Raw genomic sequence first — 230,686 nt, 5'->3', positions numbered from 1 at the left:
AGAATTTATTGCTAAATTAATAAACCTAGATTTAAATCGTTCTCTATAATCTCCAATATCCAATATAACCCTATTAAAAGTACCATTTTCACCAATAAGCTTAGAGGCATAAACATTTGTTAAAAGCTGTAAAGAATCTAAATTTTTACCCTCTCGTCCAATCAAAATATTTGGACTATCTGTTTCAATAGAAATCTTAACATATCCACCTTCTTTGGGCTCTATTGTCAAATGTACAGAATATCCCATTTTAATTAGCATTTCTTTTACAAATTCTAAAATTTTATCACAAATTTTATCACCAATTTTAATTTCAAAACCGCCTTTTTTAACCTCCTTTACATGAGGAGAAACCCTTATTTTAATCATTTCTTTCTTAAATAAAAATCCAACTCTTTCTTTATCTAAAATTTCTACATCAAACTCACCTTCTTTTAATTCTAGATCTCTCATTGCTTTCTTTATTGCTTCTTGTTCGGTTTTTCCGTAAAATTCATAGCTCATATTATTCCCCCTTAAGACAAATGCATCTTTATATAGTATTGCTGCAAAATAGTAAAAATATTTGTTGTAATCCAATATATCAAAAGCCCTGATGGCATATTGTAAAGTATGAAAAAAAACATAATAGGCATTCCAAAATATAAAAATTTCTGCTGTGATCCAAGATTTTTTAAATCCATATTAGAACTAACAATTGTAGATCCCAATTGAGTAAACATCATAATAAAAGGCAAAATTCTAATATCGGTCCAAGAAACAAAATAAAGCTTATATCCAAAATGATATACACTGTCACCGATAGATAAATCATCAATCCATCCTGGAATAAAACTGGCTCCCCTTAATAAAAATAAATTATTTACAAGTGAATAAAGAGCAAAAAATATAGGAAGCTGCAAAATTACAGGAAAACACCCTCCTAAAGGATTAACTCCTTCTTCTTTATAAAGCCTTCCCATCTCTTCATTCAACTTTTTAGGATCATGCTTAAACCTTAATTGAAGCTCTTTCATTTTAGGTTGAAGCTTGGAAAGCTCCGCAGTAGCTCTAAATCCCTTAAACGTCAAAGGAAATATAAGTATTCTAACAACAATTGTCAAAAAAATAATTGAAAGTCCCCAATTAGGAATAACATCATAAAAAACTTGCATTACCATTTGCATAGGAACTTGAATTAAATACCACAAACTCTTTTCCACCGACATTCCAAAAGAAATATCAGACAAACCAAAGGTATTATCACCACTCTTGTCAAAAACATCTAGATATCTATTATCCTTAGGTCCAGCATAAATAAAAAACTCATCGCTAATATTTTTTTTATTTCTAACATCATTAATAATAAATGACTTAAGGATTCCTCTTTCCTTCTTAAACTCAACTTCCATATTTTCTTTAGAAACCAACACCCCAAAATACTTAGTACTAGAACCAAGCCATCTAGGATTGCTAATCCTTAGACCATCTTTGCCATATTTAAGCTTATTATCATAATAAATTATTTGAGATAAATAATTATTATATTGTAGCTTTGCTTTATCACTCAACCTTTCAATCTCAGAACTAAAAATAACTTTATAAGAATCAATATCAAATAAGTTATAATCTTCAAAACCGTTTACAGTAACTTTAAATTTAATCAAATACTCTTTTTTTTTCGAAAATGTATACTTCTTTACATATTCATAAGTTTTACCATTATTTTTAAAATAAGCTTTAAATTCATGATTAAAATCATCTATCTTTTTATACAAAAACAAATCTTCTACTAAATAGTCAAAACTAACATCAAAAAAAGTTTCATTTTTGTAATCAATATTAATTAAATCTGTAGGACCTTTTTCCAAATTTAAATGATTTTTAAGCTTTAATGAAACCAAATTTCCTCTAAATGTAGAAAAAGTAGCAACATATATATCCGTTTCTACAACAATATCTTGAGACTTATTAATCAAATTAAAGTTATTGCCCTTACTTGAAAACATCTCATTATCATCAAAGCTTTTATTTAAATCAAACTGCACTTCTTTGTCAGAAGACTTAGAACTTAAAATGTTTGAAGAAAAAATATCATTAATGAGCATGAAAAGACCTATTAAAAATAAAGACAAATAAACTGTCCTTAAAATTTTTCTACTTTGATTCACTTGTGCCCCTTCCACACCGTTAAAACCAAACTTTTCATAAGAGATTCAATATTAAAATAAGTCAAAGTTAACCCGTTGTGAGAAACTACAAAAATAATATCCAAAGCAATCCCTTCTAACAATTCTAATCTTTTTCTAAAAGCTTCTTTAAAAAGCCTTCTAATGCGATTCCTTTTAACAGATCCCCTAAAACCTTTAGAAAAGGTAACAAGAATTCTAGAATAAACCAAATGATTTGATTTATAAAACATTTTAAGATTAAGATTGCTAAATCTAATCAGATTGCCTTCTTTGAAAATTTTTTGAATTTCTATTTTTGATTTTAGACTAATATTTCTTTTTCTCATCAGAAACAGTTAATTTTATTCTTCCTTTTGCTCTTCGTCTTGAAAGAATAAGTCTTCCACCTTTAGTTTTCATTCTAGCTCTAAACCCAAATTTTCTATTTCTTTTTACACGACTGGGCTGGTAAGTCCTTTTCAAAACACTCCTCCATTAAAAACAATTTTATGCCACTAAGCTGAAAGTTGAACACTACCATGGTATAGCATATAAATGTGATTGTCAATAATAATTACTTTACCAAAACTTTTATATCTATTATTTTAATCCCCGTTAATTCTTTTATTGAATTTATTATCTTTGACTTATTGATTGATATGCTATATAAAATACTTGAATTGCTTACCTTAATAAAAAGTATCTGATCATTTTTAAAATCTAAAAATTTTACATCATCTGATAAAGCTTCAAATATCTGATTCCATTTATCAGCAATCAATAATTTTGAACTTATTTTTTTATTAACAAGCAAATTGGATTCTAAATAATCTTTAAGAACATTACCTATTTTTTTAAAAGCAGAATCACTCATAGCATTTTTTATACCACACTGCAAAAAACAATATAAAATAAACTTAGAAAAGCTTATTTTAATATTCAAAATGACATTAATAATTAACTTTAACCTAAAGACATCGGCATTATCAAGTGCGTAAAATTGAAATTTTCAGGTTCACTCAATTTTAATACATTGCCCGAATTAAATTGTATTTCTACCTTTGAAGTTTCAAAAACATTAATAGCTTCAACAAAATATGAAATATTAATAGCCATAACCTCATCTGCTCCGTCATACAGATAGTTGGGGTCTTTAATAAAAAATTCACCTTTTCTTCCAGTAATCAAATCTTCTCCAAGAAGTTTTAATTGAAGCTCAGAAAAAGTTAAAACCAACTTTCTTGATTTATCAACATACAAATTGACTCTTGCAAGTCTATCTTTTAAAATGCTTAGCGAAACCAAAGATTTATTCTTTTGTTCCTTAGGTATAATGCTCTTATAATCCGGATAATTCCCGTTAATCAAGCTACAAGCTATTTTATAATTATCGAATTCAACATAAAATTTTTTATCCGAAGACTTTATTTTAACCATACCTTCTCCTGACATAAGATGTTTCAAAAAATTAAATATTTTTACAGGAACTATAAAGTTCACATCTTCATAAATCATGACTTCTGTTTTACAGATAGACATTCTGTGTCCATTTGTAGAAACCAGTAGTAAATTAGAATCTTCATTTTTTGTAAAATACACACCATTTAATACATTCTTGGATTCATCAAGATGTGCTGAAAAAGCTATTCTATTTATTACTTTTTTAAAAGATTTTTGTTTTATTTCAATTTCAAAAGTGTAATCTTCATTAACCATATCATAATTGTAGTTTTCAATTTCTTCGTATGAAAAAGTGGGCTCTTTTAAATGATCCTCGTATTCTTCTTTCCCATCTTTTAACTCTTCCATAATTTCTAATTTACTATTATTTTCATTAAAAACTATTTTGATTTTCTTATAAAAACTAAATGCTTTTACTGCGTCATAAAAATTTGAAGCATTAATTAATACCTTAAAATCTGTTTCTGAAACAATTGAAATTGTGCTTTCAAAAAAAATATTTCTGTCTGTTGATTTAATTATGAGATTAGACTTTTTTACCTCTATTAACAATGCACTCCAAATATCGTTCATGTTCCTGTTCAATATTATTCCTTTTGCTTTTTCTATTTCGTTTATAATTTGATTTGTTTCGCAAATAAAAAATGTGTTATTTAGCATAATTCCTCCTTGTATATTTTATTACATTTTATCCTTGTAAGATTTCACAGATTTTTTATTTTTAGTTTTTATGAATATATAGTAGTAATAGTAGTAAGTCTCTGTTTGATTGTCTAATTGTATATAATGCTAAGTAAAATAAGGAAATACCTTGTTAAATTATAGGTTATTTTTTGTTGTATTTTTGATAAATTATTTGTTTCAATTGTTTAAAAGAATTCTTAATTTGTCAATTAGGTTTAATTTTTTTTTATTTTGTTCATAAGCTCTGTGATTAAATTGTTAATTTCTTTGTCATTATTTCTGTCTCTATCTATTTTATTTATTGAATAAAGCACTGTTGAATGGGTTTTCCCTCCAATAATTTTTCCAATTTCAATTGTTGATAGCCCTGTAAAATTCCTCAAGAGGTATGCATAAATATGTCTAGCTTTTGTTATCTCTGGTTTTTTGCTATGCCCTTCAATATCCTTGTGTGTAATTTTTAACTCTCTTAAGAGTATTTTTTTTATATTTTCAATATTAATTTTATTGCTTGATTCATTGGTTGTTTCTTTTTCGTAAATTATTATTTCTTTGATTATTTTTTCAACAATGTCAATGTCAATTTCTATATTGTCTAAATCTATATATGCTTTTAGTTTTGTTACGGCAGCTTCGAGGTCTCTTACATTTGTTGTAACTTTTTGAGCAACTAGATTTAGTATATTTTTAGGGACCTTTATGCCATCTTCTTCTGCTTTTTTTTCGACAATAGCTACTCTGAGTTCGAAATTGGGCTTTGATATATCAACATTTAATCCTCTTGTGAATCTACTTTTTAGTCGATCTGTAAAATTTGTAAGTTCGGAAGGAGGTCTGTCACATGTAAATACTAATTGTTTGTTATCTTCATAAAGTGCATTAAATGTGTGAAAAAGCTCTTCTTGTATTCCTTCTTTTTTTTGTAAGTCGTGGATATCGTCTATAAGCAGCATGTCTAAGTATCGGTACTTTTTTTTAAATTTTTTTGTTTCGTGTGTCTTTATGCTTTCTACAAATTCATTTAAAAAATTTTCAGCTGTAACATATAATATCTTAAGGTTATGATGCAATTCTTCTGTTTTGTTTCCTATGCTTTGAAGCAAATGTGTTTTCCCAAGCCCAACTCCACCATAAATTAAACATGGATTATATTTTTTCCCAGGATTTTTTGAAATTGCTAAGCTAGCATTGTATGCAAGTTTATTATTTGGCCCTATGATAAAATTTTCAAATGTATATCTTTTTTTAAGAAAGGGGTTTTTAAAATTTGTGGGCTCTTCTTCTTTAATGTACATTTTTATACGATCTTGAATGCTTTGAATTGGTTCTTTAAGGATTGTTTTTTCTTTAAGTTTGTCGAACTTTGGAAAAGTTTCGCTAAAAGCCATTTTTTTGATTTCTTGTTTGTCAGAATGGGTTTTGGGTTGTTGATTTGTAAATTCAATGACTACGGTATTGTAGCCATTTTTTGTGAGGATTTCTTTAATTTTTTTTGTAAATCTTTTTTCTATTTGATTTTTATGAAATAAATTTGGAGTAGATATTTTTATATTGTCACCTATTGATTCTAAAAAGCACAAATTTTCGAACCAAACATAAAACTCTTCTTCTGATAGTTCTTTTTTTATTTCTGTTAAAATTAAACTCCATATATTTTTTGATTTTTCCATTTTTTTGTCCTTATTGGTTTTAGCACTATACTTTCAACATTATATAGTATAAAGTTAGATTAAGATTCTATCTAAATTGTTTGTGAATTTTTAAAAGTTTTTGGTACTTTCTAATGTAATAGATATTATTTTTTTTTTAATGTAGAATTTATCTGTGTCTAGATTTTTATTGAATGAATGGAAGGTTTATGAATTATGTTGCTAGTAACATTCAGGTCTTAAAAGGACTTGAGGCTGTTAGGAAAAGGCCTGGCATGTATATAGGCTCTATTTCTGTTAATGGGTTGCACCATTTGGTTTATGAAGTAGTTGACAATAGTATTGATGAGGCTTTAGCTGGGTTTTGTGATAGAATAGATGTCATTATTAATTTAGATAATACTATAACTGTAATTGATAATGGGAGAGGTATTCCTACCGATATTCATGAAGAGGAGGGTATTAGCGCCCTTGAACTTGTTTTAACAAAGCTACATTCTGGTGGTAAATTTAATAAAGGCACTTATAAAGTTTCTGGAGGACTCCATGGTGTTGGAATTTCGGTTGTAAATGCTCTATCTTCGTTTTTAGAGGTTTATGTTAATAGGGATGGAAAAATTTTTAGACAAACTTTTTCAAAAGGTATTCCAACTTCTAAAGTAGAAGTTGTGGGGGAATCTTCTATTACGGGTACAAAGGTTACTTTTTTAGCGGATTCTGAAATTTTTGAAACTTTAGATTATAATTTCGATATTCTTGAAAAAAGGCTTAAAGAGCTTGCTTTTTTAAACGATAAAATATACATTTCAATAGAAGATAAAAGAATTGGTAAAGAAAGATCTTCAAAATTTTATTTTGAAGGTGGGATAAAATCTTTTGTAGATTATTTAACTAATGGCAGTAAAGCTTTTCAATCAGAACCTTATTATATTGATGGTTTTATTAATGATGTTATTGTTAATGTGGGGCTTAAATGGACTGAAAGCTATTCTGACAACATTCTTTCTTTTGTTAATAACATTAATACAAGAGAAGGGGGAACCCATGTTATGGGATTTAGAAGTGGACTTACTAAGGCTATGAATGAAGCTTTTAAAAATTCAAAAATAAGTAAAAAAGATATTCCAAATCTTACAGGAGATGATTTTAAAGAGGGGCTTACAGCTGTTATTTCTGTTAAAGTTCCAGAACCTCAATTTGAAGGTCAAACAAAGAGTAAGCTTGGTAATTCGGAGATAAGAAAAATAGTTGAAGTTGTTGTATATGAACATTTATTGGAAATTATTAATTTAAATTCTTTAGAGATAGACACTATTCTTGAAAAAGCAATAAAAGCTGCTCGTGCTCGTGAAGCTGCAAGAAAAGCAAGAGAATCAGAAAGAAAAAAAAATGCATTTGAAAGCTTGGCATTGCCTGGAAAATTGGCTGATTGTGCTTCTAAAAATCCTTTGGAAAGAGAAATCTATATTGTAGAAGGTGATTCTGCTGGAGGAAGTGCTAAAATGGGTAGAAATAGATTTTTTCAGGCCATTTTGCCACTGTGGGGGAAAATGCTTAATGTTGAAAAAACGAGAGAAGACAAGGTAATTACCAATGATAAGCTTATTCCCATAATTGCATCTCTTGGTGCAGGAGTTGGTAAAACTTTTGATATTACAAAACTTCGTTATCACAAGATCATTATTATGGCAGATGCTGATGTTGATGGATCTCATATTAGAACTTTGCTTTTAGCTTTTTTCTTTAGATATATGAGAGATTTAATTGAAAATGGTTATATATATATAGCCATGCCTCCTCTTTATAAAATAAAGTATGACAATCGTATTTATTATTTTTATGAAGAAAAAGAAAAAGAAAAATTTTTAGATTCTATTGAAACTAAAAATCGCAATAGTATTTCTCTTCAGAGATATAAAGGGCTTGGAGAGATGAATCCAACGCAGCTTTGGGAAACGACTATGGATCCTGCTAGAAGAAAAATGAGATTGATGAATATAGATGATGCTATTGAAGCTGAAAAAATTTTTGTTACTCTTATGGGAGATTTAGTTGAACCTAGAAAAGAATTTATTGAACAGAATGCACTTAATGTAATTAATCTTGATGTGTAATTGGAGCGTTAATGGCAGTTGGAGAAAATAAAGAACAAATATTAAATGTTAAGATAGAAGATGAAATAAAGACGTCTTATTTAAATTATGCAATGTCAGTTATTGTTTCCAGAGCTCTTCCGGATGTAAGAGATGGTCTTAAGCCAGTTCACAGGAGAATACTTTATTCTATGTATGAGATGGGACTTCGTTCTGATAAAGCTTTTAAAAAAGCTGGTAGAATAGTGGGGGATGTTCTTGGGAAATATCATCCTCATGGAGATCAATCAATCTATGATGCTCTTGTAAGACTTGCTCAAGATTTTTCACTTAGATATCCGGTAATACGGGGGCAGGGCAATTTTGGATCTATTGATGGAGATCCTCCTGCTGCTATGCGATATACTGAAGCCAAAATGGAAAAAATAACGGAATATATTGTTAAGGATATAGACAAAGAGACTGTTAATTTTAAGTCTAATTATGACGATTCTTTAAGTGAGCCTGAAATTATGCCCTCATCATTTCCATTTCTTTTGGTTAATGGCTCTAGTGGAATTGCTGTTGGAATGGCTACTAATATGGCGCCTCATAACTTAAGGGAAATTTGTGATGCTATTGTTTATATGTTGGATAATGAGAATGCTTCTATATTTGATTTGCTTAAGATAGTTAAAGGTCCTGATTTTCCAACTTTTGGAGAGATTGTTTATAATGATAATTTAATTAAAGCATACAAAACTGGCAAGGGAAGTGTTGTTATTAGAGCAAGATATCATATTGAAGAAAGAACAGAAGATAGAAATGCTATAATTGTTACAGAAATACCTTATACGGTAAATAAATCTGCACTTCTTATGAAAGTTGCATTTTTGGCAAAAGAAGAAAAACTGGAAGGACTTTTAGATATAAGAGATGAATCTGATCGAGAAGGCATTAGAATAGTTCTTGAAGTTAAAAGAGGATTTGATCCCCATGTTATTATGAACTTGCTTTATGAATATACTGAATTTAAAAAGCATTTTAGTATAAATAATTTAGCTCTTGTTAATGGTATTCCCAAACAGTTGAATTTAGAAGAATTATTATTTGAATTTATTGCGCATAGAAAAAATATTATCGAAAGACGTATTGAATTTGATTTGAGAAAGGCAAAAGAGAAAGCGCATGTTCTTGAGGGATTAAATATTGCTTTAAATAGTATAGATGAGGTTATTAAGATTGTTAAATCGTCTAAATTAGCAAAAGATGCAAAAGAGAGGCTTGTTTCAAATTTTGGTCTTTCAGAGATTCAGGCCAATTCAGTTCTTGATATGAAGTTGCAAAAACTTACAGCCCTTGAGATTTTTAAACTTGAAGAGGAGCTTAATGTGCTGTTAAGCTTAATAAAAGATTATGAAGATATTCTCTTGAATCCAGTAAGGATTATTAATATTATAAGAGAAGAAACTATTAATTTAGGTTTGAAATTTGGCGATGAACGTCGAACTAAAATAATTTATGATGAGGAGGTTTTAAAAACTAGTATGTCGGATTTAGTGCAAAAAGAAAATATTGTTGTTATGCTTACAAAGAAGGGTTTCCTTAAAAGACTTTCACAAAATGAGTATAAATTGCAAGGTACGGGAGGAAAAGGTCTCAGTTCGTTTGATTTAAATGATGGAGATGAGATTGTTATTGCTTTGTGTGTTAATACTCATGATCATTTATTTATGATTTCAAATGAAGGAAAGCTTTATTTAATCAATGCTTATGAAATAAAAGATTCTTCAAGAGCTTCAAAAGGTCAAAATATTAGTGAGCTTATTAATTTGGGAGATCAAGAAGAAATATTAACTATTAAGAATAGTAAGGATTTTACTGATGATGCTTATTTGTTGCTTGCAACTGCAAGTGGAAAGATAGCCAGATTCGAATCTACAGATTTTAAAGCAGTAAAGTCACGAGGTGTTATTGTTATTAAACTTAATGATAAAGATTTTGTTACAAGTGCAGAGATTGTTTTTAAGGATGAAAAAATAATTTGTCTTTCTAAGAAGGGTAGTGCGTTTATATTTAATTCAAGAGATGTTAGGCTTACCAATAGGGGTACCCAAGGTGTTTGTGGAATGAAATTAAAAGAGGGTGATTTTTTTGTTAAAGTTTTGGCGGTTAGAGAAAATCCTTATCTTTTGATTATTTCTGAAAATGGGTATGGAAAAAGATTAAGCATGTCTAAAATATCTGAGCTTAAAAGAGGAGCCACTGGTTATACTAGTTATAAAAAATCTGATAAAAAAGCGGGTAGTGTTGTTGATGCTATAGCAGTTTCAGAGGATGATGAAGTTTTGCTTGTAAGTAAACGTTCAAAAGCTTTAAGAACAGTAGCTGGAAAAGTATCTGAACAAGGCAAAGATGCTAGAGGAATTCAAGTATTGTCCCTTGATAATGATAGCTTGATTTCTGTTTCAAAATTTATTAAATAAAGAATTGGTTTTTCTTATTTAAGAATGTTCCACGTGGAACATTCTTTTTTTATTCTTAAATTGTAATTCAATATTATAACCTGGTAAAATTTTGTGTTGTAGGGGGTTATGACAATATGGATGGAGTTTTTAAAATGATAGATATTCATCTTTTAGATATTGATAATGATCAGCCAAGAAAATCTGTTAGTCTTGTTGAATTAGAAGAACTAAGTATTTCTATAAAAGAAAATGGTATTTTGCAACCTTTAATTGTTTGTAAAGCAAATGATAGATATAAAATAATAGTAGGAGAAAGAAGGTTTAGAGCTGCTAAACTTATTCAGATGACAAATATTCCTGTTATCGAGGTTAGCATAAAAGAATCCTGTAGAGATTTTATGCCTTTGGTTGAAAATATTCAAAGAGAAAATTTTACGCCTGTTGAGGAGGCTTATGCCTATAAAAATTTAATGAATAAATATTCTTTAACTCAAAAGGAGTTGTCTGAGAAAATTGGCAAAAGTAGGACCTATATTTCAAATTTAGTGAGAATTTTAGATCTTGAACAAGAAATATTAAATGCAGTACATAGGAAAGAAATTTCTTTTGGGCATGCTAAAGTTATTTTATCCTTAAAAGATAAGCAGGATAGGTATAATCTTTATTTAATGATATTGAAAAAAAAAATTTCTGTAAGAGATGCAGAAAAATATGTTAAAAATTTATACAAATCCATAGTAAAAAAAAGAGAACTAGAACAAGATCCTTTTTTAAACAACATAAAAGAATTTTTATTTGATAAAATCCAAACAAAAATAGATATTAAAGGGAATCAAAATAAAGGTAAAATAGAGATAGAGTATTTTACTTCTGGTGATTTAAGAAGGATTGTTTCTTTTTTTGGTCATATTAGCTAAATGTTTGTATAATTTAAAGATTGTAAAATATCTTTTCTTAATTTTATGAGAGTTTTTATTTTTAGGTATTTGGCACAACACATAAATTTTTTAAGTTTGTTTTAAAATTGTTTAGTTTCTATAAAAAATATTAAGCTTTAAATGAAGGGCAAAGTTTATATTTAGTTATACATAACAAAATATAAAAGTAAAAAATAATTTAATATTTGAAAAATGAATAGTAAGAATATATTTTATATATTCTTGTTGGTACAGCTCTAAAGTTAGATAAAATTATTTTTAATATATTTTATTTTTTTCTTTATTTCTAAAATAGAATGAAAAAATAATTTTAAGTTTTCTTGCTTTAATTTTTTAAATTCTATATTTTTAAATTCTTTTATATTTTTTAATATGAAATCCAGCCCTTCTTTTATGTCGGTTTCATATTTTTCGTTTTTTTTAATTAATGATTTGTTTGTATCCCTTAAATCAAAATTTTTTTTATAAACAATTTTAAATTCTTTTAAAGAATTTATTTTGCCGTTTAGAACTTCGGCTTTTAAAATAGAGGGACAAGATTTTTTGGATATTTCATATGATAATGATAAAGGTAATTTTTCTATAGTAAGTTGCTTGTCGGAATTTTCGATAAGCAGATTGTATCTTGATATTAAAGCGTAAACCTTGTCTTTTTTGAATCCCATGCTTTTGAACCACTGATAAAAAAGTCCATTATATTGATTATTTCCTTTTAATTTGTCTTGAGCGTCTTTAAGTATCTTTCCAATTTTTGTATAAGTGTTGTTGAAAATATTGAAAATTTCATATTGCTTTTTTTTTAAAAAATCAGAAATATCTTTGTCTAGCTTATTGTAGTCAAAGCTTTTTCTTTCAATTGAAATAATTTCTTTTTTTTCAATATTTTCTGAATTGTTCGAAGATGTTTCTAATTTTTTACCCATTAGAAACATTAAAGTTTCTAAATTGTCAGACATGGTTATTCCTTAATTTTGTTTATTATCTCTTTTGAGAGTTCTAAAAAATCTTTTGCAGCATTGCTTTCTTTATCATATTCATATACAGGCATTTTTGCTTCTTGCGATTTTGAAATGCTTATATTTTTCCTTATTTTTGTATTTAAAAGTTTTTCTTTAAAAACTTTTTTTAATAAGCTTATATATTTTTCTTTACTTTTATTCCTTATGTCGTATTTATTTATAAAAACACCCGTAATTTCTAAATTTTTATTTATTTGTTTTACAGTATTTATTGTATCTATTAGTTGATTTATGCCCTCAAATGCAAAAAATTCCGTTTCAATTGGTATTAACAAATAATTGCTTGCAATAAGGGCATTTATAGTTAATATTGAAAGTGTAGGAGGGCAATCGATGATAATAAAATCATATTTATCTTTTTCATACAGCGTTAATGCATTTTTTAAAAAATTTTCTCTTGAAAGTTCATTTATTAATTCTTTTTCTAGCAAAGCTAATTTGATACTAGAAGGAATTATGTCTAATTTAAAATGATTTAAAGGCTTGACCTTTATTTTTTTATTAATTAGTTCATAACTTGAGTTTTCGGCTATATTCTCCGAGGTGTTTGTGCCGCTAGTGGAGTTTCCTTGTGAATCAATATCTATTAGAAGAATTTTTTTATCAAGCAGGGTCATTGAATAAGAAATATTAATGGCGCTTGTGGTTTTTCCTACGCCCCCTTTTTGATTGATTACAGATATTATTTTCATATAAATTTTCTCTTTTTATTTGGTTTTGTTTTTATATTTTAAAACATAAATGATAAAAATAATAATACTTTAAATTAGTTTTTAAATATTTGATTATTTGGCATGCATATTATTCTTTATGAAACTTTGAAATTTCTTGAATTAAGCCATTTTCTATAAAAAATTCTGATATTTTTTGCTTATTGTTTGTTTTGAATTTAATTGAAGTGTTTATTTTGTTTGAAAAGCTTGAATCTATTATTTCTATTTCAAGTTTATTTTTCATTTTTAATAGTGAGTTGTATTGGTTGTAAGTTAAATTTAAGTTTAAAATTTCTAATTCTTCTTTTTCTATCATAGATGTATTATTAATAACCTCTTTGGCAGACTTGTAATATGCTTTGATTAATCCCCCTCTGCCAAGCAAAGTGCCTCCAAAATATCGCAATGTGATTATTAAAGTATCAGTTAAATTATTATGTATTATGGCATCTAGTGTTGGTTTTCCAGCCGTTAAATTAGGCTCTTTGTCATCGCTCATTCCATTTAAGAACGAGTTCTTATTTCCTATTCTAAATCCATAAACCACATGCGTAGCATTTTTAAATTTTATTTTGTATTTTTTAATAGTTTTATTTATATCGTCTTTTTTTTCAATGTTAAAAATATATGAAACAAAGATGGATTTCTTTATTTCAATTTTAGAATTACTATTACTTTTTGGCACTAATATCATATAGCATAAGTATACTATCTTTTTAGATATTGCAGTATTTATTGTTTATGTATATTATTAATAGTGTTTGTTTTTATTATTGATTGTTATAAATATCCAGAAAAGAGGTAAAAATGATATCAGGCTTGAATCCAACATTAAGGTTATTCAAAGATCATAAAATACTTTATTCTAACATGGAAAGGGGATTAAAGCCCCTTTTAGAAGTAGATAATTTTATCAATAAATATATCCAGAATAAAGAAGGACTTGAAATTTATGATAAAGTTGTAGGCAAGGCAGCAGCCGTTATTATTTATAATATAGGGCTTCAAAACGTTCAAGCCGGGGTTGTTTCTCAACCCGCAAAGGATTTTTTAGAAAGCAGAGGAATAAAAGTGGCTTATAAAAAATTGGTAGAAAAAATAAATGACAGGGTAGAAAGTTTGATTGAAAGCTTGGAAAATCCCGAAGAGGTTTATAAGTATATGATTAAAAGAGGCATTATAGTCAATAATTTATAAATTATGAAAATAATTGAGCTATGTTTGAGCTAGCTACGTGATTTTGAGTATACAGTGATAATTAGGGCTATATTGTATATTAATATTATTAAATTCCCCCAATTTAGGTAAAAATTGCTTTTGTTATAGTTAAAAATCCAAATTCCAGCGTAAATACCTAAAAATCCTCCTATAGAAGATGTAAACATGATTAAATTAGGTTCTATTGTATGTTGATTAATTTTGTTTTGATTTTCTTTAGCATCAGGCTGTTCGGTAAATTTGCTGTCAATAAAAATCATGGCAAAGCCTGCAAGAGTGATACATAGAAAATAGATCATAAATATTTTTCTAATTAATGCAAACATAAATTTTCCCTTTCTTTTAACTTTTAATCATTAATACTTAATGATATAACTAAATGTAATACAAAAGCAAGTATTTTTATAGACATATAAAATTTAGCTTGTCTCTTATTCTTTTATTTAGTGAATGAAGGGTTTTAGATTTTTATCATTAAGAAAAATGCTTTTAATATATTTATTTATGTTTTTTGGAGGAATTAAAAGGAGTCGTGTTATATATTGTTGGTACGCCAATAGGCAATTTAGAAGATATTACTTATAGAGCAATTGATGTTTTAAAATCGGTAAATGTTATCTTTGCAGAAGATACGAGAGTCACTAGTAAACTTTTGTCGAGATATAAAATTAACAAAAAAATGATTTCTTGCAATGCTGTAACAGAAAACAAGAAGATAGGTTTATTATTGGATTATTTGGCAAAAGGAGATTCTATTGCTTTTGTTAGTGACGCCGGTACTCCGGGGCTTAGTGATCCTGGTAGTTTATTGGTTGCTGCTGCTTTTAGAGAAGGATATAAAGTTTGTCCGATTCCCGGAGTAAGTTCTTTTAATACAATTGTAAGTGTTAATCCTTTTAGAGATAAGTCGGTGTTTTTTGAGGGATTTTTACCTAACAAAGGTCTTAAAAGATTTAAAAGAATTGCTGAGCTATATAAAAGGGGAGATGCTTTTGTTCTGCTTGAATCTGGCCATAGAATTTTGAAATTGCTTGTTGAAATTTCTTCTGTTAGTTTAGACGCAAAGGTTCTTATTGGTCGCGAGATGACAAAAGTTTATGAAGAATATCAAATTGGCAAACCTTTAGAATTAAAAAAATATTTTGAATTGAGCAAGGATAAGGTTAAAGGAGAGTTTACTATTTTAGTCAGCAGAAGCCGTTCATAATAAATGTTTTCTACTTAGATTTCAAGAATTTATTTATTGTTGATTTTATCTGATTAATTTATTATGCTATACTTGAATTTTGATAGGGGTTTTTATGAAGATTTATTTAGCTTCTCCATTTTTTACCGAAGAGGAAATTAAACTAAGGGATGAGGTTTTGAAATTTCTTGAAGAGTTTAATTTAGATGTGTTTTCTCCAGAGCATCATGCTGTTAAAAAGATGGGATTGCTTGAGAAGGTTGATGATAACTTTGCAAATAGAGATATAAGAGAGAAGATAAGAGAAATAGATTTAAAAGAGCTAGTTAGTAGCGATATTGTTTTGGCTTTGGTGAATTATGTTGATGCGGGTACGGCCTATGAGAGAGGTTTTGCCTTTGCTAAAAAAATACCAAGTATAGATTTTTTTAAAGATAAAAAAGATTCTGATTTTTATAATTTAATGTATAGCGACTGTGCTGCTGCTTTTTCTAATTATAAAGATCTTAGGGAAGGAATTTTGACTTTTAAAGAATTGTGGATTAAGTTTAAAGGAGATAATGAAAATTTCAGAACCTTTTTTGATTATTTAAAAGCTAAATTGGGAAATAAATTAAAAAAAATTTTTACAACTTTGCCTGTTAATGAAAAATGTGGTTGTTAATGCTTTTAGCACGGTTTATTAATAAAATTTATTTTTTTATATTTTATATTAATAAAATAATGAAAAGGTATTGACAATATATTTCTTCTTTTGTTAAAGTATTAAAGGTTGAAATGATTATTGGAAGATGAGAGAAGGGAAGAGTTAAGTAAGGTTAAAAGCCAAAAGAATAAACAAAACCTGTTAATTTTTTTAAATAAAAAAATAAGAATAACGAAGAGTTTGATCCTGGCTTAGAACTAACGCTGGCAGTGCGTCTTAAGCATGCAAGTCAAACGGGATGTAGCAATACATTCAGTGGCGAACGGGTGAGTAACGCGTGGATGATCTACCTATGAGATGGGGATAACTATTAGAAATAGTAGCTAATACCGAATAAAGTCAATTAATTTGTTAATTGATGAAAGGAAGCCTTTAAAGCTTCGCTTGTAGATGAGTCTGCGTCTTATTAGCTAGTTGGTAGGGTAAATGCCTACCAAGGCGATGATAAGTAACCGGCCTGAGAGGGTGAACGGTCACACTGGAACTGAGATACGGTCCAGACTCCTACGGGAGGCAGCAGCTAAGAATCTTCCGCAATGGGCGAAAGCCTGACGGAGCGACACTGCGTGAATGAAGAAGGTCGAAAGATTGTAAAATTCTTTTATAAATGAGGAATAAGCTTTGTAGGAAATGACAAAGTGATGACGTTAATTTATGAATAAGCCCCGGCTAATTACGTGCCAGCAGCCGCGGTAATACGTAAGGGGCGAGCGTTGTTCGGGATTATTGGGCGTAAAGGGTGAGTAGGCGGATATATAAGTCTATGCATAAAATACCACAGCTCAACTGTGGACCTATGTTGGAAACTATATGTCTAGAGTCTGATAGAGGAAGTTAGAATTTCTGGTGTAAGGGTGGAATCTGTTGATATCAGAAAGAATACCGGAGGCGAAGGCGAACTTCTGGGTCAAGACTGACGCTGAGTCACGAAAGCGTAGGGAGCAAACAGGATTAGATACCCTGGTAGTCTACGCTGTAAACGATGCACACTTGGTGTTAACTAAAAGTTAGTACCGAAGCTAACGTGTTAAGTGTGCCGCCTGGGGAGTATGCTCGCAAGAGTGAAACTCAAAGGAATTGACGGGGGCCCGCACAAGCGGTGGAGCATGTGGTTTAATTCGATGATACGCGAGGAACCTTACCAGGGCTTGACATATATAGGATATAGTTAGAGATAATTATTCCCCGTTTGGGGTCTATATACAGGTGCTGCATGGTTGTCGTCAGCTCGTGCTGTGAGGTGTTGGGTTAAGTCCCGCAACGAGCGCAACCCTTGTTATCTGTTACCAGCATGTAATGGTGGGGACTCAGATAAGACTGCCGGTGATAAGTCGGAGGAAGGTGAGGATGACGTCAAATCATCATGGCCCTTATGTCCTGGGCTACACACGTGCTACAATGGCCTGTACAAAGCGAGGCGAAACAGTGATGTGAAGCAAAACGCATAAAGCAGGTCTCAGTCCGGATTGAAGTCTGAAACTCGACTTCATGAAGTTGGAATCGCTAGTAATCGTATATCAGAATGATACGGTGAATACGTTCTCGGGCCTTGTACACACCGCCCGTCACACCACCCGAGTTGAGGATACCCGAAGCTATTATTCTAACCCGTAAGGGAGGAAGGTATTTAAGGTATGTTTAGTGAGGGGGGTGAAGTCGTAACAAGGTAGCCGTACTGGAAAGTGCGGCTGGATCACCTCCTTTCTAAGAGAAAGATAAACTAAGGCTAATTCCATTAACTCTTCCCTACTCTTTTCTTTTGATAAAAGGGTTTTTAAAACCAGTGTTATTTTTTAAGTTTAATATTAATTTATGTATTAAACTTTTTATTAATGATATTAAAGTGCTCTATTAAGTTTAGATCATTTTGGGGGTTTAGCTCAGTTGGCTAGAGCATCGGCTTTGCAAGCCGAGGGTCAAGGGTTCGAGTCCCTTAACCTCCATTTGGCATGTGCCCTGGATTGTGATTAAGCATGTTTTCAAGAACTTTGTTAAAGTAATTATTTGAAGATGAAATAGAATAAGTTAGAATTTCTAGGTTAAAGTTGGAATCTTTTAATACTAAGGAGAATGCCTAGGAGCAAAAGCAAACCCCTTATAAAAACTTGCGTTGTGACGCTCAATCATAAGGATTAAATAAGATTGCATTTTTAAGCAGTTTATTTTATAAACACCCCACATTCATTACTAACTTTTAATTGGAAATTAATGTGGGGCGTTTGGCGTGATGTTTGGGGGGCAAGTCTTGTAGCTAGCCACAACTCTTGTTATCGTTACCACTATGTAATGATAGGGATTTGTATAAGATTTTGGCTATAAAGCGGAGGGTAAGGCTTGTGTTTAAGTTATTGCTCTTATGTCCTACGCACATGTTTACAATGTCCTGTACAAATCGAAGAGAAACGGTGATTTGAAGCAAAAGCTTAAAGCGGGTTTCAGCATGGACTGCATTTTGAAACTCGACTTCATGAAGTTGTAATCGCTAGTAATCGTATATTGGGATGATACGATGAGTACGTTCTCAGGCACTTGTACACCGCTTGCCCGTTACATCGTCCGAGTATGGGGATGGTTCTCCGAAGTATTATCCTAACCCGTAAGGGAGAAGGTATTTAAGGTCCGTTTGGGGAGAGAAATGAGGTCGTAACAAGAAGCTCGTACTTTCCAGTATGGCTTGGATTAGCCTCTTTTAAATAGAAAGATAAATTAAGGCTAATTTTATTGATTATTCTTTTTGCTTTTATTTTTATGAAAAAGTTTTTGAAGTTGAGGTAAATTTTTAGTTTAAAATTTAGAAAAAATAAATCTTTAACAAGTGTTTGGTAGTATTCAGCTTAATATTTAATTAAGATTTGTTTAATAGTAAGTACAATTTTAGATTTTAGGGTTTTTACATTACTAACTATAGCTTAAAGTAATATTGCCGCACTTAAAACAATGAAATACATTGGGACCAGGATGAGTTGAACATCCGACCTCAGGTTTATCAGACCTGCGCTCTAACCACCTGAGCTATGATCCCTTAAACATACAATTCTTTTACAAATTTTATTTAAATCTTATGACTTTGTCAATATCTCTTATACCTTTAAAAGACATAAGAGATATTGTGTATAGTTTATAATTTTTTACATATTTATCAATGTCCTCTATTTTATATTTTAGATTAGCATTTTCATATAAGATGATTTAAGTTGAATCAGTTTAGCTCTTTAAGTTTTTTGGATTAAAAATCTAAAAAACTTATTGAACTATGTATTTATTGGATGATTAAATTATTTTAGTTTTTATTTTTATTATGGGCAATATGCTTGTATGTTTTGCAGGTATGTTTTGGCAATAATTTTTTTTATTATTATCTTGTTTTAAAATTGGGTTTATGGATCGATGTTTTTTTTTGCAAGATGCTGCTATCGTTGCAAAGTTATTGCTTGGTAATTTGTTGATCAGAAAGATCAACAAAGAGGAAGTGGTTACCAGAATTGTTGAAACAGAAGCTTATATGGGGATAACAGATAGTGCCTGTCATTCTTATGGTGGCAAGATAACAAATCGCACAAGTGCTATGTATAGCATTGGGGGATATTCTTATGTGTATATAATATATGGCATGCATTACATGTTTAACATTGTGACTGCAGATAAAAATAATCCCCAAGCTGTTTTAATCAGAAGCGTAGAGCCCATTTCTCCATTATTGGGGGAGAAAAGTATTCTTACCAATGGTCCTGGAAAACTTACAAAATTTTTAAACATTGATTTAACTTTCAATAAAGTTGATCTTATTGGGAATAATGAGCTTTTTTTACAAAGGGGCATGAATCTAGATTTTAATATAGTTTGTTCAAAAAGAATCAATATTGATTATGCAAAAGAGAGTGATATAAACAAGCCTTGGAGATTTTATATCGAAGATAACAAATTTGTTTCAAGGCGTTGATTTTCATTTAAATGTATTTTTAAAAAATTTTAAAAATTTAATATTATTAAATTTGATTATTTTATTCTTTAAAAGTAATTTATTGAGAATAAATTATTTGTGATAGTATACTTTACAAGAGAGATTTATATATGAATTCTAATTATAAAAGATATAAAATGCTGGTTTTTGACCTTGATGGCACTTTATTGAACAACAATCATGAGATTACTTTTTTAACCCTTGAAGTTCTTTTGGCTTTGGAAAAAGATTTTAAAATAATTATTGCAACCGGTAGAAGATTAAGTGAAGTTAAAAATATTAGGAATCAATTAAAAAAAATTAGTGTTAATGAAAATTATCTTGTAACGGCGAATGGGGCTGAAGTGTTTTTGCAAGAAAATTTAATTTTTAGACATGCAATGAGTTATGGCTTAGCAAAAGAAATTCTCAAGATACATAAAGACAATGTTGATGTTAATCTTTATACTTTTGATACTTGGTATTCTAATGCATATGTTAAAAGTCCTATTATGAAACATTTTATTAGGGATTTGGGCTTAAATGTTACTATTGGAGATCTGGCTAAACTAAACGTTGACTCTGTTTCTAAGATTGTTTATTATTGTGATGATTTGGCAATTCTTAATAAACTTGACAATGAGATTAGGGGTAAGGATTTCAAGGACATAAGGGTGTTTTTTTCTTCTAAAGATTTATTAGAGGTTACCAATATTAATGCTAATAAGTATAATGCTATTGAAAATATTGCTTTTCTTGAAAGTATTCCATTGTATGATGTTTTAGCTTTTGGAGATAATAATAATGATTATGAGATGCTCAAAAATCTTGGCAAAGGGGTTTTAATGAAAAATGCCAATGAATTTCTTAAAATTAATTTAGCAAATAACGAAATGACAAAATTTAGTAATGATGAGGATGGTGTTGCTAAGTTTTTAATTGATTTTTTTGAGCTTAATATTAAGTATTAATTTGTATTCGAGTGTTTAATGTATTTGTGTTATTTTTAGCAGAATTTTCTATTTAAAATATAAATTTTTTATTTATAATGTATTTTTGTAAATTTATTTATTAAAATATTAGAATAAGTATTGACATGGATTAAACAAAGATATATATTATTTTATGTTGTATAAACAAATTGGCAAAATAGAGATGGAAGATAAAAATATGGTCAAAGTAATAAGAGTCTATGGTGAATGCCTAGGAGCTTTAAGGCGAAGAAGGTCGTGGTAAGCTGCGAAAAGCTTGGGGGAGAAGCAAACATTTATTGATCCCAAGATTACCGAATGGAGTAATCCAGCTAGCAAGATGCTAGTTATCTATTATTTAAATAATAGAGGCGATACCAGGGGAAGTGAACCATCTAAGTACCCTGAGGAAAAGAAATCAAAGAGATTCCCTTAGTAGTGGCGAGCGAAAAGGGAGTAGCCCAAACTTTAAATGTGTCAAGCTGCAGAGCGTTGCATTTATGGGGTTGTAGGACGTTTAAGCTTAGTCTGTGATAAGCAAAAAAGTTACAAAATATTTATATAGAAGAATAATCTGGAAAGATTAACCAAAGAAGGTGATAGTCCTGTAATTTAAATGTAAATATCTTTTTAAAATGTTCCTGAGTAGGACGAGGCACGAGAAACCTTGTTTGAAGCTGGGGAGACCACTCTCCAAGGCTAAATACTAAAAAGCTACCGATAGAGAAGAGTACCGTGAGGGAAAGGTGAAAAGAACCCCGGGAGGGGAGTGAAATAGAACTGAAACCGTAGACTTACAAGCAGTCAAAGCCGCAATTAATTGCGGTGATGGCGTGCCTTTTGCATAATGAACCTGCGAGTTATCATGTCTAGCAAGATTAAAGCATAGAAGTGCTGGAGTCGAAGCGAAAGCGAGTCTTAAAAGGGCGATTTAGTTAGATGTGGTAGACCCGAAGCCGAGTGATCTATTTATGGCCAGGCTGAAGCTTGGGTAAAACCAAGTGGAGGGCCGAACTCTAGTCTGTTTAAAAAGGCAGGGATGAGCTGTGAATAGGAGTGAAAGGCTAAACAAACTCGGAGATAGCTGGTTCTCCCCGAAATGGATTTAAGTTCAGCCTTATTTTAGTTTAATAGAGGTAGAGCACTAATTGAGCTAGGGCCTGTCAAAGGGTACCAAACTCAGTTAAACTCCGAATGCTATTAAATGATGAATAGGAGTGAGACTATGGGCGATAAGGTTCATAGTCGAGAGGGAAACAACCCAGACCAACAGCTAAGGTCTCAAAAATGTGTTAAGTGGAAAAGGAGGTTTAGGTACGTAAACAGCCAGGAGGTTGGCTTAGAAGCAGCCATACCTTTAAAGAGTGCGTAATAGCTCACTGGTCGAGTACTTAAGCGCCGATAATGTAACGGGGCTAAGCACATTACCGAAGCTTTGGATCTTAACGAAAGTTAGGGTGGTAGGGGAGCGTTCTGTAAGCCAGAGAAGTTAAACTGGAAAGTTTGATGGAGGTATCAGAAGTGAGAATGCAGGTATGAGTAACGAAAAAATGGGTGAGATCCCCATTCGCCGAAAACCTAAGGTTTCCTGGGTAAAGGTCGTCTTCCCAGGGTTAGTCGGCCCCTAAGGCAAAGCTGAAAAGCGTAGTCGATGGGAAACGGGTTAATATTCCCGTACCTCTTATAGTTTCGATGGAGTGACGCATGAGGTTAACTACTGCTAGGCGATGGTTGTCCTAGTTTAAGCATTAAGGTGATGATCTTAATAGGAAAATCCGTTAAGAGAGCTAAGATGTGATGATGAGTGCTATTTAGGTAGCATGAAATGTAGGTAGTCAAGGTGCCAAGAAATAACTTCTAAGGTTAGGCTATAAGGGACCGTACCGCAAACCGACACAGGTAGGTGGGATGAAAATTCTAAGGCGCGCGAGAGAATCCACGTTAAGGAACTCTGCAAAATACGTACGTAACTTCGGAATAAGTACGACCTAAGCAATTAGGTAGCATAAAAATGGTCCAAACGACTGTTTACCAAAAACACAGGTCTCTGCAAATCTGCAAAGAGAAGTATAGGGACTGACACCTGCCCGGTGCTGGAAGGTTAAGAGGAGATGTTAGTTTATTCGAAGCATTGAATTTAAGCCCCAGTAAACGGCGGCCGTAACTATAACGGTCCTAAGGTAGCGAAATTCCTTGTCGGGTAAGTTCCGACCCGCACGAATGGTGTAACGATTTGGACGCTGTCTCAACGTGGAGCTCGGTGAAATTGAAGTATCGGTGAAGATGCCGATTACTTGTGGTTAGACGGAAAGACCCCGTGAACCTTTACTATAGCCTGGTATTGAGATTTGATTAAATATGTGTAGGATAGGTGGGAGACTTTGAAGCTATCTCGTTAGGGGTAGTGGAGTCAATCTTGAAATACCACCCTTGTTTAATTAGGTTTCTAACTTATAGAAATATGAGGAGAGTGCCAGGTGGGTAGTTTGACTGGGGCGGTCGCCTCCTAAAGAGTAACGGAGGTGCGCAAAGGTTACCTTAGAGTGGTTGGAAATCACTTTGTAAGTGTAAAGGCATAAGGTAGCTTAACTGTAAGACTGACAAGTCGAACAGATACGAAAGTAGGTCTTAGTGATCTGGCGGTGGCAAGTGGAAGCGCCGTCACTTAACGAATAAAAGGTACTCCGGGGATAACAGGCTTATCCTTCCCAAGAGTTCACATCGACGGAAGGGTTTGGCACCTCGATGTCGGCTCATCGCATCCTAGGGCTGGAGCAGGTCCTAAGGGTATGGCTGTTCGCCATTTAAAGCGGTACGCGAGCTGGGTTCAGAACGTCGTGAGACAGTTTGGTCCCTATCTGCCACAAGCGTTGGATATTTGAGAGGAGCTATCTTTAGTACGAGAGGACCGAGATGGACGAACCTCTAGTGTGCCAGTTATCCTGCCAAGGGTAAGTGCTGGGTAGCTACGTTCGGAAAGGATAACCGCTGAAAGCATCTAAGTGGGAAGCCTTCCTCAAGATGAGATATCCTTTAAGGGTCCTGGAAGAATACCAGGTTGATAGGTTAGAAGTGTAAGTATAGTAATATATTAAGCTGACTAATACTAATTACCCGTATCTTTGGCCATATTTTTGTCTTCCTTGTAAAGACCCTGGTGGTTAAAGAAAAGAGGAAACACCTGTTATCATTCCGAACACAGAAGTTAAGCTCTTTTTCGCTGATGGTACTGCGAGTTCGCGGGAGAGTAGGTTATTGCCAGGGTTTTTATTTTTATATTTTAAATCTTGATTTTATTTTATGTTTTTTAAATGTTTGTTAGTTTTTTTGAATGTGTTATTTAAATAACATAAAAAATAAAATATATATTGACATGGATTAAACAAAGATATATATTATTTTATGTTGCGTAAACAAATTGGCAAAATAGAGATGGAAGATAAAAATATGGTCAAAGTAATAAGAGTCTATGGTGAATGCCTAGGAGCTTTAAGGCGAAGAAGGTCGTGGTAAGCTGCGAAAAGCTTGGGGGGAGAAGCAAACATTTATTGATCCCAAGATTACCGAATGGAGTAATCCAGCTAGTAGGATGCTAGTTATCTATTATTTAAATAATAGAGGCGATACCAGGGGAAGTGAACCATCTAAGTACCCTGAGGAAAAGAAATCAAAGAGATTCCCTTAGTAGTGGCGAGCGAAAAGGGAGTAGCCCAAACTTTAAATGTGTCAAGCTGCAGAGCGTTGCATTTATGGGGTTGTAGGACGTTTAAGCTTAGTCTGTGATAAGCAAAAAAGTTACAAAATATTTATATAGAAGAATAATCTGGAAAGATTAACCAAAGAAGGTGATAGTCCTGTAATTTAAATGTAAATATCTTTTTAAAATGTTCCTGAGTAGGACGAGGCACGAGAAACCTTGTTTGAAGCTGGGGAGACCACTCTCCAAGGCTAAATACTAAAAAGCTACCGATAGAGAAGAGTACCGTGAGGGAAAGGTGAAAAGAACCCCGGGAGGGGAGTGAAATAGAACTGAAACCGTAGACTTACAAGCAGTCAAAGCCGTAATTAATTGCGGTGATGGCGTGCCTTTTGCATAATGAACCTGCGAGTTATCATGTCTAGCAAGATTAAAGCATAGAAGTGCTGGAGTCGAAGCGAAAGCGAGTCTTAAAAGGGCGATTTAGTTAGATGTGGTAGACCCGAAGCCGAGTGATCTATTTATGGCCAGGCTGAAGCTTGGGTAAAACCAAGTGGAGGGCCGAACTCTAGTCTGTTTAAAAAGGCAGGGATGAGCTGTGAATAGGAGTGAAAGGCTAAACAAACTCGGAGATAGCTGGTTCTCCCCGAAATGGATTTAAGTTCAGCCTTATTTTAGTTTAATAGAGGTAGAGCACTAATTGAGCTAGGGCCTGTCAAAGGGTACCAAACTCAGTTAAACTCCGAATGCTATTAAATGATGAATAGGAGTGAGACTATGGGCGATAAGGTTCATAGTCGAGAGGGAAACAACCCAGACCAACAGCTAAGGTCTCAAAAATGTGTTAAGTGGAAAAGGAGGTTTAGGTACGTAAACAGCCAGGAGGTTGGCTTAGAAGCAGCCATACCTTTAAAGAGTGCGTAATAGCTCACTGGTCGAGTACTTAAGCGCCGATAATGTAACGGGGCTAAGCACATTACCGAAGCTTTGGATCTTAACGAAAGTTAAGATGGTAGGGGAGCGTTCTGTAAGCCAGAGAAGTTAAACTGAAAAGTTTGATGGAGGTATCAGAAGTGAGAATGCAGGTATGAGTAACGAAAAAATGGGTGAGATCCCCATTCGCCGAAAACCTAAGGTTTCCTGGGTAAAGGTCGTCTTCCCAGGGTTAGTCGGCCCCTAAGGCAAAGCTGAAAAGCGTAGTCGATGGGAAACGGGTTAATATTCCCGTACCTCTTATAGTTTCGATGGAGTGACGCATGAGGTTAACTACTGCTAGGCGATGGTTGTCCTAGTTTAAGCATTAAGGTGATGATCTTAATAGGAAAATCCGTTAAGAGAGCTAAGATGTGATGATGAGTGCTATTTAGGTAGCATGAAATGTAGGTAGTCAAGGTGCCAAGAAATAACTTCTAAGGTTAGGCTATAAGGGACCGTACCGCAAACCGACACAGGTAGGTGGGATGAAAATTCTAAGGCGCGCGAGAGAATCCACGTTAAGGAACTCTGCAAAATACGTACGTAACTTCGGAATAAGTACGACCTAAGCAATTAGGTAGCATAAAAATGGTCCAAACGACTGTTTACCAAAAACACAGGTCTCTGCAAATCTGCAAAGAGAAGTATAGGGACTGACACCTGCCCGGTGCTGGAAGGTTAAGAGGAGATGTTAGTTTATTCGAAGCATTGAATTTAAGCCCCAGTAAACGGCGGCCGTAACTATAACGGTCCTAAGGTAGCGAAATTCCTTGTCGGGTAAGTTCCGACCCGCACGAATGGTGTAACGATTTGGACGCTGTCTCAACGTGGAGCTCGGTGAAATTGAAGTATCGGTGAAGATGCCGATTACTTGTGGTTAGACGGAAAGACCCCGTGAACCTTTACTATAGCCTGGTATTGAGATTTGGTTAAATATGTGTAGGATAGGTGGGAGACTTTGAAGCTATCTCGTTAGGGGTAGTGGAGTCAATCTTGAAATACCACCCTTGTTTAATTAGGTTTCTAACTTATAGAAATATGAGGAGAGTGCCAGGTGGGTAGTTTGACTGGGGCGGTCGCCTCCTAAAGAGTAACGGAGGTGCGCAAAGGTTACCTTAGAGTGGTTGGAAATCACTTTGTAAGTGTAAAGGCATAAGGTAGCTTAACTGTAAGACTGACAAGTCGAACAGATACGAAAGTAGGTCTTAGTGATCTGGCGGTGGCAAGTGGAAGCGCCGTCACTTAACGAATAAAAGGTACTCCGGGGATAACAGGCTTATCCTTCCCAAGAGTTCACATCGACGGAAGGGTTTGGCACCTCGATGTCGGCTCATCGCATCCTAGGGCTGGAGCAGGTCCTAAGGGTATGGCTGTTCGCCATTTAAAGCGGTACGCGAGCTGGGTTCAGAACGTCGTGAGACAGTTTGGTCCCTATCTGCCACAAGCGTTGGATATTTGAGAGGAGCTATCTTTAGTACGAGAGGACCGAGATGGACGAACCTCTAGTGTGCCAGTTATCCTGCCAAGGGTAAGTGCTGGGTAGCTACGTTCGGAAAGGATAACCGCTGAAAGCATCTAAGTGGGAAGCCTTCCTCAAGATGAGATATCCTTTAAGGGTCCTGGAAGAATACCAGGTTGATAGGTTAGAAGTGTAAGTATAGTAATATATTAAGCTGACTAATACTAATTACCCGTATCTTTGGCCATGTTTTTGTCTTCCTTGTAAAAACCCTGGTGGTTAAAGAAAAGAGGAAACACCTGTTATCATTCCGAACACAGAAGTTAAGCTCTTTTTCGCTGATGGTACTGCGAGTTCGCGGGAGAGTAGGTTATTGCCAGGGTTTTTATTTTTATACTTTAAGCCTTAAATTTATTGTGTATATTTATTTTTATACAGGGATAAAACTATTGTATTTTAATAAGGAAATTTTAAAATAAAATGAAAAAAGCAAACTTTTTAAGTACTAATTTTTTAATTTTACTTTTGGTTTGCTTTGTCAATGCCAATTTATTTTCCAAGGATTTTTTCAAGTTTAAGCTTATAGATCAATTTTTTCCTTTTTACTATAGGAATAATAAAGGAGAATATGAAGGGCTTATTTTTTCTATTTTAGATAAATGGGCAAAAGATAATAATGTTGATATCAGAGTTGAGCATATTGATAATTTAAATGAAAGTGAAATTGAAGACGAAGCAATATATTTAGGATTGACTTATAACACAAAATTAAATGATTTTTTTTATTTTAAAAATGAGCTTGTTAGGAGCATTTCAATTTTATTTTCTAAAAGCTCTAATAAGAAATATAAAAATACCCATTCAACATTTTTATCCAATTTTAATATAGGAGTTATTAAAAATACAATATATGAAGATATCTTAAGACTAAAAAGTGCTAACACTATTTTTTTGGCTGATAGTTCTCAAGAGTTAGTATTGGCTTTAAAAAATGATAAGGTTGACTATATATATGGTGATTGTAAGACTTTACATTATATTGCAAAGCGGTTTTTAGGTGAAGACCTTGTGATTTTTCCCGGAGATGTTTTTTATAGTATCAAAAATAGAGTGGCTATTAGTAGAAATGCACCTGAAATAGTAAAGACTTTGAATTTAGATTTGTTTTCTTATTTGATGAAAATGCCCGAAGAACTTATTATTTCCTTTTTAGATAGTACTTCTAAGGGAAATTTTGTTGATGTTGGTTTATATAATGATTATCCCCCTTTGAGTTTTATTAATTCACAGGGAAAATTATCTGGCATTTTAGTGGATTTGTGGAATCTTCTCTCAAGGCAACATATCTTTAAGCCCATTTTTAAGGGATTTCCCAAAGAAGATATTAAGAAATCATTAGATGGAAAGTCAGTGGGCATTTTTGGAGGAATTATTAGCAATGATAGTGTATTTGAAAATGTTAATTATGTAGTAAGTAAACCAATATATCCTCTTAATTTTAAATTTTATTCTAAAGACCTAAATAGTAATGCTGGTCCAATAAACTCTCAGTTTATTGATTTTAATTTTAATAACATTCAATTAAATAAGAATAAAGATATTGTTAATAACTTTATAGATATTGTTAATAATTCATATGGATTTATAGAAAATTCAATAACAACAAAATATTTATTAAAATTAAATGGATATAACGGCAGATTAAAATCTTATGATTCAATTTTTAATAAAAATAGGTTTTTAGTATTAGCTATTGATAACAGGGTTTACAAGGTTATTAAATATATTCTTAATTCTATATTTGATGATATTTCATTTGAATCTTTGCTTCAAATAGATAAAAATTGGTTAGATAAAGAAGAGATTAATAGTTCTAGAATAAATAGTTATAAAATTATGAATAAGGTTAAATTTAATATAGAAGAAAAAATTTGGTTATCAAAAAATAATAAATTAAATCTTGCTGTTAAAAATTGGTATCCAATAGATTATGTTGAAGCAAATAATTATAAAGGAATAAATCAATTTTTGCTTGATAAGATTAGAATGTTTTCAGGTTTGGAATTTAACATAATTGAAGCGCAAAATAGTTTAGATCTTAAAAAATTAATCAAATCTGGAAAAATTGATATGCTAAATACTAATGCAACCGATTCAAATTTAGAGAATGTTTTCAATATAAAATTAAATTCTCGAATTCCACTTTATATTTTTTCAAATAAAAAAAGGGTGCTTCCATCTAGAACTTTAGAAAGGTTTGCTGTACTTGAATTTTTATATAGTAAGAATTTGACCTCTAATATTAAATCAAAGCTTATTCTGGTAAGTAGCTTTAAAGAGGCCCTTCTTCTTCTTTATAAGGGAAAGGTAGATGGGATTATTAGCGATGAGTATACAGCTGCTGCTGTTTTTGAAGAATTAAATATTGTTGATGTTGAGAAACTTCCTACTTTTAGAGACTTGGCTTTTGATTTGAGTCTTGCTATTTATAATCAGGATTATATCTTAAAAGAAATTATTCAAAAAGTTGTTATGCGTTCGAATGTTGGCAGTCAGATGTATTTAAATGATTGGAAATTTGATATTTATTATAAATCCAAGGGTAGCAGGGTTAATAATTTCAAATTTCTAGTGTCAACAGTCATTTTATTTTATTTTACTTTTTTAGGATTTGTAATAATATTTATGTTTAGATTATCATTTGAGCAGAAAAGAAGATATTCTTTTGTGATGAATGAAAAAAAGATTGCGGAAGCTGCCAATGCTGCTAAAACCATTTTTATAGCTAACGTCAGCCATGATATTCGTACCCCTATTAACGGAATAATGGCGGCTACTGAGCTTTTGGATACAACCATTCTTACAAATGCTCAAAAAGACTATGTTAGGATGATAAATTATTCATCTGATTCTTTGCTTTCTTTAATTGATGATATATTGTATTTGTCTAAAATAGATGTCAATGAATTATACGTTGAGAGTCAAGAGATTGATTTAGAGAGTGAAATGGAAATGGTTTTAAAAACTTTTCAATCTCAATGTGCAAAGAAAAATATTGATTTATTCTCTTATTCTAAATCTATTTTTAAAAATTATATAAAAGGCGATATTGTAAAAATTAAACAAGTTTTAATTAATTTAATAGGAAATGCTTTTAAGTTTACAGATGATGGTGTTGTTGTTTTAAACTATGAAGAAGTATGTAGAACAAGAGCCGATGGCAATAGGATTTTAGTTACAGTTGAATTTAAGGTAATAGATACAGGCAAGGGTATTGAAAAAGAGAATTTTTCTAAGATATTTGAAATATTCAAACAAGAGGACGATTCTTCTTCAAGGGTTCATGAGGGTGCAGGATTGGGATTGTCAATATCTAGAGAGCTTGTAAGGCTAATGGGTGGCCTTGGCATTGCTGTTGATAGTAGGGTGGGAGAGGGCACCACTTTTTCATTTATGTTGCCCTTTGTATTGGGCGGTGAGCTTAAAAATAAAAATTTGTCAATAAATAGATCTCAATCAATAAATGATGATAATAAAGTATTAAATGTGCTTTTAAGTCAAAAAGCTATTAAAATTTTTGAACACTGCTCGATTTTATTGGGATGCTCTTCTAATGTGCGCTACGTAGCGTCTTTTGAGGATGCTTATAAAGTTTTCAAGGAATATCCTTTTTATAGCTTTGTTTATGTAAATGTAAATAACTATAATATCCAAGAGAGTATTCGATTTGCCAATAATATTGAAAGACTAAGTTCTGATGTGCAAATTATTTTTTTATTTTATTATTTAGATAATAAAGCTTTGAAAAATTTAAAATATATGTATGTTAAAAAGCCTTTAATGGGGCTTAGTATATGCTCTATTTATAAAAAAGAGCGTAACCCAGAAATGGATTTTGAAGACTTGGTTCCAATAGATAGTGCTTTTAAGATAAAAGAACCCATTAATGTTTTAATAGCTGAAGATAATCAGGTAAATCAAAAAGTGTTGAGAGATATTCTTGTTGTAATAGGCATTAATGAAAATTTTATTGATGTTGTAGATGATGGAGTAAAGGCTTTAAAATCTTTAAAAGATAAAAAATATGCTATTTCTTTCATTGATATACGAATGCCAAGATATGATGGATTTTCAGTGGCTAAAGAAATTAGAAAATTTGAAAAGGATAAGAATTTAAAACCGTGTGTTTTGGTTGCTGTGACAGCACATGCTTTACAAGAGTATAAAGACAGGTGTCTTGCAAGTGGTATGAATGATTATATCTCAAAACCAATACACATAAGTTCAATTAAAACTATATTAAAAAAATACTTGCAATTTGAAGTTAATGATATTTGGAAGAATGAAGATTTCAATCAACTTGTTAGTTTTCCTAATCTAGATGTTAATAGAGCTTTAAAAGAGTTAAATCTTTCATATGCATCATATTCTGAATTATGTAGAGGGCTTGTTGATTTTATCTCTATTAATATTATTGATTTAGAAAAAGCTTTTGATGAGGAAAATTTGTCTTTAGTTAAGGATATATCTCATTCAATCTCTGGAGCTCTTTCTAATATGCGTAGTGAATTGTATAAAGATTTTCAAAAAATTGAAACAAGTAAAAATTCAATTGATGAGTTGAAAAAAATGTATTTTTTTGTAAAAGATGATTTATGTCAACTAATAAGCGACATAAAGGAAAATGTTTTAGTTGAGTCTAAGATTGTTAGTGAGAATAAGCTATACTTTAAAAATAATGATCAATTTTTAAGCCTTCTCAATAAACTTTTAATTGGTATTAAGACTAGAAAGCCAAGAGAATATAGAGAAATTCTTGAGAGCATTGACAAGTATGTTTTAGACGATAATATTAAGGTATTATTTAGTGATCTTCGCAGGAATTTAAGACTATATAGATTTGCTGAGAGCTCTAAGATTCTTGAAGAGATTATTGAAATGCTTAATAATAAGAGATATTAGCAGTGGAAATGATAATTAAAGATAAAGCTTTTGAAGCAGAGAGCCAGAAGCTTTTAATTGTGGATGATTCTCCTACCAATTTAGATTTATTGGTAAGTATATTGCAAGATGCTTATGAGATTGAGGTTGCAACAAATGGGTTTGATGCTTTAAAGCAGGTTGAAAAAGATAGTCCAGATCTTGTACTTCTTGACATAGGACTTCCAGATATTAGCGGCTATGAGGTATGTAGAAAGCTAAAAAGTGATCCTGATACTAAAGAGATTCCTGTAATTTTCATTACTTCAAAGAGTTCTACAGATGCTCAACTTGAAGGATTTAACGTTGGTGGAGTAGATTATATTTTAAAACCTTTTAATAGTCGAATAATTGATGCTAGAGTTAAAACGCATCTTGAATTAAAGAGGTTAAGAGATTATTTTAAAAGCTTGTCTAGAATTGATGGGCTTACTCAAATTCCAAATAGAAGATTTTTTATGGATAAATTTTCTAAGTCGTGGATGAAGGCTTTAGAAAGCAAAGAAATAATAATTGTTGGGATGTTGGATATTGATAATTTTAAAAATTACAATGATAATTATGGTCACACAAATGGTGATGAATGTCTTAAATTGATCGCTAAAGCTCTATATAAGGTTTCTTTAAAATATAAAATAGATGTTGCTCGATATGGAGGAGAAGAATTTATTTTTTTTTCTGTTAACAAGAGTTTGAATGAAATGATTGGCATTATTAAAACAATGATTAATGATATAAAGTGCTTAAGAATAGTTCATGAGCACAGTAGTGTTTCTAGCATTGTGACTGTTTCAATTGGCCTTGCTCAAGAAATTCCTATTGATAATAATTTTACCAATATCATAAAGCTTGCTGATCGCAAGCTTTATGAGGCTAAAGTTTCTGGAAGAAATCAGTTTAGATATTAAATTTATATTTATTAGACTTTAGTATTTATAAGTTATAGAAATTCCAATGGAATCATAATAAAAATAAGAATTGCCAGTTGCTATTCTTTTTGAAATATCAGCCAGTCCAGCTGTGTTACTTGTGTATGTAGGGTTTGTAGATAATTTAAATTGAAGGCCAAGTGTTAAAGGTTTGATAACTTCAAAATTAGCAACAATAGAAATATTGTGATAAAAAATGTCACTTCCCCAGCCCTTGTTTTTCCAAGAGCTTATGTTTCTTTCTTTGCCAATTTGTGTTTTTCCTTCGTAAAGTAGCCCTATAGTGTTAAGAGGTATTGGCATTTTGTAAGCTAAAAGAGCGTAAGGTTTTATTAACATGCCATTTATATTTTTACCATCATCTGCTTTATATTTCCAAAGTTGGCCGTTTTTTGCATGGGGATTGATTAAGTATGTAAAATCATTTCCAATAACTGTAATAATATGTGTCCATTCTCCTTTAAAAATAGCGTTTAAGTCAAATTGGAATCGTCCCCCGGCTGTTATTTCTGAATAAAATTCAACAGCATTTGAATATTTTCCATTTTCAATGTGTACACCAACTCCCTTAAATCCAAAAGCTTGCCAACCTATACCAAGTTCATTTGATGCATATAAATTTAAAAAAGCAATAGGAGTAAAGCTTACTTTACTTTTAAATGAGACACTTACAGGAGATAGTCCAATATTTAAATCTATGTCTATGCCATTATTTTTAAAAAATATAGAATTGGGATTGTGCAAAGCTTTAAAATTTTTATAGTAGCCTAAATATGATATTAGTTTTATTCCCCCCCAATAGTTGACTGGAATTGTTAAACTTGGTTTAATATTTTGGAAGCTAGGTTGTTTAAAGCTTCGCGAAAAGTTGCTTCCATTTGTTCCCAGCTCGTGGGGAGGATAATAAGCAGATTGAAAATTAAGGTAAAAATATTCATTATTGAATTCTAAGTTCTGTTGATCTTGAGCAAGAATTATTTTTGCTTGCAAAATTAACAAGCAAAAGCAAATTTTTTTTAACATTTTTATTTTGAATACCTTTTCCATTTAATTTTTTTTAACATTATTTTAATTATTTGTTTTCTCATTTCATCAATCTTAACTGATGCATCAATATTGTTAAGTCTAGAGCATTTTGAGTAAAATTCTATTAATGGTTTTGTTTGTAATTTATATTCTTTAAGCCTTGTTTTTAAGGATTCTTCTTTGTCATCTTCTCGTTGGTAAAGATCTCCTCCGCAAACATCGCAAATACCAATGTTTTTTGTGGCTAGGGTATATATATTGAAAATATTATTGCAAGATTTGCAAATTCTTCTTCCCGAGAGTCTTTTTATTACCAACTCTTCATCAATTAAAAAGTTTATTATTTTTACATTTGGCAAAAATTTGTCAAGAGCTTTGGCTTGACAAATATTGCGGGGAAATCCATCTAAAATAAAATCTTTGTTATTTTTAATAGATTTAATTTTATCTTCTACTATTTTGATTGTAATTAGGTCAGGAACCAGTTCTCCCCTTTCAACAATTTTTTTTATTTCTTCCCCAAGAGTCGTAGAATTTAAAATATTTTCTCTAAATAAATCTCCTGTTGAAATATGTTGGTATTTAAATTCATTAGAAATGATTTTTGAAATAGTCCCTTTTCCAGAACCTGGAGGACCTAAGAATACAAGCCCCATATATACTCCTGTGTAAATATTTATTATTTTAAGGGTTTATTTGAAAACATTTAATAAAAATTTAAGTCCTACAATTGTTCCAATTGTAGATCCAAGGTTTACAAAAAGCACTATTAATAGAATTCTTGTAACTTTGTTTTTGAAATATCCTTTTATTGTCGACAATTCTTCTTGTAGATTTTCAAAATCTTTGACCTTTGGTTTGTTTATATAAGCTTCAACAAGTCCTGCCACCATGCCTGTTCCTATGAATGGTATTAAGGAGAATATTGGAGAACCTACAACAGCTGTTAAAATTGTTAAAGGATTGGATTTTAATAAAATGGATGCGATGCCTGAAAAAAGAGAGTTAGATATTATCCAAAGCTTTAAATTTTTGTAAGCAAAATCAAATCCCTTAAAGTAAAAAGAGCTTACTATTAGTAAAATGATTGAAATTGCAATCAAGTAGGATAGCATCTTGCTGAATGAAAAATGTTTTTTAGGGACTCTATCGAGTTCTTCAACGTTTATTATTTTATTATTTTGACTTATTTCTTTTAAAGTTCTAATTATTCCGTTTACATGACCTGCGCCCACAACGGCAAGAATAATGCCTGTTCCTTCAAGTATTTTGTTTGTAATAAATTCATCTCTTTCATCAATTAAAACTTTTTTTACTTTGGGTATTTCTTTGGAAAGTTCTTCCATTATTTTTGAAAGAGCGTCTTGTTCTTTGAGTTTTTCAATTTCATCTTTTGTAATTTTTGCATCTGTTAGGGAAAAAAGGCTTGAGATTATTTTTGCTTTTTCAAATATTGGAATAGATATCCAAGCTCTTTTTAGAGTTGTCTCAATTTTTCTGTCAGCAAGAATTAGTGGAATATTGTGTTTTTTAGCTTTTAAAATAGCTGTTTTCATTTCTTCACCAGGCTTTATTCCCTGTTCTTTTGCTAATTTTTTTTGGAAGTTGCTAAGAATTATGTTTATTATGAGAAAGAAGGCCCTTCCTTGTTTTAAGGCTTTATCTATATCTAAGTTTCTCCATTTTTCATTTTCATTAGTGTTTAAGATCGAATGGTAGCGAGCCTCATCAAGTTCAACGGCAATATAGTCTGGCTTTAAGATTTCTATTAAATTTGCAGTATCTTCTGAGCTTTTTTTTGACACGTGAGCAGTTCCAAGTATATATATTGTTTTATTGTGTATATTAAATTTACTTACATGAGAAAAACAGTCTTCTGTTTTGGTGTTTTCTTGTTTATTGTCCAAAAAATATTCCTTGTTTAAAAAATTTAGCTATTAATTAGTATAGCTTTTAATAATTTTACCATATGGTTTAGTGGAACTATATAGTCTATATTGTTTTCCTTTATTGCTATTTTTGGCATTCCAAAAACCATGGAACTTTCTTGGTCTTGCGCAATAGTTAGTCCCCCAGCTTTTTTTATATCTCCAATTTCTCTTGATCCGTCATTTCCCATTCCAGTCATTATTAGCGCAATTGCCTTGTCTTTTGCAATCTCTGCTATAGATTGAAACAATACTCCAATAGATGGTTTGTGACCATTTATATGTTTGCCATCGAGGGTTTGTATTTGATAGTTACCGTAGATTTTTTTGATTTTTGTATGATATCCGCCTGAGCTAATGTATGCATGTCCTTGCTTTAATATTTCGTTATTCGTGGCTTCTTTTACGTTTATTTTGCAAAGATTGTTAAGATTTTTTGCAAATTCTTTTGTAAATCCTTTAGGCATGTGTTGAACAATTATTATTGGGGGAAAGCTTTCAGGTATTTCTGGTAATATTGATTTTAAGGCTGCGGGGCCTCCTGCTGATACTCCAATTGCTATTATGTCAAATTTTCGCAGTTTAAGTTTTTTTATTTCTTTTTCATTTAATATTTTTTCTTTTGCATGTTCTTCAAGTTGGGTTAATGAAGAAATATCATTTTTGTGATTTAAAAAAAAATTAGCTCTTTCATAGTTTTTTGTATTCACATCTTTATTGCAAACAATTTTGTTTTTTATAGATATCGATCCATAGGCCAAAAGCAAATTAATAATTTGTTCTTTTTTGATTTCATGTGATTTTTTATTTTTAGATACTAAAATAAGAGCATCGGCGCCCTTTAAAGCGGCAATATTTATTAGGTTTTGATTTGAAGAAGTGACGACAATTGGTATTGTTTTGGTTATATTGTTTTTTTTCTCCAAAAATAGAATATCTTTTATATTGTTTTCTTCTAAATTCATTAATATTACTTCAGGGTTATGTTTTTTAAGTTTATTTGTTGCAAATTTGCCATTAGAAGCAGTTGCAATGACTTGGAGTTTTGGAGACGAATTGATAAGGTCTGATATAAGTTTTCTCTTTACAGCAAAGTATTCTATGACAAGTACAGAAATTTTTGTTTCCACCGTTACTTTTTCCCTATTTTATTCTTGTTTAATTATAACTTATATTTATTTTGTGATTTAAATTTTTCTTTTTGGCCGCTAGTATCTTTTTTTTCATATATTATTGCCCAAGGTGTTTTTAAAAATTTAAAAGGAAGGTTGAGCCCAAAAAGTGATTCTGAGTGCCCTATAAATAAATAACTGTTTTTAGACATATTGTTGTAAAACTTTTTAAGTACTTTAATTTTTGATTTTTCATCAAAGTATATTAATACATTTCTGCAAAAAATAACATCAATTTGTGAAAAATTACTTTCAAAGTTTAGGTTATGATAGTCAAATCTTATATGATTTTTAATTTCATTTTTAATTTTATATCCGTTTGAATGAGGATATATATAGTGCCTGTATTCTTTAGGAATATTTTCACATTTATTTGATGAATAATATCCTTCTTTTGCTATCATTAAAGATTTTAAGCTTAAATCAGAGGCAATAATAACAAAATCTATTTCTTTTGGAAGCTTTGATTTGAGTACAAATGCTAATGAATAAGGTTCTTCTCCTGTTGAGCATCCTGCAGACCAGATAATAATCCTATTTTTTTCTTCTGTGTTTTTAATATTAATTAAATTGGGAATTACAAATTTTTCAAAAGTTTGAAAATGTAGTGAATTTCTAAAAAATCTTGTTAAATTAGTTGTGACTAAATCCAAGAAATATTCTTTTTTTAATTTTTCACTAATTATTAAATTATAAAGTTGTGATGGGCTTTCAAGAGCAAGATCTCGTACTGCGTCATTCACTCTGCTTTGAAGAACAAATTTATTTTTTTCATCAAAACGAATTCCACTGTTGTTATATATAAAGTCGCAAAATTTTAAAAATAGTTTATCTTCAATTTCTAGCATTTTTGGGAACCCGATTAATTCTTCTCTTTATAAATAAGTATTACCTATTTATAATAAATCTCTAGGTAAGAATATTTTTTTTGAAAAAAAATTGTAAAATTAATACAAGTAATTTTATTATAAGGCATAGTTTTATAAAAATGTTTTTGTTTATTTTAATTTATTTGCAATAATAAATGAGGAATTTAATGAGTGTTGGAAAAAATATTTGCAAATGTCGATTTAATATGCATTTAAAAAAATCAAACGATGTTTAATAGGATTAAAAGAACAATTCTTAGAGAAGATATTAAGTATGAAATTTTTAGAAAATTTTTTCATGTTTTTAGCGTAATAGTTTTGGTTTTTTATGGAATAAATTTTTGGATAGGACTTGTTTCTAATATACTTTTTATGATTTTATATTTAAGTTCTGAAATTTTTAGAATTACTAACAAAAAATTACTTTTTTTTGAAAATATTTCAAACATAATATTAAAATCAAGAAAAATATTGCCTAATAAAGTATCTTTTTCGCCCGTTTTTTTGTTTTTAGGCATATTGATGTCATATTGTTTGGCTATGCATCCTTTTAATTACATTGGAATATTTTCGGTATGTCTTGGTGATGGATTTGCAAGTCTTGTTGGAAAGTTAATTCCTTCTTTTAAGCTTGTAAATAATAAAACGATTTCTGGAAGTTTTGTTGTATTTTGTGTTACTTTTTTTTCATATTATTATTTTTTCCCTTATTTAACAGTAGCTTTAATTCTTGGAATTTTAGCAGTATTGGTAGAGCTTTTTGATTCTGCTAATTATGATAATTTATTTTTACCACTTGTTGTTTCAATTTCGTCCTATTTTTTAACTTCCTTTTTTTATAGCCAGTAAAAGAAAATTTTTCCTGATTTTTTTAAGTAGATTGGTATGCCAATTGAGATTGGGAGAAAGGCATAAGGTATTTTTAGTAAATTCAAGTAAATTCCGCTTAATATTAAGAGCATTGAAACAAAAAGTAAAAAATAATCAAAGCTTTTTTTTCTTAAAAAGGCTACTATAAAGTTTGTTAAAATAAGCAATAAGAATGCGTCTATGTAAAATTTTGTACTTTCGATTTTAAGAATGCCGTGGTTTTGACTATTTTCGTACGAATTAATAGGCATTGTGTAACTATATATGCAGGCAAAGATCAAAATAATATAAATTGTGTAATGTATTGATTTTATTTTGAAATCGCATATATATAAACTTAGAAAAAATAAATTTAATAATGAAAAAGTGTTTACAAAAAGGATAAATTTTGTAAATAAATAATAACTTGAATTTAGGTTATTTTTTAAAAAAAAATCTTCAGAGACCAAAATAGGTTCTAATGTATATGAACTAATAAAACAATAGAAAAATATAAATTGTATATTGTTGGTTCTTTTGTAGTTAATATATGACCACAGCGAGCCTATGATTCCAGCAATAAATATGGCTAATTTATTAACCAATATTATAAAATTATTATTGTAAATTTCTAGAATATAATTTTGATAATTTTCATTATATTTTATTTTATAAGAGAAAGTCAGTATAACTAGTGTTGCTAAAATAAAAATTATAAAAAGAAAGAGATTAATAGAAGAGTTTAACTTTGCAAATATTGATTTCATTTAAATTTCCAAGAATGCGTGTTTTGTATTTTTTTAATCTTTTTTTTGATTTTTGAATCAAGTTTTTCAAAAAAATCTATTTTTGTTTTTTTTTCAATTGAATCGACGCTAACAACATAATTTTTCAAATCCAAGTCTTTTGCTTTTTCATTTGGGATAATAAAAGAGATTATATCATAATAATTATTATTAATTGCCAATACTATTTTATAAAAATTTTTAGGTATCAAAATTTTGTTTTTGCCAATAAATCCTTTATTTTCTGTTAAAATTCCAGCGCTAATGATATATATATATCCTTTTGAGATTGCCCATTCCCTTACTAATTTTTCAAGTTTTAGCCAAATTCCAGAATTGAATTCGCTTTTTTGAGGTGACATATTTGATAAAAAATATGTATCTTTCATTGCATTTTCAGAAAAAGACATGTCTGCAGAACTTACTATGTGTCCTCTGTCGTAACCGCTTTTAAAGTAATCTTCAAGTTTTGGAAAAGTGCCCCTGATGTTGGTGTCTTCAAAGAATTTGGTGCTCCTTTTAATTTTTTTTGATTTTAACAAAGTTAATGCTAGTTCTACCATTTCTCTTTTAAGTGGATAAGCAGCCCATTCGGATTGTCTTGCGCTTTCAGCATACCCTAAGGTGTAGTGTTTTTTGCTTATTATTTGAGTAGTAAGATATCCTTTTGGTATTAATTGGGATTCTTTTATTGGAATAGATTTTGTAATGGTAATGTATTTATTTTCTATTATTTCTAAATAGTCAGAAATTTTGTGTTTAATTTGTTTTAAGGCTTTGGGATTTAAGGAAAAAAATAAAAATCCTGTTAGGCATAAAATATAGCAGTAAAGAAGAAATTTTGACCTTTTTTTCATGTTTCCAACTCGTTTTCGTCCTTAAAATTATATCTAATAGTGAAATCAAAAGAAATGTTAAATGTATCTAAAAATAAAAAATCAATTTTAAAGTCCACCCCCATTAAAGGAATTGCCTTTTTAGAAGAAATTTCAATAAACATATAAGGCTCTATCACATAAGGCAATTTTTCGTAAAATCGAATGTCTCCTATAAAATTTGTAGATAGGTAAAAACGACCACCTATGCCAATGGTAGCTGAAAAATATTTTGTTTTTTTAATTAAGTTTGCAATGTGCCAGTTTATTCCTCCCCCAATATAAGATTTAAAGTATTGCATTTTTTGGGGGATATTAAGGCTTTCTTTTGTTAATATCATAGCAACAATTAAAAAATCAAAAGTATTATTAGAAAATGTATAATAGGGTCTAAAAATAAGGTGTTTAATATTTGAATTTAGAAAAAATCCAATTCCAATTCCAATTCCTGTTGAGTATGTGAATCCTCTTTCTGGGCTAAAAAAATTAGAACTTTGTTTGAGTTGATTATTTTTTTCATTAGCATTGTCTTCTTCGTTTACAAGTGCATTTAAAGTGGGAATGATAAGCAATGTTAAGAAAATACAAATGTTTGGATTTTTTTTCATAAACAGATTATTTTAAATAATATAAAAATTGTTTTTCCTTTTCAATATTTTCAATATTATTACGTGTATTTGTAGAGAATTTCCCGGTTAGCTTAAAAAATATTTTTTATATTAGGTGGCTGTAGTATGCTATTTTATTGTATATTATACAATATGTTTAATTACTAGGAGACCACAATTATGTTTTTTAATTTTTTGAAAAAAGATCTTGTATTTATTTTGCCAGAAGTAAATTCAAAAGAAGATGTAATTGATTTTTTAGTTGAAAAAGTCAATGATAGGGGATATATAGACAATAAACAAGAGTTTCTTCAAGGAATTCTTGATAGAGAAAAGATAGGTGACACTTCTTGGGAAAATGGGGTTGCAATTCCTCATTTTATAGGAGATGTTGTTAAGACCAGTTTTATTTCGTTGCTTTGCATTAAGGGCGCTGGGGTTAAGTGGTCTGAAGAGAATCCTCCTGTTAATTTAATATTTTTGATTTGTATGTCAAAAAAGCAACAAGGTAATGAGCATCTTAAGGCGATTGCTTTTATAGCTAAACTTTTTGAAGATGATGCTTTTCAAAATGCTTTAAGCGGGTTTGTTACTACTGATGACATTTATTATTATATAGAAAATGTTCAAAGAAAAGCCAAAGAAGAGGTTTTTGGAGCTACAAAAGCAGAAAAAATAGTAGCCGTAACTGCTTGTCCTGTTGGAGTTGCCCATACATATATTGCAGCAAAGAAAATTGAAAATGAAGCTAAAAAGCAGGGTTACAGCATTAGAGTAGAAACTCAAGGATCTATTGGCATTGAAAATGCCCTAACTGAAGAGGAAATTAGGAATGCAGCGGTTGTAATACTTGCTGTTGATAAGGATATTGATGAAAAGAGATTTGAAGGTAAGAGAGTTTATAAAGTTTCAACTGTAAAAGCGATAAACAATACAGAAAATATTATTAATGAATCTTTTAATGCGCCAGTATTTAAAAGCAAAGATTCTGGTGCTAATAGTGCTTCTAAAGCTTCGATTGTAACCGGCAAGGGCAGTTTTTATAAATATTTAATGAGCGGAGTATCTCCAATGATTCCTGTTGTTGCAAGTGGGGGAATTTTAATTGCTCTTAGCATTGCTTTTGTTGGGATTGGTCCTGATGGGCCTAATTTTTCTGAGCATCCATTTTATAAGCAGATTGCAGATATTGGTTCTGTTGCTTTTGGGCTGATGCTGCCTGTGCTTGCTGGTTTTATTTCAATGTCAATTGCTGATAAGCCTGGTCTTGCGCCCGGTCTTGTTGGCGGAGTAATGTCTGGAAATGTAAAAGCAGGGTTTTTGGGTGCAATATTTGCAGGGTTTCTTGCAGGCTATGTTGCAAGGTTTTTAGCAAGAAGATCTGTTCCTGAATGGTTAAGGCCCGTTATGCCCATATTTGTAATTCCACTAATAAGCACTATTATTGTTGGTTTTTTTATGTTGTATGTTGGTGTTTATGTTGGAGAATTTATGGGGGTGCTTGAGAGTGGGCTTAAATCTTTACAGAGTAATTCAGAAACGTTTGGCGTGTTGGGCAAAATTTTCTTAGGCTTAGTATTAGGTTCAATGATTACTGTTGATATGGGCGGGCCTTTTAATAAAGTGGCATTTCTTTTTGGTGTAGGACTGATTCCTCAAGTGCCAGAAATAATGGGAATGGTAGCAGCAGCAATTCCTGTTCCTCCTATGGCTATGGGGCTTGCAACTTTTTTAGCGCCTAAATTATTTGAAAATGAAGAAAAAGAATCTGGCAAAATAGCCTTTTTAATTTCATTTATTGGTATTAGCGAGGGGGCTATTCCTTTTGCTGCTAGTGATCCTGGACGAGTAATTCCTTCAATAGTGATGGGGGGGGCTGTGGCAAGCATTATTGCTGCTTTTTTAGGTGTTGCTAATCATGCTCCACACGGAGGACCAATAGTGCTTCCTGTTATTGATAATAAATTTGAGTTTATTATTGCAATTGCTGTTGGAGTTGCAGTTGCAACAGCTTTGGTAATTTTTTTGAAATCTTTAAAATTAAAGGAATCTGAATGAATGAAGATAATATTTTTTTAATGAAAAATAATATTAAAGAATATGATTGGGGAGGAATTAATTTTATTCCCAATCTTTTGGGCGATAAGATTGATGGAAAGCCTAAAGCTGAAATGTGGCTTGGAGCACACAAGACATTTTCTAGCAAGATTTTATATAAAAATGAATATGTTCTTTTAAGTGATTTTTTAGAAGACCATAAAGAGCTTTTAGGCTGTGATGACGAATTTCCTTTTTTATTTAAGGTATTGTCTGCAAATAAACCTTTATCTATCCAAATCCATCCTTCTAAAGACATTGCCTTAAAGGGGTATGAATTAGAGAATAATAAAGGGATAGATATTAATGATCCTAAAAGGATATATAAAGATAAAAACCCCAAAATTGAACTTATATATGCCTTGAGTGATTTTTATGCACTTAAAGGCTTTTTACCTTTGGGTGAGATTAAAAAAATTTGTGAAATGTTGAGATTAGGTTTTGACTTTCAATCACATAAAGATTTTGTGAAGACCATTTTTGATTTGCAAGCGCATGAACTTGAGAAGATTATTGAAAAGGTTTTAAAAAATTTGGATCTCATTGATAATTTTAGGGGCTATTGGTTTAATGAAATTTACAATATTTATGGTATAGATGTAGGACTTTTAGTGTTTTTGGGCATGAATATTTTAAAGCTAAAGCCGGGAGAAGTTGTTTATACAAATAGTCAGGAGGTTCACGCATATCTTAAGGGAGAATGTATCGAGCTTATGACTAATTCCGACAATGTTATTAGGGCCGGTCTTACTACCAAGTATATTGATAAAGAAGAGATGCTAAGAGTTGGTCAATTTGAGGAAGGAGAGTTGTCATTTCTAAGTCCTGATTTTCAAGATAATTTTAGCGTGTTTAGACTCCCAAATACTAATTTGAAACTGATTCAAAAAAAAATGAATGAGAACATTTGTATGAATAGAAATAGCGCAATGATCTTGCTGGTTTTAGATGGGTGCGTGAGTATAAATAAATCCTTAAACCTTAAAAAAGGTGAGAGCATATTTATAGGCAAAAAAGCTGAAAACTTGTTTGTTGATGGGGATGGTCAAGCTTTTATTGCTGGTTTTAATTAAAATTAAGCTTGCTTATGAGCTTAATTTTAATTACCAATTAATTATTTGGTTAATTAAATGCAAATTTTATGAATCCAAATCCAAAAAAATTGAATTTAATTCCTTCAAATAAAATGCTTGGTTTTGTTAGCAATATTGTTGGCCCTAGTGCAGGATAAATTTTAAATCCTATGGATAAATTTTTTGCAAAGTTATATTCCATTACAAAAGGAATTCTTATAACTGCACCTATTCTCTCATAATCCGTTTCTTCTTCTTCATCAGGAGGTATAAGGGATGTTTTTGACCAATCTGCACCTATCCCAATGCCACCGCCGATTTTCATATATTGTCCAATTTGTTTTTTAAAAATAATATCTATTCCGCCGTTTAGATAATTTTCAAAATTGTTTGACTTAAGGCCAATAAAACCCCCATATCCAAAATCAATATTTACATAAGGAATTGTAATTATAATGTTTGCAATAGGATCTCCTATTCCGATACCCATTGAAAATAAGTCATAACTTTTTTTTTCTTTTATGTCTTTAAGCTTTGCGATGCAGGTAGTTGAATCTTCTTCCTTGCTGCATCTGACCATATAATTGTCAGATGCAAAAGAAAGGTGTACTACACCTAATATTAATGTTAAAATATGTATTTTTTTAAAATTTTTTATCATTTATTCTCCATTATATGTATATTTTTATAAAGCCCGTGCCTAAGAAATTAAATCTAGCTCCTTCAAATGACATTGGACTGCCAAGTAGCATGGTTGTTCCAATAGTAGCAACAGCTTTAAATCCAATCACAATATTTTTAAGAAAGCTGTACTCTATTACCAAAGGTAGCCTTACCACAATCCCTATTCTATTTTGAAGAGAAGCTACTTGTTGTGCTTCATTCTCTTCCTCTTCTTCAGTTTTTTCATTCGATTTTTCAGGACTTCCTTTTGACCAATCTGCACCTATTCCAATGCCCCCAGAAATCATAGTGTTTTTATGTATTTCATCTTTAAATAAAAGATCTACGCCCATCACAACATAGGGCAAGAAATTGTTGGGTTTAAGGCCTACGAATCCTCCGTAGCCAAGGTCTATGTCTACATATGGAACAGATATTGTAATGTTTGTAAGTGGATATCCAATTCCAAAACCTATGCCAAATAAACGGCGTACAGACTCTTCTTTTGCAAGAAGTTTGTCAAAATCAAAGTCATCTTCGGTTATACTTTTGCTTTTTGATTGGGCAGTTAATAAGCCCGTTGTTAATATAAGTATTATTGTTGCTAATAGCATTCTCATTGAAATTCTCCTTTTTTATTTTCAATTTTAGATATTATTTTTACAATATTTTTAATAAAGCATAAAAAATTAAAAATATCGATATTTATTTGCTTATTTTGATAGCAAAACTTTATTGTTAAATTTTTTATTGTTTTGTGTATCAAAGTTTTGGTTATCAAAAAATTTTTAATCACAAATACAGGTATTATTATACTACTTGACTGTATATTGATGTTAATCTTGTTTGTTTGTATAGGATTTTTGGAAATATATTTTTGTGGTGATTTTTTGGCCTTTGAAAAAAATATAAGTTTATTAATTTGCAATAAATAAGTTTTTTTGCAGTGTTTTATCTTAAAGCTCTTGAAAAAAAACTTTATTTGCCCCAAGGCTTTTGAAGTTAATTTTAGGCTATTAATTCTTTTTTTCAAAAATTTATCCCAAAAATTTGAATATTAAATTTTTAATCTATAAACAAATAGTATATCAAAGTTTTGAATTTGAAATGTTGTTTTGATATTATTTTAAGTAAGAGTAAATTAATTATAAATAAGATTTAGTACATAATTTATTGTTATTAAACTTATACGAAGCTTATGATTAAACTGTATATTGTTTTTTTTTATTTTTTTTCTTTTTTATTGGGGTTTCCAGAAAATATTTTTTTTAAAAATTTAGGATTTTCTAATAATGATAAATATTTTATGTTTGGCGAATATGGTTTTGAAAATGGATATTATTACTCTTCTGCATACTTTGTTGATGTTGTTAAAAATAATTTTGCAAACTCTGGAGTACATTCTAAAATTTTTAAGGAGCACATTGAGTATTCAGATAGTTATGATAAAAGTCTTTATGAGCTTTTAAAGATGATTAATTTTAAAGTTAAAGAATTTAAAATTAATCATTTAAGAAGAGGGCGCGAAATTTATTTTTATGTAAAGAGTGAAATTCCAGAAACAGATTTTTTAAATTTTGTTGATTTTAAAACAGGAAACGAATATCAAGTTTTTGTAAATAAAGATATTAATTCTCAAGAACTTTCCTCTTCTTTTAATATTTTTTTATCTGTCAGATATTGTAATTCAACTCTAGAAAAACATTTGACTGTTGGAAGAGGAAATTATTATAGAAAGAATGTTATTGATTACAGAATAAGAGAGATTGTTTTATTCCCAAATGAAGATGGAATTGTTTTTGTTTTGGAAAAAATCATGTTAAATTCTTATGGGAATAGGTATAAGCGCTTTACGGTTGAAGTTAAAAAATATTGAATATAATTGTTTAGTTTTTAAAATAAGTGCAATGTTTTATTAAGGATAATGTATGAGTGATTTTATAGCATCAAAAGAAGATGATTATTCTAAATGGTATTTAGATATAGTTCAGAAAGCAAAGCTTGCTGATTACAGTCCTGTAAAAGGATGTATGGTAATTATGCCTTATGGGTATTCTATTTGGAGCAAAATTCAGAGTGTACTTGATAAAAAATTTAAGGAGACAGGGCATGAGAATGCATATTTTCCCATGCTTATTCCTTATAGTTTTTTAGAAAAAGAAAAGAACCATATTGATGGATTTTCGCCCGAGTTTGCTATTATTAAGGATGCTGGTGGAGAGAGTTTGGTAGAGCCTTTAGTTATAAGGCCTACTTCTGAGACAATTATTTGGAATATGTATAGCAAGTGGATTAAGTCTTACAGAGATCTTCCTATTAAAATTAATCAATGGGCAAATGTTGTTCGCTGGGAAAAGAGAACAAGGCCTTTTTTGCGAACTACCGAATTTCTGTGGCAAGAGGGGCATACTGCTCATGCTACTGAAGAGGAGGCATTAGAAGAAACTTTACTTATTTTAGATGTATATAAAAGATTTATAGAAGACTATTTAGCTATTCCGGTTTTTTGTGGTAAAAAATCTGAAAAGGAAAAATTTGCGGGCGCTGTTTCTACTTATTCAATTGAGGCATTAATGCAGGATAAAAAAGCACTTCAGGCCGCTACATCCCATTATTTAGGTTTAAATTTTGCAAAAGCATTTGATGTGAAATTCCAAGACAAAGATGGTAAGATGCAGCATGTATTTGCTAGTAGCTGGGGTGTTTCTACTAGATTGATTGGTGCTTTGATTATGGCTCATTCTGATGAGAAAGGTTTGGTTTTGCCGCCTCGCATTGCTCCAATAGAAATTATTGTTATTCCTATTTTTAAAAAAGAAGATGAAATTAATAAAAAAATTTTGGATTATTCTGATTATGTTGTGAGTACTTTAAAAAAAGCAGAATTTAGGGTTGAAATTGATAAGGATATTAGAAGCACTCCAGGATTTAGATTTTCATCTGCTGAGTTTAAAGGAATTCCAATACGCCTTGAAGTAGGGATAAATGATGTTCTTTTAAATTCTGTTACTATTTCAAGAAGAGATAAAGACAAAAAATTTAAGTATCAAATATCACTTGATTCTCTTATAAACAAGGTCAAGGTAGAACTTGATTTAATGCAAAAAGATTTATTTGAAAAAGCATTGAATTTTAGGACCTTAAATACCAAGGAGATTTTTAGAAGCAACAAGGATAGTTATGAGGTATTCAAAGCTCATGTGAATGATTGTTCTGGATTTGTGCTTTCTTGTTGGTGTGGTGGTTTGAATTGTGAAAATATTATTAAAAATGAAACTAAAGCTACAATAAGATGTATTCCTGATGATTTTAAAGCCAGAGATTTAACGGGTATGACTTGTATTTATTGTTCTTCTAAGGCCAATTATTTTGTTTTATTTGCCAAATCTTATTAATTTGTTTAGCTTTAATTAATTTTTTCTTGATCCTTCAGCTCTTTGAAATTTATTATATGAATGATTGCAATGTTAAAAGCAAAGTCGATTAGTAAGGCTAAAGAGATTAATATCGGCAGCATTGGCGTTATGTTAGAAACATTCAGCTCTATTCCTTTTGTATAGGTAGAGCAAAGCATTGTAATTATATAAATTAGGCTATTTGGTATATGGGGAAATGCAAATACAAAAAAAAATGATAAAGCGCTCATATAGCTTATTTCATAGATAGAAATGGGCAAGCTAGAATATGATTTTAAAATTATGAAAAATGATATTACTGAAACAAAAATAGTGCCAAATTTAGATACAAAATTTATTAAAGGTATATTTATAATTATGGATTTTTTTATATTTATTCTTTCATTTTTAATATCTTCTATTAATATTACATAAGGGGAATAAGAATCTTTTGCAAGTCCTGAAAATATTATGTTTTCAAATGATACAAGTATTCCCTTATATATTATTTTAAAACTTTTTGTTAATCTATAACTAATTGTTGGCAATATTACGAATAAAATTATAATTGTCCATGCCAAAAAGAATGTTATGCTGTTTGTGTAATTTTGGTAATCTTTAAAGTTTTTTAAGTTTGCAGCATAATCTGCTGTTATAAAAATGATTCCTATATTTAATATATTTACAATAAACCCATTTGCATGGTAAAAAAGATTAGATGCGCTTAGCATTAGCTCTCTGGCTATTCTTCCTTTTTGTTTTGCATAGTAAAAGCTTGTACCTATTATTATTGAAATCATGTATATGCTTAGTAGATTTGGATTACTAGATGTAAATATCTTGAAAATATTTTTTGGAAAAAATGTTTCTAGTAAAGCTTCTTTTTCAAAAAAATGTGTATTTTGTATTGTTTTTTCTAGTATTGGAATTCTTTGCGGAAGATATATTGTTGCAGCTATTATTGATACAACAACTCCAAATATGTTAGTTAAAATTCCGTAATAAATTGTTTTGCCAAAAAGCTTTTTAAAGTTTTTATTTTCAATAATATTTTCAATTCCTAATGGAATTGAAAATATTAAAAAGGGAATAAGAGACAAATATGACAATCTTATAAAAGCATGTGATAAAGAGCTATAAATCCCAAGAGGGAAAAATAATCCTAAAAAGATTCCAATAGGCAGAGTGAAAAAAAAATTGATTTTTATATTCATACGACTTCCCCTTTCAGAGATTTAAGGTACACTGTGTATAATAAATAGTACTAAATTTTTTTGTAAATATAAACTTTAGAGTTACAATTGTACTTGTGTTGTTATATTGCTTGTGGGTGTTTTTGGGGGTTTTTTGTATAAATATCCTGATTCTGTAGATACAGATTTAGATTCAAGATTGCCTAATATTTCAACTTTAGAAGAGCATGATAAGAATTTTTTTACTAAAGATTTTTATAAAAATCTTATTTCAAGCAGTAAAGAAATTGGTTTTAAGCTTCATAAAGTTTTAGTAGATTATTTAAATCCACAGTCGGAAGAGGTTGATAGGGTTTTGAAATATAATCAAGTGATTAACATTTATTGGTCTTTTCTCAGGTCAATTGCAAAAAATATTTCACAATTGACTATGGAGCAGAAAATTTTATTTAGATTTGCTGCCCTTATTCCAAATGCACTTGGATCTGAAATTCAGCTATTGATTTCAAAAACCATTTGGGACAATCATTATAATGAGTCTTTTATTTATTTTGATGAATGGCTTTATGGGGTTAATAGTTTTAAGCTTAGTAGATTAGCAACCGATTTGCCAACGGATAATTTTAAAGAAGAAGATTTGGAAAAAATTTTACTTAATAAGAAAGAAAAACTTTTGGCAAATATTGATTTTGCAAAAAGCAGTCTTAAGAGAACTGATAAAATCAGAGAAGAGGCTCTTAATAAGTTAAGAAGTATGTTTGAATTTTTGTTTTTAAATAATAGTCAAAACGATTTAACCTATATGACTGAATACGGAGTTCAGAGTTCTTATCCCAATTCAATTTTAAAGCCTTTAAATTTTGCTAGTAATTATGTTGATGATCTTATTAAATCAAATCGAGATATTAATGTTTTTATTAATAAAATTGAAGACACTAACAGAGAGCTTTTAGAAATTCAAAATAAAATGAATAATATTGGGATGTCTGTTGAATCGGCTATTGCACATGATGAAGTTGAAGTTATCAGAAGCGCCAATAAACTTGCAATAGGGCCAAGAGGTAATCATTTCCCTATTCTTTTGAAAAATAATATAGTTGCTAACCCTCAATTTTTTGGAAGCAGAGAAAGAATTATGCAGCTTGTTTGGGAAATTGAAGATATTCAGCCCAGACTTTTTCAAAAAGCGTATAGAGGAGACTTGCTCAGAGTAGTTCCTTATTTTATATTAATACCTTCTTATGGTGATAAAGGAATTTGCTGGGAATCGATTGATGTTAAAAACAGAGCAAATGGCCGGGGTAAAGTATTAATCCCTATGTATGCTAAAAACTTAAGAAAAGCGGTTATTTTGGGTATTGGTGATTTTGTTTGGGAACTTGCAAAAGAACAAGCTTCTTTTAGATGGATGGAAACAGGAATTACAGGTCAATATTACGATTATTATGTTAAATTTATTAAAAAGGGAAATGTTAAAAATTTTTTTCTAGAAGATTATTTTCTTTGGATAGAAAAAGAAAGTAAAGGAATTCAAAAACTTGAGAAATTGGTGCGCGGCATAATGTGGAGAAATTTACCCTTTTCTAAAAATTTAAAAGAGTCACTTGCTAAAAAATCTTTTATATACAAAGACCTTATTGATAAAGATAAAAATATTCAAGTATCTGATGGGTATTAAATTTATTTTCTATTTTACTAAAATTCGAACTATTTCTTTGTTTTTAAGCGTTTTAAGTTCTTTTTTATAATTGTCGTCAATGTAAATTTTTTTCTTTTTCAGATATTTAATTAATTTTATATTTTCTGTTTCTATTGCGGCTTGCATTGGTGTTTTTCTATTTTTAAGTGTGGAACTTAAATCAGCTCCGCTTTCTTTTAAAAATTCAAATACTTTTTCGTTGTTAGTATATATTGACCAAAATATTGGAGAATAACCGGTATCATCTATTTGATTAAGGCTTATTCCGTAATCCACCAATATTTTTATGATTTCAAATTCATTGTTTATTATTGAAATTGAAATTGGAGATATTTTATATTTAAAGTTTATTTCTGCTCCAAGATTTAGTGCAAGTAAAACCCCCTTTTTATTGTTGAAAAAAACAGATATTAGAAAAAGTTCATTTTTAACTTTTTCTAAACTTTGTAAGATTTCTTTGTCGTTTATATTTATTGAATTTATAAATTCATTTAAAGTGTCTTTATCTTTTTGATATTCCTTACTATTGAAGACATATAAATTTTTTTGCAATTCTTTTACTATTGAAGTGCTTGTATTAATATTTATTGAATTTAAATTCATTATTATTTGTAATAATAGTAAAAGTATAATGAATTCTTTTTTCATGTTTTGCGAGTTTTATATTCCTTTAATAAAGCGTTTAATTTTAGACGATTGCTTTTTAAATAGGCATTAAATTAACATTTATTATAGGGCATTATAAGATTATTTTTCAACATTTTTGCGTTTACAATTGTAAGTTATGAAATGATTTTTATGATTTTTTAAATATTGAGTTTATACTAAATTTTAAATTTAGGCTTTAGGTTCGTTGTTTTGCTGTTTTTGTATTGATTTTAATATAAAATGTGGCCATGTTAAGTTGGTATTTATAAGAATTTTGACAATTTTTTAAATTGAGGTGTGCATTTTATTATGTACAATTTATATTGTAAAATACTCTTATGAATCTATTGGCCGAAATTGCTAAATTTATTTTGATTTTATTTTTGTATACTTCTTGTAACCAAAAACAAAGCGAAATTCAAAATCTTACTTATCTTTTAAAGTATTCTAATAAGAATAGATTAGATAAATTTCTTATTATTGATAGGGTGGTTAATATATATGTTGCAAATAAAAATTATGAGGACGCTTTAGAAATTGTAAATAGTGGAATTATTGATGATGAATCTAGAGAATATTACCCTTTGTATCTTTATTTAATGGGTAATATTTATAGTTCCATGGGAGAAGATTTTGTAGCTTTTAGTATTTACAAGCGTGTTGTTGATAATTTTGATGATTATGTTTATGAAAACTGTTCAGTGAAAACAAGGGCGGCTAAAAAGATTGTCAATTTAAATATTGATTCAATCGATAAAATCAATTATTACAAATTTATATTAAATACAGGGATTGATAATTTAAATAATGAGGAAAAGGGTAATTATTTTTATAATCTTGCATTAAGTTTGGAAGATGCTCAAGATTACGATGAATCTTATTTTTACTATAAAAAATTTCTTTCAATTCCAAGATCACATTTAAAAATAGATTCTAGAGACTATTTTAATGTTGTTACAAAAATTAATTACTTTAATAATCCAGAGTTTGTTGTTTATAGAAATTTAGGAGATTTAATCCACGATGTTAAAAATTTTATTCTTTCTGGGAATACTTTTAAATTGCTTAATATAAGAGATAAAAATAATTTTTTTATTCAAAGCTGGGATCAAAAGGGTGGAAAGAGCAATTCTATTAATACTAATAGCTTTTTAACTACGATGATTAGGCTTGGAGGGAGAAGGAAAAACGGAATACAATTTGCAAAGCATCTTGAGGCAGATTCTAGTGATGATATATCTTATCTTGAATCAAGCGGATGGGATCATATTCGGGAATGGTATTTTGTTTTTAAAAGAATTGTTTATCCTAAAGATCCAGAAATTAATAATGGTTGGACTTGGATAGGTGTATATTTAGGTAAAAAATAATAGGAAGGAGATAATGCATTTTATTAAGGTTCTTTTTAGTTATTTATTTCTACTTTATTCTAATGTTTCTATAATAAAAGATGAAGCCGCTGAGACAAGTGTGCATAGAATAATCGATTGGGATAGGAAGGTTATTTGTTTTGACATTGTTAAGGAAATTAATGAAAATGAATTTAGACCAGTAGGCTTAAATACGGCGTCTAAATTAATAGCAACCATTAATGATTTTAAAGACACTTTAATAAGAGAATCTCTTTTTAAGATAATTATGGATTCTGAAAATACTTTTAAGAATTATTTTGACTTGAATCCCAGCTTAATACTTAATTTTTCAGGTCCCAATAGTATTTTGAAAAGATCTTATATAAAATATTCAGAAGATTTAAGAAGTTTAACTGTTAGGTATGAGCTTAGTCTTTTCCCCGATTTTATAAATTTATTTTTTTCACATGAAAAGCCTTATAAAGCTTTTTATCCATTGGTAAATTCTGATGTTGATAAAACCGATTATACAGGAATTGTGATTTATGTAGGTGAAGTTTACAATAATGTTTCTGGTTCTAAAAAATTAGAAGACTCTTTTTTTATCAAAATTTATGATGAAAACATTAGACCATATTTTGATAAGAGAATGGTTTCTTCAGAGGCTTTGAAAAAATGGGGAATGCTTGAGTATAGCAATGATGTTCTTTATAATAATAAAAATAGGGTTGGACATCGTCCTTTAAAGTTAGTTGCCAAAAGTATTTATGGTAAAAATAATACAGATATTATACTTGATGAGCATTCTATTAATAAGTTGTTTTCAAATAGTAACAACATTAAACTTTTGCAAGATGGAAAACTTGTTGTAATAAAATAAGAAAATTAAATTTAGTACTTGTTTTTTTCCAAACAATCCACTAAGATAATAAAGAGTTTTATAGGGAATTAGTGCCCTTATAGCTCAGTTGGTAGAGCACCACCATGGTAAGGTGGGGGTCGTCGGTTCAAGTCCGATTGGGGGCTTTTGTTGGTAGTTAGGAGTTTTGTTGTATGGGTAAAAAGAAGGGCAAAGGAGCTGTTGAGCTTATATCTTTGATTTGTGAAGAGACAGGAATTAGAAATTATACCACTACTAAGAATAGACGCAATAAGCAGGAAAAGTTAGAGTTGATGAAATATTGTCCAAAATTGCGAAAACATACTCTTCACAAGGAAGGAAAAATAAAATAATAAATAATAGGTCAGTAGTTCCAACGGTAGAACGACAGTCTCCAAAACTGTATGCTGGGGGTTCGAATCCCTCCTGACCTGTTGTTAGAATTAAAGTGAGGCTTTAAAGTGTTTAGGTTTATCAAAGATAGTATCTTAGAGCTTAAGAAGGTGACGTGGCCTAAGTATAATGAAGTGGTTGGAAATGGAAAACAAGTTTTTTGGCTGGTATTATTTGTTTCAATTTTCTTGGGTATAGTCGATTATCTCATGTTTCTTGTTGTAACTTATGTATTTTAGTTTTATTGTAAGAAGGGTAAATTATGTCTAGAGCTTGGTATGTAGTTCAAACCTATTCTCAATATGAGAAAAAAATAGAGCAGGACATAAGACTTTTAATAAGCGAAGGTGTTTTTGGCGATGTAGTGTTAGATGTTAAGGCTCCTATTGAAAAAGTAGAAGAGATAAGAAATGGCAAGAAAAGAATAAGAGAGAGAAAAATTTGGCCAGGCTATATTCTTATTGAGCTAGATCTTCCGGAAGTAGGTTGGAAAGATGTTGTTGCTAATATTATCAAAGTTCAAGGTGTTATTAATTTTGTTGGTGTTAGTAAGGGGCAAAAGCCTATTCCCATTAATGATGAAGAAGTAAAAAGTGTTTTTATGCTTACTGGTGAGATTAAAGCAAATAAATCCATTTTTATGCTTTATGACTTTGAAGAAGGAGAAAGGGTTAGGATTAAGGGTGGACCTTTTGACTCTTTTGAGGGACTTATTAGTTCTATTGATTATGAAAGAAAGAAATTAAAAGTTGCAGTTCAAATTTTTGGAAGATCAACGCCTGTTGAAGTTGATTTTCAACATATAGAAAAGATTTAAAATTTAATACTAATGGGAGCTTTGAAGGCGTTATTACCATAAGGAGATGATATGGCAAAAAAAAAAGCAATTTCTTGGATTAAATTACAGGTTCCAGCTGCTCAGGCGGCTCCAGGAGCTAAAATAGGGCAAGCGCTTGGTCCTCATGGAGTTAGTGGTCCTCAGTTTGTAAAAGAATTTAATGAGAGAACCGCAAAGATGGATCCTGGCATTGTGGTTCCTGTTATTATTACTGTTTATAGCGACAAAAGTTTTTCTTTTATTATAAAGACTCCCCCAGCTTCGATTTTAATTAAAAAAGCTATTGGGATAGAATCGGGATCTAAAAAATCTAATACAGATAAAGTTGGAACTATATCAAGAGAAAAGTTGATGGAGATAGCAAGAATTAAAATGCCTGATTTAAATGCAAAGTCAGAGTCAGCAGCGTTTAAAATTATTGCAGGAAGTGCACGTTCAATGGGTGTTGAGGTGGAGAAATAATGTCAAAAAAGGGTAAAAAATATATTGAAGCTTTTTCCAAAGTAGATAAGAATAAATTTTATAACATTGAAGATGCAATTTCACTGTTGAAAGAAATTAAATTTGCCAAATTTGATGAAACTATAGATATATCTATTAACCTTAATTTAAAAAAGAATCATACTGTTAGAGACACTATAGTTTTGCCAAATCAGTTTATGAAGCCAAAAAGAATACTTGTTTTTGCAAAAGGTGATCGAGCAGATGAAGCTAGAGCTTTTGGTGCAACTTATGTTGGCGATGATGATCTTATAGATAAGATTAAAGGTGGTTGGGATGAATTTGATATTGTTGTTGCAACTCCTGATATGATGAAAGATGTTGGAAGACTTGGCCCTATTTTAGGGAAAAGGGGGTTAATGCCCAATCCAAAGACCCAAACAGTCACAAATAATCTTAAAGATGCAATCAACAGTCTTAAAAAAGGGCGAACAGAATTTAGAGCAAATAAAAATGGTGTAATAAGCTTTTCTTTTGGTAAATCTTCTATGGATAATGAAAAGATAAAAGAAAATTATGAGGAATTTATCAAGGAAGTTGTTAAAAAAAGACCGAGTGACTTAAAGGGAGCTTTTATAGATAGTATTTATATTTCATCTACTATGGGGCCTTCTATAAAAGTTAATTTTGTTTGGAGGTAACATTATGATTGCAAAGATAAATTCTAAAAAGTTGGAAATGTTTGATTTATTAAAACAATTTGTAGATAACAAACAAAATCTTTTTTTCTTAGATTATAGAGGCTTAAATGTAGCTCAGTTGACAGAACTTCGCAATAAAATAGAGAGCGAACATGGAGCATTAAAAGTTGTTAAAAACAATATAATGAAGATGGTTTTAAAAGAAAAGAATATTAATGTTGTTGATTCTTGTTTGGTTGGCCCTACGGTTGTTGTTACTGCATTAGAAGAGGCTAATGTAATAGCAAAAATTTTTTATGATTTTGTAAAAAGTAGTACTTTAAAAGTAAAGGGCGGTTTTGTATTAGGAGAGTTTTATGATGAGGCTAAAGTTCAAGCTTATAGCAAACTTCCTACCAAAAAAGAATCTATTTCTTTATTTGCTAGCGTGTTAAAAGCGCCAGTTTCTAAGCTTGCAAGAACATTGAAAGCTTTGGCTGATGTTAAAAATTAACATGGCAGTGTTAGTCTTAATTTTTGAGTGCATGCTATCACTGTAAAATGAAAATATATAAGGAGTTAATATGGCACTAAATAAAGAAGATATTTTAGCCTGGCTTGAAGGTGCAAAAACTATGGAAGTTGTTGACCTTGTAACAGCTATTGAGGAAAAGTTCGGAGTAACTGCAGCTGTTTCTGTTGGTGTGGGGGGAGCTGTTTCAGCAGGTTCAGCTGATTCTGAAGAACAAACCGAATTTGATGTAATTCTTATGTCTTTTGGGGATAGCAAAATAAATGTTATAAAAGAGGTTAGAGCTATTACGGGACTTGGTCTCGGAGAAGCTAAGGCGTTAGTTGAAGCTGCTCCTAAAGCTATTAAAGAAGGTCTTTCTAAGTCAGATGCTGAGGAATTAAAAAAGAAACTTGAGGCAGTTGGCGCAAAAGTTGAAGTTAAATAAAAAATTAAAAATATATCAAAGTTGTTATATCCCGCATGTCGTTATGATATGCGGCTTGTTATGTCTTAAAAAAGGAGTCTTTTAATGATAAAAAGAGTTCATCTGGGACAAGGAAGAGCTGATGAGATTTTAGACCTACCTAACCTGATAGAAATACAATTAAATTCTTATGAAAAATTTTTACAACTTGATAAATTAAAAAATAAAAAACCTTTACTTAATGAAGGCCTTGAATCTGTTTTTAGAAATATATTTCCCATCAAAAGTGGAAATGGCGATGTTGCTCTTGAGTATGAAAGATACTATATAGAAAATGATGCACTTAATTTTACAGAAAAAGAATGTAAAAGAAAGGGTCAAAGTTATGAGGCTGTTTTAAAAGTAAGATTGAATTTGCAATTTTTGACTACTGGGGAAATAAGGCAAAAAGACGTATACATGGGAACTATTCCTTTAATGACAGAAAGGGGCACTTTTATTATTAATGGGGCTGAGAGGGTTGTTGTTTCTCAGATTCACAGATCCCCAGGAGTTGTTTTTTATAAAGAAAAAGATTTGTATTCTGCTAGAATAATTCCTTATCGTGGTTCTTGGTTAGAATTTGAGGTTGATTCTAAAAAAGATTATCTTTATGTAAAAATAGATAGAAAAAAAAGAATACTCATAACTCTTTTTTTAAGAGCTTTGGGGTTTGATACGAGAGAAAAAATAATAGAAACTTTTTATAACATTAAAAAAATTAAAGTTGAAGACGATACAAAAAGAGATCTTCCAGGGCAATATTTAGCCAAGAGTATTAACATAAGAGAGAATATGTATTATCGAGCAGGAGATAAGATTACTCTGCAAGATGTTGAAGATTTTTTACAAAATGGAGTAAATGAAATAGAGCTTGTTGATTTTGATGGTTATGATGATATTCCTGGAAAATGCTTTGTAAGTTCGAATGTCATTTTAAATTGCCTTGAAAAAGAGGATGCGTTTTTTGCTTTAAAGGATGGATCTAAAGAGCTTTCAAAAGAATCAGTTATGCTGGCTGTATATGGCTCTCTTTTCCCCGGTGAGCCAATATCAATTGATAATGCTGAAAACGATTTAAAAACTATATTCTTTTCTGAGAGAAGATATGATCTTGGACGTGTAGGGCGCTATAAACTTTCTAAAAAATTTGGATTTGATGATTTAAGTACGTCAGTTTTAACTATGAATGATATTGTTAACACCATATCGCATCTTTTAAGAATATATGAAGGCCATGATGTTCTTGATGATATTGACCATTTGGGAAATAGAAGAGTTCGTTCTGTTGGGGAGCTTCTTACTAATATATATAAAGGTGCTATGTCAAGGGTTGAAAAAATTGCTAAAGATAGAATGTCTAACAAGGAAGTTTTTAATTTAAAGCCTCAAGAATTAATTAGTGTTAAACCTGTTGTATCTGCTGTTAAAGAATTTTTTGCAACCAGTCAGCTTTCACAGTTTATGGACCAGGTCAATCCTTTGGCTGAACTTACTCACAAAAGACGTCTTAATGCTCTTGGGCCGGGAGGACTTTCAAGGGATAGGGCAGGATTTGAAGTAAGAGATGTGCATTATACTCATTATGGCAGAATGTGTCCTATTGAAACTCCTGAAGGACCGAATATTGGGCTTATTGTTTCTTTGGCCACCTATTCCAGGGTTAATGATTATGGGTTTTTAGAAACCCCTTATAGGAAAGTTGTTAATGGAGAGGTGACTGATCAATTGGAATATTTGTCTGCTATTGATGAAGAGAAAAAGTGTATTGCTCAGGCTAATGCTGCTTTCAATTCTAATGGAAAGTATCTTGAAGATTTAGTTTCTGTTAGAATTTCTGGTGATTATACTACAACAAGCCCTACAAACATAGACTATATGGATGTTTCTCCTAGGCAGTTAATTTCAGTATCTTCAGCGTTAATTCCTTTTCTTGAGCACAATGATGCAAATCGAGCGCTTATGGGGTCTAATATGCAAAGACAAGCAGTGCCCCTGCTTTTCCCCAAACCTCCTATTGTTGGTACGGGCATGGAAAGTGTTGTTGCAAAGGATTCAGGAGTCGTGGTTAAGGCTAAAAGAAGTGGGGAAGTTATTCTTGCAACAAGTAGCAAGATAGTTGTTAAACCTTTTGAGGCAGAGAATTCTAAAGATTTAGATGAATATCATATTGTTAAGTATGAAAGGACAAATCAAGATACTTGCTTTAATCAATCTGTTTTAGTTAAAGAGGGTCAAAAGGTTGAAAGTGGCGAAATAATAGCTGATGGCCCTGCTACTAGATTTGGGGAGCTTGCTCTTGGCAATAATTTATTGCTAGGAGTTATTCCTTGGAATGGATTTAATTATGAGGATGCTATATTGATTTCTGATAGAATTGTAAAGGAAGATCTTTATACATCTATTCATATCAAAGAATTTAGCATAGAGGTAAGAGAAACTAAACTTGGTCCTGAGAAGGTTACAGGAGATATACCTAATGTTAGCGAAAAAATACTAAACAAATTGGATGAAAATGGGATTATACGGATAGGAACTTATGTAAAACCCGGTGATATTTTGGTTGGCAAAGTTACTCCAAAGTCAGAAGGAGACATTACTCCTGAATTTAGGCTTTTAACTTCCATTTTTGGAGAAAAAGCAAAAGATGTTAAAAATAATTCATTAAAAGTTCCTCATGGTACTGAAGGCACAGTTATTGATGTTCAAAGGATTACTAAAGAGGATGTTGGCAGTCTTTCTCCTGGAGTTGAGGAAATACTTAAAGTTTATGTTGCCAAAAAAAGGAAGCTTAAAGAGGGCGATAAAATGGCTGGACGACATGGCAATAAGGGCGTTGTTGCAAAAATTCTTCCTGTTGAAGATATGCCTTATCTTGCGGACGGAACCCCCCTTGATATATGCTTAAATCCTTTAGGAGTTCCATCTAGAATGAATATCGGACAGTTAATGGAATCTCAATTGGGTCTTGCTGGTAAATATCTTGGTGAATCTTATAATGTTCCTGTTTTTGAATCTGCTACAAATGAACAAATTCAGGAAAAATTAAAAAAAGCGGGATTTAATCCAACTTCTAAAGAAATTTTATATGATGGTTATACAGGAGAGCCGTTCGAAAATGAAGTAATGGTCGGGGTAATTTACATGCTTAAACTGCACCACCTTGTTGATGATAAAATGCACGCAAGATCAACAGGCCCGTATTCTCTTGTTTCTCAGCAACCTCTTGGGGGAAAAGCTCAATTTGGTGGGCAAAGACTTGGAGAAATGGAGGTTTGGGCTCTTGAAGCTTATGGTGCAGCGCACACTCTTCAAGAACTTTTAACAGTTAAATCTGATGATATGTCAGGCAGGGTTAAGATATATGAAAATATAGTAAAAGGTGTTCCTACTAATGTATCAGGGATTCCTGAGTCTTTTAATGTGCTAATGCAAGAGCTTAGAGGGCTTGGTCTTGATTTGTCAATTTATGATGATGCTGGGAATCAGGTTCCTTTGACAGAAAAAGAAGAAGAATTGATTAATAAAAGCTAAGTTTTTGGAGTTTTTATGAAAGAGATAAAAGATTTTGAAAGAATAAAGATTAAAATAGCATCTCCTGACCAAATTAGAAATTGGTCTTATGGGGAGGTTAAAAAATCCGAGACTATTAATTATAGAACTTTAAGACCCGAAAAGGATGGGCTTTTTTGTGAAAGGATTTTTGGCACTACAAAGGAATGGGAATGTTATTGTGGTAAATTTAAATCGGTTAGATACAAAGGTATTATTTGTGATCGTTGTAATGTAGAGGTTACCCATTTTAAGGTTAGACGTGAAAGAATGGGGCATATTGAGTTAGCAGCTCCAGTTGCTCATATTTGGTATTACAAATATATACCTTCTAGGATTGGGCTTTTGCTTGATATTACAGCATCTAGTTTGAATTCTATTCTTTATTATGAAAAATATGTAGTAATTGAACCGGGTGATACTGATCTTAAAAAAATGCAGCTTTTAAATGAAGATGAGTACATAGAGGCTAGAGAGCGATATGGTATGTCTTTTAATGCTTCAATGGGAGCCGAGGCTATTAAAACTCTTCTTGAAAATCTTGATCTTGATGAGCTTTCATCTAAGCTTAGGATTCAAATGATAGATAAAGATGATAAAACCGATAAGAAACTCTTAAGGCGTCTTGAAATTATTGAAAATTTTAAAATTTCTGGCAATAAGCCGGAATGGATGATTATGGAAGTTCTTCCTGTTATTCCCCCAGAGATTAGGCCAATGGTTCAGCTTGATGGAGGGCGTTTTGCAACATCTGATCTTAATGATCTTTATAGAAGAGTTATAAATAGGAATAATCGTTTAAGGAAGTTGCTTCTTCTTAATGCGCCAGAGATTATTGTAAGAAATGAAAAAAGAATGCTTCAAGAATCAGTAGATTCTCTTTTTGACAATTCTCATAAAAGAAAGGTTGTCAAAGGATCATCTAGTAGGCCCCTTAAATCACTTTCCGATGCATTAAAAGGTAAGCAGGGAAGGTTTAGACAAAATCTTCTTGGTAAAAGAGTAGATTATTCTGGTCGTTCTGTTATTGTTGTTGGGCCTGAGCTGAAGCTACATCAATGCGGATTGCCTGCAAAAATGGCTCTTGAGCTTTTTAAGCCTTTTGTGATAAGGAGACTGATTGAGAGTGAATCTGTTTTTAATATCAAAAGAGCAAAGAATTTAATAGAGCAAGAAGTTGACGAGGTATGGCAAATTTTAGATCTTGTTATCAAAGAGCATCCTATTCTTTTAAATAGGGCACCAACTCTTCATAGACTTGGAATTCAAGCTTTTGAGCCTGTGTTAGTTGAGGGCAAAGCAATAAAATTGCATCCCCTTGTTTGTCATGCATATAATGCTGATTTTGATGGTGATCAAATGGCGGTACACGTACCCCTTACTCCAGCAGCACAAGCTGAAAGTTGGGCTTTAATGCTTTCAACAAATAATCTTTTAAATCCTGCTAATGGGCATCCTATTGTTTTTCCATCCCAAGATATCGTTTTGGGCCTATATTATTTAACTATGGAAAAAAAGAATGTTGTTGGAGAAGGTAAAAAGTTTTTAAACTTTAGCAATGTTATTCTTGCCATAAATAATAGGAGCTTAGATTACAATGCTTCTATTTATGTAAAAATTGATGGTGAATACAAAAAAACTACAGCTGGTAGGGTTATATTTAATGAGGCTTTGCCCAATGGAATTGAATTTGTAAATAAAACTCTTAGTGATTTGGAGCTACAAATTTTAATATCAAAAGTTTATGTAGTTCATGGTTCTTCTACTGTAATTGAAATGCTTGACATTATCAAGGAGCTTGGCTTTAAGTATGCTACTAAGTTTGGGTGCACAATTAGTATGAGCGATATTATTGTTCCTGATGAAAAAAGAACTTATGTAGAAAGGGCAAATAAAGAGATTGCCAAAATTCAAAATGATTATGCCAAAGGTGTTATTACTGGTGAAGAGCGATATAATAATGTAGTTTCTGTTTGGTTAAAGACCAACGAAGAACTTACTAATAAGATGATGGAAATTTTAAAGAGAGACAGAGATGGATTTAATGTTATATATATGATGGCAGATTCTGGTGCTAGGGGCAGTAGGAATCAAATAAGACAGCTTGCTGGTATGAGAGGATTAATGGCTAAAACTTCCGGGGATATTATTGAGCTTCCAATTATTTCTAACTTTAAAGAAGGTCTTTCTGTGATAGAGTTTTTTATATCTACAAATGGAGCAAGAAAAGGCCTAGCAGATACTGCTCTTAAGACCGCTGATGCTGGATATTTAACTCGAAGATTAGTGGACATTGCCCAAGATGTTGTAGTTAGAATAGAAGATTGTGGAACTATAAATGGAATAAAAGTTGAGACTGTAAAAAATGGCGAAGAAATATTAGAATCTTTAAAAGAAAAAGCTGTTGGGAGTTATTCTATTGAAAGAATAAAAAATCCAATTACCGGTGAGATTGTTTTAGATGCAAATGAAGAAATCTCAGAAGCTAAAATAGAGTTATTAGAAAAAATTGGTATTGAAAAACTTGTGATTAGATCTGTTTTAACGTGTGAAGCTGAACATGGTGTTTGTCAAAAATGTTATGGTAGAGACTTTTCTAAGAACAAGCCTGTTAACATTGGTGAGGCTGTAGGAATAATTGCTGCTCAGTCCATAGGTCAACCCGGTACTCAATTAACCATGAGAACTTTTCATATTGGTGGAGTCGCTCAGGCTGGTAGTGAGGATGATAAAATATCTTTAAAGAATGCCTTTATACTTAATGGCATAGAAGGTTTTAATGTTAAAGTTGACAGCGGAATTCTTTTCACGAGAAAAGGAACTTTAAAAATAATCAATGTTTTTTATGAGGAAAAAATTAAGAACATAAAAGAGATTAAAGTTTTAGATTCTCAAAGAGTAATAAAAGGAATTCCTTTGTTTATTGATAAAAAGGGCACAGAGATTCTCTCTTCTTATATTGGTTATGTTAAATTAAGAGACGATAATTTTTTCATAGTATCAGAAGAGCAAGAAGTTGCCTTGAAAGCGGGCACAAAGCTTGAAATAGAGGTTGGTGATTATGTTGAATCAGGCAAAGTTATTGGCACATTTGACCCATTTGCAGAGCCTATTATTGCAGAGGTTAAGGGTAAAATTAAATTTAAGGATATTATTTTAGGAACTACTCTTAAAGAAGAAATAAATACTGAAACAGGCAATGTTGAAAAAAGAATTACAGATAATGTTTTTGAATCTCTTGATCCTAGAATTTTTATTATTGATAGTAGTGGCATGGAGGTTACATCTTATGTATTACCAGGGGATGCTTATCTTCAAGTTGAAGATGGTCAGAGTATTAATATAGGAGATACTATTGCAAAACTTTCTAAGGGTTCTGAAAAAACTCAAGATATTACAGGAGGATTGCCCCGTGTTAATGATCTTTTTGAAACAAGAATTCCTAAGAATTTAACTGAAATGGCTAAAGTAAGTGGAATTGTGCAATTTAAATCAATTCAAAAAGGTAAAAGACTTATTAATATTTTAGATGAGTATGGGGTTGAGCATAAACATTATATTCCAGCCGGCAAGCATCTTTTGGTTAGAGATGGGGATGTTGTTAAAGCAGGAGATATGCTTTGTGATGGTAGAATTAATCCTCATGATGTGCTTGAAATTTTAGGTGGGATTAGTTTGCAAGAGTTTCTGTTGGCAGAAATTCAGGATGTTTATCGAAAGCAGGGTGTAAGCATTAATGACAAACATATTGGTGTGATAATCAAGCAAATGATGAAAAAAGTGAAGATTGTAGCAGTTGGTGATACTAATTTTGTTTATGGGCAAAAGGTAGATAAGCACACTTTTTATGAGCAAAATAGAAAAGTAATCGAACAGGGCGGTGAGCCGGCAATAGCAAGTCCAATTCTTATAGGAGTAACTAAGACTTCTCTTAATATAGATTCTTTTATTTCCGCAGCGTCTTTCCAGGAAACAACAAAAGTATTAACAGATGCTTCAATTGCTGGAAAAATAGATGATCTTAGGGGATTGAAAGAAAATGTTGTAATTGGACATTTAATTCCCACTGGGACTGGTATGGGGCTTTATAAAAAAATTAAAGTCAGTGAAAATATCGATTATGAAGCTTAACTTGAAAATAAGTTATATATTTGCTACCATTTTATTAATAGTTTCAAGAAAAGGAGAGCGTTGATAAATGCCTACAATTAATCAGTTAATTAGAAAGCCTAGAAAAAGTCAAACGGAGAAGACCGCATCTCCTGCACTTCAAAATTGTCCTCAAAGAAGAGGAATTTGTACACGTGTAATGACCGTAACTCCCAAAAAGCCTAATTCGGCTTTAAGAAAAGTAGCACGTGTTAGACTTTCAAATGGATTTGAAGTAACAGCATATATTCCAGGAATTGGTCATAATTTACAAGAACACTCTGTGGTTCTAATTAGAGGTGGTCGAGTTAAAGATTTGCCTGGTGTAAGGTACCATATTGTTAGGGGTGCTAAAGATACCCTTGGTGTTAATAATAGGAAAAAGGGTAGATCTAAGTATGGAACAAAAAAGCCTAAAGCTTAACTGAAAGGTGGATTAATATTAAATATGTCAAGAAAAAATAAAAAAATCAAAAAGAAAATTTTTGTTGATACTAGGTACAATTCTAGAATTGTTGCAAAGTTTGCAAACAGAATGATGTATGATGGAAAAAAATCAATAAGCGAGAATATACTTTACAGTTCAATAGACTTACTCGCTGATAAACTTGAAGAAAGCGATAAGATGGCTGTTTTTTATAAAGCTTTAGATAATATTAAGCCGTTGGTAGAAGTAAGAAGTAGACGGGTGGGTGGTGCTACATATCAAGTTCCTGTTGAAGTTAGAGAAGAGAGAAGAGAAGCTTTGGCGATGAAGTGGATTATTTTTGCTGCTAGAAAGTCTAGTGGTAGGTCTATGAAGGAAAAGTTGTCAAATGAACTTTTAAATGCATATAATTCTACTGGAGCTGCTTTTAAGAAGAAAGAAGATACTCATAGAATGGCTGAGGCGAATAAGGCTTTTACTCATTATAGATGGTAAAAAGACACCTTTTAAAGGTGTCTTTTTTTGTTTATATGCTGTGTATTATTAAAACCATTTTTTGTATTTTTTTGTTAAAAGTAAGGAGGGTATTTTTGTGTTAAAAAAAGTTTATAATTTTATTATTTTTTTGCTTATTGTTGCTTGTTCTGGCTCTGATGATGGTAAATCTGGGGCAAAAACAGTTTCGCTTATAGTTGATGGTGCTTTTGATGATAAAGGATTTAATGAAAGTTCTTCTAAGGCGATAAGAAAATTAAAGGCTGATTTAAATATAAATATAATTGAAAAAGCATCTACAGGCAATTCTTATTTAGGAGATATTGCAAACTTAGAAGATGGTAATTCAAATTTGATTTAGGGGATTGGATTTAGATTGTCAGACATTCTTTTGCAAAGAGCTAACGAGAATGTTTCTGTTAGTTATGCAATCATAGAGGGGGTTTACGATGAAATTCAAATACCCAAAAATCTTCTTAATATTAATTTTAGATCTGAAGAGGTGGCTTTTTTAGCAGGATATTTTGCTTCAAAGGCTTCTAAAACGGGTAAGATCGGATTTATTGGAGGAGTGAGGGGAAAAGTTTTAGAATCTTTTATGTATGGATATGAGGCTGGTGCTAAGTATGCAAATTCTAATATTAAAGTTGTCTCTCAATACGTTGGTACATTTGGAGACTTTGGACTTGGCCGTTCAACAGCGTCTAATATGTATCGAGATGGGGTTGATATCATATTTGCAGCTGCAGGACTTTCTGGTATAGGAGTAATTGAGGCCGCAAAAGAATTGGGGCCCGATCATTATATTATTGGAGTCGATCAGGATCAATCATATCTTGCTCCTAATAATGTTATTGTTTCTGCTGTAAAGAAAGTTGATTCATTGATGTATAGTTTAACAAAAGAGTATTTAAAAACTGGAGTTTTGGATGGGGGCAAGACCATATTTTTTGGGCTTAAAGAAGATGGACTTGATTTGGTTTTAAATGAAAACTTAAAATCAAATTATTCTGAGATTTATGACAAATCATTGAAAATCGGTCAAAGTATAATGAATGGTATAATAAAAGCGCCTTATGACAAGGCATCTTATGATAAGTTTGTTTTGCAAATGGAAAATTAACTCGATTTTTATGAGTTAATTTGTGGAAAATCTTTTTAATTCTTTAACCTTTAACTATATTTTAGAGAGGTTTTTAGTTGTTGTAAGTTTTAATTTAAATTAATCTTGCAAAAGGGTTTAAATTTGGATATTGTGGTGATGTAGGGAAAATAATTTTTCCTACTACCGTGTTTTTATTAATGCTAGAAGTATCTTTTTAAGTATCTTATTGAATTTTTTATTTTATAAATAAAGAATACTACTTGTTAGTAAAATAAAGTTAATATTTTTATTTTAAAAAAAATATAAATTTTTTTAAAATAAATTTTGTAAGGAGAGGATTGATTTTGTTTAAAAGGTTTATTTTTATTGCTTTATCTTTATTAGTATTTGCTTGTTTTAAATCTAATAAAAAGTCTGTTAAATCTGACAAAGTTGTTGTAGGTGTTTTAGCTAATGGTAGCTTTTATGATAAGGGCTATAATCAAAGTGTTCATAGCGGCGTTGTAAAACTTAGAGATAATTTTGGAGTAAAACTTATAACTAAATCTTTAAGGCCTTACCCTATTGAGGGTAAAAGACTTCTTACTGCTAGTGAGGCAATGACAGAGGATGCTTATGAGGTTCAAAAAAATCCTTTAAATCTTTTTTGGATGGTTGGATACGAATTTTCCGACTTATCTGTTAAGCTTTCTTACGAACGTCCAGATATTTATTATGGCATTATAGATGCTTTTGATTATGGCGATATTCAAGTTCCTAAGAATTCCTTGGCCATTAAGTTTAGAAATGAAGAAGCTGCATTTTTGGCTGGGTATATTGCTGCTAAGATGAGTAGAAAAGAAAAGATTGGATTTTTAACAGGCCCCGTTAGCGAATATTTAAATGATTTTAAGTTTGGTTTTAAGGCGGGAATTTTTTATGCTAATCCTAAATTAAGATTAGTTTCAAAAAAAGCGCCCTCTCTTTTTGATAAAGAGAAAGGCAAGGCAATGGCTCTATTCATGTATAAAGAGGATAAAGTGGGCGTTATTTTCCCAATAGCCGGCATAGCTGGTCTTGGAGTTTATGATGCTGCCAAGGAGCTTGGACCTAAATATTATGTTATTGGCTTAAATCAAGATCAATCATATATTGCACCTCAAAATGTTATTACTTCAATACTTAAGGATATTGGCAAGGTTATTTATTCTATTTCATCAGAGTATATTAATAATGGAGTTTTTAAAGGCGGCATTGTTATTGATCGGGGCTTAAAGGAAGGAGTAATAGAGGTTGTTAAAGATCCTGATGTTTTAAATAATAGATTAGTTGATGAAGTTATTGATCTAGAAAATAAAATAATAAGTGGAGAAATTATTGTTCCTGATAGTGAATATGCATTTGATTTATTTAAATCAAAGTTATAAACTACTTAGGTATAGCTTTATTTGTAAAGGGGGAATAGTTTATGAATAGATTACTGTTGTTGATTTTGTTTGAAGGTATTATTTTTTTATCTTGTAGTGGTAAGGGTGGTCTTGAGAGTGAAACTTCTAAGGTATCTTTAATAATTGATAGAACTTTTGATGATAAATCTTTTAATGAGAGTGCTTTAAATGGTGCAAAAAAAGTTAAAGAGGAATTTAAGATTGAGCTTGTTTTAAAAGAATCTTCAGCTAATTCTTATTTATCTGATCTTGAAGGGCTTAAGGACGCGGGTTCAGATTTAATTTGGCTTATTGGGTATAGATTTAGCGATGTGGCAAAGGCTGTTTCTCTTCAAAATTCCGATATGAAATATGCAATTATTGATCCTGTTTATTCTACTAATGATTCTGTTCCTGCAAATTTAGTGGGTATGACCTTTAGAGCTCAAGAGGGTGCATTTTTAACAGGTTATATTGCTTCAAAGGTTTCTAAAACAGGTAAAATTGGATTTTTAGGGGGAATAGAGGGAGAGATAGTAAACGCTTTTAGGTATGGTTATGAGGCTGGTGCTAAGTATGCTAATCAAGATATAAAGATATTTACTCAGTATATTGGTAGTTTTGTTGACATTGAAGCTGGCAGAAGTATTGCAACTAAAATGTATTCCGATGAAATAGACATTATTCATCATGCTGCAGGCCTTGGAGGAATTGGGGCTATTGAGGTTGCAAAAGAACTTGGTTCTGGGCATTATATTATTGGAGTTGATGAGGATCAATCATATCTTGCTCCCAATAATGTTATAACATCTACAACCAAAGATGTTGGTAGATCTTTAAATATTTTTACATCTAACTATCTAAAAACCAATACTTTTGAAGGTGGCAAATTAATAAATTATGGCCTTAAAGAAGGAGTTGTGGGGTTTGTAAGAAATCCTAAGATGATTCCCTTTGAACTTGAAAAAGAAATTGATAGTCTTTCTAGCAAAATAATCAACAAAGAAATTATTGTTCCACATGATAAAGAAAGTTATGATAAATTTCTTAAAGAATTTATTTGAATAAAGAATCGATTTATATGTTTTATTTTTAGGCATAAAAAACACATTGGTTTTGTTCGAATGATTTAAATGGAGAAATTTTCTATATGAGGATTGCGATTTTTATATTAGGCATTTTATTGACTTCATGCTTTAGTAAGCATGAAGTAGAATCTGGTTCAAGAAAAATTAAGATATCCATGTTGGTAGATGGTGTTCTTGATGATAAATCTTTTAATTCTAGTGCTAATGAGGCTTTATTGTGCTTGAAAAAAGATTTTCCAGAAAGTATTGAAAAAATTTTTTCTAGTGCTGTTTCTGGAGTTTATTCTAGTTATGTTTCAGATCTTGATAATTTAAAAAGGAATGGTTCAGACCTGATTTGGCTTGTAGGGTATAGACTTACAGATGCATCTTTATTGGTTTCATCAGAGAATCCAGAAATTAGCTATGGAATAATAGATCCTATTTATGTCGATGATGTTCATATCCCTAAAAATTTGATTGCTGTTGTTTTCAGAGTAGAGCAGGGTGCTTTTTTGGCTGGCTATATTGCAGCTAAAAAAAGCTTTTCTGGCAAAATAGGTTTTATAGGGGGAGTAAAGGGTAGCATAGTAGATGCATTTCGCTATGGCTATGAAGCTGGCGCAAAATATGCTAATAAAAATATAGAGATTATGAGTGAATATTCCAATTCTTTTTCCGATGTTGATATTGGTAGAGTCATAGCTAATAAGATGTATTCTAAAGGAATAGACGTAATTCATTTTGCAGCTGGTTTAACGGGGCTTGGCGTTATCGAGGCGGCAAAAAAACTTGGCGATGGTTACTATGTTATTGGAGCCGATCAAGATCAATCACATCTTGCTCCTAAAAATTTTATTACTTCTGTTATAAAAAGCGTTGGGGATGCATTATATTTGATTACTAGCGAATATATTAAAAATAATAATGTTTGGGAAGGTGGAAAAGTTATTCAAATGGGATTAAGAGATGGTGTTGTTGGTTTATCTAATGCGAATGAATTTGAATACATAAGAGTTCTTGAAAGAAAAATAATCGATAAAGAGATTATTGTTCCTTGTAATCAGGAAAGATATGAAATTTTTATAAAACAAATATTAAAGTTATAGACTTTTTAGATAGAAAGATTTTAATTTTCCAGTTTTTAATTTTTTTAATTATGTTATATTTATTGTGTTATAATAAATATAACTACATTTCTATTGTTTTAGAGGATTTAGCATTGAATAAAAAAATGTTTCCCAAAATTTACTATTATGATCAAGACTTTATTGATATTTACAATAAAAGTTTATCTTGGATTCAAGATAAGGTTATTTTGCAAAAAGTTACAGATAAGGGTAAAAAAGATAAAAATTATTATTCGGAAAATTGCGATTATATAGATCAAATGCAAGCTTGTATGTCAAGCTTTTTTCTTGTCTATAGTAATGGGGAATATTCATCTACATTTGCAATTGATAAATTTTATCAATTGCAGGAAGAATCAGGTGCAATCAGAGCTAGATATGACAATAACAATGCTATTATTGATCTTGATGAGAATGAAGAGAACATTGGATTTCCTATTTTTGCGTGGGCTGAATATAACTTATATCATAAAACAGGAAATAAAAAGAGAATTTCTGAAGTTTTGCCAATTCTTGATAAGTATTATAAATGGATAGAGAGTAAATTTTTAAAGGAAAATGGTCTTTATTCAATTGATGTAAATAAAATTTTTTATAAAAACTCCCCAAGAGTAGATGCATATTACCCTGTAGATTTTAATTCATTACAAGTTCATAATGCATATTGTATTTCTAAATTAGCAGACATTTTAAATGATAAAAATTTATCGCTTGAATACAAAAAGCGATTTTTTTCCCTTAAGGTCAAAATTAATTCTTTAATGTGGAGCGAAAAAGATGGATTTTATTATGATCTTGATGTTAATGAAAATATTCTTGAAATTAAGACAATAGTGGGATTTTTGCCAATGCTTTCCGAGATTCCCAGTGAGGACAGAATAGAAAGAATGATTTTTTATTTAAAAAGTACTAAACATTTTGGGACTCCAAATCCTTTTCCAACACTTTCTGTTAGTGAGCCAGGTTTTAGTGAGGATGGTAATGGATATTATGGGTCAGTTTATACTTATATGAATTTTTTTGTGATCAAAGGCCTTGAATATTGTGGTCGTGCAAATATTGCAAGAGAATTTACTATAAGACATTTGTATTATATATTAGACACTTTGATGCCTTTTAATAAAATTAAAGGGCACATTTGGGAAGCTTATAAACCCATGCAAGAAGGACCTGCATATTTTGATTCTAATAAAAAAACTTATACTGAGAAAGGTCTTATTTGTTATCTTGCTCTTTTTAGTATTAGTTTGATGATAGAAAATATTATTGGGCTTACAATTAGTTTGCCTGATAAAACTGTATATTGGAACATACCCACTCTTGAGATTATGGGGATAGAAAGCTTATCTCTTAAAAAGAATCAAACTACAATAATTTGTAATAAAGGGAAAAGAGGTTGGGAAATAAAAATGGAATCTGAGAAACTTTATTATTTTACAATAAATATATTAAATAAAAAAGAAAAAACCCTTCCTATTCCTTCAGGAAGATGTTCTATGTTGTTGGATAAGCTTTGATGAATTAGATTCATTAAATGTCTTGTAAAATTTAAATTTTTGGGGGCCTTTTAATGATAGATATTGATGAATTGAGAATTTTTCTTAAAGAGAAGAGTTATTCTAAAATTAAAGAAAAATTTTTAAAGCATGACTCCTTTGATATTGCTGAGGCGCTTAAAAAACTTAATGGAACCGAATTGATTTTGCTCTACAGATTTTTGCCCAAAAAAATAGCAGTTGAAACTTTTTCTAATTTTGACCAATCTACAAAAAATAAATTAGCAAATTCTTTTACCAATAAAGAAATAAGTGAAATGATTGATGAGTTGAATCTTGATGATGTTATTGACCTTTTAGAAGAAGTTCCCGCAAATGTTGTTCAGAGATTTTTAGCAAGTTCTACAGAAGAGAATAGAGAAATTATTAATAAATTTTTGTCTTACAGTGATGACTCTGCAGGTTCGATTGTAACAATTGAATATGTTGAGCTTAAAGAAGATTTCACAGTTGGCAGAGCCCTTGATTATATTAGAAGGGTAGCTAAAACCAAAGAAGATATTTACACTTATTATATTACAGATGATGAAAAGCATTTAAAAGGAGTTATAAAGATTGAAGATTTAATATTGGCTAAAGATGATGTTATTCTATCGTCAATAATGAGAAGTAGTGGGTTTTATATTGTGGGAGTCAATGATGAGAAAGAAGATGTTGCACTTCTTTTCCAAAAACATGATATTACCAGTGTTCCTGTTGTTGATAATGAGGGAAGAATGATAGGGGTTATTATTATCGATGACATTTTAGAGGTTATTCAGTCTGTAAATACTGAAGATTTTCAAATGATTGCGGCTGTTAAACCTTTAGATACATCTTATCTTGATACTTCTATTTTAGTTATGACAAAAAATAGGATAATTTGGCTTTTAGTTCTTATGGTGTCTTCTACTTTTACAGCTACAATCATTTCAAATTATCAAAATTTAATGTTGTCTTTAGTGGTTTTGGCTAGTTTTATTCCCCTTTTAATGGATACTTCAGGCAATGCCGGCTCTCAGGCATCTGCTTTAATAATTCGTGAACTTGCTCTTGGTACTGTTAAGGTAAAAGATTTTTTTCAAGTGTTTTTAAAGGAAATATGTGTTAGTATTCTAGTGGGAGCAATTCTTGCTGGTGTTAATTTTTTAAGAATTGTATTTTTTGTAGCTCCAAACCATCCTGATAAGTTTAAAATAGCTTTTGTAGTTTCATCTTGCTTAATGGTAAGTTTGACAGTAGCAAAAATATTGGGAGGTCTTTTGCCCATTGTTGCTAAAATTTTGAAGTTGGATCCAGCACTTATGGCAGGCCCTTTAATCACTACGATTGCAGATGCTATTACTTTAATAGCTTATTTTAATATAGCAAAATGGGTTTTGGTTAGTTATGTTGCTTAAATTTCATTTAAATATGTTGATTGGTATTTTTTTATAATAGGACATTTTTAATGTATAATTGTATTTTTTGTAAAATAGTAAACAAAGAGCTTCCTAGTTATAAAGTTTATGAGGACGATTTGGTTTTAGCATTTTTAGACATTAATCCCTTAACTGTTGGGCATACTCTTGTTATTCCCAAAGAACATAGTGAGAATTTATTGAACATGGATGATAAATTTAGCGAGAGAATTTTAAAAGTATGTAAAAAAATTTCAAATGCTTTAAAGAAAATAAATTCAAGCATTTATGGTGGAATAAATATCTATTCTGCTTTGGGGGCTGGTGCGGGACAAGAAGTTTTTCATACTCATTTTCATATAATTCCAAGGTTTAAAAATGATGGTTTTGGTCTTAAGAGAGGTAATAAACTTAATCTTGAAGTTGAAAAATTTAAAGAGTTGTCTATGCAAATAAGTATGAATATTTAATTTTATTTTGCCAAAAAGGATTCTTTATGAGAAGAAACTTTTTATTCTTTTTTGTTTTTATGCTTAATACATTAGGAATTTATTCAGGAATTCCTGGTTATCTTAATGTGTACAGTGGAATTGGGGTTGGTGTTGATAATTTTACTCAAGATTTATTCTTCTATGAAAGACTTAAGTATCAATTTTTCAGTGGAGTTGGGGTTAATGTTTCTCAAAATTTAGCATTTGGTGGAGAATTTAATTTGGATATTAAATTTTTACCAAGCCATACTCCTTACACCGATGAGATTATATTTATGTTAAATGATAAAGCATATTTGAGGCATTCTATAAATTATTTCATAATAAAAGATGTTACATTCTCATTGAGAATGTATGGTAATTATTTCTTTTTATCTTATACCCCAATGTTTAGTTTAATCTTTTTCACAGGTTTACAATTTTCATACATTGGTGCAAAAATTTGTTTTATGGATTCAAGTGATTGGACATTGCTGGATAATTTTGTTTTGGGAGTAGACATTGGAGCTAGAATTAATATAAATTTTATTTTTTTGGAATATACAGTCTCTCCAATTTTTTACAACAAACCTTTACTTTTAAATCAAATGCATAAAGTAACATTAGGCTTTATTTTTCAGTATGATGTAGCAACAAGGAATGAAAGCGAAATACTTTCTATTTTATAAATTTTATGAGCTTAAGGATATTTTAAATTTTCTTCTTTGATATTGTTTAATATTTGCAAGTATTTAGAAGATTCATATTTAGCCATATCAAGGTTGTGTTCTTTGTAATTTCCGCATTCCTTATCGCTTGCGCCCGGAATAGGCTCTGAAAAATTTACGATTTCGGAAAAAAGCCATGATACTAGATCAATAAGATCTTTACTTTCATAGTCTCCAAAAATTATTAAGTAAAAACCAGTTCTGCATCCCATAGGACCAAAATATACTATTTTTTCGGTCCAAACTTTATTATTTCTAAGCAAAGTGGCTCCTATGTGTTCTATTGTGTGTATTGCTGCGTTTTCAATTATTGGTTCGATGTTGGGAGCTTTGATTCTAATATCTATTGTAGTAAATATTACATTTTCAAAAGTGTCTTTCCTTGAGACATATATGCCAGGGTTTAGTTTTGTGTGATCTATTGTAAAGCTTGTTATTTTTTTCATTTTTTTAGCACTGTTTGTATTTTTTTTACAAAATCTAATTTTTCCCATTCAAATTCATTTTTTCCAAAATGGCCATAAGTGCAAGTTTTAAGATATATGGGTTGTTTTAATTTTAATTTTTCAATTATGCCGCTGGGAGTTAAATCGAAGTTATTAACAATAAAATTTAATATTTTGTTTGCATATTTAGGATTAGTTATCCCCGCGGTTATTTGAATAGATATTGGATTTTCAATTCCAATTGCATATGCGAGCTGTAGTTCAAATTCTTTAGAAATTCCGGCTGCCACCATATTTTTTGCGATATATCTTGCCATATAGGCAGCCGATCTGTCTACTTTTGTGGCATCTTTTCCGCTGTATGCTCCTCCCCCGTGTCTTGCAAATCCCCCATAGCTATCGGCAATAATTTTTCTTCCTGTAAGACCAGTGTCTCCGGTAGGCCCCCCAATTACAAAATTTCCGGAAGGATTAATGCAATATGCAGTATTTTCATCAAGCATTGATTTGTCTTGAATGGTGGGTTTGATAATTTCTTCAATTATTGTTTGTCGTATTAGTTCTTGGGAGATGTTTGGATCGTGTTGATGAGAGACTATTATATTTTTTATTTTTATGGGGTTTCTGTTTTTATCGTATTCAATAGTAACTTGAGATTTTGAGTCAGGCCTTAACCATTTTATTGCTCCTGATTTTCTAAGACTGCTAGCTTTTTTTAGAATTGAATTGGCAAGTTCATAAGGAGCTGGTAAAAAATTTTTTGTTTCATCGCAGGCATATCCAAATATTATTCCCTGATCACCTGCTCCAAGGGTATTGGATCCCTTTTTTTCAATTGCGTTTACAATGTCACGCGATTGATTGCCAACAGCGTCTATTACTGTTATTGTTTTGTAATCAAGCCCATAATCAATATTTGTATAGCCTATATCTTTGATGATGTTCTTAGCAATTTCTTTTATATCTATGTGTTTTTTTACAGGACTATTTATTTCTCCTGCTATTACTACTAAGTTTTGTGCAATTATGACCTCGCAAGCTACTTTTGCATTTTTATCTTCTTTTAATATTTCATCAAGGATGGCATCAGAGATTTGATCTGCAATTTTATCTGGATGTCCTTCAGATACAGCCTCAGAAGTTAAAGTTTGGTTAGCTGCTATTATTTTATTCATATTAGCCTAATAAGTTCCTTTATCATTTTGCTTGAATTTATTGATGATGTTTTTAAAAATTTATTAAAGTCTATATGGTTATCTTTATTTTTTGGTAAATCAGAAATTGAACGAATGATTATGAATGGTATTTTAAATATGTGCGCTACTTGAGCTATTGCAGCTCCTTCCATATCTACAGCTAAAGCATCTTTGAAATTTTTTTTAATTGTTTCAAGATTTTTTTCATTGTCAACAAATTGATCTCCTGTTAGTATTAAGCCAATGTGGGTATCAATGTTTAAAAGTTTGTTGTCGATAATATTGACTGCTTTTTTCAGTAATTCTTCATCTGCTTTAAACTTTTGTGGCAAATTGGGGACTTGCCCTATTTTGTGTCCAAACTTGGTTAAGTCGAAGTCATAGTATGCTGTTTCTGAGGATACTATAATATCTGATATTTTAAGGTTAGAGTTTTCTTTTATTCCCCCAGAACTTCCAGAGTTTATTATATGAGTGATTTTATATTTAGAGATAATTTGACTGCTCCAAATTGCTGCGTTAACTTTGCCAATTCCTGTAGTTAAAGAGATTACATCTTTTCCTAAAATTTTTCCTTTATAAATTTTTTTATTTTCTAAGTAGTCATTTAGTACAATTTCTTCTTTGTTATCAAGTATTTTATTTATTTCTTCTGATTCTTCTTGCATAGCTGATATTATCAAAATCATATTTTTTCTCCTTTTAAATGTTTTATATAATATCTATTAAAGAATATTTATTTTTAATTAGCTCTATTTCATTTTGATTGAGTATTTTTTTTATTCCTGTGTTTGTGTTTGGTATAGATTGAACACTGTGTTGCTCATTTTTGTCTACAACTTTTCCATTTTTTATTATGTGGTTTATGTATGGGAGATTTGGGTTAGAATCATCTATATCTACTATTTTGGCTATAGAATTGTCATTAAGCTCTACAATAAAGTCTAAAGGACAAGAAGATATTGCATTGATTATTAACTTCAAAACCCTTTTGTCAAATTTTTTGTCAGCATCTTGAATTAATTCAATAATAGATGCTCCAGAATTAAAAGATTTTTTATATGCCTTGTCTAAAATGATGGCAGAATAGGCGCTAGCGGCGCCTATTATATTTGATTCTATGCTGATGTTTTCACTTGTTAATCCTTTAGGATAACCAGTTCCGTCTAGATTTTCTTTATGTGTTAGAAGTGTCAAACATATTGATCGAGACAAATTGCTCGTTGAAGCTATTTTATAGCTTATTATGGGATATTTTTTTATTATTTCTAGTTCTTCATCAGTTAATGCTTCTTTTTTTTCGCTAATTTTTGTTGGAATAAATAAAAATCCTATTTTGTGTAAAAGGGCAATACTACAAAGTTCTACTGTTTTATAGTTATTTAGTCCCATTTCATTGCCAAGGGCCACTGTTAAGATAGCTGTATTTACTGAATGAATAATGTGATAGTTTTCAGAAAGCTTGGGGATTCTAAAATATTTGATAAAAATTTTTTTCTGTTTTTTGTAAAATTCTATTACTTTTTTTACAGTAGGCATAATGTCTTGGTAATATATTTTTTTATTTCTTTTGCAATTTTCATAGATTTCTTCTAAATTGCTTATTATTACATGATAACTGGAAATAGCCTCTTCGTTGAATTTTTTATGTATTTCTTCATATTCTCTTTTAACAGAATCATTATTGAAAAAATTTTTTCTCTCTTTAATGTATGACTTTAAATTCCATTTTTCAATAAGCTCAATATTTTTGTCTCCAATAAATGCATTCTCAGGCCAAACTAAGAATTCTTTGTCTATTAAATATGATGAATTTTTTATATTTTTGATAATGCTTTCAAAATTTTGCATTTATTCCCTTGAAATTAAGCCTTATTAACCATGTATACCATATTATTTATTAATTGTCCATCTATTAGTATAATGTATTTATTATATCTCAATTTTTGAATTAAGCTTTTTTGAAGAGATTTTTATGGTAGAAAAAATACGCTTAGGTTTTAATATTATTTTTCTTGGATTATTTATTTATTTTCTGGCAATTTTAAGATTTCAAATGAAATTAAGCTTCATTTTGTTTAATTACCAATTTATTTTGATTTATTTTTTATTGGTGATTGTTTTTAATGTTATTTATTCCCAATATTTTTTTTCAAGATTGTATTTTATTTTAAATGGGACGGAAGATACATTTACTTTTTTAAAGCTTAAAATGGTTCGTAAAAAGCTTAAAAGTGTTTTTGAAATATCTATTCTTCTTAGGTTTATTTTAATAAAACAAGATAAAAAAAGTCTTGATGAGCTTTATTTTTATTTAAAAGACACCAGATTAAAGCATAAGACAATAATGGAGCTTTATTCCGTTCTTATTAGCTTTAGAGAAAAAGAAAAGGCTTCTAGTTTGATTTTAAATTACAAGTGCAGTAGAAATAAGTGGGTGAAATATTGCGAAGCTCTTAGTATGTTGTCATTTGAAGAGTACTCAAAGCTAAAAGAGTTGGTAAATTTTTTAGATAAGTTTTTTTTGAAAAATGATATTTTTACTATTTATTTCTATTATTTATTGCGCAAATCAAAAGCATCTTTTGATTTGCTTGAAAGCAAAAAAATTGAAATTAGAAATCGATATTATAAATTAAAAAACAGGATAGATTCTAAACATACAAAACTGCTTGGTTCAAATTTATTTTTTGTTGTTTTTTATTATATTTATGATTTTTCTAAAAAAGATGTTTTTTATTAAAGGAGTTGTGTTTTGAGTATAAGGGTTCGTTATGCACCCTCTCCAACGGGTTTGCAACATATTGGTGGGATTAGAACAGCTTTGTTTAATTATTTTTTTGCAAAGTCTTGTGGAGGTAAATTTTTACTTAGGATTGAGGATACAGATCAGAGCAGGTATTCTCCAGAAGCTGAAAATGATCTTTATTTAAGTCTTAAATGGCTTGGTATTTCTTTTGATGAAGGTCCTGTTGTAGGAGGTGATTATGCTCCTTATGTTCAGTCTCAAAGAAGTGAAATATATAAGCAATATGCTAAATATTTAATTGAATCTGGGCATGCTTATTATTGCTATTGCAGTTCTGAAAGGCTTGAAAGGATTAAGAAAATTCAAAATATTAATAAGATGCCCCCTGGATATGATAGGCATTGTAGAAATTTAAGTAGTGATGAAATTGAGAATGCGCTAATTAAAAAAATCAAACCCGTTGTTAGATTTAAAATTCCTTTAGAAGGAGATACGAGTTTTGATGATATTCTGCTTGGAAGAATTACATGGGCAAATAAAGACATTAATCCTGATCCTGTAATTCTCAAGTCAGATGGATTGCCGACTTATCATCTTGCTAATGTAGTTGATGATTATTTAATGAAAATTACCCATGTATTAAGGGCTCAAGAATGGGTTTCCTCAGGTCCGTTGCACGTGCTTCTTTATAAGGCTTTTAAATGGAAGCCGCCTATTTATTGTCATCTTCCAATGGTTATGGGAAATGATGGTCAAAAATTAAGCAAAAGACACGGATCAACAGCTTTAAGACAGTTTATTGAAGATGGGTATCTTCCAGAAGCTATTATTAATTATGTTACTTTGCTTGGCTGGTCTTATGATGATAAGAGAGAATTTTTTTCAAAAAATGATCTTGAGCAATTTTTTTCAATTGAGAAGATCAATAAATCTCCTGCGATTTTTGATTATCATAAGTTGGATTTTTTCAATAGCTACTATATTAGAGAAAAAAAAGATGAAGATTTGTTTAATCTTTTGCTCCCTTTTTTTCAAAAAAAAGGGTATGTTTCTAAGCCTAGTACTTTGGAAGATAATCAAAAATTAAAGTTATTAATTCCTCTTATAAAGAGTAGAATTAAAAAATTAAGCGATGCTTTAAATATGACTAAATTTTTTTATGAAGACATTAAATCTTGGAATTTAGATGAGTTTTTAAGCAGAAAAAAAACAGCCAAAGAGGTTTGTTCTATTTTAGAATTAATAAAGCCTATTTTAGAAGGATTTGAAAAAAGATCGTCAGAAGAAAATGATAAAATTTTTTATGATTTTGCCGAGAGCAATGGTTTTAAATTGGGAGAAATTCTTCTGCCTATTAGAATTGCAGCGCTTGGCAGCAAAGTCTCTCCGCCGCTTTTTGATTCTTTAAAGTTGATAGGCAGGGCTAAAGTTTTTGAAAGAATAAAATTAGCACAGGAATTTTTAAGAATAAATGAATAGCTATTAAGGATATTTTTATGGTTAGAATGGAAGATATTATTTCTCTTGCGAAAAGAAAAGGGTTTGTATTTCAGTCTTCAGAGGTTTATGGAGGCCTTTCAGGAGCTTGGGACTATGGTCCTTTGGGAGTTGAACTTAAAAAAAATATAAAGAGAGAGTGGTGGAAGAGCATGGTGTATTTGCATGAAAACATTGTAGGTTTAGATAGTGCTATTTTTATGCGCCCTGAAATTTGGAGAGCATCTGGGCATGTTGATGGTTTTTCGGATTCTATGGTTGATTGTAAGGATTGTAAAAGTAGATTTAGAGCCGATTTTATTGATTTGTCAAAAAATTGTCCGAATTGCAAAGTTGGGAATAATTTTACATCTCCAAGAAGTTTTAATTTAATGTTTAAGACTCATATTGGAGCAGTGGGGGATGGTTCTAATGAAGTTTATTTAAGACCTGAGACAGCGCAAGGAATTTTTGTTAATTTTAGAAATGTTTTGGATTCTTCAAGGCTTAAGATCCCTTTTGGAATTGCTCAGGTAGGTAAAGCGTTTAGAAATGAGATAGTTACTAAAAATTTTATATTTAGAACTTGTGAGTTTGAGCAAATGGAAATGCAGTTTTTTGTTCATCCCAATCAAATAGATGAGTGGTTTTGTTATTGGCAGCAAAATAGAATGAATTTTTTTATAGAAAATCTTAAAATTAGGCCTGATAGATTAAGATTTAAGGCTCATGATTCAACTCAGCTTGCTCATTATGCAAAAGCCGCATTTGATATTGAGTATGAATTTCCTTTTGGATTTCAGGAAGTGGAAGGTATTCACAATAGGGGTAATTATGATTTAACTCAGCACGCTAAATTTTCTAACAAGCCCAAAATATTTGAGTATCATGATTTGTTAACAAAAGAGAAATATGTGCCTTATGTTATTGAAACTTCTGCTGGTCTTACAAGGTCTGTTTTAATGACTCTTTGTGATGCTTATTCTGAGGAAGAGCTCTCAGATGGAGACAGGCGTATTGTTTTGCGCTTACACCCTAAGTTGGCTCCTTACAAGATTGCTATATTCCCTCTTGTTAAAAAAGTTGAGCTTATTGAAGTTGCTAGAAGAATTTATATGGAGCTTTGCGATGATTTTCATATATTTTACGATGATGGTGGAACAATAGGTAAAAGGTACAGACGTCAAGACGAAATAGGAACCCCTTATTGTGTAACAATAGATTATGATACCCTTGAGGATGAAACAGTTACTGTTAGAGAAAGAAATAGTATGACCCAGAAGAGAATTTTTATTAATGACTTATATTCATACATTAAGACAGAGATTTTAAATTATAAAGAGGATTTTAATAAATGAATCTTGCTTTAAGTCTTTTACATAAACGCGGATTTTTAAAGCAATGTACATCTTTAAAAGTTTTAAGTGATTTAATGGATAGAGAAAAAATAGTTTTTTATGTAGGAGTTGATGCAACAGCTAGTTCTCTTCATATTGGCCATTTGATTCCCTTTTTAGCAATGATGCATCTTAGACAACATGGGCACATACCAATTGTTTTAATTGGAGATTCTACAGCAAAAATAGGCGATCCTTCTGGAAAAAGTGAGATGAGAAAGATTTTATCTTCAGAAGAGATTAGCAATAATGCCTTATTTATAAAAAATCAACTTCAAAGAATAACTAAGTTTACTTCAGAATGCTTTATTCATAATTCAAATTGGCTAGATAATCTCAATTATATTGAATTTTTAAGAGATATTGGCATGCATTTTTCTGTTAATCGTATGTTAAGCTTTGAAACTTATAAAAGAAGGCTTGATTTTGGGCTTTCATTTATTGAGTTTAATTATCAACTTTTACAGTCTTATGATTATTATATGCTTAATAAAATTAAAAATTGTCGACTTCAAATTGGTGGGGATGATCAGTGGGGGAATATTATCTCAGGGGTTGACCTAATTAGAAAAAAAATTGGATCAGAAGCTTTTGGGCTTACGTTTCCATTAATTACAAGAAGTGATGGGAAAAAGATGGGCAAATCAGAAAAAGGTGCTATTTATCTTGATTCCAATCTTTACAGTATTTATGATTTTTATCAGTATTTTAGAAATACTTCAGATTCTGATGTAAAAACTTTTTTGTATCTTTTTACTTTTTTACAAGAAGATGAGATCGAATTAATTTCAAATTTTAAGGGGAATTCTTTAAATAAAGCCAAAGAGATTTTAGCTTTTGAGATAACTAAAATTGTTCACGGAGAAGCGGAAGCTTTGAAAGTTCAAGAGGCAGCTTTTGCTGCATTTAGGGGAAGTGGAGATAGAAGCAATATTCCATTTTTTAAATTTAGCTTTTCTAATTTGGAAGAAGTATTGTTGGTTGATTTAATGCTAGATTCAAAAATTGTGCCCAGCAAATCAGAAGGCAGAAGGTTGATTGACTCTGGAGGTGTTTATATTAATGGCAAAAGGGTAGAAAATCAGAACCATTTTCTTGCTAAAAAGGATTTTAATAACAATGAAGTTGAATTAAGAGTAGGTAAAAAAAATTTTTTACGAATTGTTTTATAGTTGATTTTGGATGTATGATAGAAGAGCTTTAAATTGTTTATTTTTTAACACTTTTTTGTTTTTCATGGAATCTAAGCATCTTGTGTTTACAGAAGAGCACATTTTTTATGGGCTTATTAAAAACGATAAAGTTAGAGAACTGCTTAGTTTATGTGCAATTGACTTTTATAAACTTAATAAACAACTAGAAGAATTTTTTAGTAAACTTCCCTTAAGAGTCAATTATATCCCAGACTATGTTTCTAGTATGGATTATTTGTATGAAGATATAATTAGTGTTCTTTTTTTTTATAAAAAACCTTATAAAATACAAGAAAAAGATTTATTGTGGGTGCTTGTCAAAAAAAGAAAGAATAGCATTTTAGATGCGCTGCTTAGCTCAGGGTTTAATTTAACTATTTTTGACAAACTTATTGAAGTTCATGACTATTTGGCTTTAAATACTAAATCTGCCTCAGGCGACAGTGAGTTAATTGCAGAATATATTCATAGTAATGTGCCAAAAAAGAAAGGAGGCTTTCATATTTTTGATGATAAGCGTGATAAGTTGGATCAAAATAATATTTTCTTAGAAAGTAAAGATTCTATTGGCAATTTTTTAACAAACGTTATTGATACTTTGGATTTAAAATACAAGCCTTTAATTGGCAGAAATCGAGAATTATCTCGGTTAATCCAGGTGATACTTAGAAAGCACAAAAGTAATCCCATTTTATTTGGAGAGCCTGGTGTTGGAAAAACAGCATTAATCCAAGGTCTTGCATATAAAATAAAAACAGGGAATGTTCCAAATGATTTAATAGGATATGAAATCTATTCTCTTGATATTGGCAGGCTTCTTTCAGGCACTAAATATAGGGGGGATCTTGAGAGTAGGGTGAATAGGGTTTTAGATTTTTTAAACTCAAGAAAAAAAGTTATGCTTTTTATTGATGAAATTCATATGATAGTAGGGGCAGGGGCTACTTCATTTGGTAGTATGGATATTTCCAATTTGTTGAAGCCCATTCTCACTTTAGGAAAAATTAAATTTATTGGGGCTACTACAGAATATGAATATAGAAAATTTTTTTTAAAAGATAAGGCTTTAATGAGAAGGTTTCAGAGCATAGAGCTTAAAGAGCCCAATTTTGAAGATGCTTATAATATTTTACAGGAGATTAAAAAAGATTATGAGAAATATCATAATGTGGAATATACAGATGAGGCAATACGGGCTTGCATTCTCATGTCTCAAAAATATATTAAAGATAGATTTCTTCCAGACAAAGCTTTTGATATTTTAGATGAACTGGGTTCTAAGTTTAAGCTTGAAAGCATAAAAAGGATTATAACAAAAGAAGATGTTTGTAATCTGATTAAATCTATTGTTGGTTCTAATATTTTTAATTTTGAAGAGTATGATAGCGAATTATTAATTAATTTAGAAAATAGAATAAAAAAGGAACTTATTATACATGATAACTTAGTATTTGATTTAATATTAAATATTAAATTATTAAAATTCAATTTGCTTGCCAACAGAAGTACTATTGGTATATTTGCCTTTATTGGTGCTTCTGGATCAGGAAAATGCAAATTGACGAATATTTTGTCACAAGAGTTTAAAATTCCAAAGTTTAGTCTTAACATGGGTGAATATAGTGATTTTAATTCTCTTGATAGATTGATTGGGCCTGTTTTAAGTAATGAAGGGTATTATGAATCTACTAGGTTTTTCAAATTTTTAAACAAATCTTCTAATTCTATTATTTTCTTATCAGATTTTGATAAATGCGATAAAAGGGTTTTTGATTTTTTTTTGGAGGGGTTTAAAACAGGCAAACTTTTTGATGGTCTTGGGAAAAAGGTAAGTTTATCAGAAAGTTTAATAGTAATAAGCCTCAATGTTGAGAGCAAGGAGCTTAATAGTATTGGCTTTAAAAATAAAATGATGGGGGAAAATGATTTTAACTTTATATTAGAGAAGAGATTTTCTAATAAGTTTTTAGAGTTAATAGATCATGTGTTTGTATTTAAATCTATTGATGAGTTAGATTTTGAAAAAATCATTTTTAATGAACTTGATTGTTTTGCAAGAATATTAAGAGGTAGAAAATTTGATGTTTTTTTTGAAAAAAGCGTTGTTGATTATATTCGAGAAAAGATCTATGGAAAGGGCTATAGCTTAAAAAGTGTTAGAAAATTTATATTCAAAGAGTTAGGAAAACTTTTAATAGATGAAATTCTTTTTAAGAAAATTGAAAATTCTGGTAAAATAAAAATCTATTTAGATGAAACAATAAAATATGAGTTTTTATAAGGTTATAGGGAGTATTTATGAAAATATCAGTAATAGGAGCAGGTGCTTGGGGAACAGCTATTGCAAAGTCTTTGTCAGATAAATTTGATTTTAATATTTTTTTATGGGCTTTTGAAGAAGATGTTAAGAATAGCATTAATAATGATAATATTAATGCCAAATATTTAAAGGGAATTAAATTGCCAAAAAATTTAGTTGCAAGTTCAGATTTGTTTGAAGTTGTAACAATGTCTGATTATATTTTCATTACAACGCCTTCTCTTTTTACTGTTGATATTTTAAAAAAATTGAATCAATTTTTACATTCTTTAGAGATAAAGCCAAAGCTAGCAATACTTACAAAAGGGTTTATTACTTTTGATGGTAAAACTCAGACTGTTATTGAAGCTGCCGAGAGAGTTATGAGAGGATATAAAGACGAAATTACTTATATTGTTGGCCCAAGTCATGCTGAGGAAGTTGGACTTGGCGTGATAACAGGTCTTGTTGCGGCTAGCAATAATAGAGAAAATGCATATTTGTTTATTAACTTATTTAGTAAAACTTCAATTTCTTTATTTTATAGTAATGATGTTTTTGGGGTGCAAATAGCAGCAGCTTTAAAAAATGTGTTTGCAATTGCATTTGGAATTTTGGATGCTTATAAATTGAATTATCCTAATTTAATAGGTAGTAATACAGAATCATTTTTATTTTCAATATCCTTGAATAATATAAAGGACATTGCAATTGAGCTTGGGGGAAGAAATATTGAAACTTTTTTATTTTTGTCTGGTTCTGGCGATTTAGATGTTACTTGTAGAAGCATGTTTGGGAGAAATAGACGATTTGGCAATGAAATTGTGAGCAAAAATATTTTAGAAAACTTTCTTGGTATAGATGATTTGATAAGCAATATTGAAAAAATTGGATATTTGCCAGAGGGAGTTTTGGCTGCGAAATCAATTTTTTCCTTTTTTAAACAATTAAATCGTGATCTTAATTCCAATAGTTTGTTAAGCGTTATATATAAAATTTTGAATAAAGAACTGGAGCCTAAATCTGTTATTGAGTATATGAGAGATGTTAGACAATAAGTTGAACAATAAAATAAAGCCTCTGCAGAGGCTTTATTGTTTTTGATCATTCATCATATATAAAATTTTATTATAAACATCTTCGATTATTTCAAAATTCATTACAACTTCTGTAAGTTCATTAGATTTGATAGTTCCTATTATGTTGTCATTTTTTGTTAAATCGTCTCTTTTGACTAAAGAACTGCTGTCTACTAAAATTTTTATTCTTGTTAGATCTTTTTGTATATTTTTAATATTTTTAATTCCTCCAAAGCATTCTACAATATGCTCTGCTACTTTGATTTTATTTGTTTTTTCTAAATCTACCATAGCAATTTTATTCCTTGTAGAAGGCTTTATATGCTAAGTAAGCATTGTATAAATCAAATTTAGAAGTTATTTCCATTGGAGAATGCATACTTATAACAGCAGGTCCCATGTCTATTGTTCTTATTCCATAGCTAGCTAAAAACTTGGCAACAGTTCCACCGCCGCCTTCTTCTACTTTTCCAAGAGTTGCTACTTGCCAGTCTATATTGTTTTTATTTAATAATTGCCTAATATAAGAGACAAGTTCAGCATCAGCATCGCTGGCCATACTTTTTCCACCATGTCCTGTGTATTTCATTATGGGTATTCCATAGCCAAGTTGGGGAGCATTTTGTTCGTCATGAACCGAGCTGAATAGTGGGTTTATTGCTGCGCAAACATCAGCAGAAATGCTTTTTGAATTCCACAAAGCTTTTTGTACGTGAAGATTGCTGTATTCTGATTTTTTAATTTTAAAGATCATATCAGAAACAAAATATTCAAGATATCTTGAGTCTAGTCCGGTTGAACCTGTTGAACCAATTTCTTCTTTATCTACAAGAAAGCAAATGGCTGTTTTGTTTGGAGTCTCTTCAAGATCAAATATGGATTCTAGCGAAGTGTAAACACATATTTTGTCGTCTTGTCCGTAAGCGCCAATTAAAGCTTTGTCAAATCCAACGTCTTTTGCTGTTCCTGCAGGCACTATTTCAATTTCTGATGATACGAAATCTTCTTCTTCTATTTTGTATTTTTCTTTTATTAGTTGCAAAGTTGCCATTTTGACTTTATCTTTTTCTTTTGTTTCGATTGGCAGGCTCCCAATTAAAATTTTTAGATTTTCACCCTCAACAATTTCATCTGATTTTTTATTTCTTTGTATTTTTCTATCAAGATGAGGCAAAATGTCGGGAATTATAAAGACAGGATCGTTTTCACTGTCTCCAATATTGATTTCAACCTTTTCTCCATTTTTTAAAAATACCACACCTCTTATTGAAAGGGGTGTAGATAACCATTGGTATTTTTTTATTCCCCCATAATAGTTGGTTTTAAGAAATGTAAGTTCGTTTTCTTCAGATATTGGTGAAGGTTTTGCATCAAGTCTTGGTGAATCTGTGTGAGAAACAATGAAATTCATTCCATTTTCAATAGGATTTTTGCCAATAATAGCAAAAGCAACAGATTTTTCTCTACAGGTGTAAAAAATTTTATCGCCTGGCATTAAATTTTTTTTCTCTTCAGCGTTTACAAACCCCAATTTTTTTGCTTTATCTAGGGCATAGGCTGTAACTTCTCTTTCTGTTTTAAATTTACTTATAAATTTTTTGTAACTTTCGGAAAAATTGAAAATTTGATTTTTTTCTTCTTCATTTAAAAGTATCCATGGATTTTGTTTTTTCATATTAATAAGACCTCCTGTTTCATTTTAACATTTTAATTGTTTTTAAAGTGTGTACAAAATAAATTATTTATTGTAAACTTACTTTTAATTTTAATATGATTAATAAATTATAAGGGAGAATTTTTATGTATAAAAATGGTTTTTTGAAAAACTATTTGCTATTGTTTTTATTTTTTTTAATAAGTGCCTGTGCTTCAAAAGACAGTTCAAATGAATATGTTGAAGAGCAAGAAACGGATAAATCTGCTAAGCTTGATGATTCTAAAATAGATGAACATACTATTGGGCACGTTTTTCATGCTATGGGAGTAGTTCATTCAAAAAAAGATCGAAAAAGTTTGGGAAAAAATATAAAGGTTTTTTATTTTTCTGAAGAAGATGGACACTTTCAAACAATACCTTCAAAAGAGGGCGCAAAGTTAATAGTTTATTTTTATGACAATATTTATGCAGGAGAAGCTCCAATTAATATCTCTGGAAAAGAAGCGTTTATTTTTGTTGGGATTACCTCTGACTTTAAAAAGATTATAAATAGTAATGTACATGGTGCTCGAAGTGATCTTGTTGGCACCTTTAAAGATCTTAATATTAAAGATTCAAAATTAGAAATTACAGTTGATGAGAATAATTCAGATGCCAAGACTTTCCTTGAATCTGTTAATTATATTATCGAAGGTGTTGAAAAAATCTCACCTATGTTAACGAATTAATTTATATTTTTGATTTTTTAGGCTTTAATTTAGATTAAAGCCTATTTTAAAATCAAGCTCTCAAGCTCTCAAGTCCTTTTATTAAAATTTCTGCTGTTTTTACGTTAGTTGCAAGGGGTATTTTATGTACATCGCAAAGCCTAATAAGAGCTGACACATCTGGTTCGTGAGGCTGGCTTGTTAGGGGATCTCTAAAGAAAAATATAGCCAAGATATTTCCTTCAGCTACTTCAGCTCCAATTTGCTGATCTCCTCCCATAGGTCCCGATTTATATTTAATAATCGTAAGATTAGTAGCTTGTTGGATTTTAGATCCTGTTGTTCCTGTTGCAATAAGCTTGAATTTGGATAAGAAGAGATAGTTTTGTTTGACAAAATTTACCAAATCTTCTTTTTTTTTATCATGTGCAATTAATGCTATTTTTTTTTCCATCACTTTTATTCCTTTTCCAATGTAAAATAATTTTTATTGAAATTTAATAAAATTTAGTCATAAGTATATTTTTAGATTTCAATTTTTTTAGAATTTATATTGGTTCTGGTTTGTGCCATAAAAATCCTTGCCCATAGTCTATTTCTAGTTCATTTATTTTTTTTAATATTTCCTCATTATACACAAATTCGGCAATAATTTTTATATTTTTTGTATCTGCTATTTTTTTAATAGATTCTATTATTACAAAATCTATTTCACTAGAGTTTATTGCTTTTATGAAAGATCCGTCTATTTTAAGTAAGTCTATTGGTAGTGTTTTAATATATGAGAGTGATGTATGTCCGCTTCCGAAGTCATCAAGTGCTAGTTTGATTCCAAAACTTTTTAATTCTTGAAAATATTTGTTTATTATTTCAAAATTTTCAAGAATTCCAGTTTCTGTTATTTCCAAGCATATATTTTGAAGTGGGATTTGGCTTTTCAATAAAGTATCTCTTAAAAAGATTCGAAAGTTTTGAGATTTTAGTGAATAAGGAGATATGTTAATTGAGAAAATGTGAATTCCATTTTTTGATACAAAGCTTTTGTATTCTCTTAAAGCCTTTTTAACCACCAATGTATCAACCTCAACAGTTAAATTATATTTGTCTATTAAGTTAAAAATTTGATTGTTTGGAATTGGTCTGCCCATGTGGTCAAAAAGTCTTGTCAAGATTTCTATTTTAGGCTTTAAGTTCTTTTTAAGTGGATTTATTTTTTGATAATAAAGAGTAAAAAAATCATTTTTTATTGCTTTGAGTATATATTGAAAGATTTTGTTTTGATTTTTTAAAATCACCGCTTCTGGCAGTTCTTCTTTGTATATAGTGGGATTAGAGTCTTTGTATTCCGACGATATTTTTGTAGCCATCATTAATTTGGGGATTTTTAATTCTAAGTTTTCTTTTAAATTTACCTCTATTATTCCAATATTGAATTTAAATATAATAATATCTTCTTTTTTAAATGCCAATGCAATTGTTTTTTTGATTTTTTGGGCAATTGAGATTATTTGCTTTTCACCACCACTTGTGCATATGATTACTATGAAATTGTTGTGTTTTAGTTTAAAAATATATTCAGAGTATAATGACATTATTTTTGAATACATTATTTTAAGTATTTTTATATTAAGCTTTTCTTGATCTTCTTTGTATTCATATTCTGCTGTTAGGGATACGTCTAAATTAAGCAAATATATTCTTTTTTTTTTATAAATATCCATATGGTTTACTAGTAATTTTTCAATTTCTTTGGCATTTTGAATCTCGTCTTGCGAATCAATAATTTCTAGGTATTTATAGTTTTCTATTTCGTTGGGGCTTGATATTTCTTTAATTGTTATTAATTTATCGATATTGTTTTGAGCGATTGTGCTAATAAATATATCTACATGTAGTTTTTTGTTATTTTTTAAAGTTAAAAGACAATCGGTTATTAATATATTTTTAAATTCAGGAATAGAGTTTGTGCGGTAACTTAAATCTATTCTTTCTAATTTTTCCCAATCTCTGATATCTATGTCGGTTACTTTTATTATATTTCCAGAGGTTTTCATTGGAAGATTAAGATTTTTACTACCTTTTTCATTGATATAAATAATTTCATTCTTGTTGTTTGTGATGATTACTATTTCTTTTATGAGCTCTGATAAATTTAAAAAGAAATCCAGAGTTGTGTTTTTATTGTCGCAAAATAGCTTTTTTTGATGTATTAAGCTTTGTTTATATTCTAATTCGCTTATATCTTTTATTATTTCAATATGATTAAGTTTTAAGTATTCATCATCAAATTTTTCATTGCTAATTATAATAGAATGTATTTTGTTTGCATTTTTTAATCCATTTGCAATGTTTATTGAAAAATCTATTGGTTTTTCATAATTATAAATAATAGCGAATTTAATATTATTTTGTTTTACATATTCGCTGTATAAAGCTTTTTCAGATTTTACGATTTGAATTAAGTTAAAAATGGATTTAAGCTTTATGAGATCTCTAACATCAATTTCTTTTTTAGAGATTATAACTGAATTTATATTTTGATAATTATTAACCCCGTTCATTTTATTGGCTTGCTCTTTTCTTAATTTTTGAATGCCAAATTGGTAGTATTTTTTATTTTTTTATCTGCAATTTTTTTAGTTACTATTATCCAGATTAAGCCCGAGAGCATTAGTGTTAGTGAGAGGATTTGTCCCATTGATATGTTTAAAAAGGAAAATTCAGACAAACTTTTAATTGGCTTATAGTTTATTATAAATCCAAGTTCTTTGTCTGGCTCTCTTAAATATTCAATAAAGAATCTGAAAAAAGCGTAAAGCATTACATATACACCAAAAATAAATCCATCATATTTTTTGATTTTTCTAAATAAAAACCACAGCAACAGAAAAGTTACAGGCCCTTCGAAAAATCCTTCAATAAGTTGAGAAGGTATTCTTGGGAGGTTGATTAGCAGATCATGAGGCGAAATTTCAAGCCCTACTGATGATGCAAATTCTTTTACACCCGGCATATTTGTGTTAAATGGTTCTGCATTGGGAAATATTATTCCCCCTTTCATTACTCTTCCATAAAGTTCTGCATTTGCGAAATTAGCAAGTCTTCCAAGTATGTATCCAGAAGAGAAAGCTATTGATCCATAGTCTGTTAGTTTTAGAAAATATTTTTGAACATTTGTATTTTTAAGCTTTGTATTTATTATGATTAAAGGAGCAATTATTGCCCCTAAAAAACCACCATGGATGGCCATACCTCTAAAGCCTGTAAAATTCCAATTTTGATCGAATGGCAAAAGGATTAACCAAGGATTAGAATAATAAATTCCCGATTTATCGTAAACCAAGGTAGATGCCAATCTGCCTCCTAAAATTGCTCCAAGTACAAGTGAGAACATGAATGTTTCATAATCTTCTTTTTTGATATCAATGTTGTCTGATTGTATTTGATACCAAATAAACTTGTAAGAGATTAGTATGATTAAAATATAAGATAGGCTATACCATGTAATTGGTATGCCTTGAATCACTTCAGGATGTAACCAACTTGGGTAGTTTATGTAATTTGGCATTAGACCTCCTTAGCCTTTTCAAGCTTTTCAAAAAGCTTTTTTTTAAATAACATATTTTGTTTTCTTAAGGTTTCGATTTCTCTTTTCTGAGATTTTATTATATCAATAATTTCGCTACTTTCTATTGTTTTGTTTTTTATTAACGATTCAAGGTATTCAATTTTTTCAATGTATTCTTCTTGAGCTTCTTTTAGTACAAAATCATAACTTTCATTTAAATCTTCTTCGTTTAAAAACTCAGCATCATTTGTTAAATCTTCAATTTCGATTAATTTTTTTGCAATTTTTTTTATGCTTTTAGAGGTTGGGCTTGTGGGCTTGTATATAGTGATGGGGATTTTGCTGTTTAAAGCTTGATCAACCATTTCATCTTTATAGATTGCTCCAATACTTTGTAAATTTATGCTTAAATAGTTTTTTGCCGATTTTATTATTTTTTCGGTTTTTTCAATGTCTTTGGGAGCTTTTAGCATATTAAATATCATAAAAGGACTAATTGTCTTAAACAATTTGTTAAATTTAAAATAATTTTCAGGATCTTCGCTTTCAAGCTTTAACAGCAAATTAGGTATATAAACCCTTTGAAGATCGATTGAATTTTGTTTTATTGTTATGAGAATTTCATTTCCTTTTGTTCCCCTTTTAAACACGCTTGATAACAGTCTAAATATTATATTTTTAAGAAATAAATATGCATTCATTGTGGCTGTTACTGTTGGTGTTGTTACTATTACTCCTCTTTTTGACATTAAAAAAAAGTCTATGATATTAAAAGCTGTTCCTGCTCCAAGATCAATCACTAAGTAGTCATATTTTAAAGATTTTAAATTTTTTATTATGGTTTTTTTTTGAGAAGCAGCTATATTAGCAAGTTCTGGAATGTCAGAATCTCCTGCAATGAAGTTTAGATTTTTAATTCCAGATTGAATAATAATGTCTGAGAAATTAATCTTTGTTTTTAAAAACGTCCCTATGCTTTTTTTGGGTATAATGTTTAACATTGAATGCAAATTTGATGCTCCAAGGTCAAGATCAACAAGTAATACGCTTTTTCCTTCGTTTGCCAGGCAAATTGCTATGTTTGTTGAGAAAAGGGATTTGCCAACTCCCCCCTTACCACTGGCTACAGGAATAATAATCAAACTTTACTCCGGGTTTTTTATTTTTGCTTTAATTAGTACTAATATTGTTGCATTAAATGCTAGGTAAATTACCGTAATTCCTAAAAGTATGGCCAGAGAGGTTTGGTAGACGTATACTTTAAAAGTAAATCCTAGGATAAATAATAATAATGTTAATATTATTTGGAATACTTTAGTTATTACTATGGTGCTGTGAAGAATTTTAAATTTTTCGTAGATAAAGTAATAAATTGTTAAATTGGCCATGAAAAATTCAGGTGAATATAAGATAAATGTTAACATAAACTTTATGGAGTAATTATTAATGAAAATTAATTTATTAATGGCTTGGTATAATAATGCTAAAATTAAAAGGCTTTCAAGAATTTGTAAAACAACAAGTCCTGCTCTGTAAAGGCTTTGTCTTTTTTTAGGATGTGAGTTTAACATAGTTTTAAAATATTATATTATGGAAATAAAATCAAGTTTTAATTTTTGCATTAGGAATGAATAAATGAAAAATAAATTTTTAATATGTGTATATTTTTTATTGACTTTAGGTATAAGCTCTTTAGTAATTGTTGAATCTATTTTTGCTTTTGATGAGTCTAATAATAAATTATCAAGATCAAATTATGAGCAGATGATGATTCAAGCTTTTGAATTTGTAAAAGAAAATTATGTTGATCCTGTAAGCGATGAAGTAATTTTTGAAGGTGCTTTAAAAGGAATATTTCAAGCCTTAGATGATCCTTATTCTCAATATTTGACAAAAAAGGATTTAGAAGAAATTTCAAAAACAACAGTAGGAGATTATGTTGGCATTGGAATTTCTATAATAAAAAAAATGCATTCTCAAGATAAGGACGAGGCAAAAAATCTTGATCCTAATAGCGCTTGTGTTTCTATTGTTACACCCTTTGAAGGGGGCCCGGCTTATAAGGCTGGAATTAAATCTGGAGATTGTATTACCGCTGTTGATGGCAAGAGTGTTTATTCTATGGAAGTAGATAAAGTTGTTGATCTTTTAAAAGGCAAAGAGGGCACAAAAGTGAAAGTATCTATTCTTAGGGGAAAAAATTTAACATTGAATTTTGAACTTACAAGAGAAAAGATAGAAATACAAACAATCAAGTATGATGTTATTAATTCAGATATTGGTTATATAAGAATAGTAAGCTTTAATCCACACACCTCTGTAGATTTTAGAAAAGCTTTAGATAATCTTAAGAATAAAAATATTAAATCTTTGATTTTAGATTTAAGGCTTAATACTGGGGGATATTTTCAGGCAGCTATAAAAATGGCGGATGATATTTTATCTAAAGGAATTATTGTTTCCACAAAATCAAGAAATTCTAGCAAGCCTATTGATTATAAGGCAAGTTCAAAACAAGTTTTGCCCGCAAATATAAAAATTGTTGCTTTAATAGATAGATCATCAGCCTCAGCATCAGAGGTTTTTGTAGGAGCCTTAAAAGATAATAATAGAGCCTATATTATAGGGGAAAAGTCTTATGGCAAGGGGCTTATTCAGCATGTGGTTCCTTTTTATACTGGTGGATTTAAAATTACAAGCTCAAAATATTATACTCCATCTGGAAAGAGTATTCATAAGGTTGGAATTGCGCCTGATTTGGAAATAAAATCCCCAGATTTTTCTGAGGAAGAAGCATTAATATATAAAGAAATTTTTGATAAAAAGCTAATAGAAGGCTTTTTGAAGGGTAAAAAATCCATTACAGAACAAGAGATTGATGTTTTTGTTGAAAATCTTGTCAAAGAAAATCCAAAATATAAAATTGATAAAGAATTTTTAGGCAAGTATGTGTTTTTTAATTACTATCAAGACAATAATAAAGAATTGCCAATTTATAATTTACATTATGACAAAGCTTTAAAAACAGCTTGTGAGTATTTGTCTAAATTGGGTAATTAAATTGTGAAGCAAATTGTTTTGGATGAGAGTGAGAGTTGTTTAGCAGGCGATTTTATTATTGTTAAAGATGCAAGAATATATCATCATCTTGTTAATGTAAGACGACTTAAAAAGGGCGATAAGCTTAACATTCTTTTAAAAGATAAGGAATTAAGGGTTTCAGAAATAGTAAAGATTGGTAGTAATTTTATTAAATTTACTACCAATAAAATAGATAAAATTGAAAAAAATAATTTTGAGATAGGTATTTTTATTTCTAGTTTAAAGGGTAAGAAAATAGACTTGGTGTTAAGACAGGTTGTTGAGATTGGAGTTTCAGAAATTAATATTATTAATGCAGATCGTTCTGTATCTAAAATAGATATAGGCAATGCATCTGCCAAAATTTTAAGATTTTCAAAAATAATAGATGAAGCTTTAAAGCAAAGTGGTAATAAAATTGTTCCTAAAATTAATTTTTATAATAATTTTTTTCATTTACCTTATTCTTGCACTACTAGATATTATGTTGCTCATCCAAGCGGAATGATTTTAAGCAAGAATGAAAGTTTTGACAATTTTGGCAAAATTGGAATTATAATAGGTCCTGAAGGATGCTTTTCGGAGTCAGAAATTGTCTTTTTTAAGGAGAAAGGTTTTAATTTTGTAAGGTTTAATACTCCAATTTTACGAGCAGATACGGCCATTGTTTATTCACTTGCTTATTTTAAGGCATTGTTAGGGGATTATAATGGCTAATTTAAAAGATATATATTCAAAACCAGACAGATTTTATTTTTTAGGTGTGCCTATAGATGTTTTTGATAGTCGCAGCAAGCTTATAAGCAGATTTGCCTACCTTTCGGGGCACCCTTATCATTCAATAGTAATTTTTATTGGGCTTAAAGCTTTTCTAAAGGCTTTAATTTTTAAAAAGTTTAGAAATCACATTAAAAATTCTTCTCTTGTTTTTTTAAATTCCAAGATTGTAAGATTTTTTTGTAGGATTTTTAAAAGAGTCAATATTGACTGTTATGATTCAAATACAGTTCTTCTCATTTTAATGGAAATACTAGAAAATGCCCATAAAACATGTTATATTATTGACAAGGATAAAGTGATTTCAAAGAAAAAGTTTTTAAGACTGAAAGAATCTCATAAAGAAATTAGTTTTATTGGGTATTATGATTTAAAAGCTGTAAAGAGAAATAAAGAGATGTTTTTTGCAAATATTAATAAACTTACTCCTAGTGTGATAATAAGCTTTTGTAATGATAGATATCTTGAAGATTTATTTTATGAAAATAAATTTAATATCAGAACCAATTTAAGCGTTTTTTTATGAGCTTTTAAATTATAATTATCTATATTTTATGAGGTAAGTATGGCATTTTTGCTAAATCAATCAGTAGTTTATCCAATGCACGGAGTAGGTACGATTAAGGATATTAGGACTAAAGAGTTTAATGGTGAGATTATTGATTACTATGAAATATATTTTCCATTTAATGATATGATTTTTATGGTTCCTGTTGCTAAAGTTGACGATTTTGGAATTAGAGCTTTGGTTAGCAGGGAAAAGGTAGAAGAAGTTTTTGATGTTATTAAAGAGTTTGAAGGTCAAATAGATTCAAAAAAAATAAAAGATGGTGGTCATGAATTTTATAAAAAAAGCGATATTTTAGATACAGCAAAGTTATATAAATTTTTATATAAAAAATCTACTCAAAAGGAACTGCCCTTTTACGAAAAAAGGATTTTGAATGATTTTGAGTTAATATTGGAACACGAGATTAGCTTAGCTTTGCAAATTAGCTTTGAAGAGGCTAAGAAGAAGATTAAAAATATTTTGGTCGATAACAAAAAGGCTTAAAATTTTTCAATTTTCGAGGGGGAGGATTTGCTGTGTTTGATTCGTTAAGATTGATCTTTTTAATGATTTGTAGATTTATCTTAATATTTTGCCTTTTTTCTTTAATGTTTATATGTACATTTTATTTAAAATATAAGTTTTTGTATTTTAATTTTTCTATTTTTAGCTATAGCCTTTATTACAATGCCTATATTTATTCTTTCCCTTTATCTCTTGTTGTTACTTTTATGAGAATATCTTGTTCCTTTTATGGGATAGTTTTAAAATCAGCTAGAGAGACTTCCTATTTTTATTTTATTATCTTTGTTCTTATTTTATTGTTTTCTTATTTAGGATTTTTGGTTAGTCATAGTTTTCATTCTTACTATATTAATAGTAATAGAAATGATACTTTTGTCCTTAAAGATGAGGTTGTTCATTTTTTAAATGATAAAATAATATTTTCTAGTAATAAGCCTGGATTTTATGGTTTTAATGGGGTTTTAATTGTCTCAGAGAATGATAAAGGAGATAAAGGTTTTTCTTACCAATCAAATCTTTCTGATTCTAGTAAGATTGATTTTGTTGAGAATAATTTTTTAGAGCAAAAGATTTATAATAATTTTGTTGATTTTCTTTTTGGGGATTTAAAAATTTTGAATAATTTTCTACTCTCACTCAATTATTTAAATTTAATTTTCAATATATTGGGAATTTCTTTATTGTTATTTGCATTTTCTTATGTTTTTAATCTTATTTTTTCAAATAGTTTTGCAATGTTTCTTTATCCCATTTTTATTATACTTTTTTTAAAAATTTATAATGTCTATTCGATTGAGTTTCCCAAGATTTACAATGTAATAATAGGAAAGAGCATAATCTCGGATTTTATTCCTTTTGTTTTTTGTGTTTTAACTTTCTTTTCTACCTATTTATTTGGCTTTGTTTCAGAATATATTAAAATCAGCAAAGATTTAGACAATAATTTATATAAGGGTAGTTAATTCTTAAGGCTTATGAAAAGAGAAATATATGCATTTTTGAGCAATTTTATTATTTTTCTGTGTTTTTTCCTAGGGTTGCTCTTTAGTTATTCATATTTTTTTGGAGAAAATTTTTTAGAAAAGCATAGATTAATAGCAACTTTTTTTGATTCTATGTTGCTTTTTTATAAGTATTTTTATGGATTTTTTATTTTTATTGTTTGCATTTATTTTGCTTTTTTTGCTCAGCAAGAAATAAAGATTTATTTAAAATCGTATAATGGATATTTATTTTCTAGGCTTTCTACATTTTTAATATTGTTTTTTATTATAGGCCTCTTTTTTGCTTTTATATTTAATTTAATTTTGCCACATATAATTGCTCAGAGAAATGAGTATAAGTTTAGTTACGACAGATATAATCTTCTTGAAAGTGAAGCAAATGAAATATCTCTTAAAATTAAAAATATAGATATAAGCTTGTCTGCAAATAGATTTTTTTTATCTTCTGATTTGACAGATTCAATGAAGCAAAAAAGAAAGCATCTTGAAAATTTGATTAGAATATATGATAAAATGCGAATTATTTATGTAAATAATGAAGAGCTTTTAACAAATTATTATTTAGTGAAATCTGAATATAGTAAAATTCCAAGTTATGACGTTGATTTAGAAAAGGTTAAAAAAACTTTTTCTAAATATCCTTTGCAAAGCCTTAAAAAGCAAGATTTTTTCAATATTGTCAATGAATTTATTTCTCAAAATGATTATTATACGGCGAATTACTTTGCTTATATTGCTTATGTTGCAACAAAAGATGATAATTTTGTTGCGCTTTTAAATTTGACTTTAAAGTTTATTAATGAAAACAGGAATTTCGAAAAAGAAAAAATGCAGTTGATTTCTGAAGAAAAACAAAAAAACTTTTTATATCTTAATACTGAAAAATTTAAATTAGCTTATTATGGGTTTTCAAATCTTCATAAGCTATTGCCCAATGATAATGAAATTTTGAATTATAAAAATAAATCTCTTGAAAAGCTTAGGAAAAGATATCTTTTTTTTGATGAGATTGAAAAATATTTTGAATATTACGGAATAAACGATGTATTTTTATTGCAACCAGATTCTAAGAGAGGTTTTTATGATTATATTTATATGCAAAAAGTTGTTGCCTTTAATAATCATTCTAAAATAATAAAAAATTTTGAACTTATTAGATTTAATAAGACAGGAAATGTTATATTGCATATTAAAATTCCATTTGCTACTTTGAAGGGTAATTTTGTGTATCAAAATGTTTTAGATAAAGACAATGAGCAGAGTGAAATTACTCTCACCAAAGTCCTTATGTCTACTAATAGTTTTGATACAAATGTTTTAGAGGTTGTCAGAATTAATGAAAATGTAGAAAATTTGGCTTTATTTTCAAATTTTACTGAGTTAGGATTTTTTTTAAAAATTCAAAATTTGTCAAGCGCTTTTGATAGGGTTGCTATATTAAATTTGAAATTAATTAATATTTTTTCCTTAAGTTTGCTTTTGCTGATTTCTCCTATTTTGCTAGTTTTAATGGGAGCGGTTTTTATCTCTTTGTTTTCTAAAATAGAATTTAATTTCAATTCCAAAATTATGATTTTTCTAGTTTCATTAATGATAGCTATTTTCTCAGGGATTGTTTGTCTTTTTGTAAATTATTTTCTAATTGTTTTTATCTCGCTTCTTATATATGTTTTTAATAGCGTGTACGCATCGTTAGCTATTCTTTCTGTGCTATTGTTTTTTCTTATTTTTAAAATAATTGTTGTAAATTACAAGGAAAAACATATTTAATTTTTATTTTTTTTTAGATTAAATTTAGAGAAAAACCAGTCATTTATTAGTAAGTTTTCTTTTTCAATTGTTTTTTTGCTTAATACATAAGAATGGCTATTGATTTGAGTTTCGTCAATAATAAAAGGAGATATTCCATCAATTAAATGTTTTATTTTTAAATTTAATTCTTTATAAAGAGTAAAACCATTGGCAAATCCAAAACACATATTTGATTGGGAATGATTTTTAAGTCCAATTAGGCTTATTTGGGTTTTTTTATTCAAGATCCAGTTTATAAATTTGTTAGTTAAAATAGATGTTTCTAAAATGCCAATAAAATTTGGGTTTGAGATAACAATTTCATTGTTATTGTTAATTAAATATGAAAATTTTATTTGTGATTTCTCTTGTTCGCTTAGACTATTGTAGGAGGCTATATCGCTCAATCCGGCTATTAAAAGGGATTTTTTATTAAGCAATATTTTGTTTAGCTTTAAGTAACCGTATTTATTAAAGAAATCTTTTTGCAAATCCATTTGTTTTGTATTTAAAAATGATGAGAAGTATTCTAGCATTTTTAAAATTTGATTCTCATTATAATTTAATTGATTCTTTTCAAAAGAAAATCTCACATTATTTATTTGAGAAATCACATAAAATAAATTGTCAGAAACATAAGGAGATATAAAAAATTTTCCGTCTTTAATGAAATTTTCGTATTCTTCTTTTAAATATTTAGTGTTTATGTATTTTTTAATTTGATGTGTATTTTTATAGATTAAAATAGGAATGTCAAAGCTTAATGGAATAATTTTTTGGTTAAATTGCTTGAAAATATGTTTTAAGATAGGATAATCTGGATTATAATTGATTTTTATAGATTTAAAATGGTTGGCAATATTTGTGTTGCCAATGTTTTTAGAAATAATTATTTGTGCATTTTCTTTTTCTATTGTTTGCAGATCAATGTTATTTCTAAATTTAATTATAAAATTTAGTTTATTTTCTATATTAAATTGATTTATATAAAATGGTATTGTTTTGTTGTCAGTTAGTACAACTATATTCTTATTTGTTGAACAGCTAGAGCTAATTAATAAAATTGCTGTTAGTATTGGATTTTTTATTCTCATAAAATTATTCAAATTTTTTCTTTTATTTTACAATAAATTATGTATAATTTTTATAGTTATATTAATTTTCATGTTTAATTGAAAAATAGAGTAAGGCAGCTGAAGAGTTTTTAGGGGGATGATGAATTTGGGTTTATTTGATTTTATACTTTCCATGTTTAGTATTAATAAAGAGCTTACTTCTGAGCAAATAAAGCAAAAAAGGTTAAAAGAAGTTAAAGTTAATTTAAGCAGAGTAAGTAATTTTTTTAATGCTTCAAAAATTCAGGCCTTACCTCAATTTTCTAGATTTCTTTATAACTTTTATAAAATTTTTTCTCCCTTAAGGCCATTTGCGCAAAGATATAAAAATTCTAATAAAATTGTTCATTTTGTTGTTGAAAAATATTTAAATGAAAATCAGAAGAAGTCTTTAGATTATATTTATTCTTTTTCTGCAAGTGATAACATAAATTTTGCGTCGGATCTTCCCAAAAATTTACATAATAATTTATCTTATTTGTTTAAAAATATAACTCAAGAACAAATTAAGTTGATAGATGAAACTTATGAGGCTTTGAATAATTTTTTTGATTTAGTTTTATATCAATATCATTTGGTTCTTAAAAATTTTGACAACTTGCTTCCAGAAGATGATTTTGTGTATAGACCTAGATTTAGCTCTATAGGTTGTGGAGTTATTATAGATGATCTTAAAGATTTGCTAGAATGTATTTCTTGCATTAAGAATATTTCTATTTGGAAAAATCTTTATGACATTATTTTAGAAATTTATGGGAACAAAGAAGATTTTCCTATTAAATCGAATGCCTGGATTAAGATTATTTCTTCTATTTTGGATATAAATAAGAGTAAAGAAATTTTATATCTAATAAGATATGTTAGTGGGGATCCGGATTATTTTCCTGTTTCTGTTGGGCAAAAACCTAATCCAATGGCAAGAATGTTTTTTAATGATCTTACTAAGCATGTTGCCAATGAAATTGAGAAGGTTAAAGTTTTGCAAAAAAATAGCAAATCTAAAATATTAGCCGAACAGCTTTTCCCAGGAATATCTTTTTTAAATTTGGATAATTATACTGAAAAAATGAATGAAAAGATTGTATCTAAAATTATGAGTACTACAGGTTATATTTATTGTGAGCTTTTAGTTTATTTGAAAACATATACCATTTATTTTGTTAAAAAAGAGCTTAACGATATTATTAATTTACTTATTATTAAAGGACAATGGAAGCTTATAGAGCTTTCAAGAGAAATGTCTAATGACATGCATGCTTTGATTAATATTTATGCAAGTCTTATTGATTTTGATTCTAATTTAGGAGAGCATGGTGGTTATGGTAATAGAATAAATGCATTGTTGCATAGAGCTTCTTTGGGGGATAAATCTTCAGAGAAATTATTGTTAAATATAATAGCAGATGTTAATAAAAAGGCTTTTGTTATATCAAGCGAGTATTATTCCAAAATATATGCTATTGAGCAGCGTTTGCAAGATTGTCTTTCAGACTATTCAAAAGTTTCTTTGGAAAGAGAGTTGATTTATAATTGGAAAGAGCTTGATATGGATCTTGCTAAAAGCTATGGAAACAATTCAAACTTTGGAGGTATAATGAAAAATATTTTGGGTAGTTTGGCTTTATTTTTAAAGTTAATGGATTTATATTTGGAGAAAAAATCATAAATGAAGGAGTGTAAAAATGGCTAGGAAGTGTGAAATAACGGGTAAAAAAACTATGTTTGGAAACAATGTTCCAAGGAAGGGGCTTGCCAAGAAAAAAGGTGGAGCTGGACAACATATTGGAGTAAAAACCAAAAGAACCTTTAAGGTTAATTTAATAAATAAAAAATTTTTTATTCCAAATCTTGGAAGAAGTGTTAACATCAAGGTTTCTGCTAATGCATTAAGAAGTATTTCAAAGATTGGGCTTGATGCTTTTTTAAAGAAAAACTGCAAAAGAATAGAAAACTTTTTATAAATTTTAATTTTGACAATTTTATCTTAGTAGAATACTGCTTGATATCAAGTATTCTGGTGAGTTAAATGTTATTTTTGAGTCTGTAAAGTCGAAATTTTTAAAAAGGCTTGAAATAGTCATGATTGCATTTATATTTTCTGGAAATATTTTTTTTGATTTATAGTTTTCTAGTATTAGGTTAAGATTAACCAATTCTTCTTCAAGAAGTATACGCTTTAAATTTTCTTCAAGCTTTAAGGCTTTTTTTATATTTGTAGATTTTGAAATAAAGCAAGATAGCAAAATAAATGAATTTTCTTCTTTGCTTATAAAAGGTTTTAAAAACTCACAAAATTTTAGTAAGTGCTTATTGTAAGTTTTTCCAAAAATTATTGGAATTATTTTTATATTTTCCTTGATGTTGCTAATAAAATTCAATGTAATTTCAATTTTATGGTCATTTTCGATTAATTTATCATCTATGTTAATAAAATTTAAATTTTTTAATAATTTTAATATCTGTAAGTTTACTTTAATATTTTTATTAAAAATTCTCCACACACGGTGATTGGATATATTAATTAAAGAATTGCTTTTTGCTTCAGAGATTATAAATACATTATTAGTTTGATTTGATATTATTTTTTTAAACAAACATTCATTTTTTAAAAAAAACTCATAATTTCCATAACCTGTTAGGATGGCTTTGTGAGTTTTTTTTTCTTCCAAATTAAATGATAAGCCGTTTGTCTTATTTGAATAAAATATGTTTTCAACCAGAGAGTTTCTAATTTGTTTTATATATTTCGTCCTTTGATGGCATCTTCTACTGTGTTTATTTCCATAAATTCTGTTCCTTTTTCAATATTTCTATTTGGATTGCCAGAAATAATTATTACAGTATCTTTGTCATTAACAATACTTTGTTCTTTTAGCATTTTAAGAGAAGTTACTACAAATTCAGTAGTTCTTTTAAAATTATTGTCTACAAGATTAGAATAAACTCCGTAAGATAATGCTAATTCTCTTGCCAGTCTCTCGCTATTTGTTGTAATAAATAATGGAGCACTTGCTCTGTAAGTCGCCATTATTCTTGCAGTTTTGCCCTTTAGAGAATCTACAATAATTGCTTTTACGTCTATAAGCTTTGTGGCATCAATTGCACATTTGATAATATAGTTTCTTGTGATGTTTTTATCGCAAAAAAGTTCATCCTTATATAAGGTCATTTTTCTGTGTTTTTCAACTTTTTTAGCAATACTTGTCATCATTTTTACAGCTTCAATTGGATATTTCCCGTAGGCAGTTTCTCCGGACAACATAATTGCGTCTGTGCCGTTTAAAATAGCGTTAGCTATGTCAGATACTTCTGCTCTAGTAGGTCTTGGATTTTCAATCATTGTATGAAGCATTTGGGTTGCTGTAATCACGGGTATTCCATATTTTATGCATGTTTGTGTTATTTTAAGTTGAGCAATGGGCACATCTTCTGCAGGAATTTCAACTCCCATATCTCCTCTTGCAACCATTATCCCGTAAGAGGCTTTTGCAATTTCTTCAATGTTGTCAATTCCTTCTTGATTTTCGATTTTGGATATAATTTTTACATCAGGATTTCCAGAAGCATTTAAAATTTCTTGAACATCTTGAATGTCTTTGGAGTGTCTTACAAACGAATGGGCAATAAAATCTACATTATATTTTGCCGCAAGCTCAATAAATCCTTTGTCTTTTTCGGTTACTGATTGTAGTTTAAGAGAAATTCCGGGAGTATTGATTGATTTTTTATTTTTAATTTGGCCGTCGTTTTTAATTTCACAAATTAATCGGTCAGACAATTTGTCAACAACAGTCATTTCAAGCTCACCGTCATCAATTAGCACCTTAGATCCTTGGGGTACTTCTTTAACAAATCCATCATAATTGGTTTGAAAGTTATTAGGCTCATTAATAGGAGAAGTTGAAATGATTACCTTGTCTCCAGTTTTTACAATAATAGGGTTTTCAATATTTGCTGTTCTAACTTCTGGTCCTTTTGTATCAATCATTAGAGCTATTTTATTTGAAATTTTTCTAACATTGTCTATTACTTTTATTGTATCTTCGTGTGATTGATGAGCAGTATTTAGTCTTATAACATTTACTCCCGCATCGTATAAATCTTTTATATGTTCTGGTTCGCATCTAAGATCAGATATTGTTGCTACAATTTTTGTTAACTTTGAAATCATAAAATTCTTCCTCCACTTTTATAAATTTTATGCTTTTTGTCTTTGAATAACAATATTTTGTAAAAAATTCAAAACTTTACTTTGATATAAGTAGTGTTTAGGTTTGATTTTTTAATTTTTTTATTAGATTTTCATCTAGCTTAATATGTAAATTTTTTTCTGCTTTTGGAATTACAAGGCCCAGTTTTTTGCTTTTAACCCTTCTTAAATTTTTAACCTGAGTGTAGTAAAGATCTGCCTTTTCCGATTTTTTTGCTAATTTTGTGTAAAATACGCATAAATTGCCAGCAGCCAAAAGGACATCAAGGCTAGGAGTTTTATTTTTTTGATTTTTAATAAAAACATAAGCCCCAGGACAATCTCTTGTGTGAAGCCAATAGTCATTTCCTTTAACGCAATGTCTTAAAAGTTCATCGTTTTCTTTTGCGTTTCTTCCAACGAGGATTTCAAATCCGCAATGGGTAAAATGCAAGCCTATTTTTGGCGCTTTTTCTTTTTCTTTGATAGCAGTTTTTTCTTGATTACATTCTTCTTCTGGGATGAAATTTTCGACTTTTAACATTGTTATTTTTGATTGAATTAAATTAAATTTATCTAGATTATCTTTTAATTGATTTTGTATGGTTTTAAAAGAATTTTTGCCTTTTTTATATGCTTTAAAATATTGTAAGGCATTTTCTTTTGGTGATAATGATTGGTTTAGGGATATTTTTATTATTTTCTCTTTATAATTTAAGAGGCTTATTTCTTTAATCCCTTTTTGTATTTTATTAATATTTAATAAAATCAACTCGCCTTTTTCTTTTTCTTTTTCAATGTTTTCAATCAGTTTAATTTGTTGTTTTAATGAGTTTATTCTTTTTTCTAAAACAATTAATTCTTTTTTATATTTTTCAATAAGCAATTCTTTTGTATTGGTTTTTTTAATTTGATCATTAAGCGATTCGTAGTAATTTTCAAGAAATTCAGAATAAGATTTGTAGCTTGTATTATTGTATTCTTCTTTCAGGCTCATAATTTTTTTATCAGTCATTTTATTGCTTTCATGTATTTCTTTAGCTTTTGAAAAGATTTCACCCGTTGTTTCTTTTATTTTTGGTCTTCTGTAATATGCATCTAGTATTTTAAAGTTTGAGTTTGTAGCTATTATATTTGGCGAGGATGGCCACAATTTAATAAATAAGATAATTATTTCCTTTTTAAAAATTTCAAGAGAGATGATTCTTTCATTTTTCATCTGGAAGGCTTTTATAATTTTCCCATTGTGAATTTTTGATTTTAAGAAGTCAGAAAATCTTAATTTTAAAGAAATCTTTTTGAAACTTTTTTTTGTTATATGGAATCTTGTAGTGTTTGGATTTAAAGAGATTAGTATTTTAAATTTTGTATTGTCAATCTTATTGTAAAGCTCTAAAATTAAGCTTTTGTAATCCGGTTGTATTATTTTTGTTATTAAAGAGTTTGTGAAAGGAATTTCTTTAATCAAAGTATTTATTTCAGCGTAATTCAAAGACATTTTTATCAAATCCTAATTCTTTCAAGGTGTTTATACCTAAGCTTTAAATTTTTATTTTATGTATTAAACTATTACTATTAATAATAGTTTATTTCCATGATATGTAGTATTATGGAAATAAAGTTTATTGGCAATAAATAGTTTAAATGTAGTTTTGTTAATAGCTTAAGCTTATTAATAATAAGAGTTCATAGAATGATAAAAACATTACTTTTATTAGTTTTGTATCCCGTTGCTGTGTTTGCTCAAATATCTGCAAATCAATATTTTGAGGGAATTTATGCTAAATATCAAAATATAGAGGATATGCAAGCAACAATTAATTTTACTTTAAAGGGATTAAAGCAAACGGGTGTTTTGCTTTATAAGTTTCCAGACAAGTTTATTATTGATCTAGATTCAAATAATCAGGTTTTTGTAAGCGATGGTGAATTTTTGACTGTTTATGTTCCATCTCTTGGGACTTCTTTTAATCAGCAATTAGTAAAGGGGAGTAGTGGGGGAGGTCTTATGAAAGTTTTAAATAGTGAGTATAGCGTATCTTATACCAATTCTCCAAATCTAGAAGATCTTGACTCATCTGAGCCTGGAAAATATATTAAATTAACCTTTTCTAGAAAGCTTTACAAGGGGGCTGCTACTATTAATTCTTTTATTATTGCTTTTGCTCCAGATGGAATAATTAGAAGAATTACTGCTTTTCCTACTAGTGGTGGGCGTGAAATAGTTATTGATTTAACTGCTGTGAAGTTTAATGTTGGAATTCTTGATAGCAAATTTAAATATGATCCTCCAAAGTCTTCAAATAAGGTAGATAATTTTTTATATGATATTAAAAAAAATTAAGGTTTAAATCTATGGAAGAAAATGATTTTATTAAATTTGGGAGTTATTTGAGAAAAGTTAGAAATGGTAAAAATTTGACTCTTGAAATTGTAGCCGATGATATTAAAATTTCTGTTAAGTATCTTAAAGCTCTTGAAGATTCTAATATTGAAATTTTCCCAAACGAAGTTTTGGCTGTAGGGTTTTTAAGAACTTATAGCGAATATTTAGATATTGACTCTAGATTGATATCAACACTTTTTAAGGATTATAAAAGTAGACTTAATAATAGTTATATTGGGATTAGATCTGAAGATAAAATTTCAAATTTAGGATTTTTAGGTGATAATAAAGTTTCAGACAAAAAATTGTTTTTTTTCAGTTTAGAATCTTTAAGTATTTTGAAAATCTTTTTGGGCATTGTTGGTGTTCTTTTATTATTATTTGTGTTTTTTTATTTTAGAGAAGTGAAAGTTTATTTTAAAAAATTTTTCAAGCTTAGTCAGGATGAAAAGATAATTTCAAATATTCATGAAGTGTCTTTTGATAAAAAGAATTTTTGGAATGTTTCTCTTAAAGAGGGAGATTTTTTATCTTTAACATATGGTGATGATATTGTTAAATATAGAGCATCGTTTATTAGCGATGATTTAGTTATTGTTGATGAGTCTAAAAAAAGTAAAAACATTTTAAATTTAGGAGAATTTAAAGAGATAAATCTTGATGATAATATTAGGGTCAAAATTATTTATGAAAATTATTATTATGATAAGCTGAAAATAGCTCATATAAGTTTAGAGTCTTTTGCTTTAAATGTTAAATATGTTTCTGAAACTACTATTGACAGTAGGTTTAATATTTTAAATTGGCAGTTTGATGTTAAGGGAACTGAAAAACTACCAAGTAGCGATTATCTTACTCTGTATTCTTCTCAAAAACTTTCAAATGTTGATTTAAAAATCGATTTTTTAAATGATACGTTTTTTAGATATGCCGATGAAAACAATCTTTATGGCAAGTCTCTTTTTGCATCCAAAGGTATTCCTATTAATTTAGCTTTTGATAAATCTTTGATACTATTTTTTTCAAGACTTTCTGATGTTAATATTATTATTAATGACAGAGATATTACTTCTTTTTTAAAAGAGCAGGGAAAAGAAATTTTTGCTGTTCAATTTTTTTGGGTAAAGACGCCCTCAGGGTTTGATCTTAAGGTTTCTGAAGTTTATTAATAATGGATAAAATAAAAAAATTTTTTTCTAGCTTAAATACTTCTCAGGAAAAAATTGTTTTTAGTAAAAGTAAAAATCCAATGCTTGTTTTGGCGGGGCCTGGAAGTGGTAAAACAAGAGTTATAACTGCAAAAATTGTGTATTTAATCAAACATATGAATATAGATCCTAATGAAATTTTGGCTTTAACTTTTACCAATAAAGCTGCAAACGAAATGAATGATAGGATAAATGATCTTTTAAAATTTGATAAAAAACTTCATATTCAAACTTTTCATTCTTTTGGGTCTTGGCTTTTGAGAGCTTACTATAAGGATTTTGACAAAAATTACGATTCAAATTTTACAATTTGGGATACCAATGATGTTGTTAAATTTATTAAACAAATTGATCTTGCTCCAAATCTTGAAATGGCAAAACATATTGCAGCTTTGATTTTAAAAGACAAAGAAAATTTTTTCTTAGAAAAATTTACTGAATTTACAAAAAAGGAACATGAGTATATTAAAATTTATGAGGAAGAGAAAGCCAAAAATAATGCTTTTGATTTTTCAGATCTTATTATTAAACCTATTTTAATGCTGAGGCAGTCTAAATACCTAAAAGAATCTATTCAATCCAGATTTAAAGTTATTTTTGTAGATGAATATCAAGATACAAATTATTCCCAATTTTTATTTTTGAAAGAACTTTATTTGGATGGTATGTATTTTATGGTCGTAGGAGATGAAGATCAGTCTATATATTCTTTTAGGGGGGCTAGAATTGAAAATATTCTTGAATTTGAAAAAACTTTTTGCAATGTTATTAAATTTTATTTAGTGCAAAATTATCGCTCAAATTCAAATATAGTGAGCATTGCAAATCAGGTTATTTCAAAAAATAAAAATAGGTACGAGAAAGAAATAACAACTCAAAATAGTTCTTATAAAAGGATGAAATTTTTAGTTTTTCAAAGCACCTCAGATGAAGCTGAATATTTTTCTAATTTGCTTATTTCCAACGATATTCAGACAGCAATACTTTATAGATTTAATTCTCAATCTTTTCATTTTGAAACATCTTTTTTAAAGAAAAATATTCCATACAAGGTTTTAGGATCAATTAAATTTTATGATAGAGAGGAAATAAAAGATATTATTTGTTTGCTTAGGCTTTTTATAAATAAGAGGGATAAAATATCTTTTTTGAGAATGATAAACAAGCCTTCTAGAGGAATTGGAAAAACTACTCTAGACAAAATAATTAGTGCTTTAAATGATGAAGATGTTAATTTTAATTTGTTTTCTGCAAGTAAAAAGACTTTAAGTTTGTTTAAAAATAGAGTCAAAGAGTCTCTTTTATTGTTTTTAAATGTTTATGATGAACTGAGCAAAAAACTTTTTGAAGATAATTATATTAATTTATCTGCTTTTATTGAGGATGTTGTAATTAAGTTTGGCCTTTTAGATTATTATAAAAAATTTGATAAGGACGAAAAATTAAGAAATATTGATGAACTTGTTAATAGTGGAATTGAATATTCAGGCACATTTGAAGGTCTTGCTATATTTTTAGAAAATTCTTCACTTTCTCCTTTGATTTCTGGAGATTTTAAGTCCAATATACTTTTGTCTTCAATTCATGGTGTTAAGGGGCTTGAATTTGACAGAGTTGTGATTTCTGGGCTTGAGAAAGGTCTTTTGCCTGCTGAAATTGATGAATTAACAGAAGATAGGCTTGAAGAGGAGAGGAGGCTTTTTTATGTTGCAATCACAAGAGCTAAATCAGAGCTTATTGTTACCTTAAATTTAAGGCGAGCTTTTAGAGGTTCTTATAAGGGCACTTTGCCCTCCGTTTTTTTCCAAGATATTGATAAAAATTCTTATGACATTACTTTTATTCCTGAGTATTTAAAAGAGAATTTTAATAATTTTTTTATTGACAACAAAAGGGATATTAGATTTAATATTGGAGACTATATAATTTATAATGGAGAAAAGGGAATAGTTGTTGATAGTTGGTACCAAAGCAACTTGCAGTTTGTTAAAATTAGTTTGAGAAATGGTAAGAAAGCTATTTTGAGTCCTGAGTATATTAAAAAAATTATCAAAGTTTAGGGGTTTATTTTGAAAGATATACATTTAGAAAATAGTTTAAAATTAAGCTTAGTGACACTTAGTAGGGAGAGTGAAGATAAATTTATTTCAAAATTTGAGAAAGTTATTAAATTAGTTAATGAAATTTCAAATTTTGAGGTTCAAATTAATTTTGATGCAAATAAGAAAAAGATTTCTACGTTGCGCGAGGATAAAGTAAGATTTTCTCTTTCTATTGAATCAATTAAAAAGCTTAGTAATTCGTTTTTAGATGGATATTTTTCATCTCCTAAAATATTAGAATAGGGTAAGGTATTGGACTTAAGCAATTTAACTTTAACCAAAATTCAAGAATTAGTTTTAACTAGAAAATGTAAAATTTATGATATTTTGCTTGCTTATAAAAATAATTATGAATTAAATAAAGATATCAATGGATATATTGAATTTTTTGATGATTCTTTAGAGATTGCAAAAAAGTATGACGATTGTTTAAAAAATTGTGAATTAGAAGATTTGCCTTTAATTGGCATGCTTATTGCGGTCAAAGATAATATTTCAATTCAAGATAAATCTTTAACTTGTGCTTCTGAGATTTTAAAAGGCTATATTTCTCCTTATGATGCGACTGTGATTAAAAGGCTTAAGAAGAAAGGAGCAATTTTAATTGGTAGAACCAATATGGATGAATTTGCCATGGGTTCTACCGGTGAATTTTCTTATTATGGTGCAACCTTAAATCCTTTAAATAGAGAATATGTCATAGGTGGTAGTTCCGGGGGTTCTGCAGCTGTAGTTGCAGCTTTTCAAGCGCCTTTTTCGCTTGGTAGTGATACTGGAGGTTCTGTCAGGCTTCCTGCATCTTTTTCAGGAATTTTGGGTTTCAAGCCTTCTTATGGAGGTCTTTCTCGTTATGGGCTTGCATCTTATGCTTCTTCTTTTGACCAAATAGGATTTTTTTCTCATTCTATTGAAGATATTGCTTTGATTTTAAAGCATACTTGCGGATTTGATAAAATGGATTCTACTAGCGTAGACATCTTTGATGATTTTTATCCTTTAAAAATTGAGTCGTTGCAAGGTAAAAATTTAGTTGTAATCAAAGAACTTGGCGAGGATCTAATGGATAAAAATGTTGCAAGTAGTTTTGCCAAATTTAAATTAGACCTTTTGTCAAAAGGTGTTAATATAAAAGAAGTTTCAATAGAAGAGATTAATTTTATTCTATCAATTTATTATACAATTTCTCCTGTTGAAGCGTCCTCCAATCTTGCTCGTTATACTGCGCTTTGTTACGGAAAGAGAATCTCTGAAAGTTTGAGTCTTAATGATTTTTATTTTAAACATAGGAGCAATTTTTTATCAGAAGAAGTTAAAAGGCGGATTGTTCTTGGAAATTATTTATTATCGGAAGGGTATGATGTTAAATATTATTCAAAGGCTTGTGAAATTCTTCAAAATGTGATTATTCCTAAATTTAACAAGCTTTTTGAAAGCTGTGATTTTATTATTACTCCAACAAGCTTTGTTAAACCTTTTAAAGTCGGCTTGGATTTTGATGATCCTGTTAAAATGTATTATTCAGACATTTGTACTGTGATTGCAAATCTTATTGGAGCTCCGGCTATTTCGCTTCCGTATTCTAAGGATGAGGAAGGATTGTCGATCGGAATGCAAATTATTGGGTGCAGCAAGAAAGATTTTGAACTTTTAAGTTTTTCAAAAAATGTGATTAGGGAATTAGGATTGAATGGAATATAAATTAGTTATTGGATTAGAAATTCATATTCAGTTAGGTTTGAAAACAAAGGCTTTTTGTGGATGTAAGAATGAGTTTGGAGGAGTTCCCAATTCTCGTGTTTGTCCAATTTGCCTTGGGCTTCCTGGTTCATTGCCAAGTGTGAATGTAGAGCTTATTAATAGTGCAATTCTAGCAGGGCATGCCACAAATTCAAAAATTAGAAATATTGTTAAATTTGATAGAAAGCATTATTATTATCCAGATTTGCCAAAAGGATATCAAATCTCGCAAAATGATAAGCCAATTTGTGAGGGGGGAAGCTTATTAATTGAAGCCTCTTTTGGGCTTAAAAAGATTAATATTATTAGAATTCATATGGAAGAAGATTCTGGCAAGAGTTTGCATTTATTGGATAGTGAGAATCAAAGTTATGTTGATTTTAATCGTTCGGGTGCTCCTTTGCTTGAAATTGTTTCTGCTCCAGATATTAGCAGTGGGGACGAAGCAGTTGCTTTTCTAAGTTCTTTAAGAGAAATTTTTAGGTATCTTGATTTGTCCGAATGTAATATGGAGAATGGCTCTTTTAGATGTGATGTAAATGTTAATTTAATTGTTAAAGAGGATGATTTTGAATATAAAACTCCTATAGCTGAAATAAAGAATTTAAATTCTTTTAAGTCTATTAAATCTGCCATTGAATATGAAGAATTAAGGCAGCAACAGGAGTGGGTTCAATTTAGGAAAACCCTTGATAGTTGTGGTAAGCACACTAGAGGATTTGATGATAAGAGTGGGACAACAGTTATTCAAAGAAATAAAGAGACAGTATCTGATTATCGCTATTTCCAAGAACCCGATCTACCTTTAATAGAGATTGATGATACTTATATTGATAATATTAAAAATTTAAAGTTAATTGAACTTCCATTTGATGCAAGAGTTAGGCTTAAAGATCAATATGGGCTAAGTGATTTTGATGTTATTACTTTAACAGCAGATAAGCACCTGCTTAAATACTTTGAAGAGGCTGTTATTAATGCAAGTGAGCCTAAAAAAGTAGCCAATTGGATATTGTCTGAAGTTTTAAGCGTTCTTAATGATAAAGGAATTAGTGTTCTTGAATTTAATTTACTTCCAAACTATATTACAGAGCTTGTTGAATTTATTGTTGCTGGCAAAATAAGTGGCAAAATGGCAAAAAGGGTGTTTTCAGAGATGATGACTAGGGGAGTTTCTGCTTCTGTTGTTATAAGTGAAAATCAATTAGAGCAAGTAAGTGATAAATTTGTTATTAAACAGATTGTGCTTAAAGTTTTAGATGAAAATCCTAAATCAATTGAGCTTTACAAAAAGGGTAAAGATCATGCTATCAAATTTATGATGGGGCAAATAATGAAAAAATCTTCAGGAAAGATTAATCCTATACTTGCAAATGAAATTCTTTTAGAAAGTTTATCAAATGTATGATTTGCCTTTAATAGACAATTTGCCAGTGATTAAAAGGGCAAGATTTTTTTATCTTTATGATATTCATGGTAAGAGATATTTGGATTTATATTTAAATGGTGGTAAAAATTTTTTAGGTTATAGAGTTCAGGGCTTAAATCGACTTTTTAAACAAACTATGTCAAGGGGTTTGATATCTCCTTATCCCTCTGTTTTTAAAAATCAATTTGTCAATTTGGTATTTACCTTTTTTAAAGAGGCTGGGTCTGTTTATATTTTTAGGCTAGAAAAAGATGCAAAAGAATTTTTATTATCTTTAACTGGTAAAAATAAATTTTTTATGCCTTGGGAAAAAGAAGATGGAATATATGAGTTTAGAGTAGGATTTAGAAATATTAAGTATCCTATGATTTTCAATATTCCTTTGCCTGATTTTATGTCTGTTAGCATTGTTGTTATGGATAACCTTTCTAGAAAAATAGAATTTAAAGATAATTTTGATGCTGTGACTTTATCTTTAGCTAGACATACATTAAGCAAGCTTTTATTTTATAGGAAAAATATCGATGTTGATTTTAATTCTTTTGCTACATCTTTGTTTAGAGTAACTGATAGGTATATGTTTCCTCTTTATGATGCTTGTTATCATACTGAAATTTTTAATGAATTTCTCAAATTTGGTTATTTAATTAGTCCAAATTTTAGTATTCCATCTATTATTCCTTTGAAATTTTCTAAAGGAGATCTGGATAATTTTAAAAAAATTTGTTTTGCTCTTAAAAATAAGTTTATTGATGGACTTGACAGTGATCCTTACAAATAATACAATGAATGAGATTTATGCATAAAATTATAGTAAGGGTAATGTGCTATTATGAATAAAATAACCAATAATGTTACGATTTGGATCAAGCCAAAGACTGTTGAGAAAAAATGGTATTTAATTGATGCAGCAGATAGAATTTTAGGTAAAGTTGCTGTGGATGTTGTTAAAATTTTAAGAGGGAAACATAAAGCTTATTATACTCCCCATCAAGATTTAGGTGACAATGTTATTATTATTAATGCTTCTAAGGTTAGGCTTACGGGGAAAAAATATCAACAAAAACTTTATTATAGGCATTCAAGATATCCCGGGGGTCTTTATTCTGATACTTTTAGAACATTATCAGAGAGAAAGCCTTGTGCACCTCTTGAGATTGCTATTAAGGGCATGTTGCCAAAAGGTCCTTTGGGGCGCAATCTTTTTAGAAATTTAAAAGTCTTTCCTGGTTCAGAGCATACTCTTAAAGCTCAAAATCCTATAAAGCTGGAAGCTAATTTAGAGAGGTAAAATGAAAAAATCAAATTTTAGCAATGTTAATTTATCAATGGGAACTGGTAGGAGGAAATCTTCTGTTGCTAGAGTTTACATTAGAGAGGGTAGTGGCAATATTAAAGTAAATAATAGAGACTTTGACTCTTACATCCAACTTGAAAATTTAAGAACAATGGTTCTATCGCCTTTGGTTTTGACAAATACACTTGGAAAATATGATCTTTATATTAATGTTTATGGGGGAGGGATTTCAGGTCAATCAGGGGCAATAAGGCACGGCATTTCAAGAGCTCTTTTTGAACTTGATGAATCTAATAAGATGATTTTGAGATCTAATGGGTTTTTAACAAGAGATTCAAGGAAGGTTGAACGTAAAAAATTTGGACAGAAAAAAGCACGAAAAAGTTTCCAATTCTCTAAAAGATAATTTTATTTTTTATACATTTTACATTTTTATTTAATTAAAAAAAATCCCTTTACAGGGATTTTTTTTATATTTGTTTAATAGAATAAAAGACGCTTTTACCGTGGTATTCAGCAATTGTTTCCAATTCTTCTTCTATTCTTATGAGTTGATTATATTTTGCTATTCTGTCTGTTCTTGAGAGTGAACCGGTTTTGATTTGTCCTGTTCCAAGAGCCACTACAAGATCAGCTATTGTTGTATCTTCTGTTTCTCCTGATCTGTGGGAGACTATTGCTGTGTAACCTGCTTTTTTAGCCATTTCCACAGCTTCAAATGTTTCTGTTAGTGTTCCAATTTGATTGACCTTAATAAGGATTGAATTAGCAACTCCCATTTCAATTCCTTTTTTAAGAAACGAGGTGTTTGTTACAAACAAATCATCTCCAACAAGTTGTATTTTGTTTCCAATTTTGTCTGTAAGTTTTTTCCATCCATCCCAATCTTCTTCAGCCATGCCATCTTCAATTGAAATAATTGGATATTTTTCTACCCATTTTGACCAATATTCAACCATCTGTTCGGAAGTAAGTTCTTCTTTTGTTGACCATTTAAGTACATATTTTTTTGTTTTTGGATCATAAAGCTCGGATGTTGCTGGATCAAGAGCTATTGCAATGTCTTTCCCAGGCTCATATCCCGCTTTCTTTATTGCCTCTATAATCACTTCACAAGCTTCTTCATTTGATTTCAAATTTGGAGCAAATCCCCCTTCATCTCCAACAGAAGTTGCATATCCTTTGCTGCTTAGAATGCCCTTTAGCGTATGAAAAACTTCTGCTGCCATTCTTATTGCGTCACTAAAAGTTTTCGCTCCTACTGGCATTATCATGAACTCCTGAAAGTCAACAGAGTTGTCTGAGTGTGCACCACCATTAATAATATTACACATAGGTGTAGGCAAAATGTTAGCTTTGTACGCTCCAAGATATTGATAAGGCTTAAGTCCAAGATATTTTGCAGCAGCTTTGGCTGTAGCCATTGAAACTGCTAAGATTGCATTAGCGCCAAGTTTTTCTTTTGTAGGGGTGCCATCAAGTTCAAGCATTTTTCTGTCGATTGCAACCTGATTTAAGGCGCTCATGCCTTCAAGTTCTGGGGCAATTATGTTTTTTATATTTTCAATTGCTTTTAAAACCCCTTTCCCCATATATACAGACTTATCTCCATCTCTAAGCTCAACAGCCTCGTTAATTCCTGTTGATGCACCTGATGGTACGGCAGCTCTTCCGCAAGTTCCATCTTCTAAAATGACATCAGCTTCAACTGTTGGATTCCCTCTAGAATCAATAATTTGTCTGGCTTTGATTTCATAAATGTGAAAACCCATTTTTTATACTCCTTGAATATTTACTTTACTGTATGTTTTTAGTATAATGTTAAAAAGTTTAAATGTGTAGCATTTTACCAAAAGAATTATTATTGTGAGTTTTGCGTATAATCGATGAAAGAAAGGTGTTTGTATTTATTGGTTTTTGTAGCTTTATGCGTTAACAATCTTTTTTCAGATGATTATTTAATTTATGATTTTGATTTAAGTTTAAATGAATTTCTAGAAGTTTCAACAAGAAAAGACAATTTTGAGCCTATGGTTGATTCCAATCGTATATTATTGTTTTATCCTCCCAATAAGGAAATTAGAAAAATTTTTGCTGCCTTTGATTTTGATCAGTATTCTAAGAAATATTTATATAAAAAAAATGAGCATGGAGTTTTTTTTGTTAAGGTCAATATTCCTCATGGCACAAGCAATATAAAATATAGGCTTATTGTAGACGGTGTTTGGACTAATGATGAGTATAATAAAAATGTGGTTTATAATGAAGATTTAATCCCATTTTCTAAAATTAAGGTTGCTAAAGAAAAGTCTAGTTATATTTCTTTGAGAAATCCAATACAATCATATGATAACAATGAAATTGAAATTTTTTATATAGGTCGTCCCGGACAAATAGTTACAATAGCTGGTAGTTTTAATAATTTTAATCCTTTTTTAAATAGGCTTATTGAGAAAGAGGATAATAAGGGAATTTATACTATTAAGCTTAAAAATTTACCCAAGGATAGAATTTATTATTATTTTATTGATTCTGGTAACAAAGTAATAGATAAAAATAATGTTAATAGAATTAATTTATACTTCGTTGAGGGAATTGATAATAAAATAGATTTTGAAGTCTCCTATTTTGACCATAAGTAACTTTTAAATCATTTAATTAATTATTTATTCATTTCATCAAAAAGGTATTTAGATACAAAGTGATCTTTTTCTATTTCTTCAAGTTTTGGGTGTACTTGGGTTGATAAATGAATTTTTCTAATGTTTGCTAGAGTTTGTTCATCCAGTTTTATATTTTTATTTTTTCGTTTTTCGGGGTTGATCTCAGGAATTGATGCTATTAGCATTTTAGTATATGGATGAATTGGGTTTGAAAATAGCGTTTCTCTGGGTGCAAGTTCTAGGATAACTCCAAGGTACATTACGGCAATTTTATCACTCATGTATTTTACTACAGCAAGATCGTGAGAAATAAATAAATAAGACAAATTGAATTCTTTTTGCAGAGTTTTTAGTAGATTTAAAATTTGAGCTCTGATTGATACATCAAGCGCAGAAACGGCTTCGTCTAAAAGCAAAAGCTTAGGATTTAAAGCTAGTGCTCTAGCAATTCCTATTCTTTGTCTTTGTCCCCCTGAAAATTCATGAGGATATCTGGTTAACATGCTTTTATGTAATCCGACGATATCTGTTAGTTCGTTTACCCTTTTTTCTATTTCTTGCTTTGTTTTTGGAAGAATTTTGTTTTCATTGTATATTTCTAGTGGTTCTGCTATTATTTCCTTTATTGTCATTCTTGGATCAAGCGAAGTATGAGGATCTTGGAATACCATTTGCATATCTTTTTTTGTTTTTAAGAGTTCTTTTTTTGAAAGTTTGGTTATGTTTTTTTCGTTAAAGTAAATATTTCCAGAAGTTGGTGTGTAAAGTTGCATTATTGATCGAAGAGTAGTAGATTTGCCACATCCAGATTCTCCTACGAGTCCCAAAGTTTTATTTTTTTCAACTTCAAAGCTAACATTGTTTACCGCATTTACTTTTTGTTTGTTTTTCCAAAATAAAAAATCTTCTCCTGTTGTAAATGTTTGCATTAAGTTTTCTACTTTAAGAATTATTTCTTTTTTACTGCTCATTTAAAACTCCTCAGCGCTGGTTTTTGTGATCTTAATGGGGTTTTCTTTTATTGAATAAAGTTTTTTATTTGGATCGTGTTCTAGCGTAAGAATTGATTTTAAAAGCCCAATGGTGTAAGGATGTTTAGGATTGTTAAATATTTCCTCTACTGTTCCTTCTTCTACAATTTTTCCTTGATACATTACAGATACGGTATCACAAATTTCAGCAACAACCGCAAGATCATGAGTTATAAATATGGTAGAAGTATTGAATTTTTTAGATAGGTTTTTGATTAATAATAATATTTGCTCTTGGATTGTAACATCAAGGGCTGTTGTTGGTTCATCTGCTATTAGTAAGGATGGATGACAGCTAAGAGCCATAGCAATCATAACTCTTTGTCTCATTCCTCCTGAAAATTGATGCGGGAAATGTTTTATTCTCTCTTCTGCGTTTACAACACCAACAGTTTTTAACATTTCGATTGCTTTTTCTTTGGCTTCTTTCTTCCCTAATCCTTGGTGCAAGATTATTGTTTCTTCAAGTTGTGTTGATATTCTTAAAAATGGGTTTAATGAAGTCATTGGGTCTTGAAATATCATTGATATTTTATTACCTCTAATTTTTAAAAGTTCTTTTTCGCTAAGTTTTAGCAGATCTTGATTTTCAAATAGTATTTCTCCACTTTTATATACTGTTGTAAGTTCCGGCAATAATTTTAAAATAGCCATGCTTGTTACTGATTTTCCACTTCCAGATTCTCCAACAATAGCTCTAATTTCTCCTCTTTTTACAGATAGGTTAACATTGCTTACGGGATGGATTGTTGTATGTTTTAATCTAAATTCAATTGTTAAGTTTTTTATTTCCAATATATTATCTTTTTCCATTCAATTTCTCCTTAGATACTGTCTTTTGGATCAAAAGCATCCCTTAGCCCATCACCTAAAAAGTTCATAAATAATAGAAATATTGTCATAACTATAGCTGGAATAAAAACTTTCCATGGATATTCAACAAATGTTGCAATTCCATTTTGCACTAATTCTCCCCAGCTTGTCATTGGAGCTGAAATTCCAAGACCCAAAAAGGATAAAAATGCTTCGGCCATAATAAAGCTTGGAACCCTTATTGTTGTGAATATAACTATCATTCCAATGCTATTAGGGATTAAGTGTTTTAAGATTATTCTTTGATTTGTTGCGCCAAGAGTTTTGGCCGCTTGTATAAATTCTGAACTGGATAGTGATTGTACTTGGCCTCGTACAACTCGAGCTACTGTTAACCATGATACAAATGCAAGTGCTATGAATAATCCTATTATACTTCTTTCCAATATTGCCATTAGTATTATTACAATAAGTAAATAGGGCAATACATAAAGAATTTCGATTATTTTAGTTATTACCTTATCAGTCAATCCCCCAAAAAATCCCGCTATTGATCCAAGAATAGTTCCTATTATCATGGACAAAAAAGCCCCAATAAATCCTACAGAAAGAGAAATTTGACTGCCTTGTATTAGTCTTGCAAGCAAATCTCTTCCAAGATTGTCTGTACCAAGCAAATATACTCTTTTGTGTATTTTTACTTTCTTTTTATCTATAATTTGAACTTCATTTTCTATTTTTCTTTTTATGTCTTCGAGCTTTTTTAGTTCTTCTTCATTTATTTCTCTTTTTTCTTTTTTTGCTAATTTTTCAATAAATTTTTTTTCTTTATTATACCAGAGTTCTCCAGCAATCTGGAAAGATGGTGGCAAATCGGAATGCTCTACTATTTGAGTATGGTATTTATATATTGGTAATATTGGTTGTAAAATGGCAATTAAGATATAAAATCCAATTACAAAAAGACTGCCAAACGCCAGTTTATTTTCTTTAAATCTTGACCAAGCTCTTCTTTCAATTTTAGAATTGTTTTGCTCATTTTGTTTTTCAAGGCTATTCATTTTGATTTCCCCTTATATTCTTGGATCCAACATTTTATATATAATGTCTGATATTAATATAGAAATAAGTAGTATTATTGAATATACTAACAATCCTCCCATCAATACTGGGTAATCTCTGTTTAGTGCGGATTCTGTTATAAACATTCCCATTCCAGCAATTCTAAATATTTTTTCAATAACTACGCTTCCAGATATTATAGCAGCAAATGCTGGGCCTATGTAGCTTACTACAGGCAGCATTGCTCCTCTTAACATGTGTTTTATAACTATTTTTTTGAAGCTTAGCCCTTTTGCACGTGCAGTTCTTATAAAGTCACTCTGTATTATTTCTAGCATTGATCCTCTGATTATTCTTGCGAAAATAGCTACATTAGGCATGCTAAGAGTTATTATGGGTAGAATTAAATTTGAAAATCCTCCTCTTTCTGTAATCCATCCAGAGGTGTAAAGCAAACCCCATTTAATTGCAAAAAAGTATTGTAAAATTGGTCCTATTACGAATAATGGTATGGAAATCCCTAATATTGCTATTGATGTTATTATGTAATCTACATAAGTATTTTTATAAATAGCAGCCAATATACCTATTGGTATTCCTATTGATAGTGATATAATAAGGGATATTACTCCTAGTGTAAGTGATTTTGGAAATCCTAATTTTATATATTGATTAACTGTAAGATCTTTCTTTTTTAAAGAAGGTCCCAGATCTCCTTTGAGAGCATTTGAAATATAATGAAAAGCTTGAATATAAAAAGGTTTGTCAAGATGATATTTTTCCATCAATCTTGCTTTTACTTGAGGATCAATGGGTTTTTCAGAATCAAATGGACTTCCAGGAGCCATTCTCATTACAAAAAAGCATAGAAAAATTATTACTAGTAAAGTTGGTATCATTCCTATTATTTTTTTTAAAGTAAACTTTAACATTTTTGCTCCTTTGTGAATAGATATTGGCAACATTACATATTAGTCAATTATATCATATAGTCTTTATTGTTTTTCAAGCTGTAGTTCATAATTTTTGATAGAATAAGAGGCTTTTTGTATTATAATTAATAATTTAATTTTCAATAAAATGTATTTTTGATTTTAATTTTTTATTTAAAATTTTATTCTCTTGATTTGAGAAGAATTTTTTTGTGTAAGATTCTAAGTAAAATTATTATAGAATCTTACACATTATTTGTGTATTTTTGCTTTAAACAAAGCTATTATCTTAAGATTTAGGCAGCTTTGCTTTTATATTAGGCTTAAATATTATTTTTATTGATATTAAGCCTTTTTAAAAATTAATTATGCTTTGCATTTTTAATTGGTTTTAATTCAGAAAGATAATAAACCTCTGATACATTAGGGCTCCACCCAGTCCATTTATCGTTTCTGAAAAGATAGTGCCCAGAATATATGTATATTGGTGCGGCAGGGAAATCTTTTTCAATTATTATTGATTCTGCTTTTCTGAGTAATTGTTTTCTTTTTATAGGATCTTTTTCAAAATCCGATTCTCTGATGAGTTTGTCAAATTCTGGGTTTGAATATCTGTAGGATGCAAGTTGTGAATTTTCGCTTGTGAATATAGTAAAGTATGTGTGTGGATCTAAGTATTCCCCAATGCGCCCAACTCTTATTATTTCAAAATTGCCCGTATTTCTGCTATTGGTAAGAACAGGCCAATTTTCGTTAGTAAGCATAAGATTTATATTTAGAATTTTTTTCCATTGGTTTTGAATAAATGCGGCAATTTTTTTATGAGTTTCGTTTGTATTATATTTTAGTGTTAGCATTGGGAATCCTTTTCCACTAGGATATCCAGCTTTTGCTAAAAGCCTTTTGGATTTTTCAGGATCAAATAAAGCTAATTTTTTACCGTAATTGTAATTTTCAAGATCAGGGGTTATTTCTCTTGTAGGGACTGTACCATCATTTAGCACTTTGTAAGTTAAAGTTTCTCTGTCAATAGCTAGTGTTAAAGCCTCTCTAACTCTAACATCATCAAGGGGCTTTATTTTTGTATTAAACGAGTATAAATAAATTGCATTACTTTTGTGTTGATAATAGTCATTTTGTAGTTTTATTTCATTTACAATGTCTGGTGGGATGCTGTTAAAAATAGCATCAATTTCGTTGTTTTTGTACATATTATATACAGTCAGATCATTGTCAGATGTAATGTAGACAAGCTCATCAAGTTCTACTTCTTTTGCATTATAATAGCGGTCGTTTTTTTCAAATATAATTTTTTCATTAGGTAATCTTTTTTTTAATTTAAAAGGACCGCTAGTAACCATGTTTTCAGGGCTTGTCCAATTTCCCTTATATTTTTCAATAACGTGAATAGGTACTGGCATGAATGTGTGATGTAGAAGTAATTCAAGAAAATAGGGCTTTGGAGATGTAAGTGTTATTTCCAATGTTTTGCTGTCAATTGCCTTAATTCCAAGTTCAGAATCAGAGACTTTTCCATCAAAATACTCTTGTCCATTTTTTATTATTGATTTAAGCATGTCAACATGTGTAGATCCTGTTGTTTTATTTAAAATTCTTAAAAAAGATTTTCTTATCCCTTCAGCAGTAATTTCAACACCATCGCTCCAAACAAGGTTATCTCTTAGATAAAATTGGTATGTTTTTTTATCTTTTGAGGCTTCCCAATTTTTAGCAAGTCCAGGCTTTATCTTTCCCGTTTTGGTATTTAATGTCAAAAGTCCTGAGAATATTTGTTCTAAAATTCTTGCTCCGATTGTCTCATCTACCAAATGCGGGTCAAGCGATGAAGGTGCTCCTCCTATGTATACTTTAAATGATAATTTTTCTTTTTCTGAATTATTATTGCATGCAATTAAAGACACGGCAAGCATAAGCAGTGTTACTATTTTAAATTTTTTACCTATTTTTTTAGTTTTATTAAAGTTCATATTAACCTTTTCCCAAAATAAAATTATTTATAAATTTTAAGCTATCTTTTTTTTAGAATAAAGTCAATAAAAATCGTCCATAAGAAATAGATTAATAGACGATTTTTATTTGATTAAATTAAGTATTAATTATTTATTTTTTAATTTTAGTTGAGATAAATCAAATCTTTCTAAAATATTGGTATTCCAGCCTGTCCATTTGTCATTTCTGAAAAGGTAACTATTACCATATATGTATATTGGGGCTATTGGAAAATCTTTTTCAATAATTATTTCTTCTGCTTGTCTTAAGATGTCTTGTCTTTTTATTGGATCAAGTTCAAGATCGGATTTCTTAATAAGTTCGTTGTATTCTTGGTTTGAGTAATTGTGAGATGAGAATTGTGTGTATCCTTGTGTGAATATGCTTAAAAATGTCAAAGGATCAGCATAATCGCCTACCCATCCTGCTCTTGCTATTTCATAATTTCCGTTTGCCTTAGTATTTAAGTAGGTTGTCCATTCTTCGTTTTCAAGTTCTACATTAATATTTAAATTTTTTTTCCATTGGTTTTGAATAAATTCACAAATTTTTTTATTTGCTTCGTTTGTATTGTATTTTAATTTTAAAATTGGAAATCCTTTCCCATCTGGATACCCAGCTTCAGCTAGAAGGGTTTTTGCAATTTCAGGATTAAATAATTCTAAATTTTTTGTATAAGAATATGAACTAAAGTTGGGAGTTGCTCTTCTTGTAGGAGTAGTTCCGTTGTCAAGAACTTTATATGTAAGTGTTTCTCTGTCAATAGCAAGGGTTAAGGCTTTTCTGATTTTAACATTGTCAAGTGGTTTGATTTGCGTATTGAATGCGTAAAAGTATATGGCGTTAACAGCTGATGAGTAATAATCGCTTCTTAATTTTAGATCTTTGATTAAATCTGGTGGTATGGATCCAAAGATTGCATCTAGTTCTTCATTTTCGTACATTTTATATGCTGTTGCGTTGTCATTTGTTGTATAAAATGTAATCTCTTCTACTTCTACTCCATTTGAGTTGTAGTATTTATCATTTTTTTCAAAGACATATTTTTCGTTAGGAATTCTTTCTTTTAATTTAAAAGGTCCGCTTGTAACCATGTTCTCAGGGCTTGTCCAGCTTTGTCCGTATTTTTCAGTAACATGAATTGGTATTGGAATAAATGATTGGTGTACTAACATGTCAATGAAATAAGGCTTTGGCGATTCTAGTGTTATTTCTAATGTTTTTTCGTTAATCGCTCTAATTCCAAGTTCAGAGTCAGACACTTCACCATCAAAATATTTTTGACCGTTTTTAATTGCTGATTTAACCATTTCAACGTATTTTGAACCAGTTTCTTTATTTAAGATTCTAAGATAAGATTTTCTAATTCCTTCTGCAGTGATCGCAACTCCATCGCTCCAAGTGATTTTTTCTCTTAGGTTAAATGTGTAAACTTTTCCATCGGGAGAAATATCCCATCCTTTTGCAAGTCCAGGTTTGTTTCCTCCAGTATTAGGATCTCCTGTAACAAGCCCTTTAAACAATGTGTCTATCATTTTTGATGCAACATTATCGTCTGCTAATTGAGGGTCAAGACTGCTTGGCTCTGCCCCCAAGCTTATTTTAAATGATACTCCTTCTTTTTTTTCCTTATTAGTACAACAAAGAAAAGCTAGAAAAAATATTATTAAAAATAATGACTTTTGTAATTTCATAAATTTTTATACCTCCATTTTAAAGTTTGCTTTAAAATTTAATTTTAATTTAATCTTTCCGTAGATATTAATTTTAAATCTTAATTTTAAAATTACTTATTTTACTTAATTTTATTATTTTTTAGTTTTAATATCTTCATATAAATAGCTTTCTGCAATATTTGGTATCCACCCCGTCCATTTATCATTTCTGAAAAGGTAATGGGATTTAGGTATAAATAAAGGTGCCATAGGAAAATCTTTTTCTACTATTATCTCTTCAGCTTGTCTTAAAATGTCTTGTCTTTTTATTGGGTCAAGTTCAAAATTAGATTTTTTTATTAAAGCATCATACTCTTTGTTTGAATATTTGTATGCTCCAAAAAAATGATTTTCTGTTGTAAATAAGCTGTCTAAGAATGTTAAAGGATCAAAATAGTCTCCTATCCATCCCACGCTTGACATTTGGTAATTTCCAGTTCTTCTGCTTCCTAAAAATGTTGTCCACTCTTCATTTTCGATTTCTAAGTTAATGTTTAGTATTTTTTTAAATTGTTCTTGTAAGAATTCTGCTGTTGTTGGCCTACCTCCCGAGATTTTATATTTTAATGTGGGAAATCCTTTCCCATCCGGATATCCAGCTTCAGCTAAAAGTTTTTTTGCATTCTCAGGGTCAAATAGTATTAAATTTTTTCCATAAGAATAATCATCAAATTTTGGAGTTAGGTTTCTTGTTGGATCTGAACTTCCCTTTAAAACCACGTTAGTTAAAGTTTCTCTGTCAATAGCAAGGGAGATGGCTTGTCTAACTTTTAAATTGTCCAGTGGTTTTTTTGTTGTATTGAATGCTATGTATGCCATTCCGTTTTTTAATCCAGAGTAATAATCATCTCTTATTTTAATTTCTTCTAAATTATTCTTTTCTGCTCCTTGTAGAAAATCGATTTCACCGTTTATGTACATATTGTAAGCTACGCTACCTTCTGTTGGATAAAATATTACTTCATCAATTTCTACATTTTTTGCATTATAATATTTATCATTTTTTTCTATTACGATTTTATCATTAATTGATCTTTCCTTAAGTTTGTATGCGCCACTAGCAACCATATTTTCAGGATTTGTCCAATTTTCTCCATATTTTTCAACAATATGCATTGGAACGGGTATGTATGCTGTGTTTGTTAGCATATCAGGAAAATAAGGCTTTGGAGATTTTAATGTTATTTCTAGGGTTTTGCTGTCAATAGCTTTTATGCCAAGTTCAGATTCAGGTACTGTCTCATCAAAGTATTCTTGTGCGTTTTTTATTGTAGATTTTATTAAATTAGCATACATTGCAGCTGTTTTTTTATTTAAAATTCTTAGATATGATTTTTTTATCTCCTCAGCAGTAATGGCAACTCCATCGCTCCAAACTATATCTTCTCTTAGGTGAAATGTGTAAATGATTCCATCCTCAGAAATGTTCCAACTTTTTGCAAGTCCTGGTTTATATTTTCCGGTTTGAGAATCTTTTACTGCTAGGCCTAAGAATAGGTTTGTAATAATATTGCTACCGTAAAGGTCTGTTGAGAGTTGAGGATCAAGTGATGATGGCTCGCTTAAGTTTGATACTCTGAAAACTATTTTTTCTTTTTTAGCATTATTAATACATGCCATTAAAGAAAAAATTATTAGCATTAAGGCTATTTTTGTATATTTCATGGGATTTTCCTTTTTCAATATTTTATATATCTTTTGTTCTAATTCTTTATTAATCTTTTTTAATAAATTTTAATAAAGAATATTTATTTTGTTTTAATTTTAAATATATATATGCCTCCGATACTTTAATTTGTCTTGTATTTAAATTTTACTTTAATTTTTACAATAAAAAAAGTCTAATAGCCTTAATAGTTCTTAGTATTTATCTATTGTTACAAGCTAAAATTTTACTTTAATTTGTGTAGTAAATAAGGTATAATGGTTTGAAATGTTTTCAAAAAATGTATGCCTGTTTAATATTAGTTATTTATTGTTAGTCTTAGAGAGCTTTTTGTCTGTAGTAAATAAAATAATGTAACTAATGGTTAAGTGGCAACATAGAATGCTTTAAAGGGTTCTGGTTTTATGTTTGTACAAAATGAAAGTTTTGATAAATATTTTAAAGACATGGAAAGCGACTTTTTAAGTCAATTTAAGTCTGTTGAAAATGTTAATTATTTGGATAAATCTTATCGAAATGCAGATTCTAATAGTAGAAGATTAGTAGACAGGATGATAGAGAGGCTTCTCGAGAGTGGATCTACCATTGTTGGCATGCAAAATATTTTAGAACTTTACCAAAAGACTAAATCTGGCAAGTCTTCAATTATATTAATGGAGCATTATAGTAATTTTGATTTTCCTTGTTTTCAATTTTTACTTTATAAAATGGGTTACCGTGATATTGCAGATCATATTATTCCAATAGCTGGAGTTAAGCTTTTCAGAGATAATTTATTTGTTAAAACTCTTTCTTTGGGATACAATGCAATATTAGTGTATCCACCGCATGCATTTGTTGGGGTTGGTTTAGAACATGCTAGGCAAAGGCGTGTTTTTAATGCTAATTCTATGAAGTATATTTATGAAAAGAAAAATAGTGGGTACATTATACTTATTTTTCCTACCGCTACTAGGTATAGAAAAGGAAGACCTGAAACAAAAAAAGTAATTTTAGAAATTGGCAATTATTTTAAAATTTTTGATTATTATTTGATGATCGGAGTCAATGGAAATGTTTTAGAAGTTTCCGAGGATGGAGATATGTCCCATGATGTTTTTAAAAGGGACTCCCTTATCTATAATGCTGACAAGGTTATAAGCATTGTTGAATATAGGGATAAAATTTTAAACACCTTGAAAGATTCTCAGACAGAGATTACAAAGGAAGTTTTGGGTTTAAAAATTGCTGAAGATTTAGAAAATCGCTTTAATGTTCTTCATGCAGAAGGGCTTGAATTTTATAAAAAGAGCTTTTTATGAGCTAGGAACTTGATTGCAATATGCCTGATTTAGATAAGATAATACAGTTTAAAAGAGAAATATTAGATAATCTTTCTAATGAAAGATTATCTAAAGAATCTTTTGGCGTGAGTATGGAGGTTAAGCTTCCTGAGCCTGGAGAGAGTATTGTTCCTTGGATAGGTGAAGATCTTGCTTTAGAAGAAAATGATGATGAGCTTGATTTAAATTTTATGCTTGATGCTCTTGAGAGTGAGGATAAATTACCCTATTCTGACATTTTTAATGCCAAATTACCTTTAAGTGGTTCTGACTTGAAGGTTGATGCGGACTCAGAGCTTTCAACTTTGGATAACGATTTTGACGTTTCTTCTGGCGATTCTTTTGAGAATGATATTGACAAAGTTCTTGATGATAATTCTGTTGATTTAGAAATTGCTTCTAAGCTTGATTTTGATAATTTAATCAATTCTTCAGAATTAAGTTCTGAAGAATTGATTAATAATCAGAGTAATAATAATTTTTTTGAAGCTAGCAATGATTCTTCTGTTTCGGGGGATAGTAATTTTTTACAATCCAATGAATCTAATGAATTTAATATTGGTGATGTGGTTAATGGTAAAAACCAAACAGACGAACAATCAGAGATGTTTGCTGGAGACAGTTTGAATTTAGGTGCTGATGAGGATGATTTTGAAAATGTTGCAGATGATTTTAAATTTTTAGAGTATGATCAAAATTCAAATTTTAAACGTTTAGAATTTAAAGTTAATTATCCATTATTTTTAAAACATTTAAATTCCTATCCTAGAAATTTAAGAATTGCAATTGCTGAGGCTTTAACCAAGGAGAATGTTTCAAGGTTTAAACTTGAAGCGTTAATTGACCTTGTTGAAAAAAATACAAAAAGGTTAAAATTTATTGCTAAATTTGTAGGGGATATTGTTGGGCGATCTATTAAATTGCCTTTAATTTATTTTAAGGCGGAAGAATTTAGCAAACTTCAACAAAAATTAAGTTATAGAGTCTCAAGGGCTTTGCTACCTTTGATAAAAATAGCTTCCCTTTTTGTTGTTTTAGTTTTAGTTTCTTTGTACTTTATAGTAGATGTATTATTTTTTTATGTTGCTTCTGAGAGCAAGTATAAAGAGGGCATAGAATCTATATATGCAAATAAAAGAGAGCTTGCAAAAGCTATCTTTAGAGATGCTTATTATATTAGGCCCAATGATAAATGGTTTGTCAATTATGCTAAAGCGTTTGAAGACGTTAGAGATTTTGATAGCGCTGAAGAGAAGTATGAGGAGTTGTTTACGATTGAGCCTTTTTCTAAAAATTCTACAAATAGAAGGCGAAAAAAGTTTAATAAGGAAGGATATATTGCGTATGCTTCTATGAAAATTGGTATTGGAGAACATTCTGAGGCTAATTCAATACTTGATGAGATTATATCTTATGATCTTTACGATTATGATGCCTTGGTATTAAAGGGAGATAATTATTTTAAATGGGCTAAGATAAATTCTAATTACTATAAAGATAGTATTAATAGCTATACGGTTGTGCTTTCTAAATATGGACAAAAAAAGGAAATTTTATTTAAACTTTTCAATGCTTATATTGAGGCTAATTTAGATACTGAGTCTAACAATGTTAATAATTTTATTAAGTCAAATGAAATTGTAGATATTGATGAAGTTGTTTATACAAAATATGCTAAAAAGCTTGTAGACAAGTATATTTCTCTTGTTACTTATAATCAAAGAGCAAATAATCTTGCTATAAATTTAAATTATCTTAATGGGCAAACAAATTTATTGAATAAGGAATTTTCTGATTTTAAAAGAAATGATGGTAGAACTGTTTTTAAGCTTGACAATAATGTTAATATGAATTCAGAGATTGAATACATTCTCAGAAAAATATTAAATAAAAGTCCTAATTACGACAGGGCGCTTTTTGAAAGTGGAAGATATTCGTATTACATAGGGGATTTTAAGAAAGCCGAAGTTTATTTACTTAAAGCATTAAATAGTTTTAGGCATAAAAATTCAATTGAAGATGCTGGGGACAAGATATTGGCTTATAAAATTTTAGCAGACATTTATGAAAAATCTCGAGATTCTCTTAGGGCTAGCAATATTATTGGTTTGGCCTTGAGTGATTATTCTTTTTATAAAAAACACAATCTTATAAAAGGATCTAAGGAGATTTCTTCAATTTATGAAAAGCAAGGCGATATTCTTAGATCTTTAAATGACTTTAAGTCTGCGATATCTTCTTACAAATTGGCAATAAATGAGGGTGTTGATTATCCAGATGTTTACTATAAAGTTGGACTACTTAGTTACAGAGAAAATAATTATGATGATGCATTGAAATATTTATTTAAAGTAGAGAGCATGGCTGGGTTTTCAAGTAGTAACGAAGTTTTAAATTCTATTGCCTTGACTCTTTATAAGATAGGAGATTTTTTAGCTTCTAGGAGCTATTATTTAAGGGTTATGCAGAATTTAGAATTAGAGAAGGCCAATGTTTTAAATTTTAATCCCAAAGAAAATGATTATCATAAAACTCTTTTGTTAAAAGAAATTGAAACTTATAATAATCTTGGGGTTGTAGAAGTAATGGCTTCTTTTTCATCCATAAGAGATGCTAAACTTTTTAATTCTGGAGTTAGTAATTTAAGTGAATCAGTTAGGATTTTTGATATATTAAATAGAGATGAAGATATGGTAAAAAGTGTTAAAAAAGATCTTGCTAGTTTAAATCTCAGGAATATTTTTAAGAATAGTTTTTCTAAATCAAATGTTTTATTTTATGAAAATTTATCTGAAAAACTTTAATTATAGATATTATTCATTGGTTTTGAGGTATTTATGAGGGCGGCTTCCTTATGAAGAAAATTTTTTTATTTCTTTTTATTAGCTTTTATTTGTTTGGATTTGAAGATGGTTCTTTAAAAATAGGCATTGATGATGTTTATGTTGAGGCCCATGAAGAGGGATTTCATCTTTTTATTAGAAAAAAACCTGCAATTAAATCAGTAATATTGACAGAGTCTTTTGAAATTCCCGATAAGAAAAAAGATGTGGCTACTTATTCATTTCGTACATTAAGTTATAATAAGGTTAATGGCGATGAAATTCGGATTTTAAATGGAAGAGTTATTAAGAATAAAGAACTTTTATCATTGACATCTTCCACCCCTGTTCCTAATAAAAAGTTTGGAGAAGCCTTTCATATATTGATTCCAAAAAAATTAAAATATGGATTTCCAAATTTTTCAACAAGAAGTGGTGAGATTGACTTAGAAATATTAAAAAACAAAAAAGAGCCCTTTTGGTTTTCTATAAGATCTTTTGAGAAAAAGTATAATGATTATTTGGGTAGATATCAAGACAATGCTTATGAATTGCTTTTCAAGGATAACCAAAAGCATGGAAAAATTGAATTTAATGAATTAAAGGACACTTTTACAAAATTTTCAGATGAAGTTGTTATTGCTAATAATGGCATTGATATTGTTGATAAAATAAACAAAATTTTAAAAGATTCAGAAGATTCAGTTTATGATTTAGATTTAGTGCTTGTTATTGACGTTACTGACAGCATGAAAAGCAATATTGAGATTTTAAAAGAGCATTTGTTTTCAATAATAGAGCCGCAACTTCAAAAGTTTAAGTCCTACAGGATAGGTCTTGTTTTTTATAAAGACTATCTTGAAGATTTTTTAACCAAAGCTTTTGATTTTAATACTATTCCTTATTTAAATAATATTCTTAAATATGTTAATGTTGGTGGCGGGGGAGATTATCCAGAAGCTGTGTTTGAGGGGATTGATGCTGCTGTGACTCAATTTGATTGGCGGGCAGAAAGAAGATTTATTATTGTTATAGGAGATGCGCCTCCTCATGAGTATCCAAGAGGGTCTGTTGTTTATAAAGATGTTATCAATTCTGCAAAGGAAAAAGATATTACAATTTATGGAATAATATTCCAGTAAAAATTTTATTTCTTAAATTCTTATTTTTTATTATTTTCTATTTTATTTAATATTTTTTTAGCTAAAGGTTTAATCCATTTAGGCATTTCCATATTATTTGCTATTAACTCTTGAAAGATTTTTTTTGCTTTTTCTGTTTTGTTTGTTGTATAGTATATGAATGCAATTTCATATTTGCCAGTAGCAACTATATTTGGATTGTGAGCGAAATTTTGAATCATTTTTTCGTATGCTTTTAAAGCAGAGTTATAATCATTAACATTGATAGCTTTTTGAGCCTCTCTGAGATAAATTCCATAAGGAGTTTCTTTTGTTAATTTTTCTAAATTAATTGTATAGCAGGAAATAAATATTAAGTTTAGCAATATTAGCTTTTTCATTTTTTGTCTCTTTTAGAATATTTTTATTATTTAATTTTATTAGATATAAAACAAGAAAGCAAGGCCTTTGGCCTTGCTATATGATCGTTTTTGCTTATTTGGCAGGAATTATTATCTTCCAGTTAGAATGAATTAGATCTGGATTTTGTATTTTTTGTCTGTTGGCAAACCAAATTTTTGGCCATAAGTAAGGGTCGTTGTATAATTTTTTAGAAATGCCCCATAAGGTATTGCCTATTTTTATTACATAAAGCTCACTGCTTGCATTGCTTTGATAAGCTTCAAGGTATCTTGCAGATTCTAAAAATAATTCATTAGCAAGTCTAAAGTTTTTTACGTTTTTAGCTTCAACCCCCTTTTCCCATAATGTTCTAGATCGTTCAATAAGTTCTAATGTTTTGAATTGTTCTTGAGGTTTGGAATTTTTTGCTATTCCTACCCTTTCTTCGTATGCTAGTACTATTGGAATTGAAGTTTCTGCATCTCCAAGAAGATAAGTGTCTTTATTAGTATTTAAAAGGTTTAAGTGACTGTTTCTTTCTTTAATAAATGCTCTACCATTCCATGGAGATGGCTTTATAAGCTTATTATTGCTATAAATTGGCAAGTTGGAAGCCGCTTCAAGCGCTTTTAATTGTTTGTACATTCTCTCATCAGTTTCTTTTAAAGCTTTGGCTTCTTTAGCATTTTTTGCTGCTTGTTGTGCTCTGTTGAAGGCTTTGCTATACATGTCAAGGGCATTGTCAAGATCGTAATTTTTATATTTTCTTGTTGCTTCAAAATATAAGTTATTTACTTCGTCGATTTCCAATGGAATCCATATGTATGCCTCATTTGCTTCTGCATCGTTTAGATACTTTTCAATATTTTCTTTAAGGTAATTTGTTTTTTCTTTTTTTTCCCGCGTTTCTTTTATTATTGTTTTGTATCTTTCAAGTACTTTAAGAGCAATTTCATTTCCCTCTATTGCTTTTTTTTTAAAAAAACTTTGTTTCATTGCTTCTTCTAATCTTTCAGCTTCATTAAACTCTTTGGAATAAAAAAGATGTCCCCGTTCTTTTATTAGTTCATTTTTAATGTCTTTTATATCTCTTAATTGAAAATTTTTATTATCTGGTTGTGCAATTTTAGCATTTTTACTCTCTCTTGATTCTGGAGGCGTTTTGCATGCGATAAAAGAGATTGCTACTACAATTAGCAGCAGCGATATTAATTTATTCTTTATATTCATAAATACACCCTTCTAATAACTTGGCTTCTATTATCTTTTTAAAGTAAGAACCTCTAAATATTAAAGTTCTTACTTTAACTATTTTTATTAGTATAGCAATTATAGTATGTCAATAAAAACTTAATATTTTTAATTCTTAAATTAAATTATACTTCTTTTTTGCTATTGTTCAAAGTGTAATAAATTTATGTAAAACAAGGTATAATTAAATTTATAAGTTTTTCAAAGATCAGGAGAACTATATTTTTAGAATATATCATTATATCCTTTTAATATTGCTTTCAAGTGGAGCTTTATTTTCTCAAGTGGCAGTTGTAAAAGAAATAGAAGGTAAAGTTAATGTTGTTAGAAATACATTTCCTGTTAAGTTGGATTTAGATGACGAAATTTTTGAGTATGATTTTATTGAGGTTGGAGAAAATTCAAAGCTTAAAATAAATTTATATGAAATAAATGGTATTTCTGCAGATTTAATTTTTTATTCAAATACAAATAGTTTTGTGTTTTATTCTTCTCTTAAAGATTTGCAAGATGCAAAAGTGTATTTATTTAGAGGAAGTGTTGATGCTGTAGTTTATAACATTGTTAAAGGATCTTCATTTTCTGTTGTAACAGATAATAATCTGTTTAAAGCTGAAAATACTGCAAAATTTTATGTCAATAGCGATTATTTTAATAATTTTTTTATTAATGTTTATAAGGGTAGAATCAGGCACATTAATAAAGCCGAATATTTAATTTTTCCTAATTCCAGTCTTTTGCTTTTTAATGGAAACTCTTTTTTACACAAAGTTAATGAAGGTACTCTAAATGGTATTAATCAAAATTTTATAAGGATGGCTAAAGATAATTTTATGTCTTTAAATAAAAGGTTTTTATATTTTTTTATTTTAAAATATATTGAAGATAGTTTTAGATTTGACTTTATGTATAATTATTTAATAAAAGATTTTAAATTTAATTCTATATATTCAAAATGGAGCTTGGAAGATAAAAATTATAAATTTGGTAACAGGGTTGATATGATTAAAAATGTTAATTATTTAAAGGGTAGAATTGGAGTACTTTTTAATAATTTTGTTGATTTGGCTAATAGGTTTTATTTTGTAGATGATATTTTGAAATATTTTTCTACTTTTTTCGATAATTCAATAACTGTTCACGGCCCCATTTCAAAATTTTTAAAAGATTACAAAACCAATAAAAATGTTTTAAAAAATAAGTTTTTTAAAACAATCCATTCTCTAAAGATGTATTTAAGACGCTCAAATGATGATATTACTAGCAATTTAAATGCTAATGAATTGTATTTATTGCGTCCTGGAGAATTTTAATTTTTATATATTTGGCTTTATGTTAAAGTTATTTGTTAGATGAAATGATATACAACGGAATTTAAAATTCACATTCAGAATTTGCTTAATATTTTATTAAATTTGGGCTCAAAAATTTTTTGCCAAAATTTTATAATAAGGGGAGAGATGTGTTTTTCAGGTGTTCGGATAATTAATTTTTTAATTAGTTTTGGCGGCTTTATTTTTTATGGCTAGTTATTGATATTTTTTTTCTTTGACTTTTGTGGCATTAAGGCGAATTTAATAAACAATTAATAAAAGGATATTTTATTTGTATGAGTAAAAACGTGTTTTTTAAAGGGTTTTGGATTTTATTTACGATATTTCATTTATATTTATTTGTTTATTTAATTTTTTTTAAGAAGCAAAAGGTTGATATTTCTAATAAAACTAATATTGCTTTATTTATTCCTGGTGTTATTTCAGGATCTCCATCTTATAAAGAAATGTATGATTCTTTGTTTGAATTTAAAAAAAAGCATGAAAGTCTTGAAATTAAAGTTTTAGAAGCTGGATTTAATCAAAGCGATTGGATAGAAATGCTTGAAAAACTATTAACCTCAAAAAAATATGATTTTTTAATAACTACAAATAATGCTATGCAAGACATTGTTGACAGTGTTTCAAGTAATTATCCCCATACCAAGTTTCTCATTTTTGATTCTTTGGTAAAAAATACCAACAAACAAGTTTATTCAGTTTCTTATAATGTTGCAGAAGAGGCATATATTCTAGGGTATTATGTGGGCCTTTTTTTAAAGGAATTTATTAAATCTGGCTTTGGGAATGCTGCTTTGATTGCAGGTCAAAATTATCCTGTCATGAGTGATTATATTTATCGTTATTTCAAAAAAGGCATTCTTGATACTGGCATGAGATCTGAGGTTTATTATCGAGTTTTGGGCAATTGGCATGATAGCAATTTAGCTAAATTGCTATCAGACTCTTTAATTAAAGATTCGGGGGCTTTGGTAATACTTCCTATTGTGGGGCCTGCTGTTGAAGGAGTGCTTTCTTCTGTTAGAGAGAGTAATGTTTTTGCGGTTCTTTTTGATAACGAAGATTATTTGGACAGTAAAGAAAATATTATTGGTTCAGGAATTACAAATCAAAAATATTATGTTTCATATATTTTAGATAAGGCCCTTAAGTCAGAGATTAACTATGGAAGTTCTGATATTTTTGGTATAAAGCATAAAGGAGTTTTATTTAATATTTCGAATGTTTTTTATTTAGAGGAAACCAGTCAAAAGTTAAAAGAAGATCTTTTAAAAAAAATAGAAGAGGTTAGTGAAAAGGGTATAAAAATTAATTTGGAACAAAATTAATGATAGAGTTTAAAAACATAGTTAAGTATTTCCCAGATATTGATAAACCTATTTTAGACAGTATTAATTTAAAAATTGGGGAAGTTAAAATTTTTACAGTAGTTGGTAAAAATGGAGAAGGAAAGAGTACCCTAGCCAAGATTATTGCTGGACTTATTGAATTTGATACTGGCGAAATATTGGTAAATGGCATTAAGCAAAAAACTTGGAATGTAGATAAAGCTCAAAATAACGGCATTTATCTTGTTTCTCAAGTTCCTAATTTGAAAATGAATTTAAGAGTATGGGAATATTTGAGTATATATTGGTTTGGTTATGCATTTTTCATGCCAATGAATAAATCTAAGACCTATAAATATTATAGATGGCTTATGCAATTTTATAAAATTTCTTTTGATTTAGATAAGAAAATTAAAGATTTAAATATTAAAGAGATTTATTTTCTACTTATTATTGCCGCTCTTAAAGAGAATGCAAAAATAATTATTTTTGATGAGAGTGCTGCTTATTTTTCTCAAAAAGAAGCGCAAGCTTTTATAAAATTGCTTGTATTGCTTAAGAAATCAGGAATTGCTTCTCTTTTTATTACCCATAGTGAAATTACAGATGCTGTAAAATTTAGCGACGAATTTATTGTTTTAAAAGATGGAAAGTGCTTTAGAACAATAAACAAGGAATCGATTTTAAGCAGGCTTGAATCCTCTAGTGATAAGATGTTTTTTGTAAATATTAATTTTAATAAGTTTGAAAAAGATCCTATTAAGTTCAATCTGTTTTTCGAAGATTTTTGGAAATATGATGTTAGCTTTTCTTTAAATAAAAGGGGTGTTTTAGGAATAATTGGTGAAGAAGCTATAATTAAAACTTGGGAAAAATTATTTTTAGGGGAGCTTGTTTTTGTTGGGTGTATAAAAATTGATGGTATTAGATATGAGCGAATAAATATTTTTGAGTGTAAAGCGGGGTTTTTACCTTTAGGTATTGGCAATTTATTCCCCGATAATAGCAGCATATTAGATAATTTTTTGGCTAAATTTATGAATTTTGAAAATAAAATTTTTATCAGGCAATCTTACATTAATCAGATTAAAGATTTTTTTAAAAAGAAAATGGAATTTTATAGTGAAGAGAAAATATATAAAATTCTTTATTCCAAATCTTTGGCATTTTCTGGAGGAACTTTGAAAAAATTTGCTCTTTACAGAGAGATGTATATTGCAAAAAGTTTTTTAATTTGTTTTTCTCCTTTGAGCAATTTAGATCACAAAGCTTATAATGAAATGTCTGTTGCTATTCGTAATTATTCAAAAGAAAAGCCAGTTCTTTTGATTACTTCAAATTTAGATGAATTATTTTTACTCTCTGATAACATTTTAGCAATGAAAATGGGAGAAGTTTTGTTAAACATATCTAGAGAAAAGATTAGTAAAGAAAAATTAAAGGAATTGCTATTTTTATGACCTTATTTAGAAATAGCTTTATGGCATTAATTTTTTCTTTTTCGATATTAAGTATTAGTTATTTTTTTGGTGATTTTTTCCAATTTTCTTATATTAAGATGATATCTTGGCGCTTTATTTTATTTTTAATCATGGCCACAGGCATTGCCACTTGTGCCAAGAGTAATTCATTAAATCTTGGCAATGAAGGTCAGGTTTATTTTGGGGCATTTTTCGTTTATATATTTTCAAGTTTTTTTGGATTTACCTATTTTAATTTTATATTTTGGATATTTTTAAGTTCTTTTTTTGTAGGACTTTTGGGGCTTATTCCCTTTTTTATTACTTTTTTTTTCGGATTAAATAGCGCTCTAACAGGTCTTTTAATATCTTATGGAAATCAAAGATTGGTAGATGGATTTATTTTGAATATGTTAAAGACAGGTAGTTTGTCGAATCAGACAAAAAGGATTAATAGTTTATTTGCTTTAGATTCATCACTTATTTACTTGGTTTTGTTTGGTGTGTCAGTTTGGCTTTTCTATGTTTTTATGCACAAAAAAACTATTTATGGGCTTCAGCTTGAAATATTAAGCAATAAAAAAAAGATAGATATTTTTTTTAATATAAATGAATTTAAATATAAATTTTTCGCTGTATTTGGCAGCGCTTTTTTAAATGGTCTTGCAGGTTCTATGTTTGTAGTGTTTTTTAAACCGTATTTGGTCTTAGGGCTAACCTCAGGACTTGGTTGGAGTAGCCTAATTGTTGCTGTAATTTCAGGATTTAATTATATTTATGTATTATTTTTTAGCCTATTGTTTTCAATATTAATCGAATTTAATAATTTTCTTAATATAAATTATGACTTTAAGTATGAATTTATTGGTCTTTGTCAATCTATTGCAATTTTTTTATCTTTGTTTTTGATTAAAGTTAGGAAAAAATAGATGTTTGGTATTTTTGAACAGGCTCTTGTATTTTCGTATTTAGCACTTGGAGTTCTTTATACAGAAAAAATAGGGCTTTTAAATGTATCTATTGAAGGCATTTCGTATCTTTCAATATTTTTAACGTCTTTTTTCATCTATTTGGGATATGGCATTTTTATGTCAACTATTTTCACTCTTTTTATTAGCTTTTTGTTTGGATTTTTTTTATCTTTTGTAGTAAAGAAAAATTATGATATTTTTATAGCAGGAATAGGCATTAATATTTTTTGTTATTTTTTGGTTGATTATTTGATGAAGAGTAATTTTAATTTTATTCCTGGTTTTACTTTAAATTTATCTGGAAATTTTGAGATTTTTGTTTTTATTGCTATTTTTTTTATTTTTTTATTTATTACTATTTATGTTATAAGTTATTCAAGAATTAGAGCAGTTTTTGAATTTATCTCTTCGGGTAATTATGAAGACATTTTGGGTGAGAAAATAAGCAATCTCTTTAAATCTTTTGCAATTTTTGTATCAATTTTCACGGCAAGTCTTGCCGGTTCATTTATTGCGGTAAGTCTTAATGCTTACTCTTATAATTTAGGATTAAACAATGGTTGGCTTGCTGTTTGCATTCTTTATATTGCATTTTCAAATCCTTTGTTAATTTTCCCAATTTCTTTTTTGATAGTTTTTTTTGAATATCAATTTTTTCGCACCCAAGAGTATGTAAATTCTTATTTTTCTCTTTCTTTTCAATTTTATGTAGCAATAATAATAAATATATTGGTTTCGTTGATTAAGAGAAAAGATAGACCTTAGTTTAAGTTCTGCATGTTGTGTTTTGAATTGTTTTTAGGGTGTTGATTTGTAGATATAATTCTTCTAATTTTTTTCTATTAAAATAATAGAAGGGTATTTGTTTTATTATTTCTAAATTATTTAAAAAAATTATAAACAATGTGTCGTCATTTAGTGCTAATTGAAACGTTGAGGATAATATTGTATTAAATGCTGCATTTTCATTGTTTATAAAATGATAAATACTTTTTTTAAAAAGGGCATCAATTGCTATAAATATATTTTCTCTGAACAATTCTTTACCGCTTTGGAAAAATTTAATTATGTAGTCCATTGAATTTTCAACTTCTCCTATTAAAAAGTAGGCCCAAGAGATATCTAAAAAGTTCTTTTTATCTTTAAAGTCTATTATTTTTAAGTAATCCTCAGATTTAATAATTGCTTTTTTCCAGTTTTTATTTAAATATTCTAATTCTGATAGCAAAAGATGAGCATCAACTTGATTTTGATCTATGTTAATTATTTTTTTTAGACTTACTATTGCTTTGTTATATTTTTTTAAATTTTTTAGCAACATTGATTTTTGATAAAGTTTTTCTATTATATATTTGCTTTCTTGTTCATTAAGTTTTAATCTTGATGTTATTGTAGCAGAGTAAATATTTGCTATTAGGCCATAAAAAAGTGCCATTATGATTGTTTTTCTCATTATATTCCTTCTTTTATTTGTTCAATAGTATCTATTAGTAGATTTTTATATTTATTTTTTAGCGGGTACAAATTGAGTTCGGTTTTAAATTCGTTTAAATATTTTAAGGCAACAATAGTTGAGTTTTTTATTGATTTTGATGAATTTATCATTTCCGTTAGTTTAAATATTTCTTTTCTTGCTTTAGTAGTTTTGGTATTTTTTATTTGATTAAATTTTGAAATAATTTTTGGTTCAAATTTTTTTTCTTGTAAAAAATAAATTATTGGCAAGCTTTTTTTCCCTTCAAGCAAATCATCTCCGAATTCTTTACCATTAATTTTATTTTTAATGTTTTTAATATCGTCTATTATTTGAAAATAAACACCAAGCTTTAAAAATGTACTGTAAATTTTTTTAGCTTTGTCTTCATTATTTGTAAGTATTGCAGCTAGAAAGCTAGCCATTCCAAAAAGTGAAGCTGTTTTTAATTCTACTAAAGAAATGTATTCTTTAATGCTTGGGATGTATGATTCATTGTGAAATTTAATATCAATTCCCTGTCCCAGGTGGAGATTTGAAAGAGTTGTAAAGAAATTTTCGTAAATTAGTAATTTTTGATTTTCTTTTAAATTTGATCTTTCTATTAATTTTGCAGGTAAAAAATAAATTAAATTGCCAGCATTTATGCTGTTATCTATTCCATAGATTAAATGTATTGCTGTTGTGCCTCGTCTTTTTAGCGAATTGTCTTCGATGTCATCAATAATCAAGCTTCCAGAATGAGGAAGTTCAAGCAGTAAACTTAATTTATAGATTAATTTAGCATTTTTTTCTTTTAACCCCAATGCATATGCCAAAAGAATCATTATCATTGGCCTTATTCGTTTTCCACCCCTATTAATAATTTCAATTGCTGGCGCTTTAATATAATCAAGGGTATTCTTTTTTATTTTAAGAGTAAATTTTAAATCGTTATCTTTGAATAAATTTAAAAAATTAGTTGTTGAAAAGATTTTATTAATATTTTTTTCAATATTTTTTAAAAATAGTTTATTTTGCATAATAAGAATTATAATGAAAAAGTATAATAAAGTGTATTAAAGGGATTGATGTGTATCGCTTGGATGATGAATATTCTAGAAAAGCTAAAAGAGAAGGATATTTGGCAAGGTCTGTATATAAGTTGATAGAAATTAATGAAAAATTTTCTTTATTTTCTTCTGGCAATGTTTTAGATATTGGCGCGTCACCCGGCAGCTTTTCTCAATATGCTTATAAAAAGCTTAAAAGAGGGGTTCTAGTATCTGTTGATATTAATGATATTGGTCTTAGATATGTTGATAATTTTTATTTTATAAAGGGAGATATATTTTCAGATGATACATTTTTTAAAATTAATACGTTTAGACCCTATAGTCTTGTAATTAGCGATGTGGCTCCAAAGACTACTGGAAATAGACTTGTAGATACCAGCAATTCTTTTAACTTAAGCATGAGAATAATAGATTTATCGCTTGAAGTTTTACTTAAAAAAGGAAATTTGCTTGTTAAAGTTTTTCAGGGAGGAGACGAGATGCAAATTTTTAAAAAATTTGAAAAATATTTTAAATTTGTAAAAAAAATTAGACCCAAGGCTGTAAGGAAAAATTCTTTTGAAATTTATTTTTTAGGTAAAAGTTTTGGCAAGTAGCAAGTTAATCAAATTGTTATAAACAAATTTAAAGGTAAAAATATGTTTAGAAAAGAAAGTTCTAAAGGCGCAAATTCACAGCTTCAAGTTGCAGGTTTTAAAATAGGAAAAGAAAGCTATGGGGTGTCGATAGAGCACATTAGAGAAATTATCAAAGTTCCATCAGAAGGAATTTATGCTATACCAAATGTTCCTGAATATATTATAGGTATTTATAATCTTAGAGGCAGTATTATTCCTTTAGTTAATTTAAATATTAAATTTGGGGTTCCTTCTATTTCAAAAACCGAAGAAGATATGCTTTTAACAGGATACTTAATAGTTAAGATTAAAAACAAACTTTTAGGCATTTTTGTTGATAGAGTTCTTAAAGTTATTAGCTTTGATGAATCTAGGGTTCAAGAACCTCCTGCTACTTTACAAACTTTAGATAGAAAATATATATCTGGAGTTGTAAAACTTGAAGAGACTGATAATCTTGAGAGTGAATATTTAGTATTAATTGATATCGCAAAAATTTTTGATAAATGCGAATTTGACGATATTCCTTATAAAGATCAGCATGAAGAATAAAGTTCTTATTTGCATTAATACCTTAAAGTCGGGAGCTAGTATTTTAGGCAATGATATTAAGGTTTATTTAGAAACCAAGCATTTTGTTGAGGCAGTTTTAATAGATGTTGGTGGACCTTTATTTACTTTTCCAAAAGAAAATTTTCTTTTTTTAATAACTTTAGGGGGGGATGGTACAGTTCTTTTAGCTGTTAATTTGCTTCTTGAAAATGAAAATATTGATATTCCAATTATTTCAATTAATATGGGCAAGGTGGGGTTTTTAGCAGATATTAAGATTGAGGATTTTAAAAAAGTCATAGATAGATTTTTTAATAATTCTTTTGTTATTAATAAAAAATTTTTACTCCATGTGATAATTTATCAGCAGGGTAAAGATTTAATTTCTAAATATGCTTTAAATGATATTATTATTCGATCGAGCGTTCTTAATAAGATGATTTATGTAGATCTTATGGTTAATTCTGAGAGTTTTTTATCATATAAAAGTGATGGGATAATTGTATCTACTCCAACAGGCTCAACAGGATATTCTTTTTCAGCAGGGGGCCCTATTTTAGAAGCAGATCTTGAGGGATTTTTACTTACTCCTATTTCTCCGCATTCTGTTTATAATCGTTCTTTTGTGTTTTCTAAATTAAGTAAACTTTCTATTTCTTTTTCAAAGGAATATTTTATATCATCAGCATCAATTTTTTTGGATGGAATTAATTTTGGTTCTTTCGGGGTTGATGTTGTTTTTGAATTTAAAATTTCTTCTCGAAGCTTGAATTTTGTCTCATTTTGTACGGATACGTTTGTTAAGAGATTAAAAAACAAATTGTTGTAAGTTCAATGTTTTTTTAAACAGTGTTCTTTTTAATAAAAGTTTTTCTTGGTTATGTTTAGTTTGATTTGATCTAATCGTTAATAAGGCTAGAGGGTTTTGCATGTTTTAAGACTTGGTAATTTTAAAAATTAATTAAAATTTTACATAATTTATTATAAGTATTTTAATGTTTTGTTTATTCGCAGAGTTAATGTTTCAAGGGTGTTTTTTATAAATTTATAACTTGTTAAAATATTTAATATGTTTTTTGCTAAAATCAATATATTGGATAGCTGATAAATCACCTTTGTATGAGTTAGGCAGGTGTTTATGGATTTAATTGATAATGAAAATTATAAAAAAATAGTATATATTAATAATCTTATTTTAAGGACTTTAAATGATATAGCAGCTATAAAAGAGACTGGCGAATTTACATCAAATGCTAAACTTTCATTTAATCTTGTTGATTTCAATTTAAATGTTTTAAGTTATATTTCTTCTTTAAATTATTTTTATACTAGGCCTAGATTGAAAGTGAATTATTCTATAAAAAAAATTTTGTCTGGATTGATTTCTGATTTTAGTTTAGTTATTAGTCCTGCTCTTAGCATTACCCCAAGGGAGTTAATTGAAATGCCCCAGGCTCTTAATTTAAATCCTGAAGAGAGATTTTTAATTGTTAAAAAACTAGGCTATTTAATTGATTTGGCTAAAATTTTTAGCAAAAAAGATTCTAAAACTCTTGTTTTTCTTGAGGATATGTATCTCAAATTTATTGTTTTTTCTAAAAATATTATTGATTTTAGAGATTTTTCTAAGAATTTAAAACTTGAGAGTCCTTATTATAAATTTCAATTTGAACACCTTGTTAAAGTGTTGGAACTTTTAGAAGAAGGGGCTTTTATTTTAAGGGGCAAATATGAGATTAGTGGATCTCATGAATTTGGACTACATTCTCTTGCGTATCTTGAAGCTGGAAGAGCTTTGGCTACTATAGCCTCTCAAAAAGAAGCTGCTGAAAAATTTTCAAGGTTTCATGGAGTTTGGTCTTCAAAGTTTAGTTCAGATTTAGTTAAAGTAAAATAGATAAATTAAGGTGGGGGGAAAGTAGTTACATTGAGTTTTAATGTAGAAGAGGGTACTATTAAGATCAAAAAATTAAAATTTTTTTTGATCTTAAGTTTGTTTTTATTATTTATAATTTTGATTGATTTTTTTATAAGATCTACTATGAATGTATCTAATTTTTATGATTTTAAGAATTTTAAAAATAAATCTGATTGTAGAAATATAAATTTGAGCAAGAATGTTTTTGTATCAAATAAGGTTTTAAGTCTTAATTTCAAGGAATCTTGTTATTCTCTTTTAAGTGATAACCTAATAAGCTACTCAGACTATTATTATGTGCTTTTTAATTCTGGGGAAGATTATTCTGTTTTTTCTGTTAAAAACAATAAATTTCTATTTACACTCAAGCTAAAGGATTTTGTTTTTGCGATAAATAATTTAATTTTTACTTTAAACAATTTATATAAAACTTTAGAGGTTTATGATTCTAGTGGGAATAATATACTAATGCTCAATTTTTTATCTTCAATTTTAAGTGTGGACTACAATAATGAAGTTTTGGTTTTGGGGCTTTCTAATGGCGAGATTCATATATACAAACAAGGTAAAATAATTTATATGGAAAATTTTTTAGAGAGAAAATTTCCAACATATTTTGTTAAATTAAGCTCTGATAATAAATATTTGGTCTCACTAAAAGGTAATTCTGAGTATTTTTTAGAAATAATTGATTTAGAGAATAATTATAAAAAAATTTTAGAATTAAACAATTTAACTATTAATAGTTTTGAGACTTTTATAAAAATAGATGATTATCATAATTTGTTTATTGAAGGCAAAAATTCACTTGTGGTGATAAATATTAAAAATGGTAGAATATTTAAAGTTGAAAATAAAAATTCTATTTTAAGAGCGTCATATAATTATTTTCAAAATGTTTATAGAGTGTATTTTTATTCTGAGAGTGAAAAAATTATTAATATAAAAACTTATTCTGCAAATTCTTTTAAATTGTTTGATAATATTTTTATTAAAGATGAAATAAGCTCTTTTGTTGAATTTGAAAAGGGACTTTTGTATTTTAATAATAATAATGATTTAAAATACTTGGGATTGGCGCAGTGATTTTAATTATTTTTATATTTTTCTTTAATATTTTGGATTTGTATTCATTTTTGGAATTTAGAAATGATGAAAAGTTTGCTTTAGTTAAAGATTTTGGTGTGTTGGATAATAATAAATTGAATATTGGAGTAAGATTAAGGCCCTTGGAAAAGGCCGTATCTGTTTTTTCCAATAATTATAAAATTTTATATTCAAAAAATAGTTTAAATAAGGATAGCAGTATTTTAATCATTTTTGATAATGATTTAAATTTGAATTTAGAGGTTTTTGGGGGGTTTTTTTATAAGCTTGGAAAGATTTTTTTAAAAGATGAAAATAGCGTTATTGATTTAGTAGTTAATGATCCTAGTACTAAAAAGATTGTCAATCCTTTGTTTGTTATCAAAAATTGGAACAATGTGGTTGCTGAGACAGTTTATACTTTAGGCGGGGTTTTTTTAAAGGGAAAGGGCGATGATGAAAGATTGGAATTGTCAAAAAACATAAATTTAAATGTCGATTCTGGTCAATACAGTCTTTTGTTATATTTTCATACACAAAAAGCAGAATCTTTTGAAAATTCTCTTAAAGGAATTTATTATTTTGAAGCTATTTTGAATAATAAAAACATTTTTCGTTCAGATTTTCAAAATATTTTTTTGATTAATAATACACATACTTTAGCTCAAGAGAAAAATTATGGATTAGATATTTTGAATATTAAAAAAAATGGGGGATGTCTTAAGATAAATGATCTTAATTTTATTAAGGGCAAGAATGAGCTTAAAATAAAATATGGCGATGTTTATGGAAATGAAAAAAAAATAATTTATAGGTTTAAATTAAATGAATAATAATGCTTTTCATTTCCCAGTACTTCTTGATGCAATTTGTAAGCTTATAGAAGATTTGCCCGTAAAAAGTGATTTAATATACATTGATTCTACCCTTGGAGAAGGTGTTCATGCAAAAGCGATTCTTGAGAAATATGACTTTTTAAGTTTGGTTGGAATTGAAAGAGATCCCCAAATTTTAGAAAGAGCAAAGCAGTTTCTTCTTGTTTTTGAAAAGAGAATTACATATTTTAATGATTGGTTTGATAATTTTTTTGTCAATTATCCTTTAAATGTTAAAGCCAATTTTATTTTAGTTGATCTTGGTATTTCTATGTTTCATTACAAGGGTAGTAAAAAAGGATTTTCTTTTCTTGAAGATGAACCTTTGGATATGAGACTTTGTTCTTCTTCTTGCAAAATTAGTGCAGCCGAGGTTGTAAACACTTTCAGTAAATATGACCTTGAAGCTTTAATTTATAATTTAAGCAATGAACATTATTCTAGAAGAATTTCTAAAGCTATTGTAGAATATAGAAAAGTTAAAAAAATACAAACCACAAAAGAGCTACAATCCATAATAAGCAAAGTTTATCCTTTTTCAAAAGTTAAAATAAATCCATCTACAAAAACTTTTCAAGCGTTAAGAATTTATGTAAATGATGAGCTTGCTAGGCTTAAAAGGAGCTTGCCTTTTTGGGTAGAAAATTTAGCCAAAGATGGAATTTTAGCTATTATTACGTTTCATTCAATAGAAGATCGTATTGTAAAAGATTTTTTTAGAAGTTTGAACTGTGATTTGTATGCTAAGATTTCAAAAAAGCCTATCATTCCAAGTTTTGATGAGATTAAAAAAAACAAACCCTCAAGGAGTGCAAAACTTAGAGTTGTAAAAAAATTATGAATAGCATAAGTAAGATTGAATTTAAAGTGTATTGTATTTTAATTTTGATACTAACAGTTATATTATGTTTTAATATTTACTTAAATTTCAGATATGTTGTAAAGCTTAGAGAATTTAATCACTTAGACAATGAACAGGAAACTATTATTGATGATAATTTAAGATTGCTGACAGTAATATATGAACTTGAAAATATCGATAGAATAGAGAGTTTTTGTTTTGGAGAATTAAATTTGGAAAAAAAAGCTAATGAAGATATAAATATTTTTGTTGAGTAAAAGATTTTAGAATGAGGTTTGAGTGCGTATAAAGATTAAGGATATTTTAATCTCTTCTAAAGATGTGAAATTTGTGGGGAATATAAAAAATATTGAAAGAGTGGTATCTTTTTACTCCTTAGATAGCCGAGAAATAAAGGATGATAATATCAGTGGTAGTCTTTATTTTGCATATAGGGGAAATAAAGTAGATGGATTTTCTTTTGTTAAATATTTAATTGATTTGGGTGTTAAATGTTTTGTATGTTCAAGAGATCATGAATCTGAGTGTGTTAAATATTTAAATGATAATGAAGGGTTAGTTTTTTTGCTTACAAGTAATGTAATAAAACTTCTTCAAACTTTAGCATCGTGTTTAATTGAAAAAACAAGCTTTAAAAGAATTGCTATTACAGGTAGCAATGGTAAAACTACAACTAAAGAGATGCTTTATAGTATACTTTCAAAAAAATTTAAAACTTACAAAACTTGGGGTAATTTAAATTCTGACATTGGGCTTCCTCTTAGTATTTTAAGGGTAGAGGGCAATGAAGAATATGCTGTTTTTGAAGTTGGAGTTAGTTATGTTGGAGAAATGGATCTTTTATCTCAAATTTTAAAACCAGAAATTGTTATTATTACGAATATAAGCTATGCACATATGCAAGCCTTCAAGGATTTGCAAGCTATTGCTTTTGAAAAGAGCAAAATAATTGGCAAAAACATTGAAATCTTTGTTGCAAATGAAATGAATGATTATTGTGGTTATCTTGAAAACAGAGCAAAAATCGCAAATCCAAATGTTAAAATCGTTTATTTTGATTTTGAAAATCTTAATATTAAATCATTTTCTTTTTTAGAAGGGAAATTTTCTTTTGATTTTGTTTACAAAGGGTTTGAATACTCTATTTTATTGCTAGGTAGGCATAATATTTTTAATGCAATAGGGTGCATTAATTTAGCTTTATTTTTAGGAATGAAAGAAAAAGAAATAAGAGAAGGGCTTATTGAAACTGCTTTTCAAAAGGGTAGGGCAGAAATTTTGACAAAAAATGGATATTTGATTTTAAATGATTCTTATAATGGCAATATGGGTTCTTTTATGGCCTTAAAAAATATGATTTTGGATCTTAATATCCAAAACAAAAAATTTATAGTTCTTGGGTCTTTTAAAGAGCTTGGGGGATTTGCATACAAAACGCATAAAGATTTAATTCAAGAGGCTATTTTAATGAATTTTGATAAAATTTTTCTAATAGGTGAAGAATTTTTAGATGTTAGGGATTCTGAGAATTTAGTTGAAAAGTGTTTATATTACTTTAGCGAGTTTGATAAATTTATTGATTTTTTTTTAAAAAGCTTGGAACCTTCAGTTTTTATTGTCATTAAAGGTTCAAGATTTAACAGACTTGAGAGAATTTTAAATTATATTTAGATGATAATGGGGTTTTTATGTTTTACCTTTTGGGTTTGCGCTTACTCAAATATATTACTTTTAGAATGGCTTATGCTACAATTTTTGCATTTTTACTTTCTTTGATTGTGGGCCCTTATATTATTTTAAGGTTAAAAAAATTAAGAGCCGATCAGATTTTAAGAGAAGATGGCCCTAAAAGACATTTGAGTGAAAAAGCAGGAATTCCTACTATGGGAGGCATTCTTATTTTTTTTTGTGTTTTTATCTCTTTAGTATTTTGGAGCAACATTTTAAATGTTTATTTTTTGATTATGGTTTTTGTTATGTTTGAGTTTGCTTTTTTGGGCTTTATAGATGATTTTTTGAAAATTAAAAAGAAAACCTCAGATGGACTTAAAGCTCGATTTAAGATTTATGGTCAAATAATATTTTCTTTTTTTTCTGTTGGCATTCTATATTATTTTGGTGGTGAGCATGTTAGTATAATCTACTTTCCTTTTATTAAGTCTTTTCAAATAGATTTGGGGATATTTTACATTCCTTTTGGCATGTTTATTTTAATTTCTGCTTCTAATTCTTTTAATTTAACAGATGGGCTTGATGGTCTTGCAATTGGTTTGAGCATAGTTATAACAGGAGCTCTAATAATAATTGCGTATCTTACAAGCAGAGCTGATTTTGCAGCTTATTTGCATATTCCAAATATTAAAGGTTCTGAAGAGCTTGTAATATTTCTTGGGGCATTGCTTGGGGGTAGTTTTGGATTTTTATGGTTTAATGCCTATCCTGCTAAAATTATGATGGGAGATACGGGTAGTTTGGCTCTGGGTGCCATTCTTGGAATGGCAGCTTTGATTTTAAAAAGTGAAATACTTTTTTCAATTCTTGCGGGTGTTTTTATTATTGAAACCATGTCTGTAATTATTCAAGTCCTTGTTTACAAAAAGACTAAAAAAAGAGTATTTAAAATGGCCCCACTTCACCATCATTTTGAAGAGCTTGGGTGGTCTGAAATGCAAGTTGTTATTAGATTTTGGATAATAGGGTTAATATTTGCTATAATTGCTTTAAGCACGATAAAAATCAGATAATTATATTATGGTTGTAGAGATAAATTCACTTAGGACATGCTATTTACTTGTTTTGCTACTATTAGTAGCCTATGGCCTTGTAGTTTTTTATACTTCTTCCTTTTTCTTAAGCTTAGAATTGACAGGTAATCCAAATTTTTTATTTTTTACAAGACTTAATTATCTTTTTTTAAGTTTTATAGTTTTTCTTGTTTTTGAGAGAATTTCTTTAAATTTTTTAAAAAAATCAATATTTCCTGTATTGGTTATAACTCTTTTTTTAATTATGGCAACTTTTTTATCCCCAAGTATTTCCGGAGCAAAGAGATGGATATTCCTTCAAGGTGTTAGTATTCAACCTTCTGAGATTTTTAAAATATCTTTTACTATTTATCTTTCAGCTTATTTGAGTAAGTTTGATCCAAGAAAAAACGGTGGTATTTCGTACTGGATAAAGCCAATGTTGATTTTTGCAATTTTTTGGGTGTTAATAATTTTGCAAAACGATTATTCAACAGCTATTTATTTTGCCACTCTTTTTTTTATTGTTTTGTTTGTTTCTAATATGGCATTTAGTTATGTTTTTGCTATTGTGATTACTTTTTTGCCAGTTTCTGCTATATTTTTGATGCTTGAGCCTTATAGAGTTTCTAGAATTTTTGCTTTTCTTAATCCTTACGACGATCCTTCTGGAAAAGGTTACCAGATAATAGCATCTCTTAATGCTTTAAAAAGTGGAGGAATTTTAGGTAAGGGGCTGGGAATGGGAGAGGTAAAACTTGGAAAATTGCCAGAGGCCAATTCGGATTTTATTTTTTCAGTTCTTGGAGAAGAATTGGGATTTTTAGGTGTTTTGTTTGCCATAAGCTTATTTTTTTTGTTTTTTTACTTTGGTTATTTTATAGCTATTCATTCTAATAGTAGGTTTAAATTTTTTATTGCATTTATTTCAAGTCTTGCAATTTTTCTTCAAAGCATAATGAATATTTTAATTGCAATTGGTCTTTTGCCTCCCACCGGGATAAATTTACCGTTTTTTTCGTCTGGGGGATCTTCTATTATTGTTACTATGGCGCTTTCTGGCCTTATTTCAAATGTTTCAAAAAATTTAAGTAATAATTGATTGGATTTTCCCAGCAGCGTAAATTGAGTTAGGTTATGATTTTTGAGAGAAAATTTTTAATTAAGTATATATATTTCTTGACGTCTTTAATTTTTTTTGAAATAATAATTATTATTTTTGCATCTCCTTATTTTTTGATTAGGTATATTAGTATCAATAATGATATTTCTCTTTCTAAAGAGGATATAATTAAGATTTCAGGAATCAAGCCCAATACATATTATCATAATGCTAATGTTAGAATATATGAGGAGAATCTTAAAAAAGATTTAAGGGTAAAAAATGTTAAGGTTGATCTTAAGTTTCCCAATAAAATTAATATTAAAATAGAGAAAAGAATACCCGTTGCTGTTGCTTTAGAAAACGCAAATGGTAGTGTTACTTATTATTGTATTGCATCAGATGGTGTAATTTTGGAAAAAAGTAAGCATTTAATTTATGATTTACCTATAATTAGCGGATTAGTTTTAAGTGACAATAATGTAGGAGATTTTCTAGAGGATAGAATGCTTAATATTGTAAGAGGCCTTGATTATCTTAAAATAAATCAGAAATATTTGTATAATTTAATATCAGAGGTCAATTTTTTAAAATTGAATTTCTATGATTATAATGTAATTTTGTATATTAAAAGTATATATAATAAAATATTGATAACAGTTGATATGGATTTAATGGATGTGATGCATAAAGTGTTTCTTGCAGTTAATTTACTTAAAGGAAAACCCGGCGTTATAGATTTAAGAAGTGGTGATATCATTTTGTTAGGAGAAAGTTAGTGTCTAGGAATTTGATAGTAGGTTTAGATGTTGGGACTTCAAAAATTTGTACTGTTGTTGCTGAGGTAAATTTAAATGATCAATTAGAAATTGTTGGAATAGGCACTAGTATATCAAGAGGAGTTAGGAAGGGAGTTTTAATAAATATTGAAGCGGCTCTTGATTCAATATCTAATTCTATTGAGGCTGCAGAGCTTATCTCGGGATGTGACATTGCGTCACTTTCAGTTTCTATGTCTGGAAGTAGTGTTGAGGGAACCAATTCACGCGGTGTTGTTGCAATAAATTCAAGAACAAGAGAGATTAACGAAGAAGATGTTGAAAGAGTAATCGAAGCAGCAAAGGCAATTGTTATTCCAATGGATAGAGAAATTCTTCATGTTATTCCCCAGGAATTTATTGTAGATGGAATACCCCATATAAAAAACCCAATAGACATGATGGGTATTCGTCTTGAAGGAGAAGTGCACATTATTACGGGTTCTAGTTCTTCTAGTCAAAATTTAGTCAGATGCGTAAATCGGGCTGGCTTTGCTGTTGATGAGGTTGTTCTTGGGAGTTTAGCTTCATCTTATGCAACTCTTTCTAAAGAAGAGCGCGAGATGGGTGTTTTGTTTATTGATATGGGCAAAGGGACAACAGATATTATTCTTTATATTGATGGCTCTCCTTATTATACAGGCGTAATTCCTATTGGTGTTAATAGAGTGACTCTTGATATTGCGCAAGTTTGGAAGGTTCCCGAAGATGTTGCTGAAAATATTAAAATAACAGCTGGCCTTGCTCATCCGTCTATTCTTGAGAGTCAAATGGAAACCGTAATTATTCCAAATCTTGGAACTCGACCTCCCCAAGAGAAAAGTAGAAAAGAGTTGTCTGTAATAATTAATTCAAGACTAAGAGAAATTTTTGAAATGATGAGAGCGGAAATACTTAGGCGCGGACTTTATAATAAAATTAATGGTGGGATAGTTTTAACAGGTGGAGGAGCTTTATTCCCAGGTATTTCTAATTTAATAGAAGAGGTGTTTAATTATCCTGCAAGAATAGGTTTACCAATGAGTATTAATGGAATTGGGGAAGAGCATATAGATCCCAAGTTTTCTTCAGCTCTTGGCCTTGTTCTTTATAAGCACGAGCAACAAAAATTCAATAAATTAAAGAAGGTAAGCAGTAAAGTTAAAAGAAAAAATAAAATATCTTCAAAGTTGAAAGGTTGGTTTTTGAAAGAATGGTTTTGACCAATCATGGAGGAAGCGTTAATGAAAGATTATAATATGATTGATAGCCATACAAGAAGATTTGATTCTACTACAAATCCTACAATTCTTAAGGTGATTGGTGCAGGCGGAGGAGGTAGTAATGCTGTTAATCGTATGATTGAATATGGGGTAAGAGATGTTGAATTTATTGTGGCCAATACCGATCTTCAGGCACTCCAAACTTCTATTGCTCCCATAAAAATTGCTCTTGGAGCAAAAGTTACAGCAGGACTTGGTGCTGGGGGAAAGCCTGAGATTGGGCAAGCTGCAGCAGAGGAAGACATAGATGTTATACGCAACCATCTTTCTGGTGCCGATATGGTGTTTATTACTGCTGGTATGGGAGGTGGGACAGGAACTGGAGCAGCTCCAGTTATTGCGCAAGTTGCAAAAGAGCTTGGTATTTTAACAGTTGGAGTTGTAACAAAGCCTTTTAAGTTTGAAGGTCCTAAGAAGCTGAGACTTGCTGAGCAAGGAATAAATAACTTAAGGAAGTCTGTAGATACATTGATTATTATTCCAAATCAAAAGCTTTTAACTGTTGTTGACAAAAGGACCACCATTAAAGATGCTTTCAAGCGTGCAGATGATGTTCTTAGAATGGGCGTTCAGGGCATTGCAGGGCTTATTATTGAGCATGGAGAGGTTAATATTGATTTTGCTGATGTTAAAAGCATTATGCAAGGTCAAGGCGATGCTTTAATGGGAATAGGATATGGCAAGGGTGAAAACAGAGCCGTTGATGCTGCAACTTCTGCTATTAGTAATCCACTGCTTGAAGAAGTTCGCATTGAAGGGTCTAAGGGACTTCTTGTTAATGTTACTGGTGGAGATGATTTTTCATTGCTCGAACTTGAAGAGATTATGGGAATAATCACGGTTAGTGTTGATGATGAGGCTACTGTAATATATGGTCATGCCATTAATTCAAATCTTGAAGATGAGATTTACGTTACAGTTGTTGCTACAGGTTTTGCATCTAAAAAGCAAAAAGAAATTTCAAGTGCACCAGAAAATAATACCCTAAGCTCTAAAGAGTTTGATACTTTAATGTCAGGCAATCAAAATATTCCTTCTGGATCTTATGAGCAACAAGATTCTTCTTTTGCGGCAAAAACCAAAAATGTTAATTATTTTGATGATGACATTGATGTTCCAACATTTCTTAGAAATTTAAATAAAAAAAGTAGCGATGATTAGATGAAAATTTTGTCGTTAATAATTTTTGTTAATTTATTTTTATCTTGTGGTAGTGAGTCTAAAGAAAAATCAAATCTTGGCCTTAGATTAAGAGAATTGGAAATTTCAGGCGGCGGATCTGAATCTAAGATTGAACTTTATAAAGAATTTATTAAAAAAGAAGATAAAAATATTTTAAAGATAGTTAATTCTATCGATAAGAAAGCCAGATTTTTTAATTTAATTGGTCTTGAATTTTTTAGGCTTGGTCAGTATGGACCTGCTATTGAATATTTTGCTAAAAATTTAGAAATCAATCTCAATAATTATTTATCTCACTTTTACATAGGTGTTGCTTCTTATAATTTAGCTAAAAATTTAAGAGTAAAGGATGAAGTTGAAAAATACATAATTCTTGCTGAAAATTCTTTTTTAAAATCACTTTCAATTAGAGATGATTTTAAAGATTCTCTTTTTGCCATTTCTAATATGTATGTATATGATCTTGACAAACAACTTGAAGCTAAAAATTATTTAAACAAACTTGATGATATGGGTGAGGACTATTTTGAGTTTTTCATGTTAAGGGGCGCAAATTATTATTCGCTAGGTGATCTTGGTAATGCTATATTGTTTTATGATAAAGCTAGTAAAAAGGCTTCAACTGAGGAGCAAAAAGAAAGTGTTTCTAGGATCATGAGTAATTTGAAGTAATTATTTATGATGAAATTGCTTTATATTGATAATTTGAAATTTTTAAAAGGCAAAGAAAAATTAAAACTTTTTAATAACTTTGATTTTAACGATGTTATTAAATTGACCCAAAGCGATATTGAGTCTTATCTTCTAAAATCATTTAGAAGATTGTTTAAATTGCCCGATTTAAAATTAGTAGAATTGCAAGAAAAAGTTATTCAAAGGACAAAGGCCAAAGTTGCTATTTTGGGATCTAAGTTTTATCCTAATAAGCTTAAAAGAATTTATGACCCTCCTTTTGCGATTTACTACAAAGGCAATTTGCCAAATTATTCTTCATTGTCTTGGGCCGTTGTTGGTTCTAGAAGAATTAGCAAAGCTCTTGCTGAGAGAACAAGAGAATTTTCTTCTCATCTTGCAAAAAATGGTGTTGAGGTTGTTTCTGGATTTGCAATTGGGGCTGATATTGAGGCCCATATAGCAGCAATAAATGAGAACAAGAGGACATTTGCCGTTATTCCAACAGATATTGATAATATTTATCCTAAGCAAAATCGAAAATATGTTTTTAAGCTTTTAGAACAAGGCGGAGGAATAATTACTGAGACTTTACCATTTGATAAAATTCAAAAGTATTTTTTTGCTAAAAGAAATAGATTGGTCTCGGGCCTCTCAGATGCTATTTTTATAACTTATGCGCCTTTAAAATCTGGAGCTTTAATTACGGCCGAACTTGGCCTTGACTTGGGACTTGACATTTATGTTTATGATTTAGATTTTTGTGGTGCTGGAGCCGTAAAATTGTATGGTTGTGGCGCGCAAGAGATAAAAACTGTTAAGGATCTTTATGATTTATTAAACATTAAATATGTAGATTCCAATAATATTGAAGATGATTCTAAAGAGTGTTGTGATTATAAAAATGTGTCTGATGTTCTTATTGGAGAGCTTTTAAAAGAGATATATAAATAGGGGGTAATATGGGCTTTAAAGGAACCACAGTTATTGCAATAAAAAAAAATGGTAAGACTGTGGTGGCAGCAGATGGACAAGTAACTTTTGGACATACTGTTTTAAAGAGTAATGCTGTTAAAATACGAAAATTGCTTAATGGGAAAATTTTGGCAGGATTTGCAGGGTCAACATCTGATGCAATTACTCTTTTTGAAAAATTTGAAGAAAAAATCAAGGCAAAAGGTGATGGTTTGATTGACATTAAAAGGGCAGCTGTTGAGCTTGCAAAAGATTGGCGTTCTGACAAAATACTTCATAAGCTTGAGGCTATGATGCTTGTTGCTGATTCTAACAATATTCTTTTGATTTCTGGCACCGGTGATGTTGTTGAGCCTGAAGAGGATGTTATTTCAATTGGCAGTGGTGGTAATTATGCATATTCAGCAGCGCTTGCTTACATGGAGAACAAAAAATTAAGTGCTTTTGAGGTTGCACTTAGATCTTTGAAAATAGCAGCAAGAGTGTGTATATATACTAATTCTAACATTGTGCTTGAGGAGATTGAAAATGAATAAATTAGAGGAGCACCACATAGTTCCCAAAGATGTAGTTGCAGAACTTGATAAATATATAATAGGTCAAGATGAAGCTAAAAAATTAGTATCAATTGCTCTTGTTAATAGATATATAAGGTCTAGACTTCCAAAAGAAATAAAAGATGAGGTAATGCCTAAAAACATTATTATGATTGGGTCAACTGGCATTGGAAAGACCGAGATTGCAAGAAGACTTTCTAAATTAATCAAAGCTCCTTTTATTAAAGTTGAAGCTACGAAATATACTGAGGTTGGTTATGTTGGCCGTGATGTTGAATCTATGGTTAGAGATTTAATGGGCATTGCAGTTAATATGGTAAAAGAAGAGATGTATAGCACTGTAAGAGATGATGCTTTAGTAAGAACAGAGGAGAGAATAGTTGAGAGTCTTTTTAAAGGATCTGGTAATTCTGAGAATATGGATCCAAATGAAATAAAGGCAGAAGAAAAGGTAAAAGAAAAACTTAGAAGAAAGCTTAGAGCAGGCGAGCTTGATAATACTACTATTGAAATACAAATTTCTAGTAAAATGCCATTTTCCACAATAGAAATATTTACGGGCGGTAATTTTGAAGAGATCGATATGGGAATTGGTGGTTTGCTGGGGAATATATTTGATAGAAAAAAGAAAAGAGAATTGAAGATTAAAAAGGCAAAAGAGATAATATTAGCAGAAGAGCTTGAAAAATTGGTCGATCACGAAAACATTTCAGATATTGCAAAATCTAAAGTTGAAAATATGGGAATTATTTTTATTGATGAGATTGATAAAATAGCTGCTAAGAATAGAAGTGGCAATGATGTGTCCAGAGAAGGTGTTCAAAGAGATATTTTGCCAATTATTGAAGGTTCTAAAGTTAATACAAAATACGGAATAGTTGATACTTCTCATATTTTATTTATTGCAGCAGGAGCATTTAATTTGGCCAAGCCTTCTGATTTAATACCCGAGCTTCAAGGAAGATTTCCGATTAAGGTTGAACTTAAGAGCCTAAGCATAGACGATTTAAAAAAAATTTTAAAACAAACAAAAAATTCTTTAATAAAACAATATGTTGCTATGTTTAAGGTTTATAACTTAGATTTAAAGTTTAGCGAAGAGGCTATAGATAGAATTGCAGAGCTTACTTTTAATATGAATCTTGAGAATGAAAATCTTGGTGCCAGAAGACTTCACGGTGTAATGGAAAGAGTGCTTGCAGATCTTTTTTTTGAAGTGCCTGGTAGTAAGTTGAAAAAATTTGAAATAAACTTGGACTATGTTAATAAAAAAATACAAATTAGCGAACAAAAAGATTTAAATTATTATATAATTTAGTTAAAAGCAATTTTAAACAGAGGAGGGTTTTAATTTGAATGATTTTGAAAGGTCTTTAGATTTCTCACATAGGTATTTAGATGTTCTAAGTTTAAGACAAAGCGTTATTTCTGATAATATAGCAAATGTAGATACTCCAAATTTTAAAAGAAGCAAAATTTCTTTTGAGTCAGAGTTTGAAAAGGCTTTTTTAAATAAAGATAAAAATGATCTAAGCTTAATTAAATCTAGTGACAAGCACTTGTCTGGGTTTAAAAATCTAAAATATTCAGATGTCAAGCCGCACAGAGTTCTTGACCATTTTTCAACTATGAATAATAATGGCAATAATGTTGATATCGATTCTGAAATTAAGGCACTTGTACAAAATCAAATGATGTATCATCTTATGACTAATGTTCAGGCGCATTATTTTAAAAGTATAAATATTGTATTAAAATAAATTAATATTTTAAGGAATGTAAAATGGGATTATTTTCAAGCATTAATGTAGCTTCAACGGGATTAACTGCACAAAGGTTGAGGATTGATGTTATTTCTAATAACATTGCAAATGTTTCTACTTCTAGAACTCCTGATGGTGGACCTTATAGAAGGCAAAGGATTATTTTTGCACCAAGGGTTAATAATCCTTATTGGAAAGGGCCTTTTATTCCGGATTATCTTGATAATGGCATTGGTCAAGGAGTTAGGGTTGCTAGCATTGAAAAAGACAAATCTCCATTAAAGTTAAAATATGATCCCACTCATCCCGATTCAATAGGTTCTGGGGATAGAAAAGGTTATGTGGAGCTTCCCAATGTTAATTTAGTTGAAGAAATGGTAGATATGATTTCAGCTTCTCGTGCTTATGAGGCAAATTCTACTGTCATCAATAGTAGTAAATCTATGTTTAGAAGTGCATTAGCTATACTTCAAGGCTAAAGGAGAGATTATTGGTGAGAACAGATGCTTTTTTTAAAGATAATAATGTCAATTTGGTTAAAAAAAATCCTTTGCATTTTGATGCGAATCTTTTTAGTTCTAAAAGTAATGCCAAAGACAATGATATTGAAACCTTTAAGGATGTTTTAATAAATTCGATTACAGATGTCAACAAAAGCCAATTAAATGTTTCTAAAGTTACAGAACAAGCTATTCTTAGGCCTAGTAGCATTGATGTTCATGACGTTGTAATAGCAATGTCTAGAGCGAATATGAATTTAAGCCTTTTAAAGGCCGTTGTTGAGAGAGGTGTGAAGGCTTATCAAGATATAATCAATATTCGTTAAGGAGCCATAAGATTTTGAGCAATTTTTTTACTAAATTTTTTGTTTCAGCAAAAGGAATCTTCAAAAAAGCTAGTACAGTTCAGAAAATAGCCTTAGGATTGATTATTTTTTTTGTGATTCTTGCGTTTGTTTTTTTAATAGGGTTTTCTACTAAAAGACAAAGCATTGCTCTTTTTGGAGTTGAAATTAAAGATCAATATCTTTTAGACAGAATATCGCAAAGACTTGACAGAGAAAATGTTAAGTATTTTTTGAGTTCCGATGGAAGAATTTATTTAGATGATGAAAAGCTTGCAAAAAAAATGAGAGCAATTCTTGTCAGAGAAGAGCTTGTACCTGTTCATATGGATCCATGGGCTTTATTTGATATTGATAGGTGGACTATTACTGATTTTGAAAGAAGCATTAATCTTAGAAGATCTATTACAAGAGCGGTTGAACAGCATATTGTAGCTTTAGATGACGTTGATGCTGTTAGTGTGAATCTTGTTATGCCCGAAAAAGCTCTTTTCAAAGAGTCTCAAGAGCCTGTTAAGGCATCTGTTAGAATTACTCCAAGACCTGGTTCGGATATTATTACCAATAGAAAAAAAGTTGAAGGACTTGTTAAGCTTATTCAGTATGCCATTGAGGGTCTTGAATCTGATAATATTGCTATTGTTGATAATAGCGGAACAATTTTGAATGATTTTTCTAATTTAGATGGAATAGATAGAATAGACTTAGCAGAAAAAGAACGTAAGTTAAAGCTTAAGTATGAGGCCATGCTTAGGGGTGAAATCGACTCCGCATTAAGCAAAGTTTTGTCAGTTGATAGATTTATGATAGCAAGAGTAAATGTAAAGCTTGATACCTCAAAAGAAACCACAGAGTCTAAAGAGTATGCTCCTATTGAGCTTCAATCTCAAGATCCAAAAGCTTCTTATAATACCAGAAAAGTAAGCGATTCAACTATTATTTCTTCTCAGACTCAAAAAAAAGAGTATCAGGGTCAAGGATATAGTCCTTGGGGACCTCCTGGGCAGGAAGGCAATACTCCTCCTGAATATCAAGATTTAAGTGATATTACTGGTAAATATAATGAGTCTCAAGAGATCAAAAATGTTGCTTTGAATGAAAAAAAATCTACAAGTGAAAAAGAGCCCGCTAGGATTGTGGGCGTTTCTCTTGGTATTTTCGTGGATGGTATTTGGAATTTTGTGTATGACGAGAAGGGAGATTTCGTAATAGAAAATGGAATGAGAAAAAGAGAATATAAGCCTATGGCATTGGAAGAAATAAAAAATATTGAAGATGTTTTGCAAAGCTCTTTTGAATATAAGCCAGAAAGAGGCGATTCAATAACGGTTAGAAATATATCTTTTGATCGTATGAATGAATTTAGGAAAATAGATGAAAATTATTTTGCAAGTGAAAGGTTTAAATATTTTTTATTTATTGCAAGCATAGTATTTTCATTATTAATTTTAGTATTTACGATATTTTTTGCTATTTCTAGAGAGCTTGAAAGACGAAGACGTCTTAGAGAAGAAGAATTGGCAAAGCAAGCACATTTAAGACGTCAACAAGCCTTAATGGATGGTGGTGACGATATTGGCGTTGACGATGTTGTTGGTGGGATTAGAGAAGGCGATGAGCTTCAAAGCAATGCTGAGCTTTTGGCCAGAGAAAAGCCAGAAGATGTTGCTAAGCTTATAAGAACATGGCTTTTGAAAAACGCGTAAAAGGTAGTAATTGATATGGAAGAAAAGAAAGAAAAGGAGATTCTGGATGTTTCTGCTTTAACAGGTAAGCAAAAGGCCGCTATTTTGTTGGTTTCAATAGGTTCTGAAATCTCTTCTAAAGTGTTTAAGTATCTTTCTCAAGAAGAGATAGAGTCTTTGACATTTGAGATAGCAAAGCTTGAGACAATTACTTCTGAGCTTAAAGATAATGTTCTTTTAGAGTTTAAAGAATTAATGATGGCTCAAGAATTTATTCAAAAGGGCGGAATTGATTACGCAAGAGAACTTCTTGAAAAATCTCTTGGAACTCAAAAAGCAGTTGATATTATTAATAATTTGGGTTCTGCTTTACAGTCTAGACCTTTTGAATTTGTAAGAAGAGCAGATCCTGCAAATATTTTAAACTTTATTCAACAAGAACATCCCCAAACAATTGCTTTAATCCTTTCATATCTTGATCCTCAAAAGGCTTCTTTTATTCTCTCTAGTTTGCCCACAGAGGTACAGACCAATGTTGCAAGAAGAATTGCATTGATGGATAGAACTTCTCCTGAGGTTGTAAGGGAGGTTGAGAGAGTTCTTGAAAAAAAACTAGCTTCTCTTTCTTCAGAAGATTATACATCAGCAGGAGGAGTTGACAATGTTGTTGAGATAATTAATATGGCTGATAGAAAGACGGAAAAGTTTATTATTGAATCTCTTGAAGAAGAAGATCCAGAGCTTGCAGAAGAGATTAAGAAGAAGATGTTTGTATTTGAGGACATAGTTTTGCTTGATGACAGATCTATACAAAGGGTTTTAAGAGAAATAGATGGTCAAGAGTTAGCAAAAGCATTAAAATCTGTAGATATTCCTGTCCAAGAAAAAATTTTCAAAAACATGTCAAAAAGAGCAGCTTCAATGCTTAAGGAGGACATGGAATTTTTGGGACCTACTAGGCGAAAAGATGTTGAGGAATCGCAGCAAAAAATTGTTTCTCTTATTAGAAAATTAGAAGAACAGGGAGAAATAGTTATTTCAAGGGGTGGTGAAGAAGATGTGCTTGTCTAATAAAGGAGTTTTGTTTGCCTAAGGTTTTATATAAATCATCAGAAGTTGATAATTTAGTAAAGTTTGAGTTTGTTGAGATAGCAAAGCCTGTTTTTGAATCTTTGGAAATCAAAGAGAAGGAAGGCAAGGTTTATGACATAGACAGTCAAATCACAAATCTTAAAGAAGAGTTACAACTTTTAAGAGATGAAAAATTACGACTTGAGGAAGAGCTTACTAAAAGGCAAGAGCTTGCTAAAGAGGAAGTTCAAATTGAATCTAAGCGGCTCATTGAAGAGGCTAAGGCAAAGGCCAATGAAGTATTAGAGGCCGCCAAGCAAGAGGCAGATCTTTTGCAAAGAGAAGCTATTTATAAGAAAGAATCTATTGATGCTGAATCTAATGCTGAGATTGAAAGATTAGCAAGAGAGTATGAGGAAAAATTAAAAACAGATCTTGAGATGACAACAGCTAAAGGAAGGGAAGAAGGATACAGAAAAGGTTATGAAAGTGGTTTTGAAGATTTTGACAAGGTTATGAGAAAATTGCATTCTATAATGGCATCTTTGATCGCTGAAAGGAAAGGTATTCTTGAATCTTCGAGTGCTCAGATAGTAAGTCTTGTTATGCAAATTGCAATTAAGGTTATTAAGAGGATTACAGATTCTCAAAAAGATATTGTTTTGGAAAATGTTAATGAAGTTTTAAAAAGGGTAAAAGATAAAACACAGATTACCATCCGCGTAAATCTTGATGATTTAGATATTGTTAGACATAAAAAGAATGATTTTATTTCTAGATTTGATGTTATAGAAAATTTAGAGATTATAGAAGATCCCAACATAGGTAAAGGTGGTTGTATAATTGAAACTAATTTTGGAGAGATTGATGCGCGCATTTCTTCTCAACTTGATAAAATAGAGGAAAAGTTTAAAAATTTTTCGTTATTAAGTTAAGTATCTAAAGGAATTTTAGTGAGCAATTTTTTTGAAAATTATTTAAGACAAGTAGATGACATTGAAACTGTTTCTTTTGTTGGCAGGGTACAAAAAATAAAAGGTCTTTTAGTTGAAAGTTTGGGACCTCAGTGTGCTATTGGAGATTTGTGTTTAATTGATCAAAGAAATGATAAAAAGGTATGTGCTGAGGTTTTAGGATTTAATGGTCCTTATGTTAGCCTTATGGCTTATGAAGGATTTAGCGGGATTGAGGTTGGAAATAAAGTCTATTCTTTAAACAAAGGGTTAGAAATAAATCTTAGTGATGAGCTTTTAGGAAGAGTTATTGATTCTCTTGGCAGACCCATTGATAATAAAGGGTCATTTTTGAACAATAGCTATAAAGAGTTAATTTTTGAAAAAATTAATCCAATTAATAGAAGTATTTTTGAAGAGCAAATATTAACAGGGGTTAAAGTTCTTGACGGGTTTTTGCCAGTCGCAAAAGGGCAAAGAGTTGGTATTTTCTCTGGTTCTGGAGTTGGTAAATCTACTTTGCTTGGCATGATTGCAAAAAATTCAAATGCAGATGTAAACGTTATTGCTTTTATTGGGGAAAGGGGTCGAGAGCTTAATGAATTTATTGAATATGAACTTGGTGAAGAGCGTTTAAAAAAAAGCGTTTTAGTTGTTTCAACTTCTGATGAATCGCCCATATCAAGGTATAAGGGAGCTTATGTTGCTACTATGATAGCAGAATACTTTAGGGAGCAAGGCAAAGATGTGGTTTTGCTTTTTGATTCTATTACTAGGTTTGCAAATGCTAAAAGAGAGATGTCTCTTTCTTTAGGAGAGCCTCCAGTAGCTAAAGGTTATCCACCTTCTGTTTTTGTTGAAATTCCAATTTTGCTTGAGAGATCGGGTTTTAATGGTAATGGAGGAAGTGTTACTGGGTTTTATACTGTTCTTGTTGAGGGAGATGACTTTACAGAACCTGTAGCTGATAATATTAAGGCTGTTTTGGATGGTCACATTATTTTAGACAGAGATTTGTTTGACAGAGGAATTTATCCTTCAATAAATGTTTTAAGTTCAACTTCAAGATCTATTCATAGAATAATGAGTTCAGAAAAACAAAAATTAATTTTGAAAGCTAGAAATTTATTGTCTATTTATAAAGATTATGAAGATCTTATTAGAACAGGAATTTATCTTAAAGGATCTAATAAGGATGTTGATTTTGCAATTTCAAAGTATCCTAAGATTATTGATTTTATTTCTCAAGGAATAAATGAAACATTTGATTTTGAAAATTTAGAAGATGAAATAAAGGAAATATTATCTTGAATGATTTAAACTTTAGAAGACAAAAGCTTAATAAAATATTGACAATTAGATCTTACTTTCGAAAACTAAGCGAGAGAGACTTAATGAATATAAATAAGAAAATTTCAAAAATAAATCAGTTTTCAGATGGAATTCCTAATCTTTTAAAAAATCTGAATAACTTTAATGATCTTTACATAAGAGGGTATGTAGACTGTTTAAATTATAAAAAAACCCAAAATTTTAAAATTCTTGAAGAGCTGAGAAAGCATTATAACGAGTGTTATGATATTTACGTGAATAAATATAGGCAAGAAAAAAAGATTAAGATATTAATAAAAATTTTAAATAATTCTATAATTAAAAATAGAGAAAAAAAGGAAAGTTTATTGCTAGATGAGCATGTAAATTATAAAGTTTGTCAAAATCTAAGGAATGAAAGTGAATAATTTTTTATCGTTCTTTTTTAGGGTATTTTTTTTGTTATTTATAATTGTTGTGTTATTTTGCTTTGTGTTATTCTTTATTGATTTTCTTGGAATGTATAATACTAAGAGATATTTCCCCGAATTCGTAAGAACTAAATTTTTAGGAGAAGCTTCTTTAGTCTTTGATCATAATTCTAATATAATTCTTGATGAAGCTAGACTTGTGAAGGAAAGAGAAGCTATTGATATTAAGAATCAGCAGATTGAAAAGCTTAAAGAAGACTTAAAGTTAAAAGAAGACAGCTTAAATAAGCTTGAATTTGAGCTTAAACAAAAGCAGAAAGATTTAGATTTAAAACAAAAGGTAATAGATGACATTATAAATAAATATAATGATGAGGAAGCAAATATTTTGCAAACAGCTGTATATTTAATGAATATGCCACCAGAAGATGCTGTTAAGCGGCTTGAGGATTTAAATCCTGAGCTTGCAATATCTTATATGCGAAAAATTGAAGAGCTTTCCAAAAAAGAGGGCCGTTTATCAATTGTTCCTTATTGGTTGTCTCTTATGGATTCTAAAAAAGCTGCTATATTGATTAGAAAAATGTCTGTTAGTTCATTGGAGTAGTGTTTATATGAGTAATTTATTAAATTTAAGTAAAGCTTATGGTAACAAATTGAATTTATTGAATACAATTAAAGGGTTAAATTTAAATGTTTCTAAAATGGAATCTAGAGAAAATTCGAGTTCTTTTTTAAATGTCTTGTCTTTTGAATCTAAAAAATTAGCTAAAGCAAAATTTATGATATTTGATTTTTTAAATTTTTTTAAAGACAATGGACTTATTGCTAAAAATTTAAAAAAATCACCTTTAGATAAATCCCTTTTTTTAAAAAAACTTGAAAATGAGGCTTTTGTTTCCGATTTGAAATCTTTGATTGCCAGAATGAGTGTTTTTGTAGATTTTGAAGGTTTAAATAGCATTAAAGAAAGCTTATCATCTAATTTTGATTTTCTCGGCAAAGAAAAATTTTTTGAAAAAATCGAAAAACTTTGTGTATCTTTTAATGATTTGAGTTCTTTTTTGGGGTTTGATTTTTTAACTGCTTTGATTGATGATTATTATAATCAGATAAGCTTAAATGATAAAAAGGAAGAAAAAAATGTTATTAACATTGATGTGAAAAATTTCAAAAAGAATAATGGTGATCATAATGATTTTGTTTTTTCAAAGTTTGGCTTGAATGCAATTGATGGTCAAAATTTTGTTGATAGATATAAAGTTAAAGAAATATCAAACGATTTTTTAAATGGCTTTGTTGAAGAATTTGCTAATTATAATATAAAAAACGCCAAAGAGTTTGAAGGTTTTGATTTTGTCAGTAGCTTAAAGCCTGAATGGAATCTTAAGATTAATAAAAATATTGTGGATAAAGCTAAAGTTGTGTTAAAATCGAATAATACAGGAGAGATTAAGTTGGTTTTAAAGCCCAAAGAGCTTGGTAGTATACGAATTAGTTTAAATCTTGATTCGAATAATAATTTATTGGGAAAGATTGTAGTGGATAATCAAAATGTTAAAATGCTTTTTGACCAAAATATGCATTCATTAAATAAAATGCTTGGTGAGAGTGGTTTTAATGCCAGCTTAAATCTTTTTCTTGCGGGTGAAAATTTAAATTCTTTTTCTAAAGATTTTAAAGATGGCCCTAAGGATCAAAATTTTCATTTTGGTTATAATAAATTTTTTCAAATTGAAGAAGAAGTTGAATTTTCTTACGATGTAGATAAAAATGTTAATTTAATTGTTTAGAGGGTGGAGTTAAATGAATAAAATGAACGGTGTTGAAAGTATTTTTAATTTAGATATTAGCAGTAAAATTAAAAAAAAAACAGATTTTAATGTTGAGAATATATCTAATAAGGTTAATCTTGGTAAGGATGATTTTTTGAAGTTGCTCATTACTCAACTTAGGTATCAAGACCCTACAAATCCAATGAAGGATAAAGAATTTATTGCTCAAATGGCGCAATTTTCGTCTCTTGAGCAAATGACTAATATGAGCAAGTCATTTGAAAAACTTTCATCTTCTTTAGGAATAAGAAAAGATTTGGATTTATTAGGTAAAGTAATTAAATTTCAGCATGGTGATGGGGAGATTGTTGAAGGTCGTGTTACAAACATTAAGACAGGCGCAATACCTCAAGTTATGGTTAATGGTAATTATTATGTATATAAAAACATATTATCGGTAGGTTTGGAGGAGTAATTATATGATGAGGTCTTTATATTCTGGTGTTTCTGGGCTTCAGAACCATCAAACAAGAATGGATGTTGTTGGTAACAATATTGCTAATGTAAATACAATTGGCTTTAAAAAGGGAAGAGTGAATTTTCAAGATATGATATCGCAGGCTATTTCTGGGGCTTCTCGTCCTACTGATTCTCGTGGTGGGACTAATCCCAAGCAAGTTGGATTAGGTATGAATGTTGCCTCAATTGATACTATTCACACTCAAGGAGCTTTTCAAAGTACTCAAAAAGCATCTGATCTTGGGGTTAGTGGTAATGGATTTTTTATTTTAAAAGAAGGTAAAAATTTATTTTATACAAGAGCCGGCGCCTTTGATGTGGACTCTGATCGACATCTTGTAAATCCTGCAAATGGAATGCGAATTCAAGGCTGGATGGCAAGAGATTTAGAAGGTGAAAAAGTTATCAATACAGCGGCTGATATTGAGGATCTGATTATTCCGATTGGAGATAAAGAGGGAGCAAAGTCTACTAAAAACGTTACTTTTGCTTGCAATCTTGATAAGAGATTGCCTTTAATTCAAGAAGGTGCAAGTCCTGCAGATATTGCACGTGGAACTTGGGTTGTCAATAAGTCATTGTATGATAGTTTTGGAAATGTTAGCACGCTTGAACTTAGGGTTGTAAAAGATTTAAATACGCCTAATTTATGGAATGCAACGGTGTTCATAAATGGCGAGCAAAATTCAAATTTTACACTTGGGTTTGACAATGAAGGAGCATTGGCGTCTTTAAATGGCCAACCAGGCCAAAAAGGAGATATTCTTCAAATTCCTATAACATTTAATGTTTTAGGCGCAAATGTAGGTGAAGTTGGTGAGCAGCAAACTGTAAATTTGAAATTAGGAACAGTTGGAAGTTATACCGATTCAATCACTCAGTTTGCTGATTCTAGTAGCACAAAGGCTATTATTCAAGATGGATATGGCATGGGATATATGGAAAATTATGAAATTGATCAAAATGGTGTTATAGTTGGCATTTATTCAAATGGTATAAGGCGAGATCTTGGTAAAATTGCTCTTGCTTCTTTTATGAATCCCGGAGGACTTGCGAAATCAGGTGATACTAATTTTGTAGAAACAAGCAATTCAGGTCAAGTTAGAATAGGCGAAACTGGACTTGCTGGACTTGGCGATATTAGATCTGGTGTTTTAGAAATGGCCAATGTTGATCTTGCAGAGCAGTTTACAGATATGATAGTGACCCAAAGAGGATTTCAAGCAAACGCTAAAACCATTACTACTTCTGATCAATTGTTGCAAGAACTTGTAAGATTGAAAAATTAATCTAAGATTGTTTTTTAGCATATGATTTTTGTAACTAAGCTTAATGGTGATGGATATTATTTAAATCCTTATCATATTGAAAGTATTGAAGCTAATCCTGATACTACAATTCTTCTTATGAACGGTAAGAAGTTAATTGTGAAAGAAAAAGTTGAAGAGGTGGTCAATAGGATTAAGTTGTATAGGAAAGAAGTTGCTTCTTTTGAAAAAATTTTAGGAGAAGGAAATGGGGGCGTTGAATTATGAATTTAGCTAGTATAATTGGGTGGGGAGTTGGATTTGGAGCTATTTTAATTTCTATGGCATTTACCCCCACAGGACTTGGTGTTTTTTGGGATTTAAGCTCTGTTTTTATTACTGTTGTTGGATCTTTTTCTGCTCTTATGGCTTCTTCAGAAGTTATTGCTGTAAAAAAAATTCCAACGTATTTGGGATTTTTCTTTAGAAGAAATTCATATGCTAAGATTTCCATTATAAAAATATTAGTAGAGCTTTCAGAAAAGGCCAGAAAAGAAGGTCTTTTATCTCTTGATGATGAGCTTGAACAAATAAATGACCCATTTTTTAAGTCAGGAATGAGGCTTGTTGTTGATGGTGCAGATCCTGAGGTAATTAGAACTATGCTCTATTTAGAGCTTGATCAAATGCAAGAAAGGCATAAGGTTGGCTCAGATCTTTTTAAAACTTGGGCAAAGCTTGCTCCAGCTTTTGGTATGACGGGTACTCTTATTGGGCTTGTAGCTCTTCTTGGCAATCTAGAAGATAAGTCCGCGCTTGGTTCTTCTATGGCTGTTGCTCTTATTACAACTCTTTATGGAACTATAATGGCAAATTTAATGTTTATTCCTGTTCAACTTAAGTTGGAGAAAATCGATTCTGAGGAAGCTGCAGTAAAGACAATGATAATTGAGGGTGTTTTATCGATTCAGTCTGGAGATAATCCTAGAATTTTAGAGCAAAAATTAATGACGTTTTTGACTCCCAAAGATCGAAGCCAGCTTAGTAGTAGCATTGGGGGTGAATAATGGCTTTGCGAATTAAAAAACCTTCAAAATGTGATGATGGTGCCCCAGATTATATGTTGACTTATGGAGACATGGTTACTTTACTGCTTGTGTTTTTTGTTACAATGTTTTCATTAAATGATATTATTTTTCAAGAAAATGTAATAAGGATAATGTCTGCTTCTTTCACGGGTGCGGGATTTTTCAAGGGTGGTAAAACTTTAGATTTTAGTAAATTATCTTATTTGAGCAATAGTTTTATGTCTTTACCTTCTACTGTGCGCAATAAACAAGCATCTCAGACTGCTAAAAATAAATCTATGATTGAATTTATTGAGAAGATTCAGTCTAAAAATATTGTGGTTAGACAAGAAGAAAGAGGTATTGTGATATCTCTGGCAGCAGATGCATTTTTTGATTCTGCTAGTGCAGATGTTAAGCTTGAAGAGAATAGAGATTCTATTCAAAAAATAGCATCTTTTATTGGCGTTTTAAGTTCTAGAGGCTATAATTTTAAAATAGAAGGGCATACAGATAATATTGATACTGATGTAAATGGACCTTGGAAAAGCAATTGGGAGCTTTCGGCTGCTAGATCTGTTAATATGCTAGAACATATTTTAAACTATTTAGATCAATCTGATGTTAAAAGCATTGAAAATAAGTTTGAAGTATCTGGTTTTGGCGGAAGCAGGCCTATTGCAACAGACGATACTCCTGAGGGCAGAGCTTATAATAGAAGAATTGATATATTAATTACTACGGATGCATCTTTAAGTTTCCCTAAGGAAATTAAGCAGTAAGTAATTCTTTTTAACTGTGAATAAGAAATTAATAGGAGGAATTTTATTATGCCTAATAAAGACGATGAAAATTTAGATATGGGAGATTCCAATATTGGTAGAAAAGGCGGTTTATTGCCCGATATTATAATAAAAATCTTGCAAATACTTGCAATAGGAATATTTACTGTTGCAATAATGATAATTGTTTCTTATTTTGTTTCTAAAATGGTGGTAAGCCAAAGTGGAGCTCCTAGCGATTTTCCAGTTTTTTCTAATGAATACTTAGGAAAGCCACCTATGCTTATATGGTATGAAAGTATAGATGAGATTAGAGGCAATACTTTAGATGTTCCTCCAAAAACTTTTGTTGTAAAGCTTGCTTTAGGGTATGCAGAGAATAATGTTAATATTCTCAATGAGCTTGGAAGGCAAAAAGTGCGCTTAAAAGATATTATTAGAGAATATTTTAGCCAAAGAACTGGTCAAGAAATAAAGAATGAAAGTCAAATAAAAGCAGAAATTAAGGCAAGAATTAATAGTATTCTTAGAAATGGAGAAATTAAAGAAATAGCATTAACTCAAATTGATATTTTTGATATGTAATAAATTTAAAGGAATTTTAAATGGCAAACAATCCAGGAGCTTTGTCTCAAGATGATATAGATAGTCTTTTAGAGTCTATTAACTCGTCTGAAAGTTTATCCTTAGACGAATCCCTTTCTAATGTCATATCTAGTCCTACAGGCAAAAAGCAAAAAGTTAAGGTTTATGACTTTAAAAGGCCAGATAAATTTTCAAAAGAGCAGGTTAGAACAGTTTCAAGTTTTCATGAGGCATTTGCCAGATATACTACAACCTCACTTTCTGCTCTTTTAAGAAAAATGGTTCATGTTCATGTAGCTTCAGTTGACCAATTAACCTATGAAGAGTTTATTAGGTCAATACCCAATCCTACAACTTTAGCAATAATAAATATGGACCCTCTTAAAGGATCTGCTATTTTTGAAGTTGATCCAACCATAGCATTTGCTATAGTAGATAGGCTTTTTGGGGGAGATGGAGACACGATTAAAGATAAAAGTAGAGATTTAACAGAAATTGAGCAGTCTGTCATGGAAAGCGTTATTATTCGTATACTTGCCAATATGAGGGAGGCTTGGTCTCAGGTGGTTGATTTAAGACCAAGATTTGGGCATATTGAGGTCAATCCACAGTTTGCTCAAATAGTTCCTCCTACAGAAATGATTATTTTAGTAACTCTTGAGGTTAAAATAGGAAAAGTAGAAGGGCTTATGAATTTTTGCTTACCTTATATTACTATAGAACCTATTGTTTCAAAATTATCAACAAGATATTGGCATTCTTTGATTGGGGTTGGAACTACCAGTGAGAATCTTGATGCTTTGCGTGAGAAGTTGGAAAATACAGCAATGCCTTTGATAGCAGAAATAGGAGAAGTTAAGCTTAAAGTAAGAGAAATTTTATCGCTTGACAAAGGCGATGTTTTAAATCTTGAGTCTTCTCTAATAAATAAAGATTTAACTTTAAAAGTTGGTACTAAAGAAAAGTTTAAATGTAGAATGGGGTTAATGGGGAATAAAGTTTCAGTGCAAATTACAGAAAAAATTGGAGATATAAAGGGTTTTGATTTATTGAAAGAGCTTACAGAAGAGGTTGAGTGATAGTTATTTTATTTATTTAAACTTAAATTATTAAGAGGTTAAAATTATGAGCGTAGATGAAAAAAGCGATAATGGAGAAAAACCAGAAATAAAAGGGGTTAAGCTTCCTGATTTAATTGATACTTTGCCAGAAGGAGTTGATCCTAGTAATTTTGGGCTTTTAATGGATGTTTCTATGCAGCTTACTGTAGAGCTTGGAAGAACAGAGCGCAAAATAAAAGACATACTTGGTATGTCTGAGGGCACGATTATTACTCTTGATAAACTTGCCGGTGAGCCTGTGGATATTTTAGTAAACGGTAAAATAGTTGCCAGGGGCGAAGTAGTTGTAATTGATGAGAATTTTGGAGTTAGAATTACTGAGATAATTAAAACTAAAAATGAATAATAAATTTTTATTTTTAGTTTTTTTAGCGTTTTTTAATTTTTTTACATATGCTAATTCACAAGAGCAGCTAAATTCAGTATCTGATGGCTTAGAAAATGAATCTGGTTTGCCAATCTTTGAAGATGATAAGGCAAATTTTGCTAACAATGGTAGCGCTCAGGCAGTTTCTCTTTTTAATATTTCGGATTTGGTTAAAATAGTTTTATTTTTACTTATTGCTTTTTTTATCTTTTTTTTATTAAAGAAGTTGATTTTTTATTCAAAAAAAAGCAAATATGAACAAAATTCTAATTTAATTAAGGAGCTTGTTTTTTACGAGATAGATGTTAAAAACTCAATAAGAATTATAAACATATTAGACAATGTTTACATATTGTTAGTTTCTAGCAATTCTTCTACTTTGCTTAAAGAGATTAAATCTGAAGAAGAGCTTGAGGATTTGAAACTTAGGCTTAGCAAAATTAATAATTCTGCTAAGAAAGATTCTTTTCAATCAATCTTTAAGAAAATGTTACTCAAAAAAGAAGAGATTCCTTTTTCTGGGAATGATTATGTTAAGCTTGAGAAGAAAATTGAGACTTCACTTAAGGATAAACAAGATAGATTAAAAAAATTTTAGAGGGTTTATTTTGAGAAAGTGTTTTAATTTTTTTTTATTTTTTAGTGTAACAAGCTTATCTTTTGCTCAAACAAAATCTTTGCAGACTAATAATGGGCTTAATTTTCCGTTTTTAAATTTTGACAATATTGGTGGTTCAGAAATAGCTTTTTCTTTGCAGATTTTAATTCTATTAACCATTATTACTCTTTCTCCAGCGTTTTTAGTTTTAATGACTTCGTTTTTGCGAATATCCATAGTTTTGGATTTTATTAGGCGTGCTTTATCTCTTCAACAATCTCCTCCTACTCAGATAGTAATGGGCTTGGCTTTATTTTTAACCATTTTTACCATGTGGCCAACTTTTAATTCTATATATGAACAAGCTTATTTGCCTCTTAAAGAGTCAAAAATAAATTTTGATGAATTTTATAACAAAGGAATTGCCCCTCTTAGAATTTTTATGTATAAGCAGATGTCTGATGGGCGTCATGAAGAGATTAGGTTATTTATGAGTATGAGTAATTATAATCGACCAAAAAATTTTAGCGAAGTACCAACACATGTTTTAATTGCAGCTTTTATTTTGCATGAGCTTAAAGTAGCTTTCAAGATGGGAATTTTGATATTTTTGCCTTTTATAGTTTTAGATATTATTGTTGCCTCTGTTTTAATGGCTATGGGTATGATAATGTTGCCCCCTGTAATGATATCTTTGCCTTTTAAGCTTATTCTTTTTGTAATGGTAGATGGTTGGACTTTAATTACTAGTGGTCTTATTAAAAGTTTTATGTAAGGTTATATATGACTGCAGGACACATTCTTTATTTAATTAGAATTTCTATTGAAAACATTATTATTTTATCAGCTCCAATGTTGATTATAGCTCTTATAGTTGGTCTTTTGATTTCAATTTTTCAAGCTATTACTTCAATTCAAGATCAAACTTTAAGTTTTATTCCAAAGATTATTGTTATACTTTTAACTATTGTGATTTTTGGTCCTTGGATTTTGAATAAGCTTATGCAGTTTACTTATATGATTTTTAGTCAATTGCAAAATGTTTAATTTATGCTTAATTGTACTATTGGGATAAAATTTTGAATTTGAGTTTTTTGGTTTTAAAATCTTTTACAATTTTACCTGTGATGGTTAGAATTTTTATGTTTTTAAAATTTTCTCCATTGTTTTCAACAATAAAAATTGGATATTTTAATTTTTTCTTTTCTTTGATTCTCTCTGTAATTGTTGTTGAAAAGATTCAAATTATTTATCCTTTAGACAATATGCTTTCTTTTACGTTAATTTTATTAGGAGAAGCTATTTTAGGCCTTATTCAAGCATTTTTTGTTAATATAATTTTTAATGTTTTTCATTTAGTTGGATTTTTCTTTTCTAATCAAATTGGGCTTGCTTATGCAAATATTTTTGATGTTTTTTCAGAAGAAGAAAGCATGATTATTTCACAAATTTTTGTTTATATGTTTTTGCTTTTGTTCTTATCAAGCGATTTTTTACTTAGGTTTTTTGTGATTGGCATACATGATTCTGTTTTAAATATTAGGGTTGAACATTTGGTCAATATGAGAAATTCAGAATTTATCAAGCTTTTGCTTATGTCTTTTGGATTTCTTTTTGAAAAAGCGTTATTAATTTCGTTTCCAATTTTGTCTTTGCTTTTACTTTTTTATTTGGTATTGGGGATACTTTCAAAGTCATCACCCCAAATTAATTTATTAATAATTAGTTTTTCAACCTCGCTATTTTTAGGGTTATTAATTTTGTATATTGGATTTCCAAGCTTAGTAATATCTGCAAAAAGAGTTATTGAACTTTCCCTAGATTCTCTTGCTAGTTTTTTAAAATTGTTTTCTAGAGTTTTAAAATAATGACAAAAGATGAATTTTTGATTAAAAGTTGGTATATTCCCCTTGATTTTTTTTCTGCAGATGATGAGGGAAGAACCGAATTACCTACTGACCAGAAAAAGCAAAAGGCAAGAGAAGAAGGACGGGTATTAAAGTCTACTGAAATTAATACTGCCGTTAGCCTTTTGTTGTTATTTGCATTGTTTTTTTTCATGCTTTCGTATTTTGCTTTAGATTTAATAGCTGTTTTTAAAGAGCAGGCCAGCAAGCTTCCTGAAGTTATGCGTATGAGTATTTATGCTATGGGTTTTGCATATATTAGATCTATCCTGGGTTATGTTGTTTTGTTTTTTTTTGCATCCTTAGCCGTTAATTTTTTTGTCAATATTATTCAAGTAGGCTTTTTTATTACTTTTAAATCTTTAGAACCAAAGTGGGATAGAATTAGTTTTAATTTTTCCAGGTGGGCAAAAAATTCTTTTTTTTCAGCAGGGGCTTTTTTCAATTTGTTTAAAAGTTTATTAAAAGTTGTTATAATATGCTTAATATATTATTTTATTATAGAAAACAATATAGGCAAAATTTCTAAGCTTTCGGAATATACGCTCCAATCTGGGATTTCTATTGTGTTGGTGCTTGCCTATAAGATATGTTTTTTCTCAGTAATGTTTTTGGCAATTGTAGGGGTGTTTGATTATTTGTTTCAAAGGTCTCAGTACATTGAGAGTTTGAAAATGACAAAAGAAGAGGTAAAGCAGGAACGAAAGGAGATGGAAGGTGATCCTTTGCTTCGATCTAGAATAAAAGAGAGAATGAGGGTTATTTTAAATACCAATTTAAGAGTAGCTATTCCTCAAGCAGATGTAGTAATTACAAATCCAGAACATTTTGCAGTTGCTATTAAGTGGGATAGCGAAACAATGTTAGCTCCAAGGGTGCTTGCAAAAGGTCAAGATGAAATAGCTCTCACAATTAAAAAAATTGCAAGAGAAAATAATGTTCCTTTAATGGAAAATAAGCTACTTGCAAGAGCACTTTATGCTAATGTTAAGGTTAATGAAGAGATTCCAAGAGAATATTGGGAGATTGTTTCAAAAATTCTTGTGAGAGTATATTCTATTACTAAAAAGTTTAATTAGAGGTTCTATTGTTGGATGCTAAAAAAAATTCTATATTAGGGTATTTGGGACTTAATAATAAGTCTGATTTAATAATTTCGGTCGGATTGATATTTGTTGTTGCTGGATTTATTTTGCCTCTTCCCGCAGTTATTTTGGATGTTTTGATTACGGTTAATTTAGTAATAAGTCTTTTAATTATTTTAATTGTTCTTTATTCTAAGAGATCTCTGGATTTCTCTGTTTTTCCCACATTGCTGCTTGTGATGACTATTTTTGGACTCGTTCTTAATATTTCTTCTACCAGGTTAATTTTAACTAAAGGTATAAATTTTGATGGGCAAATGATAAGAACATTTGGGACATTCGTTGTGGGTAGTTCTGGAATTCAAGGACTTGTTATTGGATTTATAATATTTATAATAATTATTGCTGTTCAATTTATTGTAATTACCAAAGGAGCAACAAGGGTAGCTGAAGTTGCAGCTCGGTTTGCTCTTGATGCACTTCCTGGCAAGCAAATGGCCATTGATTCTGCCTATAGTTCTGGAAATTTGACAGAAGAAGAGGCTACAAGGCAAAAAAACGATTTACAATCCGAAGTAAATTTTTATGGGGCAATGGATGGAGCTTCTAAATTTGTATCAGGAAACGTTAAGGTTGGATTTTTAATAACCCTTATAAATATTCTTGGTGGTTTGTTGGTGGGAATAACTTTGCAAGGTCTTAACTTTAGCGAAGCTCTTAATAATTATGTTTCATTAACAGTTGGTGATGGGCTTGTGTCTCAATTGCCGGCTCTTTTAATTTCAACGGCTACAGGCCTGATTGTTACCAGGTCGATTTCAAAAAATAGTTTTGGTGGCGAGATTTTTGAGCAATTCACAAATCATTTAGGAATTTATTGGATTGTTTCTGGGTTTTTGTTTTTTTTAGCTTTTCTTCCTGGATTTCCAACCCTAATTCTTATGTTTTTAAGTTTGTTAATTGCATTTTTAGCGTATTCTCTTTCAGGAATAAGACAAAAAGAAGAAATAGAAAAAAAAATGAAACTCGAAGAAGAACAAGCGTCAATTTATTCAGACAAAGATGTTGCGCCTGTTGTTCCGCTTGATCCATTGGCTCTTGAGATTGGATATAATCTTGTTCCAATAGTTGATGATACAAAAACTTCTGAACTGCTTGATCGTATTGTTAAGATAAGGCGTGAGATTGCATTTGAATTTGGAATAGTTGTGCCTAAGATTAGAATAGTTGATAATATGCGGCTTGAGCCCAATGCTTATTCTTTTAAGCTAAGAGGAGTTGAGGTTGGGCGAGGCGAGATTAAGCTTGGAAAATTTTTGGTGATAAATGTTGGAATTGATTCTGGAATAGATGGAGATCTTGTTAAGGATCCTTCATTTGGACTTCCTTCTCTTTGGGTAAATGATGATGGGCGAGAAACTGCTGAAAAATTAGGATATACTGTTGTAGATCCTCCTTCGATTATTGCTACTCATATGACAGAGCTTATTAAAAGACATTCTTACGAAATTTTGACTCGTCAAGATGTTCAAAATACCCTTGATGTTTTTAAAAAGGATTATGGGGCTATTGTTGAAGAGGTTCTTAAGAATTTTTCAGTTGGCGAGATTCAAAGAGTTTTACAAGGTCTTTTAAAAGAGCAGGTTTCAATTCGCAATTTGGTTACAATTTTTGAAACAATTGCAGATTTCACAAGTATTACTAAGGACATATTTTTCTTGATTGAAAAATGTAGGCAATCAATTGGAAGGCAAATAGTTAGTGGATATTTAGATTTAAATTCTGAGCTTAATGTAATAACTTTAAACCCCGGTTTTGAGCAAATAATAATTGATTCTCGTGTAGAATCTAATCACGATCTTATAAGTTCAATTGATCCTAATTTAAAAACCAAATTTATTTATGAACTTTTCAAAATTGTAAACGAAGTTCAAGCAGAAGGATTTTATCCAGTTGTTCTCTCAAGCGAATCGTCAAGACCTATAATAAAAGTGATAACAAGTAGAGAGATTCCAGATCTTGTTGTTATGTCTGTTTTAGAGGTTCCCCAAAATATTAAAGTTAATGTTCTTAAAACAGTAGAGGTTGAAGAATAATATATGGTTCAGTATTTTACAGAAAAAGGTCCAACTTATAATGAAGTCATAGAGATAATTAAGAAAAAATATGGTAAGAATGCTAGGGTTATGACTTATAAAACCGTTCCTCATGGAGGAATTTTAGGTTTATTTAGCAAAGATTGGGTTGAAGTTTCAGGTTATGTTAGATATGACATTGGTAATCAACAGATTAATGTTGAAGATGAAAAACGAAAAATTCTTCAAAGTATTAAAAGAGAAGAAAATTCTTCAATTGAAGATGTGCTTAAAGAAGTTAAGTCTCTTAAAACAGAACTTGCTCATAAAAAAGAAAATATTAATCATCCAACAATTACAAAAATTGAAGACATTTTAAGGGAAAATGATTTTTCTGAAAACTATATTAAAGACATTAATGAGTTTATTAAGAGAGAATTTAGTTTGTCAGATCTTGATGATTATGAGAGGGTTAGAGAGGATGTTGTTTTGTACATTGCAAAGACAATTAAATGTTCAGGATCTATTATTGATAATCTTAAGAAAAGGGTTTTTATTTTAGTTGGTCCAACAGGTGTTGGAAAGACTACCACAATTGCAAAACTTGCGGCAATTTATGGTATTAATGGGGAATCTAAGAGTTTAAATATTAAAATTATTACTATTGATAATTATCGTATTGGAGCTAAAAAACAAATTCAAACTTATGGTGATATTATGGGTATTCCGGTTAGAGCAATTGAGTCTTTTAAAGATTTAAAAGATGAAATTACTGATTCAAAGGATTTCGATCTTATACTTGTTGATACAATTGGTAAAAGTCCTAAAGATTTTATGAAGCTTGCTGAAATGAAGGAACTTCTTAATGCTTGCGGAAGAGATGCCGAATTTCATTTGGCTGTAAGTTCTACTACAAAAACATCAGATGTCAAAGAAATATTTCACCAATTTTCTCCTTTTAATTATAAAACTGTGATTTTTACCAAAGTGGATGAAACCACTTGTGTTGGAAATTTGATAAGTTTGATTTATGAAATGAAGAAAGTAGTTTCTTATGTTACGGATGGGCAAATTGTTCCTCATAATATCAGTGTTGCAGAACCACTTACTTTTATTAGAAGAATAAATGGCTACAGAATAAGTGATGACTCAGAGTTTATTAAGAAGATAAAAAGTAAATCTTATTATTAAGGAAAGTTATAATGGAAGATCAAGCTCAAAGTTTAAGAGATATGATGAGATTAAACGGTAAATTTAATTTTTCAGTTGATGAGAAAGTTCAAAACAGTAAAACAAGATTTATTGCTGTTAGTAGTGGCAAAGGTGGTGTTGGTAAAAGTAATATTGCAATTGGACTTGCTCTTAAATATTCTGAGCTTGGTAAAAAGGTATTAATACTTGATGCAGATATTGGAATGGCTAATGTTAATATTTTGCTTGGAGTTATCCCCAAGTATAGTATATATCATATGATTGCTCAAAGTCGTGATATTAGAGAAGTAATAACAAAGACCGAGTACAATATTGATCTTTTAGCCGGTGCTTCTGGTACAATGGAGCTTTTAGATCTCTCTGATGTTGATGTTAATAAATTTATAAAAGAATTATTAAAAATATATGAATATGATATAGTTGTAATAGATACTAGTGCTGGAATTTCAAGGCAAGTTATTTCGTTTTTGCTTTCTAGTGACGATGTTGTTATTGTTACTACTCCAGAACCTACTTCTATTACTGATGCTTATGGAATAATAAAGGTTTTGTCTTATAAGATGGAGAATTTAAAAAATTTAAGACTTATTGTTAATAGAGTAGCTAATGTTAGTGAGGCTAAGGGAGTTGCTAAAAAGGTTATAGATATTTCGGGGCAATTTTTAAATTTAAATATTGATTATTTGGGTCATATTTATGAGGATCAAAACATTAGAAGTTCTGTTTTTAAGCAAAAGCCTTTTGTTTTGGTAAATCCAAATAGCAAAGCTAGCTATTGTCTTGATTCTATTGTTGCCACCCTTGAGGAGGTTTCTCTAGATAACAGAAAAAGAAGAGGGGTTATAGGTTTTATATTAAGATTTTTTGGTGTGGAATAAGACATTATGTTTGTAAGCAGGGAATTAAAGTATATTTTATTAGCTAGTGTGTCAGCACTGTTTATGTCAGCGGTTTTAGGTTTGTTTTGTGGCTTATCATTTTTTACAATCTTAATTAGATCTTTTTTACAGTTTGTATTTTTTTTTATTATTGGACTTTTAATTGAGTTTATCTATAAGAAATATTTATCGAATCTTTTTTCAACGGAATTGTCTGGTGATATGGAAAATAAGCTTAAAGATGATAAGAAAAGTGACAAGGATTTTAAAGAGAATCTTAATTTTCAAAATAAGAATTCTCTTTATGAGAAGTCTCAAAATAACAGTGGTAGTGTTGATTTTATAGAAGAGGTTAAAAAGTATAAATTTGATACTGAAGACATGAGTAGGGGGAGTGACAAAAATAAAAAAATTTCATTTATTGAAGATAATGATCCTAAAGTTGTTGCAGATGCTATTAAAACTTTAATGAGCAAGAAGGAATAAATATGGATGACAGGGCTATAAATTTTTCTGAACTTTGTGATAAGATGCGATCTTACTTAGAAAGAGAAAGTCATGTTGATTTGATGGAAATAGAAGCAGATACCCTTGAAGAGGCCTTAAATGATGCTTCTTTGGAGCTTTCGGTGCCTTATAAAGAATTAGATTATGAGATTTTGTCAAAAGGTAGTAGTGGTATATTGGGATATGGAAAGAGAAAATGGAAAATAGTTGCCTATAGAAATTCTTCTAGCAAGCCTAAAGTGTCTCTTGATTCAAAAAATGATTCAGGCAAAGAAGAGGTGATTTCATCAGATGGTGAATTTTTTATCAGGAAATCTTCAAAAGGTGTATTTCTAAAGGTTATCTCACCAAAGGGACAAGGAATTCCTATTAATTGTCAAGATGTTATTTCTAAATTAGAATTACATAGCAATATTGAAAATTTCAATAAAGACATTGTGAAGGGTATAGTTGAGAATGCTAGTGGATATTATGAAAAAATTGCTGATTTTGAATCTGATCCTTCTGAAAATGTCACAATGATGGTTCAAATATCAGAAAATTCAATGTCAGTTACCATTGAATTTACGGCGCCTGGAATTAATGGAGCTGAAATTTTTGCGCAAGATATTTTTAATATTCTTAGAAAATATGGAGTAATAGATATTGCAATACTTAAGGATAAAGTAGCAAAATTTGTGGATTATCCTGTTTATGGCGAGCCTGTTGAACTTGCAAAAGGGTTAGAGCCAGTAAAAGGCAGGGATTCTTATATTGATTTTATTGTTGATGAAAATAATAGGCTTGGTGAGTATGAGGTTTCAAGCATAGGATTTAGAAATGTTATTGAAGGCGAGGAGTTAGCCAGAATTATTCCTTTTGGTAAAGGTATAGATGGTTATACCGTTTTTGGCAAATTTTTAAAATCAGAGAGTGGACAGGATATTAATTTTATTTTGGGCGAGAATACTTTTAAAGATGGCTATAAAATTCGGGCAAAATGTAATGGATATATGTCTGTTTCAGACGGTGTAATATCTGTTCATAATATTTATTTAGTCAAAGGTGATGTTGGGCCTGCTACTGGGGATATAGTAAATAATGGGATGGTTCTTGTGCAAGGCAATGTTTTGGACGGATACAATATTATGGCCAAAAGTGGAATAGAGGTGAAAGGATTGGTGGGCCGGTGCAATTTAAAAACGGATGGGTCTATTATTTTTCATAGTGGCGTGAATGGTAAGGGTGATTCTAAAATTTATGCTCGAGGTAATGTTAGGGCTAAGTTTTTAGAAAATGTTACTTTAAATTGTGGCGGGGAAGTTGAAGTTTTAAGAGGTATTGTGAATTCTTCAGTTTCTTCTAAAAAGAGAGTTCTTTGTATCGGTAAAAAATCAAAAATAGTTGGTTCTAATGTTTATGCCAAAGAAGAGGTTAGGGCTTATTCTATAGGTTCTGATAGAAGTTGTGAAACTTGCATTGATGTTGGCTATGATCCTGAAATTAAAGATTTATTAACTAGATTTACCAGTCATCTTGAAAAGATTGAAAAGCGATTAGAAGTTTTAACTAAAGATATTGTTGCTTTAAAAAAGAATATTGTGCTTATTACAGATAAGGCAGAAAAATCCTTAAAGATTGATAGTTACAATGAATTTGTTAATGAGAGTAAAATTCTTAGAATGGAAATAAAAATGATAGAGGCTAAGCGAATTGATTTGCAAAATGAGCTTGAAAATACTAAGATAGAGGGTAAAGTTTCTGTTGAAAATATAGCTTGTTTAGGTGTTAAGCTTTATATTAAGAATGCTTTTTATGAGCTTTCAAAAGATTACAACAATGTTACTTTTGTAGAGGATGATAATTATATTAAAGTTATGACCTATATTCCTTTTAAGGCTAGGTGAATGATCTTTAATATAGGGATTTGTATATGGATACATTTGAAGTTTTTAAGATTTCTGTTGTTGGATCTTTTAAAGCTAGACAATTTTTAAATGAAAGTGAAAAGCGTAAAAAATTAAAAATTAATCAAAATGCTAGGTATAGATTTTTAAGAGATTGTCATACTGACTCTGAGGTTAGCAATGTGTGTGTAGTTAGCAAGGTCGAGGATAATTATTTACTTTCGTTTCCAGTTAAAAAAAATAAGAATGAAGAGAAGGTAATGCTTAGTTTATATTCTGATAAATTTGAAGATCCTAAAATTGGCAAAAATGTTAATATTAAGAGATAAAATGTTTTAGGGTTTTTATATGTTTATTGTTTTTTATCTTATTTTAATTATATTTATGTTTATATATTTTCATGTGTATGTTAATTTGAAAATAAAATCTAATAGCATACTTAGAAAGTTCAAAAGTGAGGTAGATAAAACAATTATTGAAATTAATCAAGCTACAGATAGAAATATAAATATTATTGAAATAAAAATTGAAAGTTTAAATAGAATCATTAAAGAGGTTGACGAGAGAATTGAAATTCTTGATCAGAGATTGTTAGGGTTTAACAGTACTATTCCTGGTAATAGTCCTTCTAGCTTTGGATCGAAAAGTGATGGAATTTATAAAAGCAATTTGGATTATTCTATGCCTACTATTGAAAAAAATATAATAAAAGAAAGTTATAATGTTCGCAATCAGATTATTTTACTACATGAACAAGGCATGTCTTTTGAAGCTATTGCTAAAAAGTTTAAATTAGATCTAGGTGAGGTTGAGTTAATTATTTCAATACATAGGGGAGGTATTCATGAAAAAATGGATAGGTATTGATCTTGGAACCACAAATACTGTGGCATCGTATTTTGATGTTAGTTCTAAGATAATATTAAATGAAATGGGTGAGCGAATGACTCCTTCCATTGTTTCTTTCTCAGATAAGGATGTTTTTGTTGGAAGTGCCGCTAAAAATCAAATATTAGTCAATCCACAAAAAACATTTTATGATTTTAAGACCAACATAGGTTCTAATAATTTTTATAAAGTAGATGACGAATTTTATAGAGCAGAATATATTTCAGCACATTTGCTCTCTAGTGTTAAAAAGAATGCTGAAAAATTTTTAGATGAAGAGATTGAAAATGTTGTTATAACAGTTCCTGCATATTTTTCTGAGATTCAAAGAAGATGTGTTGTTGAGGCTGCAAATGTTGCTGGTTTGAATTGTAAGGCTATACTTAATGAACCAACCGCAGCTGCTATTGCTTATGCCTTTGAAAGACAGATCGATGGAATTTTTCTTATTTATGATCTTGGGGGTGGAACTTTTGATGTAACTCTTATGGAAAAACAAGGCGACACTTATACTGTTCTTTCGGTTAAAGGGCAAAGTCGACTTGGAGGTAATGACTTTAATAAAATCATTGAAAAGCATGTTTTAGATAGTTTTAAAAATGAATGTCCTGATTTTAATCTAGAAGATATTTTTCTTCTAGAGCAACTAAGAGAACGAATTGAAGAGGGTAAAAAAAATTTATCTATTATGGAAGAGGTTGATATTACTTTGCTTTTCCTTGATGGTAAGCATTTAAATTATAATCTTAAAAGGGATGAATTTAATTCAATGATAAGTGAATATATTGACAAAACTATTCAGTTGTCTATGGAATGTATTGCTGATTCTGGGGTTGATATTAGTAGTGTTTCAAAAATCATACTTTCTGGTGGTTCAACAAGGATTCCCTTAATTGAAAAAGTTTTAAAGGAATCCTTTCCTTCTGTTGCAATTTTAGATGCTTTAAATCAAGATGAGGTCGTAGCTATTGGCGCAGGTATTCATGCTTTTAGTCTTTCTAAAAATGACTCTGTTATCAAGTTTAAGGATGTGACTCCTTATTCTCTTGGACTTGAGATAAAAGACAATGAATTTTTTACTTTAATAGAGAGAAATGCTGCTTTACCAATTTCTAGGAGTAAACTATTTACGACTACCAATGATTATCAAGATGAAATTGAGATTCACATACTTCAAGGTGAATATAAAAAAGCCTCTTTGAATTATTCTATAGGTAGGTTTTCTTTTGGCAATATTCAAAAAGCTTTAAGAGGAATTCCTAAAATAGAGGTACTCTTTACTTTAAATGAAAGTGGTATTTTGAGTGTTAATGCTAAAGATTTAGAGACCAATTCTTCTAATTTTATTGAAATAAAAATTACAAGTTCATCTGACAATGTAGCAAAAGAAAGTCTTTCAAGCACTTTTACAAGTATTATTGATTAAAAGCTTAAATAAACAAAGATATTTTTTAAAAGTAATAAATTATTTTTCCCAATATGTTGTCAATTTTTATAAATCCATAATCTCTTGAGTCTAATGAGATCTGCTTGTTTTCTCCTATAACTAGATAATGGTCTTTAGGAATTTTTTTAGTATTTTTTTTTAAAATATTTTCATCTATTTTAAAGTTTAAATCATGTATGCATATTTTATTTTTTTCTATTTGTTTAAATTTTTCTCCTGGAATTGCAAAAATTTTTTTAATGGCAATTTTGTTTGTTATGGGGTCTGTAATAAGTACCATTTCATTTTTTTTGGGTTTTTTCCATAATAAAAGGTATTTTTGGCGGTTTTTAAGCCTAATTCCATATGCAAACTTATGATTTACAATCCAATTTTTTTCAAATATTGTTGGGCTCATTGATTCGCCTTTTACTATGTAAAATGATAAGAACAACTTTATTAGGGTTATTAAAAATAAGCAAGCGGCTAAAATCGACGCTAGTTCATATTTGTGAGCTTTAAATATTCTCATAACTTTTAAACGATGCTTTCAGTCAAATGCAATTTTCTATTGTATAATGAAATAGCATGTTATGATTATACCAAAAAAAAAACAAAGGGTAGAAAAACGTAAAAAAAATTTTTTATTCAATAGTAAAAAGAATGTTAATTTTGAATTAAAAGATTTTGCAAATATTTCTAATATTGGCAAAAGAAGAAAAAAAGGTTTCAAGTTTAAGAACTTTTTTAAAAAAAAAATCAATTTTTTTAAAAAAGTTTCTTTATTTTTTTATAATCTTAAAATCCAAAATATTAATCATTATGAATATAAATATTATTATAAGAGCTTAAGAGAGAAAATTTTTGATATCTTTAGTGTAAAATTCGATTATAAGCTTATTTTTAAGCTTAATGCAATAATCTTTGTTTTTATATTAATATTTTATATTAATATTTTTTCTTATTATGGTTCGTATGTTTTTTTAAATAGGCTTTCTTTACCCAAAGATTATTTTATTGATACATTTTTATATTATAGCGATCAAGATGTAGCTCAAATTAGTAGTTATTTGCCCGAATCTAATGTTTCTTCAAATGTTCCTGGATTTAAAAAAAATTTTGTATTAAAGGTATTTGATCATAAAATTAAGCCTGGAGAAACGCTTTCACATGTTGCAGCTAGATATCAAATAACTAGTGAAACTCTGATTTCTTTTAATGAAATTAAAGATGTAAGAAATATTAAGCCAAATTCAATTATTAAAGTTCCTAATATGAAAGGAATTGTTTATGTTGTTAAGAAAAATGACTCTATTTCATCTATAGCCAGTGCTTATAATGTTCCCAAAGTTGATATTTTAGATTCTAATAATCTTGATAATGAAGTGTTATCTTTAGGGCAAAAATTGTTTATTCCCGGGGGAAGATTGCCCAAAGATTTTTTAAAAGAGGTTTTAGGAGAGACTTTTATTTATCCTGTGCAGGGTGTTATTACTTCAGGATATGGTTATCGACCAGATCCTTTTACAGGAGTTATTAGTTTTCACAATGGAATAGATATTGCAAACTTAGCTAATACCCCTATTAAAGCTTCAAGAGAAGGCATTGTTGTAACTGTGGGATTTAATGCGGGAGGGTACGGAAAATATATTGTTATTTCTCACAGCAACGGATTTCAAACTTTATATGCACATTTGAATTCTTTTGCCGTTAAGGTTGGTAAAAAAGTTTCAAGGGGATCGGTAATAGGTTATATGGGGAGCACTGGCTATAGTACAGGCAATCATTTGCATTTTACTATTTTTAAGAATGGCAAAACTGAAAATCCTATGAAATATTTAAGATAATATTTTTTCATGTGTATTTAGATATGTTAATTTTTTTAAGTATTTGAGTTAGTTTTTTGCCTTCTACTAGATCAATAAGTCTTCCTTCAATCATTTGTTTTGCCTTTAAAGAGAATTTTGATGGAGCAATACAGAGTCCTTTTATTTTATTTTCTTTTATTTTTGAAATGAAATCTTTTAAGAACAATTCACCAAAAGTATCTTGTTCAGTTCTTACAAAGCGCACTATTAAATTTTCTTCCCATTGATTGTTAGCTAGGTGAAAGTTTATATCAATAAATTGTGTTGTTATTTCGTTTATTTTGGAATCTCTTATTTGAAATTTATTTAAATATAGTTTTAAAATAATTTCATTTGCTATTTTTTCAAAATTTTCTTTTGAGCTGCGTAAATATATTCTTAAGGCTATATTTTCGTTTAACCTTTTGCTAAATTCTAATTTTTCTTTAATATTTTTGTAATTTGGATCAATCTCTTCAACTTTGGTAAAAGCTTCTGTAGCTTTTTGATAATTTTCAACAGAGATTTGGAGTTCTCCAAGATTATAAAATAATTCAAGGAAAATTTTTTTAGGCAAGTCAGGTTTTACTTTTATTATTTCTTTAATATTTTGTTCTAATTTTTCTAATTCTTTATTTTTTGAATTAATCTCAGATGTAATTAATAAGGCTTCATAAATCATTCCGTCTTTTTGTTTTATTTTGTTAGCAATTTCTATTGCTAAATGGTCTTGATTCATTTTTGACAAAGACTTAGCATATGCCAAAAGAGCTTCAATGTCGTCTTGTATATTTTTTTTTATATTGTTGAATATCATAACAGCTTGTCTATAGCTTTCCAGATTAAATAAAGTTATTCCTAGGTATTTTAGGACATCTTTATTATTTTTATTAAAATTGTGAACTTTTTTAAGATAGTAAAGAGCTTCTTTATACATTTCGTTTTTTAAAAATGCTATGCCAAGATAATAATTTGCATCCTCATCTGTTTTTTTTATCAGAAAAGCTTTTCTTAAATATTCCAAGGCTTCTCTGTTAAAATTTCTTTTAAGATTATAAAATCCATAGCTTAAAAAAGCTTTAAATGTGTTTATTTCTTGACTTATTGGGTTGTCTTCTATTAATTGGCATAATTTTTTTGCATATTTTATTCCATTTTCATAGTCTTTATTTTTATAGTAGTAATTATTTAAAATTTCAAGTGCACCTATTTCGTTTGGATTTGTTTTTAATAGAGAAATTGCTCTTTCGATTAATTTTCGTGTTCTCTCATCATCTTTTTTGATTTTTCCCATATTTTTACCTATTGTAAGTTTTAATGCTATTTTAAAAAATAAAAATACTAAAATAAATACTGTAAATGAAGAGATTAATATAAATAGTGACAGCACTTGTATTGCTCCTAAATTAAAAATATCTCATTAATTTGCATCATCATAGTTACTTTTAATAAAAGTTATTTGCTTAAAATAAAAGTAATTTGTAAGTTGAATATCACATTATTTATATTATATTATAGTTATAATAATAATGATAACTATAATTAGTGCATAAGTTTGATTTCAATAAAATTAACAAAGCAAAGAGGTTATGATTTTTGAAAGGGTTTTTAGCGATAAAATTATCTAATAATGAGTATTATTCGGTTTTAAATTTAGATGATAGTTCTGTTAAGAGAATAATATTGGGCAAGGTTGAAGGTGATACCAGTATTAAGTTGAATTTTTATGTTAGTGAATATGAAGATTTTTCAGATCCTTTTTTAGTTGGTTCTTTTTTCTTAGATAATTTAAGAAAGGAAAGTTCAAGTATCAATGTTTATTTTAAAGTTATGGATGAAATACTTTATGTTTATAGTGAGTCTGATGGGATTCAAGATAAATCGAAGTTTGATTTAAGTCTTGTAGATTTTAATCAAACTTTTAAAGGATCTAATAGGGATAACCCTTTAAATGATTTTAAAAGTAACATTGGCAATAATTTGTCTGTTGAAAATTTGGGTTCTGGATTTGATTTAAATTTTGAGGAAAAAGATGATTTTGTCAAAAAAGATGTTTCTGATGTAAGTATGCCTACTATTAATTCTTTGGATCTAAAAACCGAAGAAGATCAAAAAATTGAAACAAATGATTCAGATTTTGATGATAATGACGATGATAGTCTTGTTGATTCTAAAGAGCTTAATTTAGAAAATGAAAAAATCAAGCATATTGACAAGAGATCTTTAAATCTTAATAATTTTGAGTTTCAAAAATTAGAAGATTCTTCTTTAGAGGAAGAAGAAGATTTGCGTGATTTAAGCGTTGAAGACATTATTGCAGATATTGATAAAGAGTTAATAGATACTTCAGATGAAGATGTTGAACTAGATCTTAGAGAAGATTTTGAGAATGATGAGATGAAAAATGGTTTTAAATTAAATTCAAGTGAAGGAGTGGTTCATTCTCCTATGTTGTATTTGAGCCTTATTTCTCTTTTTCTTTTGATATTTTTTTCTTTGTTTTTAGTTTTTTCAAAAATTTTAAAGCCTAGAGATTTTGTTTCATATTACTTTGAATATGGTAAAAAGAGAATTGAGAGATATGAAAAAGATCAATATATTTAATAGAAGTTCTTTCGTATTGCAAAATTTTCTTTTTCTTTTTTTATTTTTAAGTTTGGTTTCTTGCTTTGCAAAAAAAGAAATCTTGGGCCCTAATTTTATTAGGGCGCATTCAAAAGAGTTTGATTTAAATAATTTAAATTGGTTGTGGAATTTTGATTATTCAAAAAAAAATTTTGACAAGCATTTTAATATAGATCCGAGTTCTTATATATATGTTGCTTATTTATTTAAAAAAATAGGATTTGAAGAAAAATTTGTAGAGTATATGAAAAAGGCTATAGCTAATGGGGATAGTATTGCATCCCAATTTGCTGGAATTAAGCTTATTGAATATTTTAACTCAATAAAAGAATATTTTGCATCTGAATTGATTGGGGAGAAGCTTTATAAAAAATACGAAAATAATAAATTTATTATCTTAGGTTACTTTAAAAGTCTTTATTGGCAAAAGAAAAACGATAAGGCACTTAGTCTTTTAAATAAGCTTGATAAGATGGAATTTTCTGATTATCAGGAAAATGAAAATATTTTATTAAAAGCAGCTCTTTATCTTAATCTTTCTAATATAAGTGAGTCAAAAATATATTTTAATGAACTTTTTGAGAATTTACCTGCAAATTATTTACATGTAAGAGCTTATGATTATTTTATTATTGAAAATAAGTCTAAATACTTTGGTGCAAATTTTTTAAATCTTGTTAGATTTAAGTATGAAGTGGCAAATGGCAATTTTAATAGTGCAATAAATATATTAAATAAAAATGGTTTAAATGATTATTATGACAATAACATTGTATTAAGTGATATTTATAAGGCTTTTATTAGTTCTGGCAAAGTTTCAAATGCTTTAACATTTTTTAGTAAAATAAAGAGCAAATATAAAAATTATTATTTAGGTATTTTAAATCTTAGAGAAAAAAATAATTTAGGACTTCTTCTTTTAAAAGAATATCTTGAAGGCTTAAATCTTAGTAATGAGATTAATAGGCTTGATTTGCTTAATACTGCTTTTAGCAATTTAATTTTTACTAAGAGTGCAAGAGATTATTTCGCCGAAAGCGTAGCCAAGTTTTATACTGAAAGCGATAAAAAAAATTCTACTTTTATTAAGATTTTAGAAGATTATATTTTAGAATCAATTCAGCTTGAAGACTATGGCAATCTTTATAAACTTTATTCTAATGCTCAAAAAGTTATTTCTAATTCTATTTTATCTAAGCTTGCTTTTATTAATGCAAGGCTTATTTATCATAAATTAATTAAACCTGGTGTAAGCGGAGAATATAAGAATCTTTTGCATTCTGCTGTTAATTATGATAAATGGTCTTATTCTTCATTTATGAGCAGATACTTGCTAGATCAAAATATTGATGAATTTTTTACAGGTGGGTCTAATATTAAATATGAGCAATCGGATTATGAGATTTTTTTGGAAGGGTTTTTAAAATTCAATCTTTGCAATTATGTTAGAGGGTTTATTTCTGAAGATTTTAGGAATGGATATAAATTTTCACTCGATTTTTATCGAAAAGTATACGATGAACTTTTAAAGAGTGAAAATTACTACGATGCAACTCTTGTGATTAATTATCTTGTAAATCAAGATGAATCGGCTTTGATGGAAAATGATTATAAAAGGCTGTATCCTTATTTGTATGGATCTTTGGTAGAATATTGGTCTAAAAGGCGAGGGCTTGAAACCAGTGTTGTATTTTCTTTAATAAAGGCGGAGAGTAGTTTTGAGAAAAATGCTGTCTCAAAACCAGGTGCTGTTGGCCTTATGCAGGTTATGCCATCAACAGCAAATGATATTTCTAAAGAACTTAAGTATTTTAATTATGATTTAAAGATTCCAAAAGATAATATAATAATTGGAACATATTATTTGAAAAAAAGAATATCTACAACCGGCAGTCTTTATAAGGCTCTTGCATCTTACAATGGAGGCATTGGCAATGTTAGAAAGTGGGAAAAAAGTTATGGACATTTGTCAAAAGAGCTTTTTATTGAGGCAATTCCTTTTAGTCAGACTAGAAATTATATTAAAAAAATATTGGTTTATTCGGTATTTTATGACGCTTTGTATGAAAAAAAGGGAATGGATTCGGTAATAGTTAAAATTATGGGCGAATTTCCCAAAAATTAGTGTGGAGCATTTAATGACAAATATTTTAAATGCAATTATTTTGGGTATTGTTCAAGGCATTACAGAGTTTTTGCCAATATCTAGTTCGGGACATTTATTACTTTTTAGGCATTTTATGAATTTAAAGCTTTCAATAATATTTGACATTTATTTACATCTTGCAACAGTTTTAGTGATTATTATTTACTATCGCCAAAGGATTTTAGAGCTTTTTTTAACTTTTATTAGATTCTCTTTAAGAAAAACTGGTAAATCCGATTTAGAAAATTTAAAATTAATGCTGCTGATATTAATAATAACTATTGTTACCGGAGTTGTTGGAATTTTTATTTCGAAATACGAGAGAATGTTTACATTGCCTTTTGTTTTAATTAATTTTATTATAACAGGGATTTTAATCTTGATGCTAGAATTTAATTTTTTAAAAATTGATTTTAAAGGCAATATTTTGTTAGTGGGAATTTTTATGGGGCTGATGCAGGGCTTAGGTGCATTCCCGGGGATCTCTCGTTCAGGAGTTACAATCTTTTCTGCTTCGGTTATGGGATTTAATAGAAAAAGTGCATTTGAAATTTCATTTTTATCTTTAATTCCAATAGTTTTTGGAGCGATTTTGTTAAAACATAAAGAATTTTATGATATTTTTATGGTTTTAAATTTTTTTGAAATAAACTTAGGAGCATTGGTTGCTTTTGTTGTTGGTATTTTCTCAATAAATTTATTTTTTAAAATGCTTAATAACAAAAAGCTGTATTATTTTTCGATATATTTATTTGCACTTTCAATTATAAGTTTGTTATTTTTTTAGAATATGAAAGATTTTTATCAGTATTTTCAATTTTTGTTTTTTTTCATGCTTTCAGTTATTTCTTTTTCTCTTTTTGTAGCATTGACTCCTTTAAGCAATGTATTTATATTTTTTGTTTTTAATTTATTAGGACAAATACTTCTTAATGTTTTTTCATTTTTATCATTTTATTTAATAGTATATCCAATTGTTAATTGGTACGCTTATAAAAAACATATTTTTACTAAACGATTTGTATTTAATTGGAATTATACCGTAATATTGTTTTTCACTTTAATATTTTTAATAAAAATTAATTCTAATGTTGAAAAATCTTATTTTATTAAGATATTTCTTATTAATTTTGGTATAGTATTGGGGAATTTTTTTATTTTTACCCTTTTAATTTTAGAATTTGTTGTTTGGATTTACTTGAATTATGTCTTTTTTAAAGATATTAATTTTATTTTAGATGCTTTTAAGTTTTTAGAGTTTAAGATTAAAATTTTGTTTGAAAATATATTAAGTTATTTCCCCTTTTCAAATTCATTAGATGTAAAAAAAGATATTAAAGTTTATGGAGATTCTGCAGATGATCTAAAAGATTCTCAAGGTTTTGATGATAAAGAGAATATTATTAATGATGAGGAATATCAAGCTTTATGGTCATTTAGCGCTTTTTTAAGAAACAATAAAAAACCTTCCAATATTAATTTAGACAAAACTGTTTTTGAAGGTTCAGATCTTGAAGAAGCAAGCCCTTTAAATAAGGAGACTTCAAATGATAGCGCTTTAAATTCAGATGAAAATGTAGATGAAATTGATGGGTCTTGTGAGTACAAATATTTAGACAATCTTGAAGATAATAAGTTAATTCTTAGTGGAAAAGTTAAAGCCTGTGAGATAAGGACTAAGGGCATAATTAGTCAAGTTGCTACTTCTCATGTTTATAACGAAAATGTATCTTTGAATAAAAAGAGCGATTCTTACGTTATTGATATTTCAGTTTTTGACCAGAAAGAGATTAAAAATGATGTAGAGGATATTGAGTATGATAAAGAAATTCAAAAGCAATCAATGATTCTCCAGGAGACATTAAAAGAGTTTAATATTAATGCCAAATTAATTGATATTATTAAGGGCCCTGTTGTGACAATGTATGCTGTTCGTCCAGATAAGGGAATTAAGCTTTCTAAGATTACTTCTATTTCTGATAATATTGCCTTAAGGCTTGCGGCTATTAGGGTTAGGATTATTGCTCCAATTCCTGGCAGAGAAGCTGTAGGAATTGAAATTCCTAATAAAAGGCGTGAGTTTATTTTGATTTCAGAGATAATAGACAGCAAGGAATTCAGAGGTGATTTTAAAATTCCTTTTGCTCTTGGAAAAGAAATTAGTGGTGAAAATATTGTTTTTGACCTTGTTAATTCTCCACATTTATTGATAGCTGGTGCAACTGGGGCGGGTAAATCTGTTTGTGTGAACTCGTTAATTGCTTCAATTATTTTTTCAAAATCTCCAGATGAAGTGAAATTAATTATGATAGATCCCAAAATAGTTGAGCTTAAACTTTTCAATGATATTCCTCATTTATTAACTCCAGTTATTACAGATGTCAAGAGAGCTTTAGAAGCTCTTAGATGGTGTCTTGATGAAATGGAGAGAAGGTATGTGCTTCTTGATAATTTATTGGTAAGAGATATTTCTTCTTATAATAAAAAAATAAAAGATGAGAATTTAAATTTAATGGTTTTGCCATATCTTGTAATAATTATTGATGAATTTGCAGATCTTATTCTTTCTGCAAGAAAAGATTTGGAAAATTTAATTTCTAGGCTTGCTGCAATGGCTAGAGCTGTGGGGATTCATTTGGTTCTTGCAACCCAAAGACCCTCAGTCGACGTTATTACGGGGGTAATAAAAGCCAATTTTCCTTCAAGGATTTCTTTCATGGTAGCCAGTTCTATGGATTCTAGAATAATTCTTGGTTCTTCTGGTGCTGAAAAGCTTTTAGGAAAAGGGGATATGCTTTATATTAGTTCTTTAAATCCTTTTCCCCAAAGAATTCAGGGCGGATTTTTAAAGGAAAGAGAAGTTTATAGACTTGTTGAAGAGGTTAAAAAATTCGGTTCTCCTAATTATATTGATGATGAAATATTTATTGATAGCGTAAAAGAGCCAGATTTAGTTGCTCTTGGACCTTCTGATGAACCAATGTTTGATGAAGCTCTTGAGATTGTTAAAGTTACAAGAAAAGCATCAGCATCTTATCTGCAAAGAAGGTTGAAGATAGGCTACAATAGAGCAGCTAGAATTATTGAAATTATGGAAGATATGGGATATGTAGGACCTGTTAATGGATCAAAACCAAGAGAGGTATTAATTTAAAATAAAGAGATATCCATTTGAACATCTCTTGTGATCTCTATCTATTAGTTTTTTGTTTTAACTTTCTTACTTTTTTTGCTTGTTTTCTTTTAAAAGCTTTTTCCTTTTTTACACGTATTGTGGATGGTTTTTCATAGTATTCTCTTCTTTTCCATTCGCGAATAATTGCTTCTTTTTCAATCATTCTTTTAAAACGTTTCAATGCTTTTTCAAGATTTTCATTTTTGTCCACAGTGACTGTTACCAAAAAATCACCTCCTTTTACTCTATTCTTTTAATATTATTTATTATTTTATTTTTGTCAATAAGCATGTCATTTAAAAGGAAATCTGGGTTTATTGCTATGCCATTAATTCTTACTTCGAAGTGTAAATGAGGGCCTGTTGAGAGGCCTGTATTTCCAGTATGTCCAATATATTCCCCAGCACTAACTATTTTATTTTCACTTATTCCTAATTTTGAGAGGTGAAGGTAAATTGTGAATACGCCCGGTAAATGTTGTATTATAAGGGTATTGCCCGTTAGCTCTCTATTTTGTGCAAATACAACTTTTCCTTTACCAGCAGCAAAAATTGGAGTATTTTCTCTTTTAAATGGGGCATAATCAATTCCATTGTGCATTGTATAATTTGAAATTTTTTTGCTACCTTGCATGTAAAGCCTTAAATCTCCGTATTGGCTTGTTACAATATATTGATCTTTTATTGGTTTAACTAAAGCATCATAGTGGTATATTGTTGTGTCTCCAGTATTGCCAATAATATTCCACAAAACCAAAGCCTGTTCTTTTTGTTTTATTGATTTTTTTTGGGTTATAAGCTTGGCTTTTTCTTTATTAAAGCTAATTTTTGTTTTTTTGAAGTTAAATTTTTTTATTTCTATTTCTTTGATGTAGCTTTTATTTTCGAATTCTATTTGAATTTTTCTTTTACCCTCTTTTATCATTGGTGTAATTCCCATAAATGCTATGTAATAAATTTTACTTCCCACTGTAAATTTAAATGGAGAAGAGCTTATGATTGGATTTTTATTTGTGCTTAAAAGTGATAAATTTTTAAAATTTTCGTTACTTGCAAAGTATATGTAATCTCCTTGAAATGCCTCTTTTTTATATTGGACTTTAGGAACAGTATTTGTTATTTCTGAATTTATATTTTCTATTCCTAGAATACATAATATAAGTAAAACTTTTTGTATTCTATGCATTGATTTGAGTGCTCTTTTTTATGTCTATGATTTTCAAAATTTTTTCCTTAGGACAATAAAAATCTTCATTAACTGTAAAAATGATGTCTAAGTATTGATCTTCTTTTATATCCAATTCTTCTATTGTTTTTGTTCCGTTAAAAAAAATAGCTTTATAGTAATCGTTTTGTGATTTAATGCGCATGTTTATATGTTTTGAGCTATGATTTTTGTCAATTATTTTGAGTTCTTGAAGATAAGCATTTTTCATCATTAAGATTGGCTCTCTAAATTCATAGCCATAAGGTTCAAATATTTCTATTGTTTTGAAAAGAGAATCTTTTGTTAAATTCTTTGGAAGAATGGCATCTATTAGTATTGACTTGTTTTCATCAGTAGATTCATATTCAACTTTTGTAGTTGCGTATTCCAATTCTTTAATAAAGTCTTCTAGTAAATTTTCATGCAGCGTAAATCCAGCAGCAGCTTTATGCCCCCCCGAATTTATTACTAAATGGGAAGGTATTATTGATATTAGTGTTTTTGAATTGATTTTATTGTTTGATCTAATTGATCCTTTAATAATATTGTCTTGCTTTGTTAAAAAAATAGCAACTTTTTGGTAGTAAGCAGAAAGTCTAGTTGCAATTCTAGAACTTATTCCTTTTGGGGTATTTTTATCATAGCAGACTATGAATTTATCGTTTTTAAAAATAGTATTTTTATTATGCGAATTCCAAGCTTTTTCTTCTTTGTGTTTTCTCAGTTCGTTGATTTCTTTTATTTCTTTAAATTTATTTTCTATTTGATTAATGTCGTTAGTTAGTAAAAAATTTATTGCAATATCTGCTTTTTCAAGCCTTCCTGTTGAGTTTAGTATTGGTGCAATTCTATATGCAACATCCATTGAATTTATATTTGGTTTTGTTAATATGTTTGCATCTTTTAATAGATAGTTAATAGACATTCTCTCTCTTAGTGCGATTTCTTTAAGCCCTACTTTTAGGATTATTCTGTTTTCATTAATAATGGGCATATTGTCCGCTATTGTTCCTATTGCAACAAAGCTAAGTCTTTTTAGACATTTTTGGAGCAAATTTTTGTTAGTTTCAAAAATTACATTGTAAAATATATAGTAAAGCTTGTCTTTAATCTCAACTTCTTTATATTTGAAATATTTAGTTGCTTGGATTAAGTCAGTTAATGTTTTTTTTCTAAAATTTGGATATTTTTTTATAAAATTTTCACTAATATCAATTGTGTTTATGTTTATATCTCTTGCGAAGTGTTTATTTAATAATTGGTCTTGATCTTCTTTATTAAAGATTACTACGTATTTGTTTTGTACAAATTTTTCTAGTTTGTTTGAGTTAATTAAGGGTTCATTGTTATTATTTAATTTTAGATATTGTTTTAGAATGTAGTTGTTTATTTCTATTGCATGAAGAATAATTTCATTTTTTGTGTTTTCTAAGAATAAAAATACAAGATTTTTAGAATAAAGGTCTGTAAAGGACATGCTAAGAGCAAGGCAAGTTTTAAAACTTACACAACATCCCGCTATTTCTTTGAATGGATATTTGTCATCTTTTAAGTGAGGATTTATAACTATGCTTTCAGTTTTAAAGTTTTCGCTTGGAAGATGGTGGTCTGTTATTATTATTTCTATTCCTTTAGAATTTGCATAATTTATTTCTTCAATGCTAGAAATGCCATTATCAACAGTTATTATTAAAGAGATTTTTTTTTCTAAAGCTTTGTTGATCAATTCATTTGAAAGTCCATAAAATTCTCCATTTGAAGGTATTTTATAGCTTACATTAAGCCCAAAGTCTTTAAGAGTTTCATACATTATTATTGTTGCGGTGATTCCATCAGCATCTTTATCTCCAAAGATTAATATGTTTTCATTATTTTTGATTGCTTTATTAATTCTGTTTATAAATTTATCTATATTTTTTAATAAAAATGGGTTGTGTAATAAATTTACACTGTCTTCAAGAAAAAACATAAAATCTTCTTCTTTGATTTCTCGTTTTATGAGTAAAGTTGCTTCAAAGGTATTAATATTATATTGCTTGGCAATGCGAGTTAATTCTTGGGCTTGTATATTAGTTTCTTTTTGTTTCCAAATTTTCATTTACTTCTCTAGAATTTATTTTTAATCGATTTTTCAAGGATTCTTCTTTACTAACTTCACCATAGATTAATTTTAAGTAGTAGCATTATTTTTTTTTATTGAATGGTGTAGTTTTAGTGGATTGTAATTTTTACTGTAATCCAAATTCATGGGCATAATTTTAACTGTGTAAATTCTCATTTTATCATTTTATAATAAAAAAAAATATTATTAAATGAATTTCCATAAAATATTTGTTTTGTTATAATTAGCTTAGGAGATTTCAAGTTTTATGGATAAATCTAAGAAAGCTAGGTCAGGGGATAAAAAAAAAGAAAAAGTTGTAGCTGGAATTTTGCCTCATTCTAATAAGCCCGCAAGAGTTCCTTTAATAGCGGTTCCTTCTCACCCAGTTTTTCCGGGGATGTTTATTCCTATTGTTATAATCTCTGATTCTGATATGAAAGCAATCGATTATGCTATGAAAGGCAATGGAATCATTGCCTTGTTTGTTTTGAATGATAAATTTTTAGGGAAAAACAACAATAATGCTCAACAGAAATTAATTATTGATTATAGTAAAGATATTTATTCTGTTGGAGTTACTGGAAAGATAATAAAAAAAATTAATCTTCCGGACGGAGGTTACAATATATTTGTTTCAACTTTTGATAGGATTAAATTTGTTAAAGTTGTTCTTAATGACAAGTTTCCCATAATTGAGATTGACTATTTAAAGCAAATTCCAGTTAGAAAAGATGATGTTCAGTCAAAGGCAGTTTACAGTAGTATTTTGCTTAGAACTAAAGAAATATTTGCGCATAGAAAAATGCCGGAAATTCAATTAAATATGGTTAATATTGAGGATAAGGGAAAACTATGTGATATTGTGGCCAGCACTATTTCATCTTCAAAAAATGATCATCAAATAGTTCTTGAAACTTTAAATGTAAAAGATAGGCTTAAAAAAGTTTTAGAACTGATTTATGAAGAGCTTAATTTAATTGAAATTCAAAATAAAATTGCTAAAGGCATTCAAGAGAGATTAGAGAAACAGCAAAAAGAATTTTTCTTAAAAGAACAGCTTAAGGCTATTAAAGCCGAACTTGGCATAGGAGATAAAAAAAACAGCGATTTAGAAAAGCTTAAAACCAAGCTAAAGGCTTTAGAGTTAAAGGGAGAGCCTTTAGAGGTAGTTGAAAAAGAGTTAGAAAAATTTTCACTTCTTGAGACAAGTTCGGCTGAATACATTGTTGTTAGAAATTATCTTGAACTTATTACTGAGCTTCCTTGGCGAGATTTAAAAAAAAATTTTGATAAATTAGATTTGCAAAAATCTAAAAAAATTTTAGATAAAACTCATTATGGAATGAACGAAGTTAAGGATAGAATTATTGAATATATTTCTGTTCTTAAATTAAGAAAGACTCAAAAGGGGGCGATTATTCTTTTGGTGGGACCTCCTGGTGTGGGGAAAACTTCTATTGGAGCAGCTATTGCAAAGGTTTTGAGTACCAAGTTTTTTAGATTTTCTGTTGGTGGAATGCGTGATGAGTCAGAGATTAAGGGGCACAGAAGAACTTATGTTGGTGCTTTGCCTGGAAAAATTATTCAGGGCTTAAGAATTACCAAGACAAATTCTCCTGTTTTTTTAATTGATGAGGTGGATAAAATTTCATCTTCAAGTTATGGAGATCCTTTTTCGGTTCTTCTTGAAGTTTTAGATCCTGAACAAAATGTTAGGTTTAGAGATCATTATCTTGATCTTCCTTTTGATATTTCGAATGTATTTTTTATTTTAACCGCTAATTCTGTTGAAACAATACCAAGACCTTTGTTAAATAGAATGGAGGTTATTGAAATTTCTGGATATGTTGATAACGAAAAAATAGAGATTGCAAGAAAGTATTTAATTCCCAAAGTTTTAAGTGAAAACGGAGTTGATAAAGATTCTTTAAAATTTCAAAGTTCATCCCTTGTTCAAATTGCTCAAGAATATGCAAGAGATAATGGGGTGAGAAATTTTGAAAAATATTTAAACAAAATTGTAAGAAAGGTTGCTAGAAAGCTTATTGAGAATACTGAAGTTAAATCTTATCAAATTTCCAATGACAATCTAGAAGAATATGTTGGTGTGCCTGTTTTTAGAAAGGAAAGTATGCCTAATGCTATGTATTCGGGGATGGTAATGGGCCTTGCTTGGACAAATTATGGGGGTTCAACTTTAATGATTGAGACTGTAAAGACAGAGTCCAAGGTGGGTGGAATTAAATTGACAGGTAGACTTGGGGATGTTATGAAAGAATCTGCTAATATTGCCTATACTTATGTTAATAGCATTAAAGAGGATTTGAGTATTAGTAAATCTTTTTTTGAAAAAAATATTATTCATTTACATATTCCAGAAGGAGCTACCCCAAAAGATGGGCCTTCTGCGGGAATTACAATAGCTAGTGCTTTTATTTCTCTTGCTCTTGATAAGGTTGTTAGACCTCATTTGGCTATGACAGGAGAACTTTCTCTTACTGGGAATGTAATGATGATAGGGGGTCTTAGAGAAAAAATAATTGCAGCAAAGCGTAGTGGTGTTGAGCATATTATTGTTCCTAAGGCAAATAGAGTTGATTTAGAAGAGATTCCTATTAACATTAAAAGCGGCATCAATTTTTATCTTGTAGATAATATGCGCGAGGTCATTAAATTATTATTTTAATTTTTTAAAATTGTTGTTTGAGTCGAGTTTTACTCTAGGTTTAAATAAATGAATTAATAATGGGAGAAGAGTTAGCGATGCAAGAGATGTTGTTAGCATTGTAAAAGCAATTATTGCTCCAAGAGTTGATATTATTTTATAAGACGAAAATGTTAGAGTTAAAAATCCTATTCCAACAGAAATGGAATTTGCAAATATTCCATTAAATACACTGGGAATTGATTCAAGAAGTGCAGTTTTGTAGATTTGGTTTTTTTGGTATTGTAAAATAAACGTATTGAAAAAATGAATTGAATAATCTACTCCTACTCCCATGCTTACAGATGCAATTGTTGCTGTTGCGGGGTTTAAGGTTATCCCAAATAATCTCATTACAGCAAAGTTTAAAAACACTGACCATGCTACTGGGATTGCAATAATTATTCCGGTTTTTATAGATTTGAAGAAAAACATAAGTAGCAGTGTTATTGATCCAAGAGTTGTTATAATGTTCATAACCTGTTCTTTTACCATTGTTTTAGCTATTAACACCTTATCATAAACCCCTGAGAAATGATATTTATTATTTTTCGTATATTCATTAATCGTTTTAATAGCATATTTTTCAAATTTTTTTATTCCTTCAGTTGAGTTGTCTTCAATTCTTACTATGATAGATATTAATGACCAATCCTCATTAATGTACATTTTTTTATTGTCTTTAGTCCAATCGCTTCTATCTACCAAGTTTATTAGTTTGTTTAGTATAATTTTGTTTTCAGGCAGTTTATACTCTAGTGGAGATTCTTTTTTAATTTTAAAATTTGTAAATTTTAAAATTCCATTAATAGAGCTGGATTGAGTTTTTGCAGAGAATGCATCAAGTTTATCTGTAATTAAGTCTAAGGTTTGCATTGCTTTAGCATTTTTAAATTCACCGGGTTTTCCTTCAAGCTCTATTTTGAAAATCGATATTCCCCCCATTTCTTTTTGCATTAGGTTTAATGTTTTTTTTACACTTGTGCTTTCTTTAAAGTAGTCTTTTTCATCAAAATTGATTTCGATTTTTAAAAGACCTACAAAAGAAATTCCCAGTATAATGAGGACCATTATAGAGGATATATATTTTCTTTTTAATATAGATTTTGTTATTTGTGTATTTAGTTTGGCAAGTTTTTCAAGGAAAAATATTTTATTTAGTTTATTTTCTTTTTCTTTTTCAAAAGATCTTTTTTTTGCAAATGGGATTAATGTTATTATTCCAGGTAAAACAGTTAATGAGATTATCATTGAGATAATGACTCCAATTGACATGAAAATACCCATTGTTTTGTAAGCATTAATTGAAGAGGTTGTAAGAGATAAAAATCCAAATGCAGTTGTAAGAGATGTTAGCAGAATGGGTGTTTTGAGTCTTTTAATTATTGTTTTTATGGATTCTTTTGAGAGTTGTTCTTTTTTTATTAATTTAAATATTTCATTTATTATGTGTACAGCATTGGCGCATCCGATTGAAATAAGTAAAACAATCATCGAAGTTTCTGGCACTGTAATAGGGGATTGTACAAGTCCTTTAATTCCAAAAGTCCAAACCAATGATAATAATGCAACAAAAATAGGAATTAATGCGCCAATTAGATTTTTTATAATAAGATAAAGTGAAATTATTACTACAAAAGTAGCAAGAGGTCCTAAGATCTTGAAGTCTTCAACCATGTAGTTTAAGATTTTTTCTCTTACTATTAAATCTCCTGTAAGATATAACTTTAAATCATCAGTTTCATATTTTTTAATTGTTTTTTCCATCTCATCAAGTTCAGTTTTTAAATTTCTACTGAAGTTAATTTTGTCACTCTCTGTTGGGATTATTATGAAGTATATTAAATTTTCTGAGTTGCCCAAGAATGTGTTTTTTACAAATGGAGTTGACTTTATTTTATTTTTTATTTCTTCTATATCTTTATCTGTGTAGATTTCTTTTTTAAATTGTGGGAAATAAGAAAATATGCTTGTAACTGCATTTGGAGATACTTTTAAAATTCTGGTTATTTCATCGATTACGCTGTTTATTGTTTCAAAATTTTTTTTATTAAAAATATTTTTTTTATCTTGAAATATTACTATTGTAGATAAAAGTGAATTACTTTTGTCAATGTCTATTAAGCTTTCAGTTTCTTTAGTTTTGGGTATAAGTTTTAAGATGTTTGCATCGAATTTAAGATTTTTTAAAAAAAATCCTAAAAAGATAGTAATTAGGATAAATATTGTAAATATAATTCCTTTATATCTAATGCTTAGACCTTCAAAGTCCATATCATGCCTCTTTTTTACTTTATCACTATGTTGACAAGCTTGTTTTTAATTACAATTATTTTTACTATTTTTTTATTGAATAAATTTGATTTTATTTTGCTATTTTCCATTGCTATTTCTTTTAGTTCTTCTTCGTCTGTCTCTTTGTTTAGTAAAATTTTGTCTTTTATTTTTCCATTTATTTGTAAAACAATTTCTTTTTTATCTTTAATAATAAGGCTTTCATCGAATTTTGGCCATTTTGAATTTTTGAATAAACTCGGAAGCTCTCCAATGTATTCCCACAGCTCTTCTGCTAAATGAGGTGCATAGGGAGATAAAATAATGATAAATGGCTTAAATATGTTTAAATAATTTTTTTCATACTTTAGAAGTTCATTTATAAATATCATCATAGCAGAGATTGCCGTGTTAAAATTTAGGTTTTCTGTGTCTTCTGTGACTTTTTTTATTACTTTATGTAGTTCAGATATTATTTCCTTTGGAGGATTGTCTTTTGATAATTCTTTTTCTCTTAAGTTCCAAATTTTGTTTAAAAATCGAAAAACACCAATAATGCCTTTAGTGTTCCAAGGTTTAGAATCTGTTAGCGGCCCCATAAACATTTCATAAATTCTCATTGAGTCTGCTCCAAATTCCTTAATGATGTCGTCTGGATTTATTACATTTTTTAAAGATTTTGACATTTTGGCAATTACTTGGGTTACTTCTTTGTTATCTTTTTTGTCAAAAAATTTATTGTCTTTTTCTACAACTTGGTCATTAGGTATTAAAACTCCATTTTCTTTTTGATAAGAGAATGATGTTATTATGCCCTGATTTATTAGCTTTTTAAAAGGTTCTTTGGTATTTACATACCCTAGATCATAAAGAACCTTGTGCCAAAACCTTGAGTAAAGCAGGTGCAATACTGTATGTTCAGCTCCACCTATGTATAGGTCAACTGGCATCCAATATTCAATTTTTTTTTTGTTTGCAAACTCTTTTGGATTTTTAGGGTCTAGGTATCTTAAATAATACCAACAAGAGCCTGCCCATTGAGGCATTGTGTTTGTTTCTCTTGTAAGATCCATTTCTTTTACGTTTACCCAGTCTTTAATTCTTGACAGTGGAGATTCTCCTGTTCCAGAAGGTTTATAGTTTGCAATTTCTGGAAGCTTTAAGGGAAGATCATTTTCCTCTAAAGGTATTGCGTTTCCAAGTTTATCAAACAAAATGGGGATAGGCTCGCCCCAGTATCTTTGTCTTGAAAAAATCCAATCTCTAAGCCTATAGGTAACTTTTTCTTTCCCTTTTTTGTTTTTAGTAAGCCATTCTATTACTTTTTCTTTTACCTCAGAATTTTTAAGATTATTAAATTCATTAGGAGAATTTATTGAAATTCCATCATTAATAAATGCTTTTTCTAATATTTCATTTTTCCCCGATTTTGATATCACAGGTAAAATTTTTAATTGATACTTTTTAGCAAATTGAAAGTCTCTTTCATCGTGTGCTGGAACGCCCATTACAGCTCCGGTTCCGTAAGTTCCCAGTACGTAGCTTCCAACCCAAATTGGAATTTTTTCATTTGTTATTGGATGAAATGCGTAAGATCCTGTAAAAACTCCCGATTTATCTTTTTCAAGGGAGGTTCTCTTAAGATCACTTTTGAGTTCTTCATGTTTTACATATTTTAAGACATCTTTTTTAAAGTTGTTTTTTGTTATTTTTTCTATTAGTTTATTTTCCGGTGCTATTACTAAATATGTGATGCCAAAGATTGTGTCTGGTCTTGTTGTAAAAACTTTGATTTTATCGCTGTGACCTTCAATTTCAAAGTCAATTTCAACCCCTGTTGATTTGCCAATCCAATTTCGCTGCATTTCTTTTACAGATTCAGGCCATTCTAATTCTTCAAGGTCGTCTAACAATCTTTCAGCATACTTTGTAATTTTTAAAACCCACTGTTTTAAATATTTTTTTTCGACTTTGTAAAATCCTCTCTCAGATTTTGGTCCGTCTGGAGTTTGAATGATCTCTTCATTTGCTAGCACTGTTCCAAGTTCGGGGCAGTACCATACAGGCATTTCTTTTACATAAGCTAGGCCTTTTTTATATAATTGCAAGAAAATCCATTGTGTCCATTTATAGTAATTTTCCTCGTGCGTTCTAATTTCTCGATCCCAATCATAGGCAAACCCCAAAGCTTTTATTTGTTTTTTAAACTTGTTAATATTTTCTTCTGTACTTTTTTGAGGGTGAGTTCCTGTTTGTATTGCGTAATTTTCAGCAGGAAGCCCAAAGCTATCAAACCCTATTGGGTGAAGTACATGAAATCCATTCAAAAGCTTGTATCTTCCAAATATATCAGTGGCTGTGTATCCTTCTGGGTGGCCAACATGAAGTCCGTTGGCAGAAGGATAGGGGAACATGTCAAGTATATATAATCTTTTTTCTTTGGGAATGTTTGGATCTTCTTCTACTTTGTATGTTTTGTTATTATCCCAAAATTCTTGCCATTTTTTTTCAATTTTTATGAATTCGTATTTAGACATTTGTCCTCTTGAAAATTAACCTATAACAACAACTTATTTTCTAGTATCTTTTTAGATCCTATTTATGTTAATTTTATTTAATAAGCTGCTAATAATTTTGATGCTGTGAACTGGACTTGAACCAGCACGGGCTTGCGCCCACTAGCCCCTCAAGCTAGCGTGTCTACCACTTCCACCACCACAGCGTTATTAACCATTATATTTTTTATTTTAAATTTTTGTCAACTTTTTTCTTTTTTTTAATTACGCAGATTATTATTATTGTTGCTATTAAAGTAATAAATATTGCAAATATAATTATTTTTATTTTTGAAAATATTATTTCAAATGATTGTCCTAGTTTAAAGCTTAGGGTAAAATAAACGATTACTGAGAGCAAAGTTGCAAAAAAGTCAGAAACAATAAATAGATTGGATTTCATATTGCCCATTCCTGCTGATATAAATATTGCGTTTCTAACTCCAAAGGGTATAAATCTTCCTATAAATAAAGTTAATACTCCGTATTGACCATAATAGTAATTTATTTTGTCAAGCAGGTTATTTTCTTTTTTGTTTTTAAACAATTTATTTCCCATTAATTTTCCAATGTAAAAAGATATTATGTCCCCAAGATAGGCTCCCCAAAAAATTCCTAAAAATATTAATACAGTATATTCATTTTTTCGGCTAGATAAAATTCCCCCCATTAGTACTATTGCATCCTCAGAAATAGGAACATTAAGCCCTGCTAAAATTAGTAAAGAAAAAAATACTATTGGGGAATAAGCTATGTTTGAATCAATCGATTCTATTATTGTGTTTATATACATTTTTATCATCTATTTTTTGTTTTATAAGTTAAATATATGCTTGCTAAAGTTAAATATGCAAAGTAAAGGATAAGAACCGTTTTTGCTATTTTTAACGTTGTTGTGGACAGCTCTGAAAATATTGATACAACAAATATTAAGCAACTTATTATTGTTATTGGTATGGTAATTTTCCTTAATTCTTTGGTTTTTGATGGATAAATAAATTTTATTGGGATAAAGCTTGTTATAATACATATTGACATTGTAATAAGATTTGTTATTTGTTCCATTTTAAAGATTATGTTTAATATCACAAAGAGATTCCATAGGGAAGGAAATCCCCTAAAGTAGTTATCATTTGTTTTTGCATCTGTTCTTGAGAATTGATAAGCTGATGAGAGCAAAATTCCAATGCAAATGACGACTTTATATTTTTCTTCAATAAATTCTCCTAAATAAAAAAATATAACAGGTATGAATGTATAGTTTATGTAGTCTGTAATATTATCAAGCAGAGTGCCATCAATTTCAGGTATTAATTCTTTAACTTTAAGTTTTCTTGCCATAGTTCCGTCAATTCCATCTATTATAAGTCCCGTTACTGTTAGCTTTAAAAGAAGAGAATAATCACTATTTACAATTGAAATTATTGAGTAAAGTCCTACAATCAAGCCAGATGCTGTAAAAATATGTACAAGCCAAGCTAAAATCAAATTGATATTTTTCACAGTAACTCTCCTTTTATTGGAATATTTTCTTTATCTCTTCAAGTCTACATTTGAAAATGTTAATAGTGTTTTCTATTGGTGCTTTTTTTGTTAAATCTACGCCGGTAATATTTAAGGAATCTAGTGGGTATTTGGAACCACCCGTTTTTAAAAATTTTATATAATTTTCTACTGCATCTTTTTTATTTTCTTTAATGTCTTTGTATATTGAAAGAGCAGCTGCAATGCCTGTAGCATATTGATACACATAAAAGGGTGAATAAAAGTGAGGGATTCTAAGACATTCAAGGGGGCTTAATTCATCAAATTTTAGGCTAGGTCCAAAGTATTTTTTTAGCAAATTCATATAAGTTTCTGTTAGTGTTTCTTTTACTACAGGCTCTTCTTTACTAATCATTTCATGAATAATGTACTCAAATTCAGCAAACATTGTTTGTCTAAAGAATGTTGAAATCATGTCGTCAATTTGTGTGAGTTTTATATATTTTATTTTTTTAGTATCGCTTTCGTTTTTAAGCAAATATTCTGCTAATATTTGTTCGTTTATTATTGATGCTATTTCTGCTTCAAAAATAGAATAATTGTAGTGCGGGAATGGGTTATTTTTTATGCTAAAGTAAGAGTGCATTGAATGCCCTGCTTCGTGTGCAAGCGTAAACATATCTCTTATTGATTCGTCTTTGTAATTAAGAAGTATATAAGGTTTGCCGTTGTATGATCCTGCGCTAAAAGCTCCCGATCTTTTTCCAGTATTCTCGTATTTATCAACCCACCTTTCTTTTAAAAGGCCGTTTCTTAAGATTTTTGTATATTCATTTCCTAGTACCTCTAAAGATTTTAATATCTTTTCACAAGCCTCTTCAAATGAATTTTTAAATGTTATTCCTTTTGTTAGTGGTACATAAACATCGTAGTGATATAGATATTCTTGGTTTAAAACTTTTTTTCTAAACTCATAATAGTCATTAAGCACAGATAAATTTTCATTGACAGTTTCGATTAAATTTGTATAAACTTTTTTATCAATATTGTTTGAAAAGAGTTGCATTGAAAAAGTATTTTGAAACTTTCTTGTCTTTGCAATAAAATGGCTTTTCTTAAAGTCTGATATAATAAGATTGGCAAGTGTATTCTCATTATTTTTGTATTTTTGATAAAATCTTAAAAAAGCTTCTTTTCGTATTTTTTGATCTTCGTTTTGTAGAAATAGCGTGTAGGTAGAATTGGTTAAAGGGTGTCCATTAATTTCTCCAAATTCCATATCGGCATTTGTTAATGCTGAGAATATGCTTTGATAAGATGAATAAAGAGGGGTGTAGTTAGCAAGTATTTTTTCTTCTTGTTCGCTTAAAATATGACTTTTTTCTCTTAGTATTTTTTCAATTGCAATTTTTTTATCCTTAAGCTCCGGATCATTTATCCAAGCTTGAATTTTTTTTTCGTCTGTTTTTAGTATTTTGGGCATGAAGTATGAGGTAGCATCAGATACTTTTGTAGATAAATTGACACATATAGAATATATTTTATTTGAATCTGTATTGGTTACATCTGTTTCTAATTGAAGCATTGAATAGTAAGAGACTTTCTCTAAATCTTCCATGATTTCGTAGTATTTGTTTAAAGTTTCTCTAAACAAATCAAAATTTAATTCCAGTTTTTCATATTTTTTGAATTCTTTGGTTTTGATTTCAATAGTATTGATTGCTTTTGTATATTCTTCTTCATTTGCAAATAGAAAAGATAAATCCCATTTATCATTCTCATTAATTTCATTTCTATTTATCACTAAATTCTCCTCTATCTTTTTTTATTGTTTTTAAAGAAATAATAAGTCGAAATTTTATAAACATTGTGCTTTTTATTTTACAATAAAGTCTAAACTTTATATATAAAAAGCCTTTAAGATTAACTATTGAATAAATATTCTAATAAAAATTTTTTAAATTTTAAAAATGCTATTCCTCGATGAGATATTTTATTTTTTTCTTCAAGTGTTAAATCACTAAGTTTTTTATTATTTTTAGTTAAAAATATTGAATCATAACCAAATCCATAGTTTTGTTTGTCATTTAAACTTAGGGCAATTTCCCCTCTAATAATTCCTTCAAAATTTAATATTTGTCCATTTTTTGATATATAGCTTATGTTGCATATAAAATATGCTTTTCTGTTTTTCTCATTTTTCATTAAGTCTAAAATTAGTTGATTTTTTTCATTAGTGCTTAATTTTTTACATACTTTATAAGTATCGTATCTTTTAGAGTAAATTCCAGGCTCCAAGTTTAGTGCCTCAATGCACAGCCCAGAATCTTCTCCGAAAACGTTTTGATTTTTATTTAAAATTTCAAACAGTGCTTTTGCTTTAAGCAAAGAGTTTTCTTTAAATGTTTTTCCTGTTTCTTTTATGTTAAAATTTTGAGGGACTATTAAGTTTAAATTAGGTATATCTAATATATTTTTTACTTCATTTATTTTATTTTCATTTGTTGTTGCAAAAAATAGTGTTTTCATCTATATAATAATAAAGTATTTATGAGTTGAATTGTATAATTATATTGGTTTTAAGTATTATTCTTTTTAATTTTGTGTATTTGTTAAGTATTTTTGTACCAGGTTTTTATCGAAAAATTTGGATTTTTGTCTAAGGTATTAAAATAAATTTTTAATTTTTTTGTTTGAGCATGGTAATTTTTGATAAGGTTTGTTATGAAGAAAAGAATTAAATTTAAGATTATTTTGGGTTTTAAAGGAATTTTAAAGTTTTTTTTAGCTATTTATAATGCTTTGTTTACAGCCCTTAAAGTTATACATTCTTTTTTTAAGCAAAATATTAGCTTTATTATTATTCCCCATGTTAAAGGGAATGTAAAAAATATTAAGATTTCTTTTTTGACTTTATTTTTCTTTTCTACTTTTTTTTTAGGCGGTTTTATAGGGTTTGTTTTGCTTGCCGTTAATTATGTTACTCTCTCATCAATTGTCAAATCCACAGAGAAAAATTATTCTTTAGCAGAATCTGAGATTGAAGATTTTAGAAATACAGTTGTAGAAATTAATTCTGTTGCAAAAAATTTTTCTAAAGTTTTAGATGAGCTTAAAACTTCTTTAAAAATTAATTCTAATGGCATTGATTTAAATAAAAATAAACTAGATGGAGATCTTTCTGATTTTATTGATTTGCAAATTTTGGAAGCTAATTCAATAAAAGAGCTTAGCGATCTTAAAAATATTAAAAGCAAAATAGAAAGTTCAATTCCTCCTCTTAAAAGCATAGTTAAGGTCTTGCACGCTCAAGATAAGCTTTTAAATGATATTCCTTCTCTTTGGCCTCTTGCTGGTGGAGCTGGAATTATTACTTTGCATTTTGGCCCCGCTATTGAGCCTTTTACTAGGCAGTGGTATATTCACAAAGGTATAGATCTTGGGGGAGTTAGAATTGGAACTCCTATTGTTGCAACTGCTGATGGGGAAGTTGTTAGAGCAAGTTATCAGTCAGCAGGCTACGGCAATTTTGTTCAAATTAAGCATAAGTATGGGCTTGCGACTCTTTATGCACATATGTCGCGTCTTAATACTTCTAAGGGGTCTTATGTTAAAAAGGGACAGATAATTGGATTTATGGGGCAGACAGGTTATGCAACAGGCCCCCATGTTCATTATGAGGTTCGTGTAGGTTCTCAAGTTATTAATCCCGATATGTATTTAAATTTAGCAACAGGAGCTTCGAAATAGATGTTAAATTTTTTGACTGTGAAAAAAGAAAGAAAAGCCCCGTCTTTGTTTATTTTTGATGAAATAAAAACAATAGTGGGCGTTGGTGATTTTTTTAAAGGAGACTTGGTTTCAAATAATTTTATTAGGCTTGATGGTGATTTTATGGGCACTATTAGCTCTACGAAAAGGGTAATTATTGGAGAGAGTGGTAGAGTTAAATCCAGCATTGATGCTAATGAACTTGTTATTTCTGGAATGGTTGTGGGTAATATTTATGCTAAAAGCAAGATTAAAATATTTGCATCGGGGTGTGTTATTGGAAATATTTCTTGTAAATCGATTGAAGTTGAAGAGGGCGCTATTATTGATGGGTATATGGATATTGGTGCTGAGTATCTTAGAGCTCCTGAAAGAAATACATTTTTTTATACTGGCTCTTACAAGGTCAATGAAGATCTTTTAATTGAAATCAATAAGGAACATCAAGAAGAAAAAAAATCTTTTCAACTTTTAGAAGGCGAAAATGATAAATATTTTTCAAATGTTGTGAACAAAATAGATGAAAGTAAATAATTTGATTGCTGGGGTATTAAATCTTAATTCAAAAGATTATAAAAAAAGTGGTAAAAAGGTGTCTTTTGATAAGAACAATCTTTTTTCTTCGGTGTTTCAGACTGAAAGTGTTAAAGAGGATAAGCATTTTATTTTACTTGAAAATGGAGAGTTTAATCTTGATTTAATTAGAAGTATGTTAGATGAAATTAATGAGACTGGCGAGAGACTTTTGAGTGAGCCTTCCAGGCAAAATGTGATTTTTTACAAAAAAGTTATTTCAGAGTTTATATCCATTATTATATCATCCTCTGTTTGCTTGAAAGAACAAAAAGGGGGAAGTTTGGGAGATCCTAAGCGTCCTAAGTATAGAATTATTAAAATTATTAACGATAAGTTGGACAGACTTGCTTATTCTGTTTTACAAAATCAAATGACTCAGATTAAACTTTTAGATAGCATTGAAGAGATTCAAGGTTTGCTTGTGAATTTGCTAATGTGAATTGGGTTTAAGGATTTTGATATTTTAAGTTTTAAATTAAAAGGGATTGTTAAACAATCCCTTTGTTTAGTAGCATAAATTAAATTAATTTTAAATTATATATTTTTTACTTATTTCTAAAAAGCTTTTTATTTGTTCATTTTTCCACTCTTCAGATTTATTTAATTTTTTCATCATTATTTCAGCAACTCTAGGAGCAGCCTCAATTGTGGCTTGAGGATTTAAAGGCAGTGATCTTGTTCTTCTTGCTAAAACATCTTCAATCGTTTTGGCTTGTTCAAAGTCAATTGAAAAAGCTATTTGAGCTTCATTTAAATCTAAGTTTTCGTGTATCTTTTTGTCAAAACCCCGCATATTTTTTAGAATTTCAAAGTCACTGCCATAAGCTCTAAAAGGTTCAGGAATTTTCATCGCCTCTTCTTTTTTAAGATAACCGTGTAACTTTAAATCTTCTGTAGTTGGTGCACAATTTGGTATTAAATTTTTTTCTATTGCCTTAAGCAAGGTTTTTTCTGCCATTTTTCTGTATGTAGTATATTTGCCCCCCGCTATTGTAATAAGATTTGAATCTGATATAAATATTTTTTCATTTCTTGAGATTTTTGAAGTGTTTCCCTTAGCTTTTGGATCCATTATTAATGGCCTTATTCCGGTGTATACGCTTTTTACATCAGATTTTTCTATTTTAATATTTAAATAGCTATTTAAATTATTTATTATAAAGTCAATCTCTTCTTCAAATCTTTTAGGTTCTTCTTCTATTTCTTTTATTGGAATGTCAGTGCTTCCACAAACAACACTATCATACCAAGGAATAGCGAATAAAATCCTATTATCACTAGTTTTAGGTATTAATATTGCATGATTTTTGGGAAATTTGTCTTTTTTGATTATTAAATGGCTACCTTGGGAAGGTTTGATAATGTTTAAAGCTTTTTCATCATCCAACCTTCTTATTTCATCTGAAAATATTCCTGTTGCGTTTATTATACATTTGCTTTTTAATGAAATTTGTTCTTTTGACAATTTGTTTTGTATGAGAACCCCCGAAAGTTTTCCGTTTTCTTTGTTGAATTTTTTAAGTTCTGTATAGTTAAGAGCAATACCCCCTTTCTCTGTAAAAGTTCTTAACAATGTTATTGCCATTCTAGCATCATCGAATGAATCGTCGTAATATAGAACAGAGCATTTAAGGCCTTCTGCTTTAATATTAGGAGCTTTTTCAATGGTAGATGTTTTGGACAGTAATTTAGTTTTGTATTTGGCTGTTTTTTCTTTACCCATAAGATTGTGGTAATAAATTAATCCAAAATAATAATAAGGTATTTCTAAAACATTATAAATAGGAGTGATAAGTGCGCATTCGTTAATTAAATGGGGTGCATTTTTCTCAAGAATGGCTTTTTCGTGTAAAGCTTCTTTAACTAAAGAAATATTCCATTGGGCCAAATATCTTACTCCGCCGTGAATTAATTTGCTTGACCTAGAGGAAGTGCCTTTTGCATAATCAAATTTTTCTATAAGTATTGTTTTGTATCCCCGTGTAATTGCGTCTACTGCAATGCCAAGCCCTGTTGAGCCTCCCCCAATTATTATAAGATCAAATTCTTGATTTTCAAGATCTTTTAATTTTGTTTCTTTGTTATTATCCATGAAATTTAAATATTCCTCCATTTTGGTTAATTTCTTTTCTTTTTAGTTAAATACTAGATTTAAGAAATTCGAAAAGTCCATTTGTTTTAATTTTATTGAATAGCACTATAGACCAATTGCGCTGATAAATTTTTCAATTTTTTGTGATTTTTCTTTAGATTTAATATGATATTAATCATTTTTTGTATTACTTCAATGAATTGGACCTTTTTATAAAGTTTGGGCAGTTTATTTCTTGAATGCATGCACAATATCAATAGATATTCAAAGCCTTGTTTTGAACTTTTATAGACCATTAGAATTCTGTATCCAGGATTTTGATTTTTCAATTGCTCTGTTCCAATTCTCAAGAAGCATTTCTTTTTGATTTTTAGGCATTGAAGGTTCAAATATTTTATCTACTTGCCAAAGGCTTATAATTTCTTCTGCACTTTGCCAATAACCTGTTGCAAGTCCTGCAAGGTAGGCAGCCCCAAGAGCGGTTGTTTCTGTTATTTTTGGTCTTACAACTTTGCATTCTAAAAGATCAGCTTGAAATTGCATTAATAGATTGTTTTGACTTGCTCCCCCGTCTACTCTTAATTCTTGAATTTCAAAGTTGGAAATGGATTTTTTCATAGTATTTAGTATATCAAAACTTTGAAATGCGATGCTCTCAAGAGCAGCTCTTGTAATGTGAGCTTTTGTTGATCCTCTTGTTATTCCGATGATTGTTCCTCTTGCATAAGAATCCCAATGGGGTGCACCAAGCCCAACAAATGCTGGTACAAAATAAACCCCACCATTATCTAAGACAGAGCTTGCTAATGCTTCTGCATCTGAGCTTTTTCTGAAAAATTCAAGACCGTCTCTTAACCACTGAACTACAGCTCCGCCAATAAAAACACTTCCTTCAAGAACATAAGTTACAGATTTTTTTCTTCCCCATGCAATTGAAGTTAAAAGCTTGTCATGGCTAATGATTGGTTCTTTTCCGATATTAACTGTTAAAAAGCAGCCAGTTCCATAGGTGTTTTTGGCCATACCTTTTTTAAGACAGGCTTGTCCAAATGTTGCTGCAAATTGATCTCCAGCGATTCCTGCGATAGGAATTTCTGCTCCAAATAGTGATTTGTCTGTTTTTCCATATATTGTAGAACTTTCTTTAAGTTCAGGCAAAATTGCTTTTGGAATATTTAATATGCTTAAAAGTTCATCATCCCACTTTAATGTTTTAATGTTTAATAATAATGTTCTTGAAGCATTAGAGTAATCAGTTGCATGTTCTTTTTTTTGAGTCAGATTCCACAATATCCATGTATCTATTGTTCCAAAGCACAATTCGCCATTTTCAGCTTTTTGTCTGGCGCCTTCTACATTATCCAAGATCCACATTATTTTTGTTCCGCTAAAATAAGAATCTAGCACCAAGCCTGTTTTTTCCAAAATAATTTTATCTTTTCCTTCGTTTTTTAATTGGTCACAAATTTTTGCAGTTCTTCTGTCTTGCCACACTATTGCATTATAGATGGGCTTTCCTGTATTTTTTTCCCATACAACTGTGGTTTCTCTTTGATTAGTTATTCCAATAGCATCAACTTCATTTGGTAAAATTCTTGCATTTGCCATAGCTTCTGTTATAACTCCAAGTTGTGACCCCCATATTTCGGTAGGATCATGTTCTACCCAACTTGGTTGTGGATAAATTTGAGTAAATTCTTTTTGAGCAAATCCTTTTATGTTTGCATTTTTGTCAAATACCATTGCTCTCGAGCTAGTAGTACCTTGATCAATAGATAAAATGTACTTCATAGTTTTTTCCTTTTTTCTTTAATAAAGATAAATATCTTTTCTTTTAGTCTTTGTTATTTTTTAGTGTAAATTCGTAAATTGTGGCTCCCAAAATTGCTCCAATTATTGGGCCAATTATTGGTACAATAAATATGCTTAGATTGTTAAATCCATGATTTTTAAATCCAGCAAATAAGAGCAAAAGTCTTGGCCCCAGATCCCTTGCAGGATTAATAGCATAACCGTGCATTCCTCCAAAACTTATTCCTATTGATAAAACCACTGCTCCTATAATAAATGGAATAAATGGGTTATCATTGTATTTTTTTGTAAAATCTCCAACAACAGAAATTAAAAACATTAGCAAAAAAGTTCCAAAAATTTGATCAATAAATCCAGGCAAAAATCCAGGAACAGCAGGGAAGGTTGCCATTATTCCTTGAGTATTTTCAAGCCCAGGGTCCATTTCTATCCATTTAGGATAAAATACGACAAGTGTCATTAATGCGCCTGTAAAAGCCCCTAATATTTGCGCTACAATGTAATGCAAAAGTTTTGAAACAGGAAATTTTCCAGTACTTGCTAATCCTATGCTAACAGCTGGATTTAGGTGTGCTCCGCTTATTCTTGCTGCTGTATAAATACCAAAAGTTACACCCAATCCCCATCCAAATACTATATTTGTATATCCGCCTTTTATTATTTCTCCTGGTACTTCGGGGCTTGAGGGGAATAATACTGTCATTGCCACAGATCCAGTTCCTAAAGCCAATAGGATGAATGTTCCCAAAAATTCCGATATAAATTCTTGGAATTTTGTATAATTCATAATTATATCTCCTTATTTTTATAACAATTTTTATTTTTTATTAAAAAGTTTTAATTTTTAATTTTTGAATCAGAATACATTTAATTTTTTAATTAAATATCATTGTGTTTTTTGCAAGATGGTTAGAATTTTTTATATTTTAGTCTTTTTTACTAAAAATAATTAATTTTTTTAATAAAAGTTTTATTAAAATTATATTTAATATCTTATTTTTAATTAAGATTAATGTCAATAATTTAAAAATTTTAATTTTTAAATTGTGAATTTCTTTTCTGAAATTTGTTTAAGGATTTTTTATTTTATATTAAAATTTTTACATTGGATTTTTTGATTAATGAAGTTTTATTCTTTAGTAATTCTTTTTTAGTTTATGTGTGAATTTATTTAAGTTATTTTGGAGGTAGACTTGGTGATTGTAATAGAAGGTTTAATTGGGGTAGGAAAAACTACCCTTGGAAATATTTTATCAAGGGAGCTGGAAGTTCCTTTTTACAGTGAGCTGAATAATGATTTTACTTTGGCTGTATTGGACAAATTTTATAAGGATAAATCCAGATGGGCATTTCCAGTTCAAATTAATTTTCTTAATGAGAGGTTTAAATTAATAAAAGGTGTATTTAGAACAAAAGGGGGCATATTGGACAGATCTATTTATGGTGATTGTGTGTTTGCGTCTCTTTTAAATTGTGATGGGCACATTTCTGATGAGGAGTATAAAATATATATCGATCTTCTTGACAATATGCTTGAACATTCTCAGCGACCAAGTTTGCTTGTTTACCTTGATTGTAGTATTGATGAGGTTGAGCGCAGAATTAAAAATAGAAATAGAAGCTTTGAAATGAATATTCCAAGGGATTATCTTGAGGGGCTTAATAGGAAATATTTAAAGTGGTACGATGAATATAACTTGTCTTCAAAAATAAAATTTTCTTACGATAATATAAATATTTTTAGTGAAGAAGATAAGAATAAAGTGATTTCTTTAATTAGAGATAAACTTGTATTATAATTATTTATAGTGGATTGACATTCTTTTATTTTAAGGTTGAGTGTTAATGGAGGTTCTTATGAGAAGATTATTTCTTCTGTATTTTTTATGTTCTTTTGTTTTTTTGAATTTGTTTGCTCAAGGTAGTTCTTCTTATGTTGATAAGCAAAAAGAGCTTGCTATTTTTTATTACGAGGTTGGCCAAAGATATATAAACGTTGGTAAAGTTAAAAAGGGAAAGCTTTTCCAAGCAAAAGCTTTAAAAATTTATCCAGATTTGAAAAAGGGAGTTAATATCAAGCTTGCAGTTAAAGAGCTTGATGCTAGGATTAAGGATGACAATTCCAAGGTTGTTATGCTTGAAGATGTTAAGCTTGAAGAGATACCTGGAATAGTGCACGAAAAAATAGAAATCAATGAGTTTACAAATGCTCCTAAAATAGAATACATTGCTCAAAAAGAGAGAATCAAAAATCAAGATAAAATTATTAAGTTTCAATTTGGAAAGTTTGCAAGAGCTTTAATTTCTAGAAACTTTGATTTGTTTGATTCTGTTATTGCAAATAAAGTTAATGTCATGGGCCAATTTGAATCAAAAAATGATTTTATATCAACTTTATCAAGCGCTTCATCCAAGGCTGATGCTGATGAGTTGGAGTATTTATCAGTTGATGATTATTACGATTTAAAGTCTTTAAAAATTTCAAAATCAAACGATACTTCTTTTTCTGTTAATGTAAATGCCAAAAAAAATGATGTTACTAAAAATTTTCCATTTTGGAAAGAACGTCAGACTTTAATTTTTACTAAAGAGGACGATAATAATTGGTTTTTGTCTTCTATAAATTGAAATCTTAGTGTTGTAATTAAAAACATCATCACCAATATATGTATAAACAAGTCTCCAATTTTTTCATAAATGGTTGTAAATGTTGGGGACAGTTTTACGGTTGATAATAAGTATCCTTTTTTAAAAGTTTCTAATCTTTTAATGCTTTCTCCGTATTCGTTGATAACAGCAGTAATTCCTGCGTTTGTAGCCCTAATAGTTTTGATTCCGTTTTCAATGCTTCTAAATTTAGCCACAACAAAGTGTTGCCATTCTGCTGAATTTGTTTTTGACCAAGAGTCGTTTGAAAAATTTAGCAATGTATTAGCGCCTTGAGTTTTATAAAACCTTGAAAGTTCTGGAAATGCATCGTCATAACATATTAAGGGAGCAAATTTAAACTTTTTCAATTTTAATATTTCAATTTTATTTCCTTCGATCTGTCCTAAAATTCTAAAATTTTTTAAAAAAAAGTTTTTTACAAATTCATATTCGTAAAATGGAATTTTTTCTGCAAAAGGGACTAAGAATATTTTAGAGTATATGTTTGCAATGTTAAGGTTTGGCTCTACCATATAAATAGAATTTTGTTGAATCCCTATGGTTTTGTTCACATTTGAGGGGGCTCCAATAGCAAATGGGATTTTTCGTTCTTTTATAAAATTTTTAAGCTCATTATGCAAGTCAGAGCTTTTAAAGTATCGATCTTCTTCGCCAAAAGGATAGGTTAGTACCCCTTCGCTCCAGATTACAAATTCTATTTTTGGATTTTCTTTTAAAGCTTGTTCTGTGATTTCAATAGAATCTCTTATTCCCTTTTTGTCATTTCCTGGCAACCATGGGTCAGTGTTAAGTTGAATAGCTGCAATGTTTAGGCTGTCTATTTCTTTTGCTAATAAGCTTTTTAGCTCTGTTTTTTTAAACATTCCGTAAATAAAAGATGCTGTTATTAATAATGTTGGAAGTGTTATGTTTAGCAAATTTGTTTTGTTTTTATGGATTAGAAAGTCTGCAATTCCCGAGTTTAAAAAGTAGACTACAAATGATACAAAAAATACGCCAAAAATGTCTGCTACTTGAATTAAATTATTGAAGTTATTTACGGTAAAAGCCGCAAGTCCCCAGGGATATGCTAAAAATCCAATTGATCTTGAGTAATCATAAAATGTAAAAAGCATTGTTATGCTCATGGCTTTATTTTTAAAGCTTTTTAAAGAGTAATAAAGGAAATAGCCCAAAGTTAATGAATATGGAATGTACCCTATTACCACCCCGATGAATGTAATCCATCCAAATGCATGAAAAAATCCAAGCCAAAAATTTTGCAAGCTGTTGGCTATTATGAAGTAAAATACTGTTAATCCTATTAATGTTTTTTTATCTTCTAGTTTGCTTAAGGCTATAAAAAGTGGTACATAAGCAACAAATCCCAGGATTGAGTATCCGGTTTCTTTAATTTCATTTGGAATTGCAAGTGTTGTAAGAATTCCTGAAAATGCGGCTAGGTAAAAGCATCTAGTTTTCATTTTTCCCCTTTTTTACTATTATTAGTAACATAATGATGTAATATGTTTAACATTATCATTAATAATTTTATATGATAGTATTAATTTTTTTGTATTATTTTTTGGAAAATTTACGCTTATAATAGGTCTTTAAAGAGTAAAGGGGATTATGTTAGTTTTTGGTTTTATTGGTTTGTTTTTTTTAAATATTTTTAGTTTGCATGCTCAAGGAATAGTTACCAATAAAGATGCTCAAGAAGAGTTTAAATGGGCTCTTAATTCTTATAATAATGGAATTTATGATGATGCTCTTTTATCTTTTAAAAAAATTTTAAGCTTTGATCCTAATAATCTTGATTATCATTTTTGGACTGGTAATGTTTATTATAGATTGGGTTATGTTGAAGAGGCTTTAATGGAATGGAGAAATTTAAAAGATCAAGGCTATAAGGTTCCCTATCTTAGACATTTGATTTCTACTATTGAGCAAAGGAGAGGTATTTTTTCAAATTATGAACTTAATTTTAAAAAACTTGTAAAAGTCGCTTCTCTTGATAATTCTATTTATAAAAGGCCTCACGGGTATCAGATTACATCTTTGAGGGCTGATAAGTACGGCGGATATTATGCTGCTAACTTTGTAGGTAATGAAATATTGTATTTTGATGTTAATAATAATGTTAATACTTTGGTTAAAGATGGTTTTAGTTATTTAAAATCACCTTATGATGTTGTTGAAGCTAATAATTTGCTTTATGTGACTCTTTATTCAAGTGATGAAATTGGTGTTTATGACAAGGTTCTTGGAGTTAAAAGGAACTCTATTGGGAAAAAGGGTACAAAAGATGGCGAATTGCTTGCTCCTCAGTATATGGCTATTGATAAGAGAAACTACATTTATGTAAGCGAATGGGGAAATAAAAGAATAAGTAAGTTTGGGCTTGAGGGCGATTTTATTTTGCATTTTGGCTCTAGGACTTCAGGTTATAATGGTCTTTTGGGTCCCACAGGCATTGCGTATTTAAATGAAAACATTTATGTTGCAGATTCTCTGAGAAATACCATTGAAGTTTTTGATACTAGTGGTAATCATTTGTATTCAGTTTTTACTGCTATTGAGGGAATAGAGGGGCTTAGTAGTGATTTTGTCGGCAACAATGTTATTGTATCCTCAAAAGATGGTGTTTATAAATATAATATTGCTAAAAAGACAATTACAAAAATATTAAAAGCAGACAAAATGAATTCTAAAATTTCTTCATCTATTTTGGATGCTAATTATCAGATGATTGTCTCAGATTTTAATAATGCCAAAGTTTCAGTTTACAAGAGTGATTCAAGTCTTTATGACAGTTTAAATGTTGATGTTAGGAGAATAGTTAGGCTTGGGGGGCCTAAAATTTACGTTGAGCTTAATGTTAGCAGCAAAAGCGGATTACCAGTTGTTGGACTTAAAAGTGAAAATTTTTCAATTTCAAATGAAAATTATTACATTGTCAATCCTAAGGTAGCGTATAATGTAAATGCTTCAAAAGACATTAATATAGCAGTTGTTTTTGATAAATCTTCTTATATGAAAAAATATGATCTAGATCAAATCGTAGGTTTGAATGCTTTAATGGAGTTATCAAAAAATAAAAACTTTAGTTTTATAAATGCAACAAGTGTGCCTATTATAGATAATATTGAAAGCTTGACAAATAGCATTAGAAACACAAGTTCTCTTGGCCCTTATAGTACAGATGCTGTAAAAACAGACGTTAGTTTGAAGTTGGCAGGTTCTGGGCTTATGTCAAAAAGCTCAAGAAGAGCAGTAGTTTATTTTAGTGGTGGTATTTTAAATCGTAAAGCTTTTGAAAAGTACTCTTTAGATACAATAGTAAGCTATTATAAAAATAATGATATAAGGTTTTATTTAATATTATTTGGCAATGATCCTGTTAATAGTAAGCTTCAGTATTTAGTTAATGAAACAGGCGGTGCTATAATTCCTTTTTCATCTTATGAAGGAGTATCTAAAGTTTATGATTTAATTTTAGAACAAAAAACAGGTACTTATTTGCTGGAATATTATTATCCAGGCCCCCAAGAGCCCAATAAATATTTTAATTTATCTGTTGAGGCAAATATAAATCAACAGACAGGAAGAGGGGAGTTTGCATATTTTATTAATTAGATTGCTTTTTGATTTTATTAGAGGTTTAGGTTATGAAACTTAATGCGGGGATTGTGGGACTTCCCAATGTGGGTAAATCTACTTTATTTTCATCTTTGACATCATCTAATGTTGAGATCGCGAATTATCCTTTTTGTACCATTGAGCCAAATATAGGAATAGTAGAGATTCCTGATGAAAGGCTTTTAAAAATTGCAGAGTGCATTATTCCAGGCAAAATTATTCCTGCTGTTATGGAATTTGTGGATATTGCAGGCCTTGTCAAGGGAGCATCAACAGGCGAAGGGCTTGGCAATAAATTTTTGGCTAATATTCGCGAAGTTTCTCTTATTGTTCATGTTGTAAGATGTTTTGAAGAAAAAGAGGTTATTCATATTAATGATGATATTAATCCCAAGAGAGATATAACTACAATTAATGTTGAGCTTTGTCTATCTGATCTTGAAACTGTTCAAAAAAGTCTTCAAAAACAAGAGAAAAATGCTAAAAGCACCGATAAAAAAATTAGTGAATCCTCTAAGGCAATTGTTTTAATGTTAAAAAGACTTGAAGATCATTTAAGCAATATGAATCCGGCTGTTGAGTTTAAATTTGATGATTTTGAATACAACTTTATTAGATCATTAAATCTTTTGACTTTTAAAAAAGTTTTGTATGTTTGTAATGTTGATGAAAATTCACTTAGCGGCAATAAATATACAGATATTGTAAAAAATATTGCCTTAAAAGAAGGAAATGATTTTTTAATCTTATGTGCCAAAATTGAATCTGAGCTTGCTCAAATAAAGGATATATCTTGCAAAAATGAAATGTTAGAATTATTTGGAATAAATGGTAGCGGCCTTGGTAATTTAATTAAAAAAGCTTATTATACTTTGGGTCTTAGAACCTATTTTACAGCGGGTTTGCAAGAAGTTAGAGCTTGGACATTCAAGCAGGGGATGAGAGCACCTAAAGCTGCTGGAATAATTCATAGTGATTTTGAGAGAGGTTTTATTAAAGCAGAAGTTTATTCTTGTGAAGATTTATTTAAACATCAAAATGTTCAAAAACTAAAAGAGAAGGGGCTTGTTAGAATTGAAGGCAAAGAATATATTGTAAGAGATGGAGATGTAATCTTTTTTAAATTTAATGTATAGATTTATTTTTATATTATGCGTAATTTATTTTCCAATAATGTGAAATTAATTAGTTTGTTTGTTTTTAATAGTGTGATTTGTTTGCTGTATTTGTTTTTCTATGATGCAAGTTTTTTTTATTTTGTTCTGGCGCTTCTTTTAGTAAATTTTTTTGTAATTTTTTTTTATTTAAGATATTTTTGTACTGTTTCTTTTAAAGGATCTAAAATTTATTATAAAGGTATTTTTTTAAGTTATAATTTTGATTTTGATTTTGATGATATTATTTTGTTTGAAAAAAGATTATCAGACAATGTTTTGATTTTAAAATTAAAAAATAAAAAAAAGATTAAGGTTTGTTTTTGGACTGGTAATGGTTCAAGTGAATTATTCAAAGAACTTAAAATCAAAAGAAAAGATTTGTTTGTCCCAAAATTGGAAAATTTTCCATTAAGATATTATTTGTCTTATACATATCTTTTCATGTTTTTAGCTCGCATTATAATTGGTTTATTTGTTTATTATATTTCATTGAGCAATATATTTATTTTTTTATTTATTTGTTTGATTGATATTAAAGTTTTATTAGGGGATTTTTCAGTTATTAGCAATATGGTGTTGTTTTACGAGTTTAGAAAAGATTCAATTTGTGAAAGGAAAATTTTTAAAAGTGAAATTTATTTTTATGAATTTTTTGAAAAAATTTTTATTGCTAGAGAATTTGAATTTAACAATGAAAATTATTTATGCTTTTTGTATAAAGGAAATCATCAAACAAAAAAAGTATATATTTTGAATAAAAAAATTTCTTATTCCATGCAAAAGGTTTTTGAATATATTAATCAAAACTATTGCACCAAATTAACTTAAGCCTTGATTGACTATATTTAAATTAGTTGATATATTAAAATTGTTGTTTAATAATATGATTAAGGAGTATAACTTGAGAAAAAATGCATCTGCATTGAAGCGCTCTCGTCAAAATTTAAAAAGAAAGATTAGAAATGTAAGTGTAAAAAGTGAATTAAAAACAATAGAAAAACGCTGTATCAACATGATAAAAGCGGGCAAAAAAGACGAAGCTATTGAATTTTTTAAGTTTGTTGCAAAAAAACTAGATACTGCTGCTAGAAAGCGAATAATTCATAAAAATAAGGCTGCTAGAAAAAAATCTCGTTTAAATGTTTTGCTGTTAAAGTAAGGAAATTAGTTTATGTCTTTTTCAAGAAGACCAAAGGTTACTAAGTCAGACATTGTTGATCAAATATCTTTAAATATTAGAAATAATAATCTAAAATTAGAAAAAAAATGCATAAGACTTGTAATAGATGCTTTTTTTGAAGAGCTTAAAAGTAATCTTTGTTCGAATAATGTTATTGAGTTTAGATCTTTTGGTACATTTGAAGTTAGAAAAAGAAAGGGGCGTTTAAATGCTCGCAATCCTCAAACAGGGGAATATGTTAAGGTTTTGGATCATCATGTTGCTTATTTTCGTCCAGGCAAGGACTTGAAAGAGAGAGTGTGGGGTATTAAAGGTTAAATGCCGGTCAATATTGTAGATTCTTATAAATGGGATTGTAAGCTGGATTCTAGTTTAACCTTTAGAGGAAAATTAAAATTTGAAGGAACTTTGTATCTTGATTCTTCTTTTGAGGGTGAAATATCTTCGAAAGGAGGTGTGCTTTTTATTGGTAAGAACAGCAAGGTTATTACCAATGTGGTAATTTGTGATACATTAATAGTGGAAGGAATTTTGAAGGGCAATGTTAATGCTACTAGTAAAGTTTATTTAAACAGCGGTTGTAAAATATATGGGGATGTAAAAACAAAAAAAATATTTATTAATGATAATATAATTTTTGATGGGAAGTGTGAAATGATAAAGTCTAATGAAATTGTAGATTTATTTTCTTTCACCGTTTCACAAATAAAAGATACTTTGCAATAGGGTCAGTGTTTTTATTAATTAATAATAAGTAGATTTTTATAAAATCCTTTCTTAAAAATTTAATTCTTAGAGGAAAATATGGATAAAAAAAATGGTGGATTTGATTTAGAAAGTGAAATAAGGCGGTTTGATGTTTCTAAAGAGTTTAAGATAGAAGATAATTTGAAAAAAAAAGTGGTTAAAGTTGTTGCTAAAAAGGATTCTGCATCTAACTTGGCAAAATCTGCAGATTTAAGTAGCGCAAAGGATTCAAACGGTGTAGTATTTCCTGAATTTGATTATGATATTCCTTCTTCAGGTTTAGAAAATAATTTTAAAACTTTAGAGCAAAGTAATATCATCAAGTTTTTTAATGGTAAAGATTATGTAGAGATTGAAAAACTTTATGATAAGCCAATTACAGAGGTTAGAAAAATTGTTGAAGGTCTTGGGACTAATCATACTATTGCTGTAACAATGAAAAAAACAGAATTAATATTTTTATTAGTAAAAATATTAAGCGAGAATAATATTAATGTTTTATTTACAGGCGTGCTTGATGTGCTTAGTGATGGCTATGGGTTTTTGAGAACAGCATCAAATTCTTATCTTTCAGGAGGCAATGATGTTTACGTCTCTCCTTCTCAGATTAGACTTTTTAATTTAAGGACAGGCGATATTTTATATGGCCAGATTAGATCTCCTAGAGATGGTGAGAGATTTTTTGCAATGGTTAAAATTAAATCTATTAATGATCAAGATCCTACATTTGCTCAAAACAGAATACCTTTTGATAATTTAACCCCTCTTTATCCTAATATGAAATTGAATCTTGAATATGAAAATTGCAATATTTCTACAAGGCTTATTAATCTTTTTTCGCCTATAGGTAAGGGACAAAGGGCTTTAATAGTTTCTCCTCCAAAAGCGGGAAAGACTACCTTGCTTCAAAAAATAGCTAATGCAATAACTACTAATTATTCAGATGTTATTTTAATGATATTGCTTATTGACGAGAGACCAGAAGAAGTTACAGATATGATTCGTAGCGTTAAAGGCGAAGTAATTGCATCTAATTTTGATGAGCAGGCTAGTAGGCATGTTCAGGTAGCAGAGATGGTTATTGAAAAGGCAAAAAGGCTTGTTGAAAACAAAAAAGACGTTGTTATTTTGCTTGATTCTATTACAAGGCTTGCAAGGGCATATAATCAAACTATGCCAACTTCTGGTAAAATTTTATCGGGTGGGGTAGATTCTAATGCTCTTCATAAGCCAAAGAGGTTTTTTGGATCTGCTAGAAATATAGAAGAAGGGGGAAGTTTGACTATTATAGCTACCGCTTTGGTTGATACCGGTAGTAAAATGGATGAGGTTATTTTTGAAGAATTTAAAAGTACCGGCAATATGGAATTAATTCTTGATAGAAGTTTGGCAGACAGAAGGCTTTTCCCTGCTATTAATATTAAAAAGTCGGGTACCAGAAAAGAAGAATTACTTCTTAGTGAAGAGGAACGTTCTAAGATTTTGCTTATTAGAAGAATACTCGGAGGTGTTGATGATTACGAGGGAGTTGAAGTTCTCATAGAAAAGATGAAAAAAAGCAAAAACAATGAGATTTTTTTAAAGACAATGAGCAATGGTAATTAAATAAATTGACATTATTTCTAATGTCAATTAAACTTTATTGAAGATTAAGAGGAAGGTTTTATGAGAAAAGATATACATCCTAAAAATAATTTAGTGGTATTTAAAGACGGATCAAATGGAGCAATGTTTTTAACCAGGTCTACTCTAAACTCAAAGGAAACTATTAAATATACTGATGGAAAGGAATATCCATTGATCACTGTGGAGATTACAAGCAAATCCCATCCTTTTTATACTGGCCAGCAAAAATTTGTTGATGCAGCAGGGAGAATTGATAAATTTAATAAAAGATATAAAAAGTCCTAAAAATTGGGGTTTTTGTATAAAATTTTGATAAATATTAATAAATTTTTTTCACACTATATTCTTTTCCTATTAATTTTTCTAGGTTATTTTTTTCTTCTTCGTATGTTTGGTTATTTACTAAAGATGCAATGCTGTTGTGTTGTCTTATTTGTGTTAGAATCTTTGCAGATATTTCTTTAATATCTTGCGGTGTAATTGTAAAGTAGGCATTTCGAATATCTTGTCTTAAGTTGTCGGTAATATTTAGCATTTTTCTTCTATAGCTTTGTAAAGCTTCTGTAGCTTTAGTTTTTATATAGATGTTAGTCCCTATTAAACCCACCAAATAGGTATAAATCTCTTCATCCGTCATTTTATTATTAGCCAATTCTTCTAAGGCGTTTTCGAAAGCCTGGTACGTTTTGGTGAAATTGGGATCTCTATAGGACGCAAAAGAGAAGATTCCATTAGCGATTGATGCACTTGCTCCGTATGCACCCCCCATTACCCTTATTTTTTCCCAAAAAATTCCACTTCTTAATACATGTTCTAGAAAGTTTGCTTTTGGATAATTCTCATCGTTGATTTTGTAACTGGGGAAACATATAGCATTAAAAGCTACTTTTGATTGGATGATCATTATTTCTCTCAATGTTTTGTTGTTTGTATCAAGATTGAGCAACCTATCGTAATAATTGCTCTCTTTCAGGCTTTCTTTTAGATTGAAAAATTCATTTTCTAAGTTTTTAAGAATATCATCAGTATTTCCCATTATTAGTGCAGATAGATTATTTTTTAAAATTATTTTATTTTTTAAATTGTCTAATTTATTTGCAATTTCTTTTAAAGATTCTGTATCGGTTTTTACTTTTTGCCAAAATTCTCTACCTGTTATTCCATTTTGCAATTCTTTTAAATATTCGTTTAATTTTAGTTTTGATTTGGACCTTAACATTGCCAAAAGATGTCCTTTGGGAATTAATAGGGCTTTAAAATCATTTTTTAAGCTTAGTGTTATTTCTTTTAATCTCTCATAATCATGAAAGTTAATATTTGTTAAAATTTCTTTTATCAGTTCAAATGATTCTTTAACTTTATTATTAAAAGATTTAAAGCTAATATTAAATGAATTTAAAATATTCCCATCAATATCCTCGTCGTAACTCTCAGATATATTTATTTGTCCTAAAGTATTTTGGATTTTATTGTTAATGTCTATGTAAGAATAATTTTTTGTAGATAAATCTTGGAGAGCTCTTTTGAATAAAGATAGGTATACATAATCTTCTTTTTCTAAAAAATTTAGTTTAAAAAATAAATTTACATTAAAAATATTGTTATTCTTAAATTTGAAAGAATGTAGATTTAGTTCTTTTATTTCATTAAGATTCAAACTTTTTTCTATTTCTTTTGGCAAATCTTCTATTTTTAGTAAGGGAAGTTTTGCTATATCTGCTTTAGAGTCTTTTTTATTTTGGTATTTTTTAAACTGATTATAGTCTTTTTTAAATTGTAAAAATTCTTCTGGATTTTGTTTGAGTTCAATTTCTTTTGCCATTAATTTTTTTTCAATTTCTTCTTCCATTTCCTTTTCTGTGTCGTGTGATGGAACAAAGCTTATTAATGTATGGTGATTATTAAATATTAGATATTTTTCAATTAAATTTTCGAAGTAATAAATTCCTTTTTCCAGTTTATTTGTAATTTCATTTATATAGTAGCTTGTTTGCAACGTTTTGATTGGATGCAGGCCATTTAGCCAGCCTTTGAGACTTTTTATCATTAAGGCAATAGGGAAATTTTGTCCCTTTTCTTCTTTTAAAGCAAATTCGTAGCCAAAAAGAATTCCTTTTATTAATTCTTTTGGGATTTTATTTTTTACTAAATTTTTAAGCTCGCTGAAAACTAAATTTTTAAATTCTTTTTCTTTGTTTTCAACAACATTTTGGAGTCCAAATGAGAAAACTGATTCTTTTAAATCTGTATTGATTCCGCTAATATGGGCTATGTCTTCACCTATTCCGCTTTTTAAGATATTGACTGTGAATGAACAAGAATCATCCAGAAGTATTTCTGAGAGAATTTCAAGACCAATGCTGTCTTCAATATTGTTAATTTCTGTGCAAAGCCAATTTATTGTGTATACCCCAAGAGAATTGTCGTTTTCTTTAGGAATTTTGTATGTTAATTTTTTCCCCTTATCCCATCTTTTAACGTTTTTTATGTCAATATTAACATTGCTTTTTTCTTTTTTATAAGGCCTTATTATGTATTTTTCAATGAAATTTAGATTTTTTTCAGTTTGAGTGTTTCCGCATAAAAATATTTTGCAGTTTTCAAGTGTATAGTATTTTTTATAAAAATCTAAAAAACTTTCATAGGTAAGATCAATAATATTTGTTGGGATTCCGCCCGAATCGTATTTATATGCTCCTTCTTCAAAAAGAGAACTACTTGCTATTTCGTTTATTAGAGAATTTTTATTTGAATAGCTACCCTTCATTTCATTAAAGACAATTCCAGATACTTTAAAATCTTTTGGATTTATGTTGTATCCTTCTTGCATAAATGATTCTTTTTTAAGCAATGGGTTAAATATAGAATCGGCATAGATATTAAATAAATTAAAGTAGTCTTTTTCAATTGTTGATGCTGCTGGGTAGATTGTTTTGTCTGGGAATGTCATTGCATTTAAAAATGTATTTAGGCTTCCCTTTAATAGGTAAAGAAATGGATCTTTTATTTTATATTTGTTAGAGCCGCAAAAAATTGTGTGTTCTAAAACATGCGCAACTCCAGTATTGTTTGAAGGTATTGTTTTGAAAGCTATGCAAAATGCATTTTCTTTAAAAGAATCACTTTTTAAGTGAAATACTTCAAGACCGCTGTCGTGTTTAAAATACAATCCTTCTGCATCATGTTCTTCTAAATAAGTTTTCGAAATTAGTTTGAAAATTTTTTTCTTTTTCATTTATGTTTTTAATCCTTACTTTACAAATTGTGCTATTTCACTTTCATTAAATTCAAATATGTTTGGCAGATCCTCTGTGTCGTCTAGTTTAAATGTATATTCAGGGAATTTAATAATAAGGTTTTTGTTTTCAAAGTAAATTACTGCCTGTTGTAAATCAAATAATAATTCATTAGGTAAAATTTTTTCTTTAATTTTTTTTATAAAAAATGGAAATGCTTCGTCTGTTTTAATTATGTCGTCGATGTTATGAATATAATTTCCTTTATCTTGAATGTAATAGCTTCTGTAATTTGTAATAGGGCTGTCATTGATTTCTTGAGTTGCAATAAGTATTATTGTATAAATATTGTATCCATGGTG

204 protein-coding genes, 5 tRNA genes, 5 rRNA genes and 2 pseudogenes (2 of these 216 cut by a window edge) are annotated in these 230,686 nt (G+C 29.4%); 146 read left to right on the top strand and 70 right to left on the bottom strand.

All coding sequences use genetic code 11. The features are described 5' to 3' along the window. The 7 genes from jag to dnaA form a co-directional block, all read right to left on the bottom strand. On the bottom strand, positions 1-504 hold the 5' portion of the coding sequence (gene jag, locus BBIDN127_RS02185) for an RNA-binding cell elongation regulator Jag/EloR (protein ID WP_014023674.1). The gene continues 225 nt to the left of window position 1, outside the view; 504 of the gene's 729 nt are visible here — the first part of the coding sequence; its start codon is at positions 502-504; its stop codon lies off the left edge, out of view. 11 nt (positions 505-515) lie between these two features. Beyond that, the gene (gene yidC, locus BBIDN127_RS02180; protein WP_044054958.1) at positions 516-2,150 is read right to left on the bottom strand and encodes a membrane protein insertase YidC; all 1,635 of its coding nucleotides are present in this window, start codon (positions 2,148-2,150) and stop codon (positions 516-518) included. Further along, positions 2,147-2,497: a ribonuclease P protein component gene (rnpA, locus tag BBIDN127_RS02175; RefSeq protein WP_014023672.1), complete on the bottom strand. Its 351-nt coding sequence runs from the start codon at positions 2,495-2,497 to the stop codon at positions 2,147-2,149. The genes yidC and rnpA overlap by 4 nt, the downstream gene beginning before the upstream one ends. Further along, positions 2,478-2,633, bottom strand: a complete 156-nt coding sequence (gene rpmH, locus BBIDN127_RS02170; protein WP_004789541.1) for a 50S ribosomal protein L34 — start codon at positions 2,631-2,633, stop codon at positions 2,478-2,480. The genes rnpA and rpmH overlap by 20 nt, the downstream gene beginning before the upstream one ends. Positions 2,634-2,724: 91 nt before the next feature. After that, positions 2,725-3,024 carry a hypothetical protein gene (locus BBIDN127_RS02165; RefSeq protein ID WP_014023671.1) on the bottom strand — a complete coding sequence of 100 codons (300 nt, stop codon included), beginning with the start codon at positions 3,022-3,024 and terminating at the stop codon, positions 2,725-2,727. 89 nt (positions 3,025-3,113) lie between these two features. Next, a complete protein-coding gene (gene dnaN, locus BBIDN127_RS02160; protein ID WP_014023670.1) occupies positions 3,114-4,271 on the bottom strand; it encodes a DNA polymerase III subunit beta in 1,158 nt (385 codons plus the stop codon). Between the two features lie 239 nt (positions 4,272-4,510). Then, complete coding sequence (gene dnaA / locus BBIDN127_RS02155; RefSeq protein ID WP_014023669.1) at positions 4,511-5,965, bottom strand: chromosomal replication initiator protein DnaA; 1,455 nt, start codon at positions 5,963-5,965, stop codon at positions 4,511-4,513. Between the two features lie 188 nt (positions 5,966-6,153). Here dnaA and gyrB point away from each other — a divergent pair, with 188 nt between their 5' ends. From gyrB to BBIDN127_RS02140, 3 genes are all read left to right on the top strand, one after another. Continuing rightward, complete coding sequence (gyrB, locus tag BBIDN127_RS02150; protein ID WP_014023668.1) at positions 6,154-8,058, top strand: DNA topoisomerase (ATP-hydrolyzing) subunit B; 1,905 nt, start codon at positions 6,154-6,156, stop codon at positions 8,056-8,058. Positions 8,059-8,069: 11 nt separating this feature from the next. Then, the gene (gene gyrA, locus BBIDN127_RS02145) at positions 8,070-10,502 is read left to right on the top strand and encodes a DNA topoisomerase (ATP-hydrolyzing) subunit A (protein WP_014023667.1); all 2,433 of its coding nucleotides are present in this window, start codon (positions 8,070-8,072) and stop codon (positions 10,500-10,502) included. A 116-nt stretch (positions 10,503-10,618) separates the two neighbouring features. Next, the gene (locus BBIDN127_RS02140; RefSeq protein WP_044054957.1) at positions 10,619-11,401 is read left to right on the top strand and encodes a ParB/RepB/Spo0J family partition protein; all 783 of its coding nucleotides are present in this window, start codon (positions 10,619-10,621) and stop codon (positions 11,399-11,401) included. 263 nt (positions 11,402-11,664) lie between these two features. Here the strand turns inward: BBIDN127_RS02140 and BBIDN127_RS02135 are convergent, their stop codons facing one another. The 3 genes from BBIDN127_RS02135 to BBIDN127_RS02125 all read right to left on the bottom strand — a co-directional run bounded on the left by BBIDN127_RS02135 (position 11,665) and on the right by BBIDN127_RS02125 (position 13,848). Beyond that, positions 11,665-12,378 (bottom strand): hypothetical protein, encoded by a 714-nt coding sequence (locus BBIDN127_RS02135; RefSeq protein WP_014023665.1) that lies wholly within the window; start codon positions 12,376-12,378, stop codon positions 11,665-11,667. Between the two features lie 2 nt (positions 12,379-12,380). After that, complete coding sequence (locus BBIDN127_RS02130; RefSeq protein WP_014023664.1) at positions 12,381-13,133, bottom strand: ParA family protein; 753 nt, start codon at positions 13,131-13,133, stop codon at positions 12,381-12,383. A gap of 109 nt (positions 13,134-13,242) precedes the next feature. Then, positions 13,243-13,848 (bottom strand): YigZ family protein, encoded by a 606-nt coding sequence (locus BBIDN127_RS02125; RefSeq protein ID WP_014023663.1) that lies wholly within the window; start codon positions 13,846-13,848, stop codon positions 13,243-13,245. A gap of 113 nt (positions 13,849-13,961) precedes the next feature. On the opposite strand from BBIDN127_RS02125, the gene BBIDN127_RS02120 reads away from it, so the two are divergent. Further along, positions 13,962-14,351, top strand: a complete 390-nt coding sequence (locus BBIDN127_RS02120) for a DUF1893 domain-containing protein (protein WP_014023662.1) — start codon at positions 13,962-13,964, stop codon at positions 14,349-14,351. A gap of 29 nt (positions 14,352-14,380) precedes the next feature. On the opposite strand, the gene BBIDN127_RS02115 is transcribed toward BBIDN127_RS02120, so the two are convergent. Further along, entirely contained in the window at positions 14,381-14,698 is a 318-nt protein-coding gene (locus BBIDN127_RS02115; protein ID WP_014023661.1) for a hypothetical protein, read from the bottom strand. A 206-nt stretch (positions 14,699-14,904) separates the two neighbouring features. On the opposite strand from BBIDN127_RS02115, the gene rsmI reads away from it, so the two are divergent. The 4 genes from rsmI (at position 14,905) to BBIDN127_RS02095 (ending at position 18,207) form a co-directional block, all read left to right on the top strand. After that, on the top strand, positions 14,905-15,579 hold the full coding sequence (gene rsmI, locus BBIDN127_RS02110) for a 16S rRNA (cytidine(1402)-2'-O)-methyltransferase (RefSeq protein ID WP_014023660.1): 675 nt from the start codon (positions 14,905-14,907) through the stop codon (positions 15,577-15,579). Between the two features lie 94 nt (positions 15,580-15,673). Continuing rightward, positions 15,674-16,222, top strand: coding sequence for a 2'-deoxyribosyltransferase (locus BBIDN127_RS02105; protein WP_014023659.1), 549 nt, complete (start codon positions 15,674-15,676; stop codon positions 16,220-16,222). 210 nt (positions 16,223-16,432) lie between these two features. Then, positions 16,433-17,968: ribosomal RNA gene (locus BBIDN127_RS02100) — 16S ribosomal RNA — on the top strand. A gap of 165 nt (positions 17,969-18,133) precedes the next feature. After that, positions 18,134-18,207 (top strand) — tRNA-Ala (locus BBIDN127_RS02095). 1,005 nt (positions 18,208-19,212) lie between these two features. Here the strand turns inward: BBIDN127_RS02095 and BBIDN127_RS02090 are convergent. Then, positions 19,213-19,286: transfer RNA gene (locus BBIDN127_RS02090), tRNA-Ile, on the bottom strand. Between the two features lie 357 nt (positions 19,287-19,643). On the opposite strand from BBIDN127_RS02090, the gene BBIDN127_RS02085 reads away from it, so the two are divergent. From BBIDN127_RS02085 to rrp1, 8 genes are all read left to right on the top strand, one after another. Continuing rightward, entirely contained in the window at positions 19,644-20,204 is a 561-nt protein-coding gene (locus BBIDN127_RS02085; protein WP_044054956.1) for a DNA-3-methyladenine glycosylase, read from the top strand. 131 nt (positions 20,205-20,335) lie between these two features. Next, on the top strand, positions 20,336-21,175 hold the full coding sequence (locus tag BBIDN127_RS02080) for a Cof-type HAD-IIB family hydrolase (RefSeq protein ID WP_044054955.1): 840 nt from the start codon (positions 20,336-20,338) through the stop codon (positions 21,173-21,175). A 201-nt stretch (positions 21,176-21,376) separates the two neighbouring features. Further along, positions 21,377-24,305, top strand: a 23S ribosomal RNA gene (locus BBIDN127_RS02075). A gap of 23 nt (positions 24,306-24,328) precedes the next feature. Next, a 5S ribosomal RNA gene (gene rrf, locus BBIDN127_RS02070) occupies positions 24,329-24,439 on the top strand. A 185-nt stretch (positions 24,440-24,624) separates the two neighbouring features. Further along, a 23S ribosomal RNA gene (locus tag BBIDN127_RS02065) occupies positions 24,625-27,554 on the top strand. A 23-nt stretch (positions 27,555-27,577) separates the two neighbouring features. Beyond that, positions 27,578-27,688, top strand: a 5S ribosomal RNA gene (gene rrf, locus BBIDN127_RS02060). A 98-nt stretch (positions 27,689-27,786) separates the two neighbouring features. Further along, complete coding sequence (locus BBIDN127_RS02055) at positions 27,787-32,268, top strand: ATP-binding protein (protein ID WP_014023654.1); 4,482 nt, start codon at positions 27,787-27,789, stop codon at positions 32,266-32,268. Between the two features lie 2 nt (positions 32,269-32,270). After that, positions 32,271-33,194 (top strand): cyclic-di-GMP-producing response regulator Rrp1, encoded by a 924-nt coding sequence (gene rrp1, locus BBIDN127_RS02050; RefSeq protein ID WP_094248963.1) that lies wholly within the window; start codon positions 32,271-32,273, stop codon positions 33,192-33,194. An 18-nt stretch (positions 33,195-33,212) separates the two neighbouring features. On the opposite strand, the gene BBIDN127_RS02045 is transcribed toward rrp1, so the two are convergent. Genes BBIDN127_RS02045 through BBIDN127_RS02025 form a run of 5 tightly spaced genes read right to left on the bottom strand, consistent with a single transcriptional unit; the run spans position 33,213 to position 38,189 of the window. Next, complete coding sequence (locus BBIDN127_RS02045; protein WP_192805680.1) at positions 33,213-34,262, bottom strand: hypothetical protein; 1,050 nt, start codon at positions 34,260-34,262, stop codon at positions 33,213-33,215. Beyond that, positions 34,241-34,897, bottom strand: a complete 657-nt coding sequence (locus BBIDN127_RS02040) for an adenylate kinase (protein ID WP_014023651.1) — start codon at positions 34,895-34,897, stop codon at positions 34,241-34,243. The genes BBIDN127_RS02045 and BBIDN127_RS02040 overlap by 22 nt, the downstream gene beginning before the upstream one ends. Positions 34,898-34,933: 36 nt before the next feature. Continuing rightward, positions 34,934-36,148, bottom strand: coding sequence for a TraB/GumN family protein (locus BBIDN127_RS02035; RefSeq protein WP_014023650.1), 1,215 nt, complete (start codon positions 36,146-36,148; stop codon positions 34,934-34,936). A gap of 23 nt (positions 36,149-36,171) precedes the next feature. Continuing rightward, positions 36,172-37,299 carry a chemotaxis protein CheB gene (gene cheB, locus BBIDN127_RS02030; protein ID WP_014023649.1) on the bottom strand — a complete coding sequence of 376 codons (1,128 nt, stop codon included), beginning with the start codon at positions 37,297-37,299 and terminating at the stop codon, positions 36,172-36,174. 32 nt (positions 37,300-37,331) lie between these two features. Next, positions 37,332-38,189 (bottom strand): protein-glutamate O-methyltransferase, encoded by an 858-nt coding sequence (locus BBIDN127_RS02025; protein ID WP_014023648.1) that lies wholly within the window; start codon positions 38,187-38,189, stop codon positions 37,332-37,334. Positions 38,190-38,438: 249 nt separating this feature from the next. Between BBIDN127_RS02025 and BBIDN127_RS02020 the strand changes: the two genes are divergently transcribed. Then, entirely contained in the window at positions 38,439-39,059 is a 621-nt protein-coding gene (locus BBIDN127_RS02020; protein WP_014023647.1) for a diacylglycerol/polyprenol kinase family protein, read from the top strand. On the opposite strand, the gene BBIDN127_RS02015 is transcribed toward BBIDN127_RS02020, so the two are convergent. Genes BBIDN127_RS02015 through BBIDN127_RS02005 form a run of 3 tightly spaced genes read right to left on the bottom strand, consistent with a single transcriptional unit; the run spans position 39,047 to position 41,327 of the window. Then, positions 39,047-39,826 carry a hypothetical protein gene (locus BBIDN127_RS02015; RefSeq protein WP_014023646.1) on the bottom strand — a complete coding sequence of 260 codons (780 nt, stop codon included), beginning with the start codon at positions 39,824-39,826 and terminating at the stop codon, positions 39,047-39,049. The two genes, BBIDN127_RS02020 and BBIDN127_RS02015, sit on opposite strands and share 13 nt — an antisense overlap. Further along, on the bottom strand, positions 39,823-40,701 hold the full coding sequence (locus BBIDN127_RS02010) for a DNA/RNA non-specific endonuclease (RefSeq protein ID WP_014023645.1): 879 nt from the start codon (positions 40,699-40,701) through the stop codon (positions 39,823-39,825). The genes BBIDN127_RS02015 and BBIDN127_RS02010 overlap by 4 nt, the downstream gene beginning before the upstream one ends. Beyond that, on the bottom strand, positions 40,698-41,327 hold the full coding sequence (locus BBIDN127_RS02005; protein WP_014023644.1) for a hypothetical protein: 630 nt from the start codon (positions 41,325-41,327) through the stop codon (positions 40,698-40,700). The genes BBIDN127_RS02010 and BBIDN127_RS02005 overlap by 4 nt, the downstream gene beginning before the upstream one ends. Before the next feature lie 180 nt (positions 41,328-41,507). On the opposite strand from BBIDN127_RS02005, the gene BBIDN127_RS07210 reads away from it, so the two are divergent. Both BBIDN127_RS07210 and manA read left to right on the top strand, forming a co-directional pair. Next, positions 41,508-43,385 (top strand): fructose-specific PTS transporter subunit EIIC, encoded by a 1,878-nt coding sequence (locus BBIDN127_RS07210; protein ID WP_014023643.1) that lies wholly within the window; start codon positions 41,508-41,510, stop codon positions 43,383-43,385. After that, positions 43,382-44,497, top strand: a complete 1,116-nt coding sequence (gene manA / locus BBIDN127_RS01995; RefSeq protein ID WP_014023642.1) for a mannose-6-phosphate isomerase, class I — start codon at positions 43,382-43,384, stop codon at positions 44,495-44,497. Before BBIDN127_RS07210 ends, manA begins: the two co-directional genes overlap by 4 nt. Before the next feature lie 49 nt (positions 44,498-44,546). On the opposite strand, the gene BBIDN127_RS01990 is transcribed toward manA, so the two are convergent. From BBIDN127_RS01990 to BBIDN127_RS07785, 3 genes are read right to left on the bottom strand one after another with little or no spacing between them, the layout of a single operon-like run. Then, positions 44,547-45,158, bottom strand: a complete 612-nt coding sequence (locus BBIDN127_RS01990; RefSeq protein ID WP_014023641.1) for a DUF3996 domain-containing protein — start codon at positions 45,156-45,158, stop codon at positions 44,547-44,549. A gap of 10 nt (positions 45,159-45,168) precedes the next feature. Beyond that, complete coding sequence (locus BBIDN127_RS01985; RefSeq protein WP_014023640.1) at positions 45,169-45,780, bottom strand: DUF3996 domain-containing protein; 612 nt, start codon at positions 45,778-45,780, stop codon at positions 45,169-45,171. After that, the gene (locus tag BBIDN127_RS07785; protein ID WP_044054954.1) at positions 45,777-46,193 is read right to left on the bottom strand and encodes a hypothetical protein; all 417 of its coding nucleotides are present in this window, start codon (positions 46,191-46,193) and stop codon (positions 45,777-45,779) included. The genes BBIDN127_RS01985 and BBIDN127_RS07785 overlap by 4 nt, the downstream gene beginning before the upstream one ends. A 165-nt stretch (positions 46,194-46,358) precedes the next feature. Here BBIDN127_RS07785 and BBIDN127_RS01975 point away from each other — a divergent pair, with 165 nt between their 5' ends. After that, the gene (locus tag BBIDN127_RS01975) at positions 46,359-47,036 is read left to right on the top strand and encodes a DUF2259 domain-containing protein (RefSeq protein ID WP_014023638.1); all 678 of its coding nucleotides are present in this window, start codon (positions 46,359-46,361) and stop codon (positions 47,034-47,036) included. Positions 47,037-47,088: 52 nt separating this feature from the next. Then, on the top strand, positions 47,089-48,555 hold the full coding sequence (gene proS / locus BBIDN127_RS01970; protein WP_014023637.1) for a proline--tRNA ligase: 1,467 nt from the start codon (positions 47,089-47,091) through the stop codon (positions 48,553-48,555). 11 nt (positions 48,556-48,566) lie between these two features. On the opposite strand, the gene BBIDN127_RS01965 is transcribed toward proS, so the two are convergent. Further along, positions 48,567-49,769, bottom strand: coding sequence for a dicarboxylate/amino acid:cation symporter (locus BBIDN127_RS01965; protein WP_014023636.1), 1,203 nt, complete (start codon positions 49,767-49,769; stop codon positions 48,567-48,569). A gap of 106 nt (positions 49,770-49,875) precedes the next feature. Between BBIDN127_RS01965 and BBIDN127_RS01960 the strand changes: the two genes are divergently transcribed. After that, positions 49,876-51,426 (top strand): hypothetical protein, encoded by a 1,551-nt coding sequence (locus BBIDN127_RS01960; RefSeq protein WP_014023635.1) that lies wholly within the window; start codon positions 49,876-49,878, stop codon positions 51,424-51,426. 9 nt (positions 51,427-51,435) lie between these two features. On the opposite strand, the gene BBIDN127_RS01955 is transcribed toward BBIDN127_RS01960, so the two are convergent. Then, positions 51,436-52,095 (bottom strand): ankyrin repeat domain-containing protein, encoded by a 660-nt coding sequence (locus tag BBIDN127_RS01955; RefSeq protein WP_094248962.1) that lies wholly within the window; start codon positions 52,093-52,095, stop codon positions 51,436-51,438. A gap of 338 nt (positions 52,096-52,433) precedes the next feature. On the opposite strand from BBIDN127_RS01955, the gene BBIDN127_RS01950 reads away from it, so the two are divergent. From BBIDN127_RS01950 to BBIDN127_RS01840, 23 genes and pseudogenes are all read left to right on the top strand, one after another. Beyond that, on the top strand, positions 52,434-53,465 hold the full coding sequence (locus BBIDN127_RS01950) for a hypothetical protein (protein WP_014023633.1): 1,032 nt from the start codon (positions 52,434-52,436) through the stop codon (positions 53,463-53,465). Between the two features lie 13 nt (positions 53,466-53,478). After that, positions 53,479-54,327 carry a hypothetical protein gene (locus BBIDN127_RS01945; RefSeq protein ID WP_014023632.1) on the top strand — a complete coding sequence of 283 codons (849 nt, stop codon included), beginning with the start codon at positions 53,479-53,481 and terminating at the stop codon, positions 54,325-54,327. Positions 54,328-54,400: 73 nt separating this feature from the next. Further along, a tRNA-Thr gene (locus BBIDN127_RS01940) sits at positions 54,401-54,473 on the top strand. A 27-nt stretch (positions 54,474-54,500) separates the two neighbouring features. After that, entirely contained in the window at positions 54,501-54,680 is a 180-nt protein-coding gene (rpmG, locus tag BBIDN127_RS01935) for a 50S ribosomal protein L33 (protein WP_002556991.1), read from the top strand. An 8-nt stretch (positions 54,681-54,688) separates the two neighbouring features. Next, positions 54,689-54,761 (top strand) — tRNA-Trp (locus BBIDN127_RS01930). 27 nt (positions 54,762-54,788) lie between these two features. Then, positions 54,789-54,959: a preprotein translocase subunit SecE gene (gene secE / locus BBIDN127_RS01925; RefSeq protein WP_002556990.1), complete on the top strand. Its 171-nt coding sequence runs from the start codon at positions 54,789-54,791 to the stop codon at positions 54,957-54,959. Positions 54,960-54,982: 23 nt separating this feature from the next. Then, entirely contained in the window at positions 54,983-55,537 is a 555-nt protein-coding gene (gene nusG / locus BBIDN127_RS01920; RefSeq protein WP_014023631.1) for a transcription termination/antitermination protein NusG, read from the top strand. 51 nt (positions 55,538-55,588) lie between these two features. Next, on the top strand, positions 55,589-56,020 hold the full coding sequence (gene rplK, locus BBIDN127_RS01915) for a 50S ribosomal protein L11 (protein ID WP_014023630.1): 432 nt from the start codon (positions 55,589-55,591) through the stop codon (positions 56,018-56,020). Further along, entirely contained in the window at positions 56,020-56,700 is a 681-nt protein-coding gene (rplA, locus tag BBIDN127_RS01910; RefSeq protein ID WP_014023629.1) for a 50S ribosomal protein L1, read from the top strand. Before rplK ends, rplA begins: the two co-directional genes overlap by 1 nt. Positions 56,701-56,704: 4 nt before the next feature. Then, complete coding sequence (gene rplJ, locus BBIDN127_RS01905) at positions 56,705-57,193, top strand: 50S ribosomal protein L10 (protein ID WP_014023628.1); 489 nt, start codon at positions 56,705-56,707, stop codon at positions 57,191-57,193. A 70-nt stretch (positions 57,194-57,263) separates the two neighbouring features. Beyond that, the gene (gene rplL / locus BBIDN127_RS01900; protein ID WP_014023627.1) at positions 57,264-57,638 is read left to right on the top strand and encodes a 50S ribosomal protein L7/L12; all 375 of its coding nucleotides are present in this window, start codon (positions 57,264-57,266) and stop codon (positions 57,636-57,638) included. Positions 57,639-57,722: 84 nt separating this feature from the next. Continuing rightward, positions 57,723-61,190 carry a DNA-directed RNA polymerase subunit beta gene (gene rpoB / locus BBIDN127_RS01895; protein WP_014023626.1) on the top strand — a complete coding sequence of 1,156 codons (3,468 nt, stop codon included), beginning with the start codon at positions 57,723-57,725 and terminating at the stop codon, positions 61,188-61,190. A 15-nt stretch (positions 61,191-61,205) separates the two neighbouring features. Continuing rightward, complete coding sequence (gene rpoC / locus BBIDN127_RS01890) at positions 61,206-65,339, top strand: DNA-directed RNA polymerase subunit beta' (protein WP_014023625.1); 4,134 nt, start codon at positions 61,206-61,208, stop codon at positions 65,337-65,339. Positions 65,340-65,406: 67 nt separating this feature from the next. After that, positions 65,407-65,781 carry a 30S ribosomal protein S12 gene (rpsL, locus tag BBIDN127_RS01885; protein ID WP_002656492.1) on the top strand — a complete coding sequence of 125 codons (375 nt, stop codon included), beginning with the start codon at positions 65,407-65,409 and terminating at the stop codon, positions 65,779-65,781. 24 nt (positions 65,782-65,805) lie between these two features. Then, a complete protein-coding gene (gene rpsG / locus BBIDN127_RS01880) occupies positions 65,806-66,279 on the top strand; it encodes a 30S ribosomal protein S7 (protein ID WP_014023624.1) in 474 nt (157 codons plus the stop codon). 97 nt (positions 66,280-66,376) lie between these two features. After that, positions 66,377-67,402 (top strand): annotated as a pseudogene (gene bmpD, locus BBIDN127_RS01875) (nucleoside ABC transporter substrate-binding protein BmpD). 326 nt (positions 67,403-67,728) lie between these two features. Further along, a complete protein-coding gene (bmpC, locus tag BBIDN127_RS01870) occupies positions 67,729-68,790 on the top strand; it encodes a nucleoside ABC transporter substrate-binding protein BmpC (protein ID WP_014023623.1) in 1,062 nt (353 codons plus the stop codon). Between the two features lie 41 nt (positions 68,791-68,831). Further along, the gene (gene bmpA / locus BBIDN127_RS01865) at positions 68,832-69,854 is read left to right on the top strand and encodes a nucleoside ABC transporter substrate-binding protein BmpA (RefSeq protein WP_014023622.1); all 1,023 of its coding nucleotides are present in this window, start codon (positions 68,832-68,834) and stop codon (positions 69,852-69,854) included. Positions 69,855-69,940: 86 nt separating this feature from the next. Then, positions 69,941-70,966: a nucleoside ABC transporter substrate-binding protein BmpB gene (bmpB, locus tag BBIDN127_RS01860; protein ID WP_014023621.1), complete on the top strand. Its 1,026-nt coding sequence runs from the start codon at positions 69,941-69,943 to the stop codon at positions 70,964-70,966. A 113-nt stretch (positions 70,967-71,079) separates the two neighbouring features. Continuing rightward, positions 71,080-72,504, top strand: coding sequence for an MGH1-like glycoside hydrolase domain-containing protein (locus tag BBIDN127_RS01855; protein ID WP_014023620.1), 1,425 nt, complete (start codon positions 71,080-71,082; stop codon positions 72,502-72,504). A gap of 53 nt (positions 72,505-72,557) precedes the next feature. Further along, positions 72,558-73,922, top strand: coding sequence for a magnesium transporter (gene mgtE, locus BBIDN127_RS01850; protein ID WP_014023619.1), 1,365 nt, complete (start codon positions 72,558-72,560; stop codon positions 73,920-73,922). Between the two features lie 50 nt (positions 73,923-73,972). Next, positions 73,973-74,392, top strand: a complete 420-nt coding sequence (locus BBIDN127_RS01845) for an HIT family protein (protein ID WP_014023618.1) — start codon at positions 73,973-73,975, stop codon at positions 74,390-74,392. A gap of 26 nt (positions 74,393-74,418) precedes the next feature. Beyond that, positions 74,419-75,081: a hypothetical protein gene (locus BBIDN127_RS01840; RefSeq protein WP_014023617.1), complete on the top strand. Its 663-nt coding sequence runs from the start codon at positions 74,419-74,421 to the stop codon at positions 75,079-75,081. An 11-nt stretch (positions 75,082-75,092) separates the two neighbouring features. On the opposite strand, the gene BBIDN127_RS01835 is transcribed toward BBIDN127_RS01840, so the two are convergent. From BBIDN127_RS01835 to pdeB, 4 genes are read right to left on the bottom strand one after another with little or no spacing between them, the layout of a single operon-like run. Next, complete coding sequence (locus BBIDN127_RS01835) at positions 75,093-75,566, bottom strand: S-ribosylhomocysteine lyase (protein WP_014023616.1); 474 nt, start codon at positions 75,564-75,566, stop codon at positions 75,093-75,095. After that, complete coding sequence (gene metK / locus BBIDN127_RS01830) at positions 75,563-76,741, bottom strand: methionine adenosyltransferase (RefSeq protein WP_014023615.1); 1,179 nt, start codon at positions 76,739-76,741, stop codon at positions 75,563-75,565. The genes BBIDN127_RS01835 and metK overlap by 4 nt, the downstream gene beginning before the upstream one ends. Beyond that, positions 76,738-77,451 (bottom strand): 5'-methylthioadenosine/adenosylhomocysteine nucleosidase, encoded by a 714-nt coding sequence (locus tag BBIDN127_RS01825; protein WP_014023614.1) that lies wholly within the window; start codon positions 77,449-77,451, stop codon positions 76,738-76,740. The genes metK and BBIDN127_RS01825 overlap by 4 nt, the downstream gene beginning before the upstream one ends. A 22-nt stretch (positions 77,452-77,473) precedes the next feature. Continuing rightward, complete coding sequence (gene pdeB, locus BBIDN127_RS01820) at positions 77,474-78,613, bottom strand: cyclic di-GMP phosphodiesterase PdeB (RefSeq protein WP_014023613.1); 1,140 nt, start codon at positions 78,611-78,613, stop codon at positions 77,474-77,476. 124 nt (positions 78,614-78,737) lie between these two features. Between pdeB and BBIDN127_RS01815 the strand changes: the two genes are divergently transcribed. From BBIDN127_RS01815 to BBIDN127_RS01790, 6 genes are read left to right on the top strand one after another with little or no spacing between them, the layout of a single operon-like run. Then, on the top strand, positions 78,738-79,505 hold the full coding sequence (locus tag BBIDN127_RS01815; RefSeq protein WP_014023612.1) for a hypothetical protein: 768 nt from the start codon (positions 78,738-78,740) through the stop codon (positions 79,503-79,505). Between the two features lie 12 nt (positions 79,506-79,517). Beyond that, positions 79,518-80,990 (top strand): glutamate--tRNA ligase, encoded by a 1,473-nt coding sequence (gene gltX, locus BBIDN127_RS01810; RefSeq protein ID WP_014023611.1) that lies wholly within the window; start codon positions 79,518-79,520, stop codon positions 80,988-80,990. Between the two features lie 17 nt (positions 80,991-81,007). Further along, positions 81,008-82,345, top strand: coding sequence for a glycine--tRNA ligase (locus BBIDN127_RS01805; protein ID WP_014023610.1), 1,338 nt, complete (start codon positions 81,008-81,010; stop codon positions 82,343-82,345). Then, on the top strand, positions 82,342-83,556 hold the full coding sequence (tyrS, locus tag BBIDN127_RS01800) for a tyrosine--tRNA ligase (protein ID WP_014023609.1): 1,215 nt from the start codon (positions 82,342-82,344) through the stop codon (positions 83,554-83,556). Before BBIDN127_RS01805 ends, tyrS begins: the two co-directional genes overlap by 4 nt. A gap of 10 nt (positions 83,557-83,566) precedes the next feature. Continuing rightward, complete coding sequence (locus tag BBIDN127_RS01795) at positions 83,567-85,858, top strand: AAA family ATPase (RefSeq protein WP_014023608.1); 2,292 nt, start codon at positions 83,567-83,569, stop codon at positions 85,856-85,858. A gap of 17 nt (positions 85,859-85,875) precedes the next feature. After that, positions 85,876-86,934 carry an NAD(P)H-dependent glycerol-3-phosphate dehydrogenase gene (locus tag BBIDN127_RS01790; RefSeq protein ID WP_014023607.1) on the top strand — a complete coding sequence of 353 codons (1,059 nt, stop codon included), beginning with the start codon at positions 85,876-85,878 and terminating at the stop codon, positions 86,932-86,934. Positions 86,935-86,967: 33 nt separating this feature from the next. Here the strand turns inward: BBIDN127_RS01790 and BBIDN127_RS01785 are convergent, their stop codons facing one another. Then, positions 86,968-87,246, bottom strand: a complete 279-nt coding sequence (locus tag BBIDN127_RS01785) for a PTS transporter subunit EIIB (RefSeq protein WP_014023606.1) — start codon at positions 87,244-87,246, stop codon at positions 86,968-86,970. 7 nt (positions 87,247-87,253) lie between these two features. Beyond that, on the bottom strand, positions 87,254-88,630 hold the full coding sequence (locus BBIDN127_RS01780; protein WP_014023605.1) for an aminopeptidase: 1,377 nt from the start codon (positions 88,628-88,630) through the stop codon (positions 87,254-87,256). A 125-nt stretch (positions 88,631-88,755) separates the two neighbouring features. Here BBIDN127_RS01780 and p22 point away from each other — a divergent pair, with 125 nt between their 5' ends. Beyond that, positions 88,756-89,340: a lipoprotein P22 gene (p22, locus tag BBIDN127_RS01775; protein ID WP_014023604.1), complete on the top strand. Its 585-nt coding sequence runs from the start codon at positions 88,756-88,758 to the stop codon at positions 89,338-89,340. A 52-nt stretch (positions 89,341-89,392) separates the two neighbouring features. Here p22 and mgsA read toward each other — a convergent pair whose 3' ends face one another. From mgsA to BBIDN127_RS07980, 5 genes are all read right to left on the bottom strand, one after another. Further along, positions 89,393-89,773 (bottom strand): methylglyoxal synthase, encoded by a 381-nt coding sequence (gene mgsA, locus BBIDN127_RS01770; RefSeq protein WP_014023603.1) that lies wholly within the window; start codon positions 89,771-89,773, stop codon positions 89,393-89,395. Positions 89,774-89,867: 94 nt separating this feature from the next. Continuing rightward, entirely contained in the window at positions 89,868-91,880 is a 2,013-nt protein-coding gene (pdeA, locus tag BBIDN127_RS01765) for a cyclic di-GMP phosphodiesterase PdeA (RefSeq protein WP_014023602.1), read from the bottom strand. 20 nt (positions 91,881-91,900) lie between these two features. Then, entirely contained in the window at positions 91,901-92,887 is a 987-nt protein-coding gene (gene lgt, locus BBIDN127_RS01760) for a prolipoprotein diacylglyceryl transferase (RefSeq protein ID WP_014023601.1), read from the bottom strand. Continuing rightward, on the bottom strand, positions 92,887-94,029 hold the full coding sequence (locus BBIDN127_RS01755; RefSeq protein ID WP_014023600.1) for a MinD/ParA family protein: 1,143 nt from the start codon (positions 94,027-94,029) through the stop codon (positions 92,887-92,889). The genes lgt and BBIDN127_RS01755 overlap by 1 nt, the downstream gene beginning before the upstream one ends. Before the next feature lie 3 nt (positions 94,030-94,032). Next, complete coding sequence (locus BBIDN127_RS07980) at positions 94,033-94,458, bottom strand: hypothetical protein (protein WP_071983337.1); 426 nt, start codon at positions 94,456-94,458, stop codon at positions 94,033-94,035. A 64-nt stretch (positions 94,459-94,522) separates the two neighbouring features. Here BBIDN127_RS07980 and BBIDN127_RS01750 point away from each other — a divergent pair, with 64 nt between their 5' ends. From BBIDN127_RS01750 to BBIDN127_RS01725, 6 genes are read left to right on the top strand one after another with little or no spacing between them, the layout of a single operon-like run. Continuing rightward, positions 94,523-95,947 (top strand): S41 family peptidase, encoded by a 1,425-nt coding sequence (locus BBIDN127_RS01750; protein ID WP_014023599.1) that lies wholly within the window; start codon positions 94,523-94,525, stop codon positions 95,945-95,947. Between the two features lie 3 nt (positions 95,948-95,950). Beyond that, positions 95,951-96,685: a 16S rRNA (uracil(1498)-N(3))-methyltransferase gene (locus BBIDN127_RS01745; RefSeq protein ID WP_044054952.1), complete on the top strand. Its 735-nt coding sequence runs from the start codon at positions 95,951-95,953 to the stop codon at positions 96,683-96,685. Further along, the gene (locus BBIDN127_RS01740) at positions 96,678-97,271 is read left to right on the top strand and encodes a hypothetical protein (RefSeq protein WP_014023597.1); all 594 of its coding nucleotides are present in this window, start codon (positions 96,678-96,680) and stop codon (positions 97,269-97,271) included. Before BBIDN127_RS01745 ends, BBIDN127_RS01740 begins: the two co-directional genes overlap by 8 nt. Positions 97,272-97,310: 39 nt before the next feature. Then, on the top strand, positions 97,311-97,799 hold the full coding sequence (locus tag BBIDN127_RS01735; protein ID WP_014023596.1) for a CarD family transcriptional regulator: 489 nt from the start codon (positions 97,311-97,313) through the stop codon (positions 97,797-97,799). A 32-nt stretch (positions 97,800-97,831) separates the two neighbouring features. Further along, positions 97,832-98,782 (top strand): hypothetical protein, encoded by a 951-nt coding sequence (locus BBIDN127_RS01730; protein WP_014023595.1) that lies wholly within the window; start codon positions 97,832-97,834, stop codon positions 98,780-98,782. Between the two features lie 12 nt (positions 98,783-98,794). Then, positions 98,795-100,594 (top strand): hypothetical protein, encoded by a 1,800-nt coding sequence (locus BBIDN127_RS01725; protein ID WP_014023594.1) that lies wholly within the window; start codon positions 98,795-98,797, stop codon positions 100,592-100,594. On the opposite strand, the gene BBIDN127_RS01720 is transcribed toward BBIDN127_RS01725, so the two are convergent. After that, complete coding sequence (locus BBIDN127_RS01720; RefSeq protein WP_014023593.1) at positions 100,591-101,721, bottom strand: hypothetical protein; 1,131 nt, start codon at positions 101,719-101,721, stop codon at positions 100,591-100,593. The two genes, BBIDN127_RS01725 and BBIDN127_RS01720, sit on opposite strands and share 4 nt — an antisense overlap. Before the next feature lie 109 nt (positions 101,722-101,830). Here BBIDN127_RS01720 and BBIDN127_RS01715 point away from each other — a divergent pair, with 109 nt between their 5' ends. Further along, positions 101,831-103,396 carry a hypothetical protein gene (locus tag BBIDN127_RS01715; RefSeq protein ID WP_014023592.1) on the top strand — a complete coding sequence of 522 codons (1,566 nt, stop codon included), beginning with the start codon at positions 101,831-101,833 and terminating at the stop codon, positions 103,394-103,396. 16 nt (positions 103,397-103,412) lie between these two features. Continuing rightward, positions 103,413-103,691: a 50S ribosomal protein L28 gene (gene rpmB / locus BBIDN127_RS01710; RefSeq protein WP_014023591.1), complete on the top strand. Its 279-nt coding sequence runs from the start codon at positions 103,413-103,415 to the stop codon at positions 103,689-103,691. An 18-nt stretch (positions 103,692-103,709) separates the two neighbouring features. Here rpmB and amrB read toward each other — a convergent pair whose 3' ends face one another. The 3 genes from amrB to BBIDN127_RS01695 all read right to left on the bottom strand — a co-directional run bounded on the left by amrB (position 103,710) and on the right by BBIDN127_RS01695 (position 107,417). Further along, the gene (gene amrB, locus BBIDN127_RS01705; RefSeq protein ID WP_044054951.1) at positions 103,710-104,450 is read right to left on the bottom strand and encodes an AmmeMemoRadiSam system protein B; all 741 of its coding nucleotides are present in this window, start codon (positions 104,448-104,450) and stop codon (positions 103,710-103,712) included. Positions 104,451-104,467: 17 nt separating this feature from the next. Further along, positions 104,468-105,901: a pyruvate kinase gene (gene pyk, locus BBIDN127_RS01700; RefSeq protein ID WP_014023589.1), complete on the bottom strand. Its 1,434-nt coding sequence runs from the start codon at positions 105,899-105,901 to the stop codon at positions 104,468-104,470. Between the two features lie 97 nt (positions 105,902-105,998). Next, positions 105,999-107,417: an NFACT RNA binding domain-containing protein gene (locus BBIDN127_RS01695; protein ID WP_014023588.1), complete on the bottom strand. Its 1,419-nt coding sequence runs from the start codon at positions 107,415-107,417 to the stop codon at positions 105,999-106,001. Between the two features lie 195 nt (positions 107,418-107,612). Here BBIDN127_RS01695 and BBIDN127_RS01690 point away from each other — a divergent pair, with 195 nt between their 5' ends. The 9 genes from BBIDN127_RS01690 to rpsI are packed head-to-tail and all read left to right on the top strand — an operon-like array spanning position 107,613 to position 116,484. Further along, on the top strand, positions 107,613-108,263 hold the full coding sequence (locus BBIDN127_RS01690) for a LolA family protein (protein ID WP_014023587.1): 651 nt from the start codon (positions 107,613-107,615) through the stop codon (positions 108,261-108,263). 11 nt (positions 108,264-108,274) lie between these two features. Next, complete coding sequence (locus BBIDN127_RS01685; RefSeq protein ID WP_014023586.1) at positions 108,275-109,474, top strand: BB_0345 family helix-turn-helix protein; 1,200 nt, start codon at positions 108,275-108,277, stop codon at positions 109,472-109,474. A 2-nt stretch (positions 109,475-109,476) separates the two neighbouring features. Next, positions 109,477-111,573, top strand: a complete 2,097-nt coding sequence (locus tag BBIDN127_RS01680; RefSeq protein WP_014023585.1) for an ATP-dependent helicase — start codon at positions 109,477-109,479, stop codon at positions 111,571-111,573. A 9-nt stretch (positions 111,574-111,582) separates the two neighbouring features. After that, a complete protein-coding gene (gatC, locus tag BBIDN127_RS01675) occupies positions 111,583-111,858 on the top strand; it encodes an Asp-tRNA(Asn)/Glu-tRNA(Gln) amidotransferase subunit GatC (RefSeq protein WP_014023584.1) in 276 nt (91 codons plus the stop codon). 9 nt (positions 111,859-111,867) lie between these two features. Next, positions 111,868-113,313, top strand: coding sequence for an Asp-tRNA(Asn)/Glu-tRNA(Gln) amidotransferase subunit GatA (gene gatA / locus BBIDN127_RS01670; RefSeq protein ID WP_014023583.1), 1,446 nt, complete (start codon positions 111,868-111,870; stop codon positions 113,311-113,313). After that, the gene (gene gatB, locus BBIDN127_RS01665; RefSeq protein ID WP_044054950.1) at positions 113,303-114,760 is read left to right on the top strand and encodes an Asp-tRNA(Asn)/Glu-tRNA(Gln) amidotransferase subunit GatB; all 1,458 of its coding nucleotides are present in this window, start codon (positions 113,303-113,305) and stop codon (positions 114,758-114,760) included. Before gatA ends, gatB begins: the two co-directional genes overlap by 11 nt. Next, entirely contained in the window at positions 114,753-115,562 is an 810-nt protein-coding gene (locus BBIDN127_RS01660) for a hypothetical protein (RefSeq protein WP_014023581.1), read from the top strand. Before gatB ends, BBIDN127_RS01660 begins: the two co-directional genes overlap by 8 nt. Positions 115,563-115,613: 51 nt before the next feature. Further along, a complete protein-coding gene (rplM, locus tag BBIDN127_RS01655) occupies positions 115,614-116,072 on the top strand; it encodes a 50S ribosomal protein L13 (protein ID WP_014023580.1) in 459 nt (152 codons plus the stop codon). A 1-nt stretch (position 116,073) separates the two neighbouring features. Then, on the top strand, positions 116,074-116,484 hold the full coding sequence (gene rpsI, locus BBIDN127_RS01650; RefSeq protein WP_014023579.1) for a 30S ribosomal protein S9: 411 nt from the start codon (positions 116,074-116,076) through the stop codon (positions 116,482-116,484). A 64-nt stretch (positions 116,485-116,548) separates the two neighbouring features. On the opposite strand, the gene eno is transcribed toward rpsI, so the two are convergent. After that, on the bottom strand, positions 116,549-117,850 hold the full coding sequence (eno, locus tag BBIDN127_RS01645; RefSeq protein ID WP_014023578.1) for a phosphopyruvate hydratase: 1,302 nt from the start codon (positions 117,848-117,850) through the stop codon (positions 116,549-116,551). A gap of 138 nt (positions 117,851-117,988) precedes the next feature. Between eno and BBIDN127_RS01640 the strand changes: the two genes are divergently transcribed. After that, positions 117,989-118,720, top strand: a complete 732-nt coding sequence (locus BBIDN127_RS01640; RefSeq protein ID WP_014023577.1) for an early set domain-containing protein — start codon at positions 117,989-117,991, stop codon at positions 118,718-118,720. Positions 118,721-118,740: 20 nt separating this feature from the next. Here BBIDN127_RS01640 and BBIDN127_RS01635 read toward each other — a convergent pair whose 3' ends face one another. The 7 genes from BBIDN127_RS01635 to BBIDN127_RS01605 all read right to left on the bottom strand — a co-directional run bounded on the left by BBIDN127_RS01635 (position 118,741) and on the right by BBIDN127_RS01605 (position 127,969). Further along, entirely contained in the window at positions 118,741-119,712 is a 972-nt protein-coding gene (locus tag BBIDN127_RS01635) for an ATP-binding cassette domain-containing protein (protein WP_014023576.1), read from the bottom strand. Continuing rightward, positions 119,713-120,585 (bottom strand): ABC transporter ATP-binding protein, encoded by an 873-nt coding sequence (locus BBIDN127_RS01630; RefSeq protein WP_014023575.1) that lies wholly within the window; start codon positions 120,583-120,585, stop codon positions 119,713-119,715. 11 nt (positions 120,586-120,596) lie between these two features. Further along, positions 120,597-121,646: an ABC transporter permease subunit gene (locus tag BBIDN127_RS01625; RefSeq protein ID WP_014023574.1), complete on the bottom strand. Its 1,050-nt coding sequence runs from the start codon at positions 121,644-121,646 to the stop codon at positions 120,597-120,599. A 12-nt stretch (positions 121,647-121,658) separates the two neighbouring features. Continuing rightward, positions 121,659-122,579, bottom strand: a complete 921-nt coding sequence (locus tag BBIDN127_RS01620; RefSeq protein ID WP_014023573.1) for an ABC transporter permease — start codon at positions 122,577-122,579, stop codon at positions 121,659-121,661. 362 nt (positions 122,580-122,941) lie between these two features. Then, on the bottom strand, positions 122,942-124,567 hold the full coding sequence (locus tag BBIDN127_RS01615; protein ID WP_014023572.1) for a peptide ABC transporter substrate-binding protein: 1,626 nt from the start codon (positions 124,565-124,567) through the stop codon (positions 122,942-122,944). Between the two features lie 129 nt (positions 124,568-124,696). Continuing rightward, the gene (locus BBIDN127_RS01610; protein WP_014023571.1) at positions 124,697-126,283 is read right to left on the bottom strand and encodes a peptide ABC transporter substrate-binding protein; all 1,587 of its coding nucleotides are present in this window, start codon (positions 126,281-126,283) and stop codon (positions 124,697-124,699) included. Between the two features lie 114 nt (positions 126,284-126,397). Continuing rightward, entirely contained in the window at positions 126,398-127,969 is a 1,572-nt protein-coding gene (locus BBIDN127_RS01605) for a peptide ABC transporter substrate-binding protein (protein WP_014023570.1), read from the bottom strand. A gap of 405 nt (positions 127,970-128,374) precedes the next feature. Between BBIDN127_RS01605 and BBIDN127_RS01600 the strand changes: the two genes are divergently transcribed. The 3 genes from BBIDN127_RS01600 to BBIDN127_RS01590 are packed head-to-tail and all read left to right on the top strand — an operon-like array spanning position 128,375 to position 133,256. Beyond that, positions 128,375-129,271: a 1-acyl-sn-glycerol-3-phosphate acyltransferase gene (locus BBIDN127_RS01600; RefSeq protein ID WP_014023569.1), complete on the top strand. Its 897-nt coding sequence runs from the start codon at positions 128,375-128,377 to the stop codon at positions 129,269-129,271. 20 nt (positions 129,272-129,291) lie between these two features. Beyond that, entirely contained in the window at positions 129,292-132,096 is a 2,805-nt protein-coding gene (gene flcA, locus BBIDN127_RS01595) for a periplasmic flagellar collar protein FlcA (RefSeq protein WP_014023568.1), read from the top strand. Positions 132,097-132,146: 50 nt separating this feature from the next. Next, positions 132,147-133,256 (top strand): vWA domain-containing protein, encoded by a 1,110-nt coding sequence (locus BBIDN127_RS01590; protein ID WP_014023567.1) that lies wholly within the window; start codon positions 132,147-132,149, stop codon positions 133,254-133,256. A 20-nt stretch (positions 133,257-133,276) separates the two neighbouring features. On the opposite strand, the gene bamD is transcribed toward BBIDN127_RS01590, so the two are convergent. Together bamD and BBIDN127_RS01580 are read right to left on the bottom strand one after the other, a co-directional pair. Continuing rightward, complete coding sequence (gene bamD, locus BBIDN127_RS01585) at positions 133,277-133,636, bottom strand: outer membrane protein assembly factor BamD (protein ID WP_014023566.1); 360 nt, start codon at positions 133,634-133,636, stop codon at positions 133,277-133,279. Positions 133,637-133,730: 94 nt separating this feature from the next. Further along, a complete protein-coding gene (locus tag BBIDN127_RS01580; protein ID WP_014023565.1) occupies positions 133,731-134,867 on the bottom strand; it encodes a LysM peptidoglycan-binding domain-containing protein in 1,137 nt (378 codons plus the stop codon). A 275-nt stretch (positions 134,868-135,142) separates the two neighbouring features. On the opposite strand from BBIDN127_RS01580, the gene BBIDN127_RS01575 reads away from it, so the two are divergent. The 5 genes from BBIDN127_RS01575 to BBIDN127_RS01555 all read left to right on the top strand — a co-directional run bounded on the left by BBIDN127_RS01575 (position 135,143) and on the right by BBIDN127_RS01555 (position 140,746). Then, complete coding sequence (locus BBIDN127_RS01575; RefSeq protein ID WP_014023564.1) at positions 135,143-136,201, top strand: FecR family protein; 1,059 nt, start codon at positions 135,143-135,145, stop codon at positions 136,199-136,201. Between the two features lie 296 nt (positions 136,202-136,497). Further along, positions 136,498-137,550, top strand: coding sequence for a BMP family ABC transporter substrate-binding protein (locus tag BBIDN127_RS01570; protein WP_014023562.1), 1,053 nt, complete (start codon positions 136,498-136,500; stop codon positions 137,548-137,550). Further along, positions 137,550-139,010: an ATP-binding cassette domain-containing protein gene (locus tag BBIDN127_RS01565; RefSeq protein ID WP_014023561.1), complete on the top strand. Its 1,461-nt coding sequence runs from the start codon at positions 137,550-137,552 to the stop codon at positions 139,008-139,010. Before BBIDN127_RS01570 ends, BBIDN127_RS01565 begins: the two co-directional genes overlap by 1 nt. Next, positions 139,007-139,939 (top strand): ABC transporter permease, encoded by a 933-nt coding sequence (locus BBIDN127_RS01560; protein WP_014023560.1) that lies wholly within the window; start codon positions 139,007-139,009, stop codon positions 139,937-139,939. Before BBIDN127_RS01565 ends, BBIDN127_RS01560 begins: the two co-directional genes overlap by 4 nt. Then, positions 139,940-140,746 carry an ABC transporter permease gene (locus BBIDN127_RS01555; RefSeq protein WP_014023559.1) on the top strand — a complete coding sequence of 269 codons (807 nt, stop codon included), beginning with the start codon at positions 139,940-139,942 and terminating at the stop codon, positions 140,744-140,746. It begins immediately after the preceding gene. Position 140,747: 1 nt separating this feature from the next. Here BBIDN127_RS01555 and BBIDN127_RS01550 read toward each other — a convergent pair whose 3' ends face one another. Next, the gene (locus BBIDN127_RS01550; protein WP_014023558.1) at positions 140,748-141,434 is read right to left on the bottom strand and encodes a tetratricopeptide repeat protein; all 687 of its coding nucleotides are present in this window, start codon (positions 141,432-141,434) and stop codon (positions 140,748-140,750) included. Continuing rightward, entirely contained in the window at positions 141,434-142,477 is a 1,044-nt protein-coding gene (locus BBIDN127_RS01545; protein ID WP_014023557.1) for a polyprenyl synthetase family protein, read from the bottom strand. Before BBIDN127_RS01545 ends, BBIDN127_RS01550 begins: the two co-directional genes overlap by 1 nt. A 50-nt stretch (positions 142,478-142,527) precedes the next feature. On the opposite strand from BBIDN127_RS01545, the gene BBIDN127_RS01540 reads away from it, so the two are divergent. The 49 genes from BBIDN127_RS01540 to BBIDN127_RS01300 all read left to right on the top strand — a co-directional run bounded on the left by BBIDN127_RS01540 (position 142,528) and on the right by BBIDN127_RS01300 (position 185,715). Then, positions 142,528-143,106, top strand: coding sequence for an SAM-dependent methyltransferase (locus BBIDN127_RS01540; protein ID WP_014023556.1), 579 nt, complete (start codon positions 142,528-142,530; stop codon positions 143,104-143,106). Positions 143,107-143,148: 42 nt separating this feature from the next. Then, entirely contained in the window at positions 143,149-143,679 is a 531-nt protein-coding gene (locus BBIDN127_RS01535; protein WP_014023555.1) for a chemotaxis protein CheW, read from the top strand. After that, the gene (locus BBIDN127_RS01530; protein ID WP_014023554.1) at positions 143,669-144,508 is read left to right on the top strand and encodes an NAD(+)/NADH kinase; all 840 of its coding nucleotides are present in this window, start codon (positions 143,669-143,671) and stop codon (positions 144,506-144,508) included. The genes BBIDN127_RS01535 and BBIDN127_RS01530 overlap by 11 nt, the downstream gene beginning before the upstream one ends. Before the next feature lie 309 nt (positions 144,509-144,817). Then, positions 144,818-145,576 carry a hypothetical protein gene (locus tag BBIDN127_RS01525; protein ID WP_014023553.1) on the top strand — a complete coding sequence of 253 codons (759 nt, stop codon included), beginning with the start codon at positions 144,818-144,820 and terminating at the stop codon, positions 145,574-145,576. A 30-nt stretch (positions 145,577-145,606) separates the two neighbouring features. Beyond that, the gene (locus tag BBIDN127_RS01520) at positions 145,607-146,683 is read left to right on the top strand and encodes a hypothetical protein (RefSeq protein WP_014023552.1); all 1,077 of its coding nucleotides are present in this window, start codon (positions 145,607-145,609) and stop codon (positions 146,681-146,683) included. Then, the gene (locus BBIDN127_RS01515; RefSeq protein ID WP_044054948.1) at positions 146,680-147,516 is read left to right on the top strand and encodes a hypothetical protein; all 837 of its coding nucleotides are present in this window, start codon (positions 146,680-146,682) and stop codon (positions 147,514-147,516) included. The genes BBIDN127_RS01520 and BBIDN127_RS01515 overlap by 4 nt, the downstream gene beginning before the upstream one ends. Further along, the gene (gene rsmH, locus BBIDN127_RS01510) at positions 147,509-148,399 is read left to right on the top strand and encodes a 16S rRNA (cytosine(1402)-N(4))-methyltransferase RsmH (RefSeq protein ID WP_014023550.1); all 891 of its coding nucleotides are present in this window, start codon (positions 147,509-147,511) and stop codon (positions 148,397-148,399) included. The genes BBIDN127_RS01515 and rsmH overlap by 8 nt, the downstream gene beginning before the upstream one ends. Further along, on the top strand, positions 148,396-148,677 hold the full coding sequence (locus tag BBIDN127_RS01505; protein WP_014023549.1) for a hypothetical protein: 282 nt from the start codon (positions 148,396-148,398) through the stop codon (positions 148,675-148,677). Before rsmH ends, BBIDN127_RS01505 begins: the two co-directional genes overlap by 4 nt. A gap of 22 nt (positions 148,678-148,699) precedes the next feature. Next, a complete protein-coding gene (locus BBIDN127_RS01500; protein WP_014023548.1) occupies positions 148,700-150,091 on the top strand; it encodes a UDP-N-acetylmuramoyl-tripeptide--D-alanyl-D-alanine ligase in 1,392 nt (463 codons plus the stop codon). A gap of 17 nt (positions 150,092-150,108) precedes the next feature. Continuing rightward, entirely contained in the window at positions 150,109-151,164 is a 1,056-nt protein-coding gene (mraY, locus tag BBIDN127_RS01495) for a phospho-N-acetylmuramoyl-pentapeptide-transferase (protein ID WP_014023547.1), read from the top strand. A gap of 7 nt (positions 151,165-151,171) precedes the next feature. Beyond that, the gene (gene ftsW / locus BBIDN127_RS01490; RefSeq protein WP_014023546.1) at positions 151,172-152,266 is read left to right on the top strand and encodes a putative lipid II flippase FtsW; all 1,095 of its coding nucleotides are present in this window, start codon (positions 151,172-151,174) and stop codon (positions 152,264-152,266) included. Positions 152,267-152,301: 35 nt separating this feature from the next. Then, complete coding sequence (locus BBIDN127_RS01485) at positions 152,302-153,045, top strand: cell division protein FtsQ/DivIB (RefSeq protein ID WP_014023545.1); 744 nt, start codon at positions 152,302-152,304, stop codon at positions 153,043-153,045. After that, on the top strand, positions 153,045-154,286 hold the full coding sequence (gene ftsA / locus BBIDN127_RS01480; RefSeq protein WP_044054947.1) for a cell division protein FtsA: 1,242 nt from the start codon (positions 153,045-153,047) through the stop codon (positions 154,284-154,286). The genes BBIDN127_RS01485 and ftsA overlap by 1 nt, the downstream gene beginning before the upstream one ends. Before the next feature lie 21 nt (positions 154,287-154,307). After that, a complete protein-coding gene (gene ftsZ, locus BBIDN127_RS01475; RefSeq protein ID WP_014023543.1) occupies positions 154,308-155,507 on the top strand; it encodes a cell division protein FtsZ in 1,200 nt (399 codons plus the stop codon). After that, positions 155,508-156,200, top strand: a complete 693-nt coding sequence (locus tag BBIDN127_RS01470; protein WP_014023542.1) for a tetratricopeptide repeat protein — start codon at positions 155,508-155,510, stop codon at positions 156,198-156,200. It begins immediately after the preceding gene. Between the two features lie 9 nt (positions 156,201-156,209). Continuing rightward, positions 156,210-157,154 carry a DNA-processing protein DprA gene (gene dprA / locus BBIDN127_RS01465; RefSeq protein ID WP_014023541.1) on the top strand — a complete coding sequence of 315 codons (945 nt, stop codon included), beginning with the start codon at positions 156,210-156,212 and terminating at the stop codon, positions 157,152-157,154. Positions 157,155-157,162: 8 nt separating this feature from the next. Continuing rightward, complete coding sequence (hslV, locus tag BBIDN127_RS01460) at positions 157,163-157,711, top strand: ATP-dependent protease subunit HslV (protein WP_014023540.1); 549 nt, start codon at positions 157,163-157,165, stop codon at positions 157,709-157,711. Further along, on the top strand, positions 157,704-159,050 hold the full coding sequence (gene hslU / locus BBIDN127_RS01455) for an HslU--HslV peptidase ATPase subunit (protein WP_014023539.1): 1,347 nt from the start codon (positions 157,704-157,706) through the stop codon (positions 159,048-159,050). Before hslV ends, hslU begins: the two co-directional genes overlap by 8 nt. 34 nt (positions 159,051-159,084) lie before the next feature. After that, on the top strand, positions 159,085-159,492 hold the full coding sequence (gene flgB, locus BBIDN127_RS01450; protein ID WP_014023538.1) for a flagellar basal body rod protein FlgB: 408 nt from the start codon (positions 159,085-159,087) through the stop codon (positions 159,490-159,492). 23 nt (positions 159,493-159,515) lie between these two features. Next, positions 159,516-159,974 (top strand): flagellar basal body rod protein FlgC, encoded by a 459-nt coding sequence (gene flgC, locus BBIDN127_RS01445; protein WP_014023537.1) that lies wholly within the window; start codon positions 159,516-159,518, stop codon positions 159,972-159,974. Between the two features lie 11 nt (positions 159,975-159,985). Continuing rightward, a complete protein-coding gene (gene fliE, locus BBIDN127_RS01440; RefSeq protein ID WP_094248961.1) occupies positions 159,986-160,321 on the top strand; it encodes a flagellar hook-basal body complex protein FliE in 336 nt (111 codons plus the stop codon). Positions 160,322-160,335: 14 nt separating this feature from the next. Beyond that, entirely contained in the window at positions 160,336-162,045 is a 1,710-nt protein-coding gene (fliF, locus tag BBIDN127_RS01435) for a flagellar basal-body MS-ring/collar protein FliF (protein WP_014023535.1), read from the top strand. A gap of 15 nt (positions 162,046-162,060) precedes the next feature. Further along, positions 162,061-163,095, top strand: coding sequence for a flagellar motor switch protein FliG (gene fliG, locus BBIDN127_RS01430; RefSeq protein WP_002556889.1), 1,035 nt, complete (start codon positions 162,061-162,063; stop codon positions 163,093-163,095). A gap of 14 nt (positions 163,096-163,109) precedes the next feature. Continuing rightward, positions 163,110-164,030, top strand: a complete 921-nt coding sequence (gene fliH / locus BBIDN127_RS01425) for a flagellar assembly protein FliH (protein WP_014023534.1) — start codon at positions 163,110-163,112, stop codon at positions 164,028-164,030. An 18-nt stretch (positions 164,031-164,048) separates the two neighbouring features. Next, on the top strand, positions 164,049-165,359 hold the full coding sequence (gene fliI / locus BBIDN127_RS01420) for a flagellar protein export ATPase FliI (protein WP_014023533.1): 1,311 nt from the start codon (positions 164,049-164,051) through the stop codon (positions 165,357-165,359). Further along, positions 165,356-165,787 carry a hypothetical protein gene (locus BBIDN127_RS01415; protein ID WP_014023532.1) on the top strand — a complete coding sequence of 144 codons (432 nt, stop codon included), beginning with the start codon at positions 165,356-165,358 and terminating at the stop codon, positions 165,785-165,787. Before fliI ends, BBIDN127_RS01415 begins: the two co-directional genes overlap by 4 nt. Then, positions 165,780-166,397, top strand: coding sequence for a periplasmic-type flagellar collar protein FlbB (locus tag BBIDN127_RS01410; protein WP_014023531.1), 618 nt, complete (start codon positions 165,780-165,782; stop codon positions 166,395-166,397). Before BBIDN127_RS01415 ends, BBIDN127_RS01410 begins: the two co-directional genes overlap by 8 nt. A gap of 7 nt (positions 166,398-166,404) precedes the next feature. Continuing rightward, positions 166,405-167,583, top strand: coding sequence for a flagellar hook-length control protein FliK (locus BBIDN127_RS01405; protein WP_014023530.1), 1,179 nt, complete (start codon positions 166,405-166,407; stop codon positions 167,581-167,583). Positions 167,584-167,596: 13 nt separating this feature from the next. After that, positions 167,597-168,040 (top strand): flagellar hook assembly protein FlgD, encoded by a 444-nt coding sequence (flgD, locus tag BBIDN127_RS01400; RefSeq protein WP_014023529.1) that lies wholly within the window; start codon positions 167,597-167,599, stop codon positions 168,038-168,040. A 4-nt stretch (positions 168,041-168,044) separates the two neighbouring features. Beyond that, positions 168,045-169,373, top strand: coding sequence for a flagellar hook protein FlgE (gene flgE / locus BBIDN127_RS01395; RefSeq protein ID WP_044054946.1), 1,329 nt, complete (start codon positions 168,045-168,047; stop codon positions 169,371-169,373). Between the two features lie 21 nt (positions 169,374-169,394). Then, positions 169,395-169,619, top strand: a complete 225-nt coding sequence (locus tag BBIDN127_RS01390) for a flagellar FlbD family protein (protein ID WP_014023527.1) — start codon at positions 169,395-169,397, stop codon at positions 169,617-169,619. Further along, a complete protein-coding gene (locus tag BBIDN127_RS01385) occupies positions 169,616-170,398 on the top strand; it encodes a motility protein A (RefSeq protein WP_014023526.1) in 783 nt (260 codons plus the stop codon). The genes BBIDN127_RS01390 and BBIDN127_RS01385 overlap by 4 nt, the downstream gene beginning before the upstream one ends. After that, a complete protein-coding gene (gene motB, locus BBIDN127_RS01380) occupies positions 170,398-171,180 on the top strand; it encodes a flagellar motor protein MotB (protein ID WP_044054945.1) in 783 nt (260 codons plus the stop codon). Before BBIDN127_RS01385 ends, motB begins: the two co-directional genes overlap by 1 nt. A gap of 48 nt (positions 171,181-171,228) precedes the next feature. Beyond that, positions 171,229-171,765, top strand: a complete 537-nt coding sequence (fliL, locus tag BBIDN127_RS01375) for a flagellar basal body-associated protein FliL (protein ID WP_014023524.1) — start codon at positions 171,229-171,231, stop codon at positions 171,763-171,765. Between the two features lie 20 nt (positions 171,766-171,785). Further along, complete coding sequence (gene fliM, locus BBIDN127_RS01370; protein WP_004791557.1) at positions 171,786-172,844, top strand: flagellar motor switch protein FliM; 1,059 nt, start codon at positions 171,786-171,788, stop codon at positions 172,842-172,844. Between the two features lie 46 nt (positions 172,845-172,890). Beyond that, positions 172,891-173,232, top strand: a complete 342-nt coding sequence (gene fliN, locus BBIDN127_RS01365) for a flagellar motor switch protein FliN (protein ID WP_014023523.1) — start codon at positions 172,891-172,893, stop codon at positions 173,230-173,232. Beyond that, the gene (locus BBIDN127_RS01360; RefSeq protein WP_014023522.1) at positions 173,225-173,851 is read left to right on the top strand and encodes a flagella biosynthesis regulatory protein FliZ; all 627 of its coding nucleotides are present in this window, start codon (positions 173,225-173,227) and stop codon (positions 173,849-173,851) included. The genes fliN and BBIDN127_RS01360 overlap by 8 nt, the downstream gene beginning before the upstream one ends. Before the next feature lie 10 nt (positions 173,852-173,861). Beyond that, positions 173,862-174,626 carry a flagellar type III secretion system pore protein FliP gene (fliP, locus tag BBIDN127_RS01355; RefSeq protein WP_014023521.1) on the top strand — a complete coding sequence of 255 codons (765 nt, stop codon included), beginning with the start codon at positions 173,862-173,864 and terminating at the stop codon, positions 174,624-174,626. A gap of 8 nt (positions 174,627-174,634) precedes the next feature. After that, positions 174,635-174,898 (top strand): flagellar biosynthesis protein FliQ, encoded by a 264-nt coding sequence (gene fliQ / locus BBIDN127_RS01350; RefSeq protein ID WP_002556873.1) that lies wholly within the window; start codon positions 174,635-174,637, stop codon positions 174,896-174,898. Positions 174,899-174,930: 32 nt separating this feature from the next. Continuing rightward, positions 174,931-175,719: a flagellar biosynthetic protein FliR gene (fliR, locus tag BBIDN127_RS01345; protein ID WP_044054944.1), complete on the top strand. Its 789-nt coding sequence runs from the start codon at positions 174,931-174,933 to the stop codon at positions 175,717-175,719. Then, positions 175,719-176,837, top strand: a complete 1,119-nt coding sequence (flhB, locus tag BBIDN127_RS01340) for a flagellar biosynthesis protein FlhB (RefSeq protein ID WP_014023519.1) — start codon at positions 175,719-175,721, stop codon at positions 176,835-176,837. The genes fliR and flhB overlap by 1 nt, the downstream gene beginning before the upstream one ends. 8 nt (positions 176,838-176,845) lie before the next feature. After that, positions 176,846-178,939, top strand: coding sequence for a flagellar biosynthesis protein FlhA (gene flhA, locus BBIDN127_RS01335; RefSeq protein WP_094248960.1), 2,094 nt, complete (start codon positions 176,846-176,848; stop codon positions 178,937-178,939). A gap of 3 nt (positions 178,940-178,942) precedes the next feature. Further along, positions 178,943-180,109, top strand: coding sequence for a flagellar biosynthesis protein FlhF (flhF, locus tag BBIDN127_RS01330; protein WP_014023517.1), 1,167 nt, complete (start codon positions 178,943-178,945; stop codon positions 180,107-180,109). Between the two features lie 11 nt (positions 180,110-180,120). Continuing rightward, entirely contained in the window at positions 180,121-181,008 is an 888-nt protein-coding gene (locus BBIDN127_RS01325; RefSeq protein WP_002556868.1) for a MinD/ParA family protein, read from the top strand. 6 nt (positions 181,009-181,014) lie between these two features. Beyond that, positions 181,015-181,494, top strand: coding sequence for a hypothetical protein (locus BBIDN127_RS01320; protein WP_014023516.1), 480 nt, complete (start codon positions 181,015-181,017; stop codon positions 181,492-181,494). Between the two features lie 2 nt (positions 181,495-181,496). After that, entirely contained in the window at positions 181,497-183,401 is a 1,905-nt protein-coding gene (locus BBIDN127_RS01315) for a FapA family protein (protein WP_014023515.1), read from the top strand. 26 nt (positions 183,402-183,427) lie between these two features. Next, the gene (locus BBIDN127_RS01310) at positions 183,428-183,730 is read left to right on the top strand and encodes a hypothetical protein (protein ID WP_014023514.1); all 303 of its coding nucleotides are present in this window, start codon (positions 183,428-183,430) and stop codon (positions 183,728-183,730) included. A 19-nt stretch (positions 183,731-183,749) separates the two neighbouring features. Continuing rightward, positions 183,750-184,268: a DUF6115 domain-containing protein gene (locus BBIDN127_RS01305; protein ID WP_044054943.1), complete on the top strand. Its 519-nt coding sequence runs from the start codon at positions 183,750-183,752 to the stop codon at positions 184,266-184,268. After that, positions 184,246-185,715, top strand: a complete 1,470-nt coding sequence (locus tag BBIDN127_RS01300; protein WP_014023512.1) for an Hsp70 family protein — start codon at positions 184,246-184,248, stop codon at positions 185,713-185,715. The genes BBIDN127_RS01305 and BBIDN127_RS01300 overlap by 23 nt, the downstream gene beginning before the upstream one ends. Positions 185,716-185,740: 25 nt before the next feature. On the opposite strand, the gene lepB is transcribed toward BBIDN127_RS01300, so the two are convergent. Further along, complete coding sequence (gene lepB / locus BBIDN127_RS01295; protein ID WP_044054942.1) at positions 185,741-186,247, bottom strand: signal peptidase I; 507 nt, start codon at positions 186,245-186,247, stop codon at positions 185,741-185,743. Positions 186,248-186,308: 61 nt separating this feature from the next. Between lepB and BBIDN127_RS01290 the strand changes: the two genes are divergently transcribed. Further along, positions 186,309-187,562 carry a peptidoglycan DD-metalloendopeptidase family protein gene (locus BBIDN127_RS01290; protein WP_014023510.1) on the top strand — a complete coding sequence of 418 codons (1,254 nt, stop codon included), beginning with the start codon at positions 186,309-186,311 and terminating at the stop codon, positions 187,560-187,562. Between the two features lie 7 nt (positions 187,563-187,569). Here the strand turns inward: BBIDN127_RS01290 and BBIDN127_RS01285 are convergent, their stop codons facing one another. Next, positions 187,570-188,952 carry a tetratricopeptide repeat protein gene (locus BBIDN127_RS01285; RefSeq protein WP_044054941.1) on the bottom strand — a complete coding sequence of 461 codons (1,383 nt, stop codon included), beginning with the start codon at positions 188,950-188,952 and terminating at the stop codon, positions 187,570-187,572. 206 nt (positions 188,953-189,158) lie between these two features. Between BBIDN127_RS01285 and BBIDN127_RS01280 the strand changes: the two genes are divergently transcribed. From BBIDN127_RS01280 to BBIDN127_RS01265, 4 genes and pseudogenes are all read left to right on the top strand, one after another. After that, positions 189,159-190,166 carry a hypothetical protein gene (locus BBIDN127_RS01280; RefSeq protein ID WP_014023507.1) on the top strand — a complete coding sequence of 336 codons (1,008 nt, stop codon included), beginning with the start codon at positions 189,159-189,161 and terminating at the stop codon, positions 190,164-190,166. Beyond that, positions 190,159-192,312, top strand: a complete 2,154-nt coding sequence (locus BBIDN127_RS01275) for a flagellar assembly lytic transglycosylase (RefSeq protein ID WP_044054995.1) — start codon at positions 190,159-190,161, stop codon at positions 192,310-192,312. The genes BBIDN127_RS01280 and BBIDN127_RS01275 overlap by 8 nt, the downstream gene beginning before the upstream one ends. Positions 192,313-192,325: 13 nt before the next feature. After that, positions 192,326-193,127 (top strand): annotated as a pseudogene (locus BBIDN127_RS01270) (undecaprenyl-diphosphate phosphatase). Beyond that, positions 193,124-195,487, top strand: a complete 2,364-nt coding sequence (locus BBIDN127_RS01265; protein ID WP_044054940.1) for a DNA translocase FtsK — start codon at positions 193,124-193,126, stop codon at positions 195,485-195,487. The pseudogene BBIDN127_RS01270 and the gene BBIDN127_RS01265 overlap by 4 nt, the downstream one beginning before the upstream one ends. A 37-nt stretch (positions 195,488-195,524) precedes the next feature. Here the strand turns inward: BBIDN127_RS01265 and rpsU are convergent, their stop codons facing one another. The 3 genes from rpsU to recJ are packed head-to-tail and all read right to left on the bottom strand — an operon-like array spanning position 195,525 to position 198,812. Beyond that, a complete protein-coding gene (rpsU, locus tag BBIDN127_RS01260) occupies positions 195,525-195,734 on the bottom strand; it encodes a 30S ribosomal protein S21 (protein ID WP_002656880.1) in 210 nt (69 codons plus the stop codon). Positions 195,735-195,748: 14 nt separating this feature from the next. Continuing rightward, positions 195,749-196,693 carry a M23 family metallopeptidase gene (locus BBIDN127_RS01255; protein ID WP_014023503.1) on the bottom strand — a complete coding sequence of 315 codons (945 nt, stop codon included), beginning with the start codon at positions 196,691-196,693 and terminating at the stop codon, positions 195,749-195,751. Continuing rightward, entirely contained in the window at positions 196,686-198,812 is a 2,127-nt protein-coding gene (gene recJ, locus BBIDN127_RS01250) for a single-stranded-DNA-specific exonuclease RecJ (protein ID WP_014023502.1), read from the bottom strand. The genes BBIDN127_RS01255 and recJ overlap by 8 nt, the downstream gene beginning before the upstream one ends. Before the next feature lie 271 nt (positions 198,813-199,083). Between recJ and lon the strand changes: the two genes are divergently transcribed. Beyond that, the gene (lon, locus tag BBIDN127_RS01245) at positions 199,084-201,504 is read left to right on the top strand and encodes an endopeptidase La (RefSeq protein ID WP_014023501.1); all 2,421 of its coding nucleotides are present in this window, start codon (positions 199,084-199,086) and stop codon (positions 201,502-201,504) included. Here the strand turns inward: lon and BBIDN127_RS01240 are convergent. From BBIDN127_RS01240 to rdgB, 7 genes are all read right to left on the bottom strand, one after another. Further along, complete coding sequence (locus BBIDN127_RS01240) at positions 201,496-203,796, bottom strand: efflux RND transporter permease subunit (protein ID WP_014023500.1); 2,301 nt, start codon at positions 203,794-203,796, stop codon at positions 201,496-201,498. The two genes, lon and BBIDN127_RS01240, sit on opposite strands and share 9 nt — an antisense overlap. A gap of 14 nt (positions 203,797-203,810) precedes the next feature. After that, a complete protein-coding gene (gene leuS / locus BBIDN127_RS01235; RefSeq protein ID WP_014023499.1) occupies positions 203,811-206,333 on the bottom strand; it encodes a leucine--tRNA ligase in 2,523 nt (840 codons plus the stop codon). Positions 206,334-206,434: 101 nt separating this feature from the next. Continuing rightward, positions 206,435-206,518: transfer RNA gene (locus BBIDN127_RS01230), tRNA-Leu, on the bottom strand. Positions 206,519-206,538: 20 nt separating this feature from the next. After that, positions 206,539-207,153, bottom strand: coding sequence for a DedA family protein (locus tag BBIDN127_RS01225; protein WP_094248959.1), 615 nt, complete (start codon positions 207,151-207,153; stop codon positions 206,539-206,541). Then, positions 207,150-207,854 (bottom strand): phosphatidylcholine synthase, encoded by a 705-nt coding sequence (gene pcsA / locus BBIDN127_RS01220; protein WP_014023497.1) that lies wholly within the window; start codon positions 207,852-207,854, stop codon positions 207,150-207,152. The genes BBIDN127_RS01225 and pcsA overlap by 4 nt, the downstream gene beginning before the upstream one ends. A 13-nt stretch (positions 207,855-207,867) precedes the next feature. After that, complete coding sequence (pepF, locus tag BBIDN127_RS01215) at positions 207,868-209,640, bottom strand: oligoendopeptidase F (protein ID WP_014023496.1); 1,773 nt, start codon at positions 209,638-209,640, stop codon at positions 207,868-207,870. Positions 209,641-209,759: 119 nt separating this feature from the next. Then, positions 209,760-210,365 (bottom strand): RdgB/HAM1 family non-canonical purine NTP pyrophosphatase, encoded by a 606-nt coding sequence (gene rdgB, locus BBIDN127_RS01210; protein ID WP_014023495.1) that lies wholly within the window; start codon positions 210,363-210,365, stop codon positions 209,760-209,762. 195 nt (positions 210,366-210,560) lie between these two features. Here rdgB and BBIDN127_RS01205 point away from each other — a divergent pair, with 195 nt between their 5' ends. Genes BBIDN127_RS01205 through BBIDN127_RS01195 form a run of 3 tightly spaced genes read left to right on the top strand, consistent with a single transcriptional unit; the run spans position 210,561 to position 212,622 of the window. After that, on the top strand, positions 210,561-211,586 hold the full coding sequence (locus tag BBIDN127_RS01205) for a M23 family metallopeptidase (RefSeq protein ID WP_014023494.1): 1,026 nt from the start codon (positions 210,561-210,563) through the stop codon (positions 211,584-211,586). Next, a complete protein-coding gene (locus BBIDN127_RS01200) occupies positions 211,587-212,141 on the top strand; it encodes a bactofilin family protein (protein WP_014023493.1) in 555 nt (184 codons plus the stop codon). Further along, positions 212,128-212,622 carry a DUF327 family protein gene (locus BBIDN127_RS01195; RefSeq protein ID WP_014023492.1) on the top strand — a complete coding sequence of 165 codons (495 nt, stop codon included), beginning with the start codon at positions 212,128-212,130 and terminating at the stop codon, positions 212,620-212,622. The genes BBIDN127_RS01200 and BBIDN127_RS01195 overlap by 14 nt, the downstream gene beginning before the upstream one ends. A gap of 90 nt (positions 212,623-212,712) precedes the next feature. On the opposite strand, the gene BBIDN127_RS01190 is transcribed toward BBIDN127_RS01195, so the two are convergent. The 3 genes from BBIDN127_RS01190 to BBIDN127_RS01175 all read right to left on the bottom strand — a co-directional run bounded on the left by BBIDN127_RS01190 (position 212,713) and on the right by BBIDN127_RS01175 (position 216,874). Then, on the bottom strand, positions 212,713-214,296 hold the full coding sequence (locus tag BBIDN127_RS01190; RefSeq protein WP_014023491.1) for a glycerol-3-phosphate dehydrogenase/oxidase: 1,584 nt from the start codon (positions 214,294-214,296) through the stop codon (positions 212,713-212,715). A gap of 264 nt (positions 214,297-214,560) precedes the next feature. After that, positions 214,561-216,066 (bottom strand): glycerol kinase GlpK, encoded by a 1,506-nt coding sequence (gene glpK, locus BBIDN127_RS01180; protein WP_014023490.1) that lies wholly within the window; start codon positions 216,064-216,066, stop codon positions 214,561-214,563. 43 nt (positions 216,067-216,109) lie between these two features. After that, entirely contained in the window at positions 216,110-216,874 is a 765-nt protein-coding gene (locus BBIDN127_RS01175) for an MIP/aquaporin family protein (protein ID WP_014023489.1), read from the bottom strand. A 409-nt stretch (positions 216,875-217,283) separates the two neighbouring features. On the opposite strand from BBIDN127_RS01175, the gene BBIDN127_RS01170 reads away from it, so the two are divergent. Further along, entirely contained in the window at positions 217,284-217,886 is a 603-nt protein-coding gene (locus BBIDN127_RS01170) for a deoxynucleoside kinase (protein WP_014023488.1), read from the top strand. A gap of 58 nt (positions 217,887-217,944) precedes the next feature. Beyond that, entirely contained in the window at positions 217,945-218,715 is a 771-nt protein-coding gene (locus BBIDN127_RS01165; protein WP_044054937.1) for a hypothetical protein, read from the top strand. Here the strand turns inward: BBIDN127_RS01165 and lnt are convergent. Beyond that, on the bottom strand, positions 218,655-220,220 hold the full coding sequence (gene lnt, locus BBIDN127_RS01160; RefSeq protein ID WP_014023486.1) for an apolipoprotein N-acyltransferase: 1,566 nt from the start codon (positions 220,218-220,220) through the stop codon (positions 218,655-218,657). The two genes, BBIDN127_RS01165 and lnt, sit on opposite strands and share 61 nt — an antisense overlap. Before the next feature lie 148 nt (positions 220,221-220,368). Here lnt and BBIDN127_RS01155 point away from each other — a divergent pair, with 148 nt between their 5' ends. From BBIDN127_RS01155 to BBIDN127_RS01120, 8 genes are all read left to right on the top strand, one after another. Next, positions 220,369-222,375 (top strand): hypothetical protein, encoded by a 2,007-nt coding sequence (locus tag BBIDN127_RS01155; RefSeq protein WP_014023485.1) that lies wholly within the window; start codon positions 220,369-220,371, stop codon positions 222,373-222,375. Positions 222,376-222,407: 32 nt separating this feature from the next. Beyond that, on the top strand, positions 222,408-223,514 hold the full coding sequence (gene ychF, locus BBIDN127_RS01150; RefSeq protein WP_014023484.1) for a redox-regulated ATPase YchF: 1,107 nt from the start codon (positions 222,408-222,410) through the stop codon (positions 223,512-223,514). Positions 223,515-223,529: 15 nt separating this feature from the next. Then, positions 223,530-224,363, top strand: coding sequence for a hypothetical protein (locus BBIDN127_RS01145; RefSeq protein ID WP_044054936.1), 834 nt, complete (start codon positions 223,530-223,532; stop codon positions 224,361-224,363). A gap of 73 nt (positions 224,364-224,436) precedes the next feature. Further along, a complete protein-coding gene (gene rpsT, locus BBIDN127_RS01140; RefSeq protein ID WP_002556832.1) occupies positions 224,437-224,694 on the top strand; it encodes a 30S ribosomal protein S20 in 258 nt (85 codons plus the stop codon). Between the two features lie 12 nt (positions 224,695-224,706). Further along, positions 224,707-225,033: an HU family DNA-binding protein gene (locus BBIDN127_RS01135; RefSeq protein ID WP_014023482.1), complete on the top strand. Its 327-nt coding sequence runs from the start codon at positions 224,707-224,709 to the stop codon at positions 225,031-225,033. Continuing rightward, on the top strand, positions 225,034-225,441 hold the full coding sequence (locus tag BBIDN127_RS01130) for a bactofilin family protein (RefSeq protein WP_014023481.1): 408 nt from the start codon (positions 225,034-225,036) through the stop codon (positions 225,439-225,441). A 78-nt stretch (positions 225,442-225,519) separates the two neighbouring features. After that, positions 225,520-227,067: a transcription termination factor Rho gene (gene rho / locus BBIDN127_RS01125; RefSeq protein WP_014023480.1), complete on the top strand. Its 1,548-nt coding sequence runs from the start codon at positions 225,520-225,522 to the stop codon at positions 227,065-227,067. Between the two features lie 60 nt (positions 227,068-227,127). After that, a complete protein-coding gene (locus tag BBIDN127_RS01120) occupies positions 227,128-227,373 on the top strand; it encodes a type B 50S ribosomal protein L31 (protein ID WP_014023479.1) in 246 nt (81 codons plus the stop codon). A 34-nt stretch (positions 227,374-227,407) separates the two neighbouring features. On the opposite strand, the gene BBIDN127_RS01115 is transcribed toward BBIDN127_RS01120, so the two are convergent. After that, positions 227,408-230,323 (bottom strand): insulinase family protein, encoded by a 2,916-nt coding sequence (locus BBIDN127_RS01115; protein ID WP_014023478.1) that lies wholly within the window; start codon positions 230,321-230,323, stop codon positions 227,408-227,410. Positions 230,324-230,338: 15 nt separating this feature from the next. Continuing rightward, positions 230,339-230,686, bottom strand: the 3' portion of a protein-coding gene (locus tag BBIDN127_RS01110; protein ID WP_014023477.1) for a hypothetical protein. The gene runs 354 nt beyond the window's last position; 348 of the gene's 702 nt are visible here — the last part of the coding sequence; its start codon lies beyond the right edge, outside the window; the stop codon is at positions 230,339-230,341.

Source organism: Borreliella bissettiae DN127, assembly GCF_000222305.1.
GTDB lineage: Bacteria > Spirochaetota > Spirochaetia > Borreliales > Borreliaceae > Borreliella > Borreliella carolinensis.
Note: the sequence above shows the minus strand (reverse complement) of the source record. Positions and strands in the feature narration are given on the sequence as shown.

Coding starts and splice junctions, on each gene's coding strand:
- rnpA (WP_014023672.1), bottom strand. CDS start 2,497: ATGAGAAAAAGAAATATTAGTCTAAAATCAAAAATAGAAATTCAAAAA.
- BBIDN127_RS02165 (WP_014023671.1), bottom strand. CDS start 3,024: ATGAGTGATTCTGCTTTTAAAAAAATAGGTAATGTTCTTAAAGATTAT.
- dnaN (WP_014023670.1), bottom strand. CDS start 4,271: ATGCTAAATAACACATTTTTTATTTGCGAAACAAATCAAATTATAAAC.
- dnaA (WP_014023669.1), bottom strand. CDS start 5,965: ATGGAAAAATCAAAAAATATATGGAGTTTAATTTTAACAGAAATAAAA.
- gyrB (WP_014023668.1), top strand. CDS start 6,154: ATGAATTATGTTGCTAGTAACATTCAGGTCTTAAAAGGACTTGAGGCT.
- gyrA (WP_014023667.1), top strand. CDS start 8,070: ATGGCAGTTGGAGAAAATAAAGAACAAATATTAAATGTTAAGATAGAA.
- BBIDN127_RS02140 (WP_044054957.1), top strand. CDS start 10,619: ATGGATGGAGTTTTTAAAATGATAGATATTCATCTTTTAGATATTGAT.
- BBIDN127_RS02135 (WP_014023665.1), bottom strand. CDS start 12,378: ATGTCTGACAATTTAGAAACTTTAATGTTTCTAATGGGTAAAAAATTA.
- BBIDN127_RS02130 (WP_014023664.1), bottom strand. CDS start 13,133: ATGAAAATAATATCTGTAATCAATCAAAAAGGGGGCGTAGGAAAAACC.
- BBIDN127_RS02125 (WP_014023663.1), bottom strand. CDS start 13,848: ATGATATTAGTGCCAAAAAGTAATAGTAATTCTAAAATTGAAATAAAG.
- BBIDN127_RS02120 (WP_014023662.1), top strand. CDS start 13,962: ATGATATCAGGCTTGAATCCAACATTAAGGTTATTCAAAGATCATAAA.
- BBIDN127_RS02115 (WP_014023661.1), bottom strand. CDS start 14,698: ATGTTTGCATTAATTAGAAAAATATTTATGATCTATTTTCTATGTATC.
- BBIDN127_RS02105 (WP_014023659.1), top strand. CDS start 15,674: ATGAAGATTTATTTAGCTTCTCCATTTTTTACCGAAGAGGAAATTAAA.
- BBIDN127_RS02085 (WP_044054956.1), top strand. CDS start 19,644: ATGGATCGATGTTTTTTTTTGCAAGATGCTGCTATCGTTGCAAAGTTA.
- BBIDN127_RS02080 (WP_044054955.1), top strand. CDS start 20,336: ATGAATTCTAATTATAAAAGATATAAAATGCTGGTTTTTGACCTTGAT.
- BBIDN127_RS02055 (WP_014023654.1), top strand. CDS start 27,787: ATGAAAAAAGCAAACTTTTTAAGTACTAATTTTTTAATTTTACTTTTG.
- BBIDN127_RS02045 (WP_192805680.1), bottom strand. CDS start 34,262: ATGGAAAAGGTATTCAAAATAAAAATGTTAAAAAAAATTTGCTTTTGC.
- BBIDN127_RS02040 (WP_014023651.1), bottom strand. CDS start 34,897: ATGGGGCTTGTATTCTTAGGTCCTCCAGGTTCTGGAAAAGGGACTATT.
- BBIDN127_RS02025 (WP_014023648.1), bottom strand. CDS start 38,189: ATGCTAGAAATTGAAGATAAACTATTTTTAAAATTTTGCGACTTTATA.
- BBIDN127_RS02020 (WP_014023647.1), top strand. CDS start 38,439: ATGTTTAATAGGATTAAAAGAACAATTCTTAGAGAAGATATTAAGTAT.
- BBIDN127_RS02015 (WP_014023646.1), bottom strand. CDS start 39,826: ATGAAATCAATATTTGCAAAGTTAAACTCTTCTATTAATCTCTTTCTT.
- BBIDN127_RS02010 (WP_014023645.1), bottom strand. CDS start 40,701: ATGAAAAAAAGGTCAAAATTTCTTCTTTACTGCTATATTTTATGCCTA.
- BBIDN127_RS02005 (WP_014023644.1), bottom strand. CDS start 41,327: ATGAAAAAAAATCCAAACATTTGTATTTTCTTAACATTGCTTATCATT.
- BBIDN127_RS07210 (WP_014023643.1), top strand. CDS start 41,508: ATGTTTTTTAATTTTTTGAAAAAAGATCTTGTATTTATTTTGCCAGAA.
- manA (WP_014023642.1), top strand. CDS start 43,382: ATGAATGAAGATAATATTTTTTTAATGAAAAATAATATTAAAGAATAT.
- BBIDN127_RS01990 (WP_014023641.1), bottom strand. CDS start 45,158: ATGATAAAAAATTTTAAAAAAATACATATTTTAACATTAATATTAGGT.
- BBIDN127_RS01985 (WP_014023640.1), bottom strand. CDS start 45,780: ATGAGAATGCTATTAGCAACAATAATACTTATATTAACAACGGGCTTA.
- BBIDN127_RS01975 (WP_014023638.1), top strand. CDS start 46,359: ATGATTAAACTGTATATTGTTTTTTTTTATTTTTTTTCTTTTTTATTG.
- proS (WP_014023637.1), top strand. CDS start 47,089: ATGAGTGATTTTATAGCATCAAAAGAAGATGATTATTCTAAATGGTAT.
- BBIDN127_RS01965 (WP_014023636.1), bottom strand. CDS start 49,769: ATGAATATAAAAATCAATTTTTTTTTCACTCTGCCTATTGGAATCTTT.
- BBIDN127_RS01955 (WP_094248962.1), bottom strand. CDS start 52,095: ATGAAAAAAGAATTCATTATACTTTTACTATTATTACAAATAATAATG.
- BBIDN127_RS01950 (WP_014023633.1), top strand. CDS start 52,434: ATGAATCTATTGGCCGAAATTGCTAAATTTATTTTGATTTTATTTTTG.
- BBIDN127_RS01945 (WP_014023632.1), top strand. CDS start 53,479: ATGCATTTTATTAAGGTTCTTTTTAGTTATTTATTTCTACTTTATTCT.
- rpmG (WP_002556991.1), top strand. CDS start 54,501: ATGGGTAAAAAGAAGGGCAAAGGAGCTGTTGAGCTTATATCTTTGATT.
- nusG (WP_014023631.1), top strand. CDS start 54,983: ATGTCTAGAGCTTGGTATGTAGTTCAAACCTATTCTCAATATGAGAAA.
- rplK (WP_014023630.1), top strand. CDS start 55,589: ATGGCAAAAAAAAAAGCAATTTCTTGGATTAAATTACAGGTTCCAGCT.
- rplA (WP_014023629.1), top strand. CDS start 56,020: ATGTCAAAAAAGGGTAAAAAATATATTGAAGCTTTTTCCAAAGTAGAT.
- rplJ (WP_014023628.1), top strand. CDS start 56,705: ATGATTGCAAAGATAAATTCTAAAAAGTTGGAAATGTTTGATTTATTA.
- rplL (WP_014023627.1), top strand. CDS start 57,264: ATGGCACTAAATAAAGAAGATATTTTAGCCTGGCTTGAAGGTGCAAAA.
- rpoB (WP_014023626.1), top strand. CDS start 57,723: ATGATAAAAAGAGTTCATCTGGGACAAGGAAGAGCTGATGAGATTTTA.
- rpoC (WP_014023625.1), top strand. CDS start 61,206: ATGAAAGAGATAAAAGATTTTGAAAGAATAAAGATTAAAATAGCATCT.
- rpsL (WP_002656492.1), top strand. CDS start 65,407: ATGCCTACAATTAATCAGTTAATTAGAAAGCCTAGAAAAAGTCAAACG.
- rpsG (WP_014023624.1), top strand. CDS start 65,806: ATGTCAAGAAAAAATAAAAAAATCAAAAAGAAAATTTTTGTTGATACT.
- bmpA (WP_014023622.1), top strand. CDS start 68,832: ATGAATAGATTACTGTTGTTGATTTTGTTTGAAGGTATTATTTTTTTA.
- bmpB (WP_014023621.1), top strand. CDS start 69,941: ATGAGGATTGCGATTTTTATATTAGGCATTTTATTGACTTCATGCTTT.
- mgtE (WP_014023619.1), top strand. CDS start 72,558: ATGATAGATATTGATGAATTGAGAATTTTTCTTAAAGAGAAGAGTTAT.
- BBIDN127_RS01845 (WP_014023618.1), top strand. CDS start 73,973: ATGTATAATTGTATTTTTTGTAAAATAGTAAACAAAGAGCTTCCTAGT.
- BBIDN127_RS01840 (WP_014023617.1), top strand. CDS start 74,419: ATGAGAAGAAACTTTTTATTCTTTTTTGTTTTTATGCTTAATACATTA.
- BBIDN127_RS01835 (WP_014023616.1), bottom strand. CDS start 75,566: ATGAAAAAAATAACAAGCTTTACAATAGATCACACAAAACTAAACCCT.
- metK (WP_014023615.1), bottom strand. CDS start 76,741: ATGAATAAAATAATAGCAGCTAACCAAACTTTAACTTCTGAGGCTGTA.
- BBIDN127_RS01825 (WP_014023614.1), bottom strand. CDS start 77,451: ATGATTTTGATAATATCAGCTATGCAAGAAGAATCAGAAGAAATAAAT.
- pdeB (WP_014023613.1), bottom strand. CDS start 78,613: ATGCAAAATTTTGAAAGCATTATCAAAAATATAAAAAATTCATCATAT.
- BBIDN127_RS01815 (WP_014023612.1), top strand. CDS start 78,738: ATGGTAGAAAAAATACGCTTAGGTTTTAATATTATTTTTCTTGGATTA.
- BBIDN127_RS01805 (WP_014023610.1), top strand. CDS start 81,008: ATGGTTAGAATGGAAGATATTATTTCTCTTGCGAAAAGAAAAGGGTTT.
- tyrS (WP_014023609.1), top strand. CDS start 82,342: ATGAATCTTGCTTTAAGTCTTTTACATAAACGCGGATTTTTAAAGCAA.
- BBIDN127_RS01795 (WP_014023608.1), top strand. CDS start 83,567: ATGTATGATAGAAGAGCTTTAAATTGTTTATTTTTTAACACTTTTTTG.
- BBIDN127_RS01790 (WP_014023607.1), top strand. CDS start 85,876: ATGAAAATATCAGTAATAGGAGCAGGTGCTTGGGGAACAGCTATTGCA.
- BBIDN127_RS01785 (WP_014023606.1), bottom strand. CDS start 87,246: ATGGTAGATTTAGAAAAAACAAATAAAATCAAAGTAGCAGAGCATATT.
- BBIDN127_RS01780 (WP_014023605.1), bottom strand. CDS start 88,630: ATGAAAAAACAAAATCCATGGATACTTTTAAATGAAGAAGAAAAAAAT.
- p22 (WP_014023604.1), top strand. CDS start 88,756: ATGTATAAAAATGGTTTTTTGAAAAACTATTTGCTATTGTTTTTATTT.
- mgsA (WP_014023603.1), bottom strand. CDS start 89,773: ATGGAAAAAAAAATAGCATTAATTGCACATGATAAAAAAAAAGAAGAT.
- pdeA (WP_014023602.1), bottom strand. CDS start 91,880: ATGAACGGGGTTAATAATTATCAAAATATAAATTCAGTTATAATCTCT.
- lgt (WP_014023601.1), bottom strand. CDS start 92,887: ATGCCAAATTACATAAACTACCCAAGTTGGTTACATCCTGAAGTGATT.
- BBIDN127_RS07980 (WP_071983337.1), bottom strand. CDS start 94,458: ATGTTAAACTCACATCCTAAAAAAAGACAAAGCCTTTACAGAGCAGGA.
- BBIDN127_RS01750 (WP_014023599.1), top strand. CDS start 94,523: ATGAAAAATAAATTTTTAATATGTGTATATTTTTTATTGACTTTAGGT.
- BBIDN127_RS01740 (WP_014023597.1), top strand. CDS start 96,678: ATGGCTAATTTAAAAGATATATATTCAAAACCAGACAGATTTTATTTT.
- BBIDN127_RS01735 (WP_014023596.1), top strand. CDS start 97,311: ATGGCATTTTTGCTAAATCAATCAGTAGTTTATCCAATGCACGGAGTA.
- BBIDN127_RS01725 (WP_014023594.1), top strand. CDS start 98,795: ATGAAAAGAGAAATATATGCATTTTTGAGCAATTTTATTATTTTTCTG.
- BBIDN127_RS01715 (WP_014023592.1), top strand. CDS start 101,831: ATGAATTTGGGTTTATTTGATTTTATACTTTCCATGTTTAGTATTAAT.
- rpmB (WP_014023591.1), top strand. CDS start 103,413: ATGGCTAGGAAGTGTGAAATAACGGGTAAAAAAACTATGTTTGGAAAC.
- pyk (WP_014023589.1), bottom strand. CDS start 105,901: ATGATTTCAAAGTTAACAAAAATTGTAGCAACAATATCTGATCTTAGA.
- BBIDN127_RS01695 (WP_014023588.1), bottom strand. CDS start 107,417: ATGTCTTTGAATTACGCTGAAATAAATACTTTGATTAAAGAAATTCCT.
- BBIDN127_RS01690 (WP_014023587.1), top strand. CDS start 107,613: ATGATAAAAACATTACTTTTATTAGTTTTGTATCCCGTTGCTGTGTTT.
- BBIDN127_RS01685 (WP_014023586.1), top strand. CDS start 108,275: ATGGAAGAAAATGATTTTATTAAATTTGGGAGTTATTTGAGAAAAGTT.
- BBIDN127_RS01680 (WP_014023585.1), top strand. CDS start 109,477: ATGGATAAAATAAAAAAATTTTTTTCTAGCTTAAATACTTCTCAGGAA.
- gatB (WP_044054950.1), top strand. CDS start 113,303: ATGGAATATAAATTAGTTATTGGATTAGAAATTCATATTCAGTTAGGT.
- BBIDN127_RS01660 (WP_014023581.1), top strand. CDS start 114,753: ATGTATGATTTGCCTTTAATAGACAATTTGCCAGTGATTAAAAGGGCA.
- rplM (WP_014023580.1), top strand. CDS start 115,614: ATGAATAAAATAACCAATAATGTTACGATTTGGATCAAGCCAAAGACT.
- rpsI (WP_014023579.1), top strand. CDS start 116,074: ATGAAAAAATCAAATTTTAGCAATGTTAATTTATCAATGGGAACTGGT.
- eno (WP_014023578.1), bottom strand. CDS start 117,850: ATGGGTTTTCACATTTATGAAATCAAAGCCAGACAAATTATTGATTCT.
- BBIDN127_RS01635 (WP_014023576.1), bottom strand. CDS start 119,712: ATGAGCAGTAAAAAAGAAATAATTCTTAAAGTAGAAAACTTAATGCAA.
- BBIDN127_RS01630 (WP_014023575.1), bottom strand. CDS start 120,585: ATGGAAAAAGATAATATATTGGAAATAAAAAACTTAACAATTGAATTT.
- BBIDN127_RS01625 (WP_014023574.1), bottom strand. CDS start 121,646: ATGAATAGCCTTGAAAAACAAAATGAGCAAAACAATTCTAAAATTGAA.
- BBIDN127_RS01620 (WP_014023573.1), bottom strand. CDS start 122,579: ATGTTAAAGTTTACTTTAAAAAAAATAATAGGAATGATACCAACTTTA.
- BBIDN127_RS01615 (WP_014023572.1), bottom strand. CDS start 124,567: ATGAACTTTAATAAAACTAAAAAAATAGGTAAAAAATTTAAAATAGTA.
- BBIDN127_RS01610 (WP_014023571.1), bottom strand. CDS start 126,283: ATGAAATTACAAAAGTCATTATTTTTAATAATATTTTTTCTAGCTTTT.
- BBIDN127_RS01605 (WP_014023570.1), bottom strand. CDS start 127,969: ATGAAATATACAAAAATAGCCTTAATGCTAATAATTTTTTCTTTAATG.
- BBIDN127_RS01600 (WP_014023569.1), top strand. CDS start 128,375: ATGTTTGTACAAAATGAAAGTTTTGATAAATATTTTAAAGACATGGAA.
- flcA (WP_014023568.1), top strand. CDS start 129,292: ATGCCTGATTTAGATAAGATAATACAGTTTAAAAGAGAAATATTAGAT.
- BBIDN127_RS01590 (WP_014023567.1), top strand. CDS start 132,147: ATGAAGAAAATTTTTTTATTTCTTTTTATTAGCTTTTATTTGTTTGGA.
- bamD (WP_014023566.1), bottom strand. CDS start 133,636: ATGAAAAAGCTAATATTGCTAAACTTAATATTTATTTCCTGCTATACA.
- BBIDN127_RS01580 (WP_014023565.1), bottom strand. CDS start 134,867: ATGAATATAAAGAATAAATTAATATCGCTGCTGCTAATTGTAGTAGCA.
- BBIDN127_RS01570 (WP_014023562.1), top strand. CDS start 136,498: ATGAGTAAAAACGTGTTTTTTAAAGGGTTTTGGATTTTATTTACGATA.
- BBIDN127_RS01565 (WP_014023561.1), top strand. CDS start 137,550: ATGATAGAGTTTAAAAACATAGTTAAGTATTTCCCAGATATTGATAAA.
- BBIDN127_RS01560 (WP_014023560.1), top strand. CDS start 139,007: ATGACCTTATTTAGAAATAGCTTTATGGCATTAATTTTTTCTTTTTCG.
- BBIDN127_RS01555 (WP_014023559.1), top strand. CDS start 139,940: ATGTTTGGTATTTTTGAACAGGCTCTTGTATTTTCGTATTTAGCACTT.
- BBIDN127_RS01550 (WP_014023558.1), bottom strand. CDS start 141,434: ATGAGAAAAACAATCATAATGGCACTTTTTTATGGCCTAATAGCAAAT.
- BBIDN127_RS01545 (WP_014023557.1), bottom strand. CDS start 142,477: ATGCAAAATAAACTATTTTTAAAAAATATTGAAAAAAATATTAATAAA.
- BBIDN127_RS01535 (WP_014023555.1), top strand. CDS start 143,149: ATGTTTAGAAAAGAAAGTTCTAAAGGCGCAAATTCACAGCTTCAAGTT.
- BBIDN127_RS01530 (WP_014023554.1), top strand. CDS start 143,669: ATGAAGAATAAAGTTCTTATTTGCATTAATACCTTAAAGTCGGGAGCT.
- BBIDN127_RS01525 (WP_014023553.1), top strand. CDS start 144,818: ATGGATTTAATTGATAATGAAAATTATAAAAAAATAGTATATATTAAT.
- rsmH (WP_014023550.1), top strand. CDS start 147,509: ATGAATAATAATGCTTTTCATTTCCCAGTACTTCTTGATGCAATTTGT.
- BBIDN127_RS01505 (WP_014023549.1), top strand. CDS start 148,396: ATGAATAGCATAAGTAAGATTGAATTTAAAGTGTATTGTATTTTAATT.
- mraY (WP_014023547.1), top strand. CDS start 150,109: ATGTTTTACCTTTTGGGTTTGCGCTTACTCAAATATATTACTTTTAGA.
- ftsW (WP_014023546.1), top strand. CDS start 151,172: ATGGTTGTAGAGATAAATTCACTTAGGACATGCTATTTACTTGTTTTG.
- BBIDN127_RS01485 (WP_014023545.1), top strand. CDS start 152,302: ATGATTTTTGAGAGAAAATTTTTAATTAAGTATATATATTTCTTGACG.
- ftsZ (WP_014023543.1), top strand. CDS start 154,308: ATGAAAGATTATAATATGATTGATAGCCATACAAGAAGATTTGATTCT.
- BBIDN127_RS01470 (WP_014023542.1), top strand. CDS start 155,508: ATGAAAATTTTGTCGTTAATAATTTTTGTTAATTTATTTTTATCTTGT.
- dprA (WP_014023541.1), top strand. CDS start 156,210: ATGAAATTGCTTTATATTGATAATTTGAAATTTTTAAAAGGCAAAGAA.
- hslV (WP_014023540.1), top strand. CDS start 157,163: ATGGGCTTTAAAGGAACCACAGTTATTGCAATAAAAAAAAATGGTAAG.
- hslU (WP_014023539.1), top strand. CDS start 157,704: ATGAATAAATTAGAGGAGCACCACATAGTTCCCAAAGATGTAGTTGCA.
- flgC (WP_014023537.1), top strand. CDS start 159,516: ATGGGATTATTTTCAAGCATTAATGTAGCTTCAACGGGATTAACTGCA.
- fliG (WP_002556889.1), top strand. CDS start 162,061: ATGGAAGAAAAGAAAGAAAAGGAGATTCTGGATGTTTCTGCTTTAACA.
- BBIDN127_RS01405 (WP_014023530.1), top strand. CDS start 166,405: ATGAGTAATTTATTAAATTTAAGTAAAGCTTATGGTAACAAATTGAAT.
- flgD (WP_014023529.1), top strand. CDS start 167,597: ATGAATAAAATGAACGGTGTTGAAAGTATTTTTAATTTAGATATTAGC.
- flgE (WP_044054946.1), top strand. CDS start 168,045: ATGATGAGGTCTTTATATTCTGGTGTTTCTGGGCTTCAGAACCATCAA.
- BBIDN127_RS01390 (WP_014023527.1), top strand. CDS start 169,395: ATGATTTTTGTAACTAAGCTTAATGGTGATGGATATTATTTAAATCCT.
- BBIDN127_RS01385 (WP_014023526.1), top strand. CDS start 169,616: ATGAATTTAGCTAGTATAATTGGGTGGGGAGTTGGATTTGGAGCTATT.
- motB (WP_044054945.1), top strand. CDS start 170,398: ATGGCTTTGCGAATTAAAAAACCTTCAAAATGTGATGATGGTGCCCCA.
- fliL (WP_014023524.1), top strand. CDS start 171,229: ATGCCTAATAAAGACGATGAAAATTTAGATATGGGAGATTCCAATATT.
- fliM (WP_004791557.1), top strand. CDS start 171,786: ATGGCAAACAATCCAGGAGCTTTGTCTCAAGATGATATAGATAGTCTT.
- fliN (WP_014023523.1), top strand. CDS start 172,891: ATGAGCGTAGATGAAAAAAGCGATAATGGAGAAAAACCAGAAATAAAA.
- BBIDN127_RS01360 (WP_014023522.1), top strand. CDS start 173,225: ATGAATAATAAATTTTTATTTTTAGTTTTTTTAGCGTTTTTTAATTTT.
- fliQ (WP_002556873.1), top strand. CDS start 174,635: ATGACTGCAGGACACATTCTTTATTTAATTAGAATTTCTATTGAAAAC.
- flhB (WP_014023519.1), top strand. CDS start 175,719: ATGACAAAAGATGAATTTTTGATTAAAAGTTGGTATATTCCCCTTGAT.
- flhF (WP_014023517.1), top strand. CDS start 178,943: ATGGTTCAGTATTTTACAGAAAAAGGTCCAACTTATAATGAAGTCATA.
- BBIDN127_RS01325 (WP_002556868.1), top strand. CDS start 180,121: ATGGAAGATCAAGCTCAAAGTTTAAGAGATATGATGAGATTAAACGGT.
- BBIDN127_RS01320 (WP_014023516.1), top strand. CDS start 181,015: ATGTTTGTAAGCAGGGAATTAAAGTATATTTTATTAGCTAGTGTGTCA.
- BBIDN127_RS01315 (WP_014023515.1), top strand. CDS start 181,497: ATGGATGACAGGGCTATAAATTTTTCTGAACTTTGTGATAAGATGCGA.
- BBIDN127_RS01310 (WP_014023514.1), top strand. CDS start 183,428: ATGGATACATTTGAAGTTTTTAAGATTTCTGTTGTTGGATCTTTTAAA.
- BBIDN127_RS01305 (WP_044054943.1), top strand. CDS start 183,750: ATGTTTATTGTTTTTTATCTTATTTTAATTATATTTATGTTTATATAT.
- BBIDN127_RS01300 (WP_014023512.1), top strand. CDS start 184,246: ATGAAAAAATGGATAGGTATTGATCTTGGAACCACAAATACTGTGGCA.
- lepB (WP_044054942.1), bottom strand. CDS start 186,247: ATGAGAATATTTAAAGCTCACAAATATGAACTAGCGTCGATTTTAGCC.
- BBIDN127_RS01290 (WP_014023510.1), top strand. CDS start 186,309: ATGATTATACCAAAAAAAAAACAAAGGGTAGAAAAACGTAAAAAAAAT.
- BBIDN127_RS01265 (WP_044054940.1), top strand. CDS start 193,124: ATGAAAGATTTTTATCAGTATTTTCAATTTTTGTTTTTTTTCATGCTT.
- BBIDN127_RS01255 (WP_014023503.1), bottom strand. CDS start 196,693: ATGCATAGAATACAAAAAGTTTTACTTATATTATGTATTCTAGGAATA.
- recJ (WP_014023502.1), bottom strand. CDS start 198,812: ATGAAAATTTGGAAACAAAAAGAAACTAATATACAAGCCCAAGAATTA.
- lon (WP_014023501.1), top strand. CDS start 199,084: ATGGATAAATCTAAGAAAGCTAGGTCAGGGGATAAAAAAAAAGAAAAA.
- BBIDN127_RS01240 (WP_014023500.1), bottom strand. CDS start 203,796: ATGGACTTTGAAGGTCTAAGCATTAGATATAAAGGAATTATATTTACA.
- leuS (WP_014023499.1), bottom strand. CDS start 206,333: ATGTCTAAATACGAATTCATAAAAATTGAAAAAAAATGGCAAGAATTT.
- BBIDN127_RS01225 (WP_094248959.1), bottom strand. CDS start 207,153: ATGATAAAAATGTATATAAACACAATAATAGAATCGATTGATTCAAAC.
- rdgB (WP_014023495.1), bottom strand. CDS start 210,365: ATGAAAACACTATTTTTTGCAACAACAAATGAAAATAAAATAAATGAA.
- BBIDN127_RS01205 (WP_014023494.1), top strand. CDS start 210,561: ATGAAGAAAAGAATTAAATTTAAGATTATTTTGGGTTTTAAAGGAATT.
- BBIDN127_RS01200 (WP_014023493.1), top strand. CDS start 211,587: ATGTTAAATTTTTTGACTGTGAAAAAAGAAAGAAAAGCCCCGTCTTTG.
- BBIDN127_RS01195 (WP_014023492.1), top strand. CDS start 212,128: ATGAAAGTAAATAATTTGATTGCTGGGGTATTAAATCTTAATTCAAAA.
- BBIDN127_RS01190 (WP_014023491.1), bottom strand. CDS start 214,296: ATGGAGGAATATTTAAATTTCATGGATAATAACAAAGAAACAAAATTA.
- glpK (WP_014023490.1), bottom strand. CDS start 216,066: ATGAAGTACATTTTATCTATTGATCAAGGTACTACTAGCTCGAGAGCA.
- BBIDN127_RS01175 (WP_014023489.1), bottom strand. CDS start 216,874: ATGAATTATACAAAATTCCAAGAATTTATATCGGAATTTTTGGGAACA.
- BBIDN127_RS01165 (WP_044054937.1), top strand. CDS start 217,945: ATGAGAAGATTATTTCTTCTGTATTTTTTATGTTCTTTTGTTTTTTTG.
- lnt (WP_014023486.1), bottom strand. CDS start 220,220: ATGAAAACTAGATGCTTTTACCTAGCCGCATTTTCAGGAATTCTTACA.
- BBIDN127_RS01155 (WP_014023485.1), top strand. CDS start 220,369: ATGTTAGTTTTTGGTTTTATTGGTTTGTTTTTTTTAAATATTTTTAGT.
- ychF (WP_014023484.1), top strand. CDS start 222,408: ATGAAACTTAATGCGGGGATTGTGGGACTTCCCAATGTGGGTAAATCT.
- BBIDN127_RS01145 (WP_044054936.1), top strand. CDS start 223,530: ATGCGTAATTTATTTTCCAATAATGTGAAATTAATTAGTTTGTTTGTT.
- BBIDN127_RS01135 (WP_014023482.1), top strand. CDS start 224,707: ATGTCTTTTTCAAGAAGACCAAAGGTTACTAAGTCAGACATTGTTGAT.
- BBIDN127_RS01130 (WP_014023481.1), top strand. CDS start 225,034: ATGCCGGTCAATATTGTAGATTCTTATAAATGGGATTGTAAGCTGGAT.
- rho (WP_014023480.1), top strand. CDS start 225,520: ATGGATAAAAAAAATGGTGGATTTGATTTAGAAAGTGAAATAAGGCGG.
- BBIDN127_RS01120 (WP_014023479.1), top strand. CDS start 227,128: ATGAGAAAAGATATACATCCTAAAAATAATTTAGTGGTATTTAAAGAC.
- BBIDN127_RS01115 (WP_014023478.1), bottom strand. CDS start 230,323: ATGAAAAAGAAAAAAATTTTCAAACTAATTTCGAAAACTTATTTAGAA.